Genomic DNA, 230,686 nt, shown 5'->3' with positions numbered 1-230,686 from the left:
TTGGTGACGTGCGCAATCGGCACTTCTTCGGGTTCCAGGCCCGCCCAGAGGGGCGCGAACATCGAACGGCTGAGCGCGCCGTGCAGCTTCGACACGCCGTTGCATCGCTGCGCGAGACGCAACCCCATGTGCGCCATGTTGAACACGCCCGGGTCGTTCTCAGCGCCCAGTTCGAGACAGGCTTCGGTCGGCAGTTTGGGCAATGCCACGGACAAATGCCCCGCCACCATGCCGCGATCGAAGCGATCGATTCCGGCGGGAACCGGCGTGTGAGTGGTGAACAACGTGCCTGCACGTACAGCGGTGAGCGCCTCCGGGAACGTCAGGCCGCGCTCGGTGAGCTCCGCAATTCGCTCGAGACCGAGGAATCCGGCGTGCCCCTCGTTGGTGTGATACACCTCTGGTTCTGGAAGCCCGTGCGCATCGCAATACGCGCGCACCGCCCGCACACCCCCGATGCCGAGCAAGAGTTCCTGGCGCAGCCGCGTCAGCGCGTCTCCGCCGTACAAACGACTCGTGAGGGCACGCAACTCCGGCTCGTTACGCTCGTCGTCGCTGTCGAGCAAAAGCAGCGGGACACGGCCGACCTGCGCGATCCAGACGCGAGCGTACAGGTCCGCGCCCCCGGGCAGCGCGATGTGGATGTGTGCCCCGTTGAGTTCGGTAAACCCCACGTCTTCAGGAACCAGCGAAGGATAGTCTTCGCACTGCCAGCCATCCGGGGTGAATGATTGTGTGAAGTACCCCGACCGGTACAGCAGCCCTACGCCGATAAGGGGCAGCCGCATGTCACTGGCGGTTTTCAGATGATCACCAGCGAGAATGCCCAGCCCGCCGGAATACAGCGGCAGGGTTTCGGTGATGCCGAATTCCGGGGAGAAATACGCAACGCTCGGGGCGCCGCTGGCATGGGACTGGTCGAGGTAGGAACGCAGGTTCTTGTGTACCGCCCGCATCTTAGTGAGAAACCGCTTGTTGGCCGTCAGGGCCTCTTTGCGGTCAGAAGACAGTTGCGCGAGGAACTGCGGCGGGTTCTGCCCGGTCCGCTCCCACAACTCTCGGTCAGCGAGTTCGAACAGCGCTCGCGTGTCTGCATGCCAGGACCAGCGGAGGTTATCCGCCAGTTCCCGCAACGGAGTTAATATCTCCGGCAACTGGGCTGGCACAGCCAATTTGCCATAAACGTGCACAGGTACTTCACTTCCCGCCGAGCGCCGCGGACACTACAGCCCGCGCCTCGGCCTGAATCTGACTCAAATGATCACGGTCTCTGAATGATTCCGCGTAAATTTTGTAGACATCCTCTGTTCCAGACGGCCGCGCCGCGAACCAACCTGAATCAGTGCATACCTTCAATCCACCGAGCGACTGTCCGTTGCCCGGAGCCTTTGTGAGGATCGCCGTGATCGGTTCGCCCGCAAGCTCAGTCGCGGTCACCTGGTGCGGCGATAGCTGCGCGAGGACATGTTTCTCCTCACGCGTGGCGGGAGCATCGGTCCGTTCGTAGACCGGCTCACCGTGTTTCTTCGTCAATTCAGTGTAGTGCTGGCTCGGCGTACTCCCGGTACGTGCAATGATCTCCGCCGCTAGCAGGCACAGCAGGATGCCGTCCTTGTCCGTCGTCCAGACGCGTCCATCGCGGCGGAGGAACGATGCACCAGCACTCTCCTCACCACCGAACACGATCGACGAATCGACAAGTCCTGGTACGAACCATTTGAATCCGACCGGGACTTCTACCAGCGGACGACCGAGGTCAGCCACGACTCGATCGATCATCGACGAGGACACCGCTGTCTTCCCGATTCCGGCGTGCGGCGGCCAATCGGGCCGGTGCCGCGCAAGGTAATCGATCGCCACCGCCAGATAGTGATTCGGATTCATCAGGCCCGCGTCAGGGGTGACGATCCCGTGCCGGTCCGCGTCCGCATCGTTTCCTGTAGCAAGATCGAAATTCGCGCGTTGCTCGACCAGTGACGCCATGGCGTACGGCGACGAACAATCCATCCGGATCTTGCCGTCCCAGTCGAGCGTCATGAAGCCCCACGCCGGGTCGACCGCCGGCTGTACCACCGTGAGTGAAAGCCCGTGGCGTTCAGCGATTTCACCCCAGTACTCCACGCTCGCGCCGCCCAGGGGGTCCGCGCCGATCCGGACACCCTCGGATTTGATCAACTCGAGGTCGAGAACCGCGGGCAGGTCATCGATGTAACGTGCGCGGTAATCGTAGCGCTGAGTTGTTTCCGCCGCGGTGGCGCGATCGTACGGCATCCGATTGATGCCTTCAGATTTCGCGAGCAATTCGTTTGCGCGGTCTTCGATCCACCGGGTCGCGTCTGAGCCGGCTGGACCACCATGCGGCGGGTTGTACTTGTAGCCGCCGTCAGCGGGCGGATTGTGGGACGGTGTAATCACCACACCGTCTGCGGGCGGGCCACCATTCTCTGCGTTATACGTGAGAATCGCGTGGGAAAGCGCTGGCGTCGGGGTGTAGCTGTCACGGCTGTCAACCAGCACCGTCACACCGTTCGCGGCGAATACCTCGAGGGCGGATCGCGCGGCTGGCTCTGAGAGGGCATGCGTATCGCGGCCGAGAAACAGCGGACCGTTGATGTTCTGGGCGGCTCGGTACTCGCAGAGCGCCTGGCTCACCGCGACAATATGCGCCTCGTTGAATGACGCGGCGAGACTCGTCCCCCGGTGCCCGGACGTCCCAAAGGCCACCCGCTGCGCTGGTTCCGCGGGATCTGGCTGACCGTCGTAGTACGCGCTAATCAGGGCATCGATATCGGTCAGGTCACCGGATTGCGCTGGCTGTCCCGCTCGTGGATGAATGGTCATCGTTAGCTCCTTGCACAGTGCCGGTCAGAAGACCGCGTCAGTCGGCTGCTGCTTCGCGACCACCACCACGCCGCCTGCGCTCACGGTGTACGAAGCCCGATCTTTTTCGAGATCGACACCGATCGTCGCTCCGGGTTCAATGACGACGTTTTTGTCGAGAATCGCGTTGCGCACCACTGCGCCAGCGCCGATCACCACGTTGTTCAACAGGACAGAGCCCTCGACGACGGCGCCTGCGCCAATTCTTACATCTGGGGAGACGAGCGACTGGGTGACGCGCGCGCCTGCGATGATGGCGCCGGGCGACAGGATTGTGTTCTGCAGCTCAGGGGTATGCCCATGAGAACCAACGACTTTCGCGGGCGGGCGCGGTGACTGATAGCTGAGAATCGGCCATCGATAGTTGTAAAGGTTAAAACCCGGATTATCCGCCACCACGTCCATACTCGCGGCGTAATACGAGTCGATCGTGCCAACATCGCGCCAATAACCGCGATCGTGTTCGGTGCTGCCCGGTACATAGTTCGTGGCGAAGTCGTAAACGTACGCACTACCCGCACTCACGAAGCTTGGGATGATATCGCCGCCCATATCGTGGTTAGAGCCGATGTTTTTCGCGTCGCGCTTAACCGCCTCGACGAGGGCTTCGGTCGAGAAAATATAGTTGCCCATCGAGGCATAGACTTCGTCGGGCGCGTCCGGGAGCCCTACGGCATCAGTTGGCTTTTCGCGGAACGCCGCGATCTTTTCGCCAAGCTCGTCGGTTTCGATGACGCCAAACTGGTTGGCTTCCGCCAGTGGCACACGTATTCCCGCAACAGTGGCCTCAGCACCTGACTCGATGTGTTCAGCGAGCATGTCCCGGGGGTCGATCCGGTAGATGTGGTCGGCGCCGAACACGATGACGTACTTCGGGCGCTCGTCATAGATCAAGTTCAGCGACTGGTAGATAGCATCCGCTGAGCCTGCGAACCAGCGCGGGCCTGTCCGCTGCTGCGCGGGCACCGGTGCCACGAAGTCACCCAACATGGACGGCAGCCGCCACGTCAGCGACACATGCCGGTCCAGGCTGTGGGACTTGTACTGCGTGAGAACGACGATCTTCCGGATTCCTGCGTTGACGAGATTAGACAGCGCAAAATCCACGAGACGGTAGGTACCCCCGAAAGGGACTGCGGGCTTCGCGCGGTCAGAAGTAAGCGGCATCAGCCGCTTACCCTCCCCGCCCGCGAGGACAATGGCGAGAACTTCAGCGGTATCAATCAGCATTAGGTGCCTCCTCTTCAGCGGCGCCACTCGTGATGGCTAACCCGCTTCAGGTCGGTTTAAGTTGTGGTACTCGTCACAATCTAACACCACGAGAACGGTCTCTTCTCCGCCAGTAGACGCGCTGCCTCAACCCGGCAACAGCCGGGCAACTTCGGGCGTACGATCTAGTCGGTTTGCCCACATTTTGGTGCGCAGCGTGCAACGCCTCACTCTGCAGTGTGACGGTTTATTGAAGCCGCTACTGTTTACGTATGGCTACGAAACTCGTATGGCCTGGGTCGTCATACCCGCTCGGCGCATCCTATGACGGCGCCGGGACTAACTTTTCCCTATTTTCAGAGATCGCTGAAGCGGTCGAACTTTGCCTTATAGCGAAAGACGGCACCGAAGAGCGCATTCAGCTCGAGGAGGTCGACGGACACGTATGGCACTGCTACCTGCCCACTGTGAGCCACGGACAGCGCTACGGCTACCGTGTGCACGGCCCCTTCGACTTGGCAGCGGGCCACCGCTGCGATCCGGCAAAACTTCTGCTGGACCCCTACGGAAAAGCCTTCGCCGGCGATTTCGATGGACATATCTCCCTTTTGTCCGAACGTGGCTACGGCATTGATTCCCTCGGCCACACGATGACCTCCGTGGTCGTAAACCCGTTTTTCGACTGGGGCAACGATCGGCAGCCCAAACGCCCCTATCACGAGACAGTCATCTACGAGGCCCACGTCAAAGGCATGACGGCAACGCATCCGGAAGTGCCGGAAGAGCTGCGTGGCACCTACGCCGGGCTCGCGCACCCGGTGATCATCGACCACCTCACGAAACTCGGCGTCACCGCGATTGAACTCATGCCAGTCCACCAGTTCCTGCAGGACCAGGTGCTCGTTGACCAGGGATTGCGCAATTACTGGGGTTACAACACTTTTGGTTTCTTCGCCCCCCACCACGAATATGCGGCGAACACGAAACCGGGTGCGGCGGTCGCCGAATTCAAATATATGGTGAAGGCGTTTCACGAGGCGGGTATCGAGGTCATTCTCGATGTGGTGTACAACCACACCGCTGAAGGTAATCATCAGGGCCCCACGATCAACTTCCGCGGTATCGACAACGCCGCGTACTACCGCCTCATCGAGGATGACCGGCGGTTCTACAAGGACTACACCGGCACCGGCAACAGTCTCAATGTCCGCAACCCCCACACCCTGCAGCTGATCATGGATTCGCTGCGCTATTGGGTGAACGAAATGCACGTTGACGGCTTCCGTTTCGACCTCGCCGCGACGCTTGCACGCGAACTCCACGACGTCGACCGCCTCAGCGCGTTCTTCGACCTGGTGCAACAAGATCCCGTCGTCAGCCAAGTAAAACTCATCGCGGAACCGTGGGATATCGGCGAAGGCGGATATCAGGTCGGCAACTTCCCCGGACTGTGGTCCGAGTGGAACGGCAAATACCGGGACACTGTCCGCGATTATTGGCGAGGTGAGCCCGCCACGCTCGGCGAATTCGCGTCACGCCTCACCGGTTCGTCCGACCTCTACGAAACCACAGGGCGGCGTCCACACGCGAGCATCAACTTCATCACCGCTCACGACGGATTTACCCTCAACGACCTCGTGTCGTACAACGAGAAACACAACTGGGCGAACGGCGAGAACAACCGCGACGGCGAAAGTCACAATCGATCGTGGAACTGCGGTGTCGAAGGCCCCACGGACGACGCGGAGATCCTCGAACTGCGGGCCCGGCAGCGCCGCAATATGCTGACCACGCTCTTTCTCAGCCAAGGTGTACCGATGCTTTTGCACGGCGACGAAATGGGCCGCACCCAGCACGGCAACAACAACACATATTGTCAGGACTCTGATATCGCGTGGATGGACTGGTCCTTCGCGGAGAAGAACCGCAGCCTCGTGGACTTCACGTCTGAACTGATCGCACTGCGCAAAAAACATCCCGTCTTTCGCCGGCGCCGCTTTTTCGAAGGGCGCCCCATCCGCAGCGGTGAAGAGATGCGGGATATCGCCTGGCTCACGCCGTCCGGTGACGAGATGACATTCGAAGACTGGGACAGCGGCTTCGGCAAGGGACTCGCGGTGTTCCTCAACGGCGAAGGCATCCACGAACCCGATCAGCGCGGCAACAGGATCGTCGACGACTCGTTCTTGCTCTGTTTCAACGCCCACCACGACCCGGTGGACTTCGCCACCCCCAACGGCACTTACGCGCGGAGTTGGGAAGTAGTCGTCGACACGACGACTACGGCGGTGCCCGCGGCCAAGAGCGATATCGATGCGGGCACCGTCATCACTGTGGAGGCGCGCTCACTCGTTGTACTCCGGAAGGTGAGCGATTAGTGATCACCGCAACGTACCGGCTCCAGCTACGGCAGCCGACTGCTGAATCCGCAGGATTTACGTTCGCTGACGCCGCTGGTCTCATTCCGTACTTCCGGGAACTCGGAGTGAGCCACCTGTATCTGTCGCCGTTCCTCACCGCCGTCGATGGCACCACCCATGGATACGACGTAGTAGATCCGACGAGCGTCGCGCACGAACTCGGCGGCATCGAAGGCTTGACCTTCCTTGCCGCTGAGGCGCGGCAATCCGGCATCGGCCTCATTGGAGATATCGTCCCCAACCACATGGGTGTCGGCAAGCCCCGCAACAACAAATGGTGGTGGGACGTTCTCGCGCATGGCCGTGCGTCGCGGCACGCGCAGTACTTCGACATTGATTGGGACGCGGATCCCGAGGGCCGATTGCGGCTGCCCGTGCTTGGCAGCAGTGCCGAGCTTAGTGAGCTAAGCGTTGACGGCGACGTGCTGCGAATGCATGGTATCGACTACCCGATCGCCCCCGGCACCCATCATGGGCCTGACCTCAGCGCTCAACAGATTCACAGCCGTCAGCATTATCGGCTCATCGACTGGCGTGACGGGCCAAACTTCCGGCGGTTCCTCGGCATCAATGAGCTCGCTGCGCTGCGGCAAGAAGAAGACCGCGTGTTCGCCGCAACTCACCAGCTCATCGGTGAACTCGCCGCGGAAGGCATCCTCGAGGGCGTCCGCGTGGACCATCTCGACGGGCTCGCCGACCCGGTGACGTACGTGCGGAAACTGCGTGAACTACTCGGGGCCGATCGCTACCTCGTTGTTGAAAAAGTCATCGGTCGCAACGAGGAGCTGCCGCCCGATCTACCGGTCGACGGCACCACCGGGTACGAGGTGCTCCGCGAAATCGGAGCACTTTTCATCCCAGCGGCTGGTACGGAACCACTTGCGCAACTCGCGCAGGAATTCACCGGTAAATCCTGGCGCCCCCATGATGTGGCGACCGAAATACGCGCCCTGAAGATCGCGGCCCTCGAAGGACCGCTTGCACCTGAGCTTACGCGTCTGGCGCGAGCAGTGGCACACGGCACGGACGCGGGCGCAATCCGCACAGCCATCACCGGAACGATCGCGGAGCTGGCCGTCTATCGAGCAGATTCACCCGACCATGCCCACCACCTCGACGGTGCACTCGAAGCCGCTGGCCGGGAGAATAGCGCGGCCGCCCACGCACTCGCCCAAGGTCTGCGCAGCCCCGCAGTTCTCGCTCGGTTCAGCCAGCTCAGCGCGGGCGCAATGTCCATTGCAACCGAGGGTCCACTCGCCTATCGCGCAGCGTTGCTCGTATCGGCGCTGGAGATGGGAGGCGATGCGACTCGGCTGTCCGCCACCCCCGGCGACGTGCACGCGTTCCTGCAGCGCACCGCGGAGATGTGGCCCCGCACCATGACGACGCTCTCCACCCACGATGCGAAACGCGGTGAGGACGTTCGCGCACGTATCAGCGCAATCGCCCAGCGTCCTGAGCAGTTTGCTGAACTCGCCCGAGAACTCGATGCTGTAGAACCCGCGCCTGATCGCGCCACCGGGTATCTGCTCCTTCAAAGCCTCGTGGGTGTGTGGCCGCAAACGGGACCGCCGTCCCCTGCCCTGCGCGAGCGTTTCGCGAGCTATGCGGTGAAAGCTGTGCGTGAAGCGGGGTTGCAATCGAGTTGGGCCGAGCCGAACATCGGCTTTGAGCGCTCCTTGCGGCACTGGACTGACGCTGTGTTCGACGGTAGTTCCGCAGCGCTCATCAGTGCGTTCGTCGCGGAGATCGCTCCCTGTGCGCATGCGGTATCTCTCGGTCAGAAGCTCTTTCAGCTAGCCGGCCCCGGCATTCCCGACGTGTACCAGGGCACGGAGATGTGGGAAGACTCCCTCACGGACCCAGACAATCGGCGATTCATCAGCTTTCCGCGGTTTGCGCTGACGCTGCGCGAAATCAACCGCCACCCGCCATCGGCAGCCGAGCCGATCAACTGGACCAAACTGCGTCTCGTCAAAGAGACGCTGGCCCTTCGACAAGAACGCCCCGGTGCGTTCACCGGGGGGACGTATCTGCCGCTGACGTCCGACGGAGAGTGCGTCACGGGTTTTGCTCGTGCACAGGACGCTCGGAAAGCTGATGTGTGCGCGCTGACAACACGCTTTACTGCCTCACACGCCGACACGTGGCAGCGGGAATCGGTTGAGCTGCCTGCAGGCACGTGGCGTGACCGGCTGACTGGAAACCAGCACAGCGGCACCGCGCTGGCAGGTGACCTGTTCCGAATCTATCCGGTAGCGCTGCTCGCACGAATCTGATTACGGCCTGCGACGACAAAAGGGGCCGGTGATCGGCCCCTTTTGTCGAGCTATCGTTGATCCAGGCTACGCGCTGTTGCCGATCAGTTCCCCCTGCAGGGGCTGGTCAGACTCCTCGTCGACAAGGCCCGGTTCTTCATCCTGATGGGCCGGCCTGTTTGCTGGCGCGCTGCCTGACGCCATCGCGGTGAGATCCTCGAGTTGCGCCTCGAGGTAGGCCTTCATGCGGACCCGGTACTCACGCTCGAATGTTCTCAACTGGTCGATACGCCCCTCGAGAACAATGCGCTGCTCGTTGATCGCGCCAAGTATCTCGGCGTGCTGACGTTCCGCATCTGATTTCAGCGTTTCGGCACGTTCCCTAGCGGCCGCATACTCACCGTCACCCTTTTCCCGCGCGGCGGTAACGATGGCATCCGCCTTCTCGCGGGCGTCTTTCACCATCGCGGCAGATTTGTCCCGCGCCTCAGTGAGCGTGGACTTCGATTTTTCTTTGGCATCGCTGAGTGTAGAGTCAGCTTCCTTGCGCGCATCGGTCGTCAGCCGGTCGGCCATCTCCTGCGCAAGACCGATGATCTTCGCGGCTTGCGCACTCGCCGCCTCGCCTGACCCTTCGCCCTTCGAGACCCTCTCGAGCTTGGACTCGAGTTCGCTTACGCGCTCACGCAAGTCATTGTTCTCGTCGACCAGGCGAGCAAGTTCCTGTTCGACGAGGTCGAGAAAGACGTCAACTTCGTCTTCGTCGTACCCCCGCTTGCCTAGCGACGGCTTCTTGAACGCCACATTGTGGACGTCCGCCGGAGTCAGACGCATTTCTCCCTAACCTTCCTCACGGGTCTGAACGTGCAAAGCCCCGTTCGCGTGCACTGATGCCGAGCACAACCTTACGCGCTGCTCGCAATGATGCCGCCAATGACACTCTGCAGCACCATGATTCCGATAAGCAGTATCAGAACGGACAGGTCGAGCCGCACGGAGCCGAGCGGAATCGGCGGTATGAACTTTCGGAGGAATTTAATCGGCGGATCGGTGATCGTGAAGATGAACTCCAGAATCACAACGATCGCGCCGGTGGGATGCCAATCCCGCGCGAACATACGGATGAACTCGATGACCACCCGCGCGATGAGGAAGAGCGAGTAGAAGAACAGGAGATTCGAGATCACTACGAGGATCAGCACTCTGCCACTCTGCCTGACTTCACCAGAAGGTTCAAACTCGCCCGCCCGTCCCTGGCACGGACGTGACGATCTTCTCGATTCCCACGTTACCGGGCCTGATACAGCCCGTTTTCGGCGAGCCGGCGACGGTCTTCGGCAGAGACGTCGATGTCTGCCGGGGAAAGCAGAAACACCTTGGAAGCCACCTTCTCGAAGCTCCCGTTGAGAGCGAACGCGCAGCCCGCCGCGAAGTCGACCAGTCGCTTCGCGTCCGCACCCGGCATGTCGTTGAGATCCATGATCACAGGAACGCCGTCGCGGAACTGCTCACCAACCGTACGTGCCTCGCTGTAGTCACGCGGGCGCAGCGTTGTGATCTTGCCGAGCGCTCCACCATCCTCGAACGCCGCGGAACGGCGCTCAACGGGCGCGTCGATTCGTTCTGCGCGGCGCGGCATAGCCTGCCGCGCCGATGCACGGCCGAAGTCCTCAGCGACCGGCGCAGCCGACTGCATTCGCGGCGAACGCGGGTCACCGAAGCGGTCACGCTCGAACCCGTCACGGTCGAACGCCTCCCGGTCGAAGCCATCGCGTTCGAAACCTTCACGTTCAAACCCGCCACGCGGGTAGTCGTCGCGACGCGGCGGAACGTAAGTTCCAGGGCGATAGCCGGGCATGTCGTCATCGCGCCGGCCCCGGCCGCGGGCCTGCTCCGGTTCGTCGAGGTAATCGTCCTCATACTCGGCTGGCGGAACGAGTGCGAAGTACTCCTTGATCTTCTGCAGAGTGCTCATAGATCGACCTTCCTAGGCGGGGGCAGCAAGCTTTTTGGGGCAGGGCGGGGGCTGGACAGAAGTCCGCTTACAGGCTTCTCAGAGTTCACCAACGTTCAATTACGGCGAGGTTATCGTTCTGAGACCCAACAATGCGGTACCGACACGCACGCAGGTAGAACCGTGTCGCACAGCAACTTCCATGTCGCCGGACATTCCGGCGGAAAGTTGAGTCGCCCTAGGGAACGAACGCAGGAACTCGACGTGGATCTCGTGCAAGCGTGCGAAGGACCGCTCGGGGTCGGCACCAAGCGGCGGCACTGCCATCAGCCCGGCCAATGCCAGCCCGTCGGCCTCAGCCACCGCGGCGCCGAGCGCGTCAAGCTCTGGTTCAGCTGCGCCACCGCGTTGGGTGTCACCATCCAGGCTGACTTGCAGATACACCGCCAGGTCTGCATCAGTGGCACGCTCACCCCGGTCCCGGGCCGTCGCGACGCCGCGGGCCAGCCCAGCGATGAGTTTGCTGTTGTCGACGGAATGCACCGCGGCGGCCCAGCGAGCGACCGCGTTCGCCTTGTTGCGCTGCAACTGACCGATCATGTGCCACCGCACGGCCGCGTTGGATTCTAGCCCGCGGAAGTCCGCCACTTTTGCAGCGGCTTCTTGCACCCGGGATTCTCCGAAGTCGCGAAAACCCAATGTGTAAAGGATGTGCGCGTCCGACGCCGGGAAGTACTTGGTGACGGGCAGCAGTGCGACAGCTTCGGGCGACCGCCCCGCAGCACGGCAAGCCCGCTCCAGCCGTTCCCTTTGCGCGCGGACGGCCTCAGCGACTTCCGAAGCCCTGCGCGCGCGGGCTGATTCACTCACTCCGCTCACTCCGTCATCCAGATCAACGACGCGAACCGCCCTGTCGGCGCGCTCCGCCGGTAGCTGAAGAGCACCGTCTCTTCGATTGTGCACCGCGGGTCGCGCTGTACGCAGTGCACGCCCAACTGTCTGAGTTGCCGCTCGATACCAGCGGGAATATCGACCGACGGCGTTCCGCGCCGTGTCGTTGCGGAACTGCCGGGCAAAGAGCGTTCCACGTCTGCGCGCATGTCGTTGGGGACTTCGTAGCAGCGTCCGCACGCTGCCGGTCCAAGAAGAACAGTGATGCGGCCAGGGTCTGCCCCCATGCTGGCCATCTGGCCGATCACTGCCTTCACGACCCCGTTCCTTGCACCGATTCGTCCGGCGTGCGCGGCCCCTATCACACACGCCGTCTCATCGGCGAGCAGCACTGGCACGCAATCAGCGGTCAGCACAGCGAGAACGAGGCCGGGCTTTGCGGTCACCACCGCATCGGTCTGACCGAGCGGTTCGTCCTTGGGACCGTCGACAACCGCGACCTTTGTTCCGTGCACCTGGTCCATCCAGATGACACGGTTGTCGCGGACACCGATGTCCGCAGCGAGCCGCCTCCGATTTTCCGTCACAGCGGCGGGCTCGTCACCCACATGGGCACCGAGGTTGAATGAGCTGTAGGGGGGCTGAGAGACACCACCGGCGCGCGTCGTGATCTTCCACCGGACCGGCATCTCTCCCCCTCAGCCACATCTCCTCAGTCGCTAGCACCACCATGGCGCGCAGCGTTCGCGCGCGCGGATGCCAAACGTCACCGCATGAACGGGGGCACGTCGAAGTCGTCGTCGAAGTCATCCGACGAGCGGCCGCGCCCCGGGCTGGCAGGAACCTGTTCGCCACGTGACGGAGCTTCACTGCGCCGACTACCACCGGCTGGGATTGGCGGGAGGTCACCACTAAAGCGGTTACGTGACGCCTGGAAGTCACGTCCGGCTGCGCTCTCAGAACCGCCCCGGCGAGCACTTTCAGGAGCTCGTGCAGCGGACTGGCGTGCGGGCTCCCGGCGGGACTCTTCCCTGAGATTGCGGGCCGGAGGCGCGCCATCGAAGCCTGCTGCGATCACCGTGACGCGAACCTCGTCGCCAAGGGAATCGTCGATGACGGTACCGAAGATGATGTTGGCATCAACGTGTGCGGCTTCCTCAACGAGGCTTGCTGCGTCGTGAATCTCAAACAAGCCGAGGTCTGAACCGCCAGCGATCGAGAGCAGCACGCCATGCGCACCGTCCATCGATGCTTCGAGTAGTGGCGAATTGATCGCAGTCTCAGCTGCTTTCACGGCACGTCCCTCACCGCGTGCCGAGCCGATGCCCATGAGCGCAGTGCCCGCGCCCGACATCACACCCTTGACGTCGGCGAAGTCGACGTTGATGAGACCTGGTGTCGTGATGAGATCGGTGATGCCTTGCACACCGTTGAGGAGCACCTCGTCGGCAGAGCGGAAAGCGTCCATCAGGCTCACTGCCGCGTCACCGAGCTGAAGTAGCCGGTCGTTGGGGATAACGATGAGCGTGTCACAGCTCTCGCGAAGTGCGGCGATGCCTGCTTCCGCTTGGGCGCCGCGGCGTTTCCCTTCGAAGGAGAACGGACGGGTAACAACACCAACGGTCAGCGCGCCGAGCTTGCGGGCCAGGCTTGCGACGACCGGTGCACCGCCGGTGCCGGTACCGCCACCTTCGCCCGCGGTCACGAAGACCATATCCGCGCCTTTGAGGACTTCTTCAATCTCGTTCTTGTGATCTTCCGCCGCTTTGCGGCCGACTTCGGGGTCCGCTCCTGCGCCGAGGCCACGCGTGAGTTCACGACCCACGTCGAGCTTCACGTCTGCGTCACTCATGAGCAACGCTTGCGCATCCGTGTTGATCGCGATGAACTCAACACCTTTGAGTCCCGCTTCGATCATTCGGTTAACTGCGTTGACCCCACCGCCGCCGATGCCGACGACTTTGATTACGGCGAGGTAGTTGTGCGGGGGCGTCATGGGCTCTCGCCTTCCATGTGTCTTGCTCTACCAGCGTTCTTAGTGGACTTTCAGGGGCCGGGAACTCGAAAACTCCAAACCCTAAACCTCAACCACAGGGTTAGAGTTATGTCAAGTACCTGACTGCACGGAAACGCTAGGCATCAGTTGCAGCGATCTCCATTAGGCGCGCCGATACCGCACAGTTATTTCTTCTTCGCGAAACCTTGACCGCCCTGCTGGGCGCGCCGGTGGGTGACCAAACACCGTGCAGTGCCGCGATTCTCGCCTTAGCGAATCGTCGGCAATTCCGGACTCGACACGTCGTATACCTGGCCAGGCTGGGTCAGCAGCGCATTAGCAACGCGCGCTTTGCGACCAGTGTGCTCGGCGCTCCCCCAGATCACGGTGCGGCCGTCCCCCAGGGTCAGACGCACATCAGCGGGTGATTCGGCGGTTACCTCGACAACGTGGTCCCGCACTTCCGGTGTAAGCGAAAGCAGCACATCGAGCGCTGCTCGTGTGGCCGCATCTTCCTCGCCTGGATCGGCCACATCGAGCTTGGGCAAGCCCTCCGGCGGTGGCTCGATCGCGAACGTCACCGCCGCAGCGTCCATCAAATGTGGCCCTGCCGGATTGTCGTAGAACACGACCGGGATCCGTTCGGTGACCACAATCCGCAAAGTCGACGGATAGCTGCGCTGTACCGATACTTCGGCTACCTTCGGCAGTTCCGCCACGCGTGAAGCCACAGCGAACGTACTGACCTGCAGCAGCGGGGTTTCCGGCTCTACCTCCACTACGGCACGCACCATTTCCTCAGGCACTGAAGGACCGGTCTGCACCTCGATTTCGCGCACCGCTAAGAGCGGCGAGAAGTAGACGGCTGCCCCGATTCCCGCCAGGCCGCATACCGTCAGGGCGATGACGAGAATGACCTTCCAGCGCGGCGCTCGCCGTCGCTCGACGCGAGGGCTCCGTTGCCGCCCCGGTCGCTGTACCGTCGTCCGACTCACCTGCTACCCCGAGCGTCCCCGGACTTTCGAGGCACCGGGACGCAGATGGTTCCGCTTCGCACGCAGCGCGTCGAGGATGGACGGGCCCAGCATCGTCACATCGCCGGCCCCCATAGTCAGCACGAGGTCGCCAGGATTTGTCAGTTTAGCCACCTGCCGTGGCAGCGCAGATACGTCCGGCTGGAAATGACACGGCTTCTTGACCTGACGCGCGATGAGTTCCCCAGTGACTCCGGGCACGGGTTCCTCCCGCGCGCCATACACGTCGAGCACAACTACCTCGTCGGCAATACTCAAGGCGTCCGCGAACTCTATGCTGAAGGTTTGAGTCCGCGAGTATAGGTGCGGCTGGAAGACCACTACGACGCGGCCGCGCGGTGTTTCCGGGTCGGCGGAATGTTCTTGTTCGACCATCGCCTGCGCTGTCGACAGCACGGCGCGGACCTCGGTGGGGTGATGCGCGTAGTCGTCGTACAGACGCACTCCGGCTTCACGGCCGGTGTACTGGAAACGCCGTCGTACTCCACCGAAACTCTCGAGGCCCGCGAGGATTTCGTCCGGGTCTGCACCAGCGGCTCGGGCCGCCAGGAATGCCCCCAGGGCATTGAGCGCCATGTGCCGTCCTGGCACCGACAGCCGCATTGCGCGCGGTTGTTCCTCACCAGCGATGTGTATTTGCCCGGCACCGCCACCGTCTTTCGCTGCCCAACTGAGGAGGCTCACCCCCACCTCGACACCCGCTGGCGGAACCTGCACGGCTTCCCCGGAGCCGTAACCGATGACGCGTATGCCCCTGGCAGCAGTGCGTTCAGCGAACGCCGCAGAACCTGGATCATCGAGGCACGCAACCACCAGCCCACCCGGCACAATACGCTCCGCGAACTCATCGAATACGCGCACGTACGCATCAGCTGAGCCGAAGAAGTCCAAATGATCGGCCTCAACGTTCGTGACGATCGCGATGCTCGGTTTGTAACGGAGCAGCGACCCGTCGCTTTCGTCTGCTTCAGCGACGAATAGGTTACCGGTTCCGTGATGCGCGTTGGTGCCGGCCTCATTGAGCTCACCACCCACCGCGAAGGACGGGTCCAGGCGGCAGTGCTGGAGCGCCACAACCAGAAGCGAGGTGGTTGATGTTTTGCCGTGGGTACCCGCCACCAGGACCGGCCTGCTGTCGTTCATCAGAGCTGCGAGCACGTCGGGGCGGTAGGTTGTCGCGATGCCGCGACGCTGCGCCTCGACGAGTTCCGGATTGGTCTTCGGAATCGCGCTCTGTGTGCTCACAACCAGGGTCGGCCCACCTTCGAGTAAATCGAGAGCGCTCGCGTCGTGGCCGACGCGCACTTCGGCGCCACGCGCCCGAAGATCGAGCAGCACGCGGCTGTCCTTCGCATCGGACCCGGAGACCGCGCCGCCGCGTGCCATCAAGATCCGCGCGATTCCCGACATGCCGGCGCCGCCGATCCCGATCATGTGGACACGCTGCAACTCCACGGGCAGCGCAGGCGAACTATCGAGATTGTGATCCGTCACGCGGCGTCTCCTCTCGCGACATCCATGACGATTCTCGCCACTTCTGTGGCAGCAGAGCGATGCCCCGCGCCTGCCGCCTCCGCACTCATGCGCTGTAAACGCGCCGTGTCCTCGAGCAGCGGAATAATCGTATCGACGACGCGATCACGCGTCAGATCACGGTCTGCGATGATGATCCCGCCGCCGGCCGCGACCACCGGGCGGGCGTTGAGTTCCTGCTCCCCGTTGCCGTGCGGCAGCGGAACGTACACCGCGGGCAGTCCCACGGCGGACACCTCGGCCACCGTCATGGCGCCCGAACGGCACACCACTGCGTCCGCCGCAGCATACGCGAGATCCATACGGCTCAGATATGGCAGCGCGACGTAGGGCGGCCCGCCCGGGGACGCTGGAATCTCGATGGTGTTCTTCGGTCCGTGCGCGTGCAGCACGCCGATGCCTGCCGCCGCCAGTTCGGGAGCCGCCCCGGAAACCGCGTCGTTGAGCGTGCGCGCACCTTGCGAGCCGCCAAACACGAGCAGCGTCTTAGCCTGCGGATCGAGGCCGAAACTGTCGCGCGCGTGGTCACGCAGTGCTGCGCGGTCCAGGGTTGTGATCGCCGCGCGGACGGGGATTCCGACCTGTGTGCCGCCGCGCAAGCCGGACTCGGGGAACGCCGTCAGGACGCGGGCTGCACGCCGCGCTCCCACCTTGTTCGCGAGACCTGCGCTCGCGTTTGCTTCATGGACGACAATCGGTATTCGGCGGCGGCGCCGCAACAGCCCCGGTCCAGCCGCAAGGTAGGCGGGCAGCGAGACGTAACCGCCGAATCCCACGATGACGTCAGCTTCAACCTGGTCGAGGATCGCCCGGGTTTGCTTCACGGATTGCCGAACACGCGCGGGCAGTGCGAGCATCTGCCGCGATGGCTTGCGCGGCAGTGGCACGGGCGGTATCAGTTCGAGCGGATAGCCGCGTTCAGGGATAAGCGTGGTTTCCAAACCACGCTCCGTTCCCAGCGCCGTAATCCGAACGTCGGGATCGATATCACGCAGCGCGTCAGCGACAGCCATCGCCGGCTCGATATGGCCGGCCGTCCCGCCCCCGGCAAGTACCACCGAGACCGGGCCATGTCTGGACTCCGCCACTGCTCCGCACTCCCATCATTCGTTCTTCACCGGTCACGTCTACCGTCCCGGGACGCACCTGACCGCCCACTCAGCCCCGGATATCGTGACCGTGGACCGTATGCCGCTTGCGACGGCGAGGAAGCCCGACCACCAGAATAGGGCGGGCGCCCACCGGCGGGCTCGAATTCGTTCCTGGTTCCAGCGTCGCGTGGCCGCGGCCTCTCTCGATACGGCGATGCACTTCCCGCATTGCCCGAGTAGGCAGGTTCCCGCCGCGGGGCGGGCCGCGTCACCTTCACCGCCGTGTACTTCTCTGGGTCAGGCAGGCGCAAGAACCGTGCCAGCTTACTCTTCTTCGGTGCCGATCTGAGCGCGGCAATGGCTTCTGGCTCGTGCCGTGCAGCGCTCGCCATCAATCCGAACATGAACAGCGTCATCACCGCGGAAGTTCCGCCGGCGGAGAGCAGCGGCAACTGCAAACCGGTCACGGGGAGAAGGCCTACGACATAACCGAGGTTGATGAACGATTGGCCAATCACCCAAACGGTCGACGTCGCTACAAAGATTCGCAAGAAGGGGTCGACAGAACGGGTCGCGATCCGCAAGCCGGTGTAGGCGAAAAGCGCAAATACGCCCAGCACGGCGACACAGCCGAGGAAACCGAGCTCTTCACCGATGATCGCGAAAATGAAGTCGTTGTGCGCCTCTGGCAGGTACGCCCATTTGGCGCGGCTCTGGCCGAGACCCACACCCCAGAAACCACCGTCTGCAAGCGAGAACTTTGCTTGGCGCGCCTGGTAACTCGCCCCAAGAGGGTCCGAATCCGCATTCAGAAACGATTGAATTCGCTGGGAACGATAGCCCTCAGCGACCGCCATAACGAGTAGCAGCGCAATGACGGAACCTGCCCCGATGATAAAGAACCCGATAGGCAGACCCGCGAACCACAGCAGCGCGAAAACAACGAACAAAAGCACGATCATCGTGCTGTAGTCGGGTTGCATCGCGATCAGGTACGCCGCGATCAACGCGCCAGGTAAGAGCGGGATGAGCATGTCTCGCACACTCTTCGTCCGCACTGCGCGGTCTCCCAGCACAACTGCGCCCCATAGCGCCAGCGTGATTTTTGCCAGTTCAGACGGCTGGAAAGCGAACCCAGCGAATTGGAACCAGCTCCGGGCACCGTTAACCAAAACGCCGATTCCCGGAACAAGAACGAGCGCGAGCAGCACGAGCGTCAACAGGAAAGCGAGCAGAGCGAACCTGCGCAGCAAACGCACTGGTATACGCAGCGCAATGTAGAACATCACCCAGCCGGCGAGCACGAAAACCAGCTGGCGGAAGAACATCGAATACGCCGAGCCCGACCTGCCGATTTCGGAGACGCTCGATGCGGACAACACCATCACCAGACCGAGGATCGACAGCAGCGCCGCGATCGACAGAATCAAGTGAAAGGATGCAAGCGGTCGATTCAGCCATGCACCGAAGCGGGCGGCCGCCGCGGCGCGCCACCCTCCGAACCCGCTCGCCACGCGCGCCATCAGTCCGTGACACCCTTCGCGCCGCGCAACGGCGGACTGCCCAGCGCCGCCACCGCGTCTGTGAAGCTGCGGCCACGGTGCCCGTAGTCGGTGAACATGTCGAGTGAGGCCGCAGAGGGCGCGAGCAGCACCGTGTCGCCAGCATGCGCAAGCTGGGCCGCTACCGTCACCGCTGCTTTCATCACCGCGTCAGCTGTAGCTTTCCCGCCCTGGACTTGCTGGGACGAGGACGCGGCAAGGTGGGTGCCAGCGCGTCCGCTTTGAATCGTCGTCACTGTCACGCCACCATCGTCGCCCGCGAACACCTCGACAACCGGAACATCCGGGGCGTGTCGCTGTAATGTCTCCGCGATCACGCTGCGGTCCGCCCCGATCACCACGGCCGCGGCGAGCCGTTCCCTGGCGCCAAGCACCAGGTCATCAACTCGCGCACCTTTCAGCAACCCGCCCGCAATCCACACGACGCGTGGATATGTCGACAGCGAGGCCAGCGCGGCATGCGGGTTGGTGGCCTTCGAATCGTCCACGTACGCCACCCCCGCGAGCTCCGCTACGCGTGAATTCCGGTGCGGACCCGTTTCGTGTGTCCGCAGACCGTCCGCTACAGCCTCGCTGCTGACACCAATTCCGCGGGCCAGCGCCGCTGCTGCGAGCGCGTCAAGAAGCCCGGGCCGCCCGCCTGGACGCACTTCGTCTACGCGGGCCAGGCGCACGCCTGTGGTGTCTCCCGCACTGCTGAACGCGCGGTCGACGAGGTAGTCGCCCACGATGCCGAGTTCGTTCGGCTCCGGCGCTCCCAACCGGAACCCGATTGTCCGCGCTGCTCGTGATCTGGCACCGAGCTGAGACGTGACAGCGTCGTCTAACCCGAGAACACCCAACCGGCCGGTCAGCACCCTGAGTTTCGCTTCGACATACGCGTCCATGGAGCCATGCCAGTCGAGGTGATCTTCGGCGATATTGAGGATTACGCCAGCGTCTGGAGTAACTGACGGTGCCCAGTACAGCTGGAATGAGGACAGTTCCAGCGCGAGCACATCAATTCGCGGCCCGGGTGCTTCACCTGAGCCAGCCATCAGTGCGTCGAGGATCGGCCGTCCAATATTCCCGCACGCCGCGCTTGCCAGGCCTGCGGCCCGCAGAATCGAGTGCAGCATACTGGTGGTCGTGGTCTTCCCGTTGGTGCCGGTCACGGCTAGCCAGCGGCGTGGCGGCCCGAAGACGCCAGCCTGATCCAGGCGCCAGGCCAGTTCTACGTCGCCCCACACCGGTATGCCATATTTCGCGGCAGCGGTAAGCAGTGGCGCTTCGGGCCGCCAGCCAGGACTCGTGATGACCAGGCTCACTCCCTCGAACACCTGACTGCTCGGCACCGCAGCGGCCTCGGTATCGAGCAACAGACCTCGCGCCCCAAGCGTGATCGCTGGCCCCAGTGCGTGCTCGCGGGAGTCCGCGACGACCACCGACGCCCCGACCGCGAGGAGTGCGTGCACGGTCGCGAGACCTGAGACCCCAGCACCGGCGACAAGGACCGTTTTGCCCGCGAAGTCACTCGCCCCTGGGCCAGGTCCTGTCACGACGTTCCCCCAGCCGCGGCAAGCCACTCGCCGTAGAACAAGCCCACGCCGAGGGCGCAGGCGATCGCTGTGAGCAGCCAGAACCTGATGATCACCGTGGTTTCTGCCCAGCCGCCCAATTCGAAGTGGTGGTGGAACGGCGCCATGCGGAACACTCGTCGACCGGTCGTACGGAACACCGCGATTTGAATCACGACTGACAGGAACTCGGCGACGAAGATTGCGCCGACGACAACCATCAGCAGCGCGGTCTGCGTCGTCAGAGACACGCCCGCGATCAGGCCGCCGAGCGCGAGGGAGCCCGTGTCACCCATGAAGATCTTCGCGGGCGCCGCGTTCCACCACAGGAAACCGACGCACGCGCCCGCGGCCGCCGCGCACAGAATCGCAATATCCAGCGGGTCACGCACGTGGTAGCAGCCTGGTGCGAGCTCAACCTGGCACGAATTGCGGAACTGCCAGAACGTGATGATGACGTAAGCGCCGACGACAAGCCCGGTGGTGCCAGCGGCGAGGCCGTCAAGCCCATCGGTGAAGTTGACCGCGTTCGACCAGGCCGTGACCACCAAATACACAAAGATCATAAATACGATCACGCCCATTGAAATGGTCGTGATGTCCCGTACGTACGACAGGTGCGGACTGCCGGGGGTGATCCCCTCGGCGCTGCGGAATTGCAGCAGCAAACCACCGAAGACGAGCGCCGCGACAAGCTGACCAACCAGCTTCGACGTCTTGTTCAGACCCAGATTGCGCTGTTTGCGAATCTTAATGAAGTCGTCGAGGAAACCAACGATCGCAAGCATCGTGGTCAGACCTAGAACCAGCATGCCCGAGGCCGTCGGACCGTCGCCGTCGATACCCATCCCGACCAGGTGAGAACCCCAGTACCCGGCCCAGATACCAGCGAGGATCGCGACGCCGCCCATCGACGGCGTGCCGCGCTTCGACTGGTGTGATTGGGGGCCCTCAACTCGGATTTCCTGCCCGAAACCTTGCCGGGAGAAGACACGGATCAGCACGGGCGTGAGGAGAATCGTCACAGCCAGCGCGAAACCGCCGGCGATGAGGATCTGCGTCATCGGTTGCTCTCCGTCCTGGCTTCATTACCGGCGGTGTGGTCAGCAAGGAGTGCCTCAGCCACGGTCCAGAGCCCGATTGACTGCGAAGCCTTCACGAGGACCACATCGCCTGGCTGCACCTCAGCACAGACCTTCTCGATTGCGGCCTGAGCGTCCGGAACCAGTACGGACTCGTTGTCGAACGAGCCCTCCATCACCGCACCCTGGTGCATCGCGCGGGACGGCCGGCCGGTCCCAACCACGACGAGCCGCTCCACGAGAAGCCGGACAGCCTGACGCCCAATGCCATCGTGCTCGATGACGGTGTCGTCACCGAGTTCGGCCATCTCACCCAGCACAGCCCAGCACCGCCGCTTCGGGGTACCGGAGCGCGCCATCGTGACCAGCGCTTTCAGTGCGGCGCGCACAGAGTCAGGGTTTGCGTTGTACGAATCGTTGATGACCGTGACGCCGTCCGGCCGCGTAACGACCTCCATTCGGCGCCCGGACACCGCGCGCGCGCCACCTAACGCGGCGGCAACCTGGTCGAGCGTGGCTCCGCATTCGAGCGCGACTGCCGCCGCGGAGAGCGCGTTCGTAACCTGATGCTCTCCATGCACCGCGAGCATCACGTGAACCGACCCTTGGGGGGCTGCCAGGGTAAAACTAGCCCGCGCCTGATCATCCAGCCGAACGTCAACCGCCCTGATGGTGGCACTGGCGGATTGGCCGACGGACACTACCCGTGCCCGGGTCCGGGACCGCATTTCGGCAACGAGCGGATCATCGGCGTTAAGGATGGCTACTCCACCATCTTCGGCCGCTGGCAGCGCCTCGACCAGTTCGCCTTTGGTTTTGGCAATGACCTCGCGGCTGCCGAACTCCCCGAGATGCGCCGTACCTACGTTAAGGACGACACCAATTCGCGGCGGCGCAGTGTGCGCGAGCGCGGCGATGTGACCTGGACCGCGCGCTGACATTTCAAGCACAAGGAACCGGGTGTCTCTCCCGGCCCGCAGCGCGGTCCAGGGGTGCCCGATCTCGTTGTTGAACGACCCGGGCGGCGCGATCGTCGTGCCGAGGGGGCTCAGCACAGCCGCGAGCAAGTCCTTCGTCGACGTTTTGCCTGCGGAGCCGGTAACACCCACCACTGTGAGCCCATGCTGGCTGGTGAGGGCGCGGACGCTGGCACGAGCCAGTGCGGCCAGTGCCCCGAGCACGGCCGCGCCGGAGCCATCGTGGTCGTGTTCGAGCGCCATCGCGGTGCCCCGCCACCCTGAATCGGCCGCGGTGACACGCGGTACTACCACTGCGGGCACACCCACCGGCCGGGCTGCGAGGACCCCGGCGGCGCCCGCTGCCACTGCCCGCTCTGCAAAGTCGTGACCGTCGACATTCGCGCCGGGCAGCGCCAAGAACAAACCTGCTGGCGTCACCTTGCGGGAATCGAACTCCACGGTGCCACTGACTACGACGTTCTCATCAGGAACATCGTGCAACGTTCCCCCGGTGAGGTCGGCGATCTCACGCAATGTCATGGCGATCACTCAGCCACCTCGCTCCTCAGCGCAGCATCGATGGCGCCAGCAAGCACCAGCCGATCGTCGAAAGGATGCTTCACCCCGTTAATCTCCTGCCCTGTTTCGTGGCCTTTACCTGCCACGACAACCACATCGTCGCCCTCACCATGAGCGACGACCCATTCAACCGCGGCCCTGATCGCAGCGGCACGGTCCCCCACCTCGCGTACATCCGCCCGCTCTGCTTCTGGCACCGTACTCACACCCGCCAGCATCTCGGCGCGGATGACGCCCGGGTCCTCGTCGCGCGGGTTGTCATCCGTCACGATGAGCACATCACTCCCGCGTGCCGCGGCCGCTCCCATCGGCGCGCGCTTGCCCGCATCGCGGTTGCCGCCTGCCCCGATTACCAGGACGATACGGCCACTCGCCTGCGCGCGCAGCGTCGCTAGCACCGCCTCAACCGCACCGGGCTTGTGCGCGTAATCGACCACAGCCAGAAAGTCCTGCCCGCAGTCAACACGCTCAACACGCCCCGGCACCTGGACGTGCGCCAGCCCAGCCGCGGCTCGTTGCGTATCCACTCCCGCGGCGTCGAGCACAGCCAGCGCCACAAGAGCATTCGCAACGTTGTATCTCCCTGGGAGGCGAACCGTTACGTCAAAGTGATGGCCATCAACTCGTTCTGCGCAGAACTGCTGTTCACCAACGCCAGCCACGTGTGCTTTACGCGCGAGCCAACGCGCTGGATGCCCATCCGCCGATACCGTTACAACGTCTCCGGCCGCGCGGGCGGCCATCCGCTTGCCCCAGTCATCGTCGACACAAACGACTGCGTTGCGGCACCTCACCCGCGAGCTTGCGTCAAACAGGCGCGCTTTCGTGTCGAAGTAGTCCTCCATGTCCTGGTGAAAATCCAGGTGATCTTGTGACAGGTTCGTGAAGGCACCGATTTCGAAACGGCAGCCATCGACACGTCCCAAAGCGAGCGCGTGACTGGAAACCTCCATGACGACCGACTCGATGCCGCGTTCGGCCATTACGGCCAGCAGCGCCTGCAGTTGCGGTGCTTCTGGGGTGGTGAGCGCACTCGGAATTGGCTTGCCTTCGATCCGCGTCTCTACGGTCCCGATGAGGCCCGCTCGCCGCCCCGTGGCGACGAGACCGCCTTCGATCAAATATGCCGTTGTCGTCTTGCCTGAGGTTCCAGTGATCCCAATGAGCTGTAGCTTCGCGGATGGATTCCCATAGATCTGGGCGGCGATTTCCCCCAGCACCCGGCGTGGCTCCTCGTGCAGCAGCACAGGCACCGAAACATCGGGACCGATGTGGGTAAGCCCTGCGGTATCCGTGAGAACCGCCGCCGCACCGCGTTCGATCGCCGTGCTGACAAAAGCCGCTCCGTGCGCGCGTGTGCCTGGCAGCGCCGCGAACAAATCACCCGGAACAACATGCTGCGCTCGCAATTCGACCCCTGACACAGCAACGTCAGCGAGGGCGCTTTTCTCGACGGGACGTGCGCCAGACAGGCGTGCCAGCTCCTCGAGCTGTACCGGCGGCAAGCTCACTGGGCGCGGCGATGAAGACGCATCTGACCGCCGGTCGTCGGCGCTGCCATTCGGCACCAGCACACTCCTCTCCGCTTCACTGCACATCGTGGGACCTGCTGCGGCGCAGCATCGGCGCTGGCCATAAGGTTAGGGCGAACGTTACCGGCACGCCGCGGCGTTTACAGGCTCACGGCACAATACACGCGAATCTCGCGTTACGGGCGCCACAACGCGCGCGCTGTGCGCACCGTCATGGCGCACTTGTATCGAGCACGAGTTTGGGTGCCGCGCCGGACAGCGGAACGTTTTCGCGCTGAAGCAGCCACGAGGCAATCGTCTGGAACAGTGGCGCTGCCGACGTACCGCCGCCGCCGTCCACGCCGCGCACTGGAGCATCCAGCATGATCCCGATGACATAGCGGGGATCATCGGAGGGTGCGATACCCGCGAAGGTGATCCAATACGTGGAGTTCGAGTAGCAGCCGCAGTTCGGGTCCACCTGCTGTGCGGTTCCAGTCTTGCCGGAGACTTGGTAACCTTCAACCGCCGCTTGCGGGCCTGTGCCCTGCTGGTAGCCCATCGGATCACGCTGCACGACGCTGCGAAACATGTCTCGGACTACCCGTGCGGTTTCAGCACTAACTACCTCCACAGATTCCGGCGTTTCGGTTTCCGTGCGATTCCCAGCCGCGTCGACGGTCGCGCGGACAATCCGCGGCGGGACCCTGACGCCTTCGTTCGCGATCGCCTGATACATGCCGGTCATTTGCAGCAATGTCATGGACATGCCCTGACCGATCGGGATGTTCGCGAAGCTCGCGCCCCATTGGTCGAGTGGAGGGACCATTCCCCCGCTTTCACCTGGCAATTCGATCCCGGTGGGCAAGCCGATCCCGAAACGCCAGAGCATCTCAGCGAATCGCTCTTCCCCGATGCGCTGCGCGAGCAGCAGCGTTCCGACGTTCGACGATTTTCCGAAGATTCCCGTAGTTGTGTACGGCACTACACCGTGTTCCCACGCGTCACGCACGGTGACACCTGCCATGTCGATTCGACCGTCCACGTCGAGGACTTCGTCTGGTGTGGTGAGTCCATCCTCGATCGCTGCGGCAGCGGTGACCAGTTTCGCGACTGAGCCCGGTTCGAAGGGAGACGACACTGCGATATTTCCAAGTACCGAAACTTGGTTCTCGGGAGCGCCGAGGCCAAGCGCCGGGTTGAAGGTTCCATCGTTCGCCATAGCGAGGACCTCAGCGGTGTGAGCGTCGAGGACGACTGCGGATGCATTGCGCGCGCCCGACAGGTCTTTAGCCATCTGCACTTGCTGCTGAACGAAGAACTGCAAATCGGCATCTAAGGTCAGTTCTACGGTTGCACCATCAACCGCCGCATGGACGTCCCGGGTGCTGCCTGGAATAACTGCGCCGTCCTCGCTGCGGTCATACGTGCGTGAGCCGTTCTGTCCAGCAAGTTGGGCGTCCATGGCCTTCTCCAGCCCAAGCAGCCCGTGCCCATCCCAGCCAGTGGATCCAACGATGTTGGCAGCCAGTGCACCCCCTGGGTACTGGCGGATGTCCTGGCGTTCCGAGCCTACTTCGGGGAACTCCTCCTGGATCTGGGACGCGATCGCCGGATCCACGCCACGCGCCAGGTACGTGAATGTCTCGTCACTGAGAACCTGCCGCCGCAGCGTCCGCTCGGTCACTTGATCGTCAAGCGCATGCGCGACACCTCTTGCGATTTCACGAAGCCGCGCAACCGGTTCTTGGGCACGAGGGTCGCGTTCCGCCACCTCCTCCAATTGCTGCCTGACACGGCGCGGCTGGAACGTGAGAGCGCGCGCCTCCGTCGTAAACGCAATGACATTTCCGTTCCGGTCGACGATCGGGCCACGGGTAGCAGGATCGACTAACTCGACGGTGCGTTGCATCGCTGCCTCAGCTGAGAGCCGTGGCGCTGAAAATCCTTGCACATTCACGAGCTGGACCACGATGAGACCGATCGCGAGAAACATCGTAAACCCAGCCAAACGGAAACGGACAAGACCGCCGCCAGCCTTGCTGCCCTGCCTGCGTGACCGTGCGCGCGTCACGGCATTTCCAGGGTCGATTCAGCTGGCTCGTCTCCGCCGCCCACGGGCACCAGCGTTTCAGCGGGTTCGCCGTCGATGTCCAGGCGAGGTGTCATGCCCGGGCCAGGCAGCTCATCCACCGGGATCGGAACCGAGATCTCGAGTTCACGCTCAGCCGACCCAGCCAGCGGCGCTGAACTGTCACGTGACTGAGGCTGCACGTTGAACGGCGGCAATGGCGCGCCTTGGGCGACCCTCGGTTCGCCAATTACTTCCACGTGGCCACCAGCGTTCACTCGCAGGTAGGCCGGGGCAGGCGCTGGAATCATGCCCGCGTCGGACGCGAGGCGCGCCAATTCGGGCGCGGAGCGGCCGCGCTCGACGTCGCGCCGAAGGGCTTCGCGCTGCTCCGAAAGCTTCTTGTAGTCCATCTTCGCCTCAGTGATCTGGTATGCCTGTTGCGCTGCCTGCGTCGACAAGAGCAATGTCAGCGCCAGGCCGCCTACAAGCATCGCAATGATCAGGGCAACAAACGGGATACGACTCGCCCTATCGCGCATATCGAACCGCGCGCCGCTGCCCGAGGTACTGCCCCTCCGGGTCGAGCGCCGTGCGTATGCTCGCCGCGCGGCAGGTGACATACCGTGCGTGCCCGGCCGACCGCTCTTGCGCTTCTTGTCGTTACCGCGCCGGGTAGGGGTCAGCGTCGTCATTGCGATCTCCTTGCGATCCGCTCGGCAGCGCGTAGCCGTACCGGCGCTGAACGTGGGTTTTCTGCTGCTTCGTCCGCCGAGGCGCGTTCAGCCCCCCGAGTGAGCAGCGCGAATTCGGGGCCCATACCGGGCAGGTCAACCGGAAGGCCTTCGGGTGAACGCGACTTCACGCGGTGCGCGAGTTCGCGCTTGACGATCCGGTCCTCTAGTGACTGATAAGACATGAAGATGACGCGACCACCGAGTGAGAGGGCGTGGCACGCTGGTCCAATAACGTTCTCGAGCGCTTCCAGCTCGCCATTCACTTCGATGCGCAGCGCCTGGAAGGTACGCTTCGCAGGGTGTCCGCCCGTCCGCCTTGCAGCGGCCGGAATCGCCTCGTAGAGCAACTGGACAAGTTGACCGCTCGACACAAAAGGGGCTTTCGCGCGCTGACGCACGATCGCCGCGGCGATCTTGGCCGCGAACCGTTCCTCGCCGTACACACTGAGAATTCGGGAGAGCTCAGCTTTCGGGTACGTGTTGAGAACCTCCGCCGCGGTGACGTCAGCTGACGTGTCCATCCGCATATCCAGCGGCGCGTCAACGGAGTATGCGAACCCGCGATCGCGCTCGTCGAGCTGCATCGACGAAACACCAAGATCAAACAGTATGGCCTGTACCGACTCGGTGCTGGCCAGCCCTGCTGTCTCCAGTGCGACGGCAAGCCCATCGAAGCGCGTGTGCACGTAGGTAACCCGCTCCCCGAACCGGGCGAGCCGCTGGTGTGACAACTCAAGCGCGCGCTCGTCACGGTCGAGTCCGATCACCCGGAGGCCACTGAACTCTTCCAGGAAGCGCTCCGTATGCCCACCGAGGCCGAGTGTGGCGTCGACAAGCACCTTGCCAGCGCCGGTGGGATCGTCGCGCGTGAGGACCGGCGTGAACAACTCAACAGAACGCGCCGCCATTACGGGTACGTGTTTGGGCTGCCCCGCGGATGGACGCCCAGGCATCTCATCTGTCATGGCAGCTCCTAAAACACTCGTCACGGGCGGGCAGCCTCACCGAACGGGGCTCGATGCCCTTCGGGCTCTGCCCGGAGTGAGAACCTGGCGTTGGGGAAGTACGCCAGGGTCTCGGCCAGGCAGAGGCCGGATGGCACCTGCGCCGCGGCGGCTCGGCGGGATGCTAGATACTCGTCGGTTCGTGACATCTCAGAGAATCTCCCTGAGAACCTCGTCACGTGCTTGCGAATAGTCCTCCTCGTTCTCGGCGAGGTAGGAATCCCACGACGCCGAATCCCAGATTTCGAGGAAGTCGACGGAACCCACGACTACACAGTCTTTTGTGAGACTCGCCCACTTCCGGTGGGCTGAGGAGATCGTGATCCTTCCCTGAGCATCGACATGCTGCTCATCCGCACCGGCGGCAAGGCTTCGGATAAATGCCCGCGCCTGCGGGTCACTGCGTGAGATTGACGCCGCCTTGCGGGCGAGCTCCAAAAACTCGGTACGCGGGTAAACAGCCAGGCTGTGGTCCTGCCCTTTGACAACCATCACACCTCCCGCCAGTGACTCCCTGAACTTCGCCGGCAGGGTTAGCCGGCCCTTGTCGTCCAGCTTGGGCGTATAGGTGCCGAGGAACATCGGCTACCTCCTCACGCCCAAGAAACCGTGCAACGGAACGTGGGTACGTTCCACCGCGCACCACGTTACCCCACTTTCCCCCACCGGCAATCGATAACGGGCGTGTTGCATTGTGATCCTGCCGCATTTCCGCAGATACACGAGGTGGAGGAAGGTGGGGCCAAAAGCCGCGTTACGAAACCGTGAGTTGAATCGATATCTCTTCGCGATCGCCCCGATACCGGAAGCACCGGAAAAGCGCGAAGAAATACCGTGCCAGACCGGCCTATACCCCCTGCGCGTCCACGAAAACTGAACATCGCACGGCCGGGGCACTACGTGGTGGGGCGCAGTGGGGAATCACGGTGGGGCCAAGTGGGAAATTGGGGTGGGTACAGTCTCTTGCGAGATTTCGAACGGAGTGACGGTGGTTTCTGACGCGCCAGCGCCGATGACACCGTCCGTGGCTGCAAACACAATCGAGTAGTCTTCGGGCGCTGCCAGCGCCCCATTCCTTCACGATCAGCGATCACCCTGAGACGGGCGTCTACGGCGCCCAAGGCATCACAGCGAACTTGGGGCGGGCAGCCTGGGGCCCACGACCGACCGGTACCCAGAAAGCGTTAGGGCGTGACTCCTTGCGAAGTCACGCCCTAACGAGGTCAGTCTCTATTGCTCGAAGCGTCTGCGAAAACGCTCTTCCATCCGCTTCGAAAAGCTCTCGGATGAGCCTCGTTTACGCCCACTAGCCTGGGGCTTCCCTTTGCTGGGCGGACTATCTGAGGCCGCTTGTTCGTCATCGCCTTCCGCTGAACGACGACCACCAGCGAGACCCCACAGCCCAGCACCGAACATGACCAGGAAGCCAACGAGGCTGAGAATCGGGAAGTCACCGACTGTCAGCGGCAGCGCGACTCCAGCGATTAGCAGGACGAGACCCAGCAAAAAGAGCGCAGCTACTTGCAGCCGCCGACGCGGTGACGCTCCGCGTGTGCTCGCTGTGCGCACCTGCGATGCAAACTTCGGATCCTCGGCATAGAGCGCGCTCTCGATTTGTTCGAGCATGCGCTGCTCGTGCTCGGAGAGTGGCACGGTCCCTCCCCCGCACTTGGTGGTGGCCGCCACACCATACGGCGTGACGGGTTCCTGACTCTTGCAAGAACTTACCACTATGATAAGTGCACTTCTCGCGGCTTACCACACAGATCGCTGTGCGGTTTACCGCATCTTGCCATGGAAAGCTTTTCTTGGGGCCACCAGGGCCCCCCGCGAGTCGTCAGGCAGCTCCCGGCGCCCTAAATCCAGAGACCGCTTCGTGGACCGCATCGAGAAAATCCCCCGTCAAGCCAAAGAGGCGTTCCGCGTCTGCGTCGCTCACTGACCCGATGCCCGCTTCGAACGCGGCGCGCCGTCGCGAGTACTCAACGAACGCGGCACTCCATCGCGCCCACTCAGCGGAGACACCCTCGAGGAGCACCCAGGCATTTCGGGTGCGGCGCCCGCGCCGGCGCGGCTCCTCGTGCAACGCCAGGACGGTGGCAACCCCACGCAGCGCCGCAAGATAGGCTCCTCGAAACTTGTCGCCAGCCTCCTGCTCATAACCGGCATCCGCGTAGAGCCGATCCGCGCGTCGCAGGAGCTCCCGCGCACGCGCGCCCGCCACCCCTGGCCCAGAATGAGCCACGCAACCCAAGGGGATCATTTGAGAGCGCATCAGTACTCCTCAGAGACAAGAGCCGCCTCCGCGGCGGGGGCGTTCACAATTGATGTATCAGCTGGCTGGCCTGCATCGCTTCCCTCGAACAGGCCAGCCGCTGCATCGAACATCCGTTCGACGTATTCAATATAGCTATCCCCACCGACAATTTCTGCCGAGATCGATGAACGGACGCACACGAATGTGGCTGTCGATGTGATCAGTGTGATTGCCCTCTCGCCCGCCGACCTTCGGGAGCGAATGCACGAAGCGCTTTCGATATATGTCGCGGCCATGGGGTATGCCCCGTCGGTGGCTAAGCGCCGGGCTCCGATGTGGGCGGAACACGCATTGCGACAAGGGTGGCGTGGCGTCGGTGCGGTACTGCCGGAGCGAGCGGAACCGCCGAGTCGCGCGGAGACGTCGCAGCTTGCGCCAGTGCTGGGCGCGCACCTCGCCCCGCTCGTGGGCGTTGCCTACGGGTATTCAGGCGCCCCCGAGCAATGGTGGTACAAGCAAGTGCATGCCGGGCTGGAGGCACATCACGGGCCAATGGGCGCGGACCATATCCTCGAAGACTACTTCGAGCTCACCGAACTTCATGTTCACCCTGAAGCGCAAGGACAGGGCGTGGGAAACGCGCTCATCGGAGCGCTGCTCGATGCCCGTCCCGAAAGTTCCGTGCTGTTGTCCACCCCGGAGATTGCGGAGGAAGACAACCGTGCCTGGCGCCTCTACCGTAGGCTCGGGTTCGCTGACGTCCTGCGCGACTTCCATTTCGACGGGGATCCGAGGCCCTTCGCGGTGCTGGGACGGGAGCTGCCGCTCTAACCGCTAGGCTCGGCAGGCGTGGCAGATGCTCTTATTGTCGGGTCCGGGCACAACGCCCTCGTCGCGGCCTGCTATTTGGCTCGGGCCGGCTGGGGTGTACACGTTGTGGAGCGCGATTCAGTCATTGGAGGCGCTGTCTCCACAGTCGAGCGGTTCCCTGGCCATCGGGTGGACCGCGGCTCGTCGGCCCATCTGATGATCCGGCACAGTGGCATCGTCGAAGAACTCGATCTTGCGGCCTATGGATTGCGGTACGTCGACTGCGATCCGTGGGCCTTTGCTCCTGCCGAACCCAGTTCCGGTGCGCGAGCGATCACGTTCTGGAGAGACCTAGACCGGACGTGCGAGTCGATAGCACGGGCATGCTCGCTGCGCGATGCTGAGTCGTACCGAAAGTTTGCCGCCGTTTGGAGCGCGCGCAGCAAGCGCGTCATGCGGGCTTTTGGCGCGCCGCCGGTACCCGCCCATCTTCTGCGATCCTTCTGGGGCCTCGACACGCACGGCGATCCTGCGTTGTTATCGCGCGAGTTTCTCGCATCTGGTGACGCACTCCTGGACGAGTACTTCGCGGACGAACGGCTCAAAGCAGCCCTTGCCTGGTTCGGCGCGCAATCTGGTCCCCCGATGTCGGAGCCAGGGACCGCGCCGATGGTCGGATTCGCGGCGCTGATGCACACCTTGCCTCCGGGCCGGGCAATCGGCGGCAGCGGAGCGCTCACCAGCGCACTTGCCCACCGCCTTATCACCGATGGGGGGACTATCACCACCGGGGACGCTGTGACGTCGCTGGCGCCGCATGGCGCGTTGTGGACGGCGACGACCGAGTCGGGCGCGAAGTTTACAGCGCCTGTGGTGATTGCCGGATGTCATATTCTGACGACTCTCGACTTGCTCGGTAACGGCGGCTACGATGCCCAGCGGATCGAGCGGTGGCGGCGGCGCATCCGAGTTGGACCAGGTATCGGCATGGCTGTTCGGGTGCGTACGCGGGCGCTGCCGCATTATCCGACTGCTAGTGAATCCGACGAGGTGATCGGTGCATCCCTGCAGTTGCTGGCCACCGATCGCGCCCAGCTTCGGACCGCACATGCCGCCGCCCTCGCCGGGACGCTGCCACCCCGGCCGGTGGGCCTGGCGATGAGTTTCAGTGCAATCGACCCATCGATAGCACCTTCCGGGGAACACCAATTGACATTGTGGTCCCAGTGGCACCCGTTCCGCGCCAAAGAAGGCAGTTGGGCAGACCTAGGCGCAGCGGAGGCAGATCGTGTACAGAGCGAACTCGAGTGTTTCGCGCCAGGGTTCCGCGATTCAATTCTTGACAGGCACGTACAGACGCCTGCTGACTTAGCTACAGAGCTCGGGCTCATCGGCGGAAACGTGATGCACGTCGAGATGGGACTCGATCAGATGATGCTGTGGCGGCCCGTGCCGGCCCTCGCCGGACAGAAAGTGCCGGGCGCGCCAGGGGTGTATCTCACTGGCGCGTCGACCCATCCTGGCGGTGGCGTGTCAGGGTTCAGCGGACGCAGCGCGGCCCGCCTTGCTATGCGGGACGCGAGGTTCGGCGGCGCCGGAAGAAGGGTGACGCGGCGGTCATGGCCACGCTGAGATCTGTCGGCTCGCTCAGGGCAGCGGCAGTCGCATTCGCAGCGGCAGCGATTGTCGCCCAGATCCTCTTCCCGCTGGCACGAGGCGCCGTGCTTGACGCTGTCACGGCTGCTGTTGTGATCCTCCTCGCTGCCAGCGCGCTCGCGCATTCGCTCAGCACCCGCGGCGTCCGCTTCACGGCGGCACTCGCTGGCGCAGCAATCGGCGGCGGATTCGCAGCCGAGGCAGCCGGGGTGGCCACGGGGTTTCCTTTTGGCTGTTACACCTATGCCCTGGACCGGCTCGGCCCGAGTATCGCCGAGGTGCCGCTCGTCGTTCCGCTCGCCTGGGCGGCAGGCAGCTACCCCGTGTGGTGTGCGGTATCGGCGATCACCTCACGCTGGACAGGTTGGCACCGGAGCCTCATCCGCGTTCCACTAGTGACTGTCACCATCACCGCATGGGATCTGTACCTCGATCCGCAAATGGTCACCATGGGCTACTGGACGTGGTGCCCAGCGGACCTCACCCTTCCCGGAGTCGGCCAAATACCACTGACCAACTTCGCAGGCTGGCTGCTCGTATCGTTCGCTATCGCGGTTGCGCTCGAATCGGCGGAGCGCAGCGGCCGTTTCAGCCACAAGGTTGACATGGCAGAACGCTGGTTGCAGGCGCGCAGCGACGCTGTTCCGTTAGTGCTGTTCGGATGGACCTGGCTGGGCTCGGCGCTTGCGCACGCCGTATTCCTCAATATTCGTTACCCTGAAGCCGGACTGCAGTACTCGGCAGCCTTCGGACTATTGGGAATGGCGATCACTGGCGTCCCTCTAGCTTTCTGGCTGTGGAACTCACGGCGTTCACAGCGTTCCCAACCAACTTCGACTCGCCCTCCGGCAGGTCAGCACACGACTTCCAGCGAAGAACTGGCACGATAGCGGGGTGCCGTTGCGAAACAAGATGCGATCAACCAGGTTGAGGCGGATGGCTCCGGTGAGCCTCGTGCTCGCCGCAATGCTCCTTCTCACGACCGGATGCCTTTATACCGACGCGAACATTCGCGTCACCGAGGATGACCGTGTCTCTGGGCGCGTGATCGTGGGCCAGCAACCGGAAGAAGAGAATGATCAGGGGCCGCAATTGCGCGTACCGGATTCCCTCCTTGGGCGGGCCCGGGTACAGCGCTGGGCAGATGAAGGCTACGTTGGCAGCGAGTTGCTCTTCAACGACCTCAGCTTCACTGACTTTCGACAGTTGACGCAATTCGCTACCGACGCGCCGGGAAGCTTCGATCTCCGCTTCAGCCGCGCGGGCGACATCGTGTCGCTCTCTGGCCGTGCTGACCTGCGCAACGTTCCCGATGGCTCTACCGTCACACTTGCAGTGAGCTTCCCTTCCGCAATCACAAGCACAAATGGTGAGTTGACAACCAACCGCTCGGTCACCTGGACACCGTCGCCTGGCGACTTGACGTCGATCAGAGCCGAAACGTCGTTTACCGACCCGAATACCCGCAGCTTTGCTGGATGGACCGGATTGATGATCGCCATGAGTGTGGCTGCCGCGGTCATCGTCGGCGCTCTGGCGTGGTTCAACCGAGACCGCTCCCCCAAGCCGCGTGACCTCGTGCACTGACGTGGCTCGTCGGAGCCCGTTGTGCGCTGCAGTCACGTTCGGAGCAACCCTGGCTGGAGCTGGGGCCGCGTTCGCCTTGCTTAACGCAGCAACTACACCCCGCCTGCGGACGGTGGCACCGCCGCGCCAAGTAGCAGCAAGTATCGCGGTATGTATACCTGCTCGCAATGAGGAAGGTACGCTTCCGAGGCTGATTGCCGACCTGCGAGTTCAGCGAGGCGTGTCAGACATGCGCGTCTACGTGCTCGACGACGCGTCGACCGACGAGACTGCTGTCGCGGCCCGGACCGCGATTGCGGGTGACTCTCGCTTCACTTTGCGGAGTTGGCGCGCCGAACCACCGCCTGGATGGCTAGGTAAGCAGGCCGCGTGCCACGAACTCAGCCGCACTGCGCTCGCGGCGGGAGCGGACGTCCTCGTGTTCGTTGACGCCGACGTCCGCCTAGGCCCAGGCGCCATCGCCGCGGCATGCTCAGCTCTCGAACGGTCGGACGCGGGCGCAGTGGCGGTGTGGCCATCACAAACCGCCGGTTCTTGTGCGGAGCTCCTCACGCAGCCACTGCTTGCGTGGTCGTGGATGACAACGCTTCCGGTTGCGGTCAGCAACCGGAGTCTTAAGCCGTCTTTGGCCGTGGGATGCGGCCAGTTCCTAGTTTTCACTGCCCGCGCCTACGACGAAGCTGGTGGCCACGCCGCGGTAGCGAATAGTCTGACCGAGGACCTTGCGATCACCCGCAACGTGCGCCGCAGCGGTAACCGCACCCGCCTCGTCAGCGGGGCCGGGCACTGCGAGTGCCGGATGTACACCTCGACTGAGGCTATATTGTCCGGATATGGGCGCTGGCTCGGCAGCGCCTTCGGTGGGCGAGCAGGGGCCGCGGCGCTCTCTCTGGCACTGCTCTTTGCTTACGTGATCCCGCCGCTTGCGGCGATCTTCGGCTCGGGGCGAATTCGCCGCGCTGGCGTCGCCGGATACTGCGCCGCCGTCGTGAGCAGGGCAGCGACGGCGCTGACTGAACACCCCGGGCGTGCACGCTACTCACCCACTCATCGCTGGAGTTACGTCGCAGCAGCGCTGCTTCACCCCTGCGCGGTCCTTGCGTTTCTCGGCCTGCTCGGCACGTCAGTGCGGCGCCTCAGCACCGGGACAGCGCAGTGGAAAGGACGCGCGGTGCGGTGACCGCGCGCTAAGCCGCGACGGGCGTGAGACCGAGGTTCGAAAGGACCTCTTGTGTCGCCCGCGCGAAGTTCAGCGTGCAGAAATGCAGGCACGGTGCACCCTCTGCGATCAGACGCTCGCTCATCCTCGTAGCGAGCTCGATGCCGACCTTACGAACTTCGGCCCGGTCCTCTTGGTTGCCTGAACCGGCCGCGCGCGTAAGCCGTTCCTCGAGGTGCGCGGGAATCTGTGACCCGGATAGCTCGACGATCTTGCGCACCTGCCGCAGCGAAGTGATGGGAAGAATGCCCGGGATGATGGGCTTGCTGCCTTGCTCCGGATCAGCCGCCGCTACCCTGTCCCGCAGCCGCAGATAATCCTCCACCTCGAAGAACATTTGTGTGATGGAGTATTCCGCTCCGGACCGGAGCTTGCTCACCAGGCAATGCGTGTCGCGTTCCAGGCTTTCAGCCCGGTAGTGGCCCTCAGGGAATGAGGCAACCCCGACGTGGAAGTCACCGAGCTCGCGGATCAAACGCACGAGCTCGTCGGCATATTCGACGCCTTCAGGATGCTTCACCCAGTCGCCAAGCGGGTTGCCCGGCGGGTCTCCGCGCAGCGCGAGAAGGTTGACGATCCCCCGATCGGCGTATGAACCAACTAGGCCACGGAGCTCACTAATGCTGTGATCAACCGCGGTGAGATGCGCGACAGGCAAGAGCGTAGTCTGCTCGGCGATCTGACCCGCGATACGGACTGTGCGGTCGCGCGTCGAGCCGCCCGCTCCATACGTCAGCGACACGAAAGCCGGGTGCATCTGCTCGAACGTTCGCACCGCACGCCAGAGTCGCTGCTCTTCTTGTTCGCTTCGCGGCGGATAGAATTCGACGGAGAACGGCGTCGAACGGGCGTCCGAAGTGATGCGCTCCACGATCGACGGCGTTCGGCTGGGGTTCGTTCCGCGTGCACCTGCCTGACTTGTCACCTAAGCAAGCATACGGACTCTCGCCGCCCACCTCTTCCACCATCCGGACTGCACACGCCGGCCTGCGGGATTCGGCAGGCATTCGCGGCGCCCGATAACCTGGTGCTGCACGATGCCTGGAATCTTCTCACCCCGGGCATGGTGGGTCCACCGCAGCACCGACGACAGGAGCGAGCGCTGAGCGCGCAAGGAATGCCTCCGCACATTCTCGCGGATCCGCGGGATCTTCGTGACGCTGTTGCCCGCAGCCTGCACGACTTTTTCAACAGGCAGTCTGGGCTGGTAGACGCGGTTGGACCAGAGTTTCGCAACGCGGTGAACCGCCTGGAAGAATTCGTTCTCCGCGGCGGCAAACGGGTTCGCCCCACATTCGCGTGGATCGGCTGGATCGGCGCGGGTGGTGATCCGCACAGCGCCGAAGCGCCCGGCGTCCTCACCGCGTGCGCATCACTCGAGCTGATTCAGGCATGTGCGCTAATTCACGACGACATCATCGATAAGTCTCTTACCCGTCGTGGTTACCCCACCGCCCACGTCGAATTCGCGCGTGATCATCGTGACGCTGGCTGGGCCGGCAATGCCGAGGAGTTCGGGACAGCGGCGAGTATCCTGGTTGGCGACCTCGCCCTCGCATGGGCCGACGACATGTTCCATGGCGCAGAACTCGATGCCCCTGCTCACCGTCGGGCGCTGCCCGTCTGGTCAGCGATGCGCACTGAGGTGCTCGGTGGTCAACTTCTCGATATCGTCGTGGAGTCGTCCGGTGACGGCAGTATCGAATCGGCGCTGAAGATAAACCGCTTCAAGACTGCCGCCTACACAGTGGAACGGCCGCTGCACCTCGGCGCCGCAATCGCTGGTGCCGATGCGAGCGTTGTCCACGCCTACCGGAGTTTCGGCGCCGACATCGGGATCGCGTTCCAATTGCGAGACGATGTACTCGGCGTGTTCGGTGATCCGTCGGTGACGGGCAAACCTTCCGGGGACGACTTACGGTCTGGGAAGCGCACTGCACTACTCGCCTACGCCCTCGAAGCTGCAGATATGAACCACCCGCAAGCGGCGGCGACCCTGCGAGGAGCTGTCGGTTCCGCACTCAGCGACACAGATGTGAACGAACTGCGGATGCTGATCGCCGAACTCGGTGCGGTAGACCGGATCGAGCACGAGATTTCGGCGCTGACCGAAAACGCTCTCGCGGCGCTGCGTGCGAGTGGGGTGCGGCAACATGCAACCGAGGCGCTCCACGAGATGGCTCTGACCGTAACGCGACGCACCTACTGAGCAGTTCGATTTCCGGGATCTGTCCGGCTACGCTTCGCTGCGCAGAAGCACGGGACCTGACCACGTGGAGGATTACATGTCTGCCGTTTCGCCCCAGTCACGCGCGAAGGCGTCCCAAAAGCACATCGCGACGACGCGCGGGCGTTCGGACCATGTGATCGTGATCGGGGCGGGGTTGTCCGGCCTCGCCGCAGCGCTGCACTTGCGAGGCTCGGGCCGCGAGGTCACCGTGCTGGAGCGCGCCGACCATCCGGGTGGCCGGGTCGGTTTTCACGCGAGCGAGGGATACCGCATCGATTCCGGTGCGACCGTGCTCACCATGCCTGAACTCATCGACGACGCGCTCGCCGCGGTCGGCGCGACCCGGCGTTCAGCTCACCCCCGGCTGCATATCCGCCGCCTCGATCCGGCTTATCACGCGCGCTTCGCCGACGGCTCCGCTATCAACGTGCACAGTGACCCCGAGCAAATGGAGGAAGAGGTCCGCCGCACATGCGGCCCGGACGAAGCGCAGCGGTACCACGCACTGCGCAGCTGGCTCGAATCCGTCTACGAGACTGAATTCGACAGGTTCATCGCGTCGAACTTCGACTCACCGCTTGACCTGGTCAATAGTCGCGCTGCGCTGCGCGACGTGACCCGGCTGGTGTCGCTCGGTGGTTTTGGACGGCTCGGCAAACAAGTCGCCAAACGACTGCGTGACCCCCGGCTACAGCGCGTCTTCACCTTCCAGGCCCTGTATGCGGGAATGCCCCCTGCGAAAGCGCTCGGCGTGTACGGGGCGATCGCGCACATGGACACGTCACTCGGGGTGTACTTTCCTGAAGGCGGAATGCACACCATCACCGCCGCACTCGCTGATGCACTGGTTCAAGCCGGAGGCACGCTCGTCTGCGGAGCAGACGTGACATCGCTCGAAGCACAGGGACCACGGATCACAGCGGCACGCTGTGCGAACGGTGAGCGATACACCGCAGATGCGTTTGTACTCTCCCCCGACCTGCCGATAGCAGATCGCTTGCTCGGCACCACCGAGGCCCGTCTGCCGCGCCGTAAAATGCGGTGGTCCCCCTCGGCCTTCATCATGCACGGCACCATTCCGCAGGACACTGCCGCGCTATGGCCCGCCCAGGCCCACCACATCATCGATTTCGGTGACGCATGGGACAGAACCTTCCGTGAACTTACCGCGCGGGGCGGCCACGGGCAGCTTATGACCGATCCGTCACTCTTAATCACCAGACCCGCGCTGACTGACGCGAGCATGCTCCTCGGTGATCCGGACAGCCCGGGGGAACTTCTCTCAGTACTCGCACCGTGCCCCAACCTCGAGGCCGCGCCACTTGATTGGGAGAGACTCACGCCCGCGTATCAGGACGAACTGCTTTTCGTGCTGGAAGAGCGTGGCTACAAAGGGATTTCCGGCGGTGAGGGATCCGGCTTCGCGGTGGCGCACGTGGACACGCCCGCAACATGGCTGCGGCAAGGTATGGCTGCCGGCACACCTTTCTCAGCTGCACACAACTTCCCGCAGACTGGCCCGTTCCGGCGCCGCAACCTAGTGAAAGGCCTGGAGAACACAGTACTCGCCGGATGTGGCACAACCCCCGGCGTAGGCGTCCCGACGTGTCTCATCTCCGGCAAGCTGGCTGCGGAGCGGATCACCGGGTAACGCCCGCCTGGGCCGCCGCACGACCCTCGGCCCCTCATCTGAACAGCGGCCGATACAATAAGCCGTCGTACGCTGCGCGTTTGAGACCGCTCTGCGGCTGGTCAGCGTAGACAAGTAACCGAGGGGGGGGTGATCCGCGACGATGAGCACAGCGCAACCGTTGTCGCTGCGTACCACTTCCGAGGAGCGGCGCCTCGGGAGCCTCCGTGTGTTTTTCGCTCAGCCCCAAGGCCGCGCCGCGCTGCTAGGTGTCGCGGGTGCACTCATCCTCGTCGCTGGTGGTCTTGGCGCTGGCAGCACCCGCCGTCACGATCCCCTGCTCGAAGCCGCGAACCTCTCGTGGTTGCGCTTCGGTCACGGCCTCGTTCTCGCGAGCATCTTCGTGTGGGTCGGGGTCTTGCTCATGATCTGGGCATGGGTAAGGCTCGGACGAGCAACTCTGCGCGGTGACGTTCCGCTTGCTCAGTTGAGATTCACGGTGCTGCTCTGGACCGTGCCGATGCTTCTCTCGGTACCGCTCTTCAGCCGCGATGCCTACTCGTACCTCGCGCAGGGCGCCCTGCTTCGTGACGGTTTCGACCCGTACTCCGTCGGACCGGTAGTGAACCCCGGAGTGCTTCTCGACAACGTCAGCATCGTGTGGACCACCACCCCAGCACCCTATGGCCCCGGTTTCATGCTGATCGCTGAAACCGTGACGCGCCTCTCCGGGGATAGCGTGGTCATCGGCACGATGCTGATGCGGCTTGCCATGCTTCCCGGCCTGATGCTCACGCTGTGGGCCGTACCGCGGCTTGCTCGCTACCTTGGGGGCGACCCAGCCACAGCGATCTGGCTTGCGGTTCTGAACCCACTGGTGCTTATCCACCTCATCGGCGGAGTGCACAACGAGGTGCTCATGGTTGGCCTGATGGCCGCAGGTCTGGTGCTCGCGCTTCAGCGTCACCACGTCGCCGGTATCGCTGTTGTGACAGCGGGTGTCGCGGTCAAAGCAACCGCCGGCGTTGCACTGCCATTTATCGTGTGGATCTGGATGATTCACCAGCGAACTGATGCTGCGGCGCGCGACGCTCAGCCAGCTCACCCGCTGGTGCTTTTTGCGCGATGCGCTGGTGCCGGTGTTGGAGTTTTCGCGGTCGTTCTCGGTGCACTGTCCGCGCTTGCCGGTCTCGGTCTCGGGTGGCTCTCGGCCCTGCAAGGCTCCGCCCGGATCGTCAACTGGTTGTCGTTTCCCACGATTCTCGCCCACATCGTCACCTGGTTCACGAGTTTCTCCCTCAGTCCGGTCCTCGACGTCACCAGGATGCTGTGCGGTGTCGCGATGCTCGTGATCCTTGTCGTCGTGTGGTGGCGTTACCGGCACACGCAGCGTAACGCGGTCATCGGTATTCTCTTCGCGCTCATCGCGATAGTCGCGCTCTCCCCCGCAGCCCTGCCATGGTATTACTCCTGGCCGCTGGCAATCGCCGCCGGATTCGCCCTCAGTCCGCGCACCCTCGTGATTCTCACCGGCCTATCGGTGTGGTTGATGGTGATCTTCAACCCGGACGGCTCACACGGGATGTATTCATGGATCCATGTGGGCCTGACGTTCGCCGTTGCGATACTAGCCGCATGGTCCCTGCGGCAAGAAGATCCGCTGCGTGTGCGCGAGTGGTTGTTGGGACGCCGCCCGACGGAAAGCACGCCGTGAGCTCCGCTTCGCTCGCGGCCGCGTACCGCCGCTGCCGCGACGTTACACGCGAACACGGCCGCAGCTATTACCTCGCAACGAAGGTACTTCCGCCTGCCGAACGCAGCGCCGTCTACGCTTTGTACGCGTTCGCACGAGTAGTCGATGACATCGTCGATGAAAGCGGCTATCCCCCGCAACATCAAGCTCACTGCCTCGATGCAGTGGAAGCGTCGCTGCGTACTGCGTTCACTCCGGGCGCGGGCTCGCCCATCGCTGTGCCGGTTTCGGCAAGCACCGGCGTGGCCGCTGAGATTGTTGACGCGCTTCGCGACACGGTCAACAGGTACGGAATCCCGCACGAGTACTTCTGGGCGTTTCTCGCGTCGATGCGGATGGACGTTCCTGAGACGCCAGCCCATCGGTCTCGGTACGCGACAATGGCGGAGCTCCACACCTACATGTACGGCTCGGCCGCAGTCATCGGGTTGCAGCTGCTTCCCGTGTTCGGCTCCAACACAGCCGAGGCTCGCGAGGGCGCGACCGCACTCGGGTACGCGTTTCAGTTGACAAACTTCCTGAGGGACATCGCTGACGACTACCGCCGCGGGCGCGTCTACGTGCCCCTGAGTGAAATTGAGCCCTTCGGCGTCACCGAGGAAGTTCTCGCGCGCTGCGTCCAGGAACGACGGACCGATCCGCGGATGCGCGCCGCTATCGCCCACCTCATCGCCGTAACTCGGAGCTACTACCGGACGGCTGAAGCAGCACTGCCCGCGCTTCCGCCTTCCGCCCGCTTGTGCGTCGACACCGCGCTGCGGCTTTACGGCAGCATTCTCGACCAAATCGAGCACGCAGACTACGCGGTGTTCGCTGAGCGAGCGGTAGTGCCAAACCGGCGGCGATTGCGCATCGCTGCACCGCGGCTTGCGCGTGCGATGACGCTACGCCGCCAGTGAGTGAGCGCGGTGCAGTGCCGCGGCCGGACCCACCCTCAGAAACGCCTCAGAAGCCCATTGCTTGCGCGCGGCGCAGAACCTCGCGTGCCTGATGCCCGTGCAGCGCATCGACTGGACGGCCGGGAAGGCTCGGGTCATCCGTGTACATCCACCGCAGGAGTTCGTCGTCGCCGTAGCCGCCGTCCCGCAGCACCGCAATCAGGCCAGGCAACTGTTTGAGGACCCGCACCTCGCCATCATGATGGCTGTCTTCCACGAAGAATCGAGCAGGCACGGCCACAATCCCACCGCGCCGAACCGCGAGGAGCTGGTGGTCCCGAAGCATCTGATGTACTCGGGTAACTGATATCTGCAGGATCTCTGCGACATCTGGCAGCGGCATGACTTCATCGGACTCTGGCAGGACATCGTCGCAGACCGGAAACGTACTCACATGGATAACCGTAGCGCCCCAGCACACGTTTGTACTGATGCGGCACTTACCGCGCCATGCCGCTACCATCGGTGAGGCGCCGGCGCCGCTCAGCAGGCGCCGCCTCGATACCGCAGCTGACCTACTTGGAGGTGGACCCTGAGCAGTGATTCACTCAAGCTCGTCGGGCACCTCCTCGACGGGCGTTACCGAATCGATGCGCCGATCGCTCGGGGCGGTATGTCGATGGTCTATCAGGGCATGGATCTCCGTTTGGAACGGCCCGTCGCCATCAAGGTCATGGACCCTCGCTTCTCCGACGATGTGCAATTCCTCGACCGGTTCGAACTGGAGGCTCGGTCTGTCGCCAAGCTGTCGCACCCGTCGCTCGTTGCGGTGTTCGACCAGGGCACGGATCAGCACCATGTTTTCCTGGTCATGGAGCTTGTGCCGGGCGGCACGTTACGCGAGTTGTTGCGCGAACGCGGCCCAATGCCGCCGTACGCGGCTGCGGCTGTTGCGCGTCCCGTGCTGCGAGCGCTCTCCGTAGCCCATCGAGCTGGGCTGGTGCACCGGGACATCAAGCCCGAAAACGTCCTGATCTCAGATGCCGGGGCCGTCAAGATCGCCGATTTTGGACTGGTGCGCGCTGTCGCCGCGTCCGGAACTACCTCGGGCAGCATGATCTTGGGGACTGCGGCTTATCTGTCACCAGAACAAGTCAGCACCGGAGCGGCCGACGCGCGGAGCGATGTGTACAGCATGGGCATTTTGCTGTTCGAAATGCTCACTGGACAGACGCCCTTCACTGGCGACAACTCGATCGCGATCGCGTACCAGCGCACCAGCGCTGATGTGCCCGCCCCGAGTTCACTCATCGCTGGTGTCCCCCGCGAGTTCGACGAGCTCGTCGGAACGGCGACCGCCCGTAACCCAGCACAACGTTTCGCTGACGCCGGCGCCATGGCGAACACACTCATGGGGGTGTGTGAGCGCCTTGGCTTGCCGCCCTACCGCGTGCCCGTGCCGCAGAGTTCGGCACAGCATCGCACGCGGGAGACCCTTCACGGGCTAGCGGCCGCTCGAGCCGCTGCAGCTGCTGCGCGGCCAGAAAACGCGGAAGATGGCACCCGACAACTCGAGACACCTCCCGATGACCAGTCTGTGGGGGATGAACCGCGAACGACCGTCCTTCCGGCTCAAGCCCCTGCGCCGCCGGTAGTTGGGCTGCACGCCGGTCCAGGGGAATACCAGGACAACACCCCAGCACCACACACGACCCGGGCGCTGACGCAGCAATACCCGCCGTCCCCGCCCGCGTCACCGGAATCCCGGGCCACAGACGACGATCCACTCGACGCGCCGCGCGGTCGTCGTTCGCCGCTCGTCGTGTTGATCGCAGTGCTGCTCATCGCCGCGCTGGTAGGCACCGCTGCCTGGTGGCTGGCTTCTGGGCGCTACGTTGACGTTCCCGCCACCGCCGGATTGGGCCTCGTTGCGGCTGAATCCGCGATCGAGGATGCCGGACTGACCCCCGTACGCAACGGGCTCTACCGCGATACCGAGCCCATCGACACAGTCCTTGGCATGGACCCTGCGCCAGGTAGCCGAGTGCCTCGCGGCAGCGAGGTCACCCTCGACGTTTCCCTGGGGCAGCCGGTCGTGCCAGAAATCACCGGCGACGTCACCGTCGATGAGATGGCTGACGTGCTTGCGGAACGTACCTTCGAGGTGGTCGTCGACGAGGGCGTATTCGACCGCGACCGGCCCGAGGGAACTGTCGTATCGCTCGCACCGAGTCCAGGGACAGTGCTGGCGGTGGGTTCACGCGTCACAGTCACCCCGAGTCTCGGTGAGCCGGTTATCGTTCCTGATGTCCGTGGTCTCAGCGCTGAGGAAGCGCGTGACGTCCTCGCTGACGCTGGCCTCTCCGTCGCTGCGGTTCAGGAAGACTTCGACGGCGGTATTGATGCCGGCCGCGTAGCACAGACCGAACCCGCGATCGGAGCCGAAGTCGCCGCGAACGGCAGCGTCAGCCTCGTTGTGTCTAACGCGGTGCGAGTGCCCTCAGTTCTCGGCCGCAGTGTCAGCTCGGCCCGCGACGAGCTTTCCGGTTTGGGCTTCGGAGTGGAAGTGCGCCAGCTCGTGAACTCAGGGTCGTCGATTGTTGTCGGCCAGAGCCCGAGCGCGGGGTCGCGCCAGCGCCCCGGTGGAACTGTTACCCTCACCGCGCTCCCCTGACTTCGCCGGCGCCATCACAGCTGCACGAGAAACGGGACAGACGCGAGAAACAACTCGTGCGTCTGTCCCGTAAGTGGTGAACCTGGAGCAGTTGAGGTCAGCCGCGCAGCATTTCGGCGACGAGAAACGCAAGTTCCAGAGACTGCTGTGTGTTCAGCCGCGGGTCGCACGCGGTCTCGTACCGGCCAGCGAGGTCAAGATCAGAGATATCCTGAGCCCCACCAAGACATTCGGTGACATTTTCGCCAGTCAGTTCGATGTGAATCCCGCCAGGGTGGGTGCCGAGCGCGTGGTGCACCTCAAAGAACCCCTGAACCTCGTCGACGATGCGATCGAAATGGCGTGTCTTGTAACCAGTTGTGGCCTCGTGTGTGTTGCCGTGCATCGGATCGCACTGCCAGATGACCTGGTGGCCGGTTGCCTGCACTTTTTCCACAATCGGCGGCAACAACTCCCGCACTTTGCTGTTCCCCATCCTTGCGACCAGAGTCAATCGGCCCGGCTTGTTGTGAGGGTCGAGCCGCTCCACGTACTCAACTGCCATTTCCGGAGTTGTTGACGGCCCAATCTTCAGACCGATCGGGTTCGCTACCAATTCCGCGAAGGCGATATGGGCACCGTCGAGTTGCCTGGTACGGTCGCCGATCCACAAGAAATGCGCCGACAGGTCGTACAGGCGCGGCTCGTCACGGCGGGTATCGAGCCGGAGCATAGCGCGCTCATAATCGAGGACCAGGGCTTCGTGACTCGCGTAGATCTCCACCGTGTGCAGCGCCGGGTCGTTCACCCCGCACGCCTCCATGAAACGCAAGCCACGGTCGATCTCTCCAGCAAGTGCCTCATAGCGCGCCCCTGCCGGAGAGGTCAGCACGAATTCACGGTTCCACTCGTGCACTTTCCGCAAGTCAGCCATGCCAGCACCGGTGAGCGCACGGACAAGGTTCATCGCGGCACTCGCGTTCGCGTACGCGCGGACCAGCCGAGACGGGTCGTGAACGCGGGTGGCTGGATCCGGCGCGAGCGAGTTGACCATGTCGCCCCGGTAGGAGGGCAGACCCAGCGCGTCCACGTCTGCGGAGCGCGGTTTCGCGTACTGGCCCGCAATACGCGCAACTTTGACGACCGGCATGCTCGCCCCGTAGGTGAGCACAACTGCCATCTGCAACAAAGTGCGGATATTCGCTTTGATATGCGGCTCTGTGTTATCGGCAAAAGTCTCGGCGCAGTCGCCGCCCTGCAGCAGGAAGGCCTCACCTCGCGCGACGGCGGCGAGCTTTTCTTGCAGAATGTCCACTTCCGGCGCAACGGTGATCGGCGGTACCGATTCGAGTACGGTGCGCATCATCGCAGCCTGTCCCTCTGGCCAAGAGGGTTGCTGCTTAGCTGGCCTTGCCAGCGCGTCGTCTAACCGTGTGCGCAGCTCCTGTGGCAGCGGCGGCAACTCCGGCAAGCTATCGATCGGCACGTCGACGGTCCAGTTCACCCCTCTAGCGTAGGACGTCCACCCATCGATGTGCTCATTAGGGTGCAAAACAATACTGTTGCGCTCAATTTCGTGAACGGCGGCGCTCTATCGCGAGGAAGCGTGCGCGGTTGTGCCGCGCGTCCGCTAGCGCATCGTGCACAGCCCCGGGGGCGCCGGGCAGCTCAGGCCGCCCGTGCGCTTCCCAGTGCTGCTTGATCTCCCTGGTATATCGCGGCATCCCTCTGGGCAGAGCCGTCATCGGCCCCCACAGCTGACAGAGCGCCACATGGTCGTAGGCCCCCACCCACGCCCACAATTCAATGTGTTCGCCATCAGCCGCAAAGAAATCCGTCAGCCCGTCCCTGATAGCGCTGCGGGCACGCCAGACCTGCGACGAGGGCGGTGGCAACTTGGGGAGAACGTTCGCTCGCACCCATTTACCTGCCCGCCCAGGATCGAACTCAGTCGAAACTGCGTAGAACTCACGGCCTGTTTCGCTCACGACCCCAATAGAAACAAGGTCGATTGTGCGCCCATCCTCGATGAATTCACAGTCGTAGAAATAACGCACGGTCTCTGCGTGCCCGCCTGTCTAGGTGTAGAGAATTAGGACTAGCTTGCGGCCGCGGGAGTGTCTGGCTGCACTGGACCTTGCTCCGACGGCGATGTCTTATGCCCATTCTGTGCCTGCCCCGCCTTGTACGTCGCCGCGTAGATATCGACGTATTCCTGGCCAGATAGCTTCATTAGTTCGTACAGCACCTCATCGGTGATCGCCCGTTCCACGAATCGGGTCCCCCGCATGCCCTCGAAACGTGAGAAGTCGAGCGGCTTCCCCACACGGATCCGCACCTTCGCGGGTTTCCACATTTTCGACCCCGGCGGATTGACCCTCTCTGTGCCAATCATCGCCACAGGGATCACGGGTGCACCGGTTTCTAGCGCCAAGCGCGCAATACCGGTCTTGCCCTTGAAGAGCCGCCCGTCGGGTGATCGCGTCCCCTCCGGATACAGCCCGAGCAATTTCCCTTCAGCCAGAATTCGCCGACCCGTAATCATCGCGGCTTCCGCCGCAGCACCACTGCTGCGGTCGATCGGGACCTGACCGGACCCCGCGTAGAAGAATTTCAGAAGTTTGCCTTTAACCCCAGGAGTGGTGAAGTACTCGCTTTTTGCGAGGAATGTGATGCGACGGCGCACCATCAGGGGGAGATACAGCGAATCCGCGACCGCAAGATGATTGCTGGCCAGGATCGCCTCACCCTCCTCTGGGATATGCTCTGCACCCTCGATCGACGGCCGCCCGATTGCATACAGCAGCGGGCCGATCAGGATGTATTTGAATAACCAGTACCACATCGGTCCTCCTCGTGCGCCCGGCCCCAACAACGCCGGGCGACTGCACAGAACTCTACCCAGAGTGCCGGTCGTTCTGCGCGGCGCGTGCCACGTCCGCCGCACCGATCATCGCAGCCTCCTCACCCATTTGCGCGCGCCTGATCCGGGCAAGGGGCCTATGACCAGCGCCAGTGACCATTGCGGCGTAATGCTCCCGCGCCTCATCCAGGTACATCGGCGCAGAACTGCCGACGCCTCCGCCGATAACGATCAGGTCCGGATCGTAAATGTCGCTCACCATAGCCAGCCCCACACCGAGCCACCGCGCGAACTCTGCAACGGTCGCCTCCCCCAGCGGATCACCATCCTGCGCGGCAGCGGTGATTCGTCGACCCGATATGGACCCCGGATCCGAACGCACTTCGCGCGCAAGCGGCGTGGACATCGACGGCGTCGCCGCAAGCAACTCGATCGCTGTGTCAATGAGGCTCGTCCCGCTGCAGTAACGCTCCCAGCACCCGCGCTTACCGCACGGACACGTCCTTCCATCAGGCACGACCTGCAAGTGCCCCAGTTCTGGGGCGATACCGTAACTGCCGCGGAATATCTCCCCGTCGATGAGTAGCGCCGCGCCGATACCCGTGCCGATCGCGATGATCACAACGTTCTCTCCGCCTTTGGCCGCGCCAAAGCGATACTCCGCCCAGGCCGCGGCGTTCGCGTCGTGTTCGAGCACCACGGGAACCCCTAGCCGCCGCGTAAGTTCAACCCCGACCGCGGCCTGCCGCCACGGCAAATGCGGCGCGAACCGTACCGTCGAACGGTCGCGAGTGAGAAAACCCGCAATGGCAAGGCCGACCGCACCGATCTCATGCCGGCTCATCAGTTCTTTGATCGTGCCTTCTAAGGCACTTTCCAGAGACTTGGCCGACCGCGGTGTTGGGGCATGCACGGTGTCCAAGATTTCACCGACATTACTGATCACGCCAGCGCGTATATTCGTCCCGCCGATATCGACGCCGACGGCGAGTGTGCGCTGGTCGAGATCAGACATGCCCGGCCCTTCACTGTCGTACCGCCGCTGATAGCCCGGGTCACGACCCGATCAGGACAGGAATACGCTCGTACCTGCCCCGGCGCGGCGCAGCAGCCCCGTCACCATGCCCCGCCCCGCCATTATCTGACCTTGCGCGGTCTTTCTGCCCAGCTTCCGGCTCAGTCGCTGCATCCGGTTGCGCCATCGACCCTGCAAACGCACGAGCGTACTCCGTCATATCGGCGAAAGCGCTCATCAGCAGGTCACCCGGCTCGTTATCGTCACTCGTTTCGAGCAGTGCCCGGACGAATCTGAGCAGGCTTGCACCGTGACTTGCGATGTATCCGAGCAGTTCATGATTCTCTCCCCGGGAAAGCGCGATCATTGCGCATACCGGACACCACGCGCAGCCAGTCCGAGGATAGGGGCCGCTCTGCTGAGTGTCGGCCACCTGCGCCACGAGCGGCTCGAGCCGATCCACGATGGAACGCGCGAGCATTCTCAGTTCGCGAGCGGCGCGCCGGACTGTCTCTGCGTCTCCAAGGTCTGCATGATCACCATGCTCGGGCCCACAGGAACCGGCATGCTCGCCGGACTCATGGTTCGGACGCTGGCTCCCAGCACTATCTCCGGCGTTGTTCATGGTCACCATTGCGGCCACACCTCGGGATCAGGCCGGAAACGAACACGGAGCTCGCTGCCCGTGACCTCAGCGCCGGCCACGACACAGCGCCGCAGCACCGGCGCCAGCTGCACACGCCGCTTGATTCCCGCCGCACCCACAACGAGATCGTCGTCGATGCGCCCGAGCCGGATGCTGAGCGGGTCCACCAGCGGAAGAGGCATGCGCATGAGGTAGACAGCGTCGAGACCCGACCCCGATTCACGCTCCACTGCGCAATCCCCCGCCGTCGTGGCCGCACCCACCAGCCCGGGATCAGCCGCCTCGTAGACGTTGTGGGCTAGCGCACCGAGCGCGCTCACACCAACGGGCTCCGTCGCGGCATAGCCTGCTGTCAGCAAAGGTACGCCCCCCAGCGAGTTCGTGAGTTCATCGATGACAGCGTGCTGCTCAGCCACGCGGTCCCGATACCAGCGGTAGACGGGATCGTCACGATCTGTATTACCAGTCACACCGTCCGGGGACTGATCATAAGCAACCAGCACCCGATTCGCGATCACTCTATCGAGAGTCATGCCGAGCAGCGACATCGCAGTGACTGTCCGGCGCGTCTCTTCGAGGACGACACGCTCGGGGGTGACTACTAGCCGGACAAGCGTACGGTTTGCATCTGTGAGGAGATCTCGAAGTTCACGCGTGTGATCGGTGAGCTTGTCGAGAATCCCAGCCGCGAAACCTGCAACACCGCCCTCCACCAGCGCCTGTAGCCTTCGATGCCGCGGCCACAAGCGGTCCACGTACGCCATCACCGTCTCGGGAAGCGCAATGAGTCGCAGCGTCTCAGCCGTCGGGGCGCAGTCCACGACGACGACGTCCCACTTCCCCTGGCGTGCGTAGCGTGCGACCTCCCCCAAAGCCAGCAACTCCTCGACGCCGGGAAGGCCAGTGAACTCTTCAGGCTCCAGCCCAAACCATTCCACCCCATGCCGGTGCTCCGGAGTGTCACCGGAAGCGTCATCGACGATCGTGACAAATCTTCGCCATCCGTCCTCGAGCAGCTCCAGACTGTCAATATGGAGCGCATCCAGCCGCGGCGTCACTGGCATCACCGGCTCTGCTTCAGCCTCACGAGCACGTACCTTGATGTTGAGCGCGTCGCCAAGCGAGTGCGCCTGATCTGTGGACACGACGAGGACGCGCTTGCCCTCATCCGACAGCGCAACAGCAGTCGCCGCGGCAAGCGTTGTCTTCCCTACACCCCCCTTGCCGACGAAAAGCAGCAAGCGCGCATCACCCGCGCGGTCCTCTGCGTTCAGCGTTCAACCCGCTTCTTGAGCTCCTTCAGCGCCGTATCGGTGATCACTTTCTCCGCACGGCGCTTAAGCAGCCCGATCACGGGGATCGCCAAATCCACCATGAGTTCGTACGTAACCTTGGTGGACTCGCCACCGGCCTGGGGTTCCAGTGTGTACGAACCACTCTGCGCCTTCTGTATTCCGCCCGAGACGAGTTCCCAGCTGACGCGCAATCCATTCGGGGACCAGGTGTAGGCCAACTCGTAGGTGTCCTTGATTACCCCTGCGTCCAATACGAATCGAACCCGCGATGCCCGGCCACCCGGGCCCTCCTCTAGCACGTCAACTTGCTTCGCCGCCGACACCCATGAGGGATAATCCGGGAAATCGGCAATCACTGCCATGACGCTTTCCGCCGGAGCATCGATCACGATCGACTGCGTGGTCCTCTCAGCCATGACGCAAACGCTACCCTGATGTTGCTGACGATACCGACGGCTCGCCCGGGCGGCGCCCGCGCTCAGCGCGGAATTTCACTTCAAGCGCCATAGAGCGCCCTGCTACGCGGCGCTTGTGATTCAGGTCCGCTAGTTCACCAGCCTGTGGGATCAGCCCGCCCGCAGGTTCGGCGTGTAAGAAGTAGTGCAGCATCGTGCCGTCTAGGACCGGCTCAAGCCACACCTCCATCGTGCCCTCCAGCGCGTCCCCGACACGCCACCGGATACCTTTTTCCGCGCGGTCTTCCCGCACTGACACGGCGAGGTCAGGCCACCACCGCCGCCAGTCGCTCTCGAAACTCAGCTCGGCTGCGACGAGGCCGGGGCTCGCTGCGACGAATGTGTCGTCGGCGATATGAATGCTGCTCACGATAGGAAGCATCACATAAAGGGGGCTGCCCGGGCCAGACACCACCGCCTGCACGCCAGCGCAGCGACTGCGCGCGGCACGCGGCAATCCCGACAGCGGCGATGTCCCATTTGACTTTGATTGACGTTAGAGTGTGAGTCGAAAAAGCTTGAGGAATCCCCCAATGATGGAGGTACCAGTGCGCGAGTTCAGCGTGCCAGCAACCTATACCGTGCCCGAGGACGCGTCCTGCGCCGATGCTGTCGCGCGGAACGCTGCTGAGGATCCTGCCTACCCGCTGTTTCGCCGCCTGGTCGGCGGTAACTGGACGGACGTCACGTCCAAAGAATTCGCTGAACAGGTGACAAAAGTTGCGAAAGGGCTCATCGCGCTCGGCGTCAGCCAGGGTGACCGAGTCGCACTGCTTTCGAACACCCGCTACGAATGGGTGCTGCTCGATTACGCGATTTGGACCGCAGGCGGTGTGACCGTCCCGATTTACGCTACGTCGTCCCCCGATCAGGTCAGCTGGATCCTGGAGGACTCCGCCGCCGTCGGCATCGTCGTGGAAACAAACGCGAACGCAACAGCACACAAAGAGGTGACCGACGCTGCCGAGAACCTGAAGAAGGTACTCGTCATCGACGAAGGCGCGATCGATGAACTGGTCGCTGCCGGTGCGGACATCACCGACGAAGAAGTCTCGAACCGGGTTACAGCGCTGAAGTCGTCTGACCCAGCCACCCTCATCTACACGTCAGGAACCACTGGCCGCCCGAAGGGTGTTCAGCTCACGCATTACAACCTCCTCGCTGAGGTCAAAAGCATCCTGGCGTCGAGCCTGTCGGAGTACCTGAACAAGGACAGCCGTACCCTGCTGTTCCTCCCGCTTGCCCACGTCTTTGCCCGAGCGATCAGCGTGGCGTGCGTCGAAGCCCGCATGACTGTCGGACACACCGCTGACATTCCGAATATCGTGGAGCACCTCGGGAACTTCAAACCGACCGTAATCCTCGCGGTGCCACGCATCTTCGAGAAAGTATTCAACGGTGCCCGCCTCAAGGCGCACGCGGGCGGCAAGGGCAAGATCTTCGACAAGGCAGCCGACGTCGCAATCGAGTGGAGCAAGGCCCTCGATACCGGGCGCGCAGGCCTCGGACTCAAGGCGAAGCACGCCGTCTTCAGCAAGCTCGTGTACTCCAAGCTCCTCGCAGCGCTCGGCGGCGAATGTGTCGCAGCTGTATCCGGCGGTGCGCCACTCGGCGCGCGCCTCGGCCACTTCTTCCGCGGGGCTGGCCTGAAGGTGTACGAAGGCTACGGGCTTACCGAGACCAGCGCGGCGATCACGGTGAACACACCCGACCATGTGCGTATCGGGAGCGTCGGCCGGCCGCTTCCTGGAAACAAGGTACGCATCGCCGAAGATGGTGAAGTCCTGCTATCCGGTCCTGTTGTCTTCGGCGGCTACTGGCGCAACGAAGCAGCCACGAAAGATTCCATCATCGATAACTGGTTCCACACTGGCGACATCGGTTCACTCGACGACGACGGCTTCCTGTCCATCACCGGCCGCAAGAAGGAGATCATCGTCACTGCCGGAGGCAAGAATGTCTCGCCGTCCGGGCTCGAAGATGTGCTGCGGTCGAGCGCAATCGTCAGCCAGGCGATGGTAGTCGGCGATCAGCGGCCATTCATCGGCGCGCTGATCACAATTGACACGGAAGCGCTGCCCGGCTGGAAAGAGTCCAACAACAAGCCAGCTGACGCCACCGTCGACGATCTGAAGAACGATCCGGACTTGATCGCTGAAATCGACGACATGATCGCGCAGGCCAACAAGACAGTCTCATCCGCTGAGGCAATCAAGAAGTACCGCATCTTGTCGATCGACTTCACCGAGGCCTCGGGTGAACTCACACCCTCGATGAAGCTCAAGCGCAACGTTGTGGCGGAGAAGTTCGCAAGCGAGATCGAGGCCCTCTACCAAAAGTGACCTGCCCCGACCGCATCCTGGGCTAAGCCACGAGAATAGGCCCGCCACGGTGTCTACTAACGCCGAGGCGGGCCTATGCGTGTCAACCGTCGGTGAGGCAACCGGCTACGCAGACAGAAACTGTCGCAAGCGGCCGGCCATCCTGTCCCATTGCCAGTTGCCTGTCACCCATGCGCGCCCCGCCTTGCCCATCGCCGCCGCACGATCGGGGTCGTGCAGCAGCGCCACGATCCTGTCAGTAATCTCCGCGAGAGACCGCCCGTTCACAACAAAGCCGGTTTCCCCTTCCCGCACGGTCTCTGGTGCACCACCTGACCGTCCCGCGACGACCGGCACCCCGGTGGCGGACGCTTCCAGAAAAACAATGCCAAGGCCCTCGACGTCGAGTCCCGCACCGCGAGTTCGGCACGGCATCGCAAAAACGTCCCCTACGGCATGGTGGGCGGCGAGTTCGTCCGCCGGCACCGAACCGGTAAAGACCACATCGTCTTCGACGCCACACTCACGGGCAAGCGTGCGTAACTGGTCTGCGTACGGTCCCCCACCGACAATCAGCAGCGCAGTTCCGGCAACCCGGTTGCGGATCTCGGGCAGCGCACGGATCAGCATGTCCTGCCCTTTACGCGGCACTAGCCGAGAAACGCACACGACCACTGGGCGGTCACCAAGCCGGTAGCGGGCGCGCAACTCCGCACGCGCGTCCGCGTCCGGACGGAAGATGCTTGTATCGACGCCCGGCGGAAGGTGTTCCAGCGCGGCGTTAGGGCCGAAAGCGGACGCGAAACGGCCGCGCGTGTACTTGCTGACGTAGGTCACCACATCGGTGTGATCCCCGATCACTCGCAGCGCCTGGCGCGCTGGCGGAACCATCGACCAGCCCACCTCATGACCGTGCGTGCTTGCGACAACACGCTGCACTCCCACGGCGCGCAGCAGCGGCGTCATCAGCGCGAGCGGCGCCGCCGCCCCGAACCACACGGCGGCGCAGTCCCGCGTCCGCGTTAGTTCACGCGCGCGTCTAATCACACCTGGCGACGGGACCATCAAGGTTGTCGGATGCCGGACCACCTCGAAGTCCTGCTGAGCGTCGAACTTCGTGTGACTATCACCTCGCCAGCGAGGGGCGTAGACCACAAGTTGGTCGGGCGGCAGCATCGCCGCAAGAGTGTGGACGTAGGACTGAATTCCGCCGGGACGGGGCGGAAAGTCGTTGGTCACCAGCAGTGTGCGCCGCATGCCTACACCGTATTGGTTCCACCTCCAAGGTGAGTTGGCGGAAGCCTCATATCGTTATCAGCGTCACGGCATTCTCTCCACTAACCATTGCCCCCACTCTCCGACAAGTTCGGCCAATGTCTCGCCCGTCGCCTGGCGCATCCGCTCGTCAACGACACCTTGTCCGCTTCCGGGCGCGGCAAGTTCCGCGAAGATTTCCGGAATCGCGGCTTTACCGAATTTTTCCGCCAGAAAGACCGCAAAAGTCCAGGCCAGTTCATATGCGAGGGAGGTGGTTTGTCCGCCCGCCCGAAAGTGGTCATCACGAGGAAGCCGATCCGGCGGGCCCTGCGACTGAACGAGGGCACGTGTCAGCGGTGCGCCGTCTTCCAGCTGGGTTTCCATCGGCTTGCGTCCCACGTACTCAGCTGTACCTTCGACGAGCCAGAGTGGAGTAGCCGGATCGGTCACCGCCCTGGTTATGACATGGGTCAACTCGTGGCGGAGGACAGAGAGCTGTGCTTTCGCATCGAGCTGACGGAAAGCTGGTGCCGACACGACGATTCGCTGTCCGCTTACCGTGTGGCCCGCGGCGCCGCTGATTGAGTCAGCGGGTTCATTGCGGCGAACATCGGCAATCGCGATCGCTGCCGCAGGCGAATGGTCGTAGAAACCGCCGGTAAGCGCGGAGAACTCTTCGTGGGACCCTGCGATGTAGACAACTACGGTGGAATCCCACTGCTGCTTCCAGAAGTCATCCGCAGCGTCGAGCGCCCCCGGAAGGTGGCCGACCGTTGCAGCGATAATGTCGCTGTCACCGGGATGTCCAAGCACAAGAGAGTTCGCCCCGCGCCACGGCACCGTATCAGTGCGGACCGGACCGAAATCCCATGGCAGGCGCCACTCGGGCACCTCGGCCACGAGTGTGCCATTATCGACCAGCGACCACGCACCGCCGGCGGCGGCTGGCGCCGCAGCAAGCAGCCGAAACTCGCGGCGCACCGGTGTGCGCTCTCCCTCCAAACGGTAGACAAGCCGCACTCGTGGTGCCCAGATGTTCGCTGCACCAACCTGATCGGCGACGTCCCCCGGTACGAAGATTTCGGGCGCGGACGTCACTTCATATCGCCACTCGGCCACCGGTACCGCAGCGATGTGCTCCGTGCGGCGCTGCTCATCGGCGATGAAGGCACTGTTCGCGCGGTGATGGAAAACCCGGTTCAGCGCCTCGAGGTCCCCGTCACGCTGGGCCTGCGCCCAGGCGTCTAACATCTTCTGAAGGCCAGCGAGACGCTCACTTTCGAACGTGGAAAGCACCCGGTTGTCCGTACTCGCGGGCTGGGGGGCTTCTGACGTTGTGCCCGCTCCCGATGCGCCACCGCCCGTGCAGCTAGTCAGCGCAAGGCAGCCCGCAAGAAGAAGCGCACTCCCTGCACCCCATCCACGATTCAGGGCCATACGGCATAGATTAGTAGCGCCTGATCGAATGAATCGGTGCGGAGTTCACCGCGTCCACTTTAACCGGGACACCGAACGTCGACGCGTGAACGATTTGACCATTACCGATGTACAGCCCCACGTGTGTGGCGTCCCTGTAGTAGATCACCACATCCCCCGGCTGAATGTCGCTTGGCGAAACTGGCATTCCACCGTTGGCCTGCATTTGGCTTGTTCTCGGGATTGGTCGTCCCGCCTGATTGTGCGCCCACATTACGAGACCGGAACAGTCGAATTGATCGGGCCCTGTCGCGCCCCACACGTAGGGCGCACCGAGCCGGCTCAAGGCGGCGCGGGCAATCTCGACCCCCACACCCGAACCTCGCAGCGAATTGGGATCAAAACCGGGCGGCACGGTGACACCTGCCCACGCCTGACGTTCTTCCGCACTCAAGGATTCGTACAGCGCCTTGATTCGCTCAATCTGCTCCTGAAGCGCGGCTTGCTCACGCGCGAGGAGATTGTGCTGGGTGCGCGCATCCTCCGTGAGCGCACGGAACTGCGCAGCCGCCTCCCGCGCGACTTGTTCCGCATCGGCATATGTTTCCCGGGCCGACTCGAAGTCTTTGATGCGCTGAAAGGTGTCCCTTGAGATGATCTCGAACGCGGACATCTGCGTGATCAGGTCTTGCGGCGAGTCGCTCGTGAGCAGCGCGAAGAGCGAGTCGAACCGGATGCCCTGGTAATTCGCGAATGCGAACTTGTCGACTACTTCCTGAAGCGCTTCGATCTGGCCGCGCGCCTCAGTCATCAGTCGCGCGCTGTCCTGCTCGCGGCGCTCCGCGTCCGCCAGCTGACTCTGCAACTCCTCCAAGCGGATCTGCGCGGTGAGTACCTGATCGTTCGCCCGCGTTGCTTCCCTGCTGAGTTCAGACAGTCGTTCCAGGGCCTCAGTCGCGTCAGTGATAACAGGGTCCGCTGTCACTCGCGGAGCGTGCGTGATGGTTAACAGAACAACGAAGACGGCAGCTAATGCCGCATATGCCACCCGCGCTAGCGAGCGATTTCCCGAAGCCCCCACTGTCACCCCAAAATCACACGAAGCGGAACCCGCAGGCGGCCAGATCACCCGCCGCACGCGGAAGCACGACCCAGCACGCACCGAAACAGCGGCGAGGCAGGCCCAAAGTCTCGATTAGATTACGGAACACCCTAGCGTCTGTCCACTTAAGCGTTCAGTCCCTGCCAATGCGATGTGGGGCGGGCCGATTACCGGCCTCGCCCCACATCACGAAATCAATTTGGCTCCGCCGCACAAACACGGCGATCAACCGCGCTCTTCAGCGGCTTCGAATCACGCGTAGCGGCGTGCGCTGTGGAAGGGCAGCGACCCGAGGGAGTCGACCTTTACCGGCTGCGACGAGTTCAGCGCGTGCACAACCTGGCCATTGCCGATGTAGATCGCAGCGTGCGAGGCACCGCCGTAGAAAAGAACGACGTCGCCGCGGCGGAGGTCGTTGTACCCCACGGGGGCCCCGCCACCGGCCTGAGCCTGGCTGGTGCGCGGCACGTTAACGCCCATCTGCTGGTGTGCCCAGTACACGAGACCGGAGCAGTCGAACGCGTTAGGACCCGCAGCACCCCACACGTATGGGGAGCCGACCTTGCTCAGGGCCGCGTCCGCGACGCGGTCACCGTTCGAGAAGGGTGCGGCAACATCACCGATGCTGCCGGTGTTGAGTTCGGGAACCTCGATGCCAGAAACCTGAGGAAGCTGAGGAACCTCGAATTCGGTCGGAATCGCGAAGTTATCCGGAACGTCGAAGGTACCGATTCCCGGAATGGTCACCGGAGCTGCCATTGCGGGCGCAGCTGGAAGAGCGAGCGCACCTGCTGCGATCCCAGCAGCGACAGCAGTGCGAACAGTCCGCTTAAGCGACTTCGTGGCCATGGTTAAAAACGTCTCCTGTTTCTTCCATCGACCGCCGACCGAGTTAGCTGACGGGTTCGGGCCTGGAAGACGGCCCTACTCGCCCCGTGTGCGTTCCGGTGCGAGATTCACCCCAACAAGGTGGGTCCCCGGCTCAGCGCACGAATGTGTGGGCGCTGATTAGGCGGCTGACCTCTGGCGCCATCCCGGTCGGGTCGGCAAGACTCCAAAGGTCTCGAAAAGATTACGAAAGAGAATCAGAACCGTCCACGCAATGGCCTAACCGGCGATTCTTGTGGTAGAAGTCACACCCTGCTATCGTAACGGACCCGTCCGTCGCAGACGATCACATTCATGCAGCTCAGCCGTCATTCAGGCAGGCGACAATTCCGCACTCGGCGCAGGCCGCGCGTGTCGAATGCCGTTCTGCGCGCTTTTTCCGGTTAGCCGGACTCCGCCCCCTCGCCTGCGCACTGCTGTTTCATCCAAACAGCCTGCTAGGAGAAAAGTTAGATGCTGTCACCAACGCCACGTAACGACTAGCTGAACACGGGTCGAAGTACCTTCCACATCACGAAAAAAACTTATTGTGATGCTTCTCTCACTTACTCACAACGTGCTAGCTAAACGCTTGCTTAGAGCAACCTGAGCGCCTCCCTAGGTTCGCGCAAGCGCTCGCACCGTCCCCCTTCCGGCAAGAAGCCCAGGCGCACTGGCGCGTCGCACAAGATTGTCAGAGCTCGCCGCTAGGGTGAGCCGCGTGAGCCCGACCTCGATTGTTTCCGCAGTTCACAGCGCCGCGACCGCGCCAGATCACCGCCACGGCGCGCAACAACTGTCATTCGGTGAACTCGGGCCTTCACTGCATGACACGACGTTCGTCATCGTCGACCTCGAAACCACCGGTGGAAGCGCGGAGAAGGACCAGATCACTGAAATCGGCGCGGTGAAGGTACGCGGCGGTGAGATCTTGGGCGAGTTCGCAACCCTGGTCAATCCAGGGCGCGCTATTCCCCCGCACATCGTTCAGCTCACTGGGATCACGACCGCGATGGTCTATCGCGCGCCCTCCATCGAGCAGGTTCTCCCAAGCTTTCTCGAATTCGCACGCGGTGCGACCCTGGTCGCGCACAATGCAGGATTCGACACGGGTTTTCTGAAAAGCGCTGCGGCGCGCTGTGAACTGCCATGGACCCACAGTCAGCCGCTATGCACTGTGAAGCTGGCGCGCCGCGTGCTGCCCCGTGATGAAGCCCCTTCGGTGAAGCTCTCAGCACTCGCAGAACACTTCCGCATACCGCACCGGCCCACGCACCGTGCGCTCGATGATGCGCGCGCAACCGTGGATGTGCTCCACGCGTTGCTTGAGCGAGTAGGAAACCAGGGCATTCAGAGCCTCGCGGAACTCAAGCAGTACTACCCGGCAGTCCCCGACGCCGTCCGACGTAAACGCAATCTCGCGAGCCATCTGCCTAGTGGACCAGGCGTCTACCTGTTCCGGGGACCCTCACATGAAGTGCTGTACGTCGGCACCGCGACAAATCTGTATAGCCGCGTCCGCTCCTACTTCACCGGTTCTGAGCTGCGGTCCCGCATGCGCGAGATGGTAGCGCTTGCGGAGCAGGTTGATCATGTCCCCTGTGCAACATCACTCGAAGCAGGCGTGCGAGAACTCCGGCTGCTCGCTGCGCACGCACCGCCGTACAACCGCAAATCGAAATGGCCGCAACGGTCATGGTGGGTCCGGCTCACCGACGAGCCGTTTCCGCGACTATCTGTCAGTCGCGTACCTTCTCCAGCAGCGCTCGGGCCGTTTCCCAGCCGCGCCGCCGCCCGCACCGCTGCCGAGACCATCGCGGAAAGCTGCGGCCTGCGTACCTGTACACACCGGCTCACCTCCAATGACGACCACAGCGAATATTGCTTGCCAGCACCGGTAGGCGGCTGCCCCGCAGCACGGCAGGGCCCACTACGTTCGGCCGACTACAACTCAGTTGTGGCAGCAGCCTCACGCGTGCTCGCAGGCACCAGCGATGCGCCGATTGCGGCGCTCAAGCGGCGAATCGACGAACTCGCCGCAAGCGAGAAGTTCGAGACCGCGGCGCGCCTGCGTGACCGCGCCGCTCAGCTCGGCATCGCCCTGCACCGCTGTCATAGGCTGGTCGCCCTGACTGGCATTGAGGAGATCGTGGCTGGCCGCCGTGATGGGCTCGGTGGTTGGGACATGGCGATCATCCGGTATGGCCGCCTTGCCGCCGCAGGGAAAGCACCGCGGGGCACGTCTCCGTTGCATGTCGTCGACGTACTCACCCGCTCTGCGGAGACCGTGATCGCCGATGGAACACCACTCGCCGGGACGCACCCTGAAGAAGTGAGTCTCCTCGTTCGGTGGCTGGGTGAGGGGGCCAGAATCGTGCGTACCACCCACGCGTACAGCGAGCCCGCGTCCGGGGCAGGCCGACATCTAGCCTGGTGCAAGCAGGCACAGGAAGGCGCTCGGCAAAGCCAGGCCTGCTTATAAACGGCAATCCCGCCTGCTGGCTGGCCCGAGCGATACGCTCAGCGCATGATCACTGTCATCGTTCACATCCAAACCGACGCGCACAGCATCCCCGAAACTGCGCAGGAAGTCGCCGACCTCCCTGGAGTAGCAGAGGTTTACTCCTGCGCTGGTGACATCGATCTCATCGCGATTCTGCGCGTCCGCAGTCACGAGGACATCGCCCACGTGGTCACCGAGCGCATCGCGAAAGTCAGCGGTGTTCGATCAACGCGTACGCACATCGCGTTCAAGTCATACGCTCGAGCCGACGTCGAAGCCGGATTCTCGATCGGCGAATAGCGCGCGCTCGCACCTAGATGCGTTGAGTGAGCTCCGCCCACCGCGCTAGTAAATCCGCTGCAGCGCCGGCATCGATCGCCTTGATCGCGCGGTCCACGCCCTCACCGATTGCATCCGTTACGTTGCTCCCCAGCCCGCTGTGCGCGGCGATCGCCGCGCCGGAGTTCAGGACCACAGCATCGCGGACCGCGCCGCGCTCGCCACCGAAAACAGCGCGCGCGATCTGAGCGTTCTCATCCGCGTCGCCGCCGCGCAGGTCACCCGGAGCGGAGTATGGGATACCAACGGACCGCGGGTCGAACGTGGTCTTGGTCACTGCACCCGACTCGACCGCATACATTGTCGTGGTCGTTGTCGTCGTTATTTCGTCGAGACCATCATCGCCACGGACGACCAGTGCCGTATTCCCGCGCTGGCCGAAAACTTCAGCGACTACGGGGGCGAGCGCATCAAATGCGCACCCAACGAGGCCGGCCCGCGGCTGTGCAGGGTTGGTCAGCGGACCCAGAACGTTGAAAGCGGTTGGAATCCCGATCTCCTTGCGCGGCGCAGCCGCATACCGCAGCGCGGGATGAAAAACAGGAGCAAAGCAGAAACCGATCCCTACCTCCGATACGCAGCGAGCCACACCCTCAGGGCCGAGATCGATGCGGACGCCGAGCGCCTCCAGAACATCCGCCCCGCCGCTGCGCGAGGACGCCGCGCGGTTGCCGTGCTTAACGACGGGAATACCTGCCGCAGCAACAACGAGAGAAGACATTGTCGAAATGTTGACAGTGTGGGAGCGATCACCACCGGTACCAACGATGTCCACAGCCTCTTTGCTAACTGACACCGGACGGCAGTGGGCCATCATCGCCCCCGCGAGGCCACCAAGCTCGTCGGCGGTCGGACCCTTCATCTTGAGCGCTACACCAAATGCCGCGATCTGAGCCGGGGTTGCCTCGTCCGACATGATCTCGTTCATTGCCCAGCCGGTAGCCTCGGCGGAAAGATCACGACCTTCGGTCAATGCACCAAGCACTAGCGGCCAGCTGAACTGAGAATCACCCGACGTCACAACGAAGCCTCTCTGCCGATCACTTTCGCGGTCGTGCCGATCCTATAACCACGAGCAGCCAATTAACCGGGCCAATCACCCGGGCACCACGCAGCGGAGCGCACTCAGGCAGGCTCCCGGGGCTGCAGCGCGTCCCAGCCGCGACAGTCACCACCGAGCCGCGATGCGAGACTCGCCATCCTCGACGCTTCCTGCGCGCACCCCAGCACCGACAGCACCTGAACCCGCTGCAGAACGACGTGCTTTTCGCCATCTGCCACCTCGATTGACGGCACGCCGGTGCGAGCAAGCGTATACCCGTCTAACGCGGCGATTGAAGCAGCTTCACCTGATCTGTCATCGTGCGCGGGGAACACCATGTGGTGCCGCAAGACTGCCAATTCCGGTTCCCGCCAGCGCGGCTCCGCGATCGCCGCCCGGCTCAGCACCGTCCCCGCCGCTTCCAGTGGATCACCGGCCTGCGCGACGATAACCAGATCGGATCGCCCCGGGTCCAGAGCAGCCGGACCGCCCCGGGCGAACAGGCCTAGCAGCCGGCGCAACATCGACCACTCCCTTGCATCTCGCACGCGAATAAGCTGTCGCGCGAGGCCACCAGGATGCACCCACGCATGCCGCGACACTCCGAAAACTCTATCAACGATCTCCCCGGACAGCCGTGACCAGGCGAAACATAATCGGGGGACACGTAATACCGGACCCGGGTGCACGTTTCTTACGACGGGGCGTCATACTTCCAATTGTGACGAGCGCAGTAGGGACCTCAGGAACGGCAATCACACAGCGTGTGCACTCGCTGAACCGCCCCAACATGGTCAGCGTGGGCACTATCGTCTGGTTGTCCAGCGAGCTCATGTTCTTCGCGGGCTTGTTCGCGATGTACTTCGTGTCGCGCGCGCAAGCTACCGAGTGGCCACCGCCACCCACGCACCTCAACGTCCCCTTCGCGCTGACGATCACGGTCGTGCTGGTGGCATCGTCGTTCACCTGCCAGTACGGCGTGTTCGCGGCCGAGCGGGGCGACGTTTATGGCCTGCGGCGCTGGTACCTGCTCAGCTTCTTCATGGGCTTGTTCTTCGTTGTCGGACAAGGCTACGAGTACTACGAACTGGTCCACGAGGGAACGACCCTGTCCAGCAGCGTCTACGGGTCCGTGTTCTTTATGGCGACGGGCTTCCACGGTTTGCACGTCATCGGTGGACTGATCGCGTTCTTGTACATCATCGCGCGAACAAAGATGAGCAAGTTCACCCCAGCCCAAGCCACAGCTGCAATCGTCGTCTCGTACTACTGGCACTTCGTCGACATCGTGTGGATCGCGCTGTTCGCAACGATCTACTTCATCCGGTAGCGCAGATGCCAGCGACTACAGCCCCGTCCAGCCCGTCCCCCGATACCAAAGGGATCTAGATGAGCTCATCTCCACCACCTTCAGCCGACGACTTCGGCGACGAACCGGGCGCCCCCGTGAAGGCGTCCGGCACCTCGCCACGCCAGCAGCGCCGCGCGCGTAAGTTGCGCCGGCGGGCCGCCGGAGCAGTGATGCTCTTGATGGGACTTATCGGCGCGGGAGTCATCGCCGCCGCGATCACGCCCGAAGCACAGATCGCTACGGCCAGTGAAGACAGTGCCGCGCTAATCCGCGAAGGCAAGCAGCTGTATGACACGTCGTGTGTCACCTGCCACGGCATCAACCTGCAGGGTGTGCCGGATCGCGGACCCAGCCTGATCGGTGTCGGCGAGGCGTCCGTCTACTTCCAGGTCGCTTCTGGGCGCATGCCAGCGATGCGGAACGAGGCGCAGGCCATGCGCAAACCAACGAAGTTTGAGCCCCGCCAGATCGACGCGCTCGGCGCCTACATCCAGGCGAATGGTGGCGGTCCAATCGTTCCGCGAGACGCGGACGGCGAAGTCGCGACCGTTTCATTGCGCGGAAACGACCCGGCGCGCGGTGGCGAACTCTTCCGCCAGAACTGTGCGTCCTGCCACAACTTCACGGGCATGGGCGGTGCGCTCTCCTCCGGCAAATGGGCACCCGCACTAGTCGGCGTACCCGAGCCGGACCTCTACACGGCGATGCTGACGGGACCGCAGAACATGCCGGTCTTCTCAGACCGCCAGCTGTCACCCGAAGACAAGCGCGACATCATCGCTTACATCAAGGCTGTAAACGAGCCTCGCAACCCCGGTGGCTACGGCCTCGGTGGGTTCGGCCCAGTCTCTGAAGGCGTCACCATGTGGGTGCTGGGAGTGGCCGTCGTCATCGGCGCCTCAATGTGGATCGGAGCAAGGTCATGAGCAGCGGGGATCAGAAAAAGAACCCCACCCCAGAAGAACTGGCCGGAATGAGCCAGGAAGAACTCGCGAAGCTTGGCACCAGCCTTGACGACGTCGAGGTGATCTATCGCCGGAACCGCTGGCCGATCGAGGGGACTAAGGCCGAGCAACGTGCGGCTCGCCAGATCACATTCTGGTTCACTCTCGCCGGGCTCTCCGGTCTCGCGTTTCTCGCGATCTTCTTGTTCTGGCCGTGGGAATACCGGACGATCGGCGAAGAAGGTTACGCCCTCTATAACCTGACCACTCCGCTCTATGGCCTAACCTTCGGTCTATCGATCCTCAGCATCGGCATTGGTGTAGTGCTGATCGCCAAGAAGATGATCCCCGAGGAGATCTCCGTCCAGCAGCGTCACGACGGACCGTCCGACAAGCTCGACCAGATGACGTCCGTCGCCCTGCTGCGCGACGCGTACGACACGTCCACGCTCGGCCGCCGAAGCATGATCAAATGGAGCGCCGCGTTCGGCATCGGTGCTTTCGCGGTGGCCGCACCGGTCGGACTCCTCGGTGGCATGGTCAAGAACCCATGGGCACAGCGGGACGACTCGCCCCTATGGCGTTCCCTCTGGACGCCGGACTACCCTGGCGAGACGATCTACCTTCGCCGGGACACGGGACGCATCACTGACGTCGCACTGGTTCGCCCAGAAGATATCGACGCTGGCGGCATGGAGTCGGTCTTCCCGTGGAAGGCGTCATGGGAGGGCGACCATTCGATGATGCTGAAGTCGCTGCGCCACGAGTATTCTGCAGTCATGCTCTTCCACCTGCGCGCCGAGGATGCTGCCCGGGCAGTTCGGCGCGAAGGGCAGGAAACGTTCAACTACGGCAACTTCTTCGCCTTCTCGAAGATCTGTACACACCTTGCGTGCCCCACGTCGCTCTATGAGCAGCAGACGCACCGGATCCTGTGCCCCTGCCATCAGTCACAGTTCGACGTGATGCAGTACGCCAAGCCGGTCTTCGGCCCGGCAACCCGTGCTCTTCCGCAGCTGCCCATCACAGTGAATGAAGAGGGATACCTGGTCGCCAACGGCGACTTCATCGAACCGCTCGGCCCAGCATTCTGGGAACGGCCAGGCTACAGGAATCTGGAATCATGAGCATGAGTCAAGCGCTCAAGGCGCGCAGTACAGCCGAAGCGACCCGTGCGGCCACCGACATGGATGACCGCTACCGTATGGCAGCTGGCATGCGGAAGCAGATGAACAAGGTGTTCCCCACCCACTGGTCATTCCTGCTTGGCGAGGTTGCTCTATACAGCTTCATCATTCTGCTTATTTCGGGTGTCTACCTGACGCTGTTCTTTGACCCATCAATGGCGCACATCGCCTACGAGGGCGTGTATCAGCCGATGCGTGGCGTCGAAATGTCGCGGGCCTACGAAACAACTCTGAATATCTCGTTCGAAGTCCGGGGCGGCTTGTTCGTTCGTCAGTTGCATCACTGGGCGGCGCTGCTGTTTGCCGCGTCGATCGTGCTGCACCTGTTCCGCATCTTCTTCACCGGCGGATTCAGAAAGCCACGTGAAGCGAACTGGGTAATCGGCTCGCTCATCTTCGTGCTCACCATCGCAGAGGGCTTCCTCGGCTACACCCTGCCGGACGACCTCCTCTCCGGCACCGGTCTCCGCATCACCTCGGCGATCATGTTGTCGCTCCCTGTGGTCGGCACCTGGATCCACTGGCTGGCATTCGGCGGGGAGTTCCCCGGCGAATTGATCATCCCGCGGGCCTACGTACTGCACATTCTGCTTATCCCAGGCATTCTGCTGGCACTGATCGCTGCCCACCTCGCATTGGTCTGGTACCAGAAGCACACGCAGTTCCCCGGTCCAGGCCGCACAGAGAACAACGTGGTCGGCGTCCGCGTGCTGCCGGTGTTCGGTGTTAAGGCAGGCGGCTTCTTCGCGGTGATCTTCGGCATCCTCGCGCTAATGGGCGGCCTGCTGCAGATCAACCCAATCTGGAACCTCGGTCCGTATAACCCCTCGCAGATTTCGGCGGGTTCCCAGCCTGACTGGTACATGTTCTTCACCGAAGGTATGGCTCGTATCTTCCCCGCGTGGGATATCTACCTCGGCAACTACATGATCCCATCGGTGGTGTGGGTCGCGGTGATCCTCGGCGTGGTCTTCATCCTGCTGTTCACCTACCCATTCATCGAGAAGAAGCTCACGAAGGACGACGTCCACCACAATCTGCTACAGCGCCCGCGCGACGTCCCAGTGCGGACCGCTCTCGGTGCCATGGCGATCGGTTTCTACCTCGTCCTCTTCTTCATGGCAATGAACGACATCATCGCCTACAAGTTCCACATCTCGCTCAACATGACGACGTGGCTCGGCCGCATCGGCATGGTGGTGATTCCGCCAATCGCGTACATCATTGCCTACCGCTGGTGCATCGGTCTGCAGCGTTCGGACCGCAAGGTTCTCGAACACGGCATCGAAACGGGCATCATCACGCGCTTGCCGCACGGCGAGTACATCGAGTTGCACCAGCCGCTCGGCCCAGTCGACGAGCACGGTCACCCGATTCCGCTCCCCTACCAGGGTGCGGCGGTACCAAAGCGGATGAACCAGCTCGGCTCGGCAGGCAAACCTGGCGCCGGCAGTTTGCTCACGGCAGATCCGACGGACGAGCACGAGGCGCTGGAACACGCTGAGCACGAAGCGCATGTCGCGCATGCACGCGCGCTGCGCGAACTGCAGGAACGCAACCGTAACGGTGGTGACGGACACCACTGACTCAGCCCGGCGTCCCCTAAAAGGGAGGGTCCAGCCTTACACGGCTGGCCCCTCCCTTTTTGCGGCGGTGCACGGCGCAGGTTCACAGGAAACGGACCAGAATCACGCCCAGAAGTCGTGCGCCTGGTCCGTTTCCTGTGAGGCTGCCGGCATCATGGGTGTTCGTAGGTGTTCGGTGGCGCTGCGATTGCGCGTGCCGAGGTGACACGGAATAGCGGTGTATACCCATTATCTGGCCGCGCGCTGCCCGGGACCGCGGTGCCGCGCAGTTCAAACCACGTGCGATCGGCTGCATCCGCGAGTGGAGTGCCAGAAATGCCGCTCAAACGGAGCGAGACGAGCCGCGCATCCGCCGCGCAGCACACGATGCTGACACGCGCTAAAACTCGCTCAGAAGGCGTTTCGGGCAGCGACATGACAAATCCGACGATACTAATCTCGCGGTCCTCAAGGCTGCCGGTTGAATCGAATGCCGAGCGGCGTATCACTTCCAGGATGCCCACCTCCGGATAGGGATCATCAGGCAAGGGATCGAACCTCATCTTTGGCCCATCCCGCGGCGACACGGCCTGTGCGAATCCCCCGGGAGCAGGGCTAGCGGGGCGCAGCTCCAGAGTTTCGGGGCCAAGCGGAGGCGGATGCACGAACAGCAGGATCACGAGCGGAGCGCATAGCAACCATGCGGACCTTCCGGAGCGCTCCCCACTCGCACCGGTGCCGCCAACCCGTAGCGAACTGAAATCACGGAGCATGCCGAGTAGTGCGAGAACCGTGATGAGAAGGCCACTGGCGAGCAAGAACGGGCCGAAATCCGCACGCACGTAGCGCATATGTGCTCCGTCGACCACGATTTTCACCAGAACACAGCCGAGCAACAACAGCACCGCGTTCTGCGTTGCCCTGATCATGCAGTCGCTCCCAGGAACACGAGCCCCGCAGCACTGCCGCACGCAATCGCGACCAAGAAAGTGAGCGGCGCGAATCGCACTGCGAAGGAATGGCCGAATGCACCCGCCTGCATCGCTACCAGTTTCACGTCAACTGCCGGACCCACGACCAGGAACACAAGGCGCGGCAGCAGCGGCAACATCGTGAGGCTCGCGGCAACGAAAGCGTCGGCTTCAGAGCAAAGCGCGAGCAGCACCGCGAGGACCGCCATCACGAGCACACCCACCAGCAGATTTCCAGCGATGTGCTCATACACCGCAGCGGGAACGAAGACGCGGAGTGCAGCAGCCACCGCGGCTCCGAGGGCAAGGAATGAGCCCGCCTGCACGAGGTCGTGCCGTGCAGCTGCAGCGAACCCGTGCAGGCGCGAGTTGCTGCCGTCACCACCGTGGGAGCTGCACACTGGTGAGCCGTTTCCTCGCCCAATCCATTTCTTCTTGCTGATCGCCAGCCAAATCCAGCCCACCACCAGCGCGGTACCCAACGATCCAGCGAAACGTGCAGCCACCATCTCCGGGTGCCCACTGAACGCAACCGCGGTAGAAACCAGCACGACGGGGTTGATCGCCGGGGCGGACAGCATGAAGGTCAGGGCAACCGCGCTCGGCGCGCCCTGGTCGATCAGTCGCCTCGCTACCGGAACAGATCCGCATTCGCAGCCAGGGAGCGCGAGACCGGCGACACCGGCGGCGCCGACTGCCGCGTGACGCTGACGCGGCAACACGCGCTGCAGCAGGGCCGGCGATACAAACGTCGCGATGCTTGCGCTCAGCACGACACCGACGATCAGAAAGGGAATGGCCTGGATGAAGACGGCGATGAATATAGTCAGCGCAGCCAGCAACCGGGGACTTCCCTCGATGAGCCCGGCGATGTATTCGTGCGTGAACAGCAACAGGAGCAACACGCCGGCGACAAGATAGAGCGAGCGGAAGGATTCCGCTCGCTCTACGACGCTGGAGCGCTCCTGCCCCGCAGCTACAGCAAATCCGCCCTGGAGGCTCGGCTCCCAGGGCGGATTGCGTGATTGATCAGTGTTTTTCAGGACCCAAGTGGTATTCGAAGACCAGGCCAGCGGCAGCGACCAGGATAAACACCACGCCAGCAGTGACCATCCACCATTGCACGAACGCGAAGCCGATACCCGTGATCATCGCGGCCAGACCCAGCAGTAACGGCCAGAAGCTGTGCGGCGGGAAGAAGCCGAGGTCACCGGAGCCGTCCGCAATTTCTGCTTCGTCGTAGTCCTCCGGCCGGGTATCTATGCGCCGGGCAACAAAGCGGAAGTACGTTCCGACAATCAATGTCAGACCCGCTGAGAGGGCGATCGCGGTGATACCCACCCACTCGAGACCCGCACGCGAGATGTTCGTGAACACGATGTAGATGATGCCCACGACGATAAAGAACACCGTCAACAGCTCGAAGAGCTTAGCTTCGATCTTCATGTCAGTACTTGTCCTTGCTCGAGGTGGTCAGCGTCAGTTGTCAGCCCGGAACGGGATTGCGGTCTGGACGTCACGCCTGGTCTCGAACGGCACGGTCGTGACAGACAGTGGCTCCTCACCGATCGCAGCGAGCGCCTCCGCATTCGAAAGGCCCTGGCCACCATCTTCAACCGGCTTCCTCAGGTCGATGTACTCAGCGAATGCCTCCGGGCTGACCGCGCGGACCTCGAAGTTCATCATCGCGTGGTATGTGCCGCACATTTCAGCACAGCGGCCGACGAATGCGCCTTCCCGCTCGATCTCGCTGATCTGGAACGAGTTGTCGGAGTGGTTCTCTTCAGGGTTCGGCAGGACGTCCCGCTTGAACAGGAACTCCGGCACCCAGAAGGAGTGCACGACGTCGGACGATGCCAGTACGAACTCGATGCGCCGATTTGTGGGAAGCACGAGGACGGGGATCTCCTCGCTCGTTCCTACGGTCTCGATCTTGTTGTACTGCAGGTACGAGAGGTCGCCGCGCTCCTTACCGTGAATCGGGCCGTATGCCTCACCATGCTCGTCATCGCCCTCGGCCTCTTGCCCGGCCGCGGTAACCTGCGGAGTGTCCGGGTCAGCGCCATCGTAGAACGGCGTGCCGTCCTGCATGTCGATGGTGCGGTAACCGAACTTCCAGTTCCACTGGTATGCCGTGACATCGACCACAACATCGGCTTGGCCATGCTCTTTATCGTTGACGAAGTTCTGCACCACAACGGTGAAGTAGAAGAGCACCGCGATGATCACGAACGGCACCGCTGTGTACATGAGCTCCAGCGGCACGTTGTAGGCAGTCTGCCGCGGGAAATCTGGGGAGTCCTTCTTCTTCCGGTGGAACGTGACCGTCCAGAATGTCAGGCCCCACACCAAAACGCCCATCGCGAGAGCAGCGACCACCGACCAGGTCCACAACACGCGCATGCTTTCTGCCTGGGGCGTTACCCCAGACGGCCAGCCGAATCGCAGAACCGCATTGTCAATGGAGCAGCCCGAAAGGAGCACGGCAGCGAAACCGAGAGTCGCCGCTAGCCCAGTCCGCCGCGCAATCCGACGCTGACTACCGTGTGCCACGTTCACGCCTTCCTGGTTGCCACACCTACTGCGGACTCATCCGCATTCTGAGTCCGAATACTACGCAGCGTAGACCACGCCCCAAGCACCGGCGCGCTCGGGTCGGCTCATCTAAGGCAGATCTTTACGGCATACTCCCTTTCGGTAAGTGTTTGACCCGGCACGGGGATGACTGTCGACCCCTGGGACGCGAATTGAGGTGCTGCGCCTGTGTGTGGCCTGCTTGGAATTCTGACCGCCGATCGTAGCGCGGCAGCAATAGCACCTGAGCTGGGCGAAGCTGTCCATTGCATGCGGCACCGGGGCCCGGACGAGTCCGGCACGTGGCACGACGATGACATTGCGTACGGTTTCAACCGGCTCGCCATCATCGACATCGCGCACTCGCACCAGCCGCTGCGCTGGGGCCCTCCGGAAAACCCGGAGCGATATGCGCTGACTTTCAACGGTGAGATTTACAACTATCTCGAACTTCGCGAAGAGCTCGCCCGCGATCAGGGCGCTATCTTCCACACGGAGGGCGATAGCGAAACGATCGTGGCTGCGTTTCACTATTGGGGCGCGCACGCGGTGCGCCGCCTCCGGGGCATGTTTGCTTTCGCCGTGTGGGACACGGAGAAACGCGAGTTGTTCATCGCCCGGGACCCATTCGGAATCAAGCCCCTCTTCATCGCACACGGCCCGGGCGGTTTCGGGTTCGCGAGTGAAAAAAAGAGCCTCCTCGAGGCCGCAGACTTGCTGAAATTCGATATGAACATCGACCCGCGCGCGACCGAACACTACTTGGTCTTGCAGTATGTTCCCGAACCCGAGACGCTCCACACCGGGATCAGGCGCCTTGAATCCGGATCGTATGCGTGGATCCGGCCCGGCGGAGAGCCCGAGATCACCCGTTACTTCATGCCGCGATTCCCGGTGGTCCCCTTTGCGCGCGGCAAAGACGGGGCGCAGAAACGCTATGACGAGATCGCGCGGGTGCTCGAGGACTCTGTCGCCAAGCACATGCGTGCCGACGTCACCGTTGGCTCTTTCCTGTCGGGCGGTATCGACTCCACTGCGATCGCCGCTCTCGCGATCCGGCACAACCCCGACCTGATCACCTTCACTACTGGTTTCCAGCGGGAAGGGTACTCAGAGGTCGACGTAGCCGCGGAATCTGCCGAGGCTATTGGTGCACGCCACGTCGTGAAGGTCGTGAGCCCCGAAGAGTTCGCCGCAGCGATTCCGGAAATCGTGTGGTACCTGGATGATCCGGTTGCCGATCCCGCTCTGGTTCCGCTGTATTTCGTGGCTCGCGAAGCGCGCAAGCATGTGAAAGTCGTGTTGTCAGGCGAGGGCGCGGATGAGCTTTTCGGCGGCTACACCATCTACCGCGAGCCGCTATCCCTGCGCCCATTCAGTGCGCTCACACCCGGGATGCGCCGCACTGCGGCACGACTGTCCGAGCGCATGCCAGAAGGCCGGCGCGGCAAGAGCCTGCTCCAGCGCGGCTCGCAAACCCTTGAAGAGCGCTATTACGGCAACGCCCGCAGCTTCCAGGACGCGCATTTGCGAGCGGTTCTGCGTGACTTCCGCCCCGAGTGGACACATATGGATGTCACCGCGCCGGTCTATGCACAATCGGAAGGCTGGGATCCGGTGGCGCGGATGCAGCACGTCGATCTGTTCACCTGGCTCCGCGGAGACATCCTCGTCAAGGCGGACAAGATGACGATGGCGAACTCGCTCGAACTCCGCGTGCCGTTCCTTGACCCAGAAGTCTTCAAAGTCGCAGAGAAGTTGCCATACAAGCAGAAGATCACGCGCGAAACCACAAAGTTCGCGCTGCGCCAAGCGCTCGAAGGAATTGTGCCGCCGCACGTCCTTCACCGCGACAAACTGGGCTTCCCGGTGCCTATCCGCCATTGGCTGCGCGGACCTGAACTGTACGAGTGGGCCCGCACCCAGATCGACGAATCGGGCGCGGACCACATTCTGAATCTGCGAGCTGTTGGTCAGATGCTCGAGGAGCACCGATCGGGGGTCTCTGATCACAGCCGTCGGCTATGGACCCTCATCACTTTCATGGTGTGGCACGGGATATTTGTCGAGAAGCGGATCACGCCGCCAATCGAAGATCACGAGTACCCCGTGAAGCTTTAGGCCCGTGCCGACACGGGCAGGATCGCACCGATCTCATCGGCCGCTTCCTGCCCGTACGCACCCGCGAGGCGCCGCAGCGACTCGTCACGGTCCCACGTCCACTCCTGGGTACCGACGGTTTCTAGAACCAGCACGGCGACCAGGCAGCCGAGTTGCGCAGATCGTTCGAAGCCGAGCCCTGCGACCCGCCCGGTTAGAAAGCCCGCGCGGAACGCGTCGCCAACCCCGGTAGGGTCAACGCGCCGCAACTCCGGCACAACTTCGACGTAAATTCGATCGCCCCCTGCGGGCAGGATCTCCACACCGTTCGCGCCGAGCGTGGTGACGCGCACATCAACCTGACTCGCGACCTCCTCCGACGTAAGGCCGGTCTTCTGGAGCAGCAAACCCCACTCGTACTCGTTCGTGAATAGGTAGGCCGCACCTTTGATGAGATCCCGCGCGGCGCTCCCATCGATACGCGCGAGTTGCTGCGAGGGATCTGCCGCGAACGGCACGCCAAGCACTCGGCATTCGTCGGTGTGCGCGAGCATTGCACCCGGGTCATTAGCACCGATCAGCACCATGCCTACGCCCGGTTTGTCCCTCACGACATCTGAGATCGAGGTGTCCTTGGCCTCCGACATCGCTCCCGGGTAGAACGAGGCGATCTGCGCCATTTCGAGATCCGTTGTGCACACGAATCGAGCGGTGTGCGCAGTCTCGGAGATCAGAACACCACTGCAATCCACACCGTGCGATTCAAGCCAATTCTGATACTCACTGAAGTCGGTACCTGCGGCACCGATCAGTACGGGCGATCCTCCCAGCACACCAATGGCGTAGGCGATGTTCCCGCCGACTCCCCCGCGCCGGACGACTAAGTCATCGACAAGAAAGCTGAGCGAAATCTGGTTCAGCTTGTCCGCGACGAGCTGCTCAGAGAACTTCCCCGGGAAAGTCATGAGATGGTCTGTTGCAATCGAACCGCTCACAGCGATCGCCACTGATTAGTCCCTTTCGTGCCCACGGCAGGTATGGCCGCGACGGAGTCTCCATCTCCGGCCGACCGGCCGATCGTGTCGCGACGCCCTACCGTACCGCGCGGGGGCTGTGCTTTCTGTGCGCGAACTGCCCAGAAAGCACTCCGGGGTGGTCCGGCTCCTCGCCAGACCACCCCGGGTGCGTCCATGGGGCCGGATCAAGGCCCTGCGAAACGCAAGTACTCAGCTTCTCAGTTGAAGGAATCCCCGCATGCGCACGATCCCGTTGCATTTGGATTGTCGATCGTGAAGCCCTGCTTCTCGATCGAATCCACGAAGTCGATCACGGCCCCGTGCAAGTAGGGTTCGCTCATCCGGTCGACAGCGAGCGTCACACCGTCAAACTCGAGGGTGTGGTCCCCGTCGAGCGTCCTGTCATCAAAGAACAACTGGTAGCGCAGGCCTGCGCATCCACCGGGCTGCACAGCAATCCGAAGCGAGAGATCGTCGCGCCCCTCCTGCTCAAGCAGCGCCTTCGCCTTCGCGGCCGCAGCAGCAGTCAGCGTTACACCCTGGGTGGCGGTCTCGTTCTGCACAGTCATGCGTTCTCCCTCAGCCTAGCCTTCATCGCCGTGCACGTACTGGTGCCTGTTTAAACGGTACATCCTCTTGGAACATTCCCGCAGCAGCCAGCCCACGCTACCCGTTTGCCCATGAGGAGGCCACGGCCGCGGCGAGATCGGCTAGATGCTTCTCCGGCTGCGCTATCGCTGCCTCGACAGAGCCGCAGTAGTCAGCCACCGAGTACGCCGCAACAACACCGCGGGGACGATACTCATCGTCCCGAATACGGACTTGACCTGCAAGCACAACGACGTCGACGCCAGCGTTCATAGCCTCGGCCGCCACTGTCACCACGACCTTCCCGCGCAGCGACTGCGCATCAAACTTCCCCTCGCCAGAGATCACTAGGTCAGCGTGGCGAATCAATGCGCGCTGCTGTGTGATAGATGCCACAATATCGCCCCCGGATACACGTTCCGCACCGAGCGCGAGGAGTGCGGCACCGATGCCCCCCGCTGCCCCACTGCCGGGCAGGCCTGCGATGGGACGCCGCGCCCAGGAACTGAGTTCCCCGGCCCACCGCGTCAACCGTGTTTCCAATTCCGCGACTGTCCGCGGATCCGCTCCCTTTTGCGGCCCGTAAACGGCCGCCGCGCCGTCCGCCCCCAGCAGCGGGTTTTCCACGTCTGTAGCGGCGACGAGCGCGACACCTGCAAGCCGCTGCACAGCCGCGGGGAACCCGCCGAGCACGCTGATTAGTCCAGCGCCCCCATCGGTGCATGCTGAACCACCCAGGCCAACGACAATCCGCCGGGGCCGGTGCTCCAGGGCAGCCGCGATCAGGTCACCGACGCCCGCGCTAGACGCGCCGAGCGCTGTCCGCGGGGCGGGCGGGCGGCCCAGCACGGCGAGACCGCATGCTTGCGCCGACTCGATGTAGGCGACCCCGTCCCGCAGCAGCCAGCGAGCTTCAAGGCGCTGCCCAAGCGGGCCTGCCACGTCCGCGGTCTGAAGTTCCCCGCCGCTCGTGGCGAGTATCTCAATGAATCCGGGGCCACCATCGGACTGCAGCGCGTAACCAATGTCGTCACCCGGCCGGGACCTCGCCCAGCCCTGCGCTATCGCCTCTGCAGCAGCCTTCGCCGAGAGGGTGCCTCCGAATTCGTCAGGCGCGATGAGGACTCGCATCGTCTGAGTCTGCCACCTGTGAAGCAGGTTCGCCCGGCGTGCAACACCGACCTGAGCGGCATAGGCGCATCCGGCATGTTTGTCCGGCCCGATTCATCCAATACCCTGTAGCGCGTGAAGTTCCCCCGACGAGGCAACGAGAACACCCCCAGCGGTGACGGCGACGCGGACGTCCACGACACGCCCAGCACGCCAAGCGAGACTGACACCTCCGACGCTCAGCGCCGGGGATACACGCCCAGCAAGGGTCGCCCTACACCCAAGCGAAGCGAGTCGCAACGCAGCGTCCGGGGGCCGATCACACCTCCCCCGATGACGCGCGCAGAGGCGCGGGCACGTAAAAAGGCCCTGAAGGCGGCGAAGAAGGACGCGCAAAAGAACCAGCCGAAGTTGAGCAAAGCGGAGAAAAAGCGCGCGGCCGCGGACAGCCGGGCCCGCGCCGCTGAACGCCGGGCCCGCATGATGTCGGGCGAGGAGGATTACCTGCTCCCGCGTGATCGCGGACCGGTACGCCGCTTTGCACGAAACTATGTCGACGCGCGGCGCAACCTCGCTGGCATGTTCATGCCGCTCGCGCTGCTCGTGCTCTTGACGCTTTTCATGCCGCCCGAACTTCAGGGTGTCATCACTCTCGGCATGCTTGTGTTCCTGATCTTCATGATCATCGAGGGCATCATGCTGGGCCGCATGATCAGCAACCGCATCCGGGAACGGTGGCCGGACAGCGACGACACTGGCTTCAGCATCGGATGGTACGCCTTTGTCCGCGCGACGCAGATCCGCAAACTGCGCGTGCCGCGGCCGCAAGTGCGTCCCGGTGACCCGATCTGATCGCATCCGAGATGCCGCGCGCTCTTGTCCTTGGTGGCGCTCGCTCAGGTAAATCCGGCTATGGCGAACACCTGATCGCAGAGTGGGCGACATCACCTGACGAGGTTCGATACATCGCTACCTCGCAGCGGCGCCCGGACGACCCTGAGTGGGACAAGCGGATCGCCGCGCACCAGGAACGGCGGCCGGAGCATTGGCAGACCGTCGAGTCCATTGAGTTAACAGACCAGTTGCGGCTCGATTCGTCGGCTCCAACGCTGGTAGATGACCTGGGCACCTGGCTCGCGGCGCAGATCGACACGCGCGGCGCCTGGGACAGCGGTCCGGAATCGCTTACCTCAGTCGTCGACGAACTGGTCGAAGCGGTGGTCTCATACGCCGGTCCATTAGTACTGATCACCCCGGAGGTGGGAATGGGAATCGTGCCCGCAACCCCCTCCGGCCGGATGTTTCGCGACCTCATCGGGGTGTTGAACGGCCGCCTCGCGGAAAAGTGCGAGAAAGTAGTTCTCGTCATAGCGGGAATCCCCCTGCCGCTGAGAGATGAGTCAGCGCTGGTTCGCGAGGAGGACGACGACCGGTGACAGCACCCGACGGGCCCGACCCGCGCGTGGTTTTCGACTCGGTTCCGCAACCCGACCGGCAATCCCGGCGCGCAGCGCAAGACCGGCAGCTGTCGCTGACGAAGCCACCAGGTTCGCTGGGCCGACTAGAAGAACTGGGTGAGTGGATCGCAGCCTGTCAGGGCCAAAGCCCGCCGAAGCTGTTTGAGCGGCCGCGAATCGTCGTTTTCGCCGGTGATCACGGCATTGCCCGAACCGGTGTGTCCGCCTACCCGGCTGAAGTCACCCAGCAAATGGTGCTCAACTTTCTGAACGGCGGGGCCGCGATCAATGCGTTGGCACGCGCGGCGGGAGCGACCGTGCGGGTCGAGGATCTCGCGGTCGATGGCGCGACGCCAGCGTCTGTGTCCGCCTTCAAGGTCCGCCGCTCGTCAGGGTCCATCGACCGTGAGGACGCACTCACGGCGCAGGAAACTCTGTCTGCGATCGCCGCGGGCCGCACGATCGCAGACGAAGAGATAGACAGTGGCACCGACCTGCTCATCGCGGGCGACATGGGAATCGGCAACACCACCCCGGCGACGGTGCTCATCGCGGCGCTGACGAAAACCGAACCCGTCGCGGCGATCGGACGCGGTACCGGTATCAATGACGCCACCTGGATGCGGAAAGCGGCAGCGATCCGCGACGCGATGCGCCGGGCACGGCCTGTCCTCCGCGATCCGGTAAGACTCCTCCAGACGGTGGCCGGGGCTGATATCGCCGCGATGGCCGGATTCCTCGCGCAGAGCGCCATGCGGCGCACCCCGGTGATCCTCGACGGGGTGGTGGTGACCGCCGCAGCCATGGTCGCGGATGACCTGGCGGCGGGCGCCCGCGACTGGTGGCTTGCGGGCCACCGGTCGACGGAACCGGCGCATGCGCTGGCGCTGCGACATTTACAACTGGACCCGATCGTCGACTTCTCGATGCGGCTCGGAGAGGGGTCCGGTGCCGCAGTCGCCCTTCCGATCGTGCGTGCGGCGGTCGCAACCCTTTCAGAAATGGCAACCTTCGACGAGGCGGGGGTGACTGACCGGTGACAGACCGACGGAGCAGACGAACTGCACAGACAGCGGAAAATGCTGCTGTCGACGGCGTCCGAGCGGCGTTTTCGTGGCTGACAATCCTGCCTGTGCGGGGCCCGCGGATCGCGGACCGCCACGCAGGCAGCTGGGCCATAGCAGCATCGCCGCTGATCGGGCTGGGCTTGGGCGTCTTGGCGGCGCTTTCGCTCTGGGGCCTCATCGCCCTTGACTTGCCGGCGCCGCTGGCTGGGCTCATCACGGTGGCGCTTCTGGCCCTCCTCACTCGGGGCATGCACCTCGATGGCCTCGCTGACACAGCCGACGGTCTCGGCACGTACACGCCACCCCAGAAAGCACTCGAGGTGATGCACAGCGGCGGTTCGGGACCATTCGGCGTCGCCACTCTGGTGCTGTGTCTCATGGGACAGGCATTCGCATTCGGTGCGCTCGCCGAGCAGGGGAAACTCGTCGCCGTCGTGGTAGCAATCGCCACAGCACGCATCGCAGTCGTCCTGGCCTGCAGGCCAGGGATCCGGCCGGCGCGGCCAGAGGGTTTCGGTGCACTGGTCGTCGGCACTCAGTCGTGGGCGGTAATCGGCACCTGGCTCATCGCCGCCATCTTTGTTTCGATCGTCGCAGTTCCCGAACGGCCATATCAGGGCACTATTGTGATTGCGCTGGCGTTGCTCGCGACATTCCTGTTCACCACCCATTGCGCGCGGCGATTCGGCGGACTGAACGGGGACGTCCTCGGGGCTGTCCTTGAACTGACCGTCGTGCTGGTCGCGGTGGGGATGCTGGCAGGGGGCTGACAAACCCGCCTACTCAGAGGCTGCCGGCGGTCCCTCCGTTTCGTTTATCCGAGCTTCTGCATCCAGCCGTGCGTGTCGGCGAACGTCCCGCGCTGGATTCCGGTGAGTGTGTCGCGCAGCGCGACGGTGATCTCGCCCGGTTCACCCTCTGCGATGGTGTACTCACCTCCAGGGTGTTTCACCGACCCCACAGGAGTGATCACAGCGGCAGTGCCGCACGCGAAAACTTCGGTGATCTCGCCGTTCTTCGCCTTCTCCTCGAGTTCTTCGACAGAGATCTTGCGCTCCTCGACGGGAATTCCAGCGTCAGATGCCAGGTGGATCAGCGAGTCACGCGTGATACCGGGAAGCAGCGAGCCAGATAGTTCCGGTGTGACAAGACGCGCGTCCGCGCCGGCACCGAAGACAAAGAACAGGTTCATCCCGCCCATTTCTTCGATGTATCGGCGCTCGATAGCATCCAGCCACACAACCTGGTCACACCCGTGCTCAAGCGATTCAGCCTGTGCAAGCAGCGACGCCGCGTAATTGCCCGCGAACTTCGCGGCCCCAGTTCCGCCGCGAACAGCACGAACATAGTCAGTGGACAGCCACACGCTGACTGGCTTGATACCGCCCTTGAAATACGCTCCTGCCGGGGATGCGATCAACAAGTACTTGTACTCCTTCGCGGGCCGCACGCCCAGGCCCGCTTCAGTCGAGAACATGTAGGGGCGCAGGTACAGCGATTCCTCACCGCCCGCGGCAGGCACCCACTCGCGGTCGGCTTCGACGAGTTCGCGCAGGGACTGCAGAAACAGCTCATCGGGCAGTTCCGCCATTGCTATCCGGCGCGCCGACATGCGGAAACGTGCCGCGTTCGCGTCCGGCCGGAAAGACGCAATAGACCCGCCTGGCTGCCGGTAGGCCTTCAATCCTTCGAAGATCGCCTGGCCGTAATGGAGGACCATTGCAGCGGGGTCGACCGAAAGCGGCCCATACGGCAAAATCTGCGGATCGTGCCAGCCTTTGCCCTCCGTGTAGTCGATGCTCACCATGTGGTCAGTGAAGTGCTGACCGAAGCCTGGCGCCGCAAGTATGTTTGCGCGCTCCTCGGCCGGCAGCGGAGAGGGATGCGGAACACGGCTGAACTCGGGCAGTGCTGTCATGGGGAAAAATCCTATCGCGAAAGCTATTGGGTTTTTGGCGTGACGAACGGCGGCCGGACAACCTCACAGGGCATGTCGCGCCCGCGAACGTCCACAGTTACCTCCGTGCCCGCGTCTACTCCTGCCGTGGTGTCCAGGAGCGCGAGCGCGATTCCCGCTTTGAGAGTTGGTGAAAACGTACCGGAAGTGCACGTACCGATCACCTTGTTTTCGTGCCGCACAGGCAAATCCGCGCGTAGCACACCCCTGCCCTTGGCCCGGAGACCCCACAATTGCCGCGAGAGTCCTTCGTCCTTGCTGCGCAGCAATGCGTCGCGGCCCCAGAACTGCGCCTTTTTCCAGCCGATAGCCCAGCCACAGCGCGCCTCCAGAGGAGTAATGCCAGGCGAGAGCTCGTGACCATGGAGCGGGTAACCCATCTCGGTGCGCAACGTGTCGCGGGCACCGAGGCCAGCAGGCTGTCCCCCATGCTCGCTGATCGTGTCCACCAGCCGAGTCAGGGCGGCTGCGGCGTGCTCCCACGGGACCACGAGTTCGTAACCGCGCTCGCCCGTGTACCCCGTGCGGCATACGCGTATTTTGGCGTCCGACAGGGCTGGCCAGGGCACGTCGGCGAATGCCATGTATGCCATCTCAGCTGGCAACTCCTCCGCCGCGAGCACAGCACCCGATAGCGGCCCCTGGACCGCGAAAACGGCATGCTCTTGGTGCTGGTCCTGCACGTTCACGCCCGGTGGCGCCGCATCGCGCAAGCGGCGCGCGACGTCGGCCGAGTTCGCGGCGTTCGGAATCAAGAACACTTCGTCTTCGCTGGCGAGATACGCAATGAGGTCGTCGACGACGCCGCCATCCTCTGCGCAACACAAGGTGTATTGCGCTTGACCGGGGCCAATTCGGCGCAGGTCATTCGACAGGGACGAATTGACGAACTCCGCGGCACCACTACCTGTGACAAGAACCTTGCCGAGATGGCTGACGTCGAACACCCCGACCCGTTCCCGCACCGCCGTGTGCTCTCCCACGACGCCCGTATAGGAAATTGGCATCTCCCAACCGGCAAAAGGCGCGAAAGTTGCTCCGGCGCGCACATGTACGGCATGGGCGGGGCTGCGAAGTGCGGTCAGCTCAGAGGTCGCGGCAGGCGCCTGCGGAACGGATTCCGGTGTCACCGGACTAACGCTAGCCGGCCTCGCTCGCTGTAGCCTCGAACGACAAGAGTGTGAGCCATCAGAACCATCGCGCGGTGGTCGCGGAGCGGAAGTGAGGAAGCCTTGAGCGCGGATCACAAGTCACGGCAGCCTGGACCGGAAATCAAGCTCGCCGGGAAGATCGGCAAACGCCACGAGGTGGCCGTCGTCGGTGTCTGGAAGGGTGACAACGGCCCGATCGTCGCGGACAGCGCGGGCACATTCGACGAAGCCACACGTGAACTGCTCGCAGGACAACTGCACACGGCAGGCGCGACCGGGAAAGCCGAGGAGTTGACCCGAATCCCCGCGCCGTCATCGGTCCGCGCGACGAGTGTGCTCGCAGTCGGTCTCGGTGCCGCCCCGTCGGGCAAGGACGATTCCCCCACTGCGGAGCAGCTGCGCCGGGCCGCTGGTGTCGCGGCACGCTCACTCATAGGGGTCAGCAGTGCGGCCACGACACTGGGTGCGCTGGACCTCGGCGCCGCGGCCGAAGGTTTCTTCCTCGGCGCGTACGCGTTCACTGAGTTCAAGTCGGAAAAGTCACGCCCGGGGCCGGACGCCGCTCCCCTCGCGGCACTAGACATGGTGGTCGGCAAACCGAAGTCCGCGAAGGCACAGCGCACCCTTGACCGTTCCCTAGCCATCGCACGTGCCGTCGCCACCGCGCGTGATTTCGTGAACACACCTCCGAGCCACCTGTATCCGGCGGAGTTTGCTGAACGCGCCCGCCAGCTGGGCGCGGACGCGGGCCTAAGCGTCGAGATCCTCGACGATGCCGCGCTCGCCGCCGGCGGTTACGGCGGCATCGTCGGTGTCGGCCAGGGCTCCTCTCGGCCGCCATGCCTCGTTCGGCTCACCCACCGCGGCCCAGGCGGAAAGAAGGGCGGCGCAAACAAGACGGTTGCCCTGGTGGGCAAAGGCATCACGTTCGACACCGGCGGAATCTCGATCAAACCCGCCGCGAACATGGAGAACATGACGTCCGACATGGCCGGTGCCGCCGCTGTCATCGCGACCGTGGCCCTCGCCGCCCAGCTGGATCTTCCGCTGACAGTGATCGCCACAGTGCCAATGGCGGAGAATATGCCGTCGGCGACCGCCCAGCGCCCCGGCGATGTCATTACGCATTACGGCGGGACAACTGTGGAAGTTCTCAACACCGACGCCGAAGGACGCCTGATACTTGCTGACGCATTGGTTCGCGCAAGCGAAGACGCCCCCGACTACATCATCGACACGGCGACGCTGACGGGGGCTCAAATGGTTGCGCTTGGCAATCGCACTCCCGGAGTGATGGGCACCGACGAGTTCCGTGACCGCGTCGCGAGCCTCTCCCAGCAGGTGGGCGAAAACGCCTGGGCAATGCCGCTGCCCGCTGAACTGCGCAAGGACCTCGACTCGAAAATTGCGGACCTCGCGAACGTGACGAATCACCGCTGGGGCGGCATGCTCTCAGCCGGTCTGTTCCTCAAAGAATTCGTCCCCGACGGAACCGCGTGGGCGCACATCGATGTCGCGGGCCCGGCGTACAACACTAGTGGGCCCTGGGGTTACACCGGTAAGGGCGGCACCGGCGTGCCGGTGCGGACGCTGTTCGCGGTTCTTGAGGACATCGCTGAGAACGGGTGATGGGGAGGTTTTCGTCGCCCACTGGCACGCGGTGAGCACTCTCCTGGGCTCACCGCTTGTCACGCGCCTCGCTCCTTGCCTGCGGGTTAGCGTGACTGTTGGTCGCGACGCGCTCGCTCACGGCGCTCGAGAATCCGCTGGCGCTCGTTGTGGTCCCGCATGCGCTGCGGGTAGCCCGTCTTCTGTACGTCATACATGGGCACGCTCAGCCGCTGTCCAAGTTTGCGCGCCGTTTTCGCCGTTCCGACGCGGCGACGCGTCCATTCGCCGTCCTTCGCAACGAGTACGACCGTGAGCTGATTCACGAAAGTCTCGGGTTCGACATAGCCCTCGACTCCGGCCCGCTCGGAAACCCAGCCCTCCAGATATGCAATGTCTTCATCGGACATCCCGCGCAGTCCGCCCGTGCCCGCGCTAGCACCGCTGAACGAGCGTCGCACTCGATCGAAGATTCCCATAGTTCGATGCTGCCAGGAATTGCTGAGAAGTCCCACTTGAGAGGTTTTAGAATCCAGTCGCCGCCACTACTGGCACGGATCAGACTCTTCTCGATCTCACCTAGTGGACGGTGCATCTTAGTTAACCCAGGGGAAATGGCCCCTGCGCGCGCGGTGACCGTGCAGTGATGCAAGGATGGCATGCAGCAGTACAAAGTTTCCGCGCCATCCGCGGAAGGTTGACTGCGCACGTTCTATCTCGTGCAACTGGCCCCCCAAAGTCAGCGCCACAAGCACAATAGAACCGGCTAGAACCGAATACGTCGTCGCACTCACCCAGTGAGACGACGCGCCAACAACCCAACGAGCGCCGAGGAGTCGAAGGATAATGGCCTTCTCCGTTCAAATGCCCGCCCTAGGTGAAAGCGTGACTGAGGGAACAGTTACGCGCTGGCTCAAGCAAGAAGGCGATACCGTCGAAGTCGACGAGCCATTACTTGAGGTCTCAACCGACAAAGTCGATACAGAAATTCCTTCGCCTGCTGCAGGCGTTCTCACCAAAATCGTTGCGAATGAAGACGACGTCGTCGAAATCGGCGGAGAGCTTGCCGTCATCGGTGAGGACGGTGAATCTAGCGATGACGCGTCAAGCGGTGGCGAGGAAGAAAGTGCCACCGAGGAGCCGCCCGCCGAGGCCGAGGAGCCCCCCGCAGAGGCAGACGAAGAGCCTGAAGAGCAGAAGAAGCCGAGCAGCGGCGAATCCGGCGGCGACGGCACGTCAGTAACCATGCCCGCGCTCGGTGAATCAGTCACCGAAGGCACCGTTACGCGCTGGCTGAAGGCAGTCGGCGATGAAGTCGAGGTCGACGAACCCCTCCTCGAAGTGTCGACCGATAAGGTCGACACAGAGATCCCATCTCCGGTAGCCGGCACACTGCTCGAAATCAGCGCCGAGGAAGATGACGTCGTCGAGGTCGGCGGACAGCTCGCGGTAATCGGCAGCGGCAAGCCGGAGCCGAAGGCGGAACCCGAGCCCGAGCCCAAGCCCAAGCCTGAGCCCAAGGCCGAGCCGGAACCCGAGAAGAAGCCCGAGGCTGAGAAGAAGCCCGAACCCGAGAAGAAGCCCGAGCCGGAGAAGAAGCCCGAGCCGAAGGTCGAGTCCAAGCCCGCGGAGGGCGCGACTCCTTACGTCACTCCCCTCGTGCGCAAACTCGCGGCCGAGCATGACGTCGACTTGTCGACAGTCCAGGGTTCCGGCGTTGGCGGCCGCATTCGCAAAGAAGATGTCTTAGCGGCTGCGAAGGCGCCGAAGCGCGAAGAGCCTGCGGTGGAGAAGAAGGATCGGGTGCCTGCGGGTGTCCGTCCCGAACTCGCCGAACTGCGTGGCACCTCGCAGAAAGCTAACCGCATCCGCCAGATCACTGCGATCAAGACGCGTGAGTCGCTGCAAACGACAGCGCAGCTTACGCAGACCCATGAGGTGGATATGTCGCGCGTGGCCGCGCTACGCACGGCCAACAAGAACGCGTTCAAGGAGCGCCACGGCGTCAATCTGACGTTCTTGCCGTTCTTCGCGAAGGCCGCGGTCGAGGCCCTCAAGCTGCACCCGAACATCAACGCCAGCTACGACGAGGACGCCAAGAAAATCACCTACCACGGCAGCGAACACCTCGGCATCGCGGTTGACACGCCGAACGGGCTGCTCTCCCCAGTCATCCACAACGCGGGAGAAATGTCGCTGCCAGAACTGGCGAAAGCGATCAACGACATCGCAGACCGCGCACGTTCGGGCGGGCTCAAGCCTGACGAACTCTCTGGCGGCACCTTTACCGTCACGAATATCGGCAGCAACGGTGCACTCTTTGACACACCGATCTTGGTGCCGCCACAAGCTGCGATGCTCGGTACAGGTGCGATTGTCAAACGCCCAGTGGTAACGCGTGATGCTGATGGCAACGACGTGATCGCGATCCGGTCGATGGTCTTCCTCCCGCTGACCTACGATCACAGGCTTGTCGACGGCGCGGATGCCGGCCGCTTCCTGACAACGATCAAGCAGCGGCTCCAAGAGGGTGAATTCGAAGCCGATCTGCAACTCTGAGACGCGACACTGGCCCCGGGTAATCCCCGGGGCCAGTTCGGCATTACACGGTCACAGCTCCGTCGAATAACTCAACAGACCTGACCGGTGACACCACCCACCGGCTCCCGAAGCAACGCGATGTGGAGGCGAGGCAGAAATGCGAGTAACGATCGCTGGATCATCCGGCCTTATCGGAACTGCACTTGTCCAGGCGCTCCGCGCGGATGGTCATACAGCGGTGAGGCTCGTACGTCGCCCGGCTGAGCACGCGGACGAAGTTCAGTGGAGTCCGGACCGCGCGCTCGACCCTTCGGTCCTCGATGGATCTGACGCGGTGGTGAACCTGTGCGGCGCGAGCCTGGGCGATCGCCGGTGGTCTGGCGCGTACAAACAGGAATTGCGCAACAGCCGAGTAGAGCCCACCGAGGTCCTTGCCGAGGCGGCTGCCCGCGCTGGCGTGCCCGTGATGATCAGCGGCAGTGCTGTCGGCTACTACGGCGACACCGGTGACGCGAAGGTTGATGAGAATACCCCGGCAGGAGATGGTTTCCTGGCGGATTTGTGCCGCGACTGGGAAGCTGCCGCCGCTACGGCGGCGGATGGCGGCGTACGAGTGGTGAATATCCGCACCGCACTTGTTCTTGCCTCCAACGGTGGCATCCTGAGCCGCCTGCTGCCGTTGTACAAGTTCGTGCTAGGCGGGCGGCTCGGTGATGGCTGCCAGTATTTTCCCTGGATTTCGCTCACTGACCACATCCGGGCAGTGCGATTCCTACTGGACAACGACGACCTGTCCGGTCCAGTCAACCTCACCGGGCCAGCGCCGGTGACGAACCGTGAATTCAACGCAGTGATGGCGCGTGTTGTGGGGAGACCGGCGCCCTGGATCGTCCCGGGTTTCATGCTCAAAGCGCTAGTTGGCGAGTTCGCTGACGAAGCCATCCTCAGCGGCCAACGCGCCATCCCTGCGAAGCTGGAACGAGCCGGGTTCAACTTCGAACACAACACTCTCAGGGAAGCGCTCGAAGCCGAGTTGCGGCATCGACAGTAACGGCGGCGAGTTGCCCCGCGGGGTGGAGTAGGTTGAGAACATGGGCGTACGACGAGCATCGATCAGGCTGTCAGCGGACCCGCTCGACATCGTGGATGCGGGACGGACCGAGTACCTTGCCGCGTGGGAGATGCAGCGGGAACATGCTGCGAAGCGTGCAGCCGGTCACGGCCGAGACAAGCTACTGCTCCTCGAACACCTGCCCGTTTATACCGCTGGCAAGCGCACCCTGCCGGAAGAGCGCCCGCGGGACGGCACACCCGTTGTCGACGTTGACCGCGGCGGCAAGATCACCTGGCACGGGCCGGGCCAACTCGTCGGGTATCCAATCGTTCGGCTCGCCGAGCCAGTCGACGTCGTCGGCTATGTTCGCCGACTCGAAGAGGCGCTCATCGAGGTGGTCAGCAGCTTCGGCATCCACTGCGGCCGCGTGGAGGGTCGCTCAGGAGTGTGGCTGCCAGCCGAGATGGCAGCAGGAGACGACGGTGCAGGCGTATTCCGTCCCGAGCGCAAGATCGCCGCGATCGGTGTGCGTGTGCAGCGTGGCGTCGCGCTGCACGGCTTCGCCCTGAACTGCAACAACAGTCTCGATGCGTTCGATTCAATTATCCCGTGCGGCATCACCGACGCCGGAGTTACATCGCTGTCCGTTGAAGCGGGACGAGAGATCACCGTTCGCGATGTTTTCGATCATGTGACCGACGCGGTCACGCGCGCGCTCGATGGCGATCTGGAAGTCGCCGAACACGACATCGAACGATTGTCGCTGAGTGATTTTCAGGCCAGCATTTTCCAGTCCAGTGAGCCGTCCGTGCAGGGCATGCCGAAAGTGACGACCTTCACGTTCGGCTGACCGCCCGCTGCCGACCACCCGTCGCCACCGCTCACGGCGTAGCATCTAGGACGTGACTATCGCCCCAGAAGGACGGAAGCTGCTCCGCATCGAAGCGCGTAACGCTGAGACCCCCATCGAGCGGAAACCCAATTGGATTCGTACCCGGGCAAAAATGGGTCCCGAGTACACCGAGCTCAAAAGCCTCGTGCGACGCGAGGGCTTACACACCGTGTGTGAGGAAGCGGGCTGCCCCAACATCTTCGAGTGTTGGGAAGATCGCGAAGCAACATTCCTCATCGGCGGTGATCAATGCACCCGGCGCTGCGACTTCTGCCAGATCGACACAGGGAAACCCGCCGAACTCGATCGCGATGAACCGCGCCGTGTCGCTGACAGTGTCCAGGCGATGGGCCTCCGCTATTCGACGGTGACTGGCGTTGCCCGGGACGATCTCCCGGATGGCGGCGCCTGGCTGTACGCGGAGACGGTCCGGCAGATCCATGCGCTTAACTCAGGCACCGGTGTTGAGCTATTGATCCCCGACTTCAACGCAATCCCTGAACAGCTTGACGAAGTATTCAGCTCCCGCCCTGAAGTGCTCGCACATAATGTTGAGACCGTGCCTCGCGTGTTCCGCCGCATTCGCCCGGCATTCCGCTACCAACGCTCACTTGACGTCATCACCGCCGCACGCAAGGCGGGTCTCGTCACGAAGTCGAACCTGATCCTCGGAATGGGTGAGACACCCGGTGAAGTCACCGAGGCGCTGCGGGATCTGCACGACGCCGGTTGCGACATCATCACGATCACGCAGTATCTGCGTCCCTCTCCGCGGCACCATCCGGTCGAACGGTGGGTCAAGCCGGAAGAGTTCGTCGCCCACTCGGAAACCGCTCAGGAACTCGGTTTCGCCGGTGTCATGGCCGGGCCGCTGGTACGCTCCTCCTACCGTGCTGGGCGGCTCTACGCTCAAGCTGTAGCGCACCGAGGTGAGGAACTCCCTGCAAACCTGGCGCATCTGACAACCTCTGGCAGTGCAGCGCAGGAAGCGAGTTCAGTGCTCGCCCGTTTCGGGAGCTGATGCGGGGGTCTGGCGGCTGACGCCGGACGCGCGATGGGAAGTATCCTGAGAGGTATGGCTAAGGGCAGCACGGGCAAGCTCGACAAAGAACAGCGCAAGGAATTGAAGGCTGCACGCAAGAAGCGCTCACGGGAGCGCCGCTCACAGTTGTGGCAAGCCTTCAAGATGCAGCGCAAGGAAGACAAGTGGCTCGTTCCGATTATGGCGGGAACGGTCATCCTTACCACGCTTGTTATGTTCGGCCTGGGCTGGCTGATGAGTGCACAGTGGTTGTTCCTCCCGATGGGCCTGATCCTCGGTGTCTTACTCGCCGTCATCGTGTTTGGCCGCCGCGTGACTCGCACTGTCTACAAGAAGGCGGAAGGACAGACCGGCGCGGCTGCGTGGGCGCTGGACTCGCTGCGCGGTCCGTGGCGTGTCACCAACGCGGTTGCGGGCACGACACATCTCGACGCGGTGCACCGAGTGCTCGGCCGTCCCGGCGTCATACTCGTCGGCGAGGGTGCGCCACATCGTGTCAAGGGGCTTATCGCGCAGGAAAAGAAACGAGTTTCGCGCCTTGTCGGTGATACACCAATCTACGAGATCATCGTCGGAAATGAAGCGGATCAAATACCGCTGGCCAAACTGCAGAAGGCGATGAACAGGCTGCCGAAGAACATCACGCGAAAGCAAATGGATTCCCTTGAGCAGCGCCTGGCTGCGATCGCCTCACGCACCAGTGGCCCCGCCATGCCGCACGGTCCCGTGCCAGGCGGCGGCAAGATGAAGAGTGTCCAGCGCACCATCAAGCGACGGTGACGAGCGCTGGGGTCACCGGGTGCGGATGAGTGCCGTACCCGTCAGCCTGTCGTGCAGGCCGCGTGCATCCCGATCCCAGATTGCGGCCGGGATAATCAGAGCAACGAGGAACGCGCGAACTACAGAGCGCCACAAACCAATTGGCGCCTGTTTGTCAACACGCTGCACTCTCATGCCGAAAATCAGTTGCCCGGGCGTGAATGAGAAGAACAGCACAGCGAAAATAGCAACGGTGAACCAGACCAACAGACTCCAATTGCGCGGTGGCTCTGGGAAGGTGAACACCGCAGCGACACCAGCAGCCATGAAAATGTCCGCGAAGAATGCACCACTTCGCCGCAGCCAGGTCGGCAGCGAGCCCGGCCCATGCTCAGGAAGTCCGAGTGATTCACCTTTGTACTTCTGTTCAGCTCCCGTCTCACCCTTTGGGAGCGCGGCCGACGGGCCATAGAGCCATGAGCCTGTAATCCTGGACATGGCTTCTAGGATAGTGCTGGTGTTCCCGGTCCCCCAGTCCGAGTCGTCCCGGCTAGCGCAGCACGCCCGCCGAAACATGTGTCCCGATTCGCAACCCTCGCCTGAATTGGTAACACGCGTGAAACACTAGGGTGACCACAGGGCAACACCAACTCCATACGGTTTCCACCGAGAATCCCGCAAAAAACCTGACGAATGCGGGGACCAACTGAAGGAGCAGACGAGTGGCGTTTTCCAATGCCGAAGATGTCTTCAAGTTCATAGCCGATGAGAACGTCGAGTACGTCGACGTCCGTTTCTGCGACCTTCCGGGTGTGCAGCAGCACTTCTCGATCCCGGCGTCCGCGTTTAACCAGGACGTTATCGACGACGGCCTCGCGTTCGACGGGTCATCGGTGCGTGGCTTTCAGTCGATCCACGAATCCGACATGCTGCTCCTTCCGGATGTCACCACCGCCGGCATTGACCCATTCCGGGCTGCAAAGACGCTGAACGTAGTCTTCTCCGTTCACGATCCTTTCACCCGCGAGGCGTACAGCCGCGACCCGCGCAACGTTGCCCGCAAAGCCGAGGCCTACCTCGCGAGCACAGGCATCGCGGACACCGCGTACTTCGGCCCCGAGGCAGAGTTCTACCTGTTCGACTCGATCCGCTTCGATTCGCAGGCCAACGGCACGTTCTACGAGATCGATTCCGAGTCGGGCTGGTGGAACACCGGCGTCGACCGCGAAGAAGACGGCTCGCCGAACCGTGGATACAAGGTCCGCTTCAAGGGCGGCTATTTCCCCGTAGCACCGTACGACCACTACGTCGACCTGCGCGATGACATCACGACGAATTTGATGAACGCTGGCTTCGAGATCGAGCGTGGTCACCACGAGGTCGGCACCGCAGGCCAGGCCGAAATCAACTACAAGTTCAACACCCTTACCCACGCAGCCGACGATCTGCTGAACTTCAAGTACATCGTCAAGAACACCGCGTGGCAGGCCGGTAAGTCCGCGACGTTCATGCCTAAGCCGCTCTTCGGTGACAACGGTTCCGGCATGCACATCCACCAGTCGCTGTGGAAAGACGGCAAGCCCCTGTTCCACGACGAGGCCGGCTACGCGGGTCTCTCGGACATTGCTCGCCACTACATCGGCGGTATTCTCCACCACGCACCGTCGCTGCTCGCGTTTACGAACCCGACGATCAACTCGTACCACCGCCTGGTGCCGGGTTACGAAGCGCCGATCAACCTCGTGTACTCGCAGCGCAACCGTTCGGCTGCAGTCCGCATTCCGATCACAGGAAACAACCCGAAGGCGAAGCGCCTCGAGTTCCGTGCCCCTGACAGCTCCGGCAACCCGTACCTCGCGTTCGCGGCGTGCATGATGGCGGGCCTCGACGGCGTGCGCAACAAGATCGAGCCGCCCGCTCCTGTTGACAAGGACCTGTACGAGCTCCCACCGGAAGAGGCTAAGGGCATCCCGCAGGCACCGACCTCACTCGAGGCTGTCATCGACAACCTGGAGAAGGACCACGACTTCCTCACCGAGGGTGGTGTGTTCACCAGCGATCTGATCGAAACCTGGATCGCGTTCAAGCGCGAGCAGGAAATCGAGCCGGTTCGCCTGCGTCCGCACCCGTACGAGTTCAACCTGTACTACGACGTGTGATCGCTGCACGGTTGTTGCCGAAGCCCGTCTGTTCATGTGACCAGGCGGGCTTCGGCCGTTTTGCCCCGCGCGTATACACGGTGCGGACGGTGTAACGCAAGTAACGAACTTGTAGCAGCGCGCCCGCACTGTGATGAAACGTACCTAGACATACAGGGCGCCACCTCCTTATGAATGAAGTACACACGCCGCAGAAAATGGAGGGAGAACCGGATGCTGCCGCGACTGCCGTCACGCCGCCCCGTGTTCGAGCCCCCTCCCCAAACCAAGAGTTTCCGCCCGAATATCGACGCCTTTTCCTTCCGGATCCGCAGCAGCGAACCCGACCCCACCCAGTACCCTAGGGGCATGGTCATTGTCGACGTCGCGCTCATGCCGGTCCGGGTCGGCATCATTGGCGCTCGGGTTACTGTCATGGCAAGCCAATGGGTACGGCCGGACGGTCCCATCCGGCGTGACAACGGTTTGCTCGACATGGCGGACGTGATGGTCGGCAAGCGCGGTGTTGCGGACCAGCTTTTCGCCCTCGTCGCCAACCCTTACGGCCCCGTCGCGCTCCTGCGCGCGATCACGTCCGTCACCGCGCCCGATCGCCCGCTCGGCCAAGCGCTCGAAAAGGGCGGCATGCTCGAGCACGTGTTCGACCCTAATGGCCTTATCGACCGGGTATTCCAATCGGGCGGTTTTGTTGAGCGCGTCCTCACTGAAAACGGCCTCGCGGAACGGATGCTCGGCCTGATGGAGAACTTAGTTACCATCGCCCCAACGATCGATGGCTTGCAAGAACCGATCTCGCGGATCGAGTCAGCCTCCCGGTACATCACGGAGGCCGCAGAGCCGATCGCCGGAAGGTTCCCGCGCCCCCGCATTCCCCGCGTCAGCCGAAGCAGCGACGAGGTCATTGACTCAGCCCCTGCTCCACCGTCAACCGGGAAGCCTGTGCAGAAGCGCGACACGTCCAAGCGCGCGACGGCACAGCCCAAAGGCACATCTCGCAAGCGCTGACTATCGTGTGCCGAATACGCGCTCAACAACGGCACGCGCGCGCCGGGTGACTCGCCGATAATGTTCGAGGAAGTCCGTCGCTTCACCGTCCCAGCCTGCAATGTAGGCGACCGCCGATAGCACCGGTCCCGGGCCAGGCAATTGATCTGTAGGTTTACCCCGCGCGAGAACCAGTGCGTTGCGTGCTTTGGTCGCCGTGATCCAGGCTTCACGGAGCAAGTCTGTGTCGTTCTCTCCGAGGATTTCCTCGGCTGCCATCGCATCGAGCGACTGCAGTGTCGAGGTGTTTCGCAGCCCCACAACCGCGTGGGCATGCTTCAACTGGAGAAGCTGTACCGTCCACTCGACGTCTGAAAGCCCACCGCGTCCGAGTTTGGTGTGTGTCGCGGGATCAGCGCCGCGCGGCAGTCGTTCGGAGTCCACTCGCGCCTTGATACGGCGAATCTCCTGCACCGCCTTGTCCGATACACCGCCTGGCGGGTAGCGCGTCTTGTCTGCCATTTCCAAGAATGCAAGCCCCAATTCGGTGTCACCGGCAACCTGGTGGGCACGCAAGAGCGCTTGAACTTCCCAGGGTTGCGCCCACTGTTCGTAATAGGCGTCGTAGGCAGCCAGCGTCCGTACCATCGGACCGCTGCGGCCTTCCGGCCGCAGATTGGTGTCCACTTCGAGCGGTGGGTCCACGCTCGGCGCGCCTAGCAGTTTGCGAACCGTCTCAGCAATCGAGGTCGACCATTTCACGGCATCCGTCTCGTCCGCACCAGGCTCCGGGTCGCACACAAAAAGCACGTCGGCGTCGGACCCATATCCGAGTTCGGCACCGCCGAGCCGTCCCATTCCAATGACGGCTATCCGGGCGGGCGCTGAAGCACCGCGCTCCTCCACACTGGCCTGGATCGCAGCTTTCATGGCTGCCTCGAGTACCGCTACCCACACCGAAGACAACGCGCCACATACCTCGGGTACGGTGAGCATACCGAGCACGTCGGCCGATGCGATCCGCGCGAGTTCAGCACGCCGCAGCGACCTGGCCGCCGCGATCGCGCGTTCCGGGCTCCCGTAACGGGCCGCGGAGGCAAGCAAGCCCTTGGCCACGTCATCTGTCTTTGGTTCTACGAGACGAGGGCCAGTCGGGCCGTCAGCGAACAACCGCAGCACGTCGGGTGCGCGGATCAGCAGATCGGGGATATACGCGGACGAGCCCAAGATTCTCATCAGGCGGCGAGCAGCGGCCCCTTCGTCGCGGAGCGAACGGAGAAACCACTCTTTGTCAGTGAGTTCCTCCGACATCCTGCGGTACGCGAGTAACCCGGCATCCGGATTCGGCGTCTCGCTTAGCCAGTCGAGGAGCGTTGGTAAGAGCAGCGCCTGAATTCGGTCTCGCCTGGTCACTCCGCCAGACAGCGCGCGCAGGTGTCCGAGTGCGTTCTTCGGTGTCGCGTAGCCCAGTGCGGAGAGCTGCCGGATCGCGGCATCCTCGGTGAGCCGCATCGCTTCCGTGTCGAGTTTCGACACCGATTCCAGCAGCGGCTGGTAAAAGAGCTTCGTGTGAATCCTGCGGACCCGGTTGACGTTTCGTTTGATTTCCGCGACCAGCACGCCAAGCGCGTCAGTGGTGCCGTCGGGACGAACGTGTGCCGCGCGCGCGAGCCACCGCAGGGCCTCTTCGTCGTCAATTGACGGCAGTGTGTGAGTCCGCTGCATGCGCTGCATCTGCAGCCGGTGCTCAAGGAGCCGCAGGAACTCGTATGATGCCGTGAGGTTTGCTGCGTCCTCGCGCCCTATGTATCCGCCAGCAGCCAGCGCCGTCAAAGCATCGACGGTAGAGAGCACATGAAGCGATTCATCAGCCCGGCCGTGCACCATCTGAAGCAGCTGAACAGCGAACTCGACGTCTCGTAATCCGCCCGCGCCGAGTTTGAGTTCACGGTCCCGGATGTCGGCTGGGATGAGTGACTCGACTCGGCGACGCATCTTCCGGACGCCTTCGACGAAGTCTTCGCGCTCGGATGCCACCCACACCATAGGGTTGAGCGCGTCAACGTACTGTTGCCCCAGCGTCATGTCGCCTGTCATGGGCCGTGCTTTGAGTAGCGCCTGGAACTCCCACGTGTGCGCCCAGCGCTTGTAGTAGGCGATGTGCGAGTCCAGACTTCGCACCAATGCGCCCGCTTTGCCCTCTGGGCGCAGCGCCGCGTCAACCTCGAAGAAAGAAGCTGAACCGATGCGCATCATTTCGCTTGCCAGGCGGGTCGCGACTCCGTCGGCCGGCTCCGCGACAAATATCACGTCGACGTCGCTGACGTAATTGAGCTCTTGCGCACCGCATTTGCCCATCGCAATCACACCGAGCCGAACCGAACACGGACGCGAGCTGCACACCGTCGCGACTGCAACCGCGAGGGCAGCAGTGAGGGCAGCGTCCGCGAGTGCGCTCAGGTGACGCACCACCGCTGTGTACGGAAGCACTGGCTCATCCTGGACGGTCGCCGCCACGTCGGCGGCCGCCAACAGCAAAAGCTGATCACGGTACGTGTTGCGCAGCGCCGATATCGCCTTCGGTCCAGTCAGCTGTGCCCGATAGGTTCGCGTGTGCTTGACCGAGGTGGACTCCGCGCCGTCGGATGCGTGCTCGATAGTCTCGGGTTCGGCGTCCACCGCGTCGAGAAACACGGAAATGAGTTCCTCGGCGTTTGGCAAATGCAGGTGGGTGCCCCGCAGTCGCTGCCAGAGCTCGGGTCGCGAAAGCAGGTGGTCACCGAGCGCTGTCGACGAACCGAGAAGGGCGAACAGTCGGCCACGCAGCGCGGTGTCACGCCGAAGTTCGAGGTCGAGTTCCTCCCAGTCCGCCCCAACAGCATCTTGCAGGCGGTTGAGTGCGAGTGCAGCGAGATCTGGGTCGGGAGCCCGCGACAGCGCCCAAAGCAGATCGGTGTCAGCCTCGCCGCCCCATCCCAACTGAGCAAGTCGTTGTCCTGCGTTGGGATCGACCATCCCCAGCCTAGCGGGGCCGGGGATGAGTGAGCGGCCGAGCGGTGGTCGCACCATACTGCGTACGCCTCTACAAGAGTTCTGTCAGTCTTACAGCGACAAGTAAGTCTTAAGTTCGAACGGTGTGACCTGGCTGCGGTAGGCCTCCCACTCAGCGCGTTTGTTGCGCAGGAAGAAGTCGAAGACATGCTCGCCGAGTGCCTCCGCGACGAGCTCAGATTTCTCCATTTCACGCAATGCATGGTCGAGATTTCCAGGCAATTCCCGGTATCCCATCGCGCGCCGCTCGGCCCGGGTGAGCGACCACACGTCATCTTCCGCTTCTGCTGGCAATTCGTATCCATGCTCAATACCACGCAGCCCAGCGGCAAGAAGCACCGCAAACGTCAAATACGGGTTGCACGCGGAATCTGGGCTGCGCACCTCAATCCGGCGCGATGACGCCTTGTTCGGCGTATACATCGGCACGCGGACCAAAGCGGACCTGTTCGCTCGTCCCCACGAGGCCGCCGTCGGCGCTTCACCGCCGTGGATGAGGCGTTTGTACGAGTTCACCCACTGGTTGGTGATCGCGCTTATCTCGTTGGCATGGTGCAAGATTCCCGCGATGAACTGCTTCGCCGTATCCGAAAGCTCCATGGGGTCGTCCGGGTTGAAGAACGCGTTCGTTTCGCCTTCGAAAAGACTGATGTGAGTGTGCATTGCCGAGCCTGCATGCTGGCTGAAAGGCTTCGGCATGAATGAGGCGTGCACGCCTTCCTGCAGCGCAACTTCCTTGACGACGTAACGGAACGTCATGACGTTGTCCGCCATCGACAGCGCGTCCGCATAGCGCAGATCGATCTCCTGCTGCCCCGGGGCTGTTTCGTGATGGCTGAACTCCACCGAGATGCCCATTGATTCCAGCGCCTCGATCGCGTGGCGGCGGAAGTTCGGCGCCGTATCGTGCACCGCCTGGTCGAAGTAGCCGCCCTTGTCCGCTGGCGCTGGCTCCGTCCCGTCTTCAGGGAAATCCTTCAGAAGGAAGAACTCGATTTCTGGATGCACGTAGCAGCTGAATCCGAGGTCCCCCGCTTTGCTCAGCTGGCGGCGCAGCACATGCCGGGAGTCGGACCATGACGGCGACCCGTCAGGCATCGCAATGTCGCAGAACATCCGCGCGGTATGCGGCTTACCGTCCTTATGCACCCAGGGCAGGATCTGGAAGGTGGAGGGATCGGGCAATGCCACAGTGTCAGCTTCCGACACTCGGGAGAACCCTTCGATGGACGATCCATCGAAACCGATTCCTTCAGCGAACGCTCCCTCGAGTTCCGCAGGCGCGATCGCTACCGATTTGAGGTAGCCGAGGACGTCAGTGAACCATAGCCGGACGAACCGGATGTCGCGCTCCTCGATCGTGCGGAGCACGAATTCCTTCTGGCGATCCATACGGGCGAGGTTATCACTTATGGGGTCCCGCCAAACGGGATCGGCACGGGGATCGTGCTGCCCTCCAACGAATCAGGTGGTGCAACCGGCGCGGGTAGCGCCGCTGAGCGCGGGATTCATCCCGTCCAGCACCTGGCTTGGATTAGCAGCGCGCACCGTCGGAGGGCAGCACCCCATCGACGAGGTAGGCCGCCGCAGCATCGTCGACGCATGTAATCCCCTGGAAAACCGCGGTGTGCGTCGAGCCTTCGACAGTCAGCAGCGCGGCGCCCAGTTGGTCGGCGAGTTCAACACCGGCCTCGTACGGCGTTGCGGGGTCCCCTGTGGTCGAGACGACGAGAATGGTGGGCAGGTCTTCCGGCACATCGAGCCTGCCCGGCTCGCTCGTGTGCGGTACTGGCCAAAAGGCGCATTCGGAGAGCGGCGCCAGCCCGGTGCCCCGGCCATCGTCAAGGAAAGGCGCAGCCTCCCGGTACAACCGGTCTGTCTCTCCCGCCTGTTCGCGGTCACGTTGCGCCGGGGTGTCGACGCAGCGGACAGCCGTGAATGCGTCATCACTGTTGTCGTAGGTCCCGTCATCACCGCGCCGCTCGTATACGTCCGCGAGCAGAAGCAGCGTGTCACCCCGGCCATCGCGGAGTTCGCGCAGCCCTGTCCGCAGGGTCGGCCAGTACTCTTCGACGTATAGCGCCTGCACAACACCTGTCAGGGCATCGTCATAACTCAGCCCGCGCGGATCAGTCGTGGCAGCGGCCCCGTCGATCAGTGGGTCGACGAGTGACCGAAACTCCTTCACCGACTGGTTTGGATCATTGCCAATCGGACACTCAGGCTGATTCGCACAATCCGCGGCGAACGCATCGAACGCGCGCTGAAATCCCTCCGCTTGCCGGACCAGCGCTTCCCTTTCGTCCTCGGCCGGATCGACCGCGCCATCCAGAATCATCGCGCGAACCCTGCCTGGAAACGCCTCAGCGTACTTCGCGCCGAGGAACGTGGCATAGGAATACCCCAAGAAATTCAGCTGCTCGTCGCCGAGCGCTGAACGGACGATGTCCAGGTCCCTCGCCCCCTCTCGGGTACCCACTGTTGCGAGGAAGTCGGAACCGGTCCGCTCGGCACATTCGGTGGCGTAACGCTCGTTCTCTGCTTCCTGTGCTGCGACGCCTTCCGGGCTCATGTCGACCCGGACCTCCGCCCGTACCGCATCCCGTTCGGCATCGGATCGGCAATTCACGGCAGGTACCGCGGCACCGACACCCCGCGGATCAAGGCCGACGATGTCGAAGCGGCTGGCGACATCCGTCCCGATCATCCCGGCTGCGAGGTCGGCTACCGTCTGCACACCTCCCACCCCAGGACCGCCCGGATTCACCACGAGCGCCCCGAGCCGGTCGCCCTCAGCGGCACGGCGCGCGATCGCAACATAAACGGCCTCGCCATCGGGGTCGTCATAGTTCAGCGGGACTGCCACGCGTGCGCATGAGAACTCAAGCAGAACCAGGCTGAAGCTTGTCGCGAGGTCATCCCCGTACTCGTCACAGGGTTCCCACTCGACGTTCTGCTCATAGAAAGCGTCCAGCTCACCGGGTGCGTCACCACCTGGGTCCGGTAAGGCCTCCGCTGCCCCGTCCTCAGGTTCCGCATCCGGAGCCGCGGGATCCGGCGCCGAACAGCCCGCCAGCGCAACAGCGCCTGCGAACAGCAGCCCAGTCACCGTACGCAAAACGTTCCGTGCGTTTGCAGGACAAACCGGGCCAGACACACGGTGCGTGATCATGCTTCGATCGTGCCATTACCGCTCCCGCGCCGGAGCAATTCGAGTGCCCGATTCGATCACCACATTGCACCGATGGAGCCAGGGTGATCCCCGCCACGCTGGACGTGCACGGGCGGGCTGGAGTGGCAGACTGAGGGATGTCATCACCCAATCCCGGGGACCGGCAGACCGGCCTCGAGGCACGAAGGGACAACGATGTCGGAAACACCTGTGTACGGCAGTGCCGACCATGCCGCCCAAAAACCGAAACGCACGAAGACCCGCCTTCACCATTTGCAGGCCATGAAGGAACGCAACGAGCCGTGGCCGATGCTCACGGCGTACGACTACCCCACTGCACAGATCTTTGATGACGCCGGGATTCCAGTGCTCCTCGTCGGCGACTCCGCCGCGAACGTCGTATACGGCTACGACACAACCGTGCCCGTCACGATCGATGAACTGATTCCCCTCGTCCGTGCGGTCGTGCGCGGCGCGCCCAACGCCCTCATCGTTGCGGACCTGCCCTTCGGTTCTTACGAAGTCTCCGCAGAGCAAGCGCTGGAAACGTCCATCCGTTTCATGAAGGAGGGCGGCACCCACGCTGTCAAGCTCGAAGGCGGCGAGCGTATGGCCCCGAAAATCGCGGCGCTCACCGCGGCCGGGATTCCCGTAATGGCGCACGTCGGGTTCACGCCGCAAAGCGTGAACACCCTCGGCGGATTCCGCGTGCAAGGCCGCGGCAGCGGCGCTGATCAGCTCATCGCTGACGCGCTCGCCGTACAGGAAGCAGGCGCATTCGCCGTCGTGATGGAAATGGTGCCGGCTGAGCTAGCGGCTAACGTCACACGTAAGCTGACCATCCCTACAATCGGTATCGGGGCTGGGAACGAGTGTGACGCGCAAGTGCTCGTCTGGCAGGATATGGCTGGGCTCAATCGCGGCAGGACCGCGAAGTTTGTGCGACGATTCGCCTCCGTCGGCGACGAATTGCTGCGCGGAGCATCGGAGTACGCGCAGGCGGTACGCGATCGTTCGTTCCCCGGACCGGAACACTCGTTCACCAACTGATCCCACTTTTCAGCAGAACCTCAGGAGGCACGTTGCCCCACAAGCTCAGGGCAAAAGTGGTGACAGGCGCGGCGGCGATGAGTCTTGCCGCCGCAGTACTGGCCGGGTGCGCAGACGTGCCAAGCACCGAAACAGCACCGCCGATGCCGACGGAGACGCCAGCGTTCCAGCTGCCTGACGCGAGCGGGCTGTGCAGAGACTTAGAAGCACGCGCTCAGGAGCTGCGTACGTACACCCCGACGATCGGCAAGGTGACCCTCAACGATCGCGTCGCGAACTGGGCCACCAGTCAGGGCGTCGATCTCCTGCAACTCGCCCGCAACCGGGATGCGGTCGACGATGCACTCAGGGCCGCCTGTCCTGAAACGCACGAAGCGGTCATGAGCTACCTTGATGTCGACTCGCTAGAATCCGCACTCATCGGATTGCCGGGGTAGAAAACGTGGTGACACAAAGCCAGGAACGCGAACTGAAGTTCGAAACCGGCACACACACGGCGGTGCCGGACCTGAGCAGCATTCCCGGGGTGAGCACAGTGCTCGGGCCTGACGAGGTTCGCTTGCACGCCACATACTTCGACACAGCTGATCTTGACCTCATTCGGGCGAAAATCACGCTTCGCCACCGAACCGGCGGCAGCGACGAGGGATGGCACCTGAAACTGCCGCCGGCCAAAGGTGCGCGGACAGAGGTGCACGAGGCTCTCTCACCACTAGAAGACGGGCCGCCGCCAGAGTTGCTGGCAATGGTGCGCAGCCGTCTCCGCGGCGGAGAGGTACGTCCTATCGCGGAGATCATCAACAATCGCCGCACCTGTCGCCTCGCTGACCAGCATGGCGAAGTGCTGGCCGAGGTCACCGATGACGCAGTGACGGCGCGCTCCCTGCGGGCCGATGCTGATCAGGAATCAAAGTGGCGCGAATGGGAAGCGGAACTCGGCAGCGGCGACGAAAATCTGCTTCAGGCGATCCGCCGCTGCCTTCTCGACGCGGGCGCCCACGATTCACCTGTCCCTTCGAAGCTCGCCCGTGCGCTCGGGACTCTGCCAGAGAAAAGGCAGCATGCATCGTTCGACCAGGGCACGGCCGGGGGTCTCGTGCTCGACGCGCTGCTGGGCCACATCGAAACGTTTAAGGCATTCGACCCGCGTGTCCGCCTCGATGAAGACGACTCGGTCCATCAGATGCGCGTCGCGGCGCGTCGTATCCGAAGCATCATCCGCGCTTATCGCCGCGTCTTCGACACTGCCGTGGCTGATCCCGTCGAGTCAGAACTGCAGTGGATTGCCCGAGTGCTCGGCGCAGCCCGGGACGCCGAAGTCATGGCGGAGCGACTGCAAGCACTCATCGACGAGCAGCCAAGAGGCTCGGTTCCCCGTGCCGTGCAGCAACGTCTTGTGGGTGGGCAGCACTCGGCGTACCGCGATGCGCTTGATGACGTGCTGAAGGCTTTCGAAAGCGACCGCTACTTCGCCCTGATTGGTTCGCTGGACACGCTCGTCACCCGGACCGCATTCGCCCGCAACGCACGCAAGCCAGCGGACGAAGCCGTGACCAGGGCCCTGGGACAGCTCTACCGTAAAGCGAAGCAAACGGAGCAGCAGGCGCGCTCCGCAAAGGGAACCGCCGACCACGATCCACTGCTGCATAAACTCAGAAAGCAGTGCAAGCGGCTTCGGTATGCCGGTGAACTCGTGTCCAAGGCGCACAACTCACGCGATGTTCACAAGTACGCCAAGCAGGTTCGCAAAGCTGCGGAGACGCTGCAAGAAACCCTCGGCGAGCACCAAGACGGCGTGATCACGCGTGCCCTACTGGACGAGGCTGCCAGGCTCGCGGAAGCCGCTGGAGAAGATACCGCCGCATACGAAACCCTTGCGCGCCACGAACAGGACCTTGCTGACGCCGCCGTGCGGCGCTACCGCCCGCAGTGGCAGGCTCTCAAGCAGAAGACGGGGCGCTCAGCAGACGGCTAGCCACGGCAAGCGCCCCCTTCCGCTCAGTTCCGCCACTTCTCGTCAGCTTCATCCGCGGCACGCGTACGCTCTTTGGCGATCTCTAATGCCCGCGCCGCTGTGGCACGATCCGGGTACGGGCCCATTCGCTCGAGTCCGCGGGATTCCTTTCCCTGCCGCACCGAGCCGTCCTTAACGCAGTAATACCACTGGTCTTCGTCGCGCATGGCTCAAGTCTGCCAGGAAGATCGTTGTTGCGCGTCGCCTTGAATAAAGGGTGCGCACACGCAGCGCGTGCATACCATTCGTCCACCCGGGTACGCCCCTCGTGAGTGATGACGGGGACGATGTCGCGAAGCCTGAATTGTCAGACTCGACTGGCATGATGCAGTGACCCCTGGGCGAGACTGATCGGAGGCACCGAGTGGCGTGGACAGGTAATGTGCTGTGGCTAGCGGAAGCCCTGCGCGCAGAAGGGCTCCGTGTAATCGAGCACCCAGGCTGGCAACAGCGCGGCCACGGCGAGTATCGCGACATTCGCGGCGTCATGTGCCACCACACCGCCGGTGGCGGACCTAATGATTGGCAAGTCGTGCTCAATGGACGGCCTGATCTCCCGGGCCCGCTCTCGAATCTTGTTCTTGAGAAAGATGGCACCTACCGAGTGATCGCCGCAGGTGTGTGCTGGCATGCCGGACGTGGATCGTGGCCGGGCTGGCCGACAGATAACGCGAACTGGCACGTCATCGGAATCGAAGCTGTCAGCCGAGGCGTCCCCGATGCGCAGGGGCGTTACGACTGGACGCAGGAGCAGCTCGACGCGTACGTCCGCGGCTGCGCAGTCATCGCGCACCGGGCCGGGTTTTCCGTGCGCGACGTTGTGGGCCACAAAGAATACAGTTCCGAGGGGAAAATAGACCCAGCCGGGATCGATATGGACGATTTCCGGGCGCAGGTCCAGCAGGTGCTCGATCGCATGCGCGCGCCACGTGATCTCGATGCATTTCCCCTGCCGCCGGGCTACTACTACGGCCCCCTTGAAGGGCCGACACAGTCGATATCCGGACTGCACCCGTCAGAGCGGCCCGAGTGGCGAGAGGCACTCAAACGCTGGCAGCGAGCTCAGCGAGTTCCTGAAACCGGCGTCTGGGATGCAGAAACCATCACTGCAGCGAAGGCGGTGCAGTCCGCCAACGGCTGGAACCCTGACGGACTCATCGGGCCAGGAACGTGGGCCGCTGGGCTGCGCGGGACCGTACCGCCCGCAGAACCAGAGCCCGCGCCCGTTCCGCTGCCCGAGCCGGAGCCCGTCCCTGAACCTGCACCAGTTCCCGAGCCAGAGCCCGCGCCGGGACCCGAGCCGGTGGGCGCATCTCCGCGGACTGTCCTACGGGAGGTGGTGCGGTGGTTGCGGGACCGTATCCCAGTCGGTAAGTAAGCGGACGAGTCAGCCTGTAAGCCGGATCCTGTTCTCCCTGCCGTACGGCACGTGGAGCGGCGACCATCCATCTGGGCACACCGTCACCGGGTGCCTCATGCGGCTCACCCGCGGGCTCAGGCGAGCAGCCCTCGTGCACCCGCGCAGTCGCACCAAGCGGTGCGACCTTCAGCCTTGCTCCGGACGGGGTTTACCTAGCCAACCTGGTCACCCAGGTTGCTGGTGCGCTCTTACCGCACCGTTTCACCCTTACCGGCGCACGCGCACCGGCGGTTTGTTTTCTGTGGCACTTTCCCGCGGGTCACCCCGGGTTGCCGTTAGCAACCGTCCTGCTCTGCGGAGTCCGGACTTTCCTCGGCGCGGAGCCTGGCACCACGAGGTGCTGGTTCTCTGCGACGCGGCCGCCTGGCTGACTCGTCCGCTATCAGGGTATCGGGTTGTGAGCCGCAACCCTCCTGCAGGCAGCCGCGATTTCCTCGGGAACCTCCAATTTCCGCAAGAAACCGCACATTTCCCCAATCAATATCCTGAGGCAATGTGCGGTATCACGAGGCAATGTGACTCGACTACGCTGACCAGCCGCACTGCGGCACCCCGATCGCCAGAAAACTCAGCGATACCAGCCGAGACCCCGCCGCCCTCCCACAGGCAACGCCCGATTGCCTCGAAAACCTCCAATTTCCGCAAGAAACCGCACATTTCCCCAAGAAACATCCCAAGGCAATGTGCAGTATCCCGAGGAAATGTACAGCGCGAACAATCCCCGCTAGTGCATGTGACTGGTGTCGTTGACCAGCCGCACTGCGGCACCGCCATCGTCATAGAACTCGGCGATACTCAGTGAGGCGAGGTCGAGATGCAGCCGGAAAAGCAGGGATGGGCCAACATCGAGCGCCATTTTGAGGATCATCTTGATCGGCGTCACATGGGTGACAAGGATCACGTTCGAACCGCCATACTCGGCGACGAGTTCCGTTTTTGCTTTTTCGATGCGGCGCTGCACTTCGTCGAAAGCCTCGCCACCGGGCGGCGCGACCGATGTGTCCCCCATCCAGCGCTGAAAAAGTTCCGGGTCCCGGTCGGATGCCTCTGAAAATGTGAGGCCCTCCCACGCCCCGAAATCTGTCTCGATCAACCCATCGTGCACCACGACGTCGAGGCCAAGCTCGGATGCGACAGCTTCTGCGGTTTGGCGAGCCCGGCTGAGCGGCGACGCCACGACTGCAGCAACGCGGCCTCGCTGCCGACTCAGCCGTTCGGCCGCGCAGCGTGCTTGCCGTTGCCCTTCAGCAGTGAGTTCATGATCACCGCGGCCGGAGTATCTGCGCTCGATTGACAACCGAGTCTGGCCGTGCCGCAGCAATAGCAGCCGCGCAGGTTTGCCCACCGCTCCAGTCCAACCGGGGGCTTCCGATGCTTTAACCTCGACACCCGGGATTTCCAGCGTTGCCGAAGCAGGTTCGTGAGGGTCTTCCGCCGCTGGCAACGCGGCCGCTGCATCCATGGCTTCATTGGCCAGCCTGTCGGCGTGGGAGTTCTGGGCGCGGGGCACCCACGTGTACTCGACATGGCTGAAGCTCCGGGCTAGCTCTGCCGCTTTCCGCGCAAGCGGAATCATATCTGGATGTTTGACCTTCCAGCGGCCCGACATCTGTTCCACGACAAGCTTCGAATCCATGCGGACCTCGACCTCTGTCGCTCCGAGTTCGGCCGCAGCCTGCAGCCCTGCGATCAGCCCGCTGTATTCGGCGACGTTGTTCGTCGCGACCCCGATAGCGAGTTTGCGTTCGGCAAGCACCGCCCGGTCACTCGGGTCGAGTACAACCGCGCCGTATCCCGCCGGCCCTGGATTTCCGCGGGAACCACCGTCAGCTTCAACAACTACGCGATGTACTGAGTTCACTCCCCTGCATCCCCACTTATTTGGCCGTGCGAACGAGTATTGCGCCGCATTCCGGGCACTGGATAACGCGCTGTGCTGGTGTCGCTTTGATTCGTTCCATTTCTCCGCGGTCAAGTTCGATCCGGCATGCACCGCAGCGACTGCCCTGCAGTCTGCCTGCGCCGACGCTGTGCGCGCGCCGCTCAGATTCGTAGAGCGCGAGAAACTCCTCCGGGAACAGTCCGGCCAGCGTCTCGCGAGTTTCGTTGCACCGCCTCTCGGCGACGTCGAGGTCAGCGGTTGCGTCATTTCTTTTCAGGCCAGCAGCCTCGAGTTCTTGTTCCGCATGGGAGAGCCGCGCACCCGCGTGTTTGTGGTTCTCCTCGGCGGCTTCGCGCTGCTCCATCACTTCCAGCAGCTCGTCCTCGAGCAGCGACCTGCGCCGGGTCAGCGTGCCCAGTTCATGCTGCAACTCAGAAAGCTGTTTGGCCGCAACCGAACCCGACTGCATCAGCTGGCTGTCACGCGTCTCGCGTTGCCGCACTTGATCGATCTCGCGCTCAAGCCGCTTGATATCGCGATCGAGATCGTCCAGCGCGATTTCCGTCGCCACCGCTTCATCCTTGCGGGATTGGCGCTCTTTGTTCAGCCGCTCAATTTCCTTGTCCTCAGGAAGCGTCGAGCGGCGATGCCGGATGCGCAGAAGTTCAGCGTCAACATCGGCGAGGTCGAGGAGACGCTGTTGTACCTTGACGTCGACATCCACGTTCCTGCCCCCACTAACATTTGATGACTATCCACTGAACGACCAACCCTACCCCGCATTGGCGGGCACACAGTCAGCCATGCGCCAATGTCCACGGGTCGGTGCGGCGATCGCTTACGCGGGTTTCGACGGCTGCGGTCGCGAACTCCCGATCCACGACTGCTTTGGCCTGGTCGCACCAGGGAAACTCACTGGCCCAGTGCGCGACATCGATCAGCGCAGGGCCTCCGGAACGCAAGTGTTCGTCAGCCGGGTGGTGCCGCAGATCCGCCGTGACGTACGCATCGACGCCAAGTTTTGCGACGAGTGAGAGGAACGAGTCCCCAGCTCCGCCGCACACCGCGACACGCTCAATCATGCGATCGGGGTCCCCAGCAGCCCTCACACCCCAAGCAGTGGCGGGGAGGCTGATACCGACCCGCTGCGTGAACACACTCAACGGCTCGGGTTCAGCGAGTCGGCCGATTCTTCCCAGCCCTGTAGGCGCGGGCATCTCGGCAAGCTCGTACACATCGAAGGCTGGCTCCTCATACGGATGCGCAGACCGCAACGCGGCGAGCACCTGGGCGCGGCGACTCCGCGGCACCACCATTTCGTAGCGGTCTTCAGTGACACGCTCGAGTTCGCCCACCGATCCGATCGCGGGGTTCGCCGCATCCCCGGGACGGAACTGCCCCGTGCCGGTTACTGACCACCCACATTCGCTGTAGTCGCCGATCTGCCCCGCTCCTGCCGCGAACATCGCATTCGTAACAGCGCGCACGTCGTCGCCCGGAATGAATACCACCCATTTATCCAGCGAGCGCTGCGACTGGGCGGCGAGGGGTCCTTCAATGCGGAGGCCAAGCGCCGCAGCGAGCGCATCAGACACGCCTGGGTCAGCTGAGTCCGCGTTCGTGTGCGCCGTGAACAGCGCGCACCCGCCCCGGATCAGGCGGTGAATCAGCGCTCCCTTCGGGGTGTCCGTACCAACTCGGTCGACACCACGCAGAAGCAGCGGATGGTGGGCGACGAGCAGATCCGCACCCCAATCGAGCGCCTCGTCCACGACGGCCGCGGTCGCGTCGACAGCGAACAACACCTTCGCCGCGCGTTCGTTCGGATCGCCGCACACCAGTCCCACAGAATCCCACGACTCCGCTAGCTCCGGCGGGTATGCAAGGTCTAGGCAGCGCGTAATATCGCCTACTGTGGCGCGGGTATCCGGAGCGGTCACAACACCTCCCTGAGTGTGGAAACCAGAGTGTCCGAGGCAGCACGGTCCCTCACCGCCACTCTGACATAGTGGTCTGACAAACCGGGGAAGGTGTCGCCGCGGCGGACCGCAATGCCCCGTTCCCGCAGGCGCTGACGTACCCCCGCCCCCTGCTCGATATGCACCAGAAGGAAGGGGGCCGCCGCGGGTTCGGCTACCGTCACGCCGACGTTGGAGAGCGCGCGGAGCGCCGCGGTCAGATACCTGCGGTCCGCGCCGAGTTGCTGTGCGATTGCTGCCGACTCGCGTACCGCGGCCGGTTGGCAGCAAGCCACGATAGCCTCGAGTTGCAGAGTCCCGAGCGGCCAATGGGGCCGGCACTGGGCGAGCTGCCCGAGCAACTCTGGCGGGCCGAGCATGTAGCCGCAACGCAACCCCGCGAGCGCCCACGTTTTGGTGAGACTGCGCAACACGAGGATGTCAGGCGCGGAGTACGCGGCGAGCGACTCTCGTTCTTCAGGCACCATGTCCGCGAAGGCTTCGTCGACGACGACGATGCGGCCAGGCCGCCGCATCGACTCGATCTCACGCCGGGGGTGCAGAACAGATGTCGGATTCGTGGGGTTCCCGAGAACAAGCAAGTCCGCTTCCGCTGGAACACGGGCACTACGCAGGTCGAATGGAGCAGTCAGCACAACCCGCTCGATCGGCACGCCAGCCTGGCGCAGCGCAAACTCCGGTTCGGTGAATGATGGATGGATTATCGCTGCGCGCGCGGGCTCGAGCGCAGCGAGCAGCGAAAAGCCTTCCGCCGCACCGGCGAGAAGCAGCACCTCTTCAGGATCGCGGCCGTGACGCTGCGCGACGACGCCGCGCGCCCGGCGCTCCTCGGCCGCGCTTGGGTACCGCGCCAGATCCGGTAAGCGGGCCGCGAGTCGGCGCTGGAGCCAGTCCGGAGGGGCACAGCCGTGCACATTGACGGCGAAGTCCACCAGGCCAGCCGCAGCTTCGGCGTCACCGTGGTGACGCAGCGGATCCCATGTCTGCTGGCGCGGTGTCACAGCTCACGAGCGTACCGGGACGGCCGCCAGGCATGATGGGAGCATGGCTTCTACTCGCCTATTACGGCCAATAGTGCTCTTCGATCTTGACGGAACCCTCACCGACTCGGCGCCCGGCGTGATGACCAGCTTCTTGCATGCTCTCAGCAGCATCGGCCATACGCCGCCCGCCGGCATGGAAGTACTGGACGTCGTCGGTCCACCAATGATTGACACACTGACCGGTCTAGGCCTTGACCGCGCGGAGATCGACGCAGCGGTCGCCGCCTACCACGAACGCTACGACCAGGTGGGATGGTCAGAGTCTGAGCTATTCGACGGGATCGCTGAGCTGCTGGACGATCTTGACGCAGCCGGTGCACGCATCGGGCTCTCGACGTCGAAAGCGGAGAAGTACGCCGTGCGGATGCTCGAACACTTCGGCTTGGACAAGCACTTCGAGTTCATCGGCGGCGCGAGCGCGGACGGCTCGCGCCGGCGTAAAGCGGACGTCATCCGTCACACGCTCGGCCATCTCGGCGTGAACGCCGGGAGTTCTGGCCTCGGCGACCAGATCGTCATGATCGGTGATCGCGTTCATGACATCGCAGGCGCGAATACTTTTGGTATCCCCACAGCAGCGGTGACGTGGGGTTACGGGCCCGCGACAGAACACACTGAAGCGCAGTGGACGGTTGACACCGCCACACGACTGCGCGATCTGCTGCTCCCCGCGCACAAGGAGGACACGGCGTGCATGTGACGTTCATCTGTACTGGCAACATTTGCCGGTCACCCATGGCCGAGCGCATCTTTGCTGATGTGCTCGAACGCGAAGGCCTCGCTCATGCGGTGCGAGTGTCCAGCGCCGGCACGGGCAGCTGGCACGTTGGCGACCCGGCAGATCACCGGACGGTAGCCATCCTGCGCAAGCATGGCTACAGCACGTCGCATACCGCGCAGACGGTGGACGGTGAACACCTCAGCGCCGACCTCATCATCGCCCTCGATCGCGGGCACGTCCGCGAGCTGCGCCGCCGCGGTGCGGAACCGGAGCGACTGCGTCTGCTGCGCAGTTTCGAACCGGACGCGGATGCCGAGGACGTCGCTGACCCGTATTACGGCGATCTCGCTGACTTCGACGAGGTGCGCCGCCAGATCGAAGCGGCTGTTCCAGGTTTGCTGGAGTGGCTGCGCGAGAACATGTGATACGGGCAACCCGACAGTACCCAGCATTTCTTTCGGCTTGTCCGGACCAGCTACGGTGGTGACGTGCGACGAATCAGCTTTCTGTTCCGGCCCGGCTGGCTCGCGCTCGTCGCCGTCGTCGCAGTGTTCGCATATCTGTGCTTCACCATGCTCGCGCCATGGCAATTGGGTAAGAACGCCGCGACTGAACGCCGCAATGCGCTGATCGAGCAGTCCGTGCAAGCGGCGCCCATCCCCGTTTCCGAACTCGCGCCTGCAGGGTCATCGCCGGATCCGGACTTGGAGTGGCGGCGTGTGACGCTCTCCGGCACGTACGTTCCCGACCATGAGGTGGTGGCGCGGCTGCGCTCGGTCGAGGGCCAGCCTGCATTCGAGGTGCTTACGCCGCTCCGGCTAGATGATGGCAACGAAGTCCTGGTCAACCGTGGTTACGTGCACACCCAGCAAGGCACTGACGTACCCGAGTTCGATCCGGCGCCGACCGGGAATGTAAGCCTCGAGGGGCGCATGCGCATGCCGGAAGGAGCGCTCGGGCGCGAACCCATCATCGCCGCGGACGTCACACAGGTGTACAGCATCAATCCCGGCGAAATCGGCGACGTGACCGGCACGACCCTTCCCGACTTTTACGTCCAGCTAGACCCCGGCCAGCCCGGCGGACTGGGCGTGATCGGCCTCCCGCAACTCGACCGCGGACCGTTCCTTTCATACGGACTGCAATGGATCGCTTTCGGCATCATGGCACCACTGGGGCTGCTGTACTTCGTGCGTGCGGAACTGCGCGAGCGCCGGAGCGAAAAGGCTGCGCCCAACAATGCGCCCGGCAGCACCCCAGTGACCCGCCAACCGTCAACGCAAGACAAACTTGCGGACCGCTACGGCAAGCGCCGCTGATACCGCAGCCGCCGCGACTAGGTCTTGAACGCGCCCGGAAAGCCGAACGGCTCTGCGCAGATCCGCAACGCTTGGCTGTGGCCCCGAGCCCAGCACCGGCCGCTGTTCGGGCCCGTGCCGATACTCGGTGAGTCCCCCCAATCGGACGCCCAGCGCGCCCGCCATCGACGCTTCCGCTACGCCCGCGTTCGGACTTGGGTGAGCCGCAGCGTCACGGCGCCACACGGTCAGCGTGGCCACTCGGTCACCGCCGATCAACGGTGCGGCCGCCACCGTCGCCGCAGCTGATACGCGCGCAGGCAACAGGTTCAGCAGATCGTCGAGACGCGCGGAGGCCCAGCCGAATCGCAGGTACCTCGGTGATTTGTATCCCACGATCGCGTCGAGTGTGTTGACCGCGCGGTACATGACGACGCCGGGTGTACCGAGAACGAGCGCGTATACCAGCGGACCAATCGCGGCGTCCGACGTGTTCTCCGCTACTGATTCGACCGCCGCCCGCGCGAGGCCGTCGCTATCGAGCAACTCGGCGTCCCGCCCGCACAGCGATGGGAGCACATCGCGTGCACCCAACACGTCCCCGCTTTCGAGCCGGTCCGCCATTCGGTGCCCGACGCGGGTGAGCGATGTACCACCGAGCGCAGCCCATGTTGCAGCACCAAGCAGAACCGCGCGCGGCAGCGCGGCAGCGCTTACGCGCCGGTCGAGTAGTACTGCAGCACCTAGTGCTCCTCCCGCAAGCACGGTCGTGTACACGATTCCTGCTGCTCGGCGGTCCCGATAGATAGCGCGTTCGAGGGCGGCAGCGCAGCGCCCGAACCCGGCGACTGGATGGTATTCGCGAGGATCGCCGAGTAGCCGGTCAGCGGTATATCCCAGCGCGATGCCCGCCGCCCGAACCGCCATCGAGGTGCCTGTCACCCGAACATTTCTATCAGTCACGCAGACACCTCGTCATACCAGAGTCGGACGTCTCCCCGGACATGATCGGCCCCCAGACCGATGTACCTTTCGCGGCAATTCACAAGGATCGAGGTATGCAGACACCACCTCAATCGCCGATTCTGAGCGCACGGAATATAGTGAAAAACTTTGGGCCCACCCCAGTGCTCCGGAACGCTTCAGTCGATATTCACCCGCAGTCGGCAGTCGCGATAATGGGTCCGTCCGGATCGGGTAAATCCACGCTATTGCACGTTCTGAGCGGCATAATTACGCCGGACTCAGGTGCGGTTCACTTCTCCGGACGGACGATTAATGCGTTGAAAGAAAAGGAACGCACCGCGTTGCGCCGATCGGCATTCGGCTTCGTCTTCCAGACCGGCCAGCTCCTTCCCGAACTGCCCGCGATCGAGAACGTGGCGTTGCCACTGATTCTCGGTGGCGCGAAGATCGCCGAGGCGAAACAGCAAGCCGCCGCGTTCTTTGGACCTCTCGGCCTCGACGGGCTCGAACATCGCAGACCTGGCGAAATGTCGGGTGGACAGGCGCAGCGGGTGGCCATTGCACGTGCCCTTGCCCCACGCCCCGCCGTCCTGTTCGCCGATGAGCCCACCGGAGCGCTCGATGCGCACACCAGTCGCGAAGTGATGTCACTACTGCGCCACGCAACGAGCCACACCGGCGCGGCACTCGTTGTTGTCACGCACGATCCTGAGGTTGCCGAATTCTGTGACGCCACGGTGCATGTTCGGGAAGGCCAGCTCAGCAACCCGCAGCGGAAAGGTGCTCGATGATGCACATGGCTCGTGAGGTGCAGGCAACGGCGCGCGTGGGCCTGCTGACTGTGCGCGCGGAAGGAACACGGACACTAAGCACGTGGGCGCTTCCAGTCATCGCGTTCGCGTGTTCGACCGCGCTTGCCTTGACTGTCTTCGGCGGATACTCCGCGTTCTCCGCTCGAGATACACATCCGGACGCTGTGATGTATCAAGTTCTCGCCGCGATCGCATCGATTCTCATCATCGTTCCGTGCTTTACTCTTGGGCTTGCGGCGGCTCGTCTTGGCGCGCGCCGGCGCGACGCGCGCCTGGCGGCCCTCCGGTTAGCCGGTGCAACCCCGCGTCAGGTCGTCGCGCTGTCCGCAGTTGAGGCGGCAGCACAAGGCTGTCTCGGCGCCGTTGTCGGCAGCCTGCTGTATGCCGCGTCTCTGCCGCTGGTTGCGCAGCTGCCATTTCAGGGCGACCCGTTTGCGGTGCGCGAATTGTGGGTCGGTCCTGCCGTTCTCGGTGGCGTCATCGCCGGAGTGACAGTTCTTGCCGCCGTTTCGGCTCTGGTTGGTCTGCGCTCGGTGGCGATCAGCCCGCTTGGCGTGGCTCAGCGCCACGCTCCACCGCCGCCGAAGTGGCTGTTCGCCGCAGGTGCCGTGCTGGTTATCGTGCTGTGGGGGCAGCTCAATCCAGCCGCGTTCGGTATCGGTGGCTTGCTGGCGGGCTTGGCGGTTGTATTCCTCCTCATCAATGTTGTCGGTCCGTTCGTCGTTTCGGTAGTGGGCCGCATTCTCGTGTCGCGTGCACGTGACGCCGCGGCGCTCATCGCCGCGCGCCGGATTCTCGACGATCCAAAGCAGGTGTGGCGCAGTGTCGGTGGCGTCACGGTTGCGAGCTTTGTTGCCGCAGGTACCTCGCTTCTTACCGCGATCGGAACGGTGGATGATCCGGCACAAGCCCAGCTGATGACGGATATGCGGCTTGGTGTGGCGTTCACCTTAGCCGTGACGTTCGCGCTCGCCGCGATCTCGGCAGTCCTCACGCAGATCGCGTCGATCCTCGAAAATCGCGACTTATACCGGAACCTGGCCCTCGCGGGGACGCCCTTCGAGACGATGGATGCGGCACGTATGCGACAAGTGCGAACCCCCGTGATTGTGATGTCGCTGATCGGCGCAGGGTTCGCGCTCGCATTCCTCTTCCCCATCACCGGGCTCGTTGTGCTGACAAGCCCCTTGGCGCTCCTCCAACTGGCGGCGCTCATGATCGTGGGCTGTGGCCTGGTCATCGCTGCGGTCTACGGGTCGAGGCCGGTGCTCCGCACTGTGATGCGCACGTGAACGCTCCGGCGATGAGAATTGCTCGCGGCCGGGTCTAATCTGAGAGGGAAGGAGTCGCCATGACGCACCGCGGCCCGGAAACCTGTGAACTCGATCGAACGTTCTTGGCGCCGCTCATCACGAGCGCCGCCAAGGGCGGCTGGACGTATGTCGTCATGCCTGGATCAACGGAGTTTTTCGGCACTCGCGGCCGGGTGCGCGTGAGCGGGACGATCGACGATCACCCGTTCGAAAGCTCTTTCATGGCATTGGGCGACGGTCGGCACAAACTGCCCGTGAAGCGCAGCCTCCTCAATGCGATCGGTAAACGCACCGGCGACACGGTGGTTGTGCATCTCGCCCGTCGGCTCAGCTAGGCGGACACGCAGCGCATATCAATCAAGCGACACTGTGCTCAGCACCGCGTCATCCCCGCCATATTCGGCGACCGCTTCGGGGAAGATCTCGTCGAGATCCGTCTCCATCATCAGGACGTTGTAGTCGCTCCATCGCGAGATCGCGAAATACAGCGTGTTGCCGGACGACCACGGGTGGACATATGGCGCGTACAGGCCGGTGATGTCATCACTGGTAATGAGGACCGTGCCTTCGGTCCATGGTCCTTCGGGGCGGTCGGCAGTGCGCAGCACAATCGTGCCCGCTGGCTCATCGGCGTAAAGTGCCACAAACTTTCCGAGGTAGTCGTTCCAGTGGACTGACAATTCGCTCACCGGCGCGGGAATGACTGCGGCCGCCGCACCCGGCTCGACCGCCCACCCCTCACCGTCCCAGTACTCGTACGCACCAAGATCTAGCAAGCGTTCCGCGGGCACACGCGAGAGGTGCGCAGAACCGAAGCGTCCTGGTGGCGTGCCGAAGCCGTAGACGTATTCGGCATGCGCGACGTAAGAGTGCATCTGGAAGTTCTCATTCCCGGCGCTGACTTGCGGGAATCCGTCAATGCCGTCGAGGCTGATGCCGCCGTTCAGCCGGATCGTTCCTAGTTCTGTACGCCACGTTTCGCCGTTGTCTTCGGACACCGCGATCGCAGAGAAGTTGGTCCGCCAATGCCCATGATCGCCCCAATCCCGCACGGACATGAAGTTGATGTACTGGGTGCCACCCACCGCGATTGCAGCCGTTGGAATAATCGTGATTTCGGTGCCCGCGAGACCGAGACCGTCGATGATCTGCCGTGCGAAGTTCTGTCGCTCCTCAAGCACCGGCGCGCCTGCGCTCGGTTCGCCGTGGTCAGGATCAAGGAAGGTCATGCCATCGGAGAGGTCCGTATCGTCGCTGCGCAGGAGCGCATTGCTGCGCCACTCACCGTCTGGTTCGCGACAGTCACCAACGGTATCGCCGAACGCCGTCAAGATCTGCCTGTTAGTGCCCGGCACTCCGTTGTCCCACATAATGCCAAGATCTGTTCCAGTGATGCCAAAGCGTGAGAACGTATCGTTAGGGCTCATCGGTCCCGTGAGCCACTCAACCGTCTGCGTGGGACTCGTGCTCGGCATCTGCGGCAGAACACCTTGCTGCGACTCACCCGAGTGGGTGATTCCGGCGAATGTATCGAGACCGCCGCCAGGCACACCTGACCCGCCACTACAAGGCTGAGCCGTCGCCACCCCCGCTGCCAGCACAACACCGCCCACCGCCACTGAGACAACTGCGGTGACTGCGGAAACAGTGCGGCCCGATGGCCCAAAGGGGCTCGTTGGACGTGATGTCAGCCTAAGTGACATAAAACAGCTCCACCTACTGGACGCTTTCCCGTGCAAGTACCAGTGCGCGAACCGGTAGCTAGGTGAAAGTTACTTGTACAGAAGGTGTTCCGTGCCGCTTGTTGTCTCAGCGGGGCGACAAGTCGATCACGATCAGAATCGATCAAGCCAGGGCGAGGCCAGTCACCTTGTATCGCCGTCGATCATTAGTCGGCCATCGCTGCTGACCACACGCAGAATCGCCTGCTTGGTCTGCCCGTCATAAGTGAGACCGTTGACCCGCATGTCAACGGAGCCGTCATCGTTGTTCGCGTGTTTGTACGCTTCGATGAGTCCGAAGCTCTGAATGGTGCGCGCACCCCAATAAGACTGGAACTCTTGCTGCGAACCGTATACCTGCTGCGCTGCCGCAGTCAGTAGCGACCACGATCCGGCAGGGTTGCTGTAGAACTGTTGCACGAGCTGCCCAGCCTGTCCCCAGTCCACCGCAGATCCCGTGTGAGGAGTTGGCCCCGCGTCGGCCACGATAGTCTCCGTTGCCTCTGGATCTGTCGGGTCGCCTGGGCCTGCCAGGTTGGCGGCGTAGATTACGGCTGCGAACACCGCCAACATCACGACGCCGACCAGCCCTGCGTAAACCCCTGTCCGTTTCCGCTCCGCTGTTCGGCCGGGTGCGGGCGGCGAGACCTGGCCTATGCTGCGCGGATTTCCGCTATTCGGGCGCACCTTTGTTGGCACAGCGGAGACCGAGCGGCCAGTTCGCCGACTCAGGCCCTTACTGGCCGTTCCTAATTGCGGCAGGCGGCTCGTCGTTGCCGCGCTCGCCCCGGAACTCGCCAATCGGCCGAGCGCTGCGCATGCCTGACTCATTGACGGCCGATCGGCCGGATCGGCACTGAGAAGTTCCCGTAAGAGTTCGGTAGCTGGCCCCGCGGCCCGAGGCTCCTTGGTCTCAGCGTTGGCGGCAGCATACAGCAGGGCAAGGGAGTTATCGCCAGACCCGTAGGGCGGCTCGCCCTCGATCGCGTGGAAGAGCGTCGCCCCCAGACTGAAAACATCGGACGCGGGAGTGGGTTCGGCGCCGCGAGCGACCTCGGGGGGCAAGTACGCGGCGGTACCGGATACGAGCCCGGCGGCGGTGAGGGTAACGTCGCCCATCGCTTTGGAGATCCCGAAGTCGGTGATTTTGGCGACACCTTGGTCGCTGATCAGGATGTTTCCGGGTTTGACGTCGCGATGGACAATACCGGCCGCGTGTGCGGCAATGAGCGCATCCGCGACCTGCTCACCGATACGCGCGGCCTGCTGCACGGGCAGCACGCGGCGCTCTGCGAGCACCGCCGCGAGGCTGCGTGATGCGAAATACTCCATGACGAGGCATGGATTGCCCTCATGCTCGGTGATGTCGTATACCACGATGGCGTTGGGGTGATGAAAGCGAGCAGCGTTGCGTGCTTCCCGCACCGCCCGCTGCTGAACCAGGGCACGTTCACCATCGGTGAAACTGGGCTGAATGGGGATTTGCTTCACCGCGACGGAACGTTCAAGACGCTGGTCAACGGCCCGCCAAACGACTCCAGCGCCGCCGCTGCCGATTCGTTCGGCCAGGCGATAATGCCCAGCAACCAGCTGACCGGCTTCGATAGCATCCACCCCGCATGTACGCCTACTCGTTAGCTGAAGCTTGTGCCCCAGCGATAGCTGACCGCGCGTCCGCGCACGCTTCAGGCGAGTGTACTGCGGAGGACGGCCGCAACGAGCGAAGCATGGGCTATCTCACCGGAGCGGCGCATTCCAGCAGGTACAGAGCGGTCTCCACTGCTTCACCTGCGGTCACTCCGCCACCACCAACCGGGTCCTCCCAGTAGTCAGGCCCATACGCCAGAGCGCTTCCCACGTTCCCAGGTTGCCAATCCATCGCGTTCTCCTCGAATGTCCGGGTACAGCATTCACGGTAGGGAGTGAGAACCGACGGCCCAAGAGCCGAAAGAGACAAGGTTGGAGGGACATTTGGCCCTAGCAAACGGGGTCTATGGAGCGCCCTGCCGCGGTTGGGCAATTGTGAAGGATCAGGGTGCCGACAGCACCCAATTTCTACCGGATTTCGTGGAGCCCGAAAACAAGTAACCGTGCCCGGTAGGGTTCGGTTACTCAAGGTCGCTCATGTGAGCACGGAGTGGGCGCAGAGGGATTTGAACCCCCGACCACTGGTGTGTAAGACCAGCGCTCTACCACTGAGCTATACGCCCGCCATTGCCGCCTGAGCTTCAGGCGCTGCTTGAAGAGGGTAGCGCGTTGAGCGCATTCTCCCAAGCTGACTGGTCACGGGGTACGCCAGGCGGTCCCGCTTCCACAAATCTGATCGTGCCCGCCACGTCGATTACGAACGTCCCACGGTTTGGCATGCCACTGCGTTCATTCAGCACACCGTATGCGGACGCCACCTGGCCGTGCGGCCAGAAGTCGGACAGAACGGGAAATAGGTAGCCCTGGCCCGCCGACCAAATCTTGTGCACCGGTGGCGCGCTGACCGAAATGGCGAGAATCTCGGTGGTTTGGTTCTGAAAAACGGGCAAATTGTCGCGCACCTGTCCAAGCTCACTTTGACAGGTGCCAGTGAAGGCGAGCGGAAAGAAGACCAGCAGGACATTCTTTTGGCCGCGAAACCCTGAAAGCGTGACCATCTGGTTGTTCTGGTCGCGCAAAGTGAAGTCAGGTGCCTGATCTCCGATGGCTAAGCCCATCAGCGCTTCCCGACCCGGGCCCTCGGCTGCACGAGTCGTGCACCCATCCAGGGACCAAGGTTGACAGTTGACGTCTGAGTAAGACCGGCAGTGGGCGCGGACTCGGCGATCTCGCTAGGTTCGACATGACCTGGCCTGCCGGTTTTCGGGGAAAGCACCCAGATAAAGCCATCATCCGACAGCGGCGCAATTGCGTCCATCAGGGCGTCGACAAGGTCACCATCGCCGTCACGCCACCACAGGAGGACCACGTCCACGACCTCATCCGTGTCCTCATCTGCGAGCGCGTCACCGCAGGCTGCTTCAACGGAATCACGAATGTCATCACTTACATCGTCGTCCCAGCCGAGTTCCTGAACCACCATTCCGTTGGTTATGCCCAGTCGCTCCGCGTATGTCCGAGCATCCGTCCCGGCCACGTTATTGGTTCCTCCTGTTCGTGGGGTTTTCTTGCTTTGATAATCACCCTTGGGCCGGCAGAATGCATCCCCCGGGCCCCAAAAGTTTCGAAGATTTTTCCGGCAACCGCAGCTGTGCGGTCGAGAACTGTACTTCGCGGGCGTTTCCCCAGCATAAGGGCTGCGGGTGCAACGGCTAACGCCTCATCGCTGACGGTGAATGTCGCGAGTGGTGCCGCAGGCGGTGCCACAAACTCAAGACGAACACGCGTGCAGCGAGAGCCGCCGGAACCCGCAGGGTCTCCAGCCGTCGTCCGCGGAGTGCACGGCACGGCGGCCCGTTCACGCCTGTTCACGAGCGTCACCCTACCCCTTCGTGTTGCCAGGCGGCGAGAAATGTGCGGGTACGCGTCAAATCTCGGAGTTGCCCATCATGTGGGATTGCTACATCCACTATTTGACCAACCTCAATGGTGCGCCGGAAAGTAATCTAGGCGACAATTGGGGTTGTCCAAACCTTGTACAACCTCGGTCTGGATCGCCCCGCCCCGTCGCCGCGGACCCAACCAGGTCCAACGACCACGCCCACAAGGAGTGCCGACGTGCCTAACCAGATATCGCCCCGTAAAGATCGAGACCGTGTTCGCGTTATCCGCGAGGGCGTTGCTTCTTATCTGCCCGATATCGATCCCGATGAAACCTCTGAATGGCTTGAGTCGTTCGATGCGATGCTCTCCCATTCTTCCCCTGAACGCGGCAGATATCTGCTCCTGCGGCTTCTCGAGCGGGCGAACGAGCGGCGCGTTGCCCTTCCCGCTCTGACGTCTACTGATTACGTCAATACCATTCCCACTGAAAGGGAACCCTGGTTCCCGGGCGACGAAGAGGTCGAGCGAACCTATCGCCGCTGGATCCGCTGGAACGCCGCGATCATGGTGCATCGCGCGCAGCGCCCCGGCGTTGGTGTGGGCGGCCACATCTCGACCTATGCCTCGTCAGCGGCACTCTACGAGGTTGGGTTCAACCACTTCTTCCGCGGCAAGTCCCACTCAGGCGGTGGAGATCAGGTCTTCATTCAGGGGCACGCATCACCGGGCGTCTACGCGCGCGCGTTCCTCGAGGGACGGCTGACGGCAGATCAGCTTGACGGCTTCCGGCAGGAGCACAGCCACGCCGGCGAGGGCGGCGGACTACCGTCCTACCCGCACCCGCGGCTGATGCCCGAGTTCTGGGAATTCCCGACGGTCTCTATGGGGCTGGGCCCGATGAACGCGATTTACCAGGCGCGCTTCAACCACTACCTCCGCGATCGCGGCATCAAGGACACCTCCGACCAGCACGTGTGGGCATTCCTTGGCGACGGCGAGATGGACGAACCCGAGTCACGCGGACTTGTCCACATGGCTGCGCTCGAAGGCCTCGACAACCTCACGTTTGTGATCAACTGCAACCTGCAGCGCCTTGATGGACCGGTGCGCGGTAACGGGAAGATCATTCAGGAACTCGAGTCGTTCTTCCGCGGCGCGGGCTGGAACGTCATCAAGGTGATCTGGGGCCGCGAGTGGGACTCGCTGTTTTATGCCGATAAGGATGGCGCGCTCGTCAATCTGATGAACACCACCCCGGACGGCGACTTCCAGACCTACAAAGCAAATGACGGCAGCTACGTGCGTGAGCACTTCTTCGGCCGCGATCCGCGGACTAAGGAACTCGTCAAGGGCCTGAGTGACGCGGACATCTGGAACCTCAAGCGCGGTGGCCATGACTACCGCAAGGTCTACGCCGCCTACAAGGCCGCGACCAGCCACAAGGGCCAGCCTACGGTGATCCTTGCCCACACCATCAAGGGTTATCAGCTCGGCACCCATTTCGAGGGCCGCAATGCCACCCACCAGATGAAGAAACTCGCGCTCGACGATCTCAAGCAGTTCCGGGATCGCCAGCGCATCCCGATCACGGATGAGCAGCTGGAAAAGGATCCGTACCTGCCGCCGTACTACCACCCGGGCAAAGACACTCCGGAGATCGAATACATGCTCGAGCGCCGGAAGCAGCTCGGTGGATTCGTCCCGTCTCGCCGCAACAGCACCAAACCACTCCCCTTGCCTGACGACAAAACCTACGCGGCAGTCCGCAAGGGTTCGGGGAAGCAGGAGGTTGCCACCACGATGGCGGTGGTGCGCCTCTTCAAGGAACTCCTCCGCGACAAGGAAATTGGTAAGCGGATCGTGCCAATCATCCCCGACGAGGCGCGGACCTTCGGTATGGATTCGTGGTTCCCGTCCCTGAAGATCTACAACCGCCACGGCCAGCTGTACACATCGGTTGATGCGGAACTCATGCTCGCCTATAAGGAGTCCGAAGCGGGCCAGATCCTGCATGAGGGCATCAACGAGGCCGGTTCCACCGGTTCGTTCATCGCAGCCGGCACGTCGTACTCGACGCATGACGAGACGATGATCCCGATCTACATCTTCTACTCGATGTTCGGGTTCCAGCGCACCGGCGACAGCTTCTGGGCAGCCGCAGACCAGATGGCACGCGGCTTCGTGCTCGGCGCGACCGCTGGCCGCACCACGCTGACCGGTGAGGGCCTGCAGCACGCAGACGGCCACTCGCACACGCTGGCTTCGACCAACCCGGCCTGTATCGCGTACGACCCCGCTTTCGGGTTCGAGCTCGCCCACATCGTGAAGGACGGCCTGCGGCGCATGTACGGGCCGGAGGCCGAGAACGTCTTCTACTACATCACCCTGTACAACGAGCCGTTCGTTCAGCCCGCTGAGCCGAAGGATCTCGACGTCGACGGCCTCCTCAAAGGCATGTATCGCTACGCGAAGGCCGAGAAGGGCAAGTACAAGGCCAATATCCTCGTGTCCGGTGTCGCGGTGCCGTGGGCGCTGCGTGCGCAGGAAGTGCTCGCCAAGGAATGGGACGTCGCAGCGGACGTGTGGTCGGTGACCTCATGGACCGAGCTGCGCAGGGATGGTCGCCGCACCGAGGACGAGGCGCTGCGCGACCCGTCCGCGAAGAAGCGTGAGCCGTATGTGACGAAGGTGCTCAAGAAGGCGGACGGACCGTTCGTCGGTGTTTCCGACTGGGAAAGCGCAGTACCTGACCAGATCCGCACCTGGGTTCCGGGCCACTACGTGACTCTCGGCGCCGATGGTTTCGGCTTCTCCGATACCCGCCCAGCAGCACGCCGCTACTTCAACATCGATTCGGAGTCAATCGTCGTTGGCGTGCTCAACGCACTCGCGGATGAGGGCTCGATCGATCGTGACGTCGCGGCGAAAGCGGCACGCGAGTACCGGATCGACGACGTAGCCGCCGCACCTGAGCAGACGTCAGATCCTGGCGTCGCGTGATTCCGGCTGCCAGCGGGGTACTGTCACGAGTATGTCAGCGTGACAGTACTCGCGCCGATAGGCGGCAGCACGTGATGAGGGGTGTATGACCGGAAGGCCACGAGGCGGGCGCAGCGACGACGCTGCGCCCAGTCCTTCGCCCGGCGGCCAGCACGGGGCGAACGCCAACCCACTGTCCGACGCACTTTTGAGGCGCGTCAAACAGTATTCGGGCCGGCTTTCCACGGAAGCGGTCAACTCGATGCAGGAGCAACTCCCCTTCTTTGCTGATCTTGATGCTGACCAGCGCGCCACCGTGCACTTGCTGGTGCAGAGTGCAGTCTCGAACTTCGTGGACTGGCTGCGGGACCCGGACCGCGATATCTGGAAGACGGTTGATTCGTTTCGCGTCGTGCCGCACGATCTCGCCCGGCGTGTGACACTGCGCCAAACCGTCGAGATGGTACGGGTCGCGATGGAGTTCTTCGAGCGGTGGCTGCCGCTGATGACCCGAAACGAACAGCAACTCGCCGCGCTCACCGAAGCCGTTCTGCGGTATCGCGTGGAAATCGGCTTCGCCGCGGCGGCCGTATACGCCTCAGCCGCCGAGTCGCGGGGCGCGTGGGACACGCGGCTCGAAGCGCTGGTGGTCGACGCGGTGGTGCGCGGTGATTCCGACTCTGCGATGCTGTCGCGGGCGGCCACCCTCAACTGGGACGCCAACGCGCCAGCGACCGTGATCGTCGGCACGCCGCCTCCCGGCAGCGGTGTTTCGGCCGTCAGTAACGTGCACAACGCCGCGGAAAAGCACAACCGTTCGGCACTCTCGGTGGTTCAGGGCTCCTCCCTCGTTGCGATAGTGAACGGTGAACTCGAGCCGCGCAGCAGCTTCACGACGGAGCTACTGCACGCGTTTTCTGACCAGCACGTCGTCATCGGCCCGACGGCCAAGACGCTCGCCAGCGCGCATACAAGCGCACGAGAGGCCCTGAGCGGATTGCGGGCCGCCCCCGGATGGCGTTCCGCCCCCAGACCGGTGCTCGCTGCGGACCTTTTGCCAGAACGCGCACTGCTCGGCGACCCCGCCGCGGTGCGTGCCCTGAATGCCCAGATTGTGATTCCGCTGGCCAAGGCGGGTAATGCCCTCGGCGAGACGCTCGACGTGTATCTGGATACCGGCGGCGCTGTCGAGGCGTGCGCCCGAATATTGTTCGTTCATCCAAATACCGTCCGCTATCGACTGAAGAAAATCACCGAGATCACGGGGCGGGATCCGGCGAATCCGAGGGACGCTCACGTCCTCCGCGTGGCCGAATCCGTGGGGCGTTTGATTCGCTCTGATGCAGAACCGTTACTTCAGTTCCCAGATCTCACTTCAGTAACACTGTGAATTAGATTGCTGTAACGCTGCAGGTGGGTGCGGCGATGAACGCCTGGTTTCGGAAGCTTTTGTAGGAACCCTACAAAACAGTTGTTCAAGGTTGGTACCCAAAAGCACCTGAGAAAACCCTGAACAGGGTGTTCTCTTATCAACGTGATCGCACTACTCGCTCCAGGACAAGGCGCTCAGACGCCTGGAATGCTCACGCCGTGGCTCGAGCAGCCGGGCGCCCTTGATCGCGTTGCACGCTGGTCGAAGGTCACTGGGCTTGATCTCGTCCGGCTCGGCACCACTGCCGGGGCGGAGGAAATCACTGACACCGCCGTCACCCAGCCCCTTGTTGTCGCCACCGCACTGCTCGCGTTCGAGGAACTCGAGCAGACCGGCGCCACCGAGGATCCAGCCTTCGCCAAGCTCACAGCAGGCCATTCGGTTGGCGAACTCGCCGCGGCCGCGATAGCAGGCGTCATCTCCACAGACGACGCAGTTGATCTCGCTGCCCTTCGCGGACGCGCAATGGCACAAGCATGTGCACTTGAACCGACTGGCATGACGGCCGTACTCGGCGGTGTCGAAGAAGACGTGCTCGCACGTCTTGGCGAACTCGGCCTCGAAGCGGCAAACCGCAACGCCAAGGGTCAACTCGTCGCCGCCGGTAAGCTCAGCGCACTGGCTGAACTCGCCGAGGCTCCGCCTGCCCGGGCCAAATTGCGTCCACTGGCTGTCGCGGGCGCTTTCCACACCAGGTTCATGGCGCCCGCACGGGACGCCGTGGCAGAAGCCGCCGCATCAATCCCGACCAACGATCCGGTGCGTGTGCTTCTGTCGAATGCGGACGGCACATCCGTGACGACAGGACGCGGCGCGCTCGATGCAATCGTCGAGCAGATCACGCGACCAGTCCGCTGGGACCTCTGCACCGCCACGATGATCGAACTCTCGGTCGCTGGCCTTGCCGAACTTCCCCCAGCAGGCACGCTGACTGGTATTGCCAAGCGCGAGATGCGGGGCGTCCCGCAGACCGCTCTGAAGACGCCTGGAGAACTCACCAGCGTCGGCATGCTGGCGCAGCAAGCCGCCTGATCGCCGCAATTACTTACCCACACAATGACTCCCCCGCGAACGACTGCGCGGGGGCACTGAAGAAGGGAGCCATTCTCCATGGCCGCAACCCAGGAAGATATCGTCGCCGGTCTTGCTTCGATCATCGAAGAGGTCACCGGGATCGAGCCCAGTGAGGTGACGATCGAGAAGTCCTTCGTTGACGACCTTGATATCGACTCCCTGTCGATGGTGGAGATCGCCGTCCAGACCGAAGATAAGTACGGCATCAAGATCCCCGATGAGGATCTGGCTTCGCTGCGCACCGTCGGCGATGCTGTCAACTACATCCAGAAACTGGAGGCGGAGGGTGTTGAAGGCGTGAACACCGAAGCCCTCAAGGGAGCAAGCGAGAGCTGACCGTGACCGATCCCGCTCTATCACCCCAGAACTCCCATGGTGCCGGGTCCACGAGGCCCGGTGTCGTTGTCACCGCCATGTCGGCTACCACGTCGATCGCCAGTGACATCGAACGCACCTGGAAAGGCCTGCTCGCGGGCGAGAGCGGAATCGTGGCGCTCACCGATCCCTGGCTTGAAGAGCTCGGTATGCCAGTCCGGATCGGTGGGCGCCTCAAGGTTCAGCCCTCGGACTCCTTGACCAAAGTCGAGTCGCGTCGCAATGACTTCGTCGAACAGCTCGCGCTCGTCGAAGGCCGGAAGGCTTGGGCAGAGGCCGGTTCACCAGAAGTTGAGAAAGAGCGCCTCGGCGTTGTGATCGGCACCGGTATCGGTGGCGTCGACACACTTGTGCGGTCGAACTTCGCCTTGCGCGAAGGCGGTGCCCGCAAGGTATCGCCCATGGCCGTGCCCATGATGATGCCGAACGGTCCAGCGGCAACGATCGGGCTGGAAGTCGGAGCACGGGCAGGCGTCCACACGCCTGTTTCCGCGTGTGCGTCAGGCAGCGAGGCGATCGCACAAGCCTGGCGAATGATCGTCGACGGTGACGCCGACGTTGTTGTCGCTGGTGGCGTCGAGTCGTTTCTCGACCCCATGGCAATCGCCGGGTTCTCGATGATGCGCGCGATGAGCACTCGCAATGACGACCCAGCGGGCGCATCCCGGCCGTTCGACAAAGACCGCGACGGATTCGTCTTCGGCGAGGCAGGCGCGATTCTTATCCTCGAGCGCGAGGAGTTTGCCCGCGCCCGTGGCGCTACCATCCACGGTCGCGTCCTCGGTGCGGGGATCACCTCCGACGGCTTCCACATCGTCGCGCCTGAGCCAGAAGGCACAGGCGCAGCTCGTTCGATGAAGAAGGCTATGGCTGTCGCCGGTGTCACACCCGAGGAAGTCAGCCACGTCAACGCTCACGCCACGGCTACCCCTGTGGGAGACATCGCTGAGTCACGGGCAATCAATGCCGCAGTGGGACAGCATCCCGCCGTCTACGCTGCAAAGTCCGCGCTCGGACACTCCATTGGCGCGGTCGGCGCACTGGAATCGATTATCGCGATTCTCAGCCTGAAGGAAGGGGTTATTCCCCCGACCCTCAACCTCGAGAATCAGGATCCTGAGATCGACCTCGACGTGGTCGCAGGCGGACCCCGCCACGGGACGTTCGATGTCGCCATCAAGAACTCGTTCGGGTTTGGCGGCCACAACGTCTCGCTCGTTTTCGCCCGTCCGTAGCAGAGCAGCTGTCGCGCTTTGCAGCTGCAGCAGCAAAGCGCGACAAGTTGTAACAGACAACGAGACTTATCAGACATATTTATTGAACGCAGTTCACACGGACTGGGATTTGGAGGAGCGATGACCGTCTTGGCGCCGAGGACAACTCGCGACACGGCCCCCGACCCTCGAGACCCCATGGATCGGCTCGCTCGATTCTTCGATCCTGGCTCCGTCACCCTCCTGAGTCCCCGCGACAACTCAGGTGTACTTGCCGCTGAAGGCCTCGTCGACGGCGTCCGCGCCATTGCTTATTGCACCGACGGCACCATCATGGGCGGCGCCATGGGTATCGACGGCTGCGCGCATATTGTCTCCGCAATCGACACCGCACTCGCCAGAAAGCTGCCTGTGGTTGGCCTCTGGCATTCCGGTGGGGCTCGGCTCGCCGAGGGAGTCGAAGCGCTGCACGCCGTGGGCCGCGTTTTCGAGGCGATGGTGCGCGCGTCAGGCCAAATTCCACAGATCTCCGTAGTCCTCGGTCCCGCCGCGGGTGGAGCGGCATACGGGCCCGCTTTGACAGACGTCGTCATCATGGCGCCCGCCAGCCGGGTATTCGTGACCGGACCGGACGTTGTGCGCTCCGTCACCGGTGAATCCGTCGATATGGAAGCACTGGGCGGTCCCGCCACGCACACCCGCAAGTCGGGGGTAGCGCACATCGCGGCCGCCGATGAGACCGATGCAATGGCACAGGGGCGCAGTCTCGTATCGCTGCTCGCCGACCAGGGTGAAATCGACATGGCCGCGGCAGCACATGGTGACTCCGATCTGAAAGCACTGCTCCCCGAGTCGAACCGCCGTGCCTACGACATCCACCCCATCATCCGGCAGCTGCTCGACAGCGTCGAGACGGGACTCGGCTCGGATGCCGAATTGTCGTCCTTTATCGAGCTGCATGCTAAGTGGGCGCCCAACATCGTCGTCGGTTTCGGGCGCCTCGGTGGCCGCACCGTCGGCATCCTCGCCAACAATCCCCTCCGCCTCGGAGGATGCCTCAACTCCGAGAGCGCCGAAAAGGCGAGTCGATTCGTTCGGATGTGCGACGCGTTCGGCGTTCCGATGGTGGTGCTCGTTGATGTTCCCGGTTATCTCCCGGGCGTCAGCCAAGAGTGGGAAGGGGTAGTTCGGCGCGGCGCAAAGCTCCTGCACGCGTTCGCCGAGTCGGTAGTTCCCCGGGTGACACTGGTGATCCGCAAGGCGTATGGCGGCGCCTACATCGCGATGAACTCGCGGGCTCTCGGCGCCACCAAAGTATTCGCGTGGCCGGACGGCGAGGTAGCCGTCATGGGAGCGAAAGCTGCCGTCGGCATTCTGCACAAGCGTGCCCTCGCTGCTGCGGCCACAGATGAAGAACGTGAAGCGCTGCACGATCGTCTCGCGGAAGAGCACGAACGCATCGCTGGCGGAGTGAGCCGCGCAATGGACATCGGGGTAGTCGACGAACTGATCGACCCGCGCGAGACGCGGAGTCGGCTTGCGCGCGCGATTGCGGAAGCACCGCACCGGCGCGGTGAGCACAAAAACATCCCGCTCTGAGCTGTCGCCGCAGTTCAGCCGACCCTGCGCGTGACCCAGGTGACTTCTGCGCCGTCACTTGCTGCACGGAACGGCTCAAGCTCGTCATCCCACGATGTGCCGAGTTCTGTGTGCAGAGCCTCTGCCAGATCGTTTGACCTGGCAGCGATAAGCGCCTTCAACCGCATCTCCGGTATTACCGTGTCCCCGTTTGCGCTCATAGTGCCACGCCACAGGCCCAGATCGGGCGTGTGGCAGAAACGCTCGCCGTCGACGCCTTCGCTGGGGTCCTCGGTGACTTCGAATCGCACTTGCGGCCAGGCCGCGAGCGCGCTGGCCAAACGGCTGCCTGTGCCCACCGGGCCCGTCCAGTTGATGGTCGCGCGCATGTTGCCATCCGCCATAGGTTGCGGAGACCAGCGAACCTTCGCACGGCAACCGAGCGAAGCAGCAAGCACCCAATCCAAATGCGGGCACACCTCCACTGGTGATGCGTACACGTATACGACACCTGTCGTTGCGTCAGCCACCTGGCACACTGCCGACACTTAAGCACCTCCGGTTATCTGGAACAGACGAGGAACGTCTTCCCCAAACGGTCCTCTCGCCAGCCGAAGGCTCAGTGCAGCCACTCCGAATCACTGTGACAGCTGTTAGCGGAGTGCTTGCTGATGCACACAGTCTGCCGTGACTTCTCTAATCGCGCTAGTGTTTCGATGAAAATTCGTTACGAGTCTGAGATTTCACTGAGAATGGCGTCGCTCAATTCCGGCCACAGCGGCTTTGCCCACTCCCCGAAGTCGCGGTCAGTTAGCACCACTAAGGCAACCTCAACCACTGGGTCCACCCAAAGAAACGTCCCCGATTGACCGAAATGACCGTAAGTTTCCGGGGAATTAGTCAAACCCGTCCAGTGTGGGGCTTTATGGCCCCGAATTTCGAATCCCAGCCCCCAGTCACTGGGCCGCTGCATACCGAATCCCGGCACTACTCCGTCAAGCCCGGGGAATTGGACACGTGTTGCGTCCCTCAGTGTTTCAGGCGCAAGCAACTGTGGATGCAAAAGTTCGCGAGCGAAACTCGACAAATCGCTCAGCGTCGACACGGCGCCGTGTCCAGCCGGGCCTTCCAGCGCGGTCCGCGACATACGCAGTGGTTCGAATACCCCCTGCTCGAGGTACTCGGGAAACGCGATTCCAGTCGCTGATTCGATATGTTCGGCTAAGACTTCGTAACCGGAACTCGAATAAATCCGTTTTGTCTCGACCTTTGCTTGTGTCCGTTTCTCACCAAATGCGAGGCCCGCCGAATGCGCAAGCAAATGGCGCACAGTGGCGCCGTCAGGCCCGGCAGGATCATCTAGACCGATCGCGCCTTCCTCCACTGCGAGAAGCGCACCGAACGCCACCAGCAGTTTGGTTACCGACGCGAGCTTGAAGACCTGATCTGCCGGGCCAGACTCCGCCAAGACCCGTCCCGGAGTGACCACCGCCGCGGCGGCGTTCGGAACTGGCCACGTTTCGATCTTTTCAAGCGACTGCACGGCCTCAACCTTATCGACTCGCACAGCCAATTTCCTCTCGGCTAGCCACCCATCGGCATCGTGGGCATCGGTGGCAACTCGGGCGCCGGGGCCAGGATATCGAGATACATACCGCCCGCCAGGAACAAGCCAATCACGCCAAGCACCACACCGCTCAAGGCGACAGCCTTCACCCATGTGTGCTCCGTGCGTCGCGCGAAGACTCCCAGGAGAAGCGCCCCGAGGACGATCGCCACCACCGCGAAAATTCCGTTCACCAGAACGGCAGAATTCCATGGCGCGCTGTATATCGACTCGATCTCGTCACCAACCACGCCGGTCGCCGCATCGATCTGGCCGATCAGTTCCTGACGGAAGCGCATCATGTCAGCAAGCGGAGTGCCGAGTATCGACGCGAGACCTAGCCCCGCAGCGACCACAGCGCCAGCGCCGCTGGCCACCGTGCCGGCGGCTTTACCGCGCTCCGACTGCGCCGCAGGCGCCGGGGCCGTCTCCTCTTCAGCGGGTGGCTGTGCGAATTCAACGTTGCTCGTGTTGTCTGAAGTCATCGGCGGCGAGTGTAGGGGCTGAACTTAAGACGAAGATAAGCGGGCGGACGCAAAACACGCACGAGACGGCGGAACTGTGTGGGGCGGGCGGGGCTCGAACCCGCGACCAGCGGATTATGAGTCCGCGGCTCTAACCGACTGAGCTACCGCCCCCAGCAGGCGAAAACTACCATACACAGGCTAACGGGCTCCCCGCCGCATGGTGGAGAGCCCGTTTCGGCTCCTCCGGCTGGACTCGAACCAGCAACCGTCCGATTAACAGTCGGATGCTCTGCCAATTGAGCTACGGAGGATTGCACCTAACCCGCGAACGGGCCTTGCCGACTTTAGCGCATCCTCCCCCCTGAACGCCAAATCACGAGGAAGACGGTGTCATTGCCCCGCCGCCGCGATTCGTCAGGCAAGATGGACCTGACAGCATGGTTGGTTAAATGCACCGAAGTGCGGGAGGCTTTCACTGATGATTGGTCTGTTGGTCGGCGTCGCTGCGGGGTACGTGCTAGGCACCCGCGCTGGTCGTGCACGATACGAACAGATCAGCCGCACAGCCCGTACCGTCGCGACAAGTCCCGCCACGAAGAAGGCCATCGAGATCGGCCGGCAGAAGCTCGCAGACGCGCTGAGCACCACGCCGAAGCTCGAACGCATCGCCGATATCGACGACACTACGTCGGTCTACGCGCCGCACGAGTCAGCGCAAAGTCAAGGTCACGCGCGCAACGGAGCGGCACGCTAACCGCAGTCAGCTACAGCACACCGCCCTCAACCCCATCTCCGACGGCTTTCTGGAGCAAGCTGCGCCGATACTCCTCCAGCGCGACGAGGTCACCGAACAGCGCGTGGTACTCGCTGGGGTCCTCGCTTGGCGACATTCGCTGCAGTCGCGACTTGAGGTCGGCGATCTGGCGGCCCACCCACACCTCCTGCAGGCGCGCTAGCACCCCACCGACGTACCTCGGCACGCTTTCCTCGTCCACCGGCATAGATTCGACAGCCAGTTCCGACACGAGCGGCTGCAAGGGCGAATCGTCAAGGCAACGAGTTACCGCGTCGAGCCACGCGGCACCCCCAAGCCCGCTGCCCGCACCACCCGCGTCCGCCATCGCGCGACGAACACGCAGGTACGACGGATGCGTAAAAGACTCATCCGGGAGCGAATCGAACACGGTCCCCGCGATGGCAGGGTATTGAAGACCAGACTTGAGGGCTTCACGTTCAGGCCACAGCGCGGGATCACGCGGATCGGGGCGAATCACACCTGCGCCGCCGTTCTGGCCAGCCTTCGGTAGTCGCCCATTCTGCAGTACCGGGGCGCCGGCGCTCGGCTGCTGTGCTTGTTCGCGTACGCGCTGGCGCACCTGGGCTTCCTTTTCCCAGCCCACCCATTCGGATAGCTGCCGAGCGTAGTCGTCACGCAAGGTGCTGTCCTTGATCTTCGCGACCACAGGGACCGTGCGACGCAGCGCCTCAACACGGCCTTCCGCAGTGTCGAGGTCGTGCTCAGCCAAGATAGAACGCACAACAAACGCGAAGAGCGGAGTCCGGCGGGCCACAAGGTCTCGCACCGCGGCGTCTCCGCGATCAGCCCGCAGCTCGCACGGATCCATCCCAGCGGGCGCGACCGCGACGAAGGTCTTGCCGGCGACCTTCTGATCCCCCTCGAAGGCTTTCAGCGCTGCTTTCTGGCCCGCCTCGTCTCCGTCGAACGTAAAGATGACCTCGCCGCGGAAATAGCTGTCATCCATTAACAAGCGCCGGAGCAAACTTAGGTGTTCATCCCCGAATGCGGTGCCGCAGGCAGCTACCGCCGTGGTCACACCAGCGAGGTGCATGGCCATGACGTCGGTGTAGCCCTCGACAATGACGACCTGGTGCGACTTCGCTATCTCGCGCTTAGCTAAGTCGAGGCCGAAAAGAACCTGCGACTTCTTGTACAGAGCGGTCTCCGGCGTATTGAGATACTTGGCTTGCGCAACATCGTCATCGAAGAGCCGCCGGGCGCCGAACCCGATCACTTCACCCGCGAGATTCTTGATGGGCCACAGCAACCGGCGATGGAATCGATCGATGGGGCCGCGCTTGCCTTGCTTAGACAGGCCAGCCGCTTCGAGTTCCTTGAATTCGAAGCCCTGCGCCATTAGATGCTTCGTCAGACTGTCCCACCCGCTGGGCGCATAGCCGCAGCCGAACTGTGCAGCTGCCGCCGCATCGAAGTGCCGTTCCTTCAAATAGGTGCGCGCAGGCTCGGCCTCTGGACTGACGAGCTGGCCTGCATAGAACTGCTGTGCCGCCGCGTTCGCAGCGACGAGCCGTGCCCGAGTCCCCCGGTCACGCTGAACCGACGTGCCGCCACCCTCGTACGTAATGCGATATCCGATCCGGTCCGCTAGCTGCTCAACCGCCTCGGTGAAACTGATGTGTTCGATCTTCTGCAGAAAGGAATAGACATCTCCGCCCTCCCCACAGCCGAAGCAATGGAAATGACCGTGTGTCGGCCGCACATGGAACGACGGGGTCTTCTCATCGTGGAACGGGCACAAACCCTTCAGCGAGGCGCCAGCACGCCGTAGCGATACATACTCCCCGATGAGTTCGTCGATCACAATCTGGTCGCGGATCGCCGCGATGTCTCGATCAGGAATGCGCCCAGCCACGCGACGAGTGTACGGCGTTCACCTCGGCTGCCACACCCGAGTCAGCCCCATGCCGCCTGAGCGCCGCGGCTGGCGCGGTCGAGCCGTTCGAGCCGGGATTCGGTGTACGAGGCGATTTGGTCGACGACCACCCGCGTGCGCTGCGCATCAGTTTCAGCGCGTTCCCAGTACGGCACGAACAACGGATCGAGCTCTCCAGGTGAGGTGTGCAAGAGGTACTGCGCCAGACGGTGGACCCGGTCACGTTCACGCTCTTGCTTGGCACGGTGGGCTGGGTCAGAGAAAACGAAGCGCAGCGCGACGGTTTTCAGAATCGCGACCTCTGATTCGACGATCTCCGGAATTAGCAGGTCACAGTCATATCGAGCAACCTTCATTCCGCCACATACTCTGCGGGTCTCTGCGATCGCAGCGGAAGCGAAGCGTCCAACAAGTTCACTTGTCAACCGCTTGAGTGAGACAGAGGCGTCGAGCGTCCCGTCGAACTTGTCAACCGCCTTGACCACGGGCAGTGACGCAAGCCGGTTTGCCGCCTCGATCAGAATGGCATCGTCGATGTCCCTGAACTCGCGGTGCCCAACAGCCGCGAGCACTTTCTGCTCGGCTGGATCAGCGAGACACCGCAGATCCAGCCGTCCTTCAATGACCCCGTCTTCCACGTCATGCACGGAGTAGGCGACGTCATCAGCCCAGTCCATGATTTGTGCCTCAAGGCATTTCTGGCGGTGCGGCGCGCCCGCGCGGAGCCATTCCAGGACGTGTGCGTCATCGTCATAGGCCCCAAACTTCGCGCCGGGTTCTGGGCGCGTCCACGGATACTTCGTCGCGGCGTCGAGCGCCGCCCGGGTCAGGTTCAGCCCCACACTCGCGCCTTCAGCGTCGAGCAGTTTCGGCTCCAGCCGTGTGAGTATTCGCAGGTTCTGCGCATTGCCCTCGAAGCCGCCGCAGCTTTCAGCCACCTCGTTCAGCGCTCGCTCGCCGTTGTGTCCATACGGAGGGTGTCCGATGTCGTGCGCCAGGCCAGCGAGATCGACGAGATCAGGATCACAGCCCAGACCATCCGCGATGCCCCGGCCAATCTGTGCGACCTCCAGCGAATGCGTGAGCCGGGTGCGCGGGGTGTCGCCCTGCTTCGGTCCGACAACCTGCGTCTTGTCTGCGAGCCGGCGCAGCGCCGCGGAATGCAGCACACGCGCACGATCCCTGCTGTACGGCGTGCGATGCTGCGACGATGTGCCCTCAAGCAGGGAGTTCTTGCTGCCTTCGAAGACACGGCGCTCCGCGTCGTGCTCGTTGTAGAGAGGGCCACGATCAGTCATTTGCCGCTCGCTTCTGTCGGTCCGAGACGCTCAAAGGCGCTCAAAGGCCGGGGACGCTCCGGAGTTCGTTCGAGGAATGGGTGAATTGGTAGTAAAGCAGAGCAGCAGTCTCTCGCGCGATTCCGCGGAACTGTGATTCTCTCGTGAGCACGGCGGGACCGGATCGCGCAGGAGCGGTCGTGGCGTCGAGGCCAGCATCGCTGGCCATGATCCGTGTCCGCAGTGAATGCCAGGGGTCAGTAGTGATGACCACTGAGGAGAGGTCCCGCGCGCTGAGTTCGCGCGCGATTGCGTGCACGCTTTCGAGTGTGTCCGCGCCCTCCTCGACGGCGAGCACATTGTCCGCTGGGATGCCGATTGTCGCGAGATATGTCTTTCCGGCTGCGGCCTCGGTGTAAACATCGCCCTCTTGCTTGCCCCCGACAGTCACGATGAGCGGGGCCACGCCCTGCTCGTACAAGCGAGCTGCCTGGTCGAGACGAGATTTGAAGACGTCGGAGGGCACCCCGTTGTACTGGGCCGCACCGAGGACGGCTATCGCGTCGGCTTGCGAATAGTCGTTGACTCTCGCGACCTGCCACACGCGCCCTGCGGTGCCGGCGACGAGCACAATCGCGATCACTACCGCGCCAACGAGCAGGCGGCCCAGCCAGCGCCCGATGAACGCTCCCACACATCCCCCACTTCAGGCAGCCACGACAGGGTCACTCAGACACCGCGGGCAGTTCACGTCGGACCGTACTAGTGTGCCAGCAACTTCTGTGATTGCACTTAACGCGAGTGTTACTACCTTCGGCTAGATTCGGAGCATGAGTCTCGGGGGAAACAACGGACCTGTCGGCGTGAGGCTGCGCACCCGCGCGCCGCTCGCGCTTGTCTGGGTCCTCGCACTCTTTCTGTGCCTGCCGGCAGCAGCCCAAGCAGAGCCCCCGCTGCGGCTTGATGACCGTGTCACCGACAACGTGGGTGCCCTCCGGGCAGGCGATGCGGAACGGATCCAGGAGGCCTTCGACGGCCTCTATGAGGAGCACCGGATCCGGATGTGGGTTGTGTACACGGATTCGTTTATGAATTTCGGCGGCGATACATGGACAGATGCGACCGCTGAGATCAGCGGTATGGGCAATAACGACGTTCTTCTAGCTGTCGCCCTGAGTGATCGCGAGTATTCGCTGAGCCTGCCGGAGACGATGGAGACCATCACCGGGGCCGAAGAAAACGCGATCAAACGCGATGATATCGAGCCCGCCCTGGGTGCTGCACGCTGGGCTGACGCGGCGATCGGCACTGCTGACGGCCTGGCCCGAGCGGCTGCCCCATCGACAACCAGTCCGATCCCAGTGCTGGTCGTGCTGGGCCTGGTCGGCGGCTTCATTGTCTTTCTCATCGTCCGGTCCAAGCGGCGCGCCAAGCGTGACCATCAGCGAGCAGTGTCCTCACTTGACGCCTTGGACATGACGGACCGCGCGGGCCTTGCCCGCATACCGGGTCCCGCGCTGGATGCGAAGTCGAAGCAGATGCTGAGAGAAACCGACGATGCCATACGGACCAGCGCGGAGGAACTGGCCCGCGCGCGAGAAGAGTTCGGTGATTCTGCGGTGGCACAGTTCACCACTGCGCTGACAGAGGCGCGACAGTCTCTGGCGCGGGCGTTCGAAATCCGCCAGCGCCTTGATGATGCAATACCGGAGACGCCGCAGCAGCGGCACCAGATGCTCGTCGACCTAGTCACAACCTGCGCGGCCGCTGACAAACAGCTCGATGCTCAGGTCGAGGCGTTCGATAAGAAGCGTGACCTGCTGCTCACAGCTCCCGAGCGCCTCGATGCACTCACCCAGGATGTCGTTGCGGTGACCGTTCGCATACCGGACGCGGAGAGTGCGGTCGAATCACTGCGCCAGCGGTTCGGAGCATCCGCGCTGGCCTCTATCGAACACAACCCAGCTCTCGCCGAGGAGCGGGTCGCACTGGGCGAAGAGGCGATCGCGGAGGCGCGGGCAGCGCTGAACCGTGGCGACTCGACGGCCGTAATCGCGGCCCTTCGGGCGGCCGAAGCCTCGGTAAGTCAAGCGCGCGATCTCCTCGAGGGAGTCACGCATGCTGAAACCGACATCCGGGACGCGATCACCCGGCTCCCCGGCGCGATGCGTGAGCTCGAGCAGGATCTTGAGCGTTCCCGCCAGTTCGGCGCCACGGGCGGCGAGGAACTCGCGGCGGTTCGGACCGCGGCTGAATCGGCACTTGCCAGCGCACGCAGCGCGCAAGATTCCGATCCGCTGGGGAGTTTGCAGCACATCGTCGAGGCAGATGCCGCGCTCGACGAGCTTCTCGCGAAAGCCCAGGAAACGACCGAACGCGAACAACACGCACGACGGACACTAGCCAACGATCTGCCCGCAGCCGAAGCGCACATCACCGCGGCACGCGACTTCATCACCACCCGGCGCGGCGCGATCAGTGCGGAACCACGCACCCGGCTGTCGGAAGCTGAGCGCCATGCTGGATACGCACGCCACATCGCCCAGTCCGACCCGGTCACGGCGCTCGAACATGCGCGAGCTGCGGTCCAGCTCGCGCAACAGGCCCTCGCTCGGGCGCGCAGCGAGGTTTCCACATGGGAACGGCAACAGCGGGTAACACCCAGCACCATGGGTGGTCCGGGTGGCGGCGGGTCGCTATCCAATGCCGTTGTCGGCGGCATGCTTGGCGGCATTCTCATGGATGCGATGCGCAGCGGAAGCGGCTCCAGGCACCGCTCCAGTGGTTTCGGCACCACCCGCTCTGGAGGCGCGCGCCGCACCAGCGGAAGTTTTGGCGGCTCCCGTTCAAGCGGTACACGCCGCTCGTCGGGTGTGAGTTCCCGGTCCTTCGGTGGTCCTCGCAGCTCTGGGCGGCGCACCAGCGGCGGGCGGTTCTGAGCCTCCCGGTCAGTCTCTCGTCACTGCCGAGTGGACCGTCCGCAGACGGCGCACGGTCCACTCGCTCAGTGATCAGACTCCGATCAGGTGCTTTGCGAGGTAACCCTCCACCTGGTCGATGGCGATACGCTCCTGCGCCATCGAGTCACGTTCGCGCACTGTCACAGCGTGGTCATCGAGTGTCTCGAAATCGACTGTGATACAGAACGGCGTACCGATTTCGTCCTGGCGGCGATAGCGACGCCCGATCGCACCAGCGTCGTCGAACTCGACGTTCCAGTGCTGACGCAGCCGCGCCGCGAGATCCTTTGCCTTCGGAGTGAGGTCGGCGTTTCGGCTCAACGGCAGAACAGCGGCCTTGACCGGAGCTAGCCGCCGATCGAGGCGAAGCACAACACGGGTATCGATGCCGCCCTTGGCGTTCGGCGCCTGATCTTCCGAGTAGGCATCGACCAGGAACGCCATGAGTGAGCGCGTCAGACCGGCAGCTGGTTCAATTACGTATGGGGTGTACCTGGTTCCGGTGGCCTGATCGTAGTAGGACAGGTCTACACCGGAGTGCTTCGCATGAGTTGAGAGGTCAAAGTCGGTCCGGTTCGCGACACCTTCGAGCTCTCCCCAGCCGCTGCCGTGGAAGCCGAACAGGTACTCGATATCGACCGTGCGTTTGGAGTAGTGCGAGAGCTTGTCTTTGGGGTGCTCGAAAAGCCGAAGGTTATCGGGATTGATGCCGAGGTCTGTGTACCAGGCCAGCCGGTAGTCAATCCAGTACTGATGCCAATCCTCATCAGTGCCGGGTTCGACGAAGAACTCCATCTCCATTTGCTCGAACTCCCGGGTCCGGAAGATGAAGTTGCCTGGAGTGATCTCATTGCGGAAGCTCTTACCGATCTGGCCGATGCCGAAGGGCGGTTTCTTCCGCGCCGTCGTCATGACGTTCGCGAAGTTCACGAAGATACCCTGCGCAGTTTCGGGGCGCAGGTAGTGCAGTCCTTCCTGGTCGTCAACTGGACCGAGGAAAGTCTTCATCAGACCGGAGAACGGCTTGGGCTCTGTCCAATTACCGGGCTGGCCGGTGTCAGGATCCGGAATGTCAGCGAGGCCGTTCGCGGGCGGTTTACCGTGCTTAGCCTCATAAGCCTCGAGGAGGTGGTCCGCGCGGTACCGCTTGTGCGTGTACAGCGACTCCACGAGTGGATCAGAGAATACTTCGACGTGCCCAGATGCTTCCCATACTTGACGCGGCAGGATGACCGACGAGTCGAGGCCGACGACATCGTCCCGGCTCGTGACCATGTTGCGCCACCACTGCTTCTTGATGTTTTCCTTGAGCTCGACACCAAGCGGGCCATAATCCCAGGCAGAGCGCGTGCCACCGTAGATCTCGCCGCATGGGAATACGAGCCCGCGGCGCTTGCAGAGGTTGACGACCGTGTCGATGCGGTTGGACTTGCCTGCCACTGAAGTAGCACTCCATCTCGTCGTTTGAGGTAACCCTGGGTTCGGTTCTGGTGTCCCAGCCCAAGCCAGTCTAGGCGGACTCGTGGACGTAGAGTAAACCGGCGCGTCGATCCATCGGCCTGCCTCGTTGACATGCGCATCAATGCATACAACAATGGATATTGTTTCCATTATCGGCAAGGAGAAGGCATCCTGAATACCTCGGGCTTGACATCTGGCGATGCTGCAGTGGACCCACAGCCCGCTGAGCACAGCGCGCCGCATCACGAGCACGGTGATCGCACGGCCCCAGCTGCCCCGATGCCGCCACAGCGCTCCCTCATCGCGGCCGGCGAACTGCTGCGCGCATTGGCAGCTCCCGTGCGCATCGCGATCGTTCTGCAGCTGCGGGAGTCCGAGCGCTGTGTTCACGAACTTGTTGACGCGCTCGGCGTCACTCAGCCACTTATCAGCCAGCATCTTCGTGTTTTGAAGGCCGCTGGCGTGGTGTTTGGGGAACGATCGGGCCGGGAAGTGCTGTACCGGCTGGTCGACGACCATCTCGCCCACATCGTGGTAGACGCTGTAGCGCACGCGGAGGAGGATTAATGACTGCCCCTACAGGCTCGCAACGTAAGGGGTCCGCACCGGCGATCGGGGTTCGGTCGACCCGCCAGCGCGCGGCGGTTTCCGCACTGCTTGACGATGTGGAGGAGTTCCGGTCCGCGCAAGATATCCATGACGAACTGCGCCGGCGCGGGGAGGGCATCGGCCTGACGACGGTGTATCGGACGCTGCAGTCGCTCGCTGAGACCGGTGCGGTCGACGTCCTTCGTACTGATAGCGGCGAGGCTGTCTATCGGCGCTGTTCTTCAGGCCACCATCATCACCTTGTGTGCCGAGACTGCGGTTACACGGTGGAAATCAAGGGTGATGAGGTGGAGCGCTGGTCGCACGCCATCGCCTCCGAAAATGGTTTCACCGATATCAGCCACATCGTCGAGGTGTTCGGAGTCTGCAAGGACTGCCAGGAGTCCTGAGCCGCCGCACGATCCTCGAATACCGCACATTTCCTCGGGATACCGCAGATTTCCGCAGGAAGTTTCCTGAGGCAATTCGGGGTATCCCGAGGAAATCTGGTCAGCGCACGGAGCTAAGACTTCACTCCCCCGAATCTTCGGTCCCGCGAAGCGTATTCGACGCATGCTTGCCACAGATCGCGGCGATCGAAGTCGGGAAACAGGGTGTGCTGGAATACAAACTCCGCGTACGCCGATTGCCACAGTAAGAAGTTCGACGTCCGCAGCTCCCCCGACGGCCGGAGAAACAGGTCGACGTCCGGCATGTCCGGTTCGTCAAGGTAACGGGCAAACGTCGCTTCGGTAATGCGCTCAGGGTTGATCTCGCCGGCAACTGCCCGTCTGGCGATCTCCCTGACAGCGTCGACAATTTCGGCACGGCCCCCGTAGTTCACACACATGGTGAGCGTCATCACGGTGTTGTCTTTTGTCAGCTCTTCCGCTATCTCGAGTTCGCGGATCACGCTGCGCCACAGGCGTGGCCGCCGTCCTGCCCAGCGAACGCGAACTCCCATCTCGTTCATCTCGTCGCGGCGCCGCCTGATGACGTCGCGATTGAAACCCATGAGGAATCGGACTTCTTCGGGACTGCGCCGCCAATTCTCCGTAGAAAACGCGTATGCAGAAAGCCACGGAATACCCATTTCGATGCAGCCGCACACCGCATCCATGAGGACTTCTTCGCCGCGTTTGTGCCCTTCGGTACGAGGCAGACCGCGCTCTTCGGCCCATCTGCCGTTACCATCCATGACCAGCGCAACGTGCTTGGGAACAAACTCCGCGGGCAGCGGCGGCGGCGTTGCACCCGAGGGATGCGGGTCCGGCGGCCGTACCGCGCGCACACCGGCATCGTCAGATGCCGCTTGCCAGGGGCTCCGTCGGCGAGGTCGCTGAGTCACGTTCTTCATCTTGCCCGACGGCACCGCTGACTACGGGAACCGGCTCGGTACTGCCCGGAGCGTGCGGACGGGAGCGCTCAATCAATGGCAGCGTCCGCAGCTGCCGCTCGAGATGCCATTGGAGGTGCGCGGCCGTTAGTCCGCTCGCTTGGCTGCGGATCTGACCGGGAGTCTGTTCAGCAAACGACCAGTCCCCCGAAACGAGTGCTTCCATCAGATCCAGCACACCCTGCGACGGTGTTGCTGCCCCCGGCGGGCGGCAGTGCACGCACACAGAACCACCAGCCGCGACGTGAAAGGCCCGGTGCGGCCCGCCAGCGCCGCAGCGCGCACAATCGCCGAGCGCAGGCGCCCATCCGGCGAGCCCCATTGCACGTAAAAGAAAGGCATCCAGAATCAGGCTGGTTTCCCGCTGCCCCTGCCCCACTGCCCGCAATGCGCCGACAGTGAGCTGATACAAGCGGGGCACCGGGGCATGTTCCTCACCGGCGAGCCGTTCGGCTGTCTCGAGAATCGCGCAGCTCGTGGTGTAGCGGCCGTAATCCTGCACAATGTCCGCAGCGAACGCGTCTACCGCATGGACCTGCGTGACGATGTCGAGGTTGCGGCCGGGGTGCAGCAGCACATCGACATGGTTGAACGGCTCAAGCCGGGCACCGAACTTCGACCTGGTACGCCTGATCCCCTTTGCAACCGCACGAACAATGCCGTGCTCCCGTGTGAGAAGTGTGAGAATACGGTCTGCCTCACCCAGCTTGTGCTGGCGCAGCACGACGGCGCAGTCCCGGTACAACCTCACCGCTACAGTGTCGCACTAAGCACTGACAATCCGAACTTCCCGCGCCTATTGCGGCACCCGGAACTGATAGCCAAAGCCACGAATCGCACGTATCCACTGCGGGTTCGCTTCATCATCGCCAAGGCGGCGGCGCAATCGGGCAATGTGCACCGTGAGGGTGTTGCTGTGGGTGCCCGATCCCTGCCAGGCGGCGTCGATGAGTTCCTGCCTGCTGATGACAGCGCCTTCCCGGTCTGCGAAGTACCGCAGCAAGGCAAACTCTCGAGGGGGCAGGCGCATGCACTCGCCGTCCAGCCACATCTGCGGCGTCACCGCATCGACTCGCAGCCTGCCAAGGTCGATCGCGTGTGGACGGGACTGCCACGCACCTCCCGCGCGGACGTACGACTGCAGCAGTGCGGGCAACTCACGCACGCGGTAAGGACGTGGAATCACGATGTTCGCGTGCCCGGCAGCGCGCGCCGCGAAGTCGCCCGAGTTGGCGTCAGCGCCCGCGAAAATCGGCAAGTCAGGTTCTGAGGCCCGCACGATCGACAAGAAGTCGAGCGTGTCGATCCGGCCCCCAACCTTGGCGGCGATCACCACGTCAGGCGCGATCCGGCCGACGAGGAGTAGCGCCTCGGCGGGTTCAGCACAGACGTGGACATCGAAGCCAAAACTGTTGAGCCCCTCGACGAGGTCGTCTACCACCCGCTCATCGTCATCTATCACGAGGATGGCCGGGCGAACACGAGCACTGCTGTCCACCGCACCCGCGTTCGCAACATGTAGGTCCATGTTCGCTACCACTGCCTGCCCACCGCCTGCTCTCGTAACCGCTAAAACCCTGGTCAGCCGAATCGGCCCGAAATGTAGGCTTCTGTGCGCTCGTCGCTTGGATTGCTGAAGATCTTGGCGGTTTCGTCGAACTCGACGAGGCGGCCCGTGCGGTCACCGTGCTCATCGGCTTCCGCGGTGAAGAACGCGGTGCGCTGCGACACGCGAGCCGCCTGCTGCATGTTGTGCGTGACGATGATGATCGTGAACTCTTTGGCGAGGTCATCCATGAGATCTTCGATCTTGAGCGTCGCGATCGGATCGAGCGCCGAGCACGGTTCATCCATCAGGATGACTTCCGGCTTCGTCGCGATCGCGCGCGCGATGCACAGCCGCTGCTGTTGTCCGCCGGACAGTGATAGCGCACTGCCCTTGAGGTTGCTCTTCACCTCGTCCCAGATCGCAGCCTTGCGCAGTGACTCTTCCACCAGGTCATCCATGTTGTCGACCTGCATTTTCGTCACGCGCGGTCCGTAGGCGACGTTGTCGTAAATCGACTTCGGGAACGGATTCGGCTTCTGGAAAACCATTCCGATGCGGCGGCGCACCTCTGCTGAGTCGACGCCCTCACCGTAAATATTCGTTCCCTCAAACCGAATCATCCCTTCTACCCGCGCACCGGGAACGAGGTCGTTCATCCGGTTCAGGCAGCGCAGCACCGTCGACTTGCCGCAACCGGACGGACCGATCAGCGCAGAAACCTCGTTGCGGTTGAACTGCATGTTGACGTCGCGCACCGCAAGGAAGTCCTTGTAGAAGACCTTGACATCATCACAGGTGATCGCCGGACCACTGCGGCTCACTGGCCGTGCAGCCTTCGCATGTTCGAGATCGATATGCATGCCCGGCGCCTTGGGGGTTAACGCCCTACCTGCGCGGGCAGTGCCGCCAGTCGAGACTGTGTGGGTCATTGGTGTTCCTCCTCGGATTTCGGTGGAGCGCTCGCCAGAGTTCCCGGGGTTCTTGGTGTCTCCCGGGTGTGCTTGGTCCTGCCGCGGCTCTGGCCGGGCGGGGTCAGCCGAATCGGCCACTGATGTAGTCCTCGGTGCGCTTGTTCGTCGTCTTGGTGAAGATATGTTCGGTGTCAGCGAACTCGACGAGCTCACCTGGTCGGCGATCGGCGTCGCCTTCCTCCACACTGAAAAAGGCCGTCTTGTCGGAGACGCGCGCGGCCTGCTGCATGTTGTGCGTCACGATGACGATGGTGAGAGTCCCAGCGAGTTCCCGGATCAAGTCTTCGATCTTGAGCGTCGCAATGGGATCCAGTGCCGAGCATGGCTCGTCCATGAGCAGCACTTCGGGTTCGACGGCGATAGCGCGGGCTATGCACAGACGCTGCTGCTGTCCGCCGGAGATTGCGGTGCCACTGTCCTTCAGCTTCTTGTACACCTCATCCCACAGTCCTGCGCGACGCAGCGACTGCTCGACGAGATCGTCCATATTGCCCCTGTAGCCGTTGAGGCGGGGACCGAACGCAACATTGTCGTAGATCGACATCTGGAAAGGGTTCGGCCGCTGGAATACCATTCCGATGCGGCGGCGCACCTCCGCGGCGTCGATATCGTCGTCGTAGATGTTTTCACCGTTGAACGCGATGGTGCCACCGACTGAGGTGCCGGGGATGAGGTCGTTCATGCGGTTGAGGCAGCGCAGCAGCGTCGACTTGCCGCAACCGGACGGCCCGATCAGCGCGGTGACCTGGTTGCGCGGAATGTCGAAAGTCACATTCCGCAGTGCCAGGAAGTTCCCGTAGGTGACGGAGCCGTCTTTGATCTGAAAGACCGGATCAGCCACGACACTGGTCCCAGCTGCTGGTTCCGTGAGATGTGCAGTCACGTCGTCATCCCTTCCGCTTGTTCGCACGGGCACCGATGATGCGCGCCGCGATGACCATGATGAGAACGAGGCCGAAAAGGCTGAGCGCGCCGCCGAACGCCCGCTCAATTCCAGGTTCGAACGCTTGGCGGGCGCCATCGTAGATCTGCAGCGGCACCGCGCCCTGGGGGTCTCCCTGCAATGTGGTGACAACCCACGAAGCGCCGAGCGCAGTAAGGATCAGCGGTGCTGTTTCACCGATTCCGCGTGCGATCGCCAGCATGACGCCCGTCGTGATACCAGGTGCCGCGGCAGGCAGTACGGTCCGGAGGATGGTCTGCGACTTCCCGGCCCCCAGGCCGAAGCTGGCGTTGCGCCACTCGTCGGGAACGAGCTTCAGCATCTCTTCGGCGGCCCGCGTGACGATGGGGAGCATGATGATCGCGATCGCTACAGCAGCGACGAATGTACCGAATCCCCACGTCACCCAGCCTGACACCAGCAGGCCGTAGACGAAGAGGCCCACGAAGATCGACGGAATACCTGTCATCACGTCCGTGAAGAAACGGATGACGAGCGCGAAACGACCGGTTCCGTACTCGACCAGGTAGATCGCGGTTGCGATACCCAGGGGAACCGCCATGGCGATCGCAAGCACCATGATGTAGAGGGTGCCGAAGAACCCTGCCGCGTACCCGCCGCCCTCGCGCCGGTAAGGCGGCTCATTCTGGGTGAAAAAGTCCCAGCCGATAACACCGTAACCGCGGTAGGCAACGTATCCGACAATCAGGAAAAGCGGCACCATCGCAACGATCATCGCTGCGGTCAGCAAACCTGTATTGAGCGAGTTCATCTTCGTGCGGCGCGGGGCGTTCCCCTGCCGGGCGCGCAGACTGCGGTGTCCGGTCGGCGTCGTGCGAGTTGCTAGCTGGGTGCTCATACTGCCGAATCTCCCGTCATGCGTCCCAGGCGCCACACCAGAAGACGCGCGAAAACGTTGATTGCCATGGTGACGACGAACAGAGCCACACCGATCGCCATGAGCCCGCGCACTGTTTCCGGTGAGGCATCCTGGAAGGTGTTGGCGATGTGGGCCGCCATCGTGTTGCCGGGCTGGGCGAGACTCGTGCTGATCGTCTGGGCACCTCCGACAAGGAAGAGCACCGCGACGGTCTCACCAAGCGCCCGCCCGAGGCCGAGCATCGTGCCACCGACGATGCCGGAGAAACTTGACGGCACGATCACCTTCCGCATGACCTCGAATCGGGTGGCCCCCAATCCATAGGCCGCGTACTGCTGATCGATCGAGTTGACGGCAAACACTTCCCGGAAGATGGCAGTCATGATGGGGAGGATCATGATCGCGAGGATGATCCCGGCGCTGAGGTAGCTAGTGCCGTACACCGGTCCTTCAAAGAGAAAGAACCAGCCGAATGCGCGCTCAAGCGGCTCCAGAACATAAGGCCGCAGAACATTTGGCATCAGCCAGAAAAAGCCCCACATACCGAAAATGATGCTCGGCACCGCAGCGAGCATTTCGACGGTGTACGACAGCGGGTTACGCAGCCGCGCGGGGGCGAGCTGAGTCAGGTAGAGAGCAACGCCGAGGGCGAGCGGCAGCGCGATGATGATTCCGATCACCGAGGTGATGATCGTGCCGTAGATGAATGGCCACGCGCCGTAGGTACCCGTGATTTCGTTACGCGAGTACCCGGCTTGCCATTCGGTTCCGAAGAGGAATCCGAAGAACCCTTCGTGCGCGAGGACCGGCCAGGCTTCCTGGACGGTGCGGATCACCATGAGCGCAAGGACGATGAGAACGGTGGTGCCTGCGATGGTAACGAGCCAGCGGAACATGGGATCCGCGAAGCGTGAGGAACTCCGATTCTTCAGATCGGGTCCGCTTTGTGGCGAGAGAACTGACATTCGATGGTGCTCCAGTATTGCGTCGGGATATGGAGGGCTGCGGATGCGGTCGATGCAGTCCAGCGCGGCCGGGTGTGTCACCCAGCCGCGCCGGCGCTACTGAATCCGCGTGCTCGTCACGTCGATCAGTTCTGGGAGTTGATTCGCTCGACCTGAGCCTGGACGCGCTCCTTCAGGGAGTCACCCATTGGGGCGTAGCCGAGTTCGAGCGCAAGCTCATCGGCAGCGTCGTCGGTCAGAACCCAGTTCCAGAACGACTTCAGCATCTCTGCGGTGTTGTCGTCATAGCCGCACTCGTAGACGAAGATCCAGTTCGTGCCGGTGATCGGGTAACCGTCACCGCCGATGTTGTCGATGTCGAACTGGAAGGTGTCCGGGATGTCAGCGAGTTCAGACGCCGCGGTGGTCGCCTCGAGCGTCGGCGCGATGGCTTCACCGTCTTCGTTTACGACGTGCGCCGTGGCCATCCCGGTTTCGATGGCGTACGCCTGGTTGACGTAGCCGAGCGCGCCACGGTTCTGCTGCACCTGTGCGGCGACACCCTCGTTACCCTGGCCGCCGACAGTGCCGGATGCCCACTGGATCTCGGTGCCTTCGCCGTACTTGTCGGCCCACTCGTCGTTCTCGGTGCTGAGGTAGTGGCTGAAAACGTACGTGGTGCCGGATCCGTCAGAACGGTGAACGGGGATGATCGGCTGGTCAGGCAGATCCATGTCCGGGTTCAGTTCCTGGAGCTCAGGATCGTTGAAATTCGTGATCTGGCGGTCGTAGATCTTCGCGATCGCGTCGGAGGTCAGCACCATGCCGTCGAGCGCAGGATCATTGAAGGCGATAACCACCGAGCCGAAGATGACGGGGAACTGTACACCTTCGCAGCCGCGGGTCGTGGCGGCCTCATCGAGGTCCTCATCCGACAGGTAACGCTCGGAGGAACCGAAGTCGACGGTGCCGCGGATGAACTGTTCGATACCGCCGCCAGAGCCAATGCTCTGGTAGTTGATCCGGACTCCGGGCTCGACTGAGCCGTACTCTGCTGCCCATTCCTGGAACACAGGGTTAGGGAACGTGGCGCCCGCGCCGGTCAGGTTACCCCTGAGCGAGCCACCGGTGTCCTCCCCTGCTGCGTCTCCATTGCCGTTATCACTGCCACACGCGGCAGCGAAGGCGACGACTGGCAGCGTCGCGCCCACGGCAACCAGGGAACGCCATTTACGCATAGTGATCTCCTTCGGAGTTTCGACTTGGCAGAGCGACACTGTCTGCCAACCACGTCGAAACGTAACCGTGGAGAGTGAACAAAATATGCGCCAAAGCGAACGGAAGGTGAACAACCGGGGCGGGTTGCGTGAATATGTTCGCTTTACGCGTACTCATGGTCCGCTGCGCGCCCGGTGTCACGCAGGCCCGGGGCAGCGCCGACGCCGCGGCGCGACTGGCCCCACGCCCTCAACGTGACCTAAAAGCCCAGTTTGCCAAGCTGTTTCGGGTCCCGCTGCCAATCTTTTGCGACCTTCACGTGCATGTCGAGAAACACCTTCGTGCCGAAGATTTTCTCGAGTTGCTGGCGCGCCTGCGTGCCCACGTCACGAAGCCTGGCACCGCCTTTTCCGATCACAATTGCCTTTTGCGACGGACGCTCCACATAGAGATTTGCGAAGATTGTCAGAACTGGCTCACCACGGCGATTCTTACTGTCGTTCACCTCTTCGATAACAACCGCTAGCGAATGCGGGAGTTCGTCACGTACCCCTTCGAGCGCGGCTTCCCGGATCAATTCCGCCATGAGGACGGTTTCCGGCTCGTCGGTAAGTTCGCCGTCCGGATAGTACGCGGGGCCTTCGGGCATCAGCGAGCGCAGCAGCGTGACGACGCGATCAAGGTTCTCGCCAGACTCAGCTGACACCGGGATAACCTCATGCTCCGGTCCTAGCAACTGAGACAATGCGACAAGTTGCTCCGCGACAGCGCTTTTCGAAACCTTGTCTATCTTCGTCACGATCCCGAACAGCGTCGTCTTCGGCGCCACAGCGCGGATCTGCTCATGAATCCAGCGATCACCCGGTCCGATCTTCTCGTCCGCCGGAATGCAGATGCCCACTGCATCAACCTCGGCGTACGTGTCGCGAACCAAATCATTCAGCCGTTGGCCAAGTAAGGTGCGCGGCCGGTGCAAACCAGGCGTGTCGACAAGGATGATCTGCGCATCGTCACGGTGAATGATCCCGCGGATCGTGTGCCGCGTTGTCTGCGGACGCGACGACGTGATCGCAACCTTCGCACCCACAAGCGCGTTGGTGAGTGTTGACTTCCCCGTATTAGGGCGGCCTACCAGGCACACGAAGCCTGACCTGAAGCCATCAGAGTCTACTTCAGGGCCTGCTACGGAACGGCCCTCCTTCTCACTCACCACGCGTCTCCTTGCCTCCCAGCTGGCCTTTATCCGTTAGCACCCTATCTCGGGACTCGTCAGCCTCATCGTCGCTCAGCTGCGTCACGAGAATTGTGTGAACGCGCACACGTCCGCGAGTGTCTTCGCCGCCCTCAGCGACCAGATGCAGACCCTCGATGTCGACCTCGGTACCCGGCAGGGGCACCCGCCCAACGACGTGGGCGATGAGGCCGCCCACTGTTTCTACTTCATCGTCCTCAATGCGCTTGCGGAACAGGTCCCCGAGATCTTCGATCGGAAGCCTGGCCGATACCCGGTACACGCCATCACCGAGTGCCTCCACTGGGGCCTGCTCATTGACGTCGTATTCGTCAGCGATCTCCCCCACGATCTCTTCGAGAATGTCCTCGATCGTCACGATCCCTGCGATGCCCCCGTACTCATCGACGAGCACCACCATGTGATTCCGGTCGCGCTGCATCTCCCGCAGCAAACTATCCAGCGGTTTCGTATCGGGCACGAATACGGCTGGGCGCATCAGATCACGCACCGTAACGCTCCGGCCGCCATCAACCGCCGTGTACGTCTGCCGGACAAGGTCCTTTAGGAAAATCACGCCGCGGATGTCGTCAATGTTCTCGCCGATGACGGGGATCCGGGAGTGCCCGCTGCGCACTGCGAGGGTCGTCGCCTGTCCGGCGTTCTTGTCTTCTTCGATCCACACCATTTCCGTGCGGGGCACCATCACCTCACGCGCGATCGTGTCACCGAGCTCAAACACAGACTGGATCATGCGGTGCTCATCAGCAGCGACGACACCACGCTCTTGCGCGAGGTCGACAAGTTCGCGCAACTCGATCTCTGACGCGAACGGGCCATTCCGGAATCCTTTACCGGGCGTCACAGCATTACCTAGCAAGATCATCAGGCGCATGAGTGGGCCAAGCAGTGACCCCAGAAGCCGCAGCGGCACTGACGCCGCGATGGCGATCGCGTACGCGTGCTGACGGCCAAGTGTGCGGGGCCCCACGCCGATGAGCACGAAACTGACAACCACCATCACGCCGGCACAAATCGCGAGAGCCCCGATCTTGTCGAAATGATCGAGAAGGAACGCGGCGAGAAGGACCGTTGCGGCGATTTCGCACGCCACGCGGAGCAAGACGGTGAGGTTCACGAACTGCGGCCGGTTATGCACGATCCGCATCAAGCCCTGCGCACCCGTTTGCCCAGACTGGACGAGTTCCTCAATGCGCGCGAGGGACAGGGTGTTGAGAGCAGCGTCAATCGCGGCGAACGCACCACCGAAGAGAATCAGAAGAAGGACGCCACTAAGGAGCAGCACATCCGTAGTCACTGGCGGCGCCTACCGAGACTCGTCGGGATCGTTGAGCAACCCCACTTTGCCGAGCAGCCGACGGTCTCGCTCCACCTGTGCGGCTTTGCGCGCTTCGGCCCGGCGCGTCTCGAACCAGTCCTCAAGCAGACCGTTCTGCAGCTCGAACATTTCCTTCTCTTCGTCTGGTTCCGCATGATCGTAGCCAAGCAAGTGGAGAACACCGTGGATCGTGAGCAGCGTGAGTTCCCGCTCCACCGAATGACCGGCTTGTTTCGCTTGCTGCGCGGCGAACTGGGGACAGATCACAATGTCGCCGAGCATTGCAGGCCCTGGCGCGGACGCGTCTGGACGCCCGCCCGGCGTCATCTCGTCCATCGGGAACGACATGACGTCGGTGGGCCCGGGCAGGTCCATCCAGTGTTCATGCAGTTCCGACATCGCCTCGAGGTCGACGAATACCATCGATAACTCAGCAGCTGGATGCACGTCGAGACGATCCAGCACGTAACGTGCGACCGCAGTGAGTTCCGTGGCGGGGACTTCCGCCCCACTCTCGTTGTTTACCTCAATGCTCACCGCGCGCGTTCACCTTCCGTCGTGAAATAGTCCGGGCGGACGGCCAGCGTCCATGCGAGTGTTCTCACCGTCGCGGAAAGCGCTGATCGCCTGAACGCCGCTGCGCTCTGTTCTTGAAACGCATCGCATCCTGTGTCTGGCCTTCTTCCTCGAACCGCTCGTAAGCGTCGACGATATCCGACACCAGGCGGTGCCGCACCACGTCCCCGCTCGTCAGCCGAACCTGGCGGATACCGTCGATGTCCGCCAGGATCTCACTCGCTATATGCAGGCCAGAACTGGTTCCCGACGGCAGATCCACCTGCGTGACGTCGCCGGTTACGACGATTTTCGAGCCGAACCCCAAGCGGGTGAGAAACATCTTCATCTGCTCGCGGGTGGTGTTCTGAGCTTCGTCGAGGATGATGAACGCATCATTGAGCGTCCGGCCACGCATATACGCAAGAGGCGCGACCTCGATGACCCCAGCTTGCATGAGCTTCGGAATAGCTTCGGGGTCGATCATGTCGTGCAAGGCATCGTAGAGCGGGCGCAGGTACGGATCGATCTTCTCGTTCAGCGTGCCGGGCAGGAAGCCGAGACGCTCCCCCGCTTCCACCGCAGGCCGGGTGAGGATGATGCGGTTGATCTGTTTGGCCTGCAGCGCCTGCACAGCCTTGGCCATCGCTAGGTACGTTTTGCCAGTACCGGCAGGCCCGATACCGAAGACGATTGTGGACGCGTCGATGGCATCGACGTAGGTCTTCTGGTTGAGCGTTTTCGGCCGGATCGTCTTGCCGCGCCGAGAAATGATGTCCAGGCTCAAGACCTCTGCCGGTGATGTCACTGAACCTTCCTGCAGCATCGCGATCGATCGTTCGACCACATCCGGCGTGAGGTGCTGGTCGCGCCGTGCGATCGTGAGGAGTTCCGCAAGCACGCGCTCCGCGAGGGCGACGTCTGACGCCAGGCCGGTGAGTGTCACTTCGTTGCCGCGAACATGGATATCCGCGTTTAGGAGCCTTTCGAGCAGCCGCAGATTCTGGTCAGCCGAACCAAGAAGCGGAAGGACAGACTGCGGCGGCAGCTGCACAGTGGATCGAACCGAGCGTTCTACGGGGCGAACCTGTTCCTCGGCTGCCGGGCCAGTCGGTGACGGCGCGGCGGGGTCGGTTCCGCCGGTGTTGTTCTGTGGCGTCACGAGTGAAGTTAGACCTGCTTTCTCTGCGCTATCAGCTGCCGTGACGGGCCGCTGTTGTTGTTTCAGTTTATGACGCGCAACGCGATTCGTCGCCTCAGTATTTCTGCTGCCACGGTGATACCCCATTTACCGCGGGATACGCGCTTTCTTCAGGAACATGCGATTTCTCCACGGGTGCAACCGTGGAGAAATCACATGAGCAGGGAGAACTCTTTGCTTGCTACGCCGTTAGGTGAGCTGGCACGTGAGTGACAGACTCAATGTCCGTCGCGGTCTGCTCAATCAGCTGGTGCGACAGATCCGCCAAGGCGCGTGCCGCAGCCAGTTCATCTCCGATGAGCGGCACATCCCTGTCATCCGGGTTCTTGCGTGCAAGCCCGGTGGCGACAAGCTTCCGCGAGCCGTCGTCAGCATGCAGTCGCGCTTCAGCCCGGGTCTGGCCGTCACGCTCATCGATCACAATGTCTACTGACCAGTGCTTGTCCTGCATCACTACTCCTTCCGCCGTAAATCCAGGTTCGTCCCGTTTGCTGCGGATGTCCAGAGCAGAAGGTGATCAATATCTCATTGGCGGGGAATCCCAGCGCGAGGTCAGCACTCCGAGCGCACCAAGCGTCACTGCCGCGGCGGTTGATGTGCGCAGAACAGTCGGCCCAAGACGCACGGGAACAGCCCCAGCAGCGGTGAAGATCTCCGTTTCGCTTGGGCTTACGCCCCCTTCAGGCCCGACGACCAGAAGCACCTCCGGGGTGTCTGCCGCTGCCGTGGTGTTGGAGGCCGCGGCGCCTTGATCGAAGGCAGCCGCGAGCGGCAGCGTCGCATCTTCGTGCAGGATAATTGGGATACCGCCCGCGTTGGCACAGACTCGAATCGCCGCGGCGACGTCACGAGTTACAGCCAGCTCCGAAACCTCCGGGATGAACGGCCGCCGCGACTGCTTCGCCGCACTCACCGCGACGCGCTGCCACCGTGCCGCGTTCTTGGCCGCCTTCGGCCCCTGCCACCGCGACACACAGCGCGCCGCCTCCCAGGGAATAATGCGGTCGGCCCCGGCTTCTGTCATCAGTTCGACTGCCAGCTCGGCACGGTCCGATTTTGGCAGCCCCTGGACCACGGTGACGCGCGGCGACGAGGCCGGCAGCGTGTCGAGCCGGTGGATTCGGACCGAGACTGTGCCCTTCGCAACGGTCTCAGCTTCGCCCCATCCCACCCGGCCCTTGCCGTCAGCAAGCACGATATTCTCGCCCGGCCTGACGCGGCGCACATCGGCGGCGTGGTGACCCTCAGGCCCGTCGAGAACCACCCGGGTGCCAGCCGCCTGCGGCAGTGGATCGAGATAGAAGACCGTTGCGGCCACGCTCAGCGCCCGCTCACGAAGTCCCGGAGCTTGGAGAAAATCTTGCTGCCGTGGTGCGAGGCGCTGGTCACGACTTCAGCTGTGTCACGTCCGCGGGAACTCCGGAACTTCTTGAGAAGATCGGCCTGCTTGCCGTCGAGCCTGGTCGGAACGACCACTTCGAGATGGGCGTACAAATCACCCCGAGTGCCCGACCGCAGCTTCGGCATCCCCTGTCCGGCCACCGTTGCGACCGCGCTCGGCTGAGTCCCCGGCTCGACAGTGAGTTCGATCGGGCCGTCGATGAGGCTCTCGACGGTGACGGTGGTGCCGAGGGCCGCGTCCACCATCGGGATCTTGACGGTGCAGTGCAGCGCGTCGCCGTCACGAACGAAGATGTCGTGCGGCTGCTCGACAACCTCGACGTACAGGTCGCCAGCGGGACCGCCGCCGGGCCCGACCTCACCCTGGCTAGCGAGCCGCACCCGCATACCGTTCGCGACACCGGCCGGGATCCGCACGGCGATATCGCGGCGCGCGCGCACCCGGCCCTCACCACTGCATTTGCGGCAGGGGTCGGGAATGATCTGGCCGAACCCGTTACAGGTGGGACATTGCCGGGTCGTCATGACCTGGCCCAGGAAGCTGCGCTGCACTGACTGGATTTCGCCAGCCCCGCGGCAGGTGTCACATTGCACGGGTTGCGAATCGCCGTTTGCCCCCGAGCCCTGGCAGGCGTCACACAGTATCGCCGTATCAACTGTGACGTCCTTGGTCACGCCGCGCGCGCAATCCTCGAGATCCAGCCGGACCTTGATGAGCGCGTCAGCACCGGGCTGCACCCGGCTGCGCGGGCCGCGTGTGCCCATTCCAGAGCCACCGAAGAACGCTTCGAAGACGTCTCCGAGCCCCCCGAAGCCTTGCGCACCGAAACCAGGCCCGGCACCACCGCCCGGGCCGTCCATCGGGTCGCCGCCCATGTCCACGATCTTGCGCTTCTGCGGGTCGCTCAGGACCTCGTACGCAGTCGTCGCTTCTTTGAACCGATCCTGGGCCGTCGGGTCCGGGTTCACATCCGGGTGGAACTCGCGGGCGAGCTTCCGGTAGGCGCGTTTAATCTCCTGATCAGTCGCGGTCTTCGAAACCCCGAGCGTCCCGTAGTAGTCACGTGCCACGTTAGTGTTCTGTCCTATTCCTCACCATGCGGATCACACACGATCCGAAGAATGTCACCCAGAAATGTCATGTTTGGGCGCGGGTCACCATCATTGAACGGTACTCCTTGCCGGCACCGGGAGGGGAATCGCCCTGTCACATGCTCGTCAACGCCGCCAGACGGACCGGTGCTATCGCGCGGAAAGCACCTCCCCTACATAGCGCGCTACAGCGGATACCGCTGCGATAGCCCACGGGTAATCCATCCGGGTGGGGCCCAGTACGCCGACTCCGCCGAACGACAAGCCAGCGGTGCCGTAGCCCGTTGACACGACGGATGTGGCCCTGATCTGCTCGTCTTCGAGTTCCTCACCGATCCGCACCGTCACCATGCCTGGTTTCTGCGCGGCAGCGAGCAGTTTGAGCACCACCACCTGCTCTTCGAGTGCCTCGAGCACTTGCAGCATCGCGTCAGGACTACCGCCAAAGTCAGCCGCGTTGGCTGTCAGATTTGACGTGCCGCCCAGCACGAGCCGATCTTCGCTGCGCTCCACTAGTGTCTCGACAAGCACCGTCGCGGAGCGAACCACCGGATCGCGCAACTCATGCTGCACCTGATTGGCAAGTTCCACGACCGCTACCGACGCGGCCGACAGATGCTTCCCTTCGAGCGCTGCACCCAGCAGCGAACGTAACCGGCTGACCTGTTCATCATTGATGACGTCACCGAGTTCGACTATTCGCTGGTCGACCCGGCCGGTATCCATGATCACGACGAGCAATAACCGCGCCGGGTTAAGCGGCACAACCTCAATGTGGCGAACCTTCGACGATGTCAGCGTCGGGTACTGCAGGACCGCCACCTGCCGCGTGAGCTGCGCGAGCAGGCGGACCGCTCGCCTGAGCACGTCGTCGAGGTCAACACCGCCTTCGAGGAATTCCATGATCGCGCGGCGTTCACCCGACGAGAGCGGCTTGATTTCTGCGAGACGGTCGACGAACTGGCGGTACCCTTTGTCCGTCGGTACACGGCCGGACGAGGTGTGCGGCTGCCGGATGTAGCCTTCGGCCTCGAGGACCGCCATATCATTGCGGACAGTCGCGCTCGATACGCCGAGGTGGTGCCGGTCTACCAAAGCCTTCGAGCCCACCGGCTCATGCGTCGAAACGTAATCCGACACGATGGCTTGCAACACCGCGAAACGTCGGTCCTCCGTGCTCGGCATCGTTCACCACCCTCCAAACGTCCATGCCCCAATGCATGACTATTTTAGCCCGACGCGTGACCTGGGGTTCTGTGGCAACTCGGTGAAAATCACCACCTTGTTACCCGGCGTCCCCGGCAGTCACGATCGCGCGTACGACACCATCGGCGAGGAGCCGGCCACGGTCGGTCAGGAGCATCCGGCCCGCGCGGATCGTCACGAGTCCATCATCGGCGCATCGCTGGGCCGCCGCCCGCTCCGGCGCGGAGAGCCTGGCCAACTCGAGGCCGCCGCGCATCCTCGTTGTGAGCATCACGTATTCAAGGTGCCGTTCAGCAGCGGTGAGCGTCTCCGCACCGCTGATCGGCAGCCGCCCCTCACCCAACTCCGCTGCGTAACGGGCTGGGTGCTTCACGTTCCACCACCGCACGCCCCCGACGTGACTGTGAGCGCCTGGCCCCGCTCCCCACCAATTGGATTCGTCCCAATAACCGATATTGTGCCGGCACACGGACTCCGGGCCCTGCGCCCAGTTCGACACCTCGTACCAGGAGAAACCTGCCGCGCTGAGACGCGAGTCGATGCGCTCGTAACGGGCTGCGAGCACATCGTCGTCGGGCGCGGGCAGCTCCCCGCGCTTGATCCTTCGCGCGAGAGCCGTGCCGTCCTCCACGATCAGCGCGTACGCGGACACGTGGTCGGCACCAGCCGTCAGGACCGCGTCGAGCGAGGCATCGAGGTCGGCGTCGCGCTCCCCGGGCGTTCCGTAAATCAAATCAAGGTTGATGTGCCTAAAACCCGCATTGCGCGCCTCGCGTGCCGCTGCGATGGCGCGCCCTGGGGTGTGGGTCCGGTCAAGTGCGGAAAGGACATGCGACGCTGCTGACTGCATCCCGAGCGAGACACGCGTGTAGCCCGCCGCGCGAATGTCGTCGAAGAACTGCGGTGACGTCGATTCCGGGTTCGCTTCGCTGGTGACTTCAGCGTCCGGCTGTAATCCGAAGGTGCTGCGGATGGTGGCCAGCACCTCCGCCAGCACTCCCGCCCCAAGGAGCGACGGGGTTCCGCCGCCCACGAAGACCGTGTCCGCGGGCCGCGCGCGGCTCCCGATCATCGTGGCGGCGAGATCGAGTTCACGCTGGAGCGCGTCCAGCCAGGACTGCGGTGAGGCTGCGGTGCCGAGTTCACCTGCCGTGTAGGTGTTGAAGTCACAGTATCCGCAGCGCGTTGCGCAGAACGGCACGTGGACGTATACGCCAAACTTCGTGTCCGGTGCCGCGCGCAGGGCGGCCTCGAAGGCAGCTTCCGGCAGGACGGACGGGTGCGCGGTGACGGTCATAACAGCTTTCTCGAGAGTGGTGTTATCACTAGTGTGCCTGGTTCAGGAAAACGTGCCAGCCTCAAGGTGCCGGTCGGCCGTCAGAAGGCCCGGCGGGCGCTTCGAACTCGCCGGAATTCCACGGCTACCTGCGCGTTCGGGCACATTCACGATCCATGGCACAATGGACGGGTGAGTGGACCAGGGATATGGCTGGCTGGCACGCGTCTTGTGCAGCGCCGCCATATTGATTTCAAGCGCGTCAATAGCTGCGGCTGTCGTCCGTAGCTGCCCGCGCCTGCCCGGCTCAATCAGGGAAGTTCTTGTGGCTGAAAGCGCCAGCCGCACATCTCCGGGCAGTTCACCGCAGCCCAAAATCGGACAGTCCACGTCGAATTCTGTTTCAGGAGCATTTGAATGTCGTCAGCCCACGACGCCGTCTCCCCTGCTGAGTCCGCTTCAACCGGGTCTGCTGGGTCTTCCACTGCGGAACGCCCGCCGCGGCGCGAACGCCCCGCGCGGGGCGCAGCTGCGAACGGTGCCGATGGTGAACGTGTCCGGACACCGCGTGCCGCACGCCCGAAACGCCGCAAGGCGGAGGGGCAGTGGAAGCTCGGTTACCGTGAGCCGCTCAACCCGAACGAGCAAACAAAGAAGGACGACAACCCGCTCAATGTGCGCCAGCGCATCGAGAACATTTACGCCATTCGGGGTTTTGACAGCATCGACAAGGCCGACCTGCGCGGCCGGTTCCGCTGGTACGGCCTGTACACGCAGCGCAAACAGGGCTATGACGGCAGCTGGACCGGTGATGAGAACATCGACGTCATTGAAGACAGCCACTTTATGCTGCGGGTTCGTGTCGATGGGGGCCAACTGAACCTCGAGCAGCTCCGTACGATCGGGCAGATCTCCAAGGAATTTGGCCGTGATACCGCGGATCTCTCCGACCGCCAGAATGTGCAATGCCACTGGATTCGTGTCGAAGATATGCCCGAGATCTGGCGCCGGATCGAAAGTTGTGGCCTGACTACGACAGAGGCGTGCGGCGACACTCCCCGTATCGTTCTGGGCTCACCGCTCGCTGGCCTCGCGGTGGACGAGGTGCTCGATCCCACACCCGCGATCAACGAGATCGTGCGCCGCTACGTTGGCGATCCGCGCTACTCCAATCTGCCCCGCAAGTTCAAGACCGCGATGTCGGGGTTGCAGGACGTGGCGCACGAGGTCAACGATTGCGCGTTCATCGGCGTTAACCATCCGGAGCACGGCCCCGGTCTCGACGTCTGGGTCGGTGGCGGGCTCTCCACCAATCCGATGATCGGGCAACGTCTCGGGGCGTGGGTGCCCCTCGATGAGGTACCGGACGTCTGGGAGGGCATCGTCTCGATCTTCCGTGACTACGGGTATCGCAGGCTGCGCAGCCGCGCGCGCATCAAGTTCCTTGTGAAGGATTGGGGGCCCGAGAAGTTCCGCCAGGTGCTCGAAGATGAGTACCTTGGGCGCAAACTCCTCGACGGCCCCGCACCGGAGCCGCTGACGAAGCCACGCGACCATGTGGGTGTACAGAAGCTCAAGAATGGCAACTACGCCGTGGGTGTCGCACCGATTGCGGGACGTGTGTCCGGCACGAAGCTGCTCGCCGTCGCGGATGCTGCCGAGCGGGCAGGCACAGACAAAGTGCGGCTAACGCCCTACCAGAAGCTGATCATCGTCGACGTGCCGGAAGACCGGGTTGAACCCCTGATCGCGGAATTAGACGAACTCGGGCTCCCTGCCCGTCCTTCACTGTGGCGCCGTAACCTCATGGCGTGCACCGGTATTGAATTCTGCAAGCTGTCTTTCGTTGAGACGCGCAAGCGCTCGCAGGATCTTGTGCCGGAACTCGAGCAGCGGCTCAAGGACCTGAACGAGCAACTCGACACCGCTGTGACAATCAACATCAACGGGTGCCCGAACTCATGCGCCCGCGCACAGGTTGCAGATATTGGTTTCAAAGGCCAGTTGGTCCCCGACGACGATGGCAACCACGTCGAGGGTTTTCAGGTTCATCTCGGCGGCCACCTCGGTCTCGATCCTGCGTTTGGACGCAAGCTGCGCGGCCACAAGGTGACCACGGAGCAGCTCGGTGACTACGTGGAGCGAGTGGTGCGAGGCTTTGCGGACGGCCGGGTCAATGGTGAGCGTTTCGCGGATTGGGCGGCGCGCGCAGATGAAGAACTCTTGCGTTAGGCCACGGACCAGCGATGACGGATCACAGCGCGGAATCAACTGACACCGGTGGGAACACTCCGGTGTCCCGCGCTGTTCCTTTTTATTGCCCGTACTGCGCGGACGAAGATTTGCGCCCAGATCTGGCTGACGGCACAGCCCTGCCACACGGCCAATGGCGGTGCGCGGGATGCAGGCGCGTTTTTGCGCTGAAATTCCTCGGTGCATCGGCAGTAAAGCGAAAGGTTTCACCATGAGTATCGCCACAGAAACGGATCTGCGGACGATCGCCGAACGCGGCGCCGCGGACCTCGAGGGGGCGTCCGCTGAGGACTTGCTCCGCTGGACCGACGAAACCTTCGGGGGCCGCTACATTGTGGCGTCAAATATGCAGGATGCGGTGCTTGTTCATCTCGCATCGCAGGTGCGTCCCGGGGTGGAAATCCTCTTTCTCGACACTGGGTACCATTTCGCCGAAACCCTGGGAATGCGGGATGCCAGCGAAGCTGTTTATGGTGTCACAATTCGCAATGTGACACCCGAGCAGACTGTCGCCGAACAGGACGCCAGCGAAGGCAAGGACCTATTCGCGCGTGAGCCAAACCGGTGCTGCGCCCTGCGTAAAGTCGCGCCACTGAAGAAGACCTTGTCAGGCTACGACGCCTGGGTTACCGGCATTCGGCGCGTTGAAGCCCCAACTCGGGCGAATGCGCCCCTCATCTCCTACGATGAGGCGTTCGGTCTGGTAAAAATCAACCCGATCGCTGCATGGACTGACGAGGACATGCAGATCTACATCGACAAGCACGCCATCTTGGTAAATCCGCTTGTTGATGAGGGTTACCCCTCGATTGGCTGCGCGCCATGCACCGCGAAGCCAGCACCTGGGGCCGATCCGCGCAGCGGACGCTGGGCGGGTAACAACAAGATTGAATGCGGGTTGCACTCATCATGACGATCAAAACCGCCGAGTGGGACGTGACCAATCGAGATCAGAACGGAGTGATGCCTACCGTGGGCGCACAGACCCCTTCTTCTCAGGCAGTATCTCCAGCGGACGTGTCCCACACGCACGCCGAGATGGCGCGGGTCGCGATGGCGACCAACTTCGACACGCTTACCGCGCTCGAAGCTGAGTCGATTCACATCTTCCGCGAGGTCGCTGGGGAGTTCGAGCGGCCGGTCATCTTGTTCTCGGGTGGTAAGGATTCCACAGTCCTGCTTCACCTTGCGGTGAAAGCGTTCTGGCCGGCACCGCTCCCCTTCCCAGTGCTCCACGTCGACACCGGCCACAATTTTCAGGAAGTCCTCGATTTCCGCGACCGGATGGTCGAGCGGTACAACCTGCGGCTGCACGTGGCAAGCGTGGAGGAATACATCGCTGACGGCCGGCTTGAAGAGCGGGCCGACGGCATCCGCAATCCGCTGCAAACGGTTCCGCTTCTCGACGCGATCAGTGAACACCGCTTTGACGCGGTATTCGGCGGTGGCCGTCGCGATGAGGAACGGTCGCGGGCGAAGGAGCGGATCTTCAGCCTCCGCAACGCCTTTGGGCAGTGGGATCCTAAGAAACAGCGTCCCGAACTGTGGAATCTGTACAACGGTCGCCACTCGCCGGGTGAGCACGTCCGAGTCTTCCCGCTGAGCAACTGGACTGAACTAGACATCTGGCGGTACATCGCGCGTGACAACGTCGAACTGTGCCCCATCTATTACGCGCATGACCGCGAGGTGTACCAGCGCGACGGCATGTGGCTCGCTCCGGGGCCGTGGGGCGGTCCGCGTGACGACGAAAAGCTGGAAACGAAGTCGGTGCGCTACCGCACCGTCGGTGATGGTTCCACCACCGGCGCTGTACTTTCTGACGCTAGCGACAATTTCGCGATTCTCGCTGAGGTGGCGGCGTCGCGGCTCACTGAACGCGGCGCAACCCGCGGTGATGACCGAGTGTCAGAAGCCGCAATGGAAGACCGCAAGCGAGAGGGATATTTCTGAGCATGAGCGACCTTTTGCGCCTGGCAACTGCAGGCAGTGTGGATGACGGGAAGTCCACTCTCGTTGGCCGTTTGCTCTATGACACGAAGTCCGTCCTCGCCGATCAGATCGACGCCGTCACGCGTGCTTCGGTAGATCGCGGGCTTGCGACACCCGATCTTTCGCTGCTCGTCGACGGACTCCGTGCCGAGCGTGAGCAAGGCATCACGATCGATGTGGCTTACCGCTATTTCGCGACGCCCAAGCGTTCCTTTGTGCTCGCAGATACGCCTGGTCACGTGCAATACACCCGCAACACCGTCTCGGGCGCTTCGACGGCTCAGCTCGTTATCTTGCTCGTTGATGCCCGTAAAGGCGTCATCGAACAAACTCGCCGCCATGCCGCGGTAATGGCGCTGCTGGGCGTACCGAAGCTCGTTCTCGCAGTAAACAAGATCGACCTGGTCGAGAACCCCGGTGAAGTGTTTACGCAGATCAGTGACGAATTCAACGCGCTGACCGCGGCACTCGGGTGGGGCCCTGATGATGTGCAGGAGATACCTGTCTCAGCGCTCTATGGTGAGAACATCGCAAGCCGATCGGAACGGACGCCCTACTACACCGGCCCCTCTCTCATCGAGCACCTGGAATCGGTGCCAGTTGATGCCGAGCCACACAATGTCGGGCTCCGTTTCCCCGTGCAGTATGTGATCCGTCCCCGCACCGCGGAATTCCCCGATTACCGCGGCTACGCTGGCCAGATCGCTGCCGGGGAGGTGCGCCCAGGCGACGAGGTCGTGGTTCTGCCCGCTGGTATCCGCACCACCGTGACGAAGGTTGACACTGCGGACGGCGAATTGGACCATGCCGAAGCAGGCCGGAGCGTCACGCTGCTGCTCGCGGATGAGATCGATATTTCGCGCGGCGACGTGATCGCCTCTCCGGCAGATGCTCCCGAACCAATCGACGACTTCGAAGCGACCGTTTGTGTGCTCTCCGAGAAGCCACTTCGGCCGGGCGCCCGCCTGCTGCTGAAGCACGGAACGAAGACGACGCAGGCGATAGTCGGAGCAGTCATCGAGCGCTTCGACGAGCAGGAGCTCAGCGCAGATCCGGATCCTGGAACACTGTCGCTCAACGAAATCGGCCGTATCCACATTCGCGTGGCAGAACCGATTGTCGCCGACAACTATGCCGTCAACCGGCACACAGGCAGCTTCCTGCTGATTGACCCGGCAAGCGGCAACACGCTCGCTGCCGGACTCGTCGGTGACGCACTGTCCGCGGTGGAAATCGGTGAGCGCGGAGTCCCCACCTAATCGCAGCGGGCGCCAGCGGTCATTCTGCCGCCGGATCAACGTGCTGAACGATCTGCACGGGCGGGCCCACTTCTGAGTCCATTGTCACGACAACTCCATCGCCGAAAGGCTGTACGCCCCGCGTGATCCCGTCCGTGTGCGACGGAATACGCCAAGGCGTCCAGCGGATCCCGTCCGCGGAAAGCCACACCACTGGGCCGCTCGCATCGTCAGATGTGAAGCGGCCCGGTGCTGCGTAGCCCGCATTCACTGGCACAGGGCGTCCCATACTCGAGCCATAGCCGGTGCGGAACACACCGGCGAATTCGATCCCGTCCTCCGTGCGCAGCACAATGTTTCGGCCGCCCGTGCTGGCTCCGATCACTACCCCGCTGCCGGACCCAGCGCACCCAGTTAAGACTCCGACTCCCGTGGTCAGGATCTCCGCGGTCGCTCGATCCCATTCTTCTCCGGTGTTTCGCCAGGCGGCTGGGACGCGCACATCCCCGTTATCAAGGGAGCCGACGGCGAGGAGGCCGCCGCCGGGCAGTGCGCACACGTCTGATACAACCCCCGCGTCGTCATCGAGAATGATCGCATCGCTCCAGCCACGACCATCACCGGACGTCCACACCGATGGGCGGCCCACTGGTTCCTCGGCGGCAGCGTCGGCGCTCGTGCCCGACGCAACCCACTCCTCACCGATCCGGTGCACAGCGGTGAAACGAACGTCTATGACATCCCCGAACCCGCCGGCGGGCTCCCAGGGCTCGCCAAGGACGCTCCGGAACCAGGCGCGCGGCTCTACCCGCTGGCGCGTCGGGCTGAACCGAGAACCCGCTAGAACAATGTCATCCTGCCCAAATGCACCTGTCACGGTGTCGGTCATCTCGGCAACTTCAGGCGGCTCGTACGGGATGGGGTGCAGGGAGCGATCCTCAGTGAGCTGCCAGAGCGCCCGCTCGGGTGTGCTCCGGAACTCTGGCCCATCGGCCTCGTACCGCACACGCAACGTCTCCAGGTACATGTGCCGCGGCGCGGGCGTTGCCGAGTCAACCTGGGCGACCTGTTCAAGAGCCCCAGAGCGCTCGAGTTCGCGCCACGCATCCTCGCGTCCGTGAACACCCACCACAGCGAGTCCAGCACCGAAGGGGCTGAGTATCGCGACTTGCTCGTCCGGATTCACCGACAAGGTGAGTCCGCCCACTCCCGGAAAGCCGAGAAGATCGGAAGTTCCAGTGAAAGCCCACTCGCCGGCCGCGTTTCGGTTGTAAAAACCGGCTCGCAGCGAATCGTCGTTGCTGCCGACCATGAACGCGATGCCGTCACGCACAGCGGGGCGGCCCAGCACTGTGTCCACGCCTTCCGCGACGTAGAAGACGGAATCGTCCGGTGGCGGCGGAACAAGCTCACCGTCCCACCGCTGCCCGTCCTCCGATGTCCACGCGGCGGGCAACAGTCCGCCGGTGTCGGGATCACGTGCACCACCGGTGACGAGGAACCGATCACCCGTCCACGCCATCCCGGAAAGGAAGATGTCCGGGTCATCGGTGATTCGAGTGGGACTGCTCCATGTCGCACCACCATCGTCTGACGTGTACGTTTCGAATCGTCCGGCTGCCCCTTCCTCGCCATGCTGCACGAGGACAACAACCGAATCGTCGAACGCGGCCGCATCCACCACGAGCCGCTGATCTCGGTCAGCGATGGGCGGCAGAGTGACGTACTCGACGTCAGCGCCGTCAACGATCGCGACGGCGAGTTCTTTGCCAACCGACACACCGGCAAGGTAGATGCGCTGCCCCGCGGCAGCGCCCGCGCTGACACGGAACGTCTGGGCGAACTCCGGAGGCAGTTCTACCTCGTGCCATTCGCGCCGGTCCGCTGAACGCCACAGCCGTGAGCGCAACGTGCCCTCTTCATACGACACTCCGGCAAGACCCGAAACCTCGGGGTTGCCGATCAGTCCGCCGGTGAAGGCTCCTTGGTAATCTGCCGCGACATCGGCGCGAAACCAGCCGAATCCGTCGTCGGACAACCACACCTGCGGGTGGGCAGGTTCGCGCGGAGCCGCAACGTTGAGTGCGAACGCGAAGGGCACACCCTCAGCCGGTGCAAGGAAGTCCATGCCCAAACCGGCGTAGTCGTCCTCTCGGTACCACTCGCCGGGTACTTCGATCGATTCCGCCGGGAGCGCCCGCAGCGCGGGTTCTGCAGCCGGTGGCGCGTCGTCGGCGGGCTGTTCTTCACGTTCATCGATGCCTGGCGAACACCCCGCAAGAACGAGCGCTGCGACGATAGCTGCGACTCCAGCCGGGCGGGTCCGTGTCACCATGTCCTGACATTAATCCGCCGCTCCCGCACGGGTAGGCGATATGACCGGATTCAGGCGTCCCGTAATCCTCAGATCCCATTGGAAATAGGCTGCGAGGCACCATCAGGAACGTGGGTGGCTCGCACGTAAATCTGTTCTCCGCGGACAAGCCGCAGATCATCAGCGTCGCCCCGCGTGATCTGCGCGGACAGGCGTGGATCACCGTTAACAGGTTGGAGTTCCACTCGGACCTCGAACCCGAGGCGGACGATACGATCCACCACCGCTTCGACTGCACCCGGATGGTAGACGCGGTCGAGGTGCAGATCGTGCGGGCGGACCATCATACCGCTGATCGTCGCGACCGGCCCGAGGAACGACATGACGAATTCGTTGGCGGGACGCTCGTACAGGTCGTCGGGTGAACCGACCTGTTCGATGCGACCACGATTCATCACAGCGATCCGGTCGGCGACGTCGAGCGCCTCCTCCTGATCGTGCGTAACGAGAACAGTGGTGACGTGCACCTCGTCATGAAGCCGGCGGAGCCACTCACGCAGGTCCGCGCGGACCTTGGCATCGAGCGCACCGAACGGCTCATCGAGCAGGAGCACTTTCGGGTCGACCGCGAGCGCGCGGGCTAGCGCCATGCGCTGGCGCTGGCCACCTGAGAGTTGTGAGGGGTAGCGGCGCTGGAACCCGTCAAGGCCGACGATGCGCAGCAGTTCGTCCACGCGGTCAGCGATTTCGTTCTTGGGACGACGACGGATCTTCAGGCCGAACGCAATGTTGTCACGGACTGTCATGTGCTTGAACGCAGCGTAGTGCTGGAAGACGAAACCAATGCCGCGCTTCTGCGGCGGAACGCCTGTCACATCGTCGTCACCGATGGTGACCGCACCTGAGTCTGGATGCTCAAGACCCGCGATGGAGCGCAAGAGTGTTGATTTTCCCGATCCGGAGGGGCCGAGCAGCGCTGTCAGGGAGCCTGAGGGTATCTCCAGGGTCACGTCATCGAGTGCCTTGAAGTCACCGTAGTTCTTGCGGAGACCGGTCACGGTGATCATGTTGTGCTCCTCTTGCGGTCGAGGACTGTCATCAGCAGCAGTGTCAAGATCGCGAGCATCATGAGCAACGTGGCTGCGGTGTAAGCACCGTAGGTGTTGTGGTCATCGATGTAGCGGGCATGTACGAGCAGGGTGAGCGTTTGCGAGACCCCCGCGAATCCGGAGGACACGAAAAGCACTGCACCGAATTCACCAAGTGCGCGTGCCACCGTGAGAATCACACCGTAGGTGAGACCCCAGCGAATGGCGGGCAGCGTGATCCGGGAGAACGTCTGCCAAGCGTTCGCGCCCAGCGTTGCTGCAGCCTGCTCCTGTTCTTCACCGATTTCACGCAAGACCGGTTCAACTTCGCGGACCACGAACGGCAACGTGACGAAGATCGTCGCGAGCACCATTCCTGGGATCCCGAAGATCACCCGGATTCCGATGTTCTCGACGAACGTGCCGAACCATCCCCCGACACCCCAAAGGGTGATTAACGCGACACCAACCACAACTGGTGAGACTGCGAAGGGAATATCGACCACCGCTTCGAGCAGACGCCGCCCGGGAAAGCGCCCGCGTGCCAGCGCTAGCGCGGTCAGGATGCCGAAAATGACGTTGACGGGCACAACGATCGCGACGATCAGCAGGGAAAGATTCAGCGCTGAGATCGCTGCGGGCGTAGTGATCGACTCCCAGAACGCTAATATCCCATTCTCAAACGAGCGGTACAGGATCATCGCGATCGGCATCAGCACCAGGACCGCCAGGTACCCGAGCGCAGTAAACCGAAGCGCGTAGCGCCAGCCGCGGGTCACGATCATGCTGCGGTCTCCTCTCGCCGGATCGAGCGCTGTGCCAGCACCCGCAGCACGAGCAGCGTGATGAAGGCGATGATCAGCAAGACCACGGACACCGCAGCGGCATTGACAGGCCGGTCCATTTCGAGCTGCTGCTGAATGTACTGCGACGCGACCTGGGTTTCGCCCCGAATATTCCCGCCGATCAAAATGATCGAACCGAACTCTCCGATAGCGCGGGCGAATGCCAGTCCAGCGCCGCCGAAAATAGCCGGCGCAAGCACCGGAAGAACGACTTTCCAGAAGATTGTGAGGTTACTTGCCCCCAGCGAAGCTGCGGCCTCCTCCACATCTTTCTCTAACTCGATAAGTACTGGCTGCACCGACCGCACAACGAACGGCAGCGTCACGAATGCCAGGGCGACAACCAAGCCCGGCTGAGTCGCGTTGAGGTGCACATTAATTGGGCTTTCCGGCCCATACAGCGAGAGCAAAACGATACTCGCCACGATGGTGGGCAGTGCGAATGGCAGGTCAATGATCGCATTGACAAACCGCTTCCCGGGAAACTCGTCACGGACCAGGACCCAGGCGACGAGTGTGCCGAACACGACGTTGATGAGAGCCACGATTGCCGACACGATGGCAGTGATGCGCAACGCTGCCACAGCGCCCGGCGCGGTGACGGCGTCCCAGAAGCCGCTCAGTCCGTTTTCGAAGGATGTTGCCGTCAGTGCCGCGAGCGGTAACAACACGATGATGCTGAGCCACAGCACCGCGACACCAACGCCGAGGGGGCCGACGGTGCCAGAAAATCGGCTGACCTTCGAAGGCGGGGGCGGGGTTGCTGCGTCCTGAATAGTCACGTCTGCTACCTCAGCGCTTCGTAGTAGATCGTCGAAATCGCACCGTGGTCCGGGTCGAAGTATTCGTCGTTGACCTGCCGCCATCCGCCCAGATCGTCAACAGCCCACACCGTTGATGGCTGCGGAAACTCCCCTGCAAATTCGGCTTGCACTTCGGGATCGACCGGACGGAAACCTGCACGCGCCCAGGTGCGCTGACCTTCCTTCGAGTACTGGAAGGCGAGGAAATCTTCTGCGATGTCGCGGCGGGGGCTGTTTTCGATCACTGCCATCGGATTGTCGATCCGAAGGGTCTGGTCGGGCGTGATGAAGTCCACTGGGTCGCCCATGCGCTGCAGGAAAATCGCCTCGTTTTCGTAGGTGATGAGAACATCTCCGCGGCCCTGCAGGAAGGCTTCTGTCGCTTCACGGCTTGAGCCGGGCTGAATTTTGATGTGATCGAGAACCAGGGCCCTGACAAAGTCGAGGCCACGTTCACGCTCCGCGCCGCCTTCACTCATCACGGCGTACGGGGCGAGCAGGTTCCATTTCGCCGAACCGGAACTGAACGGGTTCGGCGTTACCACCTCGATTCCGGGCCGGAGAAGGTCTTCCCAGGTTTCGATACCCAACGGGTTTCCCGGACGTACGACGAGGGTGACGACGGAACCAAACGGGACGCCGTTGTACTGTCCCGCGTCCCAATCGGGCGCGACCAGTCCTGCATCAACCAAGCGACGGATGTCTGGTTCAGCGGAGAAGTTCACCACATCGGCAGGAGCACCGTTCGCGACTTTTCGGGACTGATCTGCAGATGCGCCAAACGACTGCAGGAAAGCCACACCCGCCCCTTCGGGTGTCTGCGCGAACTCCGGAATGATCTCATCGAAGCCAACCTTCGGCACGGCGTAGGCGAACAAGCCGAGCGTGCCCCGGCTGCCGTCGCCGCCCACGGTCTTTTGTCCGGGGATGTCGCTGGGCCCGCCACCACATCCCGCGAGGAGCAGAACAAGGCCCAGCAGCCCGAGGATCCCCGGAAAACTCACCCTGGGTTGTCGCATGAAAACTGGTGTCCTTCTGTCTGCTGACTTTGACGCACGCCATTGCCGCGGCGGTCTCTTAAGAGTGGTCACCGCATTCGGGGGCGGTTCCCGGCCCCGGCGGGAGATACCCGCCGCTCAGGCTTCAGCTAGCGACAACACATGATGTCAGCGACTGCAGGCAGACCAACGGCGATGAGCGCCAGTTGATGGCGCACCTCGTACTTGCCGGTCTCTTCCACGGCGACAATATTAGCAGTCCTTTTTACGCACACCACATCGCCGCGGGCGATGCACGGCACACCGCAACGTCACAGCATGGACAGCACCCACGCGGCAATCACGAGAAGGAGCAGCGCACATAGCGCGAGCGTGACCCTAGATTTGGGCATCACCGCCCACCTCTCCTTCTCGTTCCGAACCCCGCGTGCGCTTTTGCCGCCGCTTTCGTTCAACCCTGCTGACTATCGGGGCCAGCATCTTGTCGAGCACCGTGGCCGCGAAGAAGCACAGTGGGAGCATCACCGAAACAACCAGGATGACCTGGGGCACGAAGGGCAGTCCGGCGATCCACAACTCCACGCCGTCCCACCAGCGCGCGATCGCATCCACCACCCCACCATATCTGGGGCTCCGCTCACGGCTGCGCCAGGCGCCCAGGAACCATCTCACACTGCCCGCTCGGGGCCATTCCCCGTTTCCTTCAGCGGAGCACAGAGTCAACCGTCACAATGGGGCAATGCCGACGCCCGAGGAAACCGTGAATTCCGGAAGCACCGAGCAAGCTCTGGCCCCGGGCCCCATGGCCCATCGGCAGCGCAGCGCACACCCCGGATTCCCCCCGATTGGCGACTACGGCTTTTTGTCTGACTGCGAAACGACCTGTCTGATCGCTCCAAACGGTGCGGTCGAGTGGATGTGTCTCCCGCGGCCCGATTCGCCCAGTGTGTTCGGCGCGATACTCGACCGCAGTGCCGGCCATTTCCGGCTCGGGCCGTATGGCCAAAGCCAGCCCGCCGCTCGCAGATACCTCCCTGGCGGTCTCATCCTCGAGACGACATGGCAGACCGAAACCGGGTGGCTCACCGTGCGTGACGCGCTCGTCATGGGTAAATGGCACAACACAGACCAGCGCTCTCGCACACACCGCCGCACTCCGACCGATTGGGATGCAGAACACATGCTGCTGCGCACAGTGAAATGTGTCAGCGGCACCGTCGAACTCGAGTTGAGCTGCGAACCAGCGTTCGATTACCACCGGAAAGCAGCGGCCTGGGAGTACACGGGAAAGGTATACGAGCAGGCCACTGCCTACTGCACCGATTCACCTGAGGGTGAGCCCACGCTGACGCTGACAACGAATCTCCGTCTCGGCATCGAACGCCGTGAAGCCCGGGCGCGTACACGCATGGTCGAGGGCGATCAGGTTTTTGTTGCGCTGTCATGGGGTGAGTTACCCGCACCGCACTCTTTCGCGGAAGCAGCCCAGAAAATGTGGGATACGGCGGAGTGCTGGCGACAGTGGATCACCATCGGCCGCTTCCCAGACCATCCGTGGCGGGGATACCTACAGCGCAGCGCACTCACTCTGAAAGGCCTTACCTACGCACCTACCGGCGCGCTTCTCGCTGCCGCCACCACCTCCCTCCCGGAAACACCCGGTGGTGAACGCAACTGGGATTATCGCTACGCCTGGATCCGTGATTCGACGTTCGCGCTGTGGGGGCTCTACACGCTGGGCCTCGATCGGGAGGCGAATGATTTCTTTGACTTCATCTCGGACATGGGTGTGGATGAGAACGGTGAGCCGGTGCCGCTGCAGGTGATGTATGGGGTCGGTGGTGAACACGAGTTAGTAGAAGAAGAACTCACGCACCTGACCGGTTATGAGGGGGCACGCCCGGTCCGGATCGGCAACGGAGCGTTCAACCAGCGGCAGCATGACGTGTGGGGAATCATCCTTGACTCGGTGTATTTGCACGTGCGCTCCCGCAATCAGGTCCCCGAGAACCTGTGGCCGCTGCTGAAACGCCAGGTCGAGGAGGCGATCGACAACTGGCGGAAGCCCGATCACGGAATCTGGGAGGTTCGCGGCGAACCCCAGCATTTCACCTCGTCGAAGGTGGTGTGCTGGGTCGCGCTCGACCGGGGTGCGAAACTCGCCACCATGCATGGCGAAACCGGCTACTCGCAACAGTGGGCGGCCATCGCTGACGAGATCAAGGCCGACATTCTTAAGCATGGTGTTGACGAGCGTGGTGTGTTCACGCAGCGCTACGGCGATCCTGCGCTCGACGCGTCGCTGCTGCTCGTCCCGCTAATGCGGTTCTTACCGCCCGCTGACTACCGGGTGCGCAACACCGTACTCGCTATCGCCGATGAGCTCACACAGGACGGGCTGGTGCTGCGCTACCGCGTCGAGGAGACCGATGACGGGCTCTCGGGCGAAGAGGGCACCTTCACGATTTGTTCATTCTGGCTCGTGTCAGCGCTGGTGGAGATCGGTGAGGTGGAGCGCGCGAATCGCCTTCTCGAAAAACTGCTGAGCTATGCCAGTCCGCTCAAGCTGTACGCCGAGGAGATCGATCCCTCGAATGGCCGCCATCTTGGCAACTTCCCGCAGGCATTTACCCACCTGGCCCTCATCAACGCGGTTGTCCATGTCATCCGCGCCGAGGAGGAGTGGGAAACTGGCGCGTTCCAGCCCGCCCACCATCACCATCACTCACACTGAGCCACCGCACAGGCGGCTCAGCAGTTGCCTGCGGCGCACTCCAGTTCCGGGCGAAGCGAGTCGAGCACCCATTCGATGGACAACGCACTGGGCGTGTTGAGCGCGACGACTGTCTCCACGTCGACCGCCGCGAACGCTCCTGACTGCACAGCTGGAAGCTCTGCGAAACCCGGGAGACGCAGGAGATCGTCCGGCTCACCGCCATTTGGCCACATGATGAGCAGGTCGCTGCGGAGAATATCGACTCTTTCGGCGCTGACGAAGACTCGCCCTGCGCCTGCCGCTTCCGTGACGACGTGTTCTGGCCAGCTCATACCCAGGTCGTAGAACAGCGCAGCCGCGCCGTCGTCAGGGTCGGCGACAGCGACAATCTGGTTCCCGTCGAACATGAACTGCGACAGCACAGCTGTTTTGCCCTCGAGGCCGGGCAGTTCCGCAGCAGTGTCCGCGACTGCGCTTCTGACTCGCTCGATGATGGCCTCGGCATCGTCGAAGCGACCGAAGATTTCACCGATGACACCGACCTGGCTTTCCCATCGATCGACTTGCTCGTCACCCAGTAATCCCAGTGTGGGCGCGATCGCATTGAGCTGGTCGTACACGCTCTGCTCGCTCGCACTGTAATCAGCCAGGATCAGGTCCGGTTCGAGGGCGGCGATTTGCTCGAGCGGCAGCCCCGTAGCTTCCGTCGCGGTCAGAGGGGTGGCTCCGTCTAGATGCTCGACTTGCCAGTCGTATAGTCCATCGTCGCCCGCCAGCGCATCTCGCGCGAACGCCACCGGCTGAATGTCGAACGCGAGCACGGCGTCGAGCCACTGCGCACTGAGCGTCACTACCCGTTCGGGTTGCACTGGCACCTCACTAGTGCCGAATTTGTGCGCGACCGAAACGACGTCTCCCTCATCAGCATCACCGGCCGCACCGGAGCCGCAAGCGGCGACCCCAGTTACGAGAGCAAGCGACAGCACGCCTAATCCGAGTGCGCGTAGGGCTGTCCTTACGGTACCCATCCTCAACCTCCCACTACTTTGGTGAGGCTAACTTTGGCACATCGGGCGTCTCCGTGGGGATCTCTCAATACGCGAGTGCCCGCCGCATGAGACGCGGCGGGCACAATCAGCTCTGCTCACTTAGAGCGTGGGCAGCTCTGGCAGCTGAAGGTTCGCGGGGAGCTCAACATCGGCGGGGAGTTCCACTCCGGCCGGAAGTTCGATCACGTCGGGGAGCGCAGCGACGAGGTCGGCGGGTGCGACCGCGGCAGGATCTGCGATCACCTCCGGTGCGGCGATTTCCGGGTCCGCCACCGGCGCGACAGTCCGCTCTGTCGGCGCGCTGTTCAGGCCGAGTTGCTGCGAGCAGGCCGGCCAAGCACCCCAGCCCTGGCCTGCGAGAGTACGCTCGGCGACTGCGATCTGCTGCTCACGGGTAGCGAGGTCGGCGCGCGGCGCGAATTCCGTACCGCCGTAGCCTTCCCAGGTGCTCTGCTGGAACTGGAGCCCACCGTAGAATCCGTTGCCGGTGTTGATCGCCCAGTCGCCGCCGGACTCGCACTGCGCCAGAGCATCCCAGTCGGAGTCAGGCGCAGCGTTCGCCGGCGCCGCGAGTGTCACGGCACCTACTGCGGCGGCTGTTCCTGCGAGTGCAAGTTTTGTTGCTGTACGGAAGCGCATAAAGTCGGGGGTTTCCTCTCCTATCTCGACTGCAGATCCGTGCTCTTGGTCCGTGAATCGTTGTGATCCAGCGGAACGCGTTCCACGGTAGGAAGACGAGGCGCAGAGAAAAACCCTAAGTGACGACAGTAACAACACCATTAAAGCCAGTAAACTTTGGCGGCACCACCGCAAAATAAGTGGTGAGAGCTTATTCTGATGTTTATTCTGGGGCTGAATTTATCGTCCCGTGATGTGCGCCCCACATTGCCGCAGCGCCACTCTTCTCAAAATATGAGAAACCCGGATGCGTGGTGACGCATCCGGGTTGTCGTGAATTTCGTGTATTTACTTTTCAGTTTTCCGGCGCGATTGCGAACTCGACCCGGACCGCGACCGTGACGACCGTGGCGCCGGCTTCGGGGCGGGCTTTGACTCTTCAGTAACGGCCTCGTCTTCGATTTCCTTCGCCGGGGCTTCGTCCTTTGTGCCGCCCCGAGGCATGAGCCGCTTCAGTGGCTTGCGGAGCGACTGCGCTGGGCTGAGCATCCAATCAGCATTTTCAAGGACATTATCGAGGCGCCCCAGCGAACTATCGAGGGAGTCGAGCGAGGAATTCAGCGTGTTCAGGCTGCCATCGAGCTTCGTCAGGGTGGTATCCAGCTTTTCCAGAACGAGCAGCAGCCGCTCGGTAATGACGTCGAGGCGGCTAAGCGTCTCATCTAGGTTGAGGACGGCATTAGTGAGTTGCCTGATCTTGCGCCCCGGCCCCCAACCCTTCTGGGTCTCCTGCGCTGGAACAGTCATGAAGGACTCCTTTAGTCACGCGACTCGCACCGTCGAAACGACCGGTACGCCGCAGTACGGTCTGCCTGAATCCTAAGACACTGCGACATAACCGGCGGGACTGCCCACGGTCATATCGGTCACATGCCACAGGCGCGACGGAGGTGTTCCTCCGCGTCGCGGGCGATATTCGTCACCACATCGGCGGCCGGCCGACGCTGCGAGACCAGCCCCACCGCCTGACCTGCATATACCACTCCCGCATCCGGATCAGTGGGGTCGTACGCGGCAGCAATGTCGTCTTCCGTCGCGCCCGAACCGTCAAACTTGTCGCTAAAGGTGTTCCGGACGGCCCGTCCGAACCACTGAACGGGCCACGGCTGATGCCGAGCCTTGTCAAACACATCGGTGTATACCGTTTCCGTGCTGCGCGCGTCCAGCACCCGCTCGACGGCGTAATCCGGGCCTGTCGTCTCAGGACTGGCTAACAAAACGGTCCCCAAGAGCGCCCCTTGGCCACCGGCAGCGAGGACCGCAGCGAGGCCACGTCCAGTCGCGATGCCGCCAGCCGCAAGCACCGGCAAGTCCGTGGCTTCGAGCACTTCCTGCAACAGCGTGAGCGTGGATATCCGCCCCGTGTGACCGCCTGCCTCAGCACCCTGGGCGATGACAGCGTCGACACCCGCAGCTTCCGCAACACGCATGTCCTCAACGGTGCTCACTTGCGAGATCGCTAGCGCACCGATTTCCTTGACACGGGCAACGTAGGCAGCCGGGTCGCCGAACGACAGTGAGACCACCTCCGGTTTCTCCGCCAGCGCGGCGGCGAGCAGAGTGTCATCATCGTCGAGTGCCCACGTCATGAGGCCAACACCGAAGCGCCCGCCTCGCTCCCGCGCCACCGCGGCTTCGGTGTGCACCCACTCCGGCGTCGTGTACCTGGCTGCCCCAAGCATGCCCAGACCACCAGCCCGGCTTACCTCCCCCGCGAGCAACCCTCCGGCCCGTCCGCCCATCGGCGCCCCGATGATCGGGATTTCCAGCCCCAGCGTCTTTGTCAGCCACGTATTCAGCACACCTCGTGACTACCACACTGATGAGTTGTCCGCTCGCCGCTCGAATATGCTCACTGCCATGCCCCCGTTCTGGATTGTCGACGCGTTCACCTCCGCCCCCTTCGAAGGAAACCCGGCAGCTGTGGTGCTCATGGACACGCCCTACGACGCTGCGTGGGCACAACGTGTCGCAGCGGAATTCAACCTCTCGGAAACGGCGTTTGCTCGCCACTACGATGACCGCAGCGGGTGGGAGCTCCGATGGTTCACACCTACGACCGAAGTGGATTTGTGCGGCCACGCCACCCTCGCCACTGCCCATGTGCTCGCCAGCGAAACCTCCCGCGGCCCGATCAGGTTCTTCACGCGCAGTGGTGAATTGGTAGTGACCAGCGCTGAGGGGCGCTACTGGATGGATTTCCCGTCCGCCGCGCCCACTCCCGCCGCAATCCCGCCAGGACTCCACGAAGCGCTGGATGCACAGCCGCTTGGCGTCTGGTCGGGAGCGACCGGGGACCTGCTGGCTGAACTTCCCGACGCGGAAGCGCTTCGCCAGCTGAAACCGAACATGAGCCTGCTGAAACAACTTCCCGCACGGGGGGTGATCGTGACGGCTCCAGCGACGGCGCCGTACGACTTCGTTTCGCGTTTCTTCGCACCAGCGGTAGGAGTGCCCGAGGACCCGGTCACCGGGAGCGCTCACACCGTACTCGCGCCATTCTGGGCTGACCGGCTGAACCGGTCAGAGCTTTTCGCACGGCAGATCTCCCAGCGCGGCGGTGATGTTCTCCTGCGGCTCGAGAAGCCAGGCCGTGTCCTCATCGGGGGCAGCGCTGTCACGATCATGTCCGGTTCGCTGTCTATCCCCAACACAACGTTGTAGAAATCCGGCGATCTTCCCTCCTCTGCCCCGGCTCGATTGGATTTGGCTCGATCAGCTGACCGCGTGCCGGAGATGTCGAGCGAACCACTCCGCCGCGAGAGCATCTGCGCGAGCGGCGTGCGGGAGTTGCGGCGCCGGGTCGAGGCCTGGTTCTTCCGCGAGCGCGTGCCCCATCCCTTCGACTCGGTGCAGGTCAACTGTCGGTTCGCCGCCGTAGCGGGCGGCGATTGCGGCGGCGAATTTTTCGGCGGGCTCGATAAAGCCTTCGGCATCGTCTTCGGCGCCGACCACAATCCGAACTGGCGGGCAGCCCGCGGCCACGAAGTCCCCGGCGCGCGCCACGAAGTCGAGTGTGTTCCCAATCTCGCCTGAATGCGCCGTCCACTCATAGGTGATGCCATAAACCCGTTGCATCGCCGCAACGACGGCACGCACCTGCAGGAGCGGCGAAACAAGCACGGCCGCACCGACAGTCGCTATCTGATCGGCGGTGACGAGCGCCGCGACAGCTGCACCCAGTGATCCCCCCATCACGCCGATGGTCCCGTCCGCGAATGCGAACTTATCCCGCAGCGCCTCCTTGACTGGGGCGAACTCGGCGACCGCCCGCTCGGTGATGGGGCCGTACAGATTGGTAACTGCATCCTCCATGCCTAGCTGCATGATCTCGTCGAATCCCCCGCTCGGCGTCCTCGCTCCGCACATCGGAAGCCCAAGGTATACGCGCCACGCGTCTATGCCGCTGAGCGGGAGCGCAGCTTCAAATGCCGCTTCGGTCCGTGGCGCATCCATCAAGTGCCACGCAAAGACAACCGGCGCGGGTTCGTTAGCTCGCGCAGGCGGCTTGGCCAGATAGGGAACGCCTTCGATGGTCCCCTGGTACACGTCGGTCTCAGTCACGCACCTAGTGTGCGGGCGAGCAGCAACAGGTGCACCAGAAACGGGACAGACGCACGAGTACAAGTCGTGAGTCTGTCCCGTCTCTTTACGATTCTGCAGACTACTTCTTCGGCTTGTCGGCGGAGGAATCGGTCGACAGCGCGGCGACGAACGCCTCTTGCGGAACTTCGACGCGGCCGATGGTTTTCATACGCTTCTTGCCTTCCTTCTGCTTTTCCAGCAGCTTGCGCTTGCGGCTGATATCGCCGCCGTAGCACTTGGCAAGGACGTCCTTACGTATGGCCCGGATATTCTCGCGCGCAATGATCTTCGAACCAATCGCTGCCTGAATCGGAACCTCGAACTGCTGACGCGGAATGAGTTCCTTCAGCTTGTTCGCCATCTTGTTGCCGTAGGTGTAGGCCGCATCTTTGTGCACAATCGCCGAAAACGCGTCGACCGCCTCGCCCTGCAGCAGAATGTCGACCTTGACAAGATCGGATTCCTGCTCGCCGCGCTCCTCGTAATCCAGGGAAGCGTAACCGCGGGTGCGTGACTTGAGGGAGTCGAAAAAGTCGAAGATGATTTCTGCCATGGGCAGTACGTATCGCATCTCAACGCGTGTCTCCGACAGGTAATCCATGCCCTGGAGTTCACCGCGGCGGGATTGACACAACTCCATCACCGATCCGATGAACTCGGACGGGGTGATGATCGTCGTCTTCACCATCGGCTCGAACACGGACCGAACCCGCCCGCTCGGCCAGTCCGAGGGATTGGTCACGATCGTTTCGGTGCCGTCCTCCAGGATGACCCGGTACACGACGTTTGGCGCGGTGGAGATGAGGTCGAGGTTGAACTCGCGTTCGAGCCGGTCCCGCGTGATCTCCATGTGCAGAAGGCCCAGGAAGCCACAGCGGAAACCGAAGCCCAGCGCCACTGACGTCTCCGGTTCGTAGGTGAGCGCGGCATCGTTGAGCTGCAGTTTGTCGAGGGCTTCCCGCAGATCGGGATAATCCGAGCCATCCATGGGGTACAGGCCTGAGTACACCATGGGTTTCGGGTCGCGGTATCCCGTGAGCGCTTCGGGAGCACGCTTCTTCGCCGATGTCACCGTGTCACCGACGCGCGACTGGCGGACGTCCTTCACACCAGTGATCAGATAGCCGACCTCCCCCACACCGAGACCAGTGCACGGTTTCGGATCGGGGGAAATGATGCCTACCTCTAGCAGGTCGTGCGTCGCGCCGGTAGACATCATCAAGATCTTTTCGCGTGGTGTGATCTTGCCGTCGACAACACGCACGTAGGTCACCACACCACGGTATGTGTCGTACACGGAGTCGAAGATCATGGCGCGCGCTGGAGCATTCGCTTCACCGACTGGAGCGGGGATCCGCTTCACGACGGCGTCGAGCAGGTCAGACACACCTACCCCCGTTTTGCCGGATACCCGCAGCACATCACCAGGCTCACAGTCGACGATGTGCGCGATCTCCTCGGCGTAGCGATCCGGATCCGCAGCAGGAAGGTCGATCTTGTTCAGCACGGGAATGATCTCGAGATCCCGATCAAGCGCCATGTAGAGATTCGCAAGTGTTTGCGCCTCGATGCCCTGCGCCGCGTCCACAAGCAGAACCGCGCCTTCGCACGCTTCAAGCGCGCGCGACACCTCATAGGTGAAATCGACGTGGCCAGGCGTGTCGATGACCTGCAGTACGTAATCTTCTCGGGTGCCGCCCGGCCCCTCTACAGACCACGGCAGCCGCACGTTCTGCGCCTTGATCGTGATACCGCGCTCACGCTCAATGTCCATGCGGTCGAGGTATTGGTCTCGCATGGACCGCGCGTCGACGACACCTGTCAGTTGCAGCATCCGGTCGGCCAGGGTCGACTTTCCATGGTCGATGTGCGCGATGATGCAGAAGTTACGGATCCGGGCGGGATCGGTGAACGTCGTGTCCGCAAAGCTAGGCACTCGGCTCCTTAAGCGTGGCGTGGTGGTTGCGGGTGTGCAGCAAGCAGGCACCCTAGAGTATTGATTCTATGGCCACTCTCGGGAAGAACGCGTCCGCGCGTCAACTTGCTGTCATTCCCAGCGGCGGACTCCCGTCGCTTTCTGGGCCTCGGCTACGCCACAGCTGACTAACGAGCCGGTTACAAGCTCGTGCGTTCAGTGACTGCGCACGGCTTCCTCCCCCACCCTCAACTCATGGGTTTGCTGGGTCCAGCGTGACTCAGACGCGCGGCAATCGACGGCAAGGGAGCAGCGGATGGCGATCAACCGCCGGGGGTTCGTGATCGGGTCTTCGATCGCAGTGGCAGGGGCGGCCGCTGCGACGACAGGCACCCCCGCCGCATTTGCGACTCCGCGAGAGCGACATATTTTGCCCATCGGCCATCCGGTGGAACCGCCGGAGGATATTGATTTCGTTGGAGTGACGTTCAGCAAACGTCCCACCTCGCACGCGCGCATCCGGTTCAGCGCCGACGGATCCCCCAGCGACTGGGTCTCCGTGCGGCCAAGCAGCCACTGCCCGGACTGGCATCCGTACGGCACCGCCAGTGATCTCGTACCGGTTCCGCCAGACTGCACCAGCATCGAGGTACAGAACGATGACGAGGCCGCCGAGGCAACGCCGATCGCGATCAGCGGCCTTCAGAGCATCACGAGTGCCTTCTCGCAGACCGTGAATTTCCTGTCACTTCCGGTGATAACGCGTGCAGGCTGGGGCGCTGAAGAAACACTCGGGCGCAGAGCCAGCGGCGGGGTGCGCTGGAGTCCCAGCTTTTCGAGTCCACAGATCATTACCGTGCATCATTCCGCCATTGCCACCGCTCGCAACGCCGCTGCAACGGTGCGGGCGATCCACCGGTACCACACCGCAACACTCGGCTGGGGAGATATTGGGTACCACCTGCTCATCGACCCCGCAGGCAGTATTTACGCGGGGCGCAGTACGGGAAATGCGCTCGCTCCAGTATTCGCGGACGGCGACAGCGCCACCGATCGACTGGTCGTAGGCGGACATTCGTACGCCTTCAACGAGGGCAACCTCGGGATCTGTCTGCTCGGTGACTTCACCTCGAGCGCTCCGACCCAGGCCGCGCGGGAGACACTGGTCTCTCTCCTCGCTGCGCTGTGTTCGGCTCTGGGGCTAGACCCCGAAGGGCACTCCAGCTACGTCAATCCGGGAACAGGCGCCACCGCACAAGTGTGGTCCGTCGCCCAGCATCGCGAACTCAATTCGACGAGTTGCCCAGGCGACGCCGTGGCGATGAACTTCAGCCAGATCCGCACCGAGGCTGCGAGGCGCTTGCGGACGGGCGCGAGCACATCGATAAGCAACCCGGGAGCCCAGGCATCGGCAAGCTCAGCACCGGAAGTCCTGCCCGTCAGTGTCCTCGAAGGCTGACGGGCAGAACCGCTCAGGCCAGCCGCGTGATCTCCACAACAACATCGAGTGCCTTTGAGGTGCCCCCGATGTAGATTCCGCGCAGCGGCGGCACGTCCCGGTAGTCGCGCCCCACTCCGACAGCCACGTGTCGCTCGCTGACCTCGATCGCGTTCGTTGGATCGAAGCCCCACCAGCCGCCAGTCCACGCTTCAATCCAGGCGTGACTCTCGCCGTGCACAGTCTCCCCAACCTCGGCTTCGCTGTGCGGGTGCAAATAACCCGAAACGTACCGGCACGGCACGCCGATACCGCGCAGCATCAACAATGTGAGGTGTGCGTAGTCCTGGCACACGCCTTTGCGTTCTTCCCACGCCTCCACCGCTGACGTGTGCACGCCCGTCGTGCCGGGCACATACGACATGCTGTCATGCACCCAGCCCGATATCTCCGCGACCGCCTCGTCTGGTGTTTTGCCCTTCTTGAGGTCTTTGGCAATTCCCACCAGGTCCCGATCGTGGGGCACGTACCGCGTGTTCGACAAAGCTTCGTTGAACCAGTCGGTGACGCGGTCAGTGCCAAGTTCTTTCCACGTGACGCGCTCCTCGGGCCGCGTGCTGCCGTCAGTCTCGACGACCGACGAACCGACAACCGCCAATTCGGTGTGCGGTGCATGCAGGTCGAAAGCGGTGACCTGGGTCCCCCAGTAGTCGGTGTAGCGGTAAGAACGCGTTGCGGGCGTGGTTTCCACCCGGTTGAGGATGACGTTCTGGCGCGGCTCGTTTCGGGGGCTCAGACGCGCTTCGTTGTACGACCGGGTTACGGGGGTCTCGTATTCGTACCCGGTTGTGTGAACGATTCTCATTCGGGTGTTCACAGTTCAGCCTCCACATGGACGTCTTCGACACGCGCGCCAGCATCCGTCCACGCGACCCAGGGCGCGGAGTGGAAGTACTGCAGCGCGACGGCCTCGTTGACCTCAATACACAAATCGAGCAGGCTGAGCAGCCGCGTCTGAAGCTCCTCCAGCAGCATGCCCGGCCGGAGAAACTCGAGCTCACTGCGCGCCCGGCCAAGCAGGCGCAGCGCCTCCGCGCGGGCGCCGATCCGGCTGCGCGGGCGGTGATCCAGTTCTTCGAGCGCTACCTCAGCCGTGCGGATCGTGTGGAAAACCGACCGCGGGAAGAGCCGGTCAAGCAGCAAGAACTCAACGACGCGGCCCGCATCGAGCGCACCTCGATAGGTACGTAAGTAGGTGTCGTGGGCGCCCGCAGAGCGCAGCACCGTCACCCACGAGGGCGACGATGCGCGGTCACCAGCCCGGGACAACAACAGCCGCACCAACATGTCGACCCGCTCCACGGAGCGGCCGAGAATGAGGAACCGATATCCGTCGTCGCGACTCAGCGTTGTGTCGACGAGCCCAGCGAACATAGCCGCGCGTTCCTCGACGAACCGGAAGAACTCGTGCGGACCAAGCAGCCGGGCAGCGCGCTCGCGTGAGGCCAGCCCGTTGACCGTCGTGTTGAGGCACTCCCACATTTCTGCGGAAGTGACCTCACGCGCACCTCTGGCGTTATCACGTGCCCGGTTGAGCGAATCTACGATCGAGCCGGATTGCTCGCGGCTATACGCCACACGCTCAGTGAGCGACCACACGTCCAGTGGGCCTTCGGGCGGATTCACGCCTAGCACCCGCAGCAGTGCACGTGAAGCGCGGTCCGCATCGACCGTGGAGTCTTCGAGGAGGTGGTGGACGGCGACGTCGAGAATGCGCGCGAGATCATCAGCGCGCTCCACGTACCGGCCGATCCAGTACAGCGATTCAGCGTTGCGTGCCAGCACCGATGCTCACCTCCCGTTGTTGTTGCTGCTGCTGTTCTTGATCGATGGCGAGCTCCGGGCCGGTCTCCGCCCTATGCGCGGTTTTGACCTCGCTGACGAGTTCTTCGCCTGCAAGCTCTCGATCCTGAGCCGACGACCGGGCAGTAGCCAGCACCCACGTGTCTTTGCTGCCGCCGCCCTGACTGGAGTTCACCACCAATGAGCCTTCGGTGAGTGCGACGCGGGTCAGGCCACCGGGCAGGACCCACACGTCTTCGCCATCGTTCACCGCGAACGGGCGCAGGTCGACGTGCCGTGGCGCAAGCTCATCCCCCGCCTTGGTGGGAACCGTCGAAAGCTGAACCACCGGCTGCGCAATCCAACCGCGTGGTGATTCCCGCAGCTGCTTCGCCAGCTTCTTCAGTTGGGCCGGTGACGCGTCAGGCCCGAAAACGATCCCGTACCCGCCCGACCCTTCCACCGGCTTGACCACTAGTTCATCGATCCGGTCGAGGACCTCTTCTAGTTCTTCCGGTATCCAGCAGCGGAATGAATCGACGTTCGGCAGGCTCGGTTTCTCGTTCAGGTAGTACTCGATGATTGTTGGCACGTAGGTGTACACCAGCTTGTCGTCACCCACACCGTTCCCGACGGCGCTAGAAATGACGACGTTGCCTGCGCGGGCTGCGTTGAGAACTCCAGGAACACCGAGTACCGAGTCGGGCCGGAACTGGAGCGGGTCGAGAAAATCGTCGTCGATCCGGCGATAGATGACATCGACCTGCTGCTCCCCCTCCGTAGTCCGCATGTACACGGTGTTGTCACGGCAGAACAGGTCTCGGCCTTCAACGAGTTCGACACCCATCTGGCGAGCCAGCAATGAGTGTTCGAAGTACGCCGAGTTCGCGACGCCTGGGGTGAGGACCACGACTGTCGGGTCCGCTTCGTTCAGCGCGGCCGAGTTCCGCAGCGCCCGCAACAGGTGCGCGGGGTAGTCAGCTACCGCACGGACCCGGTGGCTCGCGAAGAGGTCCGGGAAGACCCGCGTCATGGTGCGGCGGTTCTCGAGCACGTACGAGACACCGGACGGTGAACGGAGGTTGTCTTCCAGTACCCGGAAGGTACCGTTGTCGTCCCTGATCAAGTCGATACCCGCAACGTGGATACGCACTTCATTTGGCGGGACGATCCCTGCGGCTTCCCGGTGGAAATGCTCGCAAGAGGTGATCAGCCGCCTTGGGAGCACACCGTCACGCAGGATGTTTTGTTCGCCATAAACGTCATCGAGGAAGAGTTCTAAAGCCTGAACCCGCTGTTTAATGCCCTTCTCGAGCTTCGTCCACTCGGCCGCGGCGATGACGCGCGGAATCAGATCTAGCGGGAACGGCCGTTCCTGGCCGGACAGGGAGAAGGTAATGCCCTGATCGAGGAATGCGCGGCCGAGAGCGTCTGCCCGGGCAGCGAGGTCGGTCGCTGTCGCCGGAGCGAGCGCTTTGAATATGCCTTTGTATGCCTGCCTGATGTTGCCGTCAGCGTCGAACATCTCGTCGTACGCCAAGGCGTAGTGTTCGAACAGCGGGCCAGCGCCGGCATACCCGCTGAATACATACTCACCGTTCGCGGCAGCCGTATCGTCGGATCTGTGCAGCGCCTGGTAAAGCGCACTATGCGGGTTCAGCGACTTTGTTTGGGAACTCACTCGCTTAATGGTGCTACAAACAGCAGCCCTGAGCACGCCACTTGGATGGTTAGTTCCGTTAAGGTCGCGTTTCGCTTGTGGTCACCGGGGCAAGCGCTGCCCCCGCTACGGCGCTCAGCGCCGCCACCGCGAGTGAGACCCCGGCCCAAACCCAGTCGGGCGGAGACGCCTCCAGCGCGCTCGCCGCACCGCGCTGAGCGGAGGTAAAGGTGAGCGCCATTCCGGACATAAACACCGCGACGAACCAGCCCAGCCCGTACGCCATCCGCATGCCCCATTGAGCAAGCGCTGAGTCACCCGCCTGGTAGTGGCCCACGACCAGCGGGATCAGCAAGGCGGTGAATACCGGCACCAGGTAGGTCACTAGCATCACGAACCGTGAGCTCGAGCTCGTGGCGGCGCCATCCGCTGACCACTGGGTGGCAATCTGGGACGGGAGATCCGGAAGCCACGCCACCAGCAAGAAGAGCGTGGCCGCCACTGCCAGTGACGGAGCCGCCAGATACGCTTGCCAGCGCGGATTACTTTGCTGCCACTTCGCACTCATCACCCACGACGGTACATGCACGGTTTGTCACGAGGTCCGCGCAGGTGGTAGCCTTCTCCTTCGGCGCGCACGGTCAGCCAGTGGCTGCTGCGCACGCACTTTCTGAGGCTCTTCGCGAGTAACGGGAAGTGCTAGTTGTCCCTTTTCAACGAAACTGACCAGAGGTTGTACGCGTGGCCAACATCAAGTCCCAGGTGAAGCGGATCCGCACCAATGAGCGTAACCGGCTTCGCAACCAGTCGGTTCGGTCTGCGCTGCGCACCGCCATCCGGAAGTTCCGCGAGGCCGCCGCAGCTGGTGACACGAACGCGGCCGGAGAGCACCTGCAGTCCGCGAGCCGCAAGCTCGACAAGGCTGTCAGCAAGGGTGTCATCCACAAGAACCAGGCTGCTAACAAGAAGTCGGCCATGGCCCAGACTTTCAACAAGCTCGGCTAGCCTGACGGCGCTGCCGCACACAATTTGTCAGAGAAGCCGCGCGGGGTTACCCGCGCGGCTTCTCTGTGTTCGCCACAAAAACCATGTGGATCGCAGATGAACCCGGCCTTCACTTCGCGAGCTGCGCTACCCGGCTGACCGCGCGTTCCAGCGCGTAGCTTGTGTCGGCGGCGCCTCCTTTGACTTCGCCGTTGAGTTCAGCGATCACCCGCAGAGCCTGCGTCAGCGAACCTGGTTCCCAGTTGCGGGCTTGCGCCTGGGTCTTGCGGACCTTCCACGGCGGCATGCCCAGCTGTGGCGCGAGGCGGTTCGGATCTCCCCGTCCCGCCGCGCTCACGCGAGCGATTGCCCGCACCGTTTCGCCGAGCGCGTCCGCAAGCACAACGTGCGGCACGCCGCTGTGGTCGGCCCAGCGCAACGCTTCGAGCGCAGCAGCCCGATTGCCCAGCACAGCCTTCTCCGCGACGTCGAAACCGCTTACTTCCGCACGGCCGGAGTAGTAGCGGGCCACCGCGCCAGCGTCGACCTTTCCACCGGTGTCCGCAGTGAGCTGCGAACATGCAGAAGCGAGTTCGCGCACGTTTGATCCAACCGCGTCGAGTACAGCCGTGATGACGTCGGGTGTTACCCGCACGCCGTGGGCCCGGAACTCTGCTCGGACGAACTCCGCGCGCTCCGTGGCATTGAGCTTTCCGCAGCGATGCACCTCAGCGCCGCGCTTCTGCAGGTCGGCCGCGAGTGCCTTCGCGCGGCCACCGCCTGAGTGAATCACGATGAGGGTAACCCCGTCAGGAAGGTCAGCCGCCGTCTCTTTCACGAGCGCGACAGCGTCTTTTCCCGCGTCGTGCGCCGCGTCGAACACGACGGCACGGTCCTCGCCGAAGAGCGAGGGACTGAGCAGCTCAGCGAGCTGGGCGGTGCCAAGGTCACCCGCGCGCACGCGACTGACTTGGATATCGCTATTGCTGGCCGCGGTCCGCACGCTCGATAGCACCGATGCCAGCGCTCGTTCAACAAGAAACTCTTCATCACCTAGCAGGAGGTGCAGCGGCTTCACGTGTGGCACCTCACGATACTGGCACATCCAGCGACGCACCGGCATGCACCGGCGATTCCGCACCTCCACCGCGTTCCGTCTTGCCCGCGCGCTGCCCAGCCACCTCGAGCCCATCGTCACGCACCACAACCACGACCATGCCATGAACGTCAGCGCGGGCCACAATGGCGCCCAGTTCTTCGAGAAGCGCAACGATGCTCGGAGCCGGGTGCCCGTAGCTGTTCTCAGCTCCCACACCAATAAGTGCCACGCTCCCTGGCCGTCGCGCCACAGCACGAAGAAAACTAGGGATGGAGGTAGCCGCGCCATGATGCGGAACTGTGAAGATGTCTGCGGCCAGTTTCTCCGGCGGGACGTTGTCGAGCAGCCATTGCTGCGCCTCAATTTCCGCATCTCCGGTGAACAGCACACGAAATTCGTTGCCATCACCAGTGCGCACGGCAGCCATTACTACCAGGGACTGGTCGTTCGGGCCGAGAAAAGGCGCCCGCTCAGTTGGCGGGCCCAGCACCGTTAGTGTGACGGACGGAAAGCGAAGGACCATACCCTGCGTCAGCTCCACAAGGGGCACGTTCGCCTCAACAGCGGCGGCGTGCACCAGTGCATAGCCCGAGTCCGGGTCTCGTCCGCGACCCACTCCCACTGCGTGGACGGTTCTTCCGCGGAACACACCCGAAATACCCGCCACGTGGTCAGCGTGCATATGCGTGAGTATCACGAGGTCAACTTTGGTGATCTTCAGCCGCCGCAGACACTGGTCAATGAGCGCCGGCTCCGGGCCAGTATCGACAACGACCGCGGAACGCCGGGATGTCGCCAGCACGAATCCATCTCCTTGCCCGACGTCACACGCAGACGCAACCCACGGGCCAGGCGGAAAGCGCGGCCCCAAGAGACGGAAAGGCACGAGCGCAAGGCAGCAACCAACTACGCTTGCGAGTAGCACCAGCCGCAGCTTCCGGAAGCGGAGCGCAAGCCCCGCAAGAGCAAACAGCGCGACCATAGCGACCGCACCAGAGGGTCCGCCGGGCACGGTGACCACCGCGTACGGCAGCCGCGCGCAATATCTGGCTACCCAAAGCAGCCATGTCACCGGGACGCCAGCGAGGAACACTGCTACCGCAGCGGCCCCAGACCACAGCGGCGCCAGGACCAGTCCCGCGTAGCCCGCAACAATTGCTGCGGTGACGACCGGCGCCGCCAACAGGTTGGCCAGGACCCCAACAACGCTGAAGTTCCCGGCGAACGCGGCAATCAGCGGCGCGGTGACGAGTTGGGCCACGATCGCAACTGCGAGTATCGCGGCGGGGACACGCGGCATCCCCCGGGTCGTGAGGGCATCGGCAAGCGGCGGAGTCGCCAGAATAATCCCGGCCGTGGCGGTGACTGAAAGGGCGAACCCTAAGTCGGTGGCGAGTTGTGGCCGGAAGAGGAGCAGCACAATCGTGGCGGCGCTGAGAGCCGGCAACGCGTGCCTGCGGCGTCCACTGATGAGCGCGAGCAACGTCACGGTCCCCATCGCTGCCGCGCGCAGGACGCTCGGTTCCGGGCGGCACACGATCACAAACCACACCAGTGCCACCGCGGTGACCACCGCCGCAGCGCGCCGTGAACCGGTGGCATAGCGCGCAGCGAGAAGAACCGCACCGCACACAATGGTGACGTGCGTGCCCGAAACCACCGTCAGATGTGTGAGACTCGTCGCGATGAATTCGTCGCGCATGTGTTGCGGCATGGCTGACCTATCGCCTATGACAAGGCCCGGCAGCAATTGTGCCTGCTCCTCCGGCAGCGCACCCTGCACTACTGCGCGGAAGTCCGAGCGCACCTGAGCGGCGTGGCGCTGCAACCACGAAGCCTGACTCTTCACGTCTGGCGGGCCAGTCGTGAAGATTGTGGCAGCACTGAAGTCAGGCCGATTCGGAACTGCCGCCTTGCCACTGACAATCACAGTCTCGCCAGGTATGACCGTGCCCCACCGGGATCCGGTGGCGAACACGGTGAGGGCGGCGCGCGCTGGCTGCCATGGTTCGGAACGACCATCCATGCGCATGGCGCGCACGCTGGCCCGGAACACGAAACGCTGCTCACCACTGCGGGCGGCCGTGATTGGGCGCGGATCTGACTCTAGAACGAGGTGAACGTCGACAATCTTCGATTCGGCTGCGGCCTCTCGCAGTGTATGTGTCTCCGCGAGGTACGCACGCACGCCGAATGCGACGGACGCGGTCGCTGCGAAAAGCAGGGCTACGCAGATGATCCGCGTGACGTCGCGGCTCACCCGCGGACGCACACACACGCATGCCGCCGCGAGCAGACCGAACACTGCAGTGACGCCAGCCGCTGCCCGATAGCCCACACACGCCGCGACTAGAGCCACTGACCAGGTCAACAGCGCTGCCGGTACCAAACGGAAGTCCAGTACTCGCTCCGCATCGGCCGGACTTTCGCTAGACGGTGACGTGGTCACGGATCTGCGCAATTTTCGCAGGCCCAATACCGCGGACTTGCCTCAGTTCCTCCACGCTGAGGAACGGACCGTTGACCGCACGCCACTCGACAATCGCACTGGCTGTTACCGGCCCCACTCCTGGCAGCGTGAGCAACTCCGCCTCGGTAGCTGTGTTCAGGTTGACGTGCGCCGGCCCCTGCCCGGAAGCCAGGCCCGTGCTAGCCGTGCTCGCCGTACCCGCGCCCGCAGCAACGGTGGTCCCTGTTCCCAAAATCATGCTTACGGTTGGGAATTCTTCGTTGTCACTCCCCCGGCGTCCGACCACGATCTGGTCACCGTCAGCAACCCGCTGAGCGAGATTCAGGGTGATGAGATCCGCGTCCGGGAATGCGCCGCCCGCCTTGCCGAGGGCGTCCGCCACACGATCGCCGTCCTCGAGTTCAACGAGGCCAGGGTTGTGTACTCGGCCGGCGACACTCACGATGAGCCGCCCCACAGCAGCGGGCACACCTGCATCCGGGGTGGGGGCCGTACTGGCGTCTTCACGGTGTGCGTGAGGATGTTCGTCGTCAGCACTGAGCGCGGCGAGTTGGGTAACCGCGCCGGGTTCCTCCGCGAGTGGTGGTCCTGGAAGCGCGACGCTCCCCACGGTGGCACTCCCCTCGCCGTCGCGCAGCATAAGCAGTACGGCAACCACCGCCGCGCACAGTCCTACCGCAATGAGCGCGGCACCTCCCGCGCGCGTCAGATTCAGGTGCAGCCGTTCATGCCACACCGCTGCGCGTGGCCCAGGCCCGCCGGATTCAAGCCAAGGGGGCGCCGGCCAGCTCTGGTCAGCGGTAGGAGACTCTTCTGGGACCGACTGTGTTTCAGTCGGCCTGGTACCGGCGCCGTTACCGCTTCCCGGTTCCCCCGGTACCTCGGCCCCCTCACCCGACCGCCCCAACTCGGGCGGCAGCTGCATGAGCTGGTGAAAACGTGCCTGTGCGGGTGAGTCGGCGGGAGTGCGCTCGTCGTGCATGCAGCGAAGCTATCCATATCCTGGCGCTACGTCAGATTTTTTCGGTCCGCAACTGTGGATAACCCGAACCTGTGGACAACTGCTACTACAGACGGAGTCGGCGTGGCGTCCGCGATACTGTGGGGATGGAGTATGTGTCCAGAGTGCCGAGACCGCCGCTGGACGGGCTGATCGACGATCTTTACTACCTCGAGGGCGCCTCGCCATACGCCCGGCTAATGCTCCCGCCTGCTCCGTCGGCGCTGCTCATCGTCAACCTCGGGGCGCCGTTCCTCATCCGCTCCGGCACCGGCACCGGCCTCGAAACGGCCAAGTACGCCGACGGCTGCGTGGTCACTATGCCCACCCAGGCGTGGGAGTTCGGCTACCCACTGCGGACCCGGTCCGTAGGCGTGCACTTCAAGCCGTGGGGGCTTGCGCCGTTCCTGCCGATGCCCGCGGCCGAACTGTGTGACCGGCCGGTGACGGTCGCGCAGGTTTGGGGCCCGCCGGCCGTTGCTGAGTTGCGCGACCGGCTTACCGCAGCGGACGGCCCACAGGCGATGCTGACACTGCTTGAGAAAGAACTGAGGCGACGGCTGCGAGAGGCCGCGGGCCTGAGGCTGGTCCGTCACACGAGCAGCATCATCGCGGCAACCCGCGGGACGGTGGCGATCGGCGACCTGAACGTGACAGCCGGTGTCAGCAGCACACATCTGGCACAACGGTTCAAAGAACTCATCGGCATCACGCCGAAGCGGCTGGCACGCACCCTCCGCTTCGCTAGTACCGTGTTCGCCATCAACCCCGCTGAACAAATCGACTGGGCTGACCTAGCCGGTCGCGCAGGTTACTTCGACCAGGCCCACTTCGGCCACGAGTTCCGGGCGTTTACCGGGCTCACGCCGACCCAGTACCTCGAAGTCCGGCGGCGGTTCCTGCGCGAACATCCTGGCCACGTGCTGGACAGCTGGCCGTTGCCGGCCGATTGATTTCTTACAAGACCGACAACTCACGGAGCGTTACCTTTGAGGCACCCACTCCAGAGGAGGGACCCGTTGGGCAAAGTAGTCATGTACGCGTCAGTGTCGGTAGACGGCTTTATCGCCGACGAGAACGACCAGCCCGGACCGCTGTTCGACTGGTTGCTCAGCGGTGACGTGCCGTTGGATCAGAGTGGCGCCTTGAAGGTGTCGCAGACGTCCTACGACTACACCCGGCCGTACTGGGACCAGATCGGGACCACAGTCGTCGGCCGCCACGTCTTCGACATGACGGACGGCTGGGACGGGACGCCTCCGGGCGGGATCGACCACGTGGTCGTCGTGACGCATCGGCCGGAGCCCGAGGGCTGGACTCCCGAGGCTCCTTTTCACTTTGTCGGCAGCGTCGAGACAGCCGTGGCCAAGGCGCGGGAGCTTGCTGGTGACCGCATAGTCGAGGTCGCTGCTGGCGACGTCGGTGGCCAGGTGCTTGCCGCAGGTCTGGTCGACGAGGTGCGCATGGACGTCGTACCCGTGGTGTTCGGGGCCGGTAAACGTTTTTTCGGGTCGGTTCACACGCAGCACCTGCTGGAGAATCCCGACGTGGTGATTCAGGGCGACCGGGTGCTGCACCTGCGCTATCAGGTGCGTCGCTGACCAATCTGCACGGGCCCGCCAACACACTCCCCTCGCGGACCGCGCCACTCCTACTCGGTGTGCCTGAAAAGCGAAATGCTCAGGGCTCCTGGCCCAAGATGAACCCCCAGAACCGCGCCGAGGTCACCGATCAGGGTTTCGTGCACCTGCGGCAGGCGGTCCCTCATTTGCGTGAGGATGCCACGCGCGCGTTCTTCGGCCTCGAGATGCTGTACCGCGACGCATACCGCACCGTCACCGCTGGTTGACGCCGCATCGACCGCGGCGTCAACCAGCCTCGCGAGGGCTTTCGAGGAGGTGCGCGTCTTCTCGCGCACCGCAAGCTTGCCTCCGGAAAGCTGCAGCACCGGTTTTATCGCGAGTGCCGTCCCGAATACTGCCGCTGCAGTGCCGATCCGGCCACCCCGCCGCAGGTTGTCTAGCTGGTTGACGTACACGAAAGACGTGGCTCGCGCAGCTGCGTCCACTGCGGTTTTGTAGACCTCGTCGAGGCTCGCTCCCTCAGCTGCCTTGATGGCCGCCGCACGCACCGCGAAGCCGAGCCCGAGACCCGCCGCCGCCGAATCGACGATGCGGACCCCGACACGCTCGTCCGCAGCCTGGCGTGCCGCGTCCCAGGTGGACGACAGCTGCCGGGAGATAAAGACCCCTACCACGCCGTCACCGCCACTCGCACGCACCGCTTCGTCGAACGCGTCCCGCATTTCCTGCGGCGACGCTCCCGCCGTGGACACGTGCGCAGAACGCCACACTGACCCCGGAATCTCGTCGACGCCCTCACGCAAATCCCGGCCGTCGGCGAGGATATGCAGCGGAACGACGCGAATGCCGTACCCGGCAGTGATTTCAGCGGGCAATGTGGACGACGAGTCGGTTACCACGATTACTGCCACTAGTGCACCGTCTTTCGCTGCGCCCCGGCCGGTTGCGGAACACAAGCAGCCAATTCACCCACAACGGACACAATAGCGGTGTGCATGTGTGCGGCGACGCGGCGGTGCGCGTCGAAGTTCCAGTGAATGCCATCTGGGTTGCCCTCACCCGCTCGCAAGTGACTGATAGTGGCACCGGGGAGGTCGACAAGCGGAACCGCGTGCTGTGCCGCCCAATCGGCGATCGCACGGGAGGTGCGCGGCTGACCTGGCTGCACATACCCATAGTGGCGGCTGTGATGCAATGGCGGCAGCGAGGCGATGATCGGCAAGTCGGGCCGTACCGCGCTCAAGGCGGAACGGATCTGTTCCAAATATTCGACGGTCAATCGCGGCGGCAGCGCCATCGGCCAGCCAACTGGAGCGAGCACCGGCTGAAGGCGCCGGTATCCTGAACGAACCAGTCGCCGCAGGCCCGGCGGGCGGACATACCGCATACTTTCACGCAAGGCAGTCGGCACCGGGGACGGCAGCGAGTCCATACCGCCCACGGCTATCACCACCGCGCGTGCACGCGGAACTACAGACCACACCATCGGGTCTTGCGTCAGCGCCCACCAGGCATCACGTGTCGTCCATCCCACGCGTGCGCTCAGATGCGCCCGCAACCCCAGCTGCGCCGCGACGATATTCGGCCACAGCCTGGGATCGTCGGCTGGCAAACCACCAACAGGCCCGTAAAACGCTAGCGAGTCCGCTAGAACCAGAAGGGTGTCCGCGCGATTAGACAGCATCGGGCGCGACCTCAGCGGAGGAGTTCCAGACGTCAAGCCGCCATTGTCCGGTCCCAGCGCCGGGTGTGCTGAAGTGGCGCAGCTGCACCCAGCTCGCGTTTCCGAGGCCACCGAGAATCGGCCAGCGTGAAACCGGCAAGTCGAGGAGCTGCGCGGTCAGCGCGGCGATCAGTCCACCATGCGCAACAAGGATGATCGGCCGCGTCGACCAGTCCGGATATTGCTCGTCACGCAACAGCTCGTCCACAACAGGAGCGGCCCGCTGCGCGACGTCGACCCGGCTCTCTCCGCCCGGCGGCGCCCATGTCGCGTCGCCGCGCCAGTACGCGCGAGCGCCTGGGAATTCGGTATCGACTTCGGCGTGGGTGCGGCCCTGCCACGCGCCGAGATGTGTTTCTCGCAAACGTTTGTCAATGGTGACGTCGAGGCCAGCCTCGGCACCGAGCGCAAGGGCCGTATCGTGTGCGCGCCGCAGATCCGATGACAGCACTGCCAGCGGTTTGCAGCGTGCGAGCACCTGAGCCGCCCGCACTGCTTGTTCCACTCCAAGTTCGGAGAGCTCGGTGTCGAGCTGGCCCTGCATGCGGCTGCCCGCGTTGTACACGGTCTGCCCATGCCGGAGGAGAAGGAGCCGCCTGATCGTCGGCGGCGGCGGTGTCGCCGTCATTTGTTACCTTTCAGCTCGGCGCGGGCGGTTCGCCCGCCGTGGAGCTGTCATCCTCCGATGCGCGTGCCATCGCCACCTCAAGGCCGTCTACTTCGACAACTGGACAGTCTTTCCAGAGCCGTTCAAGGCCGTAGTAGTTGCGCTCATCTTCGTGCTGGATGTGCACCACCACGTCGACATAGTCGAGCAGCGCCCAGCGCCCTTCACGGGCACCTTCCCGGCGGGCGGGCTTGTGGCCCGCCTCGCGAAGCTTCTCTTCGACGTTGTCGACGATTGCGGTGACCTGGCGCTCATTGGAGCCTGATGCGATGACGAAGCAGTCCGTGATGACCAGTTGCTCGGACACGTCGAGCACCACGACATTGTTCGCTTTCTTGTCTGCAGCGGCGAGAGCGGCAATGCGCGCGGCCTGGGTCGCATCAGCGGATGCTGTCACGTGTCGTCTCCTGGGTTATGTGAGTTGCCGGGGCGTTCGGTGCCCCAGTCGTTCGGTTCCCGCCTATTCTGCCCTGGCGCGAGGACGTACGCAGCTTCGTCGCCGCGCGGAGGGTAGAGCGAGCGCTTGGCGATGTACTGCACGACACCGTCCGGAACCAAGTACCAGACCGGGCGCCCGGCACGCGCCCGCGCACGACAGTCACTCGACGAAATCGCCAGCGCTGGAATTTCGATTAGGGTGACGGTGTCGTCGGGATAGTCATCAAGGTGACCAGACAAATGCTCAACGTGCAAGTCGTACCCGGGCCGGCTGACGCCAACGAAGCGAGCGAGGTCAAACAACTCTTCCCACGATTGCCACGAAAGGATGCTTTCGAGCGCGTCCGCCCCGGTGATGAAAAAGAGGTCGGCATCTGGATGGAGTTTGCGCAGGTCTCGAAGTGTGTCAACGGTTCTCGTGATTCCCGCGCGGTCGATATCGGCGCGGCTCACCGAGAAGCGCGGGTTCGAGGCGGTTGCGATCACGGTCATGAGGTAGCGGTCTTCAGCAGCGCTGACTTCCCGGCCCGCCTTCTGCCACGGCTGGCCGGTGGGGACGAATACCACCTCGTCGAGGCTGAACCGGTCGGCGACCTCACTGGCCGCGACAAGGTGTCCGTGGTGAATAGGGTCGAAGGTACCACCCATCACACCGAGGCGGCGTCGTGGCTTTCGCTCCTCCGGCTGCGTCTGCACAAACGTCAACCTTACGGCTAGACAGGCAGAAGTCGCGCAACGACCGCCGCGAGGTGCTCCGCGGTTCGGCACTCATGCATTGGTATCAGCTGCCGGTATGCCTCAGCGGCAGAGTCCCCAGTGGGCCACTGGCGTGCTGGTTCCGGATTCAGCCAATGTGCATGTTTCGCGAGAGTCACCATCTGCGCCAGTGCGGCGAGGTTTGGGTCGCGGTAGTTCGTCCGGCCGTCACCGAGGACCAGCAACGACGAGCGCCCCGTGAGCGCTTCGCTAAAATTGTCTACGAATGTTCCGAACGCGTGCCCGTAGTCGGAATGCCCGTCGTACGTGATGAGTCGTGCTTCGCGAATCATTCTTGATACCGAAACGCCGAGTTCTGAGCCAGCGTTGAAGAACTCCGTCACTTCATCGGTTGTGTCGATGAAGGCGAAGACACGGACCCGTGAGAACTGTTCCCGCAGCGTGTGCACGAGTTGCAGCGTGAAGTTGCTGAAACCAGCAACAGAGCCCGACATATCGCATAGGACAACGAGTTCTGGGCGCGCCGGCCGAGGCGAATGGAGTACGAGATCGATGGGCACGCCACCGGTCGTCATCGATTTGCGCATGGTGCGCCGGATGTCGATCGCACCGGCACGGTAGCGTTTGCGCCGCGCCGCGAGCCGAGTCGCAAGCAAACGGGCAAGTGGTGCAACACTTTTGCGAAGCGCTACCAAGTCATCGTCCGACGCCCGGAGAAAATCAACTTGCTCGGCAACCTTAGGAACCGCGTACGATGCCACCCGCTCCCGCCCCTGACGCTGCGCTACCCGCCGCCGCGTTTCGTTTTCAACAGCACTGCGCAGCCGCGAAACGAGTTCGGCGGCATTTCTTTTCGCAACTTCCTCATGAAACGGCTGCAGTGCCGTCCCGCCCTCCTCGTCCGGCCCTCCGGGTGTACTGAGAAGGCCATCGAGCAGTTTCTTCGTCAGGGCCTCCGGTGAGATCGCCTGCAGCGACTGGTAGGCCGAATAAGACTCGCCGCCAACGGATCGGTAGGCGCCCAGTTCATCGACAATTATCGAGACAACATTTTCCAGCTCGTCGCGCGCTTCCGGGGTATCTGCGGTGAGTAGATCAGCGAGCATTCCCCGCAACGCAGGGATGTCGATGTCCCCCTCGGGCGTGCGGGGAACTTCCAGCGCTGAATCCCGTGTGCTGCGCGAACCGAGCGCCTCGGGAAACCACAAGTCGAAGATACCGTCGAAGATGGGCCGATGCGTGGCGCGGCGCACCAGCGCGCAAGCCAAACCTTCTTTCAGCACGTTTCTGTCGACCAAGTCGACGTGAGTCAAAACCCGGCCCGCATCGACCGTCTCGGCTGGGCCGACCGGCAGACCTTTTGCGCGCAGAGCCTCCACAAAACCCGCGAGGTGGCCAGGCAGCCCGTGAGGCGCGAACGGACCGGACCCGTACTGTGGAGGTTTCGCCATTACAACCTCAGTTCAGCCTGAGTTCCGCAGCGGCGCGCTGCTGGTCGCTGCGGTGCTTGAGCACCACTCCCAGCGTCGTCCGGATGGCATCGTCGTCCACGGTGTCGAGGCCAAGAGCGAGCAGCGTGCGGCCCCAGTCGATGGTTTCGGCGACAGAAGGTGCCTTTTTGAGGTGCATTCCGCGGAGCACAGAGATGACGCGGACTAGCTGCTCGGCGAAGGCCTCGGGCAGTTCCGGCACCCGCGCGGCGAGGATGCGCCGTTCCCGCTCGGGGTCGGGGTAATCCATGTGCAGGAATAAGCAGCGGCGTTTCAGCGCTTCGGATAGTTCGCGAGTGGCGTTGGATGTCAGGACGACGAATGGCCGCCGCTTTGCTTCGATTGTGCCCAGCTCGGGCACTGTGACCGCGAAATCGCTGAGCACCTCCAAAAGGAGGCCCTCGAACTCGATATCGGCTTTGTCCGTCTCATCGATGAGCAACACCGTCGGTTTATCACGCCGGATCGCGGTCAGAAGCGGCCGCGACAGCAGAAACTCTTCCGAGAAGACGTCATCCCGCGTCTCTTCCCAGCTGTTTTCGTGCGCAGCCTGGATGCGCAGGATCTGTTTCGCGTGATTCCATTCGTACAGCGCGCGAGCCTCGTCGACACCTTCATAGCACTGCAGACGGACAAGTGCGGCACCAGCCGCCGTTGCGACCGCCCGGGAAAGCTCTGTCTTTCCAACTCCCGCTGGCCCCTCGATAAGCAGCGGCTTCCCGAGCCGATCGGCCAGGAAGACCGCTGTCGCGGTTGCGGTGTCAGCGAGGTAACCCGTCTCCGCAAGCCGCTCGATAACGTCCGCGGGACTCGCGAAAATCGGCTGCGTCTCGGCTATTGATCGATCCAACACGAATCCTCTCTCAGCGCGCCGACTGCGTCATCGGACGCGCCGCGGGCTCACGCGGGACGTGTATGGCCCTTGCCCCACACGATCCACTTTGTGGACGTCAATTCCGGCAGCGCCATCGGGCCGCGAGCGTGCAGCTTCTGCGTCGAGATGCCAATCTCCGCACCGAACCCAAACTGCTCGCCATCGGTAAAGGCGGTAGATGCGTTCACCATGACCGCTGCCGCATCTACTCGCTCAGTAAACTCGCGCGCCGCGGAAAGGTCCTGGGTGACGATTGCTTCGGTGTGGCTAGTCCCCCACTCGTCGATGTGGGCGATAGCTTCGTCGATCCCGCCAACGACCTTTACTGCGATATCCAGGCTCAAGTATTCTTCCGCCCAGTCGGTTTCGGTCGCGGGCACCATTCCAGGAAGGTCCCCGTGCAGCGTTACGGAGTGCTGCTCCAGTGCGCGCACGAGGCGCGGCACAGCCGTGGCGGCGATAGCTTCGTCGATCAGCAGCGTCTCTGCGGTGTTGCAAACACTAGGCCGCCGGACCTTCGAGTTGACGACGATTTCCTCAGCCTTGTCCAGATCGGCCGCAGCATGCACATAGACATGGCAATTGCCGACGCCCGTTTCAATGGTCGGTACGGTCGCGTCGCGAACCACCGCGTTGATCAAGCCCGCACCGCCGCGCGGAATCACCACGTCGACAAGTCCCCGCGCCTGTATCAAATGGGTGACCGACGCGCGGTCAGCACTCGGCAGCAGCTGCACCGCGTCCGCTGGCAGCCCGGATTCCCGCAGCGACGCGCGAAGGATGTCCACGAGGGTCGCGTTGGATTGCGCCGCCGACCCCGAACCGCGCAGAAGCACCGCGTTGCCCGACTTCAGCGCGAGCCCGAACGCGTCGACAGTAACGTTGGGCCGCGCCTCGTAGACGATGCCGACAACGCCCAGGGGCACGCGCTTCTGCACGAGCTCTAGCCCATTGGGCAGCGTCGACCCCCGCACTATCTCGCCTACAGGGTCTGCGAGGCCAGCCACCTGACGGAGCCCCGAGGCGATACCTTCTATCCGGGCCTGGGTGAGGCGGAGCCGGTCCAGCAGGCTGTCGGCAGTACCCATGGCACGGGCACGCTCGATGTCCTCCTCGTTCGCGATGAGTATCTCCGGCGCACCGGCAAGTACCGCGTCAGCTGCCGCATGCAGGGCGCGGTTCTTCTCGTCGGCCGTGAGCTGCGCAAGCACGCGTGACGCAACACGAGCGCGGCGCGCGGCATCATGCACGCTCTGCCGGAGATCCGCGTCGGCGCCTGACGCCGTTGCCGGAGTTTCCAAGGTGGACCCTGTCGACCCGATAGTCATGACCACCAGGGTAGCGGGTTGTGCCACGAGACCGAACAGCCGAATGAGATGCTGGTCGCATGAGCCGGATCGCGGTTCTCGGAAGCGTCAATATGGACGTTGTTGTGCGTGCCACACGGTTGCCCGCACCGGGTGAAACAGTTCTTGGTGAATCGCGCACAGAGATGCCCGGCGGCAAGGGCGCGAACCAGGCGGTCGCTGCCGCGCGCATGGGTGCGCAGGTGTGGTTCATCGGTGCGGTCGGCAATGATCCGGCCGCTGCTGTTCTGCGAGAGCGTTTCGCCGGGGCTGGCGTCGGAGTCTCAGAATTGCGCACAATCGACGGGCCGAGCGGACTGGCGTCTATCACGGTTGGCTCGGACGGTGAAAACTCAATTGTGGTTATTCCGGGTGCCAATTCCGCGGTCGAACGCCTCTCAGCGCCCGACCTGGCCCGCATCCGCGACTGTGATCTGCTGCTCATGCAACTTGAACTGCCGATCAGCGTCGTCGAGGAGGCCGCTGCGGTAGCCCACCGCGCGGGAGTGACGGTGATACTCAATCCGTCGCCTTTTCAGCCTCTCAGCAAATCGTTGCTCAGCCGCTGTGACGCACTGATCGCCAACGAGGTCGAACACCAGCAACTAGGCAGTTCAGCGGCCCGGGTACGGCACCTCATCGTGACGCGGGGCGCAGCGGGCGCATGGCTAAGGAGCACCGGCGGTGAGTCGTTACGTGTGGCCGCCCTCAGTGTGGCGGCGGTTGATACGACGGGTGCCGGTGATGCGTTCGCGGGCGCATGCGCGGCGCTCTGGCACACCGGGGCAGCGAGCGCAGTTCACTGGGGATGTGTCGCCGGGGCACTCGCAGCAACGCGAACGGGAGCGTACAGTCCGACTTATGGGGAGGTAGCTGAAAAAGTTCTTGAGAGCGAGCTTGACGGCTAGCCTCTCAGATACCACCGTGCCTAGCTGATCGCAATGTGATAATGGTCACACACCTTGGTTAACCAGGGGATACGACCTTCATCTAATGTCCGAATCCCTCGCGCAACCTGACATCGCTAATGGTGCTTGTTAATGTCGAGTTACCGATGAATTCGACAGCAGAACGCCCAAACACCGCCCGCAGTGCGGTGCGATTCCGCTTCCCGGAACCCAAGGATGGGGCCCGGCTGTGGGAGATTGCCCGCGATTCTCAAGTCCTCGACGTGAATTCCAGCTACGCGTATGTGCTCTGGTGCCGCGACTTTCGCGAGACATCCGTCGTCGCTGAAGTTGATGGTCGCGTAGCAGGATTCATCACCGGTTTTTTCCGTCCGCAAGACCCGCTCACGTTATTCGTGTGGCAGGTTGCGGTCGACCGTGAGTATCGCGGGCTGAAGATCGCCCACGGGATGCTCGACTGGCTGCTCGATCAACCTCCAGTCCGCCGGGCAACCCACCTGGAAACTACAGTCAGTCCTGATAACAAAGCTTCGATCGCAATGTTCAGTTCACTGGCGCGCACGCGCAACACGACAATTACACGCAGCGATTTGTTCCCGCCAGATCTCTTCCCGGACAGCCATGAACCGGAGGATCTATACCGCATCGGCGAATTCGAACCGCGCTGATTCTGACAGGACTAAACCCGGCTTGCCTCGGGTATTTAATCGCGTCTGAAAACTTTACGCAGAGGAGTACCTCACATGACCATCGCTGATTTGCCCATCGACGAAAAGGCAGAGAAGCCCGGCACCGGGCCCGGTATCCCGAGCGTCATCGAAACGCGCGAGTCCGAGGTCCGGGGCTACTGCCGCGGGTGGCCGACCACGTTCGACACCGCGAAGGGTGCATGGATCACAGACACAAGTGGACGCAAATACCTTGATTTCTTTGCGGGTGCGGGGTCGCTCAACTACGGGCACAACAACCCCGTTCTCAAAGAAGCGCTCGTCGACTACATCAGCCGGGACGGCATCACGCACGGCCTGGACATGGCGACGGTCGCAAAGAAAGAGTTCCTGGAGACCTTCGAAGACGTCATCCTGACTCCCCGTGCTCTCGATTACAAGGTGCAGTTCCCTGGGCCGACCGGAACCAACGCCGTCGAGGCCGCCCTTAAGCTCGCCCGCAAGGCCACCGGTCGTGAAGCGATCATCAACTTCACAAACGCCTTCCACGGAATGACGCTCGGCGCCCTCTCGGTGACCGGTAACTCGATGAAGCGCGCCGGGGCGGGCATCCCACTCGTCCACGCGACGCCCATGCCGTACGACAACTACTTCGGCGGAGTCACCGAGGACTTCCAGTGGTTCGAACGAGTCCTCGACGATTCTGGCAGTGGACTGAATCGCCCAGCCGCCGTGATTGTCGAAACCGTTCAGGGCGAAGGCGGCGTCAATGTCGCTCGGCCGGAGTGGCTACGCGCCCTCGCTGAGTTGTGCGCCCGCCGCGACATCCTCCTGATCGTCGATGACGTTCAAATGGGCTGTGGACGCACGGGGCCATTCTTCTCGTTCGAAATCGCGGGCATCACCCCCGACATCGTGACGATCTCGAAGTCGATCAGCGGCTACGGACTTCCGATGGCGCTGACGCTTTTCAAGCCCGAACTCGACATCTGGTCGCCCGGCGAGCACAACGGCACCTTCCGTGGAAATAACCCGGCGTTCGTCACCTCCAAGGTCGCGCTCGATACCTTCTGGGGTAACAATGCGCTGGAACTGGACACCGTACGCAAGGGCCAGAAGATCGCCGAGCGCTTCGATGCACTCGCGAAGAAGTTCGACGGCGTGCACGGCCGTGGCCGCGGCATGGTGCAGGGCCTTGTTTTCGATAACGCGGAACTTGCCCCGAAGGCCTGCGAACTCGCTTTCGCGAATGGCCTGCTTGCGGAGACGTCCGGTCCGTCGGACGAGGTCGTGAAGCTGCTTCCGCCGCTGACGATCACCGACGACGAACTCGACCATGGCCTCGACATCCTCGCAGACGCCACTGAAAAGGTGCTGAGCTAACACTCCACTGGACGCGCCCCGGGATGATGAAGGTCTTCCCCCGGGGCGCGTCACCTCGTTTACGCACCATCGTGCGAGCAGAAATGTGCCCGCTCGCGTGCCAGGCAACGTCCATACCGTAGTCATACTGAATAACTCCACACGAGAAAGGCAGCGCCAGATGATCGTGCGCACGACTGAAGAGATCACGGATACCGAACGAGACATCACTTCTGAAAACGGGAACTGGCGCAGCAAACGCATCGTGCTCGCGGACGATCGCGTGGGGTTTTCGTTCCACGAAACCACCATCAAGGCCGGTACGGTCAACGAGTTCCACTACCAGAACCACGTCGAGGCCGTGTGGCTGGTCGAGGGACGCGGCAAGCTCACCGACCTTGAAACCGGGCAGGTTTACAACCTTGTCCCGGGTTCGATGTACCTGCTGGACAAGAATGAGAAGCACCGCATCGAGGTCGAAGAGCAGATGCGGATGCTCTGCGTCTTCAACCCACCGGTGACCGGTCGCGAGGTCCATGACGAGAACGGCGTTTACCCGCTTATCGAACTCGACTGAGTGTCCGCCAGTCCGCGGGGCGGACACAGCGCGGCTACCAAAGCCGAACGCAACGGTAACGAAACTAGAAATCGTCAGACGGGATGCCCGGAAGGGTACGCCACGACTGATAGAACGGTAAGAGCGCGGGGCAGCAAGGGAAGGTTGCCCCGCGCTTTTGCGTCGGTACGCTGGTGACGTGAGTGTCCCGAGTCCCGCGATCACCGCAGCCCCGTCACGGCGATCAGGGGACGTTCTCGGGCGGGCTGATCTGGTTCGCATGATCGAGTTGCTCGCTGGACAGCGCGTCGCGGTGCTGACCGGGGCGGGGCTTTCAACGGATTCCGGGGTGCCCGATTATCGGGGCCCCGATGCGCCGCCCCGTAAGCCAATGACGTATCAGCAGTTCACCGGCAGCCCGGCAAACCGGCAACGCTACTGGGCGCGCAATCACGTAGGCTGGCGGTTTTTGCACTCCCGCTCCCCCAATCCGGGACATCGCGCACTCGCGGAACTCGAACGGTGCGGATCGGTTACCGGCCTGATTACCCAGAATGTTGACCTCCTGCATTCGAAAGCGGGGCACCGCAGCGTCATCGATCTGCACGGAACGTATCGCCGCGTTGTCTGCATGGATTGCGGCGAGCGGACCGATCGCACTGCGCTGGCAGCCCGGCTGACGGAGCTCAACCCAGACTTCGGCGCGAGTAGTGCTATCGATGGGCTCGAGGTGGCACCGGACGCGGACGCGGAGGTGCACGACGTAGGGCGGTTCCGTGTAGCGGACTGTGCGCGTTGCGGTGGTGTGCTGAAGCCGGACATTGTTTTCTTCGGAGAGTCTGTTCCGAAAAACCGGGTCGCCGCGGCGTACGAGGTTGTTGATGATGCGACTGCGCTCTTGGTTGCAGGATCGTCGCTGACTGTGATGTCGGGTCTGCGGTTCGTCCGGCATGCCGTCAAGCACCACAAACCCGTCGTTATCGTGAATCGTGGCAGCACGCGCGGCGACGGCATGTGCGCTCTCAAAGCCGAAGCCGGGTGCAGCGCAGCTTTGACACAGCTCGCAGCCACCCTTTCCTGACCGCCATGTTCCTCCACTTGCGGCTTGATTCGATGTTCGTCAATATAGACGCATGCCAATCCAGCCTGGTCAAATAACTTCGCTGAGCGCAGAGGACGCTGCTCGCCGAGCACGGATACTCAAAGCACTCAGCGACCCGGTGCGGCTTCGCATCGTCAGTCTGGTTGCCGGTGATCTGCGTGGGCGCACCTGCGTCTGCGACATCACTCCCCACTTCGAACTTTCCCAGCCGACAATTTCACATCACCTCAAGATCTTGCGAGATGCCGGACTGCTCTTGTGCGAACGCAGCGGCACGTGGGTCTACTACTGGATTCCGCAACAGGCAGCGCCGCTCTTGGAGGTGCTGCTCGGCCCCAGCGGGGACATTGCTCGCTCAGAGTCACCCGATCCATCCTGCTGCTGACACGCTCCGACCAGAAGGACAGCTGTGAGTTCCCCCGTAACCGGCACGTCTGTGGCGCGCACGCCCACAGTTCACCTCTCGACACTCGACCGCTTTCTCCCCCTGTGGATTGGCCTGGCGATGGCCACAGGCCTGCTGCTCGGTCGCTTCGTACCTGGCGTCGGCGAAACACTCGACGGCATCAAGATCGATGGCATATCGCTGCCTATCGCGCTTGGTCTGCTCGTCATGATGTACCCCGTGCTCGCGAAGGTCCGTTACGACCGGCTCGACGCCGTGACCGGCGATCGGCGCCTTCTCATCAGTTCTATCGTCCTGAACTGGGTCATCGGTCCCGCGATCATGTTCGCGCTTGCCTGGATGTTCCTCGCTGACCTTCCGGAATACCGCACCGGTCTCATCATCGTGGGTCTCGCGCGTTGCATCGCAATGGTAATCATCTGGAACGATCTGGCGGGTGGCGATCGGGAAGCCGCCGCTGTGCTAGTGGCGCTCAACTCAGTGTTCCAGGTCTTCATGTTTGCGGTGCTCGGCTGGTTTTATCTCGCTGTGCTACCGGGCTGGCTTGGGTTCGAGCAATCGTCAATCGATGCATCGCCGTGGGACATCGCGCGGTCAGTATTGATTTTCCTTGGCCTGCCGCTGCTCGCGGGCTATCTCACGCGCAGGCTCGGCGAGCGTGCCCGCGGCCGTGAGTGGTACGAGGCCAAGCTGCTCCCCGTCATCGGCCCGTGGGCGCTCTACGGGCTCCTCTTCACCATCGTTCTGCTCTTCGCCCTGCAAGGCGACCAAATCATGTCTAATCCGCTGGACGTCGTCCGGATTGCCGTGCCGCTACTTATTTACTTCACAGTGATGTGGTTCGGCGGGTACGTGTTTGGCACGCTGATTGGCCTTAGCTACGAACGCACGACGACCCTCGCTTTCACTGCGGCAGGGAACAATTTCGAGCTGGCGATTGCCGTCGCCATCGCCACGTTTGGTGTGACATCCGGACAAGCCCTCGCCGGTGTGGTGGGACCGCTCATCGAAGTGCCTGTCCTCGTCGCGCTGGTGTACGTCTCCCTGTGGCTTCGCAAGCGTTTTTGGTCTGCGTCGACACAAACACAAACTCCGACCCAGAAAGGCCGCCATGCCTGACAAACCGTCAGTTCTCTTCGTGTGTGTACACAATGCGGGCCGCTCCCAGATGGCCGCGGGGTATCTGCGGCACCTTGCGGGCGACACAATTGAGGTCCGCTCGGCAGGCAGCGCACCCGCAGAGAGCATCAACCCGGCCGCTGTCAGCGTGATGGCCGAGGAGGGTATCGACATCACGGCCCAGCAGCCGAAAGTGCTGACCGCTGACGCTGTCGCAATGTCAGATGTCATCATCACGATGGGCTGCGGCGACGCGTGTCCCGTGTTCCCAGGGAAGAGCTATCGTGATTGGCGCCTCGACGACCCGGCCGGCCAGGGCGTCGACGCGGTGCGTCCAATCCGCGATGACATCCGGCGACGGGTCGAAAGCCTCATCGCCGAACTCGCGCCCACACGCTGACAGTCGCCCTAGCGGTGCGCCACCAGATCATCCGCGTGGATTACCGGGCGCCGCCATTCTGGCGGCAGCTCCGAAGTTGAGCGGCCCAGCATCCCATTCAGTTCCGCGGAGTCGTAGGCGACGACGCCGCGGGCGATCTTCGCGCCGCTGTTATCGAGAAGATCCACAACGTCGCCGCCGTAAAATCTGCCTTCGATCCGGGTAATCCCCGCAGCGAGCAGCGAGCGCCGTTTCCCCACTACTGCCGCGACCGCGCCATCGTCGAGCGCTAACGCGCCGTTTGTGTCCGCGGCGTGCCGCACCCAGAACTTACGGGCAGACATTCGTTCGGGCCGGGCTGCGAACACGGTGCCCACCGAGGCATCCGCGAGTGCCGCGTCCGCCTCGGCCGCTGCCGCTAGGAGGACAGGTACGCCGGAGTCCGCGGCCAGTCGCGCGGCCGACAACTTCGAGGCCATGCCCCCAGTCCCCAGCGCACCGCCGCTGCCTGCAACCACGCCGTCGAGGTCCTCCGGGCCGGCCACTTCGGGGATGAGGCGCGCGCCGCCGCGGCGCGGATCCCCGTCATACAGTCCGGCGACGTCCGAGAGCAACACCAGCGCGTCAGCACCCACCAGGTGTGCGACCAGCGCTGCAAGCCGATCATTATCACCGAAGCGCAGTTCCGTCGTCGCAACAGTGTCGTTTTCGTTGACTACAGCCACCGCCCGCAAAGCACGTAACCGCTCAAGAGTGCGCTGCGCATTTCTGTGCTGCGCACGCCGCGCGATGTCATCCGCCGTCAGCAGAACCTGCCCCACGACCCGGCCATACCGCGCGAACGACGTCGACCATGCCTGTGCCATCGCCAGCTGCCCAACACTCGCGGCCGCCTGCTTGGTCGCGAGGTCTTGCGGGCGCTTACGCAGCCGCAGCGGCGACAACCCTGCACCGACTGCACCAGAGGACACAACGACCACGTCTGACCCCGCCCGCATCCTCGATTCACACGCGTCAACCAGCGCGTTTAGCCGGTCGAGTTCGAGCCCCCCTTCAAGGGTGGTGATTGCGGACGAGCCAATCTTGACGACGACACTGCGGGCATTCGCAATCGAACCCCGAACACTCATCGCCGGTGATCCTCCCCCTCAAAGCTCGCATCATCACCAACTGGGCCTTCTAGGCCGCGGCGGACGCGACTTGCGTGCTTCCGTTCTTTTGCACCCACCCGATCCGTCTGTTCAAGCCGCGCGTCGGTGCCGCGCCCGCTGAGCACGGCAGGGGTACCGGCTGGGGTCTGCGGCTCCCAATCGAAGGTGACACCACCTATGGTGACCGCCGCCCCCGGTTCCGCGCCAAGGCGGAGCAACTCGTCTTCCACCCCTAGCCGGTAAAGACGGTCCGCGAGGAAGCCCACGGCCTCGTCGTTGTCGAATTGGGTCTGACGGATCCACCGCTCCGGCTTGGTCCCCCGGACAATAAACCCGCCGGGCACAGCCGGGTCGGGGCGCACTGTGAAATCGCTTGCTTCCGCCTGCACCGGCCGGATGACTGGCCTGCGACGAGCGGTCTTTGGGTACGCCGCGCGATAGTCCTCAACCATTTTCGCCAGCGCGAACGTCAACTCACGCAGTCCACTGCGAGCCACCGCGGAGATCACGTAGACCGGCCATCCGCGTTTCTCAAACTCTGGCTTGACAAACTCCGCGAGTTCACGTGCTTCAGGGACGTCAGCCTTGTTGAGTACAACGATGCGCGGCCGCGACGCGAGTTCACCGAGACCCGTGTCGGCGTCGAGAGCGGGCGTGTAGGCGGCAAGTTCAGCTTCCAGCGCATCGACGTCGGAGATCGGGTCACGTGCCGGGTCCAATGTTGCGCAATCGACAACGTGGGCAAGCACCGCGCACCGTTCCAGGTGACGTAGGAAATCCAGCCCGAGGCCTTTTCCTTCGCTAGCGCCAGGGATGAGACCGGGGACGTCCGCGACCGTAAACGTCGTCTCCCCCGCTTCGACCACTCCGAGGTTAGGAACCAGGGTGGTGAAGGGATAGTCCGCGATCTTCGGTTTCGCGGCGGATAGCACCGAGACCAGCGATGACTTGCCTGCCGACGGGAACCCGACAAGCCCGACGTCAGCGACCGACTTGAGTTCGAGGACAATGTCTCCGCCGTCACCTGGTTCACCGAGCAGCGCGAAACCGGGAGCGCGACGGGCTTTCGAGACGAGTGCCGCGTTGCCGAGACCGCCCCGGCCACCTTGTGCGACGACAAACTCGGTGCCCTCACCGACCATATCGGCGAGTTGTTCGCCGTCGGCACTCAAGACAACGGTGCCGTCTGGAACCTTCAGGATCAGGTCGTCGCCGTCAGCACCATTGCGGTTGCTGCCCATGCCGGGCCGTCCGTTTGACGCGGTGGCGTGCGGCCGGAAGTGAAAGTCGAGCAGTGTGTGAACCTGCGGATCAACGATGAGGACGACGTTTCCGCCACGCCCCCCGTTGCCACCATCCGGCCCGCCAAGCGGTTTGAATTTTTCCCGGTGTACAGACGAGCAGCCGTGCCCACCGTTGCCTGCCTGTACGTGCAGGACGACGCGGTCGACGAATCGAGCCACCGCTTTCCTCCTCGTCTGTGCCGGGCACCCGGACTGGTAACCCGTGAAAACCACAAGGGGCGGGCCTGCGAGCATCTTGGCCCGGGCCCGCCCCTTGTCGAGAGCGTTACTGCAATTGTCCCGCTGAGCTGAACCCGTGTATCAGACAGCTTCAGCTGGGACGATGTTGACGGTCTTGCGACCACGCTTGGCGCCGAACTGCACCGAGCCTGCTGCCAGCGCAAACAGCGTGTCGTCGCCGCCACGTCCAACGTTCACGCCAGGGTGGAAGTGCGTGCCGCGCTGACGGACGAGGATCTCGCCCGCACTTACCAGCTGGCCGCCGTATCGCTTGACACCGAGCCGCTTGGCGTTTGAATCACGCCCGTTACGAGAACTCGATGCACCCTTCTTATGTGCCATTTCCTGATCCTCCTCGAAGGCCCTGAGCCTAAGCCAGCCTTAAGCGCTAAATTTGACTTACTGAAACCGGTGGTTTCGCGTACGTCACGCGTTGATGCCAGTGACCTTCAGGACAGTCAGCTTCTGCCGGTGGCCCTGACGCTTGTGGTACCCGGTCTTGTTCTTGAACTTATGGATGCGGATTTTCGGGCCTTTGGTGTGCTCGACAACCTCACCCGTGACCGATGCCTTAGCTAGTGCCGCGGCATCTGAGGTCACATCTGCGCCATTCACAACGAGGGCGACAGGAAGCTCAACAGCAGTGCCCGGAGCACCCTCGATCTTCTCGACCTTCACGAGGTCACCAACAGCAACCTTGTACTGCTTGCCGCCGGCTTTGACGATCGCGTACATGGAGGGCTACCCCTTGCTTCATCGAACTTGCTACTCGCGCCGCTAGTGGCGGAGCGACTGGTCTCTTTGTTTGCCACCCAGCGATTCCCGCGCGGTAATACCGCGGCAGCCAGCGCCTCTCACAAGGACGGCAGCTTGAAGGAACGTCGCTGGGCAGCGACTTGCCAAGGTTAGTGGACAGCAGCCATCGGGGTCAAACTGAGCCCTCAAGCTGGCGTGTGCTCACTAACCTCATCATGCCCCGCATCAACCGGGGGGCCCGCAGGACGCGCGGCCGCGCGCCTCCGGCGCGTCACCGGCCCAGCCGCAACCTCGGCACTTACCGCAGCTATCTCCGGTTGCGGAGTCTCGCTTCCGTCTGCACCCACCGTGTTGCTCACTGGTAGTGAGAAAACCGCCTCAGTCGGGGCCGGCCGGTCTCCAGATTGCGCTGGCGCGGCACTGCGGATGACACGCCGGCGTCGGCCCGGTGTTCCCGCCCCGGTTGACTCAGCTGCTTCCGGCGAGTCAGATGCCTCACTAGCCTCAGCTGCGGCGGGCGGTACAGGGGGCTGCGCCGCGCCGGTGCCAGATTCCGGTTCATCGGAAACCTGTGCAGCGACAGCGGTCTCATGACTGAGCGGTTGCGGCGCGGATGTTTCAGCCGCACCCACGGTCTGCGCCACCTCAACCGCTGTCGCGACCTCAGCTACGGCTACATCGGCAGCATCCTTCTCATGATCGCCGCCCGCCATCGCCAGAATCATCGGATGCTTACTGTGACTCTGGGCCTGGGCTTTGAGCTCCTCAGGGGACGCGTGCGCCACGGCCGGTGCGGGTTCTTGCTTGACCTTCGACCGGCGGGCGCGCCTGCCACTCGGCGGCAGGCCGCTCTTCCCATCACCTGAGACCTGGGTGTCAACAGGCTCCTCATGAACCAGGATCCCGCGCCCGTGGCAATGCTCACAAGGCGTGGAGAATGCCTCGACGAGCCCTGTTCCGATGCGTTTGCGTGTCATCTGCACGAGCCCCAGTGACGTGACTTCGGAGACTTGATGCCTGGTGCGGTCCCGGCTCAGCGCTTCCGTAAGACGCCGCAAGACGAGATCACGATTCGACTCGAGGACCATGTCAATAAAGTCGATCACAACCATCCCGCCGATGTCACGCAACCGCAGCTGGCGGACGATCTCTTCGGCCGCTTCCAGGTTGTTGCGCGTAACAGTTTCTTCGAGGTTGCCGCCAGAGCCGGTGAACTTCCCAGTGTTGACGTCAATGACCGTCATCGCCTCGGTGCGGTCGATGACCAGCGTGCCGCCGGAAGGCAACCACACCTTGCGGTCGAGCGCTTTCACGATCTGTTCGTCAATCCGGAATGTCTCGAAGACATCCTGGCCGGATTCATGGTGCTCGACGCGGGGAAGCATATCCGCCGCTACCTTGCGCACGTAGCCTTCCACGGTGCTCCACACGCGATCACCTTGCACGACAAGCCGCGAGAAGTCCTCGTTGAACAAGTCGCGCACGACCTTGACCAGCAGGTCGGGCTCTTCGTACAGAGTCTTCGGCGCGTTGCCCTTTTCCGCTTGGGCCTGCTCATCGATCGACGCCCAGAGCGCCCGCAGACGCTCGATATCGCGACCGAGTTCCTCTGCGGACACTCCTTCGGACGCGGTGCGAATGATCACTCCAGCGTCGGCCGGCACGATTTCGCGCAAGATATCTTTGAGCCGTTTACGCTCGTTGTCAGGCAACTTGCGGCTGATCCCGGTGGACGTGCCATCGGGCACGTAGACCAAGAACCGTCCGGCGAGCGAGATCTGCGTGGTAAGCCTCGCACCTTTATGACCGACGGGGTCTTTGCTGACCTGCACAAGCACCTGATCACCAGGCTTGAGCGCCTGCTCGATTTTGCGTGAGTTGCCGCCAAGCCCAGCAGCGTCCCAGTTCACCTCACCGGCGTACAAAACTCCGTTGCGGCCACGGCCAATGTCAACGAACGCTGCTTCCATGCTCGGCAGAACGTTCTGGACCCGCCCGAGGTACACGTTGCCCACGATTGATCCGGACGACGCGCTCGTCACGAAGTGCTCGACGAGCATCCCATCTTCGAGCACCGCGATCTGCGTCGTGGTCCCAGGCTGGCTGTCCGCGGTCTTCTCGCGGACCACCATGACCCGGTCAACGGACTCACGCCGCGCGAGGAACTCCGCTTCCGTCAGGATCGGCGGCCGGCGCCGCACCGCGTCACGTCCGTCCTTGCGGCGCTGGCGCTTCGCTTCTAGGCGTGTTGAGCCAGAGATGCCCTGCACCTCGTCCTTGCGGGACTTGTTGCGCGGCTCCCGCTCGTGAATGACCGTGTTTGGCGGATCGTCAGGTGAGGGCTCGGCGCCTTCCTCCTCATCGGCTCCGCCTCTGCGCCGACGGCGACGCCGACGCCGGCGTGAGGACCCCCCGCCGTCCTCGTCGTCGTCGGCTTCGCTAGTTTCTCGCTCGTCACCTTCAGCGTTATCGGCTTCATCAGTGTCCTGAGCTTGCACTTGTGCCGACGCTTTCGGGCCAGACTCCTCGACATCCTTCACTGCCGCAGGGGCGATGTCCCCAGCGGCAGTGGTGTCGGCCGCCTCGTCGCTGTCGCTACTGTCCTTCTCACCACCGACAGCCTCGCCTTTGCCGCGGCCACGGCCGCGGCGACCCCGGCGACGGCGGCGGCCCTTTTTGCCGCCGTCATCGTCACCCTCATCAGACTCGTCGTCGGCGGCGGATGAATCTGGTTTCGCAGTCTCCGTCTCCGCAGGCGTGTCGGCTGGAGGCTCTGGGGTCTTCTTCTCGGCCTTCTCGGGCTTCTCAGGCTTGTCTGCCTTCTCAGGCTCAGCGTCTGCCTCGGCTTTTGGTTTGCGTGTCCGCTTGCGGCGGCGGCCACGCTCCGCATCCTCGTCACCCTCTGCTGGCGAGGGTGGAGGCAGGAACAGCGGCGGACCCACGTCGGCTGCGGCGGAACGATCAGCCTCCTGCGACGGTTTCGCAGGAGTCGCTGCCGAGAACAGGGCGGGTTCGGCTTCAGGGGCCGGCTGTGCCGGCGCGGTCAACTCCGGCGTTTCCACAGCAGGAGTGGCGAGTTGTTCCCCAGCGGAGGGTTTCTCCGCTACCGCCGATCCACCCTTGGTGGCGTCCCATACGGCTTCGGCGACACTGCGTTCAACCGTCGACTGCGCGCTGCGCAGCTCAAGTCCGCGTTCTTTCAGCGCGGACAGCAGCTGTTTGCTCGTCTGCCCGAGTTGCTTCGCTAATGCGTGTACACGCACTTTCGCAGGAAACACTGGTCGAGCGTCCTCACTGGTGGCGGCGTGATCTTGCCGGTCCCCCGCAGTGTTTTCGGTGTTTTCGGTTGCGTTGTAAAGCGGCTCTTGATCGGCCACGTATTCTCCTCGGGCCCCCGGGCGCGATTATCGCGGCCACGCAGGGGCGTAAGTGTGCTCGCGCCCGTTTGGCACGAGATAGTTGTCCGGTCTGTACGACGGTCCACCGGCTGTCGGGACAGACAGTGCACCGCCATGGGCTCCCCAGCCAATCCACCGGGGTGCCTGCTTCCGCCATCTGCGCGTCGCGACTCATCGCCGCCGCGCTCAACGCCGCGATCACATCCCAGCTGAACTCGCTGTAAGAGTCCAGCAGCAACGTGCACCCATTCGTTCGAGCCCTGACGTTTCGTTATTCGTCAGTATCAGCGCCCGGTACAGCGTTGCTACCCCTCTACTATCCCACACTCCGCAACAGGTCCTGGCCAGATAAGCAACTCCGCGGTGCGGCGGTCTCCCGCCGCACCGCGGAGCACTATGGTTAAGCTGGGGTTTTATGAGGTGAGAGCCGGGAACCACAGAGCAATTTCGCGCTCTGCCGACTCTGGTGAGTCCGATCCGTGCACGATGTTCTCCTGAACTTCAAGAGCGAAATCCCCGCGGACCGATCCTGGCGCAGCTTTTTCGACGGGATCTGTGCCGCCGGCGATCTGCCGGAAGGCGGCAATGGCGCGCGGGCCTTCGACGACAGCGGCCACCAGCGGCCCTGATGTGATGAAGTCCAGCAGCGACTGGTAGAACGGTTTGCCTTCATGTTCGGCGTAGTGCTGCGCAGCGAGATCGCCGGGGACGTTCTTCAGCTCCAGCGCAGCCAGCTTGAGACCGCGCCGCTCGATGCGGGCGATGACTTCCCCAACGAGGCCACGCGCCACTCCGTCAGGCTTGATCAAAACTAAAGTACGCTCACTCACCCGCATAGCGTATCTGCAAGACCGAACGGATCATTCAGCGGTCCCAGTTTCGGCGTGCGGGACTGCCGTACACCATTAAGGTTGCTGTTCGCCCCGGGTCTGCTGACTGGGCAACAGACCCGCCTCAATGCGCTGGCGCAGATCTTTCCGCAGATAAAGGATGTAGCCCCAGACCGCGGCGAAGATCAGCCCGAGGATGCCGAGCGCCACGCTGACGATAAACGTACCGATCATCATCACTTGCAGTGTCAGATCGTATTTGAGCGCCCATGGCCGACCTTGCAGACCTGCGCCGAGAATCATCAGTACCGCTAGGCCGATGACGTACGTCCCTGAGAACCAGGTGATACCGTCACCGACCCGCCACACAACGGGAACGGCAAGGAGCACAACGATGGCCTGCAGCACGAGCGTCCCAGCCATCACACCGCGCAGCCCCTTCCACGGGTCCTTGGCTGGCGGCGGCACCGCGGCATGTCCCCCACCGATCGGGGTGTTCTGCTCGGTCACGCGGGTTCCCTCCCAAAAAGCGTTCGTGCGGTTCCCGCTGTCACGACGGAACCTGTAATGACGATGCCCGCCCCGGATACCTGCTCACCGGGCTCAGTCGTGTCTTCCGCGCGCGCAACAGCGACCTCAATCGCGTTGGCTAGATCGGGCGACACGATCACGCGGTCCTCGCCGAAACGCGCCAGCGCGAGCGCCGCGAGCTCATCCGCGTGCATCGCGCGCGGTGACCCGTTCGTCGTGACAACAATCTCGTCAAAGACGGGTTCAAGCGCGTCGAGAATGCCCGAAGCGTCCTTGTCCGCCATGACCGCGACGATACCGATCAGCCGCCGGAAGTCGAACTCACTCGTCAGCGCCGCCGCAAGTGCGCGCGCACCGTCAGGGTTGTGCGCGGCGTCGAGGAATACTGTCGGCGCAGCTCGCACGCGTTCTAAGCGCCCAGGGCTTGTGACGGTCATAAACGCCTCGCGCACCGCATCGATATCGAGCTGGCGATCGCGACCTGCACCGAAGAATGCCTCCACCGCCGCGAGTGCGGTCGCCGCATTGCGGGCCTGGTGCTCGCCGTGGAGCGGCAGAAAGACATCCTCGTAAACACCGCCGAGGCCCTGCAGTGTCAGTTGCTGCCCACCGACTGCCACCTGCCGGAGCATCACGTTAAACTCGCTGCCCTCGCGGGCCACAGCAGCATCGGACGCGACTGCTTGACGCAGGAGCACCTCCATCACCTCGGGCTCTTGGCGCGCGATGATCGCCACTGTGTCGGTCGGAATCAGCTTCTCGGGCGCCTTTTTGATGATCCCCGCTTTTTCCGCCGCGATCGAGGTGAGGTCAGGGCCGAGGTACTCGATGTGGTCGGTGCTGATCGGAGTAATCACCGCAACTTGGCCGTTGACGACGTTCGTCGCATCCCACCGGCCGCCGAGACCAACCTCGATGATGCCCACGTCCACCGGCGCATCAGCGAACGCCGAGAAGGCGATGGCTGTGAGTACTTCGAACTTGCTCATCCTCGGGCCGCCAGCGGCTTCTGACTGCTGATCGATCATGCCTATGTACGGTTTCAGCTCGCGGTACGTGTCGATATACCGGCGCGGTGACAGTGGCGCGTTATCGACGTTGATCCGCTCGGTCACCAGTTGCAGATGCGGGCTCGTGGTGCGCCCGGTTCGCTGCCCTAACCGCGTGAGCAGCGCGTCGATCATCCGGCTCACCGACGTTTTCCCGTTGGTGCCAGCGATGTGTATCGATGGGAAGGAATGCTGCGGTGCGCCGAGCAGTTCCATCAGAGCGCTGATGCGCGCCAGCGAAGGCTCGATCTTGGTTTCCGGCCAGCGCTGATCTAGCTCCGCTTCCACCTCGGCAAGTTCTGCGAAATCGGCTGGCGTGGGCGTTTCATCGATCGGGGTATCCGGGGTTTCCGGCCCGTCCAGGGGAAGAAAGAACGCGTTGTCGTGCGCGTTGTTCTTGTTTCTCTTTGTCATGCCCCACCAAGCGCCGTTAGTCTCGCGCCGATTCGCTCGACCTCTTCCTCAGCGATCCGCTGCCGCGTTCGGATCTTCTCGACAACGTGATCAGGCGCCTTCGCGAGGAACGCATCATTGCCGAGCTTCGCGGATGTCTGTGCCAGTTCTTTCTCCGCTGCCGCGAGGTCTTTCGAAAGTCGCCGCTTCTCCGCTTCGAGGTCAATTGTCCCAGAGGTGTCGAGTTCAACGGTGAGCGTCGTGCGGCTCGTGCGCACCTCGATCGATGCGCTCGCAACGAAATCGTCACCCGCCGGTGTGAGCTTCGCGAGGCTGGCAACATGTGACTCAAATCCGGCCAGGTCCGCAGCGCCCGTGCCAGTAATGCGCGCCGGCACTTTCTGGCCGGGACGCAGCCCCTGATCCGAGCGGAAGCGCCTGATCTCGGTAATCAGATGCTGGGCATCCGCGATTCGCTGAGCCGCTCGCGCGTCGCCCGGAACCCTGAGCGCTTCCGGCCACTCCGCAATCACCACGGACTCTCCCCCGGTTAGCTGTGTCCACAGCGTCTCGGTGACAAACGGGATCACAGGATGCAGCAAGCGCAACAGTGTGTCCAGGACGTTCCCGAGCACGGCCCGGGTTGACTCCGCGTACTGTTCATCATTGACCTGGACCTTCGCCAACTCCAGGTACCAATCGCAGAATTCGTCCCACGCAAAGTGGTACAGCGCCTCACACGCCTTGCCGAATTCGTACCGGTCAAATGCGGAGTCGACTTCAGCCCGCACCTCTTCCAGGCGGTCCAGAATCCAGCGATCCGCATCCGTCAGCGCACTGAACTCTGGCAAAGCACCCGGTTCCGCTCCGTTCATCAACGCGAAACGGGTCGCGTTGAATAGCTTGGTCGCGAAGTTGCGTGCGGCTTGCGCGTGGTCCTCACCGATCGGAAGGTCTGAGCCGGGGTTAGCACCGCGAGCAAGTGTGAAGCGAAGCGCATCCGCACCGAAGCGGTTGACCCAATCGAGCGGATCGATGCCGTTTCCGCGCGATTTCGACATTTTGCGGCCGAACTCGTCCCGCACGAGTCCATGCAGGAAGACGTCATGGAAAGGCACCTTCCCCGCGATTGTCGTGGCGTCTTCCTCCGCGACGAACCGGCCGAACATCATCATCCGCGCGACCCAGAAGAAGAGGATGTCGTAGCCAGTGACGAGGACGCTGGTCGGATAGAACTTGTCGAGTTCCGGCGTGGAGGCTGGCCATCCCATCGTCGAGAATGGCCACAGACCGGACGAAAACCATGTATCGAGGACGTCTGTGTCCTGAACGTAACCCTCTGGTGCGGTTTCGTCCGGGCCCACGCACACCACGTCGCCATCAGGGCCGTACCAGATCGGGATGCGGTGCCCCCACCACAGCTGCCGGGAGATGCACCAGTCGTGCATGTCGTCGACCCAGGCGAACCAGCGTGGTTCCTGACTCTTCGGATGGATGACGGTGTCACCGTCACGGACGGCGTCCCCAGCCATCTTCGCCAGGTTCTCGACCTTGACCCACCATTGCTTCGACAGCCTGGGCTCAATAACTTCACCGCTGCGTTCGGAGTGGCCCACGCTGTGGACGTAGGGGCGCTTCTCCGCGACCACGCGACCTTCCGCAGCCAGCCGCTCACGGATTTTCACCCGCGCCTCAAAGCGGTCCATGCCGTCGAACTCTGTTCCGGTGTGAGCGATACGCGCCCGCTCATCCATGATCGTGGGCATCGGCAAGTCGTGGCGCATACCCATTTCGAAGTCGTTCGGGTCGTGCGCTGGGGTGATCTTCACGGCACCGGAACCGAAAGCGGGATCGACGTAATCGTCCGCGATGATCGGGATTTCCCGGCCCGTAATGGGGTGGTAGACGGTCGTCCCTATGAGATGCCGATAGCGCTCATCGTCCGGGTGGACCGCAACAGCCGTGTCGCCAAGCATCGTTTCGACCCGGGTGGTCGCCACGATGACGTGCGGCTCATCGTCGTCCAGGGAACCGTAACGCAGAGAAACAAGTTCTCCGTCGACTTCCTCGTGCTTGACCTCAATGTCGGAGATTGCGGTCTGCAGCACCGGCGACCAGTTGACGAGCCGCTCCGCGCGGTAAATCAGGCCCGCGTCGTACAGCTTCTTGAAGATCGTCTGAACGGCACGTGACAATCCATCATCGAGGGTGAAACGCTCGCGGCTCCAGTCAACACCGTCGCCGATGCGCCGCATCTGCTCCAGGATCGTGCCCCCAGACTCCGCTTTCCACTCCCAGACGCGTTCGACAAATTTCTCGCGCCCGAGTTCCCGGCGGGACGTGTCGGCGGCGTCGAGTTGCTTCTCCACGACCATCTGCGTGGCGATACCCGCGTGGTCCATGCCAGGCAGCCAAAGGACCTCGAAGCCCTGCATGCGCTTGCGCCGGCACAGCGCGTCCATCAGGGTGTGGTCGAGCGCGTGACCCATGTGCAGGCTGCCCGTGACGTTCGGCGGCGGCAGGACTATCGAAAAGCCTGGTTTCTCACTCTTCGGATCGGCAGTGAAGTAACCGGCATCCACCCACTTCTGATAGAGCTCCGCCTCGACAGCCTGGGGCTCCCATGCTTTTGGCAGCGCCGTCTCGGCTGGCGCGGGTACGGATGCGGATTCGGTCTTGCCCGCCGCCTGATGTGCGGCCACTGCTTCTTTGGGCTCTGGCGCTGCGCTGGTCACCCCGCGATTCTAGGGAAGATGCACCGCCGGGGTCACATCCGCCTGGCTGTGATGCGTGCCGCGACACATATCCGCTCCCCCGTACGCGCCGCACGCTGTGCCGCGCGGCACATCTATTGGTCTTTAAACCATCAAATGGGGGTTCCAATTTGGTAACGATTCACGCTAGGGTAACCAGCGAACAGCCGGTCGCGGAATTGCCCAGGCTCGTTCGTTCAACCCGACACAGTCGTCGCTCGCACCGTTAATCACCCCGCCCGCCTTTGCACAAAGGTTTATTTGGCGCGCGAAAAACTCTCACGAGGAGTCCTGACCTATGGATATCGAAACGATCATCGCACTCATCGAGGCGACCGGTGGATTTGGCGATATTGGAGCCATGTTCAGTGGCTTTGCCGACTTCCTGAGCGCAACCACTGGCTCGATTGAGCTCTTCGCAAGCCTCGGTGACGCCGGAGACGCAGGCGCCACTGGCGCGACCGAGAGCACCGAGGTTCTCGCCGCAACCGAAGAGGGCTAATAGCCTGGCATTGCCCGGCCGATCACCACGGCGATGCAACTACTACGCTACGTCGTATGAACGTGGTGATTGGTTTTGTCCTCGCAACACACATCATCGGTGTCGTCGCCCTGCTCGGCGGCGTGCTGTACCAGATGAAGGCCATGAAGACAGGCGACGCCCGCATGGCACCTGGGATGCTCCACGGCGCGTTTCTGTTGCTCATCTCCGGAGTCCTCCTCATCGGCCTCAATGAAGCAGCGGGTAACGACCTCAACCACATCAGGGCCGGCATTAAACTCATCGTTCTCGTTGTGATCACGGCGCTCGTCTACATCAACCGCGATGAGCCGCGCGTCTCGAACGCACTCATCGGCACCGTCGGCGGCTTGACGACCCTCAATATTCTGCTCGCCACCATGTGGTGAGCAGAATGTGGACTTCTGCCTCCACTTTCCGGAGGCAGAAGTCCACTACCGGAACCCTGCCGACCATGCAGCGGTATGCTGATCACGAGGGCTCGTAGTGAGGGCTCTGGTAACGGGGCGCCAACGATTGGGGCCGGCGATGGTTGACGTTGATCCGGAAGTGACGCAGCGCAACCTCGCTGCACACATCCCGGACGAACTCACAGCCGCCGGATTCAGCGACGTGCATGTAATCGCGCGTGGTGGATTCGGTGTGGTCTACCGCTGCAACCAGCCTGCCCTCGACCGCGTGGTCGCAGTCAAGGTGCTTTCCGTTGATGGCAGTCCCGACAATATTGATCGCTTCATGCGCGAGCAGCGCGTCATGGGGAAGCTCTCCGGCCACCCGAACATCGTCGATGTGCTTCACGTTGGCAAGACCGGATCCGGCCACCTCTACCTCGTTATGCCGTACCACCCGCGCGGCTCCCTCGACACACTCATCCACCGCAATGGACCCTTCGAATGGCGCGAGGCGATCCGCATCGGCATCAAGATCGCTGGTGCCCTCGAAACCGCGCATAACGTTGGGGTGCTGCACCGCGATGTCAAACCCGGCAACATACTCATCACAAGCTACGGTGAACCACAGCTGACGGACTTCGGGATTGCCCGGGTGTCGGGCGGCTTCACCACCACCGCCGGCCTCCTCATGGGTTCCCCCGCTTTTACCGCGCCGGAAACACTCACAAGTGACACTGCCTCTGTCGCCGCCGACATCTATAGCCTGGGCGCAACAATTTTCTGTGCGGTCACCGGTCACGCGGCGTTCGAGCGCCGGGAGGGTGAACGCGTCATCGCACAGTTCGTACGGATGACCACCCAGCGACTCCCCGATCTGCGGGACGAAGGCGTTCCGCCGGAAGTATGCGCCGCCATTGAAACGGCGATGGAGCGCGACCCGTCGGCCCGCCCGGCGTCAGCCGCTGCGTTTGGCGAGTTACTGCGCGACGTGCAGCTCCGCCTGGGGATCGATCCTGACAACATGGCGATCCCCGATCAGAGCGTGCGTACGCGGCGAGCGTTTTCTGCAGTCGGTGAGGCAACCATGTCGCAGACCGCGCCGCAGCGCACGCCGGCGCCCTCATCTCGGCACACCCCACCCGCACCTGCGCCAGCGACCCGCTTCCGGCCACCGTCGCCGGGGCGTCCGCTTGTTCACCGCCAGCGCCTTATCAGCCAGCTGATGTCTGCAAAGCGATACCGTCTCACCGTTATTCACGCCCCTACCGGCTTCGGCAAGAGCACGCTCGCCGCACAATGGGGGCAGCAGTTAGCCGACAATGGCGTGCCAGTCGCTTGGCTGACCGTCGACAGTGACGACAACAACGTCGTCTGGTTCCTCGAGCACCTCATCGAAGCCCTGCGGCGTGTGCAGCCAGAACTCGCGCAAGAGCTCACACAGGTGTTGCAAGAACATGGCGATGAGGCGGAACGTTACGTGCTCACTTCATTGATCAATGAGATCCACGAGCGCGGGCAGCACACCGTCCTCATCATCGATGACTGGCATCGAGTGACAGCACAGGTGTCAATCGAGGCGATGGAGTTCTTGATCGACCACGGGTGCCACCATCTGCAGATAGTGGTGACCACACGCACTCAAACCGGGCTGCCGGTGGGCCGCATGCGCGTGCAAGACGAGCTGGTGGAAATCGACGCCGCGTCGTTGCGGTTCGGCAACGACGAAGCTCGAAAGCTACTCGTCGACCACGGCAAGCTGCCACTCTCATCCGCTGAAGTCGACGAGCTGACGCGGTCCACTGATGGGTGGGTTGCCGCGCTGCAATTGGCGTCGATCTCGCTGCGCGGACAGTCGAACACGAGTGAATTGATCCATCACATCACTGGCCGTCATTACGCGATCGAGGAGTTCCTCGCGGAGAACGTCATCAGCCGCTTAGAGCCGCGGATGCTGGAGTTCCTGATGTGCGCGTCGACGACAGAAAAGACGTGTGGCAGCCTCGCGTCCGCCCTCGCGAACGTCCAGACCGGCCAGCTCCTGCTCGAAGAAGCGGAGGAGCGTGAACTGTTTGTCAACCGCGTCGACGAGCAACGTGAGTGGTTCCGTTTCCACACCATGTTCGCCGAATTCTTGCAGCGCCGTTTGGAACGCGAGCAACCGGACCGGCTCCCGCAACTGCACCGCACTGCGTCACGCTGGTTCGCAGCCCACCACTCCCTGGGCGACGCAGTCGACCATGCGCTTGCGGCCCGAGACACCAATGAGGCTGCCAAACTGATCGAGAAAGACGGCATGCGCCTGATCGAGCTTTCCCAAGTCGGCTCGCTTGCCGCGCTGCTGGCGAAGCTGCCACCAGGTGAGGTGCACGCAACTGCGCGGCTGCAGCTGATCATGGCGTGGACGAACGTCCTGCTGGTTAAGGTGCCGGAAGCGCTCGCGCTCCTCGCCCGACTGCAGACCATGCTGGCGTCTGATTCGCTGCCAGAGGACGAAAACGACCAGATCCGCGTTGAAGCTGACGTGGCTCGCAGCGTGATCCGCTGTCTCACTGACCATTTCGACAAAGTGGACGGCCTTGTCGAAACGTGCCTTGCCCAGCCTGAACGGTTTTCGGCCTGGCTGGTGGCGTCTGCGGCAAACGCCGCTACCTTCGCTGCGGGAGCACGTTTCGACGTCGCCGAGGCGCGACGGCTGCAAGAATGGGCACAGCCGTTCCACGAGCGGGCCCGCGGCGGACACAGCATGATCTATGGGGCGGCTGCCCTCGGTATCGCTGAGTTCGAAGCGCTCAATGTGGACGCGGCGGAACAAAGCTTCAGACGGTCGGTTGAGGCTGTGAAACGCATAGCGGGCATGAATAAGCACGCAGCGCGCCTGCCCGCCGCACTGCTCGGCCGCCTGCTATACGAGCGCGACCAGATGGATGAGGCGGAGTTCTTCATCACCGAAAGCCAGCTCGTCAGCGCGCGCGCTGGAATGGCCGACTTCCGCTATGCACGCTTCGGAACTGGTGCGCGCATCATGGCGAACTACGGCGACCTGGCTGCGGCAGCAGAGTTCATCTCGGACGGCATCGAAAGCGCCGACAGCGATGCGCTGCCGAGGCTTCGCGTGGGCCTGGAGTACGAAGCTATGCTGCTTGGTCTCGACGCCCCTGCCGGCTTCGTGCCGGTTGCTTTCGACGCTCGGAAGCGGCCCGTGACCCTGCGCGACGCGCGCCTGCTGCAACTGCGGGAAGCGTGCGCGATCCTGCTGCTGAGTCGCGCCGACGCCGCACCGGCGCGCGAACTCGCCTGCCAGTGGGCTGACGAGTGGGTTTCGATCATGGCGGAGTTTCCGCACCCTCGGGGGCAGCTCATAGCCAAGCAGCTACTCGCTCAGTGTTTGTGGGCGGCGGGCAAGCGCGATCAGGCAGTCCGCGCGGTGATGCCAGTCCTCGCCCAGTGCGAGCAAGCTCGGATGCCGAGATTCGTTGTCGATGCTGGCGATGACATCGCGGAGCTGCTCCTCCACGTGGAGCGTGAGATGACCGCATCCGCCGAGTCGGTGGCCTGGCCGCCTGTTTCGGCCGCCTTTCTTACTCGGGTGCTTCGACTATCTCAAGAACGAAGTCGATGACATCACGCAGCACTTCAGATTTGTTGGTTTCATTGAACACTTCGTGACGCGCACCGGGAAAGATCTTGTCACTGAACCGGGCGCCGCGGATCTTGTCGATTCCGAAGCGAGTGCCATCGAGGGGAACGAGCGCGTCCTCCTCGCCGTGCACCCATAACGTCGGCAGGCGCCCAAGGCTTCCAGCATCGTTGATGGTGTCGATGCACCTGAGGAGGGCTTCTAGGGTGGTCCGCTTGAACTTGCCGTGCCACACCAGCGGATCATCTTGGTATACACGCCCCACATCAGGATCGCGAGAGAGTGTTGCGGGATCGATTGGCACGTCAGGAATTTCCGCTGCCGCCAGCAGACTGGCGGCAGCATCCCACTGCCCGAGGACGGGGCCCGAAAGGACGAGTGCTGTGAGTTCGTCTCCGTAGCGCTGCGCGTACCGGGTGGCGATCATCCCGCCCATCGAATGGCCGATCAAAACGACAGGAAGGTTCCTCTGGTTGACCTGTCCAGCGAGCGCGTGCACATCGTCCACGACCTCTTCGTAGTCGGTGATCAGAACGCGTTCGCCTGCGCTCTTGCCGTGCCCACGATGGTCCAGGCCGTGTACCTCTGCTCCGGCGTCGACGAGCGCCTCAGCGACGTGATCGTAGCGGCCGATGTGCTCGCCGTACCCGTGGCACAACAGTGCGCAGAATTTCGCCCCCGAGTTATCCCAGCTGCGTGCATAGATACTGCCGCCGTGCCCGTCGAAGTTCCATTCGCGATAGTCCGTCACCGTAGCCTCCTGGATTGCTGATCCGCTGACTCCAGTGTGTGCTCAATGCAGCGTCCTGACCGCCGATGCCCGAAATAGGTGGGTTTGGGGAGGTGTGGGCGCACTATCTAGCAGCAACGATGACCGCACTGCGGCCGTGCCGCCACACCTCGCCCACGGCCCGAAAACCAGCGATCTGCATAAGCGTGATGTGCGCTTCTGCGGACAGTCCGTTGTCACCACCCTCTGGCAGCGCTGTTCGCGCCCGCGCACTGAGTGCCGCCGCGACCCGCGGATCTCGCTGCACACTCTCCCACCAGCTGTTCCAATCCTCGCCGATCCAGTCTTGCCCAGGCAGCGCCGAAGCGGCGGTATCAAGAATGGCGCACGAGAGCGGGAACATATCAGCGTTGATCAGCACCGCGCCGGTGGGCAGTAACCGGGCCAAGTCACGGTAGATCGCGCCAAGAACGCTCGTGGACGGGTAGTGCAGCGCGGTCGATGACACGACGGCTGAGGGGGCGCTGTACGGCTCCAGGCACCTCTCCCACCCGGCGTCTCCGATCATCGCCTGAACGAATTCAACGCCCGGATACGCAGCTTTTCCCAGAGCCAAGAGGAAAGGGTCGGCGTCTACGCCAATCGGCTGAGCATCGGGAATGTGCAGAGCAATGCGAGCCGCGAGTGATCCGGGTCCGCACCCTAAATCCACGACGGGTCCGCTCACGTCAAACGCTTTCAGCACCCCGCATATGACGTCGAAACGTTCTTCCCGCTGGAATGCGTACCGCTCCTGCTGCGCGTCCCAGCGTGCCAGCAATTCGCGCGCGACGTCTGTGCTGATCACGACGCTACCGCCCGATCCAGTTCATCGATACGCGACGCTGGTGTGCGCACGAATAGGGCGGCGGCCAGCGCGGCAAGTGTCGCGACCGCGCAGAGCAGGAATCCATTGCGGCCACCGGATAGTGCGGTGATCGGGGCGTGTTCTACTGCGAAGCCGGCGATGGCGGCCCCCAGCGCGGCGATGGCCATGTTGGTGGTTGTGAGCCAGGTGTATGCCTCGTTGCGCATCGTCTCCGGCGTCAGTTCCGCAACGAGGCTGGCCGTCACGGCAAGCGCCGGCGCGATGACGCCGCCTGTCACCACGAGCAAGACCGCCAGCGTCCAGGCGTTCGGCGCGATGATCCAAAGCAGGTAACCGGCACCGAGACCACCGAGCAACACCAGGTATTGCACCCGCAGCGGCGTGTTCAGCCGAAGGCTGCCGAACCACAGTCCCGCAGCTGCGCTGCCCAGCGACCAGACCGCAATGTACGCACCTGTGACGGCACCGCCCGACGCTCCATAGTTTTCGCTCGCGTGTGCGGCGAGTGCGACTGGGGCGGCACCGAAACCCAGCGCGACACCGGCGGCGCTGACGAGGAGAACAACAAAGGTGCCAGCGCGCAGTGGGCCGAGGCCCCGGGTGAATCCTGGACTATCTGTCCGGGCTGCCCGCATGGCGGTGCCGCGCGCGATCCACAGCGTGCCGATGAGGGTGCACACAGCGGAGCCGCCGAGCGCAACAGCGGGGCCGCTGACGGCCGCGGATTCGGCACCCACGAAGAACCCGGCGGCGAGAATTGACGTCGAGAGAATCAACGGCCCGATCACGAATACGAATTCGAACATCGCAGATTCCGCAGCCATCGCCGTGGGACGTAACGCAGACCGGCCGGATCCGGGTGACGTCAGCACTGACCAGGTCGCACGTATCGCTGGGGACACTGGGGGAAACGCTGCGCCGGAGAGCATCGCGAAGGCTAACAGCAGCGGCATTGCCTGCCCGGTGAGCACGGTCACGAGCAGCGCCAACTGACTCAGCGAGTACGTCACGGCGTAGAACGGCAGCACCCGGCTCGCGCTGAACCGGTCCGCTAGCCGTCCCGCGATAGGGGCAGCGAATGCTGTTGCGAGCGAAATGGCCGATGCAACCAGTGCGGCTTCCGCGTAACTGCCCCGTGTTTCCCGGACGAGCAGCAGCCACGCGATCACCGTGACACCTTGTCCGAGGCGGGCCACAAAACCCCCCGTTACCAGGCCGGGGGCACCCGGGATATGCCACATATCCCGGTACACGCTGAAATTCTTCATGCGGTCACCGGAGCATGCGGATCGATATCGTAGAACCCATGCCCGTCGAGGTAATGGACAGTCAGTAGGTCCCGTTCGAGCACCGACTGTTCGGGGTGTGCTAGCCCTATCATCATCGGTTCGGTCGTGTCCGAGATGGTGACGGGAATCGGCTGACCCGGTTTGATTATCTGGATCTGGTTGTGAAAGCTTTCAAGTTCTTCGACCTGGTCAACTAGCGGGTAGCCACGCAGCGTCCCCGCTTTCGGCGAGGTGAGGAACACCATCGCTACATGGTTCCGAACAGCTCTCGGCGCCTCATACCGTGCTATGAACCGTTGCGGGTCAGTGTAGGCGTCAACCGTCCACTCGATCTGCGATTCTCCGCCAGCAAGTGTTGCGTAGTACGCGGTGTCGGCACCGGATATCCGCGCTCCAATCTCTACCAAACAGGGACCGGACGCGGTATCAATGATCTCCAAATGTGCTGGCCCATAGTTGATTCCGAGGCATTTGAGCACGGCAAGCGCGTAACGGGTGAGAGCATCGCAGCGGGGATCATCGGCCGGCACCGACACAGCTGCGCTCACCCGGTCGCTGACCCCATTGGCCGAGATCTTGGTGTACCGCCACATGTCAGTGACGCGGTGCAGGCCCGCGCAACTCACAGTGTTGACGACATACTCAGTGCCGACGAGATACTCCTGCGCGACCACTCCCTCGTTGCGCACCGAGAAGATGTTTTCGGTTTCGCGGATCGATTCGTACGCGAGCACCGAATCGTCTGGTGTGCGACAGAATTGGACACCGTCGTTACCTGCGCTGCGCAGCGGCTTGATGACGACACTGCCGCCGAGTGCGTTGTGCCAGGCATGCACGTGCTCACTGCTCTGCACGAGGATCTGCCGGGTAGCGCGCAGCCCTGCGGTGCGCAGCAGCTCAATCTGGTTGAACTTGTTTCTGCGTGCCTCGCTGTGTGTGGTGCCGTTCGTTGGAAGTGCGAGCGTGTCGCTCAACTCGTCTGCGAGTTCGACGCCGCATTCACCACCGGCAATAACCGCGTGTGGAGCGTATAGCTGGAGTTCCGCAGCGGTCCCGTCGCGATCCCCGCGGTGAATAATGTTGGCGGTAAATACTTCCCGCATAACTGTTTCGTCCAGGCCTGGCTGATAAACGCGCGGCACCGCAACGGTGCTTTGTACGCGCACCACCGTGTGGCCGGCCTCGCGGAACGCCCGAGCGAGACGCACTGAAGGTGCGTAGACATCGACGATTGCGACAGTGCTCATGAGGTCTCCTCGTTGAGATCGGTGAGGAAATCGACCAGGCGGACAATCTCTTCGACGGTGTTGTATACGTGGGTGCTCACCCGGACAGACGGCGAACTTTCACCATCGCGGGCCTGGCAGTGGCTATCCGCGCGCACGAGAAATCCGTGGCTTTCGAGAACAAAGCCCAGGTCATGCGCGTCGATGCTGTTGTGCCGGAACGACACGATGCCTTGCCGGCGCTGCACCACTGAATCGAGCGCCAAACTGGCTTGACATCCAAGCACTTCATACGACTCGAGGCGGCTGAGTCCGTCGGTGAGAATCGCGCCGAGACCGGATGTCCACGTGTCGATGTCGTGGAGCCCCGCGCGCTGCAGCCATTCCAGTGCGACAGACAGGCTGAGGATGCCCACCGTATGCGGGCTGCCTGCCCAGCCTGCCGGTGTGAAGGCCGGGCCGCGCCGATTACGGCTCCAGATAGCACCAATCCCGGGCATTGCCATTGCTTTGTGTCCGGAAAACACCACGAAGTCCACGTCGAGCGCCGACATATCCACGTCGAGGTGCCCAATACTTTGCGCGGCGTCCAGACAGATGACCACCTCGTCGCCTGCGGTTTCGCGAATGCGGTGCACGTTCATGTCCACGCCATAGACATGGTGGACGTGGGTGGCAGCGATGAATCGGGTGCGCGTATTCACGAGTGCAGCAAGCGATTGCTGGCAGTAGTCACCAGACTCTGACTCGTACGGCAGCGGATGGACAGTGATCGTGACGCCGCGGGCCGCGAGCTGGTCCCGGGCTTCGAGCCATGGCATCGCGTTGGCTTGGTGGTCCGCGAAAGGCACGATGATCTCGTCTCCGTGACGCAGTTCCTGCACGAGCCAGTCCAGTGCCACGCGACGCAGCCCTTCGGTCGCTCCGCTCACGAAATGCACACCGGACGAGTTCGGTTCCGGATCGTGCAGGAACCGCTTCACGTGCTCACGCGTGCGATCGATCATGCTGGTTGTTTGGTTCGCCCACGGGTATGAACCGCGACCGGCGTTGGCATTGCGAGTGCGAAGGTAATCCTGAACGGCCTCGAGTACGGCGAGCGGCTTCTGTGCCGTCGCCGAACTATCGAGGAATGCGACGTTCGGATCGACGGTGATCTGTGGAAACTGGGCGCGCAACCCCTCGTGCCAGTCGGCGAGCTCCGCGAGCCCGCTGGGCAGTACAGCGGCATGCATCATGTCAATCCCTCACTAGCGGTGCACCGGCGTCGCGCCATGCGACGATTCCTCCGTCAAGGCTTCGAATGCCGGAGTGACCCATTCGGTTGAGCAGTGCCGCGTACTTCGCCGACTTCTCCCCGATGGGACACGCAAGCAAGACCGGCTGCGTTTTCCCGAAAGGCAGACCCCCGCGAAGGAGTTCACCGAACAATTCATCGACGATGTTGATCGACCCGGCGATACGGGAGGCGGTGTACGCGAAAGCACCGCGCAGATCGACGATGACCGGATTGGCATCCACGATCCACTGCTGGGCCTGTTGCGGAGTCAGTGCCTGCACTTCGGCGAGCTCTTCATCGCTCACTGTGCCCACAGTGTTGGGACGGGCGGTCTGGCCAAGGAGTTCAGGACGGCGTGCCCGCACATAGCTCATATAGGATTCAACGCGGTCGCACACGATGAAGACCGCGGTGCGCCGCTCGCCCGTTCCCGCTGCTTCGAGCTGGCCGTCGACCTTCTGCAGATATCGCTGGGCACCGAAATATGCTGCGCCGCCGGTAGGCCCGGCAAGCATGCCGCAGCGCCGCACTAGGTCGAGCATCCCATCGATCGCGTCGTCCGCGCTGACAGACTCGATGGTGTCGTAGGTGGCCGGGTCGAAGAGCCCCACCTCATGCACTTCGTCAATATTGCGGATCCCCGGGATGAAATCCGATTTCTCAGCGACGAGGCCGACGACGGTGACGTCCGCGCGAGCGTCGCGAAGCACATTCGCAACCCCCGTCGATGAGCCGGCCGTACCGACGCACGCGATGAAATAGTCCGGCGCCGTGCCCTCGAGATCAGCGATGATTTCCGGCCCCGTGGTGTCAACATGCGCGGCAGTGTTCTTGCTGTTGAAGTACTGGTCTGTGTGGAGATAATTCGGGTCCCGAGCGATTGCCTGATGAATTCGGGTGAGCGGATCATCGACATTCGTCGGGTCAAGGCATTCCGCTTGTCCGGGAAGTTCTTCGATCTCCGCGCCGATGAGGAGCAGCAGGTCTTTTATCTCCGGCACCTTCATGCGATTGGTGACGCTCTTGAACGGAACACCGTGCATGCCAGAGATCACCGCGAGCGCCTTTGCTGTGTTGCCGCTCGACAGTTCGATGATCGTTTGGTCCTGGTTACGGGCATCCCCCAGCGATTCCCGCACCATGCTCCAGGCGGCACGATCTTTCACCGACCCGAAGGGGTTGAGCATCTCAAGTTTGGCATAGAGGTCGATGTGTGTGAGCCCGTGAATCTCTGGACTGATCCGCACGAGCGGAGTGTTGCCGATCGCGTCGGTGATGCTGTCGCATCTCATTGAGTGTCTCCCCCTGCTGTTGTCAGTGCCTGGCGGTCGATCGGCCAGTATTCGTCGTCCAAACACCACCGGTGATCCGCGGTGACTGCGATTTTCCGGGCGATGGGCTGGTGCAGCGCATGGTCGGCGCTGAAATCCATGAAGTAGCCGGCGGTGTTTGGGAACGCGAGCAGATCGCCGGGCTGCGGCATGTTTCGGAAGTAAACTCTTCTGCGGCTGATGAAGTCCGCTTCAAGGCACAGGTTTCCGATCAGGTAGCCGCCGCCAGCCTCACTTCGGCGCGTTGGATCCTGCTGCGGAACCACGATGGGATCAACGGCGACGCCATGTTCTTCGAGGCTGACATCACCGTGATTGATATCGAGCCGGATGAAGGTTGTTTCGCTGTCCGCGTGCCGCACCTCGAGAACCCGTGCCAGCGCGATCCCGCACTGGTCGAGAAGGGCGCGCCCAGGTTCCACGACGAGGTCCAGCATCAGCTCCTGCAGCAGCGTCGCATACGACTGCCCCCACACAGGTGATTGCTGCGTGAGCAGGTTATCGAGGTACGCGGGGCCGGAAAGTGGCCGGTGCGCCGGGTACAGGCTGAGGGCACCGCGGAGTTTGCCGTTCTCCGCTCGCAAGCCGTAGCCGTGCCCGCGCCACGTGAATGACTCACGCTGCCCCAGAACGGCCTCCGTGAGGGCGGTAGTAAAGTGCTCCCACTGCTGTTCGGACGCGAGATAATTGACGCCGTACCCACCGCCGATGTCAACCGCTCGCACAGGGTGACCGGCAGCGTGGAACTCTTGTACCAGCCGGAGGCATCCATCGAGTGCCTGTGCTTTCTCAGCAATGCCAATTGTGTCGAGATGGTAAGCGACACCGATAAGTTCGAGTTCGTCACGGTATCCGTCGAGGACGTTGTGGTAATGACGGACGTCGGCTTCGTGGATGCCGAAACGAGATTGCCGCGACATGACAGTGGTACCGCTGTTCACAAAGCCGGAGAAGCGCACCATGACGGACACAGGCGCAATGCCGTGGGATCGGCAGATACGCCCAAGGGTGTCGAGTTCGGACGGTGAGTCAGCGTTGACGACAACCCCGGCGCGCGCCGCAAGCCAGAGGAACTCGGGCGTCTTCGGCCCCGTCGCCATGATGCGATCGGGCGCGAATCCGCTCGCGAGCGCATGCTGCAATTCTCCGAGCGACGCGATGTCGATCCGTGCTCGCGTCGATGCAAGGTGGCGAACGAGCGCGGTCGACCGATTCGCTTTGTGCGCGTAGTAGACCGCGCCACCAATACGGTGGCGGTCAAACACGGACGTGAATGCCTTGGCGTTTGCTTCGATTTGCGCAGGCAGCAAGATATTCAGCGGCGAGCCCAGGCTGTGCGCGAGACCGTGGAGGAAGTCCGCACTGTCGAGCAGTTCACGTGCTGCGTGTGAGAGCGCCGGTTCGAGAAATACTTCTTCTTCGCGGAGCGGCGTTATGGCGCAGCCCTTCGCGGTGGGCATGTCGATGCCTGATTCAGCGACAGCTGCCATCAGTAGGCGTCCTCTGGGTAAGGGAGCATGATCGACAGGCAGTCTATGCCATATTGATAATCATTTTCAATACGGACCTGAAGTGCGCGCGGGCACCCCGTCCTACACGCCCCGCTCCATCGGGAAACGGCCCCGCTTCACCGCCTTCTCCAAATCGGCGTAATCGCGTTCAGCCTGGTCCGCGTATTCCATCGCCCATACGGCAACCGCATCGTCGAACGCTTCCGACTTCCCCAGATAACCGCCTATCGTCGCGAATGCGGGACTCTGACTATGCGCACGGGCGAGCAGTCGAGCGCAGATTGTGCCGTACTGCCGGAACTGCGGGGCGGTGAGTTCGCCAACCTCGAAGGAACCCTTCATATCGCGGAATTGCCGAATGTAATAGTCCACTGGACGTTCTGACCTTTGATCCCCCGCCCTGCCCTGAATCCAGCCGAGGAAAGGGTCCGATTGCGCTTGAAGGATCCGCTGCCCGGAAACAACACGGAACCCCTGCACTCCTTTGTTGAGCACCGGGAATCGGCCAGGCAGCGCGAATGGCTGACCGCCGTACGTCTCCAGCACCGAAGGCGGGGCTTCCTTCACCTGGAGAAACAGCGGTTCGTCCCCAGGACCGACGAAGAGAACGATGTAACAGCGCGTCCCCACCGAACCGACACCGACCACCCGCAGCACATAGTCGACAATGCGAAACTGTGAGAGCAACAGCGCAACATCCGCACGCAGAGTCCTGCGATACTGCGCGAACAAGTTGTCGAGTTCCTCGATCGATGCGTGATCGACGTGCTGGGTGACGGGCGGAACATCCTTAATACGCATGTCATCGGTGGACACTAGTTTGCGCAATACCTGTTCTGAAGTACGGCTGCGTGCCTTGTTAACCGTACGGCGCACCGTCTTCCGGTTCTCGGGTTTGATGACCTTCAGGTCTGCCTCGACCGTGAAGTAGTACCGCTCAAGCGCCGTCCGCTCGCAAAGCTTGCGCAGTGTCTCGCGGTAATTGCGAGCCGCATCCCGGGCAGCATCGGCACAAGCATCATCCGATAAGCCTTTGTCACGACCACCGATCACGACGCTCGCAACAAGACGCTTGACGTCCCACTCCCACGGCGCATTCGAAGCCTCATCGAAGTCGTTCAGATCAAACAAGACCCGGCGCTCAGGGGACGCGAACAACCCGAAATTGGAAATGTGCGCATCCCCGCAGCAGACCACCGGCACACCAGTACTCGGACCATGCCTGAGGTCGGCGGCCATCACGCCGGCAGTACCGCGATAGAAGGCAAACGGTGACTGGAGCATCCGCCCGATCCGCACCGGAATCAGATCAGCCAAGCGGGTTTCGTTCTGGTCTTCGAGAATGCCGAGTGGATCGCGGTCATCACCCAGCACCAGCATGCTGTGCGCACTGCGCGGTGTCTCACTGCGCAGTGATCGCCCTTTTGCCCACAACTCTTTCACTGCCGTCACATCGCAATCGTAGGCGCGCAGGCACAACCCGAATGCGGGTTCGGAAACACCAGCGTCGCGCTGGGCCTAGGATCGGAGATGCCGTTTATCCAGCAGCCCCTGGAGCGTCCACAATGAGCAACGTCGAAGCTGACCCTGCCGAACTCCGCTGCCCCGCTAGCGACCCCGAACACGACGCACACGTTCAGATTCTCACGCCGCGTGATGTGCCACTTGGCGGGCCGCGAGCAATGAAAGTGCGGCGCACACTGCCACAGCGGAACCGGTCTTTCATCGGCGCGTGGTGCTTCGCCGATCACTACGGGCCCGACGATGTCGCATCGAGCGGCGGCATGGATGTCGCCCCGCACCCGCACACTGGCCTTCAGACCGTGAGCTGGCTTTTCACCGGCGAGATCGAGCACCGGGACAGCGGCGGTGTGCACGGCATGGTCCGACCCGGGGAAATCAACCTCATGACCGGAGGCCACGGCATCTGCCACTCAGAGGTCTCAACTGCGCGGACAACCACATTGCACGGCGTGCAGCTGTGGGTGGCGCTGCCAGAAGAGGCACGCAACGCGCCGCGCAACTTCCAGCACTACGCACCGGGTGTCGTGCAGCTCGACGGCGCGGCAGTCCGGGTGTTTCTCGGCTCACTGGCAGGGGACGCCTCCCCTGTCGACACGTTCACGCCGCTTCTCGGCGCCGAACTGCTGCTGGAGCCAGAAGCGGCGATCACGCTGGACGTCAACGAGTCATACGAGCACGGTGTCCTCGTCGACACCGGGGCGGTAACGCTGCAGGGGCAACCCGTCAAACAATCTGAACTAGGTTACGTCGCGCCTGGCTGCCCAACGCTGCGGCTTACGAACCAAGCGAACGAGCGAACCCGTGTTGTTCTGCTCGGGGGCCCGCCCTTCGACGAAGAGATCATTATGTGGTGGAACTTCGTTGGCCGCAGCCACGAAGAGATCGTCTCATTCCGGGAGGCGTGGGAAGCAGGCTCCGAGCAATTCGGCCAAGTCCTCGGATATGTCGGCGCCGTGCCCCGGCTGCCCGCGCCGAAACTGCCCAATGCGCAGCTCAAGCCGAGGAGTAATCCGCGGGGGTAATGGCTGGCGCGTGCGGTGAGCACAGTCCGGGGTACAACGCTGGCCTTCAGGGAAGCGGACTTCACCGGCCGGCGAGGCTAAGTCCAGTTAACGCCACAACAGGAGTGGATTCTGAGAAGGTGGCAGCGCATTGAATAGTTCAGCCGGGTGCGGTTATCGAGACGGAGTTTGGTGACGAGTTGACCTCATCTCTGGCGGCAGTTACTCGCGAATGGTGCAGATACCGACGTCGGCCCTTGTCGGAAAGTTCCCGTCGCCACGATCCCAGTTCGACGCTTCCGAACACGAGACACCTACATCCATCGCAGCGGCGCTGATAGTCCACCCGCGAGAACGTTTTCCTATTGCGGCGTCGGCTGGGCACTTGTTGACGCGACGAGACGGGAGCTGTCGCGGGCGTATCAGTTGAAGGGGTTGATGGTGACGGTTATTTGTTCGGTGATGTCGGGGTGTCCGGGTTGTGCGACGGTGACGGTGACGGTGTATTGGCCGGGTGTGGGAAGCCGGAAGTTTTGACCCGGATTTGCTACCCGGCAGGTGTTGGATTGGTAAGACTCGGAGGTTCCGGGGCCGGAGACAGTGATGGTGGTGAATCGCCCCGCGTCTGGTGGAGGGTCTGATTCCCCGAGAGGATGGGTGTCATGCCAGCAC

Annotated in this window: 210 protein-coding genes, 3 tRNA genes, 1 other RNA gene, 1 pseudogene and 1 riboswitch (1 of these 216 cut by a window edge); of the genes and pseudogenes, 75 read left to right on the top strand and 140 right to left on the bottom strand. The window is 63.1% G+C overall.

Annotated features, from left to right (window positions below; genetic code table 11):
• The 3 genes in view from glgP to glgC are tightly spaced (at most 24 nt apart) and all read right to left on the bottom strand, a layout consistent with a single transcriptional unit that may run on beyond the window.
• A protein-coding gene (gene glgP, locus ONR57_RS19230) for an alpha-glucan family phosphorylase (protein WP_374116491.1) crosses the window boundary here: on the bottom strand, positions 1-1,190 show its start. 1,276 nt of this gene lie to the left of the window's left edge; only the first 1,190 of its 2,466 coding nucleotides appear in the window; it begins with the start codon at positions 1,188-1,190; its stop codon lies beyond the left edge, outside the window.
• A 7-nt stretch (positions 1,191-1,197) separates the two neighbouring features.
• Positions 1,198-2,841, bottom strand: coding sequence for a phosphoglucomutase (alpha-D-glucose-1,6-bisphosphate-dependent) (pgm, locus tag ONR57_RS19225; RefSeq protein ID WP_265125197.1), 1,644 nt, complete (start codon positions 2,839-2,841; stop codon positions 1,198-1,200).
• A gap of 24 nt (positions 2,842-2,865) precedes the next feature.
• Positions 2,866-4,107 (bottom strand): glucose-1-phosphate adenylyltransferase, encoded by a 1,242-nt coding sequence (gene glgC / locus ONR57_RS19220; protein WP_374116499.1) that lies wholly within the window; start codon positions 4,105-4,107, stop codon positions 2,866-2,868.
• 254 nt (positions 4,108-4,361) lie between these two features.
• Between glgC and glgX the strand changes: the two genes are divergently transcribed.
• Together glgX and treY are read left to right on the top strand one after the other, a co-directional pair.
• On the top strand, positions 4,362-6,467 hold the full coding sequence (gene glgX, locus ONR57_RS19215; RefSeq protein WP_265125193.1) for a glycogen debranching protein GlgX: 2,106 nt from the start codon (positions 4,362-4,364) through the stop codon (positions 6,465-6,467).
• Positions 6,467-8,788, top strand: a complete 2,322-nt coding sequence (treY, locus tag ONR57_RS19210) for a malto-oligosyltrehalose synthase (RefSeq protein WP_265125191.1) — start codon at positions 6,467-6,469, stop codon at positions 8,786-8,788. Before glgX ends, treY begins: the two co-directional genes overlap by 1 nt.
• 66 nt (positions 8,789-8,854) lie before the next feature.
• On the opposite strand, the gene ONR57_RS19205 is transcribed toward treY, so the two are convergent.
• The 21 genes from ONR57_RS19205 to ONR57_RS19105 all read right to left on the bottom strand — a co-directional run bounded on the left by ONR57_RS19205 (position 8,855) and on the right by ONR57_RS19105 (position 30,602).
• Complete coding sequence (locus ONR57_RS19205) at positions 8,855-9,601, bottom strand: DivIVA domain-containing protein (protein ID WP_265125189.1); 747 nt, start codon at positions 9,599-9,601, stop codon at positions 8,855-8,857.
• Positions 9,602-9,672: 71 nt separating this feature from the next.
• A complete protein-coding gene (locus tag ONR57_RS19200; protein ID WP_265125187.1) occupies positions 9,673-9,969 on the bottom strand; it encodes a YggT family protein in 297 nt (98 codons plus the stop codon).
• An 86-nt stretch (positions 9,970-10,055) separates the two neighbouring features.
• Positions 10,056-10,742, bottom strand: a complete 687-nt coding sequence (locus tag ONR57_RS19195) for a cell division protein SepF (RefSeq protein WP_265125185.1) — start codon at positions 10,740-10,742, stop codon at positions 10,056-10,058.
• A gap of 99 nt (positions 10,743-10,841) precedes the next feature.
• A complete protein-coding gene (locus ONR57_RS19190) occupies positions 10,842-11,591 on the bottom strand; it encodes a YggS family pyridoxal phosphate-dependent enzyme (protein WP_265125183.1) in 750 nt (249 codons plus the stop codon).
• Positions 11,592-11,596: 5 nt separating this feature from the next.
• Positions 11,597-12,301 (bottom strand): peptidoglycan editing factor PgeF, encoded by a 705-nt coding sequence (gene pgeF, locus ONR57_RS19185; protein ID WP_265125180.1) that lies wholly within the window; start codon positions 12,299-12,301, stop codon positions 11,597-11,599.
• A gap of 77 nt (positions 12,302-12,378) precedes the next feature.
• On the bottom strand, positions 12,379-13,608 hold the full coding sequence (gene ftsZ / locus ONR57_RS19180; protein ID WP_265125178.1) for a cell division protein FtsZ: 1,230 nt from the start codon (positions 13,606-13,608) through the stop codon (positions 12,379-12,381).
• 269 nt (positions 13,609-13,877) lie between these two features.
• Positions 13,878-14,603, bottom strand: coding sequence for an FtsQ-type POTRA domain-containing protein (locus ONR57_RS19175; RefSeq protein WP_265125176.1), 726 nt, complete (start codon positions 14,601-14,603; stop codon positions 13,878-13,880).
• A gap of 3 nt (positions 14,604-14,606) precedes the next feature.
• Complete coding sequence (gene murC / locus ONR57_RS19170; RefSeq protein WP_265125509.1) at positions 14,607-16,076, bottom strand: UDP-N-acetylmuramate--L-alanine ligase; 1,470 nt, start codon at positions 16,074-16,076, stop codon at positions 14,607-14,609.
• A gap of 56 nt (positions 16,077-16,132) precedes the next feature.
• The gene (gene murG / locus ONR57_RS19165; protein ID WP_265125174.1) at positions 16,133-17,263 is read right to left on the bottom strand and encodes an undecaprenyldiphospho-muramoylpentapeptide beta-N-acetylglucosaminyltransferase; all 1,131 of its coding nucleotides are present in this window, start codon (positions 17,261-17,263) and stop codon (positions 16,133-16,135) included.
• 26 nt (positions 17,264-17,289) lie between these two features.
• A complete protein-coding gene (gene ftsW, locus ONR57_RS19160) occupies positions 17,290-18,789 on the bottom strand; it encodes a putative lipid II flippase FtsW (RefSeq protein WP_265125172.1) in 1,500 nt (499 codons plus the stop codon).
• Entirely contained in the window at positions 18,789-20,366 is a 1,578-nt protein-coding gene (gene murD, locus ONR57_RS19155) for a UDP-N-acetylmuramoyl-L-alanine--D-glutamate ligase (RefSeq protein WP_265125170.1), read from the bottom strand. Before murD ends, ftsW begins: the two co-directional genes overlap by 1 nt.
• Positions 20,363-21,448, bottom strand: a complete 1,086-nt coding sequence (gene mraY / locus ONR57_RS19150) for a phospho-N-acetylmuramoyl-pentapeptide-transferase (RefSeq protein WP_265125168.1) — start codon at positions 21,446-21,448, stop codon at positions 20,363-20,365. The genes murD and mraY overlap by 4 nt, the downstream gene beginning before the upstream one ends.
• On the bottom strand, positions 21,445-22,974 hold the full coding sequence (murF, locus tag ONR57_RS19145) for a UDP-N-acetylmuramoyl-tripeptide--D-alanyl-D-alanine ligase (RefSeq protein ID WP_265125166.1): 1,530 nt from the start codon (positions 22,972-22,974) through the stop codon (positions 21,445-21,447). Before murF ends, mraY begins: the two co-directional genes overlap by 4 nt.
• Positions 22,971-24,572 carry a UDP-N-acetylmuramoyl-L-alanyl-D-glutamate--2,6-diaminopimelate ligase gene (locus ONR57_RS19140; RefSeq protein WP_374116490.1) on the bottom strand — a complete coding sequence of 534 codons (1,602 nt, stop codon included), beginning with the start codon at positions 24,570-24,572 and terminating at the stop codon, positions 22,971-22,973. Before ONR57_RS19140 ends, murF begins: the two co-directional genes overlap by 4 nt.
• A gap of 175 nt (positions 24,573-24,747) precedes the next feature.
• Positions 24,748-26,511, bottom strand: coding sequence for a penicillin-binding protein 2 (locus ONR57_RS19135; protein ID WP_279348006.1), 1,764 nt, complete (start codon positions 26,509-26,511; stop codon positions 24,748-24,750).
• 74 nt (positions 26,512-26,585) lie between these two features.
• Positions 26,586-27,281 carry a hypothetical protein gene (locus tag ONR57_RS19130; protein WP_265125164.1) on the bottom strand — a complete coding sequence of 232 codons (696 nt, stop codon included), beginning with the start codon at positions 27,279-27,281 and terminating at the stop codon, positions 26,586-26,588.
• Positions 27,278-28,288 carry a 16S rRNA (cytosine(1402)-N(4))-methyltransferase RsmH gene (rsmH, locus tag ONR57_RS19125; protein WP_265125162.1) on the bottom strand — a complete coding sequence of 337 codons (1,011 nt, stop codon included), beginning with the start codon at positions 28,286-28,288 and terminating at the stop codon, positions 27,278-27,280. The genes ONR57_RS19130 and rsmH overlap by 4 nt, the downstream gene beginning before the upstream one ends.
• 20 nt (positions 28,289-28,308) lie before the next feature.
• Positions 28,309-28,476 (bottom strand): hypothetical protein, encoded by a 168-nt coding sequence (locus ONR57_RS19120; protein WP_265125160.1) that lies wholly within the window; start codon positions 28,474-28,476, stop codon positions 28,309-28,311.
• Between the two features lies 1 nt (position 28,477).
• Positions 28,478-28,909, bottom strand: coding sequence for a division/cell wall cluster transcriptional repressor MraZ (gene mraZ / locus ONR57_RS19115; RefSeq protein WP_265125158.1), 432 nt, complete (start codon positions 28,907-28,909; stop codon positions 28,478-28,480).
• A 648-nt stretch (positions 28,910-29,557) separates the two neighbouring features.
• Positions 29,558-29,980 (bottom strand): DUF3040 domain-containing protein, encoded by a 423-nt coding sequence (locus ONR57_RS19110; protein ID WP_265125156.1) that lies wholly within the window; start codon positions 29,978-29,980, stop codon positions 29,558-29,560.
• 184 nt (positions 29,981-30,164) lie between these two features.
• Positions 30,165-30,602 carry an SAV_6107 family HEPN domain-containing protein gene (locus ONR57_RS19105; protein WP_265125154.1) on the bottom strand — a complete coding sequence of 146 codons (438 nt, stop codon included), beginning with the start codon at positions 30,600-30,602 and terminating at the stop codon, positions 30,165-30,167.
• Between the two features lie 243 nt (positions 30,603-30,845).
• Between ONR57_RS19105 and ONR57_RS19100 the strand changes: the two genes are divergently transcribed.
• Genes ONR57_RS19100 through ONR57_RS19080 form a run of 5 tightly spaced genes read left to right on the top strand, consistent with a single transcriptional unit; the run spans position 30,846 to position 35,817 of the window.
• Positions 30,846-31,415: an N-acetyltransferase gene (locus tag ONR57_RS19100; protein ID WP_265125507.1), complete on the top strand. Its 570-nt coding sequence runs from the start codon at positions 30,846-30,848 to the stop codon at positions 31,413-31,415.
• Positions 31,416-31,433: 18 nt separating this feature from the next.
• Positions 31,434-33,026 carry an NAD(P)/FAD-dependent oxidoreductase gene (locus ONR57_RS19095; protein ID WP_265125152.1) on the top strand — a complete coding sequence of 531 codons (1,593 nt, stop codon included), beginning with the start codon at positions 31,434-31,436 and terminating at the stop codon, positions 33,024-33,026.
• A complete protein-coding gene (locus ONR57_RS19090) occupies positions 33,014-33,940 on the top strand; it encodes a carotenoid biosynthesis protein (RefSeq protein WP_265125150.1) in 927 nt (308 codons plus the stop codon). The genes ONR57_RS19095 and ONR57_RS19090 overlap by 13 nt, the downstream gene beginning before the upstream one ends.
• 46 nt (positions 33,941-33,986) lie before the next feature.
• On the top strand, positions 33,987-34,637 hold the full coding sequence (locus tag ONR57_RS19085) for a DUF3153 domain-containing protein (protein WP_265125148.1): 651 nt from the start codon (positions 33,987-33,989) through the stop codon (positions 34,635-34,637).
• Entirely contained in the window at positions 34,621-35,817 is a 1,197-nt protein-coding gene (locus ONR57_RS19080) for a glycosyltransferase family 2 protein (protein WP_308198716.1), read from the top strand. The genes ONR57_RS19085 and ONR57_RS19080 overlap by 17 nt, the downstream gene beginning before the upstream one ends.
• Positions 35,818-35,824: 7 nt before the next feature.
• Here the strand turns inward: ONR57_RS19080 and metF are convergent, their stop codons facing one another.
• Positions 35,825-36,781 carry a methylenetetrahydrofolate reductase [NAD(P)H] gene (metF, locus tag ONR57_RS19075; protein ID WP_265125144.1) on the bottom strand — a complete coding sequence of 319 codons (957 nt, stop codon included), beginning with the start codon at positions 36,779-36,781 and terminating at the stop codon, positions 35,825-35,827.
• 192 nt (positions 36,782-36,973) lie between these two features.
• Here metF and ONR57_RS19070 point away from each other — a divergent pair, with 192 nt between their 5' ends.
• From ONR57_RS19070 to ONR57_RS19055, 4 genes are all read left to right on the top strand, one after another.
• Complete coding sequence (locus tag ONR57_RS19070; protein WP_265125506.1) at positions 36,974-38,065, top strand: polyprenyl synthetase family protein; 1,092 nt, start codon at positions 36,974-36,976, stop codon at positions 38,063-38,065.
• 76 nt (positions 38,066-38,141) lie between these two features.
• Positions 38,142-39,737, top strand: a complete 1,596-nt coding sequence (gene crtI / locus ONR57_RS19065; protein ID WP_265125142.1) for a phytoene desaturase family protein — start codon at positions 38,142-38,144, stop codon at positions 39,735-39,737.
• Positions 39,738-39,879: 142 nt separating this feature from the next.
• The gene (locus ONR57_RS19060) at positions 39,880-41,430 is read left to right on the top strand and encodes an alpha-(1->6)-mannopyranosyltransferase A (RefSeq protein WP_265125140.1); all 1,551 of its coding nucleotides are present in this window, start codon (positions 39,880-39,882) and stop codon (positions 41,428-41,430) included.
• Entirely contained in the window at positions 41,427-42,368 is a 942-nt protein-coding gene (locus ONR57_RS19055) for a phytoene/squalene synthase family protein (RefSeq protein ID WP_265125138.1), read from the top strand. Before ONR57_RS19060 ends, ONR57_RS19055 begins: the two co-directional genes overlap by 4 nt.
• A gap of 46 nt (positions 42,369-42,414) precedes the next feature.
• On the opposite strand, the gene ONR57_RS19050 is transcribed toward ONR57_RS19055, so the two are convergent.
• On the bottom strand, positions 42,415-42,801 hold the full coding sequence (locus ONR57_RS19050) for an Rv2175c family DNA-binding protein (RefSeq protein ID WP_265125136.1): 387 nt from the start codon (positions 42,799-42,801) through the stop codon (positions 42,415-42,417).
• Between the two features lie 138 nt (positions 42,802-42,939).
• Here ONR57_RS19050 and pknB point away from each other — a divergent pair, with 138 nt between their 5' ends.
• Positions 42,940-45,021, top strand: coding sequence for a Stk1 family PASTA domain-containing Ser/Thr kinase (gene pknB / locus ONR57_RS19045; protein WP_265125505.1), 2,082 nt, complete (start codon positions 42,940-42,942; stop codon positions 45,019-45,021).
• 97 nt (positions 45,022-45,118) lie between these two features.
• On the opposite strand, the gene ONR57_RS19040 is transcribed toward pknB, so the two are convergent.
• From ONR57_RS19040 to ONR57_RS19005, 8 genes are all read right to left on the bottom strand, one after another.
• Entirely contained in the window at positions 45,119-46,504 is a 1,386-nt protein-coding gene (locus ONR57_RS19040) for a class II 3-deoxy-7-phosphoheptulonate synthase (RefSeq protein ID WP_265125134.1), read from the bottom strand.
• 64 nt (positions 46,505-46,568) lie between these two features.
• The gene (locus tag ONR57_RS19035; RefSeq protein WP_265125133.1) at positions 46,569-47,057 is read right to left on the bottom strand and encodes a polyadenylate-specific 3'-exoribonuclease AS; all 489 of its coding nucleotides are present in this window, start codon (positions 47,055-47,057) and stop codon (positions 46,569-46,571) included.
• A 41-nt stretch (positions 47,058-47,098) separates the two neighbouring features.
• The gene (locus ONR57_RS19030) at positions 47,099-47,845 is read right to left on the bottom strand and encodes a 1-acyl-sn-glycerol-3-phosphate acyltransferase (protein WP_265125129.1); all 747 of its coding nucleotides are present in this window, start codon (positions 47,843-47,845) and stop codon (positions 47,099-47,101) included.
• Between the two features lie 52 nt (positions 47,846-47,897).
• Positions 47,898-48,878 (bottom strand): ROK family glucokinase, encoded by a 981-nt coding sequence (locus tag ONR57_RS19025; protein WP_265125127.1) that lies wholly within the window; start codon positions 48,876-48,878, stop codon positions 47,898-47,900.
• Positions 48,879-48,918: 40 nt separating this feature from the next.
• Entirely contained in the window at positions 48,919-49,512 is a 594-nt protein-coding gene (locus tag ONR57_RS19020; RefSeq protein WP_265125125.1) for a hypothetical protein, read from the bottom strand.
• Positions 49,506-50,765, bottom strand: a complete 1,260-nt coding sequence (locus ONR57_RS19015) for an ArsA family ATPase (protein WP_265125123.1) — start codon at positions 50,763-50,765, stop codon at positions 49,506-49,508. The genes ONR57_RS19020 and ONR57_RS19015 overlap by 7 nt, the downstream gene beginning before the upstream one ends.
• Positions 50,766-50,794: 29 nt before the next feature.
• Positions 50,795-51,235 (bottom strand): SRPBCC family protein, encoded by a 441-nt coding sequence (locus ONR57_RS19010; RefSeq protein WP_265125121.1) that lies wholly within the window; start codon positions 51,233-51,235, stop codon positions 50,795-50,797.
• A gap of 10 nt (positions 51,236-51,245) precedes the next feature.
• A complete protein-coding gene (locus tag ONR57_RS19005) occupies positions 51,246-51,644 on the bottom strand; it encodes a polyketide cyclase / dehydrase and lipid transport (protein WP_265125119.1) in 399 nt (132 codons plus the stop codon).
• Positions 51,645-51,822: 178 nt separating this feature from the next.
• Here ONR57_RS19005 and ONR57_RS19000 point away from each other — a divergent pair, with 178 nt between their 5' ends.
• On the top strand, positions 51,823-53,616 hold the full coding sequence (locus ONR57_RS19000) for a long-chain fatty acid--CoA ligase (protein WP_265125504.1): 1,794 nt from the start codon (positions 51,823-51,825) through the stop codon (positions 53,614-53,616).
• A 105-nt stretch (positions 53,617-53,721) separates the two neighbouring features.
• Here the strand turns inward: ONR57_RS19000 and ONR57_RS18995 are convergent, their stop codons facing one another.
• The 3 genes from ONR57_RS18995 to ONR57_RS18985 all read right to left on the bottom strand — a co-directional run bounded on the left by ONR57_RS18995 (position 53,722) and on the right by ONR57_RS18985 (position 57,253).
• Entirely contained in the window at positions 53,722-54,852 is a 1,131-nt protein-coding gene (locus ONR57_RS18995) for a glycosyltransferase family 4 protein (protein ID WP_265125117.1), read from the bottom strand.
• Positions 54,853-54,915: 63 nt separating this feature from the next.
• Positions 54,916-56,289, bottom strand: coding sequence for a hypothetical protein (locus ONR57_RS18990; protein WP_265125114.1), 1,374 nt, complete (start codon positions 56,287-56,289; stop codon positions 54,916-54,918).
• Positions 56,290-56,299: 10 nt separating this feature from the next.
• Positions 56,300-57,253 (bottom strand): NlpC/P60 family protein, encoded by a 954-nt coding sequence (locus tag ONR57_RS18985; RefSeq protein ID WP_265125112.1) that lies wholly within the window; start codon positions 57,251-57,253, stop codon positions 56,300-56,302.
• Positions 57,254-57,269: 16 nt separating this feature from the next.
• On the opposite strand from ONR57_RS18985, the gene ONR57_RS18980 reads away from it, so the two are divergent.
• Positions 57,270-57,467, top strand: coding sequence for a hypothetical protein (locus ONR57_RS18980; protein ID WP_265125110.1), 198 nt, complete (start codon positions 57,270-57,272; stop codon positions 57,465-57,467).
• Between the two features lie 155 nt (positions 57,468-57,622).
• Here the strand turns inward: ONR57_RS18980 and ONR57_RS18975 are convergent, their stop codons facing one another.
• Positions 57,623-58,219 carry a C40 family peptidase gene (locus ONR57_RS18975; RefSeq protein WP_265125108.1) on the bottom strand — a complete coding sequence of 199 codons (597 nt, stop codon included), beginning with the start codon at positions 58,217-58,219 and terminating at the stop codon, positions 57,623-57,625.
• A 16-nt stretch (positions 58,220-58,235) separates the two neighbouring features.
• Positions 58,236-58,395, bottom strand: a riboswitch (cyclic di-AMP (ydaO/yuaA leader).
• Between the two features lie 563 nt (positions 58,396-58,958).
• On the opposite strand from ONR57_RS18975, the gene ONR57_RS18970 reads away from it, so the two are divergent.
• Together ONR57_RS18970 and ONR57_RS18965 are read left to right on the top strand one after the other, a co-directional pair.
• Positions 58,959-60,719 (top strand): DEDD exonuclease domain-containing protein, encoded by a 1,761-nt coding sequence (locus ONR57_RS18970; RefSeq protein ID WP_265125106.1) that lies wholly within the window; start codon positions 58,959-58,961, stop codon positions 60,717-60,719.
• Between the two features lie 45 nt (positions 60,720-60,764).
• Entirely contained in the window at positions 60,765-61,040 is a 276-nt protein-coding gene (locus tag ONR57_RS18965) for an Lrp/AsnC family transcriptional regulator (protein ID WP_265125104.1), read from the top strand.
• A 13-nt stretch (positions 61,041-61,053) separates the two neighbouring features.
• On the opposite strand, the gene trpD is transcribed toward ONR57_RS18965, so the two are convergent.
• Both trpD and ONR57_RS18955 read right to left on the bottom strand, forming a co-directional pair.
• Positions 61,054-62,100 carry an anthranilate phosphoribosyltransferase gene (gene trpD, locus ONR57_RS18960; RefSeq protein WP_265125102.1) on the bottom strand — a complete coding sequence of 349 codons (1,047 nt, stop codon included), beginning with the start codon at positions 62,098-62,100 and terminating at the stop codon, positions 61,054-61,056.
• Positions 62,101-62,204: 104 nt separating this feature from the next.
• Positions 62,205-62,645 (bottom strand): hypothetical protein, encoded by a 441-nt coding sequence (locus ONR57_RS18955; protein WP_265125100.1) that lies wholly within the window; start codon positions 62,643-62,645, stop codon positions 62,205-62,207.
• 197 nt (positions 62,646-62,842) lie between these two features.
• Here ONR57_RS18955 and ONR57_RS18950 point away from each other — a divergent pair, with 197 nt between their 5' ends.
• Genes ONR57_RS18950 through ONR57_RS18935 form a run of 4 tightly spaced genes read left to right on the top strand, consistent with a single transcriptional unit; the run spans position 62,843 to position 67,189 of the window.
• The gene (locus tag ONR57_RS18950) at positions 62,843-63,451 is read left to right on the top strand and encodes a heme-copper oxidase subunit III (RefSeq protein WP_265125098.1); all 609 of its coding nucleotides are present in this window, start codon (positions 62,843-62,845) and stop codon (positions 63,449-63,451) included.
• 59 nt (positions 63,452-63,510) lie between these two features.
• Positions 63,511-64,398, top strand: a complete 888-nt coding sequence (locus ONR57_RS18945; RefSeq protein WP_265125096.1) for a c-type cytochrome — start codon at positions 63,511-63,513, stop codon at positions 64,396-64,398.
• Positions 64,395-65,543 (top strand): ubiquinol-cytochrome c reductase iron-sulfur subunit, encoded by a 1,149-nt coding sequence (locus ONR57_RS18940; RefSeq protein ID WP_265125094.1) that lies wholly within the window; start codon positions 64,395-64,397, stop codon positions 65,541-65,543. The genes ONR57_RS18945 and ONR57_RS18940 overlap by 4 nt, the downstream gene beginning before the upstream one ends.
• Positions 65,540-67,189: a cytochrome bc complex cytochrome b subunit gene (locus tag ONR57_RS18935; protein WP_374116489.1), complete on the top strand. Its 1,650-nt coding sequence runs from the start codon at positions 65,540-65,542 to the stop codon at positions 67,187-67,189. The genes ONR57_RS18940 and ONR57_RS18935 overlap by 4 nt, the downstream gene beginning before the upstream one ends.
• 152 nt (positions 67,190-67,341) lie before the next feature.
• On the opposite strand, the gene ONR57_RS18930 is transcribed toward ONR57_RS18935, so the two are convergent.
• From ONR57_RS18930 to ONR57_RS18915, 4 genes are all read right to left on the bottom strand, one after another.
• The gene (locus ONR57_RS18930) at positions 67,342-68,097 is read right to left on the bottom strand and encodes a TIGR03943 family protein (RefSeq protein ID WP_265125091.1); all 756 of its coding nucleotides are present in this window, start codon (positions 68,095-68,097) and stop codon (positions 67,342-67,344) included.
• Complete coding sequence (locus ONR57_RS18925) at positions 68,094-69,035, bottom strand: permease (RefSeq protein ID WP_374116498.1); 942 nt, start codon at positions 69,033-69,035, stop codon at positions 68,094-68,096. The genes ONR57_RS18930 and ONR57_RS18925 overlap by 4 nt, the downstream gene beginning before the upstream one ends.
• A gap of 133 nt (positions 69,036-69,168) precedes the next feature.
• Complete coding sequence (locus ONR57_RS18920) at positions 69,169-69,585, bottom strand: cytochrome c oxidase subunit 4 (RefSeq protein WP_265125087.1); 417 nt, start codon at positions 69,583-69,585, stop codon at positions 69,169-69,171.
• 33 nt (positions 69,586-69,618) lie between these two features.
• Positions 69,619-70,698, bottom strand: a complete 1,080-nt coding sequence (locus ONR57_RS18915) for a cytochrome c oxidase subunit II (RefSeq protein WP_265125085.1) — start codon at positions 70,696-70,698, stop codon at positions 69,619-69,621.
• 204 nt (positions 70,699-70,902) lie between these two features.
• On the opposite strand from ONR57_RS18915, the gene asnB reads away from it, so the two are divergent.
• On the top strand, positions 70,903-72,834 hold the full coding sequence (gene asnB, locus ONR57_RS18910) for an asparagine synthase (glutamine-hydrolyzing) (protein WP_265125083.1): 1,932 nt from the start codon (positions 70,903-70,905) through the stop codon (positions 72,832-72,834).
• On the opposite strand, the gene ONR57_RS18905 is transcribed toward asnB, so the two are convergent.
• The 3 genes from ONR57_RS18905 to ONR57_RS18895 all read right to left on the bottom strand — a co-directional run bounded on the left by ONR57_RS18905 (position 72,831) and on the right by ONR57_RS18895 (position 75,548).
• Entirely contained in the window at positions 72,831-73,820 is a 990-nt protein-coding gene (locus ONR57_RS18905; protein ID WP_265125081.1) for a carbohydrate kinase family protein, read from the bottom strand. The two genes, asnB and ONR57_RS18905, sit on opposite strands and share 4 nt — an antisense overlap.
• A gap of 227 nt (positions 73,821-74,047) precedes the next feature.
• Entirely contained in the window at positions 74,048-74,398 is a 351-nt protein-coding gene (locus ONR57_RS18900) for an iron-sulfur cluster assembly accessory protein (RefSeq protein WP_265125079.1), read from the bottom strand.
• A 97-nt stretch (positions 74,399-74,495) separates the two neighbouring features.
• Positions 74,496-75,548, bottom strand: coding sequence for a glycerate kinase (locus tag ONR57_RS18895; RefSeq protein WP_265125077.1), 1,053 nt, complete (start codon positions 75,546-75,548; stop codon positions 74,496-74,498).
• Positions 75,549-75,662: 114 nt separating this feature from the next.
• Here ONR57_RS18895 and ONR57_RS18890 point away from each other — a divergent pair, with 114 nt between their 5' ends.
• Genes ONR57_RS18890 through ONR57_RS18875 form a run of 4 tightly spaced genes read left to right on the top strand, consistent with a single transcriptional unit; the run spans position 75,663 to position 78,821 of the window.
• A complete protein-coding gene (locus tag ONR57_RS18890) occupies positions 75,663-76,379 on the top strand; it encodes a DUF3043 domain-containing protein (protein ID WP_265125075.1) in 717 nt (238 codons plus the stop codon).
• A gap of 11 nt (positions 76,380-76,390) precedes the next feature.
• A complete protein-coding gene (cobU, locus tag ONR57_RS18885; protein WP_265125073.1) occupies positions 76,391-76,963 on the top strand; it encodes a bifunctional adenosylcobinamide kinase/adenosylcobinamide-phosphate guanylyltransferase in 573 nt (190 codons plus the stop codon).
• Positions 76,960-78,024 (top strand): nicotinate-nucleotide--dimethylbenzimidazole phosphoribosyltransferase, encoded by a 1,065-nt coding sequence (gene cobT, locus ONR57_RS18880; RefSeq protein WP_374116488.1) that lies wholly within the window; start codon positions 76,960-76,962, stop codon positions 78,022-78,024. Before cobU ends, cobT begins: the two co-directional genes overlap by 4 nt.
• On the top strand, positions 78,021-78,821 hold the full coding sequence (locus ONR57_RS18875; RefSeq protein WP_265125072.1) for an adenosylcobinamide-GDP ribazoletransferase: 801 nt from the start codon (positions 78,021-78,023) through the stop codon (positions 78,819-78,821). Before cobT ends, ONR57_RS18875 begins: the two co-directional genes overlap by 4 nt.
• A gap of 44 nt (positions 78,822-78,865) precedes the next feature.
• On the opposite strand, the gene ONR57_RS18870 is transcribed toward ONR57_RS18875, so the two are convergent.
• Entirely contained in the window at positions 78,866-79,969 is a 1,104-nt protein-coding gene (locus ONR57_RS18870) for a branched-chain amino acid aminotransferase (RefSeq protein WP_265125071.1), read from the bottom strand.
• A gap of 23 nt (positions 79,970-79,992) precedes the next feature.
• Complete coding sequence (gcvT, locus tag ONR57_RS18865) at positions 79,993-81,138, bottom strand: glycine cleavage system aminomethyltransferase GcvT (protein WP_265125069.1); 1,146 nt, start codon at positions 81,136-81,138, stop codon at positions 79,993-79,995.
• A gap of 102 nt (positions 81,139-81,240) precedes the next feature.
• Between gcvT and ONR57_RS18860 the strand changes: the two genes are divergently transcribed.
• On the top strand, positions 81,241-82,788 hold the full coding sequence (locus ONR57_RS18860) for a leucyl aminopeptidase (protein ID WP_265125067.1): 1,548 nt from the start codon (positions 81,241-81,243) through the stop codon (positions 82,786-82,788).
• 86 nt (positions 82,789-82,874) lie between these two features.
• Here ONR57_RS18860 and ONR57_RS18855 read toward each other — a convergent pair whose 3' ends face one another.
• The gene (locus ONR57_RS18855; protein ID WP_374116487.1) at positions 82,875-83,246 is read right to left on the bottom strand and encodes an oxidoreductase; all 372 of its coding nucleotides are present in this window, start codon (positions 83,244-83,246) and stop codon (positions 82,875-82,877) included.
• Between the two features lie 367 nt (positions 83,247-83,613).
• Here ONR57_RS18855 and sucB point away from each other — a divergent pair, with 367 nt between their 5' ends.
• From sucB to ONR57_RS18830, 5 genes are all read left to right on the top strand, one after another.
• On the top strand, positions 83,614-85,326 hold the full coding sequence (gene sucB / locus ONR57_RS18850; RefSeq protein WP_265125065.1) for a 2-oxoglutarate dehydrogenase, E2 component, dihydrolipoamide succinyltransferase: 1,713 nt from the start codon (positions 83,614-83,616) through the stop codon (positions 85,324-85,326).
• 139 nt (positions 85,327-85,465) lie between these two features.
• A complete protein-coding gene (locus tag ONR57_RS18845; RefSeq protein WP_265125063.1) occupies positions 85,466-86,359 on the top strand; it encodes a TIGR01777 family oxidoreductase in 894 nt (297 codons plus the stop codon).
• A gap of 40 nt (positions 86,360-86,399) precedes the next feature.
• The gene (lipB, locus tag ONR57_RS18840) at positions 86,400-87,212 is read left to right on the top strand and encodes a lipoyl(octanoyl) transferase LipB (protein ID WP_265125061.1); all 813 of its coding nucleotides are present in this window, start codon (positions 86,400-86,402) and stop codon (positions 87,210-87,212) included.
• A gap of 52 nt (positions 87,213-87,264) precedes the next feature.
• Positions 87,265-88,275, top strand: coding sequence for a lipoyl synthase (gene lipA / locus ONR57_RS18835; protein ID WP_265125059.1), 1,011 nt, complete (start codon positions 87,265-87,267; stop codon positions 88,273-88,275).
• 54 nt (positions 88,276-88,329) lie between these two features.
• Complete coding sequence (locus tag ONR57_RS18830; RefSeq protein WP_265125057.1) at positions 88,330-89,076, top strand: DUF4191 domain-containing protein; 747 nt, start codon at positions 88,330-88,332, stop codon at positions 89,074-89,076.
• 12 nt (positions 89,077-89,088) lie between these two features.
• On the opposite strand, the gene ONR57_RS18825 is transcribed toward ONR57_RS18830, so the two are convergent.
• Positions 89,089-89,553 (bottom strand): RDD family protein, encoded by a 465-nt coding sequence (locus tag ONR57_RS18825; protein WP_265125056.1) that lies wholly within the window; start codon positions 89,551-89,553, stop codon positions 89,089-89,091.
• A gap of 224 nt (positions 89,554-89,777) precedes the next feature.
• Here ONR57_RS18825 and glnA (ONR57_RS18820) point away from each other — a divergent pair, with 224 nt between their 5' ends.
• Together glnA (ONR57_RS18820) and ONR57_RS18815 are read left to right on the top strand one after the other, a co-directional pair.
• Positions 89,778-91,214 (top strand): type I glutamate--ammonia ligase, encoded by a 1,437-nt coding sequence (gene glnA / locus ONR57_RS18820; protein ID WP_265125055.1) that lies wholly within the window; start codon positions 89,778-89,780, stop codon positions 91,212-91,214.
• Between the two features lie 348 nt (positions 91,215-91,562).
• A complete protein-coding gene (locus ONR57_RS18815; protein WP_265125054.1) occupies positions 91,563-92,219 on the top strand; it encodes a hypothetical protein in 657 nt (218 codons plus the stop codon).
• Here ONR57_RS18815 and ONR57_RS18810 read toward each other — a convergent pair whose 3' ends face one another.
• The 3 genes from ONR57_RS18810 to ONR57_RS18800 all read right to left on the bottom strand — a co-directional run bounded on the left by ONR57_RS18810 (position 92,220) and on the right by ONR57_RS18800 (position 98,421).
• On the bottom strand, positions 92,220-95,267 hold the full coding sequence (locus ONR57_RS18810; RefSeq protein ID WP_265125053.1) for a bifunctional [glutamine synthetase] adenylyltransferase/[glutamine synthetase]-adenylyl-L-tyrosine phosphorylase: 3,048 nt from the start codon (positions 95,265-95,267) through the stop codon (positions 92,220-92,222). It lies immediately after the preceding gene.
• A 33-nt stretch (positions 95,268-95,300) separates the two neighbouring features.
• Positions 95,301-96,641: a type I glutamate--ammonia ligase gene (glnA, locus tag ONR57_RS18805; RefSeq protein ID WP_265125052.1), complete on the bottom strand. Its 1,341-nt coding sequence runs from the start codon at positions 96,639-96,641 to the stop codon at positions 95,301-95,303.
• A gap of 142 nt (positions 96,642-96,783) precedes the next feature.
• Positions 96,784-98,421 (bottom strand): alpha/beta hydrolase, encoded by a 1,638-nt coding sequence (locus ONR57_RS18800; RefSeq protein ID WP_265125051.1) that lies wholly within the window; start codon positions 98,419-98,421, stop codon positions 96,784-96,786.
• A 195-nt stretch (positions 98,422-98,616) separates the two neighbouring features.
• On the opposite strand from ONR57_RS18800, the gene panB reads away from it, so the two are divergent.
• From panB to ONR57_RS18785, 3 genes are read left to right on the top strand one after another with little or no spacing between them, the layout of a single operon-like run.
• A complete protein-coding gene (panB, locus tag ONR57_RS18795) occupies positions 98,617-99,471 on the top strand; it encodes a 3-methyl-2-oxobutanoate hydroxymethyltransferase (RefSeq protein ID WP_265125050.1) in 855 nt (284 codons plus the stop codon).
• Positions 99,472-99,503: 32 nt separating this feature from the next.
• Positions 99,504-99,908: a hypothetical protein gene (locus tag ONR57_RS18790; RefSeq protein WP_265125049.1), complete on the top strand. Its 405-nt coding sequence runs from the start codon at positions 99,504-99,506 to the stop codon at positions 99,906-99,908.
• Positions 99,909-99,916: 8 nt separating this feature from the next.
• The gene (locus tag ONR57_RS18785; protein WP_265125048.1) at positions 99,917-101,446 is read left to right on the top strand and encodes a CYTH and CHAD domain-containing protein; all 1,530 of its coding nucleotides are present in this window, start codon (positions 99,917-99,919) and stop codon (positions 101,444-101,446) included.
• A 23-nt stretch (positions 101,447-101,469) separates the two neighbouring features.
• Here the strand turns inward: ONR57_RS18785 and ONR57_RS18780 are convergent, their stop codons facing one another.
• Complete coding sequence (locus ONR57_RS18780; protein WP_265125047.1) at positions 101,470-101,652, bottom strand: hypothetical protein; 183 nt, start codon at positions 101,650-101,652, stop codon at positions 101,470-101,472.
• Between the two features lie 197 nt (positions 101,653-101,849).
• On the opposite strand from ONR57_RS18780, the gene ONR57_RS18775 reads away from it, so the two are divergent.
• On the top strand, positions 101,850-102,863 hold the full coding sequence (locus ONR57_RS18775; protein ID WP_265125046.1) for an N-acetylmuramoyl-L-alanine amidase: 1,014 nt from the start codon (positions 101,850-101,852) through the stop codon (positions 102,861-102,863).
• 1 nt (position 102,864) lies between these two features.
• Here the strand turns inward: ONR57_RS18775 and rnpB are convergent.
• The 5 genes from rnpB to cobC all read right to left on the bottom strand — a co-directional run bounded on the left by rnpB (position 102,865) and on the right by cobC (position 107,767).
• Positions 102,865-103,280: RNase P RNA component class A (gene rnpB, locus ONR57_RS18770), an RNA gene on the bottom strand.
• Between the two features lie 349 nt (positions 103,281-103,629).
• Complete coding sequence (locus ONR57_RS18765) at positions 103,630-104,766, bottom strand: bifunctional RNase H/acid phosphatase (RefSeq protein WP_265125045.1); 1,137 nt, start codon at positions 104,764-104,766, stop codon at positions 103,630-103,632.
• A gap of 16 nt (positions 104,767-104,782) precedes the next feature.
• A complete protein-coding gene (locus tag ONR57_RS18760; protein WP_265125044.1) occupies positions 104,783-105,511 on the bottom strand; it encodes a zinc ribbon domain-containing protein in 729 nt (242 codons plus the stop codon).
• A gap of 73 nt (positions 105,512-105,584) precedes the next feature.
• Complete coding sequence (locus ONR57_RS18755) at positions 105,585-106,727, bottom strand: Nif3-like dinuclear metal center hexameric protein (RefSeq protein WP_265125043.1); 1,143 nt, start codon at positions 106,725-106,727, stop codon at positions 105,585-105,587.
• Complete coding sequence (gene cobC / locus ONR57_RS18750; protein WP_265125042.1) at positions 106,724-107,767, bottom strand: Rv2231c family pyridoxal phosphate-dependent protein CobC; 1,044 nt, start codon at positions 107,765-107,767, stop codon at positions 106,724-106,726. The genes ONR57_RS18755 and cobC overlap by 4 nt, the downstream gene beginning before the upstream one ends.
• Positions 107,768-107,810: 43 nt before the next feature.
• Here cobC and ONR57_RS18745 point away from each other — a divergent pair, with 43 nt between their 5' ends.
• From ONR57_RS18745 to ONR57_RS18735, 3 genes are all read left to right on the top strand, one after another.
• Positions 107,811-108,509: an HAD-IA family hydrolase gene (locus ONR57_RS18745; protein ID WP_265125041.1), complete on the top strand. Its 699-nt coding sequence runs from the start codon at positions 107,811-107,813 to the stop codon at positions 108,507-108,509.
• Between the two features lie 35 nt (positions 108,510-108,544).
• Positions 108,545-108,955, top strand: coding sequence for a low molecular weight protein-tyrosine-phosphatase (locus ONR57_RS18740; RefSeq protein WP_265125500.1), 411 nt, complete (start codon positions 108,545-108,547; stop codon positions 108,953-108,955).
• Between the two features lie 63 nt (positions 108,956-109,018).
• Positions 109,019-109,849, top strand: a complete 831-nt coding sequence (locus ONR57_RS18735) for an SURF1 family protein (RefSeq protein ID WP_265125040.1) — start codon at positions 109,019-109,021, stop codon at positions 109,847-109,849.
• Here ONR57_RS18735 and ONR57_RS18730 read toward each other — a convergent pair.
• A complete protein-coding gene (locus ONR57_RS18730) occupies positions 109,805-110,755 on the bottom strand; it encodes a cobalamin biosynthesis protein (protein ID WP_265125499.1) in 951 nt (316 codons plus the stop codon). The genes ONR57_RS18735 and ONR57_RS18730 overlap by 45 nt on opposite strands.
• A 77-nt stretch (positions 110,756-110,832) precedes the next feature.
• Between ONR57_RS18730 and ONR57_RS18725 the strand changes: the two genes are divergently transcribed.
• Genes ONR57_RS18725 through ONR57_RS18715 form a run of 3 tightly spaced genes read left to right on the top strand, consistent with a single transcriptional unit; the run spans position 110,833 to position 113,254 of the window.
• Positions 110,833-111,585, top strand: a complete 753-nt coding sequence (locus ONR57_RS18725; RefSeq protein WP_308198713.1) for an ABC transporter ATP-binding protein — start codon at positions 110,833-110,835, stop codon at positions 111,583-111,585.
• Positions 111,582-112,898 (top strand): FtsX-like permease family protein, encoded by a 1,317-nt coding sequence (locus ONR57_RS18720; RefSeq protein WP_265125038.1) that lies wholly within the window; start codon positions 111,582-111,584, stop codon positions 112,896-112,898. Before ONR57_RS18725 ends, ONR57_RS18720 begins: the two co-directional genes overlap by 4 nt.
• Before the next feature lie 59 nt (positions 112,899-112,957).
• On the top strand, positions 112,958-113,254 hold the full coding sequence (locus tag ONR57_RS18715) for a DUF1905 domain-containing protein (RefSeq protein WP_265125037.1): 297 nt from the start codon (positions 112,958-112,960) through the stop codon (positions 113,252-113,254).
• 18 nt (positions 113,255-113,272) lie between these two features.
• Here ONR57_RS18715 and ONR57_RS18710 read toward each other — a convergent pair whose 3' ends face one another.
• The 6 genes from ONR57_RS18710 to ONR57_RS18685 all read right to left on the bottom strand — a co-directional run bounded on the left by ONR57_RS18710 (position 113,273) and on the right by ONR57_RS18685 (position 117,710).
• Positions 113,273-114,622 (bottom strand): DUF4185 domain-containing protein, encoded by a 1,350-nt coding sequence (locus tag ONR57_RS18710; protein WP_265125036.1) that lies wholly within the window; start codon positions 114,620-114,622, stop codon positions 113,273-113,275.
• Between the two features lie 162 nt (positions 114,623-114,784).
• Positions 114,785-116,254, bottom strand: a complete 1,470-nt coding sequence (locus ONR57_RS18705) for a protein kinase (RefSeq protein WP_265125035.1) — start codon at positions 116,252-116,254, stop codon at positions 114,785-114,787.
• A 118-nt stretch (positions 116,255-116,372) separates the two neighbouring features.
• The gene (locus ONR57_RS18700; RefSeq protein WP_265125034.1) at positions 116,373-116,498 is read right to left on the bottom strand and encodes a hypothetical protein; all 126 of its coding nucleotides are present in this window, start codon (positions 116,496-116,498) and stop codon (positions 116,373-116,375) included.
• 280 nt (positions 116,499-116,778) lie between these two features.
• A tRNA-Val gene (locus tag ONR57_RS18695) sits at positions 116,779-116,850 on the bottom strand.
• A gap of 18 nt (positions 116,851-116,868) precedes the next feature.
• Positions 116,869-117,345 carry a peroxiredoxin gene (locus tag ONR57_RS18690; RefSeq protein ID WP_265125033.1) on the bottom strand — a complete coding sequence of 159 codons (477 nt, stop codon included), beginning with the start codon at positions 117,343-117,345 and terminating at the stop codon, positions 116,869-116,871.
• Complete coding sequence (locus ONR57_RS18685) at positions 117,345-117,710, bottom strand: DUF3052 domain-containing protein (protein WP_374116497.1); 366 nt, start codon at positions 117,708-117,710, stop codon at positions 117,345-117,347. The genes ONR57_RS18690 and ONR57_RS18685 overlap by 1 nt, the downstream gene beginning before the upstream one ends.
• Before the next feature lie 635 nt (positions 117,711-118,345).
• Between ONR57_RS18685 and aceE the strand changes: the two genes are divergently transcribed.
• From aceE to ONR57_RS18655, 6 genes are all read left to right on the top strand, one after another.
• The gene (gene aceE, locus ONR57_RS18680; RefSeq protein ID WP_265125031.1) at positions 118,346-121,111 is read left to right on the top strand and encodes a pyruvate dehydrogenase (acetyl-transferring), homodimeric type; all 2,766 of its coding nucleotides are present in this window, start codon (positions 118,346-118,348) and stop codon (positions 121,109-121,111) included.
• A gap of 85 nt (positions 121,112-121,196) precedes the next feature.
• Positions 121,197-122,480, top strand: a complete 1,284-nt coding sequence (locus ONR57_RS18675) for a CdaR family transcriptional regulator (protein ID WP_265125030.1) — start codon at positions 121,197-121,199, stop codon at positions 122,478-122,480.
• Positions 122,481-122,624: 144 nt separating this feature from the next.
• Positions 122,625-123,554 carry an ACP S-malonyltransferase gene (locus ONR57_RS18670; protein WP_265125029.1) on the top strand — a complete coding sequence of 310 codons (930 nt, stop codon included), beginning with the start codon at positions 122,625-122,627 and terminating at the stop codon, positions 123,552-123,554.
• Positions 123,555-123,632: 78 nt separating this feature from the next.
• Entirely contained in the window at positions 123,633-123,932 is a 300-nt protein-coding gene (gene acpM, locus ONR57_RS18665; protein ID WP_265125028.1) for a meromycolate extension acyl carrier protein AcpM, read from the top strand.
• Positions 123,933-123,934: 2 nt separating this feature from the next.
• Positions 123,935-125,206, top strand: coding sequence for a KasA/KasB family beta-ketoacyl-ACP synthase (locus ONR57_RS18660; protein WP_265125027.1), 1,272 nt, complete (start codon positions 123,935-123,937; stop codon positions 125,204-125,206).
• A 120-nt stretch (positions 125,207-125,326) separates the two neighbouring features.
• A complete protein-coding gene (locus ONR57_RS18655) occupies positions 125,327-126,784 on the top strand; it encodes an acyl-CoA carboxylase subunit beta (RefSeq protein WP_265125026.1) in 1,458 nt (485 codons plus the stop codon).
• A 14-nt stretch (positions 126,785-126,798) separates the two neighbouring features.
• Here ONR57_RS18655 and ONR57_RS18650 read toward each other — a convergent pair whose 3' ends face one another.
• The 5 genes from ONR57_RS18650 to ONR57_RS18630 form a co-directional block, all read right to left on the bottom strand.
• Positions 126,799-127,311, bottom strand: a complete 513-nt coding sequence (locus tag ONR57_RS18650; protein WP_265125025.1) for a DUF3145 domain-containing protein — start codon at positions 127,309-127,311, stop codon at positions 126,799-126,801.
• A gap of 179 nt (positions 127,312-127,490) precedes the next feature.
• Positions 127,491-128,306 carry a serine hydrolase gene (locus ONR57_RS18645; protein ID WP_265125498.1) on the bottom strand — a complete coding sequence of 272 codons (816 nt, stop codon included), beginning with the start codon at positions 128,304-128,306 and terminating at the stop codon, positions 127,491-127,493.
• A 41-nt stretch (positions 128,307-128,347) separates the two neighbouring features.
• Entirely contained in the window at positions 128,348-128,854 is a 507-nt protein-coding gene (locus tag ONR57_RS18640) for a hypothetical protein (RefSeq protein ID WP_265125024.1), read from the bottom strand.
• 79 nt (positions 128,855-128,933) lie between these two features.
• Positions 128,934-129,007: transfer RNA gene (locus tag ONR57_RS18635), tRNA-Ile, on the bottom strand.
• 67 nt (positions 129,008-129,074) lie between these two features.
• A tRNA-Asn gene (locus ONR57_RS18630) sits at positions 129,075-129,147 on the bottom strand.
• Positions 129,148-129,314: 167 nt separating this feature from the next.
• Here ONR57_RS18630 and ONR57_RS18625 point away from each other — a divergent pair.
• The gene (locus tag ONR57_RS18625) at positions 129,315-129,590 is read left to right on the top strand and encodes a YhcB family protein (RefSeq protein WP_265125023.1); all 276 of its coding nucleotides are present in this window, start codon (positions 129,315-129,317) and stop codon (positions 129,588-129,590) included.
• A gap of 10 nt (positions 129,591-129,600) precedes the next feature.
• Here ONR57_RS18625 and dnaG read toward each other — a convergent pair whose 3' ends face one another.
• Genes dnaG through ONR57_RS18610 form a run of 3 tightly spaced genes read right to left on the bottom strand, consistent with a single transcriptional unit; the run spans position 129,601 to position 133,500 of the window.
• Complete coding sequence (gene dnaG, locus ONR57_RS18620) at positions 129,601-131,508, bottom strand: DNA primase (RefSeq protein WP_265125022.1); 1,908 nt, start codon at positions 131,506-131,508, stop codon at positions 129,601-129,603.
• A 41-nt stretch (positions 131,509-131,549) separates the two neighbouring features.
• Entirely contained in the window at positions 131,550-132,827 is a 1,278-nt protein-coding gene (locus ONR57_RS18615) for a deoxyguanosinetriphosphate triphosphohydrolase (RefSeq protein WP_265125021.1), read from the bottom strand.
• Positions 132,828-132,867: 40 nt separating this feature from the next.
• Entirely contained in the window at positions 132,868-133,500 is a 633-nt protein-coding gene (locus ONR57_RS18610) for a YdcF family protein (protein WP_265125020.1), read from the bottom strand.
• A 136-nt stretch (positions 133,501-133,636) separates the two neighbouring features.
• On the opposite strand from ONR57_RS18610, the gene ONR57_RS18605 reads away from it, so the two are divergent.
• Positions 133,637-135,745 (top strand): TPM domain-containing protein, encoded by a 2,109-nt coding sequence (locus ONR57_RS18605; protein WP_265125019.1) that lies wholly within the window; start codon positions 133,637-133,639, stop codon positions 135,743-135,745.
• Positions 135,746-135,817: 72 nt separating this feature from the next.
• Here the strand turns inward: ONR57_RS18605 and ONR57_RS18600 are convergent, their stop codons facing one another.
• Positions 135,818-137,206, bottom strand: a complete 1,389-nt coding sequence (locus ONR57_RS18600) for a glycine--tRNA ligase (protein WP_265125018.1) — start codon at positions 137,204-137,206, stop codon at positions 135,818-135,820.
• A gap of 300 nt (positions 137,207-137,506) precedes the next feature.
• Here ONR57_RS18600 and ONR57_RS23415 point away from each other — a divergent pair, with 300 nt between their 5' ends.
• Both ONR57_RS23415 and ONR57_RS18590 read left to right on the top strand, forming a co-directional pair.
• Positions 137,507-137,794, top strand: coding sequence for a metalloregulator ArsR/SmtB family transcription factor (locus tag ONR57_RS23415; protein WP_308198723.1), 288 nt, complete (start codon positions 137,507-137,509; stop codon positions 137,792-137,794).
• Positions 137,794-138,225 carry a Fur family transcriptional regulator gene (locus ONR57_RS18590; RefSeq protein WP_265125016.1) on the top strand — a complete coding sequence of 144 codons (432 nt, stop codon included), beginning with the start codon at positions 137,794-137,796 and terminating at the stop codon, positions 138,223-138,225. Before ONR57_RS23415 ends, ONR57_RS18590 begins: the two co-directional genes overlap by 1 nt.
• Positions 138,226-138,338: 113 nt before the next feature.
• Here the strand turns inward: ONR57_RS18590 and ONR57_RS18585 are convergent, their stop codons facing one another.
• The 18 genes from ONR57_RS18585 to ONR57_RS18500 all read right to left on the bottom strand — a co-directional run bounded on the left by ONR57_RS18585 (position 138,339) and on the right by ONR57_RS18500 (position 155,407).
• Positions 138,339-139,172, bottom strand: coding sequence for an isoprenyl transferase (locus ONR57_RS18585; RefSeq protein WP_265125015.1), 834 nt, complete (start codon positions 139,170-139,172; stop codon positions 138,339-138,341).
• Positions 139,117-139,962 (bottom strand): DNA repair protein RecO, encoded by an 846-nt coding sequence (gene recO / locus ONR57_RS18580; RefSeq protein WP_265125014.1) that lies wholly within the window; start codon positions 139,960-139,962, stop codon positions 139,117-139,119. Before recO ends, ONR57_RS18585 begins: the two co-directional genes overlap by 56 nt.
• A 45-nt stretch (positions 139,963-140,007) precedes the next feature.
• The gene (locus ONR57_RS18575; RefSeq protein WP_265125013.1) at positions 140,008-140,739 is read right to left on the bottom strand and encodes a response regulator transcription factor; all 732 of its coding nucleotides are present in this window, start codon (positions 140,737-140,739) and stop codon (positions 140,008-140,010) included.
• Between the two features lie 53 nt (positions 140,740-140,792).
• Positions 140,793-141,620, bottom strand: a complete 828-nt coding sequence (pstB, locus tag ONR57_RS18570) for a phosphate ABC transporter ATP-binding protein PstB (protein ID WP_374116496.1) — start codon at positions 141,618-141,620, stop codon at positions 140,793-140,795.
• Positions 141,621-141,792: 172 nt separating this feature from the next.
• A complete protein-coding gene (pstB, locus tag ONR57_RS18565) occupies positions 141,793-142,614 on the bottom strand; it encodes a phosphate ABC transporter ATP-binding protein PstB (protein ID WP_374116486.1) in 822 nt (273 codons plus the stop codon).
• Positions 142,615-142,618: 4 nt separating this feature from the next.
• On the bottom strand, positions 142,619-143,533 hold the full coding sequence (gene pstA, locus ONR57_RS18560; RefSeq protein ID WP_265125011.1) for a phosphate ABC transporter permease PstA: 915 nt from the start codon (positions 143,531-143,533) through the stop codon (positions 142,619-142,621).
• Positions 143,530-144,519: a phosphate ABC transporter permease subunit PstC gene (gene pstC / locus ONR57_RS18555; RefSeq protein WP_265125010.1), complete on the bottom strand. Its 990-nt coding sequence runs from the start codon at positions 144,517-144,519 to the stop codon at positions 143,530-143,532. Before pstC ends, pstA begins: the two co-directional genes overlap by 4 nt.
• 125 nt (positions 144,520-144,644) lie before the next feature.
• Complete coding sequence (pstS, locus tag ONR57_RS18550; protein ID WP_265125009.1) at positions 144,645-145,736, bottom strand: phosphate ABC transporter substrate-binding protein PstS; 1,092 nt, start codon at positions 145,734-145,736, stop codon at positions 144,645-144,647.
• A gap of 239 nt (positions 145,737-145,975) precedes the next feature.
• A complete protein-coding gene (gene era / locus ONR57_RS18545; RefSeq protein ID WP_265125008.1) occupies positions 145,976-146,926 on the bottom strand; it encodes a GTPase Era in 951 nt (316 codons plus the stop codon).
• Positions 146,919-148,265: a hemolysin family protein gene (locus tag ONR57_RS18540; protein WP_265125007.1), complete on the bottom strand. Its 1,347-nt coding sequence runs from the start codon at positions 148,263-148,265 to the stop codon at positions 146,919-146,921. Before ONR57_RS18540 ends, era begins: the two co-directional genes overlap by 8 nt.
• A gap of 9 nt (positions 148,266-148,274) precedes the next feature.
• A complete protein-coding gene (gene ybeY, locus ONR57_RS18535; protein WP_265125006.1) occupies positions 148,275-148,823 on the bottom strand; it encodes an rRNA maturation RNase YbeY in 549 nt (182 codons plus the stop codon).
• Between the two features lie 64 nt (positions 148,824-148,887).
• Positions 148,888-149,895, bottom strand: coding sequence for a PhoH family protein (locus ONR57_RS18530; RefSeq protein ID WP_265125496.1), 1,008 nt, complete (start codon positions 149,893-149,895; stop codon positions 148,888-148,890).
• Between the two features lie 328 nt (positions 149,896-150,223).
• Positions 150,224-150,493 carry a DUF1876 domain-containing protein gene (locus ONR57_RS18525; protein ID WP_265125005.1) on the bottom strand — a complete coding sequence of 90 codons (270 nt, stop codon included), beginning with the start codon at positions 150,491-150,493 and terminating at the stop codon, positions 150,224-150,226.
• Between the two features lie 66 nt (positions 150,494-150,559).
• The gene (locus ONR57_RS18520) at positions 150,560-151,360 is read right to left on the bottom strand and encodes a 16S rRNA (uracil(1498)-N(3))-methyltransferase (protein ID WP_265125004.1); all 801 of its coding nucleotides are present in this window, start codon (positions 151,358-151,360) and stop codon (positions 150,560-150,562) included.
• 2 nt (positions 151,361-151,362) lie between these two features.
• Entirely contained in the window at positions 151,363-152,514 is a 1,152-nt protein-coding gene (gene dnaJ, locus ONR57_RS18515) for a molecular chaperone DnaJ (protein ID WP_265125003.1), read from the bottom strand.
• 171 nt (positions 152,515-152,685) lie between these two features.
• The gene (gene hrcA, locus ONR57_RS18510) at positions 152,686-153,720 is read right to left on the bottom strand and encodes a heat-inducible transcriptional repressor HrcA (protein ID WP_265125002.1); all 1,035 of its coding nucleotides are present in this window, start codon (positions 153,718-153,720) and stop codon (positions 152,686-152,688) included.
• Between the two features lie 100 nt (positions 153,721-153,820).
• Positions 153,821-155,038: a radical SAM family heme chaperone HemW gene (gene hemW / locus ONR57_RS18505; protein WP_265125001.1), complete on the bottom strand. Its 1,218-nt coding sequence runs from the start codon at positions 155,036-155,038 to the stop codon at positions 153,821-153,823.
• A gap of 42 nt (positions 155,039-155,080) precedes the next feature.
• A complete protein-coding gene (locus tag ONR57_RS18500; protein WP_265125000.1) occupies positions 155,081-155,407 on the bottom strand; it encodes a hypothetical protein in 327 nt (108 codons plus the stop codon).
• A gap of 27 nt (positions 155,408-155,434) precedes the next feature.
• Here ONR57_RS18500 and ONR57_RS18495 point away from each other — a divergent pair, with 27 nt between their 5' ends.
• The 4 genes from ONR57_RS18495 (at position 155,435) to ONR57_RS18480 (ending at position 160,521) form a co-directional block, all read left to right on the top strand.
• A complete protein-coding gene (locus tag ONR57_RS18495; protein ID WP_265124999.1) occupies positions 155,435-157,249 on the top strand; it encodes a nitrite/sulfite reductase in 1,815 nt (604 codons plus the stop codon).
• Between the two features lie 232 nt (positions 157,250-157,481).
• Complete coding sequence (locus ONR57_RS18490) at positions 157,482-158,183, top strand: phosphoadenylyl-sulfate reductase (protein ID WP_265124998.1); 702 nt, start codon at positions 157,482-157,484, stop codon at positions 158,181-158,183.
• A 125-nt stretch (positions 158,184-158,308) separates the two neighbouring features.
• A complete protein-coding gene (gene cysD, locus ONR57_RS18485) occupies positions 158,309-159,223 on the top strand; it encodes a sulfate adenylyltransferase subunit CysD (RefSeq protein ID WP_265125495.1) in 915 nt (304 codons plus the stop codon).
• Positions 159,224-159,225: 2 nt separating this feature from the next.
• Positions 159,226-160,521 carry a sulfate adenylyltransferase subunit 1 gene (locus ONR57_RS18480; protein WP_265124997.1) on the top strand — a complete coding sequence of 432 codons (1,296 nt, stop codon included), beginning with the start codon at positions 159,226-159,228 and terminating at the stop codon, positions 160,519-160,521.
• A 19-nt stretch (positions 160,522-160,540) separates the two neighbouring features.
• On the opposite strand, the gene ONR57_RS18475 is transcribed toward ONR57_RS18480, so the two are convergent.
• The 7 genes from ONR57_RS18475 to ONR57_RS18450 all read right to left on the bottom strand — a co-directional run bounded on the left by ONR57_RS18475 (position 160,541) and on the right by ONR57_RS18450 (position 167,160).
• Complete coding sequence (locus ONR57_RS18475) at positions 160,541-162,835, bottom strand: hypothetical protein (protein WP_265124996.1); 2,295 nt, start codon at positions 162,833-162,835, stop codon at positions 160,541-160,543.
• A gap of 68 nt (positions 162,836-162,903) precedes the next feature.
• On the bottom strand, positions 162,904-163,881 hold the full coding sequence (locus tag ONR57_RS18470) for a sulfate/molybdate ABC transporter ATP-binding protein (protein WP_265124995.1): 978 nt from the start codon (positions 163,879-163,881) through the stop codon (positions 162,904-162,906).
• A complete protein-coding gene (gene cysW / locus ONR57_RS18465) occupies positions 163,878-164,687 on the bottom strand; it encodes a sulfate ABC transporter permease subunit CysW (RefSeq protein ID WP_265124994.1) in 810 nt (269 codons plus the stop codon). Before cysW ends, ONR57_RS18470 begins: the two co-directional genes overlap by 4 nt.
• A complete protein-coding gene (cysT, locus tag ONR57_RS18460; protein WP_265124993.1) occupies positions 164,684-165,529 on the bottom strand; it encodes a sulfate ABC transporter permease subunit CysT in 846 nt (281 codons plus the stop codon). The genes cysW and cysT overlap by 4 nt, the downstream gene beginning before the upstream one ends.
• Before the next feature lie 5 nt (positions 165,530-165,534).
• On the bottom strand, positions 165,535-166,569 hold the full coding sequence (locus tag ONR57_RS18455; RefSeq protein WP_265124992.1) for an extracellular solute-binding protein: 1,035 nt from the start codon (positions 166,567-166,569) through the stop codon (positions 165,535-165,537).
• Positions 166,570-166,697: 128 nt separating this feature from the next.
• A complete protein-coding gene (locus ONR57_RS23535; protein ID WP_374116485.1) occupies positions 166,698-166,790 on the bottom strand; it encodes an Ms4533A family Cys-rich leader peptide in 93 nt (30 codons plus the stop codon).
• Between the two features lie 136 nt (positions 166,791-166,926).
• Positions 166,927-167,160: a hypothetical protein gene (locus ONR57_RS18450; protein WP_265124991.1), complete on the bottom strand. Its 234-nt coding sequence runs from the start codon at positions 167,158-167,160 to the stop codon at positions 166,927-166,929.
• Between the two features lie 190 nt (positions 167,161-167,350).
• Between ONR57_RS18450 and ONR57_RS18445 the strand changes: the two genes are divergently transcribed.
• A complete protein-coding gene (locus tag ONR57_RS18445; protein ID WP_265125494.1) occupies positions 167,351-169,282 on the top strand; it encodes a glycoside hydrolase family 15 protein in 1,932 nt (643 codons plus the stop codon).
• Between the two features lie 17 nt (positions 169,283-169,299).
• Here the strand turns inward: ONR57_RS18445 and ONR57_RS18440 are convergent, their stop codons facing one another.
• The 4 genes from ONR57_RS18440 to ONR57_RS18425 all read right to left on the bottom strand — a co-directional run bounded on the left by ONR57_RS18440 (position 169,300) and on the right by ONR57_RS18425 (position 172,793).
• Complete coding sequence (locus tag ONR57_RS18440; protein WP_265124990.1) at positions 169,300-170,292, bottom strand: ABC transporter substrate-binding protein; 993 nt, start codon at positions 170,290-170,292, stop codon at positions 169,300-169,302.
• Between the two features lie 120 nt (positions 170,293-170,412).
• A complete protein-coding gene (locus ONR57_RS18435) occupies positions 170,413-170,952 on the bottom strand; it encodes a transglycosylase family protein (RefSeq protein ID WP_265124989.1) in 540 nt (179 codons plus the stop codon).
• A 327-nt stretch (positions 170,953-171,279) separates the two neighbouring features.
• A complete protein-coding gene (locus tag ONR57_RS18430; protein WP_265124988.1) occupies positions 171,280-171,738 on the bottom strand; it encodes a hypothetical protein in 459 nt (152 codons plus the stop codon).
• Positions 171,739-171,857: 119 nt separating this feature from the next.
• The gene (locus ONR57_RS18425; protein WP_265124987.1) at positions 171,858-172,793 is read right to left on the bottom strand and encodes a nitronate monooxygenase family protein; all 936 of its coding nucleotides are present in this window, start codon (positions 172,791-172,793) and stop codon (positions 171,858-171,860) included.
• A gap of 58 nt (positions 172,794-172,851) precedes the next feature.
• Between ONR57_RS18425 and ONR57_RS18420 the strand changes: the two genes are divergently transcribed.
• Positions 172,852-173,655 (top strand): PhzF family phenazine biosynthesis protein, encoded by an 804-nt coding sequence (locus ONR57_RS18420; protein WP_265124986.1) that lies wholly within the window; start codon positions 172,852-172,854, stop codon positions 173,653-173,655.
• Positions 173,656-173,706: 51 nt separating this feature from the next.
• Here the strand turns inward: ONR57_RS18420 and ONR57_RS18415 are convergent, their stop codons facing one another.
• Both ONR57_RS18415 and lepA read right to left on the bottom strand, forming a co-directional pair.
• Positions 173,707-174,555: a S9 family peptidase gene (locus ONR57_RS18415; protein WP_265124985.1), complete on the bottom strand. Its 849-nt coding sequence runs from the start codon at positions 174,553-174,555 to the stop codon at positions 173,707-173,709.
• 100 nt (positions 174,556-174,655) lie between these two features.
• Complete coding sequence (lepA, locus tag ONR57_RS18410) at positions 174,656-176,512, bottom strand: translation elongation factor 4 (RefSeq protein ID WP_265124984.1); 1,857 nt, start codon at positions 176,510-176,512, stop codon at positions 174,656-174,658.
• A gap of 295 nt (positions 176,513-176,807) precedes the next feature.
• Here lepA and ONR57_RS18405 point away from each other — a divergent pair, with 295 nt between their 5' ends.
• On the top strand, positions 176,808-177,950 hold the full coding sequence (locus ONR57_RS18405) for a peptidoglycan recognition family protein (protein ID WP_265124983.1): 1,143 nt from the start codon (positions 176,808-176,810) through the stop codon (positions 177,948-177,950).
• A 13-nt stretch (positions 177,951-177,963) separates the two neighbouring features.
• On the opposite strand, the gene ONR57_RS18400 is transcribed toward ONR57_RS18405, so the two are convergent.
• The 4 genes from ONR57_RS18400 to ONR57_RS18385 form a co-directional block, all read right to left on the bottom strand.
• On the bottom strand, positions 177,964-178,794 hold the full coding sequence (locus ONR57_RS18400; RefSeq protein WP_265124982.1) for a transglutaminase family protein: 831 nt from the start codon (positions 178,792-178,794) through the stop codon (positions 177,964-177,966).
• An 8-nt stretch (positions 178,795-178,802) separates the two neighbouring features.
• Complete coding sequence (locus tag ONR57_RS18395; protein WP_265124981.1) at positions 178,803-179,774, bottom strand: alpha-E domain-containing protein; 972 nt, start codon at positions 179,772-179,774, stop codon at positions 178,803-178,805.
• Positions 179,755-181,401 (bottom strand): circularly permuted type 2 ATP-grasp protein, encoded by a 1,647-nt coding sequence (locus ONR57_RS18390; protein WP_374116495.1) that lies wholly within the window; start codon positions 181,399-181,401, stop codon positions 179,755-179,757. Before ONR57_RS18390 ends, ONR57_RS18395 begins: the two co-directional genes overlap by 20 nt.
• Positions 181,402-181,510: 109 nt before the next feature.
• Positions 181,511-181,999 carry a DUF1648 domain-containing protein gene (locus ONR57_RS18385; RefSeq protein ID WP_265124980.1) on the bottom strand — a complete coding sequence of 163 codons (489 nt, stop codon included), beginning with the start codon at positions 181,997-181,999 and terminating at the stop codon, positions 181,511-181,513.
• A 173-nt stretch (positions 182,000-182,172) separates the two neighbouring features.
• Here ONR57_RS18385 and rpsT point away from each other — a divergent pair, with 173 nt between their 5' ends.
• Positions 182,173-182,436: a 30S ribosomal protein S20 gene (gene rpsT, locus ONR57_RS18380; RefSeq protein ID WP_265124979.1), complete on the top strand. Its 264-nt coding sequence runs from the start codon at positions 182,173-182,175 to the stop codon at positions 182,434-182,436.
• 109 nt (positions 182,437-182,545) lie between these two features.
• On the opposite strand, the gene holA is transcribed toward rpsT, so the two are convergent.
• From holA to ONR57_RS18365, 3 genes are read right to left on the bottom strand one after another with little or no spacing between them, the layout of a single operon-like run.
• Positions 182,546-183,520 (bottom strand): DNA polymerase III subunit delta, encoded by a 975-nt coding sequence (gene holA / locus ONR57_RS18375; RefSeq protein WP_265125492.1) that lies wholly within the window; start codon positions 183,518-183,520, stop codon positions 182,546-182,548.
• Complete coding sequence (locus tag ONR57_RS18370; RefSeq protein WP_265124978.1) at positions 183,504-185,963, bottom strand: ComEC/Rec2 family competence protein; 2,460 nt, start codon at positions 185,961-185,963, stop codon at positions 183,504-183,506. The genes holA and ONR57_RS18370 overlap by 17 nt, the downstream gene beginning before the upstream one ends.
• Positions 185,944-186,966, bottom strand: a complete 1,023-nt coding sequence (locus ONR57_RS18365; RefSeq protein WP_265124977.1) for a helix-hairpin-helix domain-containing protein — start codon at positions 186,964-186,966, stop codon at positions 185,944-185,946. Before ONR57_RS18365 ends, ONR57_RS18370 begins: the two co-directional genes overlap by 20 nt.
• Positions 186,967-187,109: 143 nt before the next feature.
• Here ONR57_RS18365 and ONR57_RS23410 point away from each other — a divergent pair, with 143 nt between their 5' ends.
• Together ONR57_RS23410 and ONR57_RS18355 are read left to right on the top strand one after the other, a co-directional pair.
• The gene (locus ONR57_RS23410; RefSeq protein WP_265124976.1) at positions 187,110-187,937 is read left to right on the top strand and encodes an AraC family transcriptional regulator; all 828 of its coding nucleotides are present in this window, start codon (positions 187,110-187,112) and stop codon (positions 187,935-187,937) included.
• Positions 187,938-188,003: 66 nt separating this feature from the next.
• On the top strand, positions 188,004-188,585 hold the full coding sequence (locus ONR57_RS18355; RefSeq protein WP_265124975.1) for a dihydrofolate reductase family protein: 582 nt from the start codon (positions 188,004-188,006) through the stop codon (positions 188,583-188,585).
• Positions 188,586-188,635: 50 nt separating this feature from the next.
• On the opposite strand, the gene ONR57_RS18350 is transcribed toward ONR57_RS18355, so the two are convergent.
• Genes ONR57_RS18350 through ONR57_RS18315 form a run of 8 tightly spaced genes read right to left on the bottom strand, consistent with a single transcriptional unit; the run spans position 188,636 to position 195,804 of the window.
• The gene (locus ONR57_RS18350) at positions 188,636-189,478 is read right to left on the bottom strand and encodes a DegV family protein (RefSeq protein WP_265124974.1); all 843 of its coding nucleotides are present in this window, start codon (positions 189,476-189,478) and stop codon (positions 188,636-188,638) included.
• Entirely contained in the window at positions 189,478-190,251 is a 774-nt protein-coding gene (octT, locus tag ONR57_RS18345; protein ID WP_265124973.1) for a diglucosylglycerate octanoyltransferase, read from the bottom strand. Before octT ends, ONR57_RS18350 begins: the two co-directional genes overlap by 1 nt.
• Positions 190,241-190,918, bottom strand: a complete 678-nt coding sequence (locus tag ONR57_RS18340) for a histidine phosphatase family protein (RefSeq protein ID WP_265124972.1) — start codon at positions 190,916-190,918, stop codon at positions 190,241-190,243. Before ONR57_RS18340 ends, octT begins: the two co-directional genes overlap by 11 nt.
• Positions 190,919-190,928: 10 nt before the next feature.
• Positions 190,929-191,354 carry a ribosome silencing factor gene (gene rsfS / locus ONR57_RS18335; protein ID WP_265124971.1) on the bottom strand — a complete coding sequence of 142 codons (426 nt, stop codon included), beginning with the start codon at positions 191,352-191,354 and terminating at the stop codon, positions 190,929-190,931.
• Positions 191,351-192,091 carry a nicotinate-nucleotide adenylyltransferase gene (gene nadD / locus ONR57_RS18330; protein WP_265124970.1) on the bottom strand — a complete coding sequence of 247 codons (741 nt, stop codon included), beginning with the start codon at positions 192,089-192,091 and terminating at the stop codon, positions 191,351-191,353. Before nadD ends, rsfS begins: the two co-directional genes overlap by 4 nt.
• 17 nt (positions 192,092-192,108) lie before the next feature.
• Positions 192,109-193,563 carry a VWA domain-containing protein gene (locus tag ONR57_RS18325; RefSeq protein WP_265124969.1) on the bottom strand — a complete coding sequence of 485 codons (1,455 nt, stop codon included), beginning with the start codon at positions 193,561-193,563 and terminating at the stop codon, positions 192,109-192,111.
• A gap of 7 nt (positions 193,564-193,570) precedes the next feature.
• Entirely contained in the window at positions 193,571-194,452 is an 882-nt protein-coding gene (locus ONR57_RS18320) for a MoxR family ATPase (protein ID WP_265124968.1), read from the bottom strand.
• Between the two features lie 50 nt (positions 194,453-194,502).
• The gene (locus tag ONR57_RS18315; RefSeq protein ID WP_265124967.1) at positions 194,503-195,804 is read right to left on the bottom strand and encodes a glutamate-5-semialdehyde dehydrogenase; all 1,302 of its coding nucleotides are present in this window, start codon (positions 195,802-195,804) and stop codon (positions 194,503-194,505) included.
• A gap of 59 nt (positions 195,805-195,863) precedes the next feature.
• Here ONR57_RS18315 and ONR57_RS18310 point away from each other — a divergent pair, with 59 nt between their 5' ends.
• From ONR57_RS18310 to ONR57_RS18275, 8 genes are all read left to right on the top strand, one after another.
• Positions 195,864-196,730, top strand: coding sequence for a ribokinase (locus ONR57_RS18310; RefSeq protein ID WP_265124966.1), 867 nt, complete (start codon positions 195,864-195,866; stop codon positions 196,728-196,730).
• A gap of 146 nt (positions 196,731-196,876) precedes the next feature.
• A complete protein-coding gene (gene ectA / locus ONR57_RS18305) occupies positions 196,877-197,398 on the top strand; it encodes a diaminobutyrate acetyltransferase (protein WP_265124965.1) in 522 nt (173 codons plus the stop codon).
• Positions 197,399-197,473: 75 nt separating this feature from the next.
• Positions 197,474-198,781: a diaminobutyrate--2-oxoglutarate transaminase gene (gene ectB, locus ONR57_RS18300; RefSeq protein ID WP_265124964.1), complete on the top strand. Its 1,308-nt coding sequence runs from the start codon at positions 197,474-197,476 to the stop codon at positions 198,779-198,781.
• Positions 198,782-198,941: 160 nt separating this feature from the next.
• Positions 198,942-199,337 (top strand): ectoine synthase, encoded by a 396-nt coding sequence (locus ONR57_RS18295; RefSeq protein WP_265124963.1) that lies wholly within the window; start codon positions 198,942-198,944, stop codon positions 199,335-199,337.
• Between the two features lie 259 nt (positions 199,338-199,596).
• Positions 199,597-200,397: an NAD-dependent protein deacetylase gene (locus ONR57_RS18290; protein ID WP_265125491.1), complete on the top strand. Its 801-nt coding sequence runs from the start codon at positions 199,597-199,599 to the stop codon at positions 200,395-200,397.
• A 52-nt stretch (positions 200,398-200,449) separates the two neighbouring features.
• A complete protein-coding gene (locus ONR57_RS18285) occupies positions 200,450-200,803 on the top strand; it encodes a helix-turn-helix transcriptional regulator (RefSeq protein ID WP_265124962.1) in 354 nt (117 codons plus the stop codon).
• Between the two features lie 24 nt (positions 200,804-200,827).
• Entirely contained in the window at positions 200,828-201,943 is a 1,116-nt protein-coding gene (arsB, locus tag ONR57_RS18280; protein WP_265124961.1) for an ACR3 family arsenite efflux transporter, read from the top strand.
• On the top strand, positions 201,936-202,343 hold the full coding sequence (locus ONR57_RS18275) for an arsenate reductase ArsC (RefSeq protein ID WP_265124960.1): 408 nt from the start codon (positions 201,936-201,938) through the stop codon (positions 202,341-202,343). The genes arsB and ONR57_RS18275 overlap by 8 nt, the downstream gene beginning before the upstream one ends.
• A gap of 8 nt (positions 202,344-202,351) precedes the next feature.
• On the opposite strand, the gene proB is transcribed toward ONR57_RS18275, so the two are convergent.
• From proB to ONR57_RS18230, 9 genes are all read right to left on the bottom strand, one after another.
• Entirely contained in the window at positions 202,352-203,452 is a 1,101-nt protein-coding gene (gene proB, locus ONR57_RS18270; RefSeq protein ID WP_265124959.1) for a glutamate 5-kinase, read from the bottom strand.
• Positions 203,449-204,936, bottom strand: coding sequence for a GTPase ObgE (obgE, locus tag ONR57_RS18265; protein WP_265124958.1), 1,488 nt, complete (start codon positions 204,934-204,936; stop codon positions 203,449-203,451). Before obgE ends, proB begins: the two co-directional genes overlap by 4 nt.
• A 141-nt stretch (positions 204,937-205,077) precedes the next feature.
• On the bottom strand, positions 205,078-205,338 hold the full coding sequence (rpmA, locus tag ONR57_RS18260; RefSeq protein WP_265124957.1) for a 50S ribosomal protein L27: 261 nt from the start codon (positions 205,336-205,338) through the stop codon (positions 205,078-205,080).
• 84 nt (positions 205,339-205,422) lie between these two features.
• The gene (gene rplU, locus ONR57_RS18255) at positions 205,423-205,731 is read right to left on the bottom strand and encodes a 50S ribosomal protein L21 (protein ID WP_265124956.1); all 309 of its coding nucleotides are present in this window, start codon (positions 205,729-205,731) and stop codon (positions 205,423-205,425) included.
• 206 nt (positions 205,732-205,937) lie between these two features.
• Positions 205,938-209,129, bottom strand: a complete 3,192-nt coding sequence (locus ONR57_RS18250) for a translation initiation factor IF-2 N-terminal domain-containing protein (protein ID WP_265124955.1) — start codon at positions 209,127-209,129, stop codon at positions 205,938-205,940.
• Positions 209,130-209,563: 434 nt separating this feature from the next.
• Complete coding sequence (gene ndk / locus ONR57_RS18245) at positions 209,564-209,980, bottom strand: nucleoside-diphosphate kinase (protein ID WP_265124954.1); 417 nt, start codon at positions 209,978-209,980, stop codon at positions 209,564-209,566.
• Positions 209,981-210,055: 75 nt separating this feature from the next.
• Positions 210,056-210,403, bottom strand: a complete 348-nt coding sequence (locus ONR57_RS18240) for a DUF4233 domain-containing protein (protein WP_265125490.1) — start codon at positions 210,401-210,403, stop codon at positions 210,056-210,058.
• An 83-nt stretch (positions 210,404-210,486) separates the two neighbouring features.
• Positions 210,487-211,974, bottom strand: coding sequence for a folylpolyglutamate synthase/dihydrofolate synthase family protein (locus tag ONR57_RS18235; protein WP_265124953.1), 1,488 nt, complete (start codon positions 211,972-211,974; stop codon positions 210,487-210,489).
• Complete coding sequence (locus ONR57_RS18230; protein WP_374116494.1) at positions 211,971-214,655, bottom strand: valine--tRNA ligase; 2,685 nt, start codon at positions 214,653-214,655, stop codon at positions 211,971-211,973. The genes ONR57_RS18235 and ONR57_RS18230 overlap by 4 nt, the downstream gene beginning before the upstream one ends.
• A gap of 349 nt (positions 214,656-215,004) precedes the next feature.
• Between ONR57_RS18230 and ONR57_RS18225 the strand changes: the two genes are divergently transcribed.
• The 3 genes from ONR57_RS18225 (at position 215,005) to ONR57_RS18215 (ending at position 219,237) form a co-directional block, all read left to right on the top strand.
• Complete coding sequence (locus ONR57_RS18225) at positions 215,005-215,208, top strand: hypothetical protein (RefSeq protein ID WP_265124952.1); 204 nt, start codon at positions 215,005-215,007, stop codon at positions 215,206-215,208.
• A gap of 56 nt (positions 215,209-215,264) precedes the next feature.
• A complete protein-coding gene (locus ONR57_RS18220; RefSeq protein WP_265124951.1) occupies positions 215,265-215,615 on the top strand; it encodes a hypothetical protein in 351 nt (116 codons plus the stop codon).
• 139 nt (positions 215,616-215,754) lie between these two features.
• Positions 215,755-219,237 carry a serine/threonine-protein kinase gene (locus ONR57_RS18215; RefSeq protein ID WP_265124950.1) on the top strand — a complete coding sequence of 1,161 codons (3,483 nt, stop codon included), beginning with the start codon at positions 215,755-215,757 and terminating at the stop codon, positions 219,235-219,237.
• On the opposite strand, the gene ONR57_RS18210 is transcribed toward ONR57_RS18215, so the two are convergent.
• The 8 genes from ONR57_RS18210 to ONR57_RS18175 all read right to left on the bottom strand — a co-directional run bounded on the left by ONR57_RS18210 (position 219,197) and on the right by ONR57_RS18175 (position 228,941).
• Positions 219,197-220,006, bottom strand: coding sequence for an alpha/beta hydrolase (locus tag ONR57_RS18210; RefSeq protein ID WP_265124949.1), 810 nt, complete (start codon positions 220,004-220,006; stop codon positions 219,197-219,199). The genes ONR57_RS18215 and ONR57_RS18210 overlap by 41 nt on opposite strands.
• A gap of 103 nt (positions 220,007-220,109) precedes the next feature.
• On the bottom strand, positions 220,110-220,832 hold the full coding sequence (locus tag ONR57_RS18205) for a trans-aconitate 2-methyltransferase (protein WP_265124948.1): 723 nt from the start codon (positions 220,830-220,832) through the stop codon (positions 220,110-220,112).
• Positions 220,829-222,121 (bottom strand): MFS transporter, encoded by a 1,293-nt coding sequence (locus ONR57_RS18200; protein WP_265124947.1) that lies wholly within the window; start codon positions 222,119-222,121, stop codon positions 220,829-220,831. Before ONR57_RS18200 ends, ONR57_RS18205 begins: the two co-directional genes overlap by 4 nt.
• The gene (locus tag ONR57_RS18195; RefSeq protein ID WP_265124946.1) at positions 222,118-223,389 is read right to left on the bottom strand and encodes an ATP-grasp domain-containing protein; all 1,272 of its coding nucleotides are present in this window, start codon (positions 223,387-223,389) and stop codon (positions 222,118-222,120) included. The genes ONR57_RS18200 and ONR57_RS18195 overlap by 4 nt, the downstream gene beginning before the upstream one ends.
• Positions 223,386-224,606: an aminotransferase class V-fold PLP-dependent enzyme gene (locus tag ONR57_RS18190; protein WP_265124945.1), complete on the bottom strand. Its 1,221-nt coding sequence runs from the start codon at positions 224,604-224,606 to the stop codon at positions 223,386-223,388. Before ONR57_RS18190 ends, ONR57_RS18195 begins: the two co-directional genes overlap by 4 nt.
• Position 224,607: 1 nt before the next feature.
• Complete coding sequence (locus ONR57_RS18185; RefSeq protein WP_265124944.1) at positions 224,608-225,939, bottom strand: pyridoxal-phosphate dependent enzyme; 1,332 nt, start codon at positions 225,937-225,939, stop codon at positions 224,608-224,610.
• Positions 225,936-227,468, bottom strand: a complete 1,533-nt coding sequence (locus ONR57_RS18180) for a Y4yA family PLP-dependent enzyme (protein WP_265124943.1) — start codon at positions 227,466-227,468, stop codon at positions 225,936-225,938. Before ONR57_RS18180 ends, ONR57_RS18185 begins: the two co-directional genes overlap by 4 nt.
• A 102-nt stretch (positions 227,469-227,570) precedes the next feature.
• A complete protein-coding gene (locus ONR57_RS18175) occupies positions 227,571-228,941 on the bottom strand; it encodes a DUF2252 domain-containing protein (protein WP_265124942.1) in 1,371 nt (456 codons plus the stop codon).
• A 113-nt stretch (positions 228,942-229,054) separates the two neighbouring features.
• Here ONR57_RS18175 and ONR57_RS18170 point away from each other — a divergent pair, with 113 nt between their 5' ends.
• Positions 229,055-230,035: a pirin family protein gene (locus tag ONR57_RS18170; RefSeq protein WP_265124941.1), complete on the top strand. Its 981-nt coding sequence runs from the start codon at positions 229,055-229,057 to the stop codon at positions 230,033-230,035.
• A gap of 401 nt (positions 230,036-230,436) precedes the next feature.
• On the opposite strand, the pseudogene ONR57_RS18165 reads toward ONR57_RS18170, so the two are convergent.
• Positions 230,437-230,686, bottom strand: a pseudogene (locus tag ONR57_RS18165) (hypothetical protein); the annotation flags it as partial.

It is taken from the genome of Hoyosella sp. YIM 151337 (genome assembly GCF_026041215.1).
Lineage (GTDB): Bacteria > Actinomycetota > Actinomycetes > Mycobacteriales > Mycobacteriaceae > Hoyosella.
This window is presented reverse-complemented; position numbering and strand designations above follow the sequence as displayed.

Bases quoted from the DNA above. Each gene is read 5' to 3' on its own strand.
- pstS (WP_265125009.1), bottom strand. From the start codon at position 145,736: ATGCGTAAATGGCGTTCCCTGGTTGCCGTGGGCGCGACGCTGCCAGTC.
- ONR57_RS18815 (WP_265125054.1), top strand. From the start codon at position 91,563: ATGGTCATTGTCGACGTCGCGCTCATGCCGGTCCGGGTCGGCATCATT.
- hrcA (WP_265125002.1), bottom strand. From the start codon at position 153,720: ATGCCGAGCACGGAGGACCGACGTTTCGCGGTGTTGCAAGCCATCGTG.
- ONR57_RS19205 (WP_265125189.1), bottom strand. From the start codon at position 9,601: ATGCGTCTGACTCCGGCGGACGTCCACAATGTGGCGTTCAAGAAGCCG.
- ONR57_RS18855 (WP_374116487.1), bottom strand. From the start codon at position 83,246: ATGGGAATCTTCGATCGAGTGCGACGCTCGTTCAGCGGTGCTAGCGCG.
- ONR57_RS18295 (WP_265124963.1), top strand. From the start codon at position 198,942: ATGATCGTGCGCACGACTGAAGAGATCACGGATACCGAACGAGACATC.
- ONR57_RS18420 (WP_265124986.1), top strand. From the start codon at position 172,852: ATGCCCCCGTTCTGGATTGTCGACGCGTTCACCTCCGCCCCCTTCGAA.
- ONR57_RS18715 (WP_265125037.1), top strand. From the start codon at position 112,958: ATGACGCACCGCGGCCCGGAAACCTGTGAACTCGATCGAACGTTCTTG.
- panB (WP_265125050.1), top strand. From the start codon at position 98,617: ATGTCGGAAACACCTGTGTACGGCAGTGCCGACCATGCCGCCCAAAAA.
- ONR57_RS18310 (WP_265124966.1), top strand. From the start codon at position 195,864: ATGAGCCGGATCGCGGTTCTCGGAAGCGTCAATATGGACGTTGTTGTG.
- ONR57_RS18275 (WP_265124960.1), top strand. From the start codon at position 201,936: ATGCCTGACAAACCGTCAGTTCTCTTCGTGTGTGTACACAATGCGGGC.
- ONR57_RS18470 (WP_265124995.1), bottom strand. From the start codon at position 163,881: ATGATCACCGTGACCGGTCTCCGCAAGAACTACGGTGACTTCAAGGCA.
- ONR57_RS18995 (WP_265125117.1), bottom strand. From the start codon at position 54,852: ATGCGGCGCACACTGCTGGTGACCAACGACTTTCCGCCCCGTCCCGGC.
- ONR57_RS18190 (WP_265124945.1), bottom strand. From the start codon at position 224,606: ATGATGCATGCCGCTGTACTGCCCAGCGGGCTCGCGGAGCTCGCCGAC.
- ONR57_RS18440 (WP_265124990.1), bottom strand. From the start codon at position 170,292: ATGGGTACCGTAAGGACAGCCCTACGCGCACTCGGATTAGGCGTGCTG.
- rsmH (WP_265125162.1), bottom strand. From the start codon at position 28,288: ATGACAGATGAGATGCCTGGGCGTCCATCCGCGGGGCAGCCCAAACAC.
- ONR57_RS18220 (WP_265124951.1), top strand. From the start codon at position 215,265: ATGAACGTGGTGATTGGTTTTGTCCTCGCAACACACATCATCGGTGTC.
- ONR57_RS18525 (WP_265125005.1), bottom strand. From the start codon at position 150,493: ATGCAGGACAAGCACTGGTCAGTAGACATTGTGATCGATGAGCGTGAC.
- ONR57_RS18340 (WP_265124972.1), bottom strand. From the start codon at position 190,918: ATGACGGCGACACCGCCGCCGCCGACGATCAGGCGGCTCCTTCTCCTC.
- ONR57_RS18720 (WP_265125038.1), top strand. From the start codon at position 111,582: ATGATGCACATGGCTCGTGAGGTGCAGGCAACGGCGCGCGTGGGCCTG.
- ONR57_RS18810 (WP_265125053.1), bottom strand. From the start codon at position 95,267: ATGGTGCGACCACCGCTCGGCCGCTCACTCATCCCCGGCCCCGCTAGG.
- ONR57_RS18675 (WP_265125030.1), top strand. From the start codon at position 121,197: ATGACCGGAAGGCCACGAGGCGGGCGCAGCGACGACGCTGCGCCCAGT.
- ONR57_RS18780 (WP_265125047.1), bottom strand. From the start codon at position 101,652: ATGCGCGACGAAGACCAGTGGTATTACTGCGTTAAGGACGGCTCGGTG.
- ONR57_RS18585 (WP_265125015.1), bottom strand. From the start codon at position 139,172: ATGAAGAACGTGACTCAGCGACCTCGCCGACGGAGCCCCTGGCAAGCG.
- ONR57_RS19130 (WP_265125164.1), bottom strand. From the start codon at position 27,281: ATGACGACGCTGACCCCTACCCGGCGCGGTAACGACAAGAAGCGCAAG.
- ONR57_RS18435 (WP_265124989.1), bottom strand. From the start codon at position 170,952: ATGCGCTTCCGTACAGCAACAAAACTTGCACTCGCAGGAACAGCCGCC.
- ONR57_RS23415 (WP_308198723.1), top strand. From the start codon at position 137,507: ATGCCGCCACAGCGCTCCCTCATCGCGGCCGGCGAACTGCTGCGCGCA.
- pstA (WP_265125011.1), bottom strand. From the start codon at position 143,533: ATGAGCACCCAGCTAGCAACTCGCACGACGCCGACCGGACACCGCAGT.
- mraZ (WP_265125158.1), bottom strand. From the start codon at position 28,909: ATGTTCCTCGGCACCTATACGCCCAAGCTGGACGACAAGGGCCGGCTA.
- ONR57_RS18745 (WP_265125041.1), top strand. From the start codon at position 107,811: ATGGCTTCTACTCGCCTATTACGGCCAATAGTGCTCTTCGATCTTGAC.
- ONR57_RS18445 (WP_265125494.1), top strand. From the start codon at position 167,351: ATGGCCCATCGGCAGCGCAGCGCACACCCCGGATTCCCCCCGATTGGC.
- cobU (WP_265125073.1), top strand. From the start codon at position 76,391: ATGCCGCGCGCTCTTGTCCTTGGTGGCGCTCGCTCAGGTAAATCCGGC.
- acpM (WP_265125028.1), top strand. From the start codon at position 123,633: ATGGCCGCAACCCAGGAAGATATCGTCGCCGGTCTTGCTTCGATCATC.
- pstC (WP_265125010.1), bottom strand. From the start codon at position 144,519: ATGTCAGTTCTCTCGCCACAAAGCGGACCCGATCTGAAGAATCGGAGT.
- ONR57_RS18285 (WP_265124962.1), top strand. From the start codon at position 200,450: ATGCCAATCCAGCCTGGTCAAATAACTTCGCTGAGCGCAGAGGACGCT.
- ONR57_RS18940 (WP_265125094.1), top strand. From the start codon at position 64,395: ATGAGCAGCGGGGATCAGAAAAAGAACCCCACCCCAGAAGAACTGGCC.
- ONR57_RS18900 (WP_265125079.1), bottom strand. From the start codon at position 74,398: ATGACTGTGCAGAACGAGACCGCCACCCAGGGTGTAACGCTGACTGCT.
- ONR57_RS18400 (WP_265124982.1), bottom strand. From the start codon at position 178,794: ATGAGAATCGTTCACACAACCGGGTACGAATACGAGACCCCCGTAACC.
- ONR57_RS18965 (WP_265125104.1), top strand. From the start codon at position 60,765: ATGATCACTGTCATCGTTCACATCCAAACCGACGCGCACAGCATCCCC.
- ONR57_RS18235 (WP_265124953.1), bottom strand. From the start codon at position 211,974: ATGACAAAGAGAAACAAGAACAACGCGCACGACAACGCGTTCTTTCTT.
- murC (WP_265125509.1), bottom strand. From the start codon at position 16,076: ATGATCGGGATCGGCGGCGCCGGCATGTCGGGAATCGCGCGGATCTTG.
- ONR57_RS18495 (WP_265124999.1), top strand. From the start codon at position 155,435: ATGTCGTCAGCCCACGACGCCGTCTCCCCTGCTGAGTCCGCTTCAACC.
- crtI (WP_265125142.1), top strand. From the start codon at position 38,142: ATGTCTGCCGTTTCGCCCCAGTCACGCGCGAAGGCGTCCCAAAAGCAC.
- ONR57_RS18605 (WP_265125019.1), top strand. From the start codon at position 133,637: ATGAGTCTCGGGGGAAACAACGGACCTGTCGGCGTGAGGCTGCGCACC.
- ONR57_RS18845 (WP_265125063.1), top strand. From the start codon at position 85,466: ATGCGAGTAACGATCGCTGGATCATCCGGCCTTATCGGAACTGCACTT.
- lipB (WP_265125061.1), top strand. From the start codon at position 86,400: ATGGGCGTACGACGAGCATCGATCAGGCTGTCAGCGGACCCGCTCGAC.
- ONR57_RS19105 (WP_265125154.1), bottom strand. From the start codon at position 30,602: ATGCGCTCTCAAATGATCCCCTTGGGTTGCGTGGCTCATTCTGGGCCA.
- ONR57_RS18615 (WP_265125021.1), bottom strand. From the start codon at position 132,827: ATGACTGATCGTGGCCCTCTCTACAACGAGCACGACGCGGAGCGCCGT.
- pgeF (WP_265125180.1), bottom strand. From the start codon at position 12,301: ATGCCGGTCCGGTGGAAGATCACGACGCGCGCCGGTGGTGTCTCTCAG.
- ONR57_RS18365 (WP_265124977.1), bottom strand. From the start codon at position 186,966: ATGCACGACGAGCGCACTCCCGCCGACTCACCCGCACAGGCACGTTTT.
- ONR57_RS18490 (WP_265124998.1), top strand. From the start codon at position 157,482: ATGAGTATCGCCACAGAAACGGATCTGCGGACGATCGCCGAACGCGGC.
- ONR57_RS18980 (WP_265125110.1), top strand. From the start codon at position 57,270: ATGGTTAACAGAACAACGAAGACGGCAGCTAATGCCGCATATGCCACC.
- ONR57_RS18185 (WP_265124944.1), bottom strand. From the start codon at position 225,939: ATGAGATGCGACAGCATCACCGACGCGATCGGCAACACTCCGCTCGTG.
- ONR57_RS18325 (WP_265124969.1), bottom strand. From the start codon at position 193,563: ATGGCGAAACCTCCACAGTACGGGTCCGGTCCGTTCGCGCCTCACGGG.
- cysW (WP_265124994.1), bottom strand. From the start codon at position 164,687: ATGATCGTGACCCGCGGCTGGCGCTACGCGCTTCGGTTTACTGCGCTC.
- ONR57_RS18315 (WP_265124967.1), bottom strand. From the start codon at position 195,804: ATGACTATCGGGTCGACAGGGTCCACCTTGGAAACTCCGGCAACGGCG.
- ectA (WP_265124965.1), top strand. From the start codon at position 196,877: ATGAATTCGACAGCAGAACGCCCAAACACCGCCCGCAGTGCGGTGCGA.
- ONR57_RS18725 (WP_308198713.1), top strand. From the start codon at position 110,833: ATGATCGGCCCCCAGACCGATGTACCTTTCGCGGCAATTCACAAGGAT.
- ONR57_RS19060 (WP_265125140.1), top strand. From the start codon at position 39,880: ATGAGCACAGCGCAACCGTTGTCGCTGCGTACCACTTCCGAGGAGCGG.
- pgm (WP_265125197.1), bottom strand. From the start codon at position 2,841: ATGACCATTCATCCACGAGCGGGACAGCCAGCGCAATCCGGTGACCTG.
- glnA (WP_265125052.1), bottom strand. From the start codon at position 96,641: ATGGATCGCCAGAAGGAATTCGTGCTCCGCACGATCGAGGAGCGCGAC.
- ONR57_RS18920 (WP_265125087.1), bottom strand. From the start codon at position 69,585: ATGAAGATCGAAGCTAAGCTCTTCGAGCTGTTGACGGTGTTCTTTATC.
- holA (WP_265125492.1), bottom strand. From the start codon at position 183,520: ATGTGCCAGTATCGTGAGGTGCCACACGTGAAGCCGCTGCACCTCCTG.
- ONR57_RS18935 (WP_374116489.1), top strand. From the start codon at position 65,540: ATGAGCATGAGTCAAGCGCTCAAGGCGCGCAGTACAGCCGAAGCGACC.
- ONR57_RS18480 (WP_265124997.1), top strand. From the start codon at position 159,226: ATGAGCGACCTTTTGCGCCTGGCAACTGCAGGCAGTGTGGATGACGGG.
- ONR57_RS18690 (WP_265125033.1), bottom strand. From the start codon at position 117,345: ATGGGCTTAGCCATCGGAGATCAGGCACCTGACTTCACTTTGCGCGAC.
- ONR57_RS18825 (WP_265125056.1), bottom strand. From the start codon at position 89,553: ATGTCCAGGATTACAGGCTCATGGCTCTATGGCCCGTCGGCCGCGCTC.
- mraY (WP_265125168.1), bottom strand. From the start codon at position 21,448: ATGACGCAGATCCTCATCGCCGGCGGTTTCGCGCTGGCTGTGACGATT.
- ONR57_RS18385 (WP_265124980.1), bottom strand. From the start codon at position 181,999: ATGAGTGCGAAGTGGCAGCAAAGTAATCCGCGCTGGCAAGCGTATCTG.
- ONR57_RS18830 (WP_265125057.1), top strand. From the start codon at position 88,330: ATGGCTAAGGGCAGCACGGGCAAGCTCGACAAAGAACAGCGCAAGGAA.
- ONR57_RS19195 (WP_265125185.1), bottom strand. From the start codon at position 10,742: ATGAGCACTCTGCAGAAGATCAAGGAGTACTTCGCACTCGTTCCGCCA.
- ONR57_RS18930 (WP_265125091.1), bottom strand. From the start codon at position 68,097: ATGATCAGGGCAACGCAGAACGCGGTGCTGTTGTTGCTCGGCTGTGTT.
- sucB (WP_265125065.1), top strand. From the start codon at position 83,614: ATGGCCTTCTCCGTTCAAATGCCCGCCCTAGGTGAAAGCGTGACTGAG.
- rplU (WP_265124956.1), bottom strand. From the start codon at position 205,731: ATGTACGCGATCGTCAAAGCCGGCGGCAAGCAGTACAAGGTTGCTGTT.
- ONR57_RS18800 (WP_265125051.1), bottom strand. From the start codon at position 98,421: ATGATCACGCACCGTGTGTCTGGCCCGGTTTGTCCTGCAAACGCACGG.
- proB (WP_265124959.1), bottom strand. From the start codon at position 203,452: ATGAGTGTTCGGGGTTCGATTGCGAATGCCCGCAGTGTCGTCGTCAAG.
- ONR57_RS19100 (WP_265125507.1), top strand. From the start codon at position 30,846: ATGCACGAAGCGCTTTCGATATATGTCGCGGCCATGGGGTATGCCCCG.
- ONR57_RS18430 (WP_265124988.1), bottom strand. From the start codon at position 171,738: ATGACTGTTCCAGCGCAGGAGACCCAGAAGGGTTGGGGGCCGGGGCGC.
- ONR57_RS18290 (WP_265125491.1), top strand. From the start codon at position 199,597: ATGATCGAGTTGCTCGCTGGACAGCGCGTCGCGGTGCTGACCGGGGCG.
- hemW (WP_265125001.1), bottom strand. From the start codon at position 155,038: ATGACCGTCACCGCGCACCCGTCCGTCCTGCCGGAAGCTGCCTTCGAG.
- ONR57_RS19010 (WP_265125121.1), bottom strand. From the start codon at position 51,235: ATGGCTGAGAGGACCACGCAGTCGATCGTGATCGATGCTCCGGCGGAA.
- ONR57_RS19120 (WP_265125160.1), bottom strand. From the start codon at position 28,476: ATGTCACGAACCGACGAGTATCTAGCATCCCGCCGAGCCGCCGCGGCG.
- glgX (WP_265125193.1), top strand. From the start codon at position 4,362: ATGGCTACGAAACTCGTATGGCCTGGGTCGTCATACCCGCTCGGCGCA.
- ONR57_RS18655 (WP_265125026.1), top strand. From the start codon at position 125,327: ATGACCGTCTTGGCGCCGAGGACAACTCGCGACACGGCCCCCGACCCT.
- ONR57_RS18955 (WP_265125100.1), bottom strand. From the start codon at position 62,645: ATGTTGCGCCGGCTGCTAGGCCTGTTCGCCCGGGGCGGTCCGGCTGCT.
- ONR57_RS18170 (WP_265124941.1), top strand. From the start codon at position 229,055: ATGAGCAACGTCGAAGCTGACCCTGCCGAACTCCGCTGCCCCGCTAGC.
- ONR57_RS18975 (WP_265125108.1), bottom strand. From the start codon at position 58,219: ATGGCCACGAAGTCGCTTAAGCGGACTGTTCGCACTGCTGTCGCTGCT.
- ONR57_RS19020 (WP_265125125.1), bottom strand. From the start codon at position 49,512: ATGGTGACCATGAACAACGCCGGAGATAGTGCTGGGAGCCAGCGTCCG.
- ONR57_RS19135 (WP_279348006.1), bottom strand. From the start codon at position 26,511: ATGTTTCTCGCGATCGGTCTCATCGTGGTCCAGCTCGTGAATGTGCAA.
- ectB (WP_265124964.1), top strand. From the start codon at position 197,474: ATGACCATCGCTGATTTGCCCATCGACGAAAAGGCAGAGAAGCCCGGC.
- cysD (WP_265125495.1), top strand. From the start codon at position 158,309: ATGGCGCGGGTCGCGATGGCGACCAACTTCGACACGCTTACCGCGCTC.
- ONR57_RS18740 (WP_265125500.1), top strand. From the start codon at position 108,545: ATGGCCGAGCGCATCTTTGCTGATGTGCTCGAACGCGAAGGCCTCGCT.
- ONR57_RS19085 (WP_265125148.1), top strand. From the start codon at position 33,987: ATGGCTCCGGTGAGCCTCGTGCTCGCCGCAATGCTCCTTCTCACGACC.
- ONR57_RS18685 (WP_374116497.1), bottom strand. From the start codon at position 117,710: ATGGTGGTTCAGGAACTCGGCTGGGACGACGATGTAAGTGATGACATT.
- ONR57_RS18215 (WP_265124950.1), top strand. From the start codon at position 215,755: ATGGTTGACGTTGATCCGGAAGTGACGCAGCGCAACCTCGCTGCACAC.
- ONR57_RS18730 (WP_265125499.1), bottom strand. From the start codon at position 110,755: ATGGCGGTTCGGGCGGCGGGCATCGCGCTGGGATATACCGCTGACCGG.
- ONR57_RS18195 (WP_265124946.1), bottom strand. From the start codon at position 223,389: ATGAGCACTGTCGCAATCGTCGATGTCTACGCACCTTCAGTGCGTCTC.
- pstB (WP_374116496.1), bottom strand. From the start codon at position 141,620: ATGCATATCGATCTCGAACATGCGAAGGCTGCACGGCCAGTGAGCCGC.
- ONR57_RS18625 (WP_265125023.1), top strand. From the start codon at position 129,315: ATGATTGGTCTGTTGGTCGGCGTCGCTGCGGGGTACGTGCTAGGCACC.
- ONR57_RS18240 (WP_265125490.1), bottom strand. From the start codon at position 210,403: ATGGCTGGGACGCTCGTGCTGCAGGCCATCGTTGTGCTCCTTGCCGTT.
- ONR57_RS18945 (WP_265125096.1), top strand. From the start codon at position 63,511: ATGAGCTCATCTCCACCACCTTCAGCCGACGACTTCGGCGACGAACCG.
- ONR57_RS19070 (WP_265125506.1), top strand. From the start codon at position 36,974: ATGCCTCCGCACATTCTCGCGGATCCGCGGGATCTTCGTGACGCTGTT.
- ONR57_RS18870 (WP_265125071.1), bottom strand. From the start codon at position 79,969: ATGACAGCACTGCCCGAGTTCAGCCGTGTTCCGCATCCCTCTCCGCTG.
- ONR57_RS19025 (WP_265125127.1), bottom strand. From the start codon at position 48,878: ATGTCTGATCTCGACCAGCGCACACTCGCCGTCGGCGTCGATATCGGC.
- ONR57_RS18640 (WP_265125024.1), bottom strand. From the start codon at position 128,854: ATGACTTCAGACAACACGAGCAACGTTGAATTCGCACAGCCACCCGCT.
- ONR57_RS18180 (WP_265124943.1), bottom strand. From the start codon at position 227,468: ATGGCAGCTGTCGCTGAATCAGGCATCGACATGCCCACCGCGAAGGGC.
- rpmA (WP_265124957.1), bottom strand. From the start codon at position 205,338: ATGGCACATAAGAAGGGTGCATCGAGTTCTCGTAACGGGCGTGATTCA.
- ONR57_RS18710 (WP_265125036.1), bottom strand. From the start codon at position 114,622: ATGTCACTTAGGCTGACATCACGTCCAACGAGCCCCTTTGGGCCATCG.
- ONR57_RS18990 (WP_265125114.1), bottom strand. From the start codon at position 56,289: ATGGCCCTGAATCGTGGATGGGGTGCAGGGAGTGCGCTTCTTCTTGCG.
- ftsZ (WP_265125178.1), bottom strand. From the start codon at position 13,608: ATGACGCCCCCGCACAACTACCTCGCCGTAATCAAAGTCGTCGGCATC.
- ONR57_RS18475 (WP_265124996.1), bottom strand. From the start codon at position 162,835: ATGGTGACACGGACCCGCCCGGCTGGAGTCGCAGCTATCGTCGCAGCG.
- ONR57_RS19030 (WP_265125129.1), bottom strand. From the start codon at position 47,845: ATGTGGTACTGGTTATTCAAATACATCCTGATCGGCCCGCTGCTGTAT.
- ONR57_RS19090 (WP_265125150.1), top strand. From the start codon at position 33,014: ATGGCCACGCTGAGATCTGTCGGCTCGCTCAGGGCAGCGGCAGTCGCA.
- ONR57_RS18405 (WP_265124983.1), top strand. From the start codon at position 176,808: ATGGCGATCAACCGCCGGGGGTTCGTGATCGGGTCTTCGATCGCAGTG.
- ONR57_RS18575 (WP_265125013.1), bottom strand. From the start codon at position 140,739: ATGGACCTACATGTTGCGAACGCGGGTGCGGTGGACAGCAGTGCTCGT.
- octT (WP_265124973.1), bottom strand. From the start codon at position 190,251: ATGCTGTCTAATCGCGCGGACACCCTTCTGGTTCTAGCGGACTCGCTA.
- ONR57_RS18225 (WP_265124952.1), top strand. From the start codon at position 215,005: ATGGATATCGAAACGATCATCGCACTCATCGAGGCGACCGGTGGATTT.
- ONR57_RS18590 (WP_265125016.1), top strand. From the start codon at position 137,794: ATGACTGCCCCTACAGGCTCGCAACGTAAGGGGTCCGCACCGGCGATC.
- ftsW (WP_265125172.1), bottom strand. From the start codon at position 18,789: ATGGCGCGCGTGGCGAGCGGGTTCGGAGGGTGGCGCGCCGCGGCGGCC.
- ONR57_RS18895 (WP_265125077.1), bottom strand. From the start codon at position 75,548: ATGCGAGTCCTCATCGCGCCTGACGAATTCGGAGGCACCCTCTCGGCG.
- ONR57_RS18455 (WP_265124992.1), bottom strand. From the start codon at position 166,569: ATGCGACAACCCAGGGTGAGTTTTCCGGGGATCCTCGGGCTGCTGGGC.
- ONR57_RS18200 (WP_265124947.1), bottom strand. From the start codon at position 222,121: ATGAAGAATTTCAGCGTGTACCGGGATATGTGGCATATCCCGGGTGCC.